This is a genomic window from Tropicimonas marinistellae (assembly GCF_001509585.1).
Classification (GTDB): domain Bacteria; phylum Pseudomonadota; class Alphaproteobacteria; order Rhodobacterales; family Rhodobacteraceae; genus Tropicimonas; species Tropicimonas marinistellae.
The window spans coordinates 1-230,686 of the sequence record NZ_LNCI01000004.1 but is presented as its reverse complement, the minus strand read 5'-3'; the positions used below and the strand labels follow the sequence as shown (position 1 = coordinate 230,686).

The following is a 230,686-nucleotide window of genomic DNA, read 5'->3' as shown; positions in this document are numbered from 1 at the left end:
GGTTCGTGCAGCAGCACATGCCCCATTGCGGAGCCTTCCTGCCCAACGTTGCCGCGGAGCATGACCGCATGCTGGTGCGGGGCGGACATCGCCGCACCCTCGCCGATGAACGCACCGAGTTCGGCCATCTCGGCGAGCACCATCGCCACGACTTCGAGCGCGTACACCACGTCATCGTCGAACGGCGTGTGCTTTTTGGATTGCACCACCAGCACGCCCATGCGTTCGCCCAGACGCTGGATCGGTACGCCCAGGAACGCCGAGTAAATCTCCTCGCCAGTCTCCGGCATGTAGCGAAATCCGGCCTCGGAAGGCGCGTTGCCGGTATTGATCGGCTGTGTGGAAGCAGCGACCTTGCCAACGAGGCCCTCGCCGAGACGCATGCGTGTTTTGTGGACGGCCTCGGCCTTCAGACCTTCCGTTGCACAGAGCTCCAGCGTTTCGTCGTCACGAAACAGGTAGATCGAACAGACGGGCGTGCGCATCTCCTCGGCGATCAGCCCGGTGATGCGGTCCAGCCGTTCCTGTCCCTCGGCGGGCTCCGCCAAAGCCTGCCTGAGCCGGCCCAGCAGCCGCCTACTGCCACTTTGCGTGTCGCTCAACGCTCGATCCCCTGTGGCCGGTGGGGCGTATCTACCCCGTTTTCTCCAGCCCGAAGGCATCATGAAGCGCCTGGACGGCCAGTTCCAGATATTTCCGGTCGACCAGTACTGAGATCTTGATCTCCGACGTCGTGATGACCTTGATATTGATCCCTTCGGAGGACAGCGCCTCAAACATTTGCGCGGCGACGCCAGTATGGGAGCGCATGCCGATCCCAACGACCGACACCTTGCAGACTTCGCTGTCCACTTCCAAACCATGGAAGTTGATAAGGGTCTTCTCGCGAGCCTCCTGAACCGCCCGGTCGGCGCGCGCCACCTGGTTGGTTGGACAGGAGAAGGTCATGTCGGTGCGACCCTCCTCGGAGATGTTCTGGATGATCATGTCCACGTTCACGCCTGCCTCGGAGAGCGCACCGAAAATCGCGGCGGCCACGCCTGGACGGTCGGCGACCGACATGAGTGTGACCTTTGCTTCGTCGCGGCTGTAGGCCACGCCCGAGACGACATTGCTTTCCATGATTTCCTCCTCGTCGCAGACCAGCGTGCCTGCTGTGGGGTCATATTCCTCGAAGCTCGACAGGACCCGCAGCGGCACCTTGTATCGCATGGCCAGTTCCACGGAGCGGGTCTGCAGCACCTTGGCGCCGAGGCTTGCGAGTTCGAGCATTTCCTCGAAGGCGATCTTGTCGAGCTTGCGGGCTTTCTTGGTGATGCGCGGGTCGGTCGTATAGACGCCGTCCACATCGGTGTAGATGTCGCAGCGCTCCGCCCCGAATGCGGCGGCGAATGCAACGGCCGTCGTATCAGAGCCGCCGCGGCCAAGGGTGGTGATCCGGCCTTCGTCGGAAATGCCCTGAAAACCGGCCACGACGGCGACCTTCATGCCCTCGGCAAACTTGGCGTTGATGTTGTCGGTCGGGATCTTCTCGATCCGCGCGGCTGCATGCACGGCCGTCGTTTTCAGCGGTACTTGCCATCCCTGCCACGAACGGGCGGGGACGTCCATTTCCTGTAAGGTAAGGGCCATGAGGCCGGCCGTCACGTTCTCGCCAGAGCTGACGACGGCATCGTACTCTCGTGCGTCGAATAGCGGCGACGTCTCCTCGACCCAACCGACAAGCTCGTTGGTCTTGCCGGACATCGCCGATACGATCACGATCACGTCGTAGCCGTTTGCGACCTCCCGGCCAACGCGTTTTGCCGCGCGTCGGATCCGGTCCAGCGTGGCGACAGATGTGCCGCCGAATTTCATAACCAGAAGCGGCATGATGCCCGCCTATCCCTTCCGTATTGTCCGGGTGCGGGATAGGGGAAGGGGGGCGGGGACGCAAGGGCAGGCGATGCGGCGAACCGGCGCCGTCAGGGCGTTACGCGTCAAGCCGAGAGCGGCAGAGAGGTTTGCGTTCCGGAATTGGGAGCGGCGTCGACCAGGCCAATCTGCTGCGCCAGGGCGCGCGCTTCGGAGAAGCGCAGCATCATCCGAGCCGCCCGCATGCCGGACACTTTCGCAACCGGGTTGGACTCGGGCCGTGGAACGAGCCGCCCGATTTCTCCCATAGCTCCGGAGTCGATCGTGTTGGCCGCGACATCGCCCAGAAAAAGGCTCTCCGCTGGCGCGCCGGCCGCAAACAGGATCTCGTGGGTTTCCAGTAGAAGGTGGACGAATGTAACTTCTGGCTGCGGCGCGAGGCGAACGGTTCGTTCGTTCACCAATGCCTTTGCCGGCGCCAGCACTTCGTTTGTGCCGAATAGCAGCTCGACCTCCGGTCCCGACAACAGGACCCTGTGCAACTGGGACACCAGAAGCGGCTGCGTGTTGCCGAGCGTGCCGGGTGCGAACCAGACGGGCGCCGAGGCGCCCACACCGAGCACTGTACGTTGACCCGTCCAGATCACCCTTTGCGCGCCGCTGTCGGCAGTGATCACTTCGTCGCCGCTGCGAAAGGCATCGACGCGACGAAGCCCTTGTGGCGTCGCGATCGGCGTATCGGCGGTAAAACAGACGTGCCCGTAGGTCTGGGTGCTCTGCTGATCGACCCGGTAGAATCCAGGTGTGCGCCCACTTGCAATCGAGTTTGCAATCCACGCGTTGACATTGAAATTCGGCGTCCACATGACGTGGATTTCACCGACAATCGGATCTGTCCCTTCGAAGACAACGGCACCTTGCTCGCCTCCGAGACTGTCCGACCGAAGCACCGTTGTTTCGATGACCGAGTTCGTTCCGGAAGGCGTCGTGTAGGAGAGGGTATAGGTTTCGCCAACCTCGAACAGGTTTGGCTGATCGTCGTCGTCTTCGGAGGTAATCGTAAGATTTGAATAGGAATCGACCGGAATATCAAAAAGACTCGTGTTGAAGGTCGCGTCGACGTTGTCGCCGGTCGCAACCTCAAATTCCGTGTTCGTAGTAGTGATCGTAACCATTTAAACCCTTCTCATCCGGGCCGATAACGTCGGACATACCGGTGAACCGTCAACTGCGGGTAAATTCACCAAGAAATACGCCGTCAATTTGAACGAACTATGGCACTTGGTGGGACGACGTGCTGATCTCTCCAGCGGGCCTCGATGCGCGGTTCCCAAGCGAGGCTGAGGTCAATAAGCCCTACGGGAAATGTGGGAATACAGCTGCGAAAGCAGCGCGCGTTTGACCCATGTCAACGACGCCGTCGTCGGCCCCGGTTTCACTTTTTCCGCATAGAAGAAGAGGAGAGACGCAATGTCCAACGTCCCCCACGAGCTTTCGGAGGAGTTCCCGTCACAGATCGACCTGATCGGCAAGCTCACGGCCGAAGACCCTGGCTTTGCCGAGCTTGCCGAAGAATACGCCCGGTTAAACCTGCGCGTACACCAGGCCGATTCCTACGAGCGCCCAATGGAAGAACTGGCGGAGCACCAGCTAAAGAAGCGGCGCGCGTTTCTGAAGGACGAAATCAACCGGAGACTCGCTGAGGCGTGACACCGGCCCCGCGGCGGGCCGATAACGGCAATCAGAGACCAATTTCGTATGGGAGAATGGCGCGCCTGTTCGGTGCGACATGAAGCTTGTGCTCAAGCGGCGGAATGGAGCGCTGGTGGCAGTCCCGTCGTTCGCAGATCCGGCAGGACGTCCCAATCGGCTCGTATGCGGCGGGATTGGCCGTGTCGAGCCCGTCCGCGTAGACCAGGTCAGGGGCAAATCCAACGTCGCATCCGAGGGCAATCGCATAGCGGCGATCCGGCTCTCCCCACGCCCCGCCAGGCTTTGAAACGTCCCGAGCAAGCAGGATGTACCGTTCCCCGTCCGGTGTTTCGGCCAATTGCCGCAAGAAATGCCCGGGGGTCTCAAAAGCCCTATGCACGTTCCAGAGCGGGCAAGCGCCTCCGAAACGGGCGAATTGCATCCGCGTCGCGGAATGGCGTTTGGTGATTGTGCCCGCCTGATCGACCCGCACAAAGAAGAAGGGGATGCCTTTGTCGCCGTTGCGCTGCAACGTGGACAGGCGATGCGTGACCTGCTCGATGGATGCGCCGAACCGATGGGCCAGGCGCTCGAGGTCGTGACGTGTTTCCCGGGCCGCGGCGCGAAACCGTGTGTAGGGGAGCAGTGCCGCACCTGCGAAGTAGTTGGCCATGCCGATCTTCGCGATGGCGCGCGCTTCTGCGGTCTGGAAGCGGGCGAAGTCCAGTGTCGCTTCCAAGAGGTCGATTTGGGTCAGCAGAGCGACCTGGTGCAATATCTGGAAGTCCCGCGTCGGCGCACTGGCGCGAGCAGACAGAGTGAGTTTGCCAGTCTCCGGATCGAACCGCCGCAGGCCGCTTTCCTCGCTGACGACGATCTCGATGCCACGGGCGGCAAGAGCCGATTGCGCGGCTGCCATCGGGTCGTTGCCGGCAAAATGTTCCGCGGCCCTGTCCACCGCGTCTATGTAGTTGTCGATATAGTGAAAGAAGTCACGAACCTCTTCCCATGCCGATTGCGCGATGCGCTCGCTGTCCTGTCCGAGTGCGGCATCCAGCGACACAAGCCGCTCTTGCGTCCGCCGGTAGGCGCTGTGCAGTTCAAGAAAGGCACGTGTCAGCGCGGGAGCGTTGGACGCCACGAGCCTCAGGTCGGCCAGCGGCGGTGTGTCCGAGAAGACAGGGTCGGCGAGGGCTTCACGCATGTCGCCCACCAGGCGTTCGGTGTCTCCGGCACTCAACTCCGTGACGTCGAGGCCAAATTCCTGCGCCAACGCCAGAACAACCGAGGTGGAAATCGGTCGATGGTTGTTCTCCATCTGGTTGAGGTACGGGAGCGATACCCCGAGCTTCGCAGCAAAAAGCTTCTGTGTAAGGCCGAGCTTTGTGCGGATCTCGTGCAGCTTAACGCCGGCGTAGAGCTTCTTCTGGGTCATGATGGTTTTGCAGGTTCGCGGTTTTGCAGATCTAAGCTTTGCAAACCTCAGGAGGCAAGACGCAATCGTCTTTCGCGACGTCGAACATATATGATCGAGAGCGTACCAAGCGCAGATGCTATCATCATGAGCAGTTGCAGCGGCATTGGAGTTTCCGCTCCCTCCAGCACGTGACCGGCGAGGACGGACAGCGCAGCGCCGCCCGCGACCATGATGAAACCGCCGAGGCCGCTGGCTGTCCCTGCGAGTTGGGGGCGTACGGAGAGCATGCCGGCCGTTGCGTTCGGTATGACCATTCCATTGCCGAGCCCGACCGTTGTCACGAAGCTGAAGAAGATTGCCGGCGAGTGATAACCTGCTGCGCCAATGACCAGCGAAAGGAGCATTCCGGTGCTGGTCAGTACCGATCCCCAGAAAATCATCGGATTGATGCCGTACCGAGCGGAAAACCTGCCGGAGACATAGTTGCCGAGCATGTAGCCGACAGCTGGGGCCCCGAGCGAAAGACCGGTCCAGATTGGGGCCAGGTCGAAAATCGTGCTCGCCACGTAGGGTGCGCCGCCGAGGAAAGCAAAAAAGGCGCCCGCGGAAAACGCACTGGAGAGCGCGTAACCCCAAAAGCGGGGTGAACCCAGGAGTTCGGGATACTCACGAGCCTGCTGGCCGAAGGTCGCTCCGGTGTGGCTCGCGGTTTCGCCAAGATCGGCCCAGGAGACCAATCCGATAAGGGCGCCAATCAGAAGAAGGAACACGAAGCTGGACTGCCATCCGAACAGCTGTTCGAGGGTGCCGCCAATCATGGGGGCAAACATTGGCACAAGCGCCATTCCCATGGTGACATAGCCGATGCGAGAGGCGGCTTCGTCCTGCGGATACATGTCACGCACGACGGCACGCGACAGAACGAGCCCCATGATTACCACACCCTGTACCATTCGGCAGACGAGGAACATGCCCGCGGACGCTGCGAACAGACAGCCGGCCGTGGCAAGCAGGAACACGAGTATTGACCACATGACGACGGGTCTCCGTCCGTACTTGTCGGAGATCGGGCCAATCGCAAGCTGCAAGACAGCCGTTGTCGCCAGGTACATAGAAACGGACAATTGCATCGTGGCGTAGTCGGTTTCGAAATGCCGGGTCATCGTCGGAAGCGATGGCAGGAAGACGCTCATGTTCATTGCCGACAGGCCCGCGAGCAATACGAGTGTGACGATATGTGGCGGTGTGGTGCGGTCCAGGAATCGGACCGTTGGTGACGATGGCATGGCGTCGGTTTGGCTCATTGCTTGTGCAAACTCCACGAATCCCGCGGAAAAACGGGATTCGGCTGTCAATTTGCAATTATTCTATTTGCACCGGAGACTCTGCCAATACTTTGCAAATTTTCCAAATGGCGCTTTGGTATTCCCGGTCGACTTTGGTACTCAAAGTGCGAGGAACACAAGGGATGGAGACATGAAAGATATTCTCGAAGAGCTCGAAACACGACGTGCCTCTGCCCGTATGGGAGGCGGTCAGCGCCGAATCGATAACCAGCACAAGAAGGGCAAGCTCACGGCTCGTGAGCGGATCGACCTGCTGCTCGACGAGGGCTCCTTCGAGGAGTTCGACATGTTCGTCGCCCATCGTTGTGCCGAGTTTGGCATGGAGGCCGACAAGCCCGCCGGCGATGGGGTCGTGACGGGGTGGGGCACGATCAATGGGCGCCAGGTGTATGTTTTCAGCCAGGATTTTACCGTTTTTGGCGGGTCTCTCTCGGCCACCCATGCTCAGAAAATCTGCAAGATTATGGATATGGCGGTGCAGAACGGCGCACCGGTGATCGGGCTGAACGACTCTGGCGGAGCCCGTATCCAAGAAGGCGTGGACAGCCTTGCCGGCTACGCCGAGGTGTTCCAGCGCAACATCGAGGCTTCCGGTGTCATCCCGCAGATTTCGGTGATCATGGGGCCTTGCGCGGGCGGCGCGGTCTATTCTCCTGCAATGACCGACTTCATCTTCATGGTGCGGGATACCTCCTACATGTTCGTCACCGGCCCTGACGTGGTGAAGACGGTCACAAACGAGGTGGTGACGGCCGAGGAACTGGGTGGCGCATCGACCCATACCAAGAAATCGAGCGTTGCCGATGGAGCGTTCGATAACGACGTGGAAGCGTTGATCGAAATCCGGCGCCTGTTCGACTTCCTGCCGACCAACAACCGGCAGAAAGCGCCGGTGCGGCCGTTCTTCGACTCACCTGCGCGCGTCGAGGAAAGCCTCGACACGCTGATCCCCGACAACGCCCACACGCCATACGACATGAAGGAGTTGATCCTGAAGGTCGCCGACGAGGGGGATTTCTACGAGATCCAGGGCGATCACGCGCAGAACATCATTACCGGATTTGTGCGGATCGAGGGGCAAACGACCGGCATCGTGGCAAACCAACCGCTGGTGCTGGCCGGGTGCCTCGACATCGACAGCTCGAAAAAGGCGGCACGTTTCGTCCGTTTTTGCGATGCCTTCGAGATCCCCATCCTGACCTTCGTGGACGTGCCGGGGTTCCTGCCGGGGACCGGACAGGAATACGGCGGCGTCATCAAGCATGGCGCGAAACTGCTCTTTGCCTTCGGTGAAGCGACGGTGCCGAAAGTCACCGTGATCACCCGCAAAGCCTATGGCGGCGCTTATGACGTTATGTCGTCGAAACACCTGCGCGGCGACATCAACTACGCGTGGCCGACAGCTGAGATCGCGGTGATGGGGGCGAAGGGCGCAACCGAGATCCTCTACCGCTCCGAACTTGGCGATCCAGAGAAAATCGCGGCGCGGACGGCGGAATATGAGAAGCGTTTCGCCAACCCGTTCGTTGCCGCAGAGCGCGGATTCATCGACGAGGTGATACAGCCGCGTTCTACCCGCAAACGGGTTGCGCGCGCTTTCGCCAGCCTGCGCAACAAGCGGCGGGAAGTGCCGTGGAAAAAACACAACAACATCCCGCTCTGAGCAGCGGCTGGTGCGGGACACATCCCGGCCGCCACGGGCCTCGGATGCCCCTGCATGCGGCCTGAGTTTCTTGACGTGGAAGAGGTCGATGGAACGCGACGTGTTCGAGAGGAAGACAATCCGATGGCTTCGTGGGCGGTCTTTTGCGCGCGAATGCGGGGGCGTGAGATGAGGCGTGACCCCTGGCACATTGTGCGGAACGGAGATGTCCTGACGCTTGCACGGCATCTGCCGCCCCGGTTCGATGTCGTGGCCGAAACCCGCATGCCGCGTGCCTCGCGCGGGCGTCTGGCCAGTCAGATCCGGCAGGACGTGTGGCGTTCATTGCAGGGGCAGAAGGGGTTTTCGCCTGTGATCGAGGTTCGTTCCGATGGAGAGGGGCTTTCTGTGCGCGCAGGAGGGCGCGTGAGCGTACATTCCTTCAATCGCGCCAGTCTGGAGGCTCGGATTGCGGCGGTGCTCGAGGACCCAAAACGCCGTTCGCGCTGGCTTCGTTGCGCCGGGAGGATGGCATGAGGCGGATCTTTCTTGCGTCCCCGTTGGCTATCGCGATGACTGCCCAGATTGTGGCCGCGCAGGAAGTGACTCTACCGTCCGGTCTGACAGTCACCTATCTCGACCGCATCGTGGAACGACAGGCGACTGGGGAGACATGGCTCACTCTGCGTTTCGTTACGCCACGGATCGACCGCCGATCCGGAGACCTCGGATATGAGGATGTCGCACTGGATCTTGATCGCCTGTGTGACAGCGAAGGATTGAATGCGGTGGCCGAGACGGGCGCGGTCGACCAGGTGATGATTGCATTGATGGACCGCGCATTGGAACGCGGAGCAACAGATCCCGACGCCACGATGTTTATCGGTGCCTACCTTCCGACGACGGAGGGGTGCGTATGGCAATAATGAACAATGGGGCAACGGCCGCGCGGACGGGTCAGACGATGGTGGAGGGGCTATGCTGAAGCATCGCGGGTTCCCAAGCCGGCTCACGGGGACCGATTTCCACTTCACATTGCGCCGTTCAAACAAGGGGGGCGCAACGCCCTTGGTCGCCCGAAAGCGCCATGCCGACCGTAAACCCGCCGACCGGCGGGCAGATGAAGCCTTTTTGCAAGCGTTGATGGAGTTCTTCGGGGATGCCCCCTTCGAACGAGGCAACCTCGATGCCGGTCGACTCAACTGGTTGTTCGAGCGTGAGGTCGTTCCGGCAGAAGACCCGTTTGATCCTGCATCCTACGAGGCCTTGCTCCGGGTCGACCTTGCGAGTGTGCAGGCGAATTACCCGCATGTTCTCGCGAAATTCGATATCGTCGATGATCCAGAACCGCCTGCGGAGCGGAGCGGCGGCGACGATGACAACGGGGAGACTTGGGCATGAACCTGCCGAGAGCTATTCGAATCCGGCGGGACTTGGCCCAAACCTCGCCCAGCGTTGACGAGAGCTTTGCACCGCGGCGTGATTGTTGCACGAAGGGTCGGAAAGCGACGCATCCCAGCACACCCGTCGCTTTTGGGATCTATCAAGGTACCCTTTCCAACTATGGGCGGTCGCGGCATTTGTATGCCCGGCCGCCTCTTTTCTTTCGAACAAAACCAATCGCATGGGCCGTCTCGTCGCATCACGAGGCTGAACCGCGTTTCCGCATTTGGCGCCGATCGGACGCGGCAGGCGATGCGTGCCGGACATTGGTTCTGCGACGCGGGCAAGCACGCGCCGGCCGATCTCGGCAATGCGGGATATCAAAACGATTTGAGGAATACAAAAGGGTTGCCCTGCAGCCCCAACAAGGAACCGGAAGGGGTGGAGAATGTTCAATAAGCTGCTGATCGCCAATCGCGGCGAGATTGCTTGCAGGGTCATCAAGAGCGCTCGCAAGATGGGTATCGAGACCGTGGCCGTCTATTCGGATGCGGACCGAAATGCGTTGCATGTGGAGATGGCAGACGAGGCCGTTCACATCGGACCACCGCCGGCGAACCAGTCCTACATCGTCATCGACAAGGTGATGGACGCGATCCGCCAGTCCGGGGCCGAAGCCGTGCATCCGGGATATGGGTTTCTTTCCGAGAACCCGAAGTTCGCCGAGGCGTTGGAAAAGGAAGGCGTGGCATTTGTGGGCCCGCCAGCGTCGGCCATCGTCTCCATGGGCGACAAGATCACCTCCAAGAAGATCGCGCAGGAAGCCGGCGTTTCCACCGTTCCTGGCTACATGGGACTGATCGAGGATGCAGATGAGGCGGTGAAGATCTCACAGCAGATCGGCTATCCTGTGATGATCAAGGCGTCGGCGGGCGGCGGCGGCAAGGGGATGCGGATCGCGTGGAATGACGAGGAGGCACGGGAGGGTTTTCAGTCTTCGAAGAACGAGGCTGCATCCTCCTTTGGTGACGACCGGATCTTCATCGAGAAGTTCGTCACCCAGCCGCGCCACATCGAGATCCAGGTGCTCGCCGACAAGCATGGCAACTGCATCTATCTGAACGAGCGTGAGTGTTCCATTCAGCGCCGAAACCAGAAAGTCATCGAAGAGGCGCCCAGCCCGTTTCTTGACCCGGACACCCGCAAGGCGATGGGTGAACAGGCCTGTGCATTGGCCCGGGCCGTTGACTACTGCTCTGCCGGCACGGTCGAATTCATCGTGGACGGGGAGAAGAATTTCTACTTCCTCGAAATGAACACGCGCCTACAGGTGGAGCACCCGGTCACAGAACTGATCACAGGCGTGGATCTCGTGGAACAGATGATCCGCGTTGCCAATGGCGAGCCGCTTTCCATCACCCAAGACGACGTGAAGATCCACGGATGGGCAATTGAAAGCAGGCTCTATGCCGAGGATCCCTATCGGAACTTCCTGCCCTCCATCGGCCGGCTGACGCGGTATCGCCCGCCGGCAGAAGTGTCCGCACCGGACAGGGGCGTGCGCAATGACACCGGGGTCTTCGAGGGTGGCGAGATCTCGATGTTCTACGACCCAATGATCGCCAAGCTTTGTACATGGGCGCCGGATCGCGATAGGGCCATTGAAACCATGCGCAATGCGCTCGACGGTTTCGAGGTGGAAGGAATCGGCCACAACCTTCCGTTCCTGTCGGCGGTAATGGACCACGAGCGTTTCATCTCCGGGAATATCACAACCGCTTTCATTGCAGAGGAATACCCCGACGGTTTCAATCACGTGCAACTGTCCGTCGAGGACCGTCAAATGGTCGCGGCGGTCGCCGCGGGCGCCTATCGCGTGGCGGAGATACGGCGCACCCGGATCTCCGGGACGATGGACAATCACAAGCGGAAGGTCGGTACCGAGTGGATCATTTCGATTGACGGGGAGGAAATCCCGGTGAATGTCGAGGCGCATCGAAAGGGCACCGACGTGATCTTCGAGGATGGCCGTCGTATCGCGATGCAGAGCGATTGGACACCCGGCGACAGCATCGCGCACGTGAAGATCGAGCATGTGATGCATTCGTTCAAGATGCAGAAGATAACCGCAGGCTATCGGATCCGCTATCGCGGGGCAGACATGAAGGTTCGTTGCTACACGCCACGCCAGGGCGAGTTGGCCCGCCTCATGCCCGAAAAACTCCCCCCCGATACCTCGAAGATGCTGCTGTGCCCGATGCCTGGCCTGGTGGTTAAGCTCGAAGTGACCGAGGGTCAGCAAGTGCAGGAGGGGCAAGCGCTCTGCACAATCGAGGCGATGAAGATGGAGAACATTCTGCGCGCCGAAAAGCAGGCTGTTGTTACCAAGGTCAACGCGGCACCGGGGGATAGCCTTGCGGTGGACGACGTCATCATGGAGTTCGAGTAGACCGGTGTTGTGCGTAGGAAGCAACGGCTCGAAAGGCGCGGCGCAACGCTATGCGCCGTTGGTTCCAAGTCGACCGCCACATGCGGTCGATGAATGGCCGTCCTTCATTGGGTGGTGCGGAACGTGACGGGGAGGGGGCTCTAGGTTGACCGGGGAATTGTCACATCCGTCGGGATGCGCGCAAACGTGGCGCAGCATACTCGCAGACCATTCAGTCCCGGCTGACCCATCGGCCCCGTTGACCAGTCAACCGGAGGTGCCGCTGCGCTCGCGGATTTCCTGTCGGCGCAGCGGCGTCTTATCGATGGAACGTGCAATTTCACGCGTCGACCACGGTGACGGCTTGCGAAGTTTAACCACGCCGTCCTTGTCGACCAGAACCAGTGCAAATCCACGTGGGCGGAGGTTGCGGCGCAGATCCGACCGAGCGTCGGGATCGGTATCGGTAACCACGACAACGTCCCGTTCGATCAGATCTCGCGGACGTTCTGTCAGCAACTGCATTTGCTGGACGTATCGCGGATCGGCGGGCGTGTCGGAAAACACCGCCAGTACCCGTTTCGTCCAGAGAAACGCGTCCAGATCGACGCTTTCGGCATCGATTATTTGTAGTCCTTCCGTGCTTGCGACCGCCAGATTCTGTTCCGGCACCGCCGCCGGATCGCTCGTTCCGTCCTGTGCCTGGACGGGTAGGGCGAATGCGAACGAAAGGATGGAAATCAAGCGGATCAGAGGTTTCCAGTGCAAGTCGGGCTCTCCTGATGTCGCTCAAGATATAGGGGTGCAGCGGGCAAAAGCTAAGGGAAAATCGCATCGCAATCGCGTATGGCCACGTCTTTCCGTGATCGTAACGTGCCTTGAGCAATGCCAGAAAGGCGATGTGTCGCTTATCTGCGACCTGCGGAATTCGACGGAGTCCGTACCGCATCCCGATGCGCATTGCGCAGATGGAGCGGCGCTGCGCCGCTTGCCGCCCGCCAGAGCGTTACCAGCCGATCGAAGCGATGGTCGAGGCGCTGTGGTCTGCGTGGATTGTTGCCGCGACGTTCGAGTTGGGTTGATTGCTTTCGGAGCGACAACTCGCCGCGATTTGGGGCGCCGGTTGCCCCTAGGTCTCACGTTGCACATGGCGGGAGTGCACGATTGGCATCGCCGGAGCCCTTCTCCGGAGCAATTCGGCGCGGTATTGTCGGACAACGTCGGGCTTTGTCCGTCTCCCTTCCGGTGGATGCCAATGGTCGATGGCAACCGTTCAGCGAGGCGTCGCGTGCGGCGCTGGTCTCGCAATACTCCGAAGATCTCGCCTGATTGCGCCTTGGCGCGAGCGGGCACGCAACCCTCATCGCGCGCGCGGAGATGAACGAACTGCGCCCGGTAGAAAGGACAGAAGGAAGCATATCCGATGACGGAAAAGTCGCTACCACAAGAGTGGGTTGAACTTGCCACGAAGGAACTCCGGGGAAAGCCACTGGAGAACCTGACGTGGGAGACCCTGGAAGGTATCAAGGTCAAGCCGCTCTACACGGCCGAAGACACGGCGGGACTGGACCAGACCATGGGGAGCCTTCCGGGATTCGAGCCTTTCACCCGCGGTGTGAAAGCCACGATGTATGCCGGCCGTCCTTGGACCATCCGTCAATATGCCGGTTTCTCGACGGCCGAGGAATCCAATGCCTTCTACCGCCGTGCGCTGGCGGCCGGTCAGCAGGGTGTTTCGGTCGCCTTCGACCTTGCCACGCACCGCGGCTACGATTCCGACCACCCGCGTGTGGAAGGGGACGTTGGAAAGGCCGGCGTGGCCATCGACAGTGTCGAAGACATGAAGATCCTCTTCGACGGCATCCCGCTCGACAAGGTCTCGGTCTCGATGACCATGAACGGCGCCGTGATCCCCGTTCTCGCCAACTTCATCGTCGTGGGCGAAGAGCAGGGCCATGACAAATCCGTGCTGGCCGGCACCATTCAGAATGACATTCTGAAGGAGTTCATGGTCCGCAACACCTATATCTACCCCCCCGATCCCTCGATCCGGATCATCGGCGACATCATCGAATACACCGCCAACGAGATGCCGAAATTCAACTCGATATCTATCTCGGGCTACCACATGCAGGAAGCCGGCGCGGATCTTGTACAGGAGCTCGCCTTCACCCTGGCCGATGGGCGCGAGTACGTCCGCACCGCGATCAAGGCCGGCATGGAAGTCGACAAGTTCGCGGGTCGTCTCAGCTTCTTCTTCTGCATGGGCATGAACTTCTTCATGGAGATCGCCAAGCTGCGCGCGGCGCGGACGATCTGGAGCCGTGTCATGACAGAACTCGGCGCAAAGAACCCGCGCTCCAAGATGCTGCGGACCCACTGCCAGACCTCCGGTGTGAGCCTCGCCGAGCAGGATCCGTACAACAACGTGATTCGCACCGCTTACGAGGCGATGTCGGCTGCGCTCGGCGGCACCCAGTCGTTGCACACGAATGCTCTCGACGAGGCCATCGCGTTGCCCACCGATTTCTCCGCCCGGATTGCCCGCAACACCCAGATCATCCTGCAGGAGGAAACGCAGGTGACCAAGGTCGTCGATCCGTTGGCGGGTTCCTACTATATCGAGAGCCTCACCGCCGAACTGGTCGACAAGGCTTGGGCGTTGATGGAAGAGGTCGAGGAGATGGGCGGAATGACCGCCGCCGTGAACTCGGGGATGCCTAAGCTCCGCATCGAGGAATCTGCCGCCAAACGGCAGTCGATGATTGACCGTGGCGAAGAGGTCATCGTCGGCGTCAACAAGTACAAGCTGCCCGAGGAAGCCGAGTTGGAGATTCTCGACGTCGACAACGTCGCCGTACGCAAGAGCCAGATCGCACGGCTCGAGAAGATGCGCGCCGACCGCGACGAAGCCGCATGCCAGGCGACGCTCGCGGAGCTCACGCGTCGTGCCGAGGAAGGCGGCAATCTGCTGGAGGCCGCGGTCGAATGCGCGCGCGCCCGCGCATCGGTTGGAGAGATCAGCATGGCGATGGAAAAGGTGTTCGGCCGCCACAAGGCCGAGATCAAGACGCTCGCTGGTGTCTACGGAGCAGCCTACGAGGGCGACGACGAGTTCTCCGCGATCCAGAAATCGGTCGAGGAATTCGCCGAGAAGGAAGGACGCCGTCCGCGGATGCTCGTGGTCAAGATGGGTCAGGACGGTCATGATCGCGGTGCAAAGGTGATCGCTACCGCCTTTGCCGACATCGGCTTCGATGTGGACGTCGGCCCGCTGTTCCAGACCCCGGAGGAAGCCGCGCAGGACGCGATCGACAACGACGTGCATATCGTCGGTATTTCGTCCCTCGCAGCAGGTCACAAAACACTCGCACCCCGATTGGTCGAAGCGCTTAAAGAGCAGGGTGCGGACGATATCGTGGTCATCTGTGGCGGCGTCATCCCGCACCAGGATTACGAGTATCTTTACAACGCCGGTGTGAAGGCGATTTTCGGACCGGGAACCAACATTCCGGCCGCGGCTCAGGAACTGATGCAACTGATTGGCACACCGCGCGACACAGCTGCATAGCGCTGGTCCAGCGACCGAGAGAAAGCGGCCGGTTTCCGGTCCAGAACCCGGCAAGGCGGCGCGAAACGCGCCGCCTTCTGCGCCTCCGGGGATGCTTCCATAAACCGCTGTCGGTGCCGCGGCTGCCGGGCTAGGGTGCGCCCATGTCGATCTGGAGTCGCATATCGGCCGCGCTTTCCGCGCTGGCCTCCGGAGAGCCTCTCTCGGAGGTGTTCGATCGCCTGCGCACACCGCCCGAACGCAGTGTTGCCTTCGCTATTGCGGTCATAGCCCTCGGTGCGAAGATCGCCAAGGCTGACGGGACAGTTACCCGAGACGAGGTGCGCGCATTCCGCGAGGTATTCATCATCCCGAAGGACGAGGAAGCCAATGCTGCACGCGTCTTCAACCTTGCAAGGCAGGACGTGGCGGGTTTCGATGTCTACGCCCGGCGAATAGCGACGCTGTTCGAAGATGGACACGACGTGTTACGCGACCTGATGGAAGGTCTCTTCCATATCGCGACTGCGGATGGGGAGTACCATACGGCCGAGAACGAAATGCTGCTGGAAGTGGCGACGATTTTCGGCCTCACGGATGCGGAGTTCCGCAGCCTTCGCGCGAGGTTCGTGCCGGATGCGGCACCTGATCCCTATGACGTTCTCGGAGTGACACGTGAAACGCCGATTGAGGATATTCGGCGCGCCTGGCATCGGGCGGTTCGCGACAGCCACCCCGACACAATGATCGCCCGTGGCGTTCCGGAGGAAGCCATTCGCCTCGCCGAGCAACGGCTGATCGCGGTCAACCGGGCGTGGGAGGAGATCTCAGCGTGAAGGCACTGGTCAGTTCCTGATGCGACGGGGCACCGTGAACGGAGGCGCATCTTCGAAGAACCGACGACGGGTGAGCGTTATTCGAGGCGGTGATTGACGTTGCCATGTGCGCGTTTGCTGGCAAGGTAGCCCGCGACCGACCGGGCATCCACGCCGGCGGAAAGGGCGGACCGTATGCGACTCGCGACGTACAATGTCGAATGGATGAACGCGCTCTTCGATGACGACGATCAACCGCTTGCCGATGCGGAATGGTCGGCGCGTTACAATGTCACCCGATCCGATCAACTTGAGGCGCTCGGGATCGTATTCACTGCCATGCAGGCAGATGCCGTCCTGATTGTCGAGGCACCGGATCACAGTCGGCGCCGCAGCACGGTGCGCGCGCTCGAGAATTTTGCGCAGACGTTCGAACTGCGCCAGCGTCGTGCCGTGGTAGGTTTTGCCAACCATACCGAACAGGAGATTGCACTCCTCTATGACCCCGACGTTCTGACCGCGGCGCACGATCCGATCGGTGATTTCGCCGGCAAGAAGGGCGCCGCGGACGCCCCGCGTTTTGATGGGTCGTTCCAGATCGATCTGGACATAGATGCGCGGCTCGATGTGGTCCGATTCTCGAAGCCGCCGCTGGAGTTGGCGATCACCTCTGCCAGCGGATTTGCAATAAGGATGATCGGTGTACACGTGAAGTCCAAGGCGCCACATGGCGCGCAGGACGAGAGTGACATCATGCGGCTTTCGATCGCCAACAGGCGCAAGCAGCTTGCACAGTGCATCTGGCTCCGTCAGCGGGTGGATGCGCACATGGCGGCCGGCGATCCGCTGGTAGTTCTGGGCGATTTCAATGACGGTCCCGGGTTGGATGACTACGAGAAACTGTTTGGCAGATCGGGTGTCGAAATCGTCCTTGGTCACGACCGGCCATCGCTTGAGCAACTTTTTGACCCGCACGCGCGCCATGGGCTCGCGGCCCGCACCGCGGCGCGCCCGGCGACTGCGCGTTTCTACAACGATGTGGAGAAGCGCTATTTCTCAGCGCTTCTGGACTTCGTGATGCTTTCCCCGAATCTGGTCGACCGAAACGCACGCTGGCGCATCTGGCATCCCTTCGACGACCCGGTTCTTTACCGCACCCCGGAGTTGCGGGACGCCCTGTTGACAGCCTCTGATCACTTCCCTGTGACGGTGGACATCGACGACTGAGCTTCCTTGGCCACCCACGGCGCGTATACTCGACGCATGATGATTCGCTGCACCGCGCTTGTCTTTTGCCTCTCGTTGGCCATTGTCCCCGTCCCAGCGACGGCGCAGGAGGGGGATGTGGAGGAAGGTGTCGATCTGATTGAAGAGGGGGCCAAATTGCTCCTGCGCGGCCTCACTGAGCAGATCGAACCATTGATGGACGATCTGGCAACAGAGATGGAGCCGAAACTCCGGGCCTTCGCGGAGGATTTCATGCCGATGTTGGAGGAATTCTCCGAGATGATCGGCGATCTGGACATGTACCACCCACCGGAGAAGCTGCCAAACGGCGATATCATCCTTCGCCGGAAAACGCCGCTTGAAGTCCCGGTGCCTGAAGAGGGCGAGGTGGAACTCTAGGTCGGCCCGGAGCGTGCCGATTTCCCATTTGTCATGGTAACGTTGGTTTCAACGCCGATGGCCCTCGCAAGGGAATCGAAGCGCGCGGCGGCGACCTCGCCATAGAGCGAGGCAGATGCCGGTGGAAGCCTGAGTTCAAGCGTCGCTTTCTTGGGGCGATAGCGAAAGCTACCCATTCCCTTGGGATTGGCAAACGAGAACATTGCGCCAAATCGCATGGCCTTGCCGAGAATTTCCGCTTCCCGAACCAGCTTCGGCTCCAGCATGTCCAGAAGCGGCGTGAACCGGTGTCCGGGGCGCGCGTTTCGGTAGCGGTGCGCCAGCGCCAGGCCGAGAAAAACACGCCCGACATGATCAATGCCGCCAAGGTTGCCCCGGGTTGCACTGTCGAAACAAATCTCCGCGCGATAATCCGGATGGGCGCGCCAGTTCACGTCGTGCAGCAGGCAGGCTGCCTTGATCCAACGCGAATTCGCGCGCGGTTGTCGAAACAGCGGGCTTACGAAATCGTAAAGAACCGGGCCGAAGCCGGGAAGTCGCGCCGAGGTCAGCTCGCTGTATCGTGCGGCCTCTATCAACGGATCGCGGGAGCGAATCCGGTGCGGCATCTGCTCATAGAGCAGACCTTCGCGAATACCGTATCCGGATGTGACAACTTCCCGGATGTGGAATGTCGCGAGCAACCGCCGCAACACCTCCCCTGCCATCGGAACGAGCGATATTCGCGCCGAGGAAAGGCGCGCGGTCTGGCGCAGTTGCTCAAGGTCCTGACCGGCGACCCAGTCCAGGGTTGCCCGGATCGATTTGGGTGTCATCCTGTAATCGTGCAGGACCGACAGGGGATAGTCCTTGCGCACCATGTCGAGCCGGGCGATCGCCCGCCAGGATCCACCGACAAGATAGAGTCTGTCGTGTTGCTCGATCCGCTCGGCAAGGTCCGCCAAGACCTGCTTGATCTCGCGATTGCGTGCCTTGGCGCCGCCCTTCATCGTCGTCAGGCGAAGGGGGCCGAGCGCAGTTGTCGCGCGCTCCCAGACCCGGCCACCTTGGATCCGTGCGAGTTCCATCGACGAGCCGCCGATGTCGCAGACAAGGCCTTCGCCCTCCGGCCACCCCAGTAAGACGCCCTGGGCGGAGAGCCGTGCCTCCTCCTCTCCGTCGATCACGTGAATCTTCTGACCGGTCTCACGCTCGACTTCCTGACAGAAATCCGGGCCATCGTCCGCAACCCGGACGGCCGCCGTCGCAACTGAGGTGAGGGGCGATATTCCCATACCTTCGGCAAGAGTCGCAAAACGCCTTATGGCGGCCAGCGCCCGTTCGCGTCCGCGCGGGTTGAGCGTATTTGTCTGATCGAGGCCAGCACCGAGCCCGGCCATCACCTTCTCGTTGTAGAAATAGGCGGGACTGCGCGCCGCGCCGTCGAAGACAACCATGCGAACGGAGTTCGACCCCACGTCGAGAACGCCGACCCGGGAAAGCGCGCGCGCCGCCGGGTCCGCGAAGATTGGCCTGTCGAAGGGGTCCCAGTCACCGTTGGGTTCGGGTATCCCATCGTCCATGTCCGTCTCCAGTCTCCTGCCACAAGACAATGAACAGGGGTGGCGACGAAGGTCAATCCTTGCTGTGGGTCAGTTCCGGCACGTCTGCAGCCCCTGCAGTTCCGCGTCCCGAAAGTGAGGGGTTCTCAAGGAAGAATCGGTGACAGCTGAACCCTCTGTCATCTTCTCCGACCGGGTGACGGGTGAACGACCCATCCGCGTTGAGTACCCAACTCTGAGATTCATCAGCCATGTTGGCGGCCATGATTTGGCTGACGATCTGTGCCTTGACGGTGGGGTTATGGGTTTCCACCAGGGTTTCGACGCGCCGGTTCAGATTGCGCCCCATCCAATCGGCCGAGGAGATGAAAACGCGCGCACGCTTGCTCGGCAGTCCGGCGCCGTTTCCGAAACAAACGATGCGGGAATGCTCCAGAAATCGCCCCACGATACTCTTGACGCGGATGTTCTCGCTGAGCCCCTTTATGCCGGGGCGCAGTCCGCAGATGCCGCGGATCACGAGGTTGATCCTCACGCCCGCACGGGAGGCATCGTAGAGTGCATCAATTACCTCAGCCTCGATAAGCGAGTTCATCTTTGCCCAGATCTCGGCCGGCTTGCCTGCACGTGCGAGCTCCGCTTCTCGGGCGATGAGTTCCAGCAGTCGCGGTTTGAGCGAATGCGGCGAGATGGCGATGTTTTCCAGAACCTTGGGTTGCGCGTATCCCGACAGGTAGTTGAATACCTTGGTTGCATCCCGCCCGAGCGCGTCATCGCAAGTGAAGAAGCTGAGGTCCGTGTAGATCTTCGCGGTGATCGGGTGGTAATTCCCGGTCCCGTAGTGGGTGTAGGTCACCAGCCGCTCGCCCTCGCGCCGGACAACCGTGCTGATCTTTGCGTGGGTCTTGTAGTTGGTGAACCCGTAAACGACATGAGCTCCAGCGCGCTCCAACTTGCGCGACTGCTGGATATTCGCGGCCTCGTCGAACCGCGCCTTGAGTTCCACGAGGGCCGTCACGGACTTGCCGTCCTCTGCCGCGTCGCAGAGCGCGGAGACGATGGGCGAGTCCTTCGACGTACGATAGAGCGTCTGCTTGATGGCGAGCACATTGGGGTCGTGCGCGGCCTGAGCGAGAAACCGAACCACCATGTCGAAGGTCTCATAGGGGTGGTGTAGTAGCATGTCCTTTTGCCGGATGGCCGCGAACATGTCGCCGTCGTGGTCCTGTACGCGTTCGGGCACGCGCGGTGTGAAACTGGGCCAGAGCAGGTCCGGCCGGTCGTCAATCACCAATTCCTTCAGGTCGGCCAGGCCAAGCAGCCCCTTGACCTCGACCGTCTCCGCCTCGCCAATGGCCAGTTCTTCCATGATCGTGTCGCGCAGCGGTGCCGGAGCACCGGCGCTGATCTTCATGCGGATAACTTCGCCACGACGGCGCCGTTTCAGGGCGACCTCGAATTCGCGGACGAGGTCTTCGGCTTCCTCCTCGACCTCGAGATCGCTGTCGCGCAAGACGCGGAAGGCGCAATGCCCGTCGAGCCGGTATCCCGGGAAGAGCGAGCCGAGATGCAGGATCAGCAGGTCTTCGAGCGGCAGGAGACGATACTCCTGAGGCTCACTCGGCAGGCGCACGAAGCGGTCGATCTGCGCCGGGATCGGCAGCAGCGCCTGACGGTTCACACCGTCGGATTCACGGGTGAGTTGGAGCGCGAGGCAAAACCCGGTGTTCGGGATGAACGGGAACGGGTGGGCCGGATCGATGGCCAATGGCGACAAAACCGGGAAAACCTGTGCAAGGAAGTGCTCTTTCAGATGCTCCTTGTCCGCGGCGGTCAGCTTGGAGTGAGTCAGCAGCCGTATTCCCTCGGCTTCAAGTTCGCGCTTCAGTCGATTCCAAGTGGTCTGCTGTTCCAGAAGCAATCCGCGCGCGTTCTCGTTGATTTCCTTGAGTTGCTCGCCCGGCGTGAGCCCGTCCGCGGCGGGTGTCATGTGACCTTCGCGCTGTAACTCGCGCAAGCCCGCCACGCGGACGGTATAGAACTCGTCGAGATTGGTGGCCGAGATCGAGACGAATCGCACGCGTTCCAGCAGCGGTACCTTGGGGTTCGTTGCCTCTTCCAGCACCCTCCAGTTGAAAGCCAGCCATGATAACTCCCGATTGAAGAAGCGCTTCGGACCCGTGATGTGGGCTGCCGGAAGTTCGATGGGCTCGGGAAACGGTGCTTTCAGGAAATCAGCTTGGGTCATGGAACCTTCTGCGGGCTTGAGGCGGTATTCACAGCACGCATTGCCCGAAATCGGCCCTTCGGACATCGGCTGCCAGCATCTATTTATTCTGGTCCCGCAATCGCTCCAAGACCTCACTCGCGAGTTTCGGTCCAATCGGCCGTCCGGTCCCGAGCGCAACGGCGTCGAGCGCATGAACAAATTCTCCAGCGGCAGCGAATGAACGGTCCATGCGACTGACAAGCCAGGGGAGCAGGCTGGGCGGCGGGACGAGTTGTCGGTCGGTGAACAACTTCAGCAAGACGGCCTGCAAGAGCTGATCGTCCGGCGGGTCGAGCCGGGCGATTGGCGTCCCGCGAATACGGCTTGCCAGATCTGGCAAGGTAAACGGCCAGAGCGCCGGCGGACCATTCCCGGTGAGGAGCAGGTGCCCCCCTTCTGCCAGCACGAGGTTGTGCCAATGAAACAGAGCTGTTTCCGCTTGTGTGTCACCCGCGATGTCCTGCACGTCCTCCACCGCGAGATTTCCCGGCGCTGGAGGAATGCCGACGAGCGCGCGCGCGGCGTATACCCGCGCTCCGGCAGCGCTCGACCAGACCCGCGCGAGATGGCTTTTGCCGGAACCTTCCGGACCGATGAGCGCCAGTTTCCGGGCGGGCCATTCCTGCCAGCGGTCGATCTCCGCTACCGCGAGCGCGTTGGCTGGCGCCACGAAAAAATCCTCGCGACCAGTGGCGGCGCGCACCGGCAATTCGAAGGCGAGTTGTTCGGCCATCAGAGATCGTCAGTCCCGCGCAGCTGCTCTGCCACCTCCCTGGCATCGCGTTTGAGGGCCTGTTGCCCCTGGTAGAGCTGGCCTTCCATGTATTGACCCGTGACGAAGCGAACGATGACACCGATCACTGCGGCAACCGGTACGGCGACAAGCATGCCCACGAATCCGAAAAGGGAGCCGAACACCGACAGCGCGAGAAGCAGCCAGACGGGGTGCAGGCCCACAGAGCTTCCGACCAGATTGGGCGTCAGCACGTTGCCCTCCAGGAACTGACCGGAGAAGAAGATTGCCGCGACAAGGCCGATCATCGTCCAGTCACCCCAGAACTGGAACATCGCGAGACCAATGGCCAGCACGCCACCGACCATGGCACCGATGTAGGGGATAAAGGTCAGGAGGCCCGCAAGCGCGCCGACGACGAGGCCGAAGTCGAGGCCGACGAGCGCAAGCCCGATGCAATAGTAGATACCCAGCAGCAGGCATACGGTGCCCTGACCACGCACGAAGCCTGAGAGCGTGGCGTCGATGTCCCGGGCGATTTGCCGGATGACCGGTGCGTGATCTCGCGGCAGCAACTCGTCGATGCGTCCCACAAGCCTGTCCCAGTCGAGCAGCAGGTAAAAGCTGACCACCGGGACGATCACAAGAAGCATGACGATATTGACGATTCCGCTGACCGACCCCATCGCGCCTTCCAACAGTTCCGCTCCGCGAGACGAGATCATCGATCCCAGCGACGCCAGCGATTTGCGGATCGTGGAATCGGCGTCCACCAGCGATGGAAACCGTGCGGTCAGGAAATTCTGCAGGTCGCGGGCGAGATCGGGGATCGCGGCAAACAGATTGGCGGTCTGCTCGACCAAAGTGGGGATCACCAGCAGGATGGCCACAACAAATACCACCAGACCGGCGACGGTAATGATCGACACCGACGCGGCGCGCGAGAGGCCGTGTTTCTCAAACCAGTCTGCAATCGGATCGAGGAGGTAGGCTATGCCGGCGCCCAGAACAAACGGCAGGATCACGTCGCCGAGCAGCCACATCAAGCCAAGGAACGCCACGGCGACGGCGCTCCAGATCTTCATCTGGGTCTTGACTGGTAGCGACATGGCGTCTCCTTTCGCCCCCGGGGTTTCGCCCAGCCGGACCGACATTACAAGCCGGTGCAACGCCGTCCGGCAGATGTTTGGACCGAAATTGTCGCTGGGAAGGGCGCGCGGGGCTGGAACACCCCCCGGCCTTTCAAGTAACGGAGGACCGAACGTCACGAAGGAATCGACATATGCGCCTGAGCCGCTACTTCCTGCCCGTCCTGAAGGAAACGCCCGCGGACGCCCAGATCGTCAGCCATCGGCTGATGCTGCGCGCCGGCATGATCCGCCAGCAGGCGGCCGGTATCTATTCCTGGCTGCCGCTGGGTTACAAGGTGCTGCGGCGCATCGAACAGATCGTGCACGAGGAGCAACAGCGCGCCGGTCATATCCCGGTGCTGATGCCGACATTGCAGTCGGCCGACCTGTGGCGGGAGTCCGGCCGCTATGACGGCTACGGCGAGGAAATGCTGCGGATGCAGGACCGGCACGGCCGTGACATGCTCTTTTCGCCGACGGCCGAGGAAATGTTCACCGACACCTTCCGGGCCTATGTGAAATCCTACAAGGATCTGCCGCTGACGATCTACCAGATCCAGTGGAAGTTCCGCGACGAGATCCGTCCGCGGTTCGGTGTTATGCGCGGCCGCGAGTTCTTGATGAAGGACGGCTACAATTTTGACCTGACGAAGGAAGCCGCGCTGCACGCTTACAACCGCCACCTCGTGAGCTACCTGCGCACCTATGAGCGGATGGGGTTGCAGGCGATCCCGATGCGCGCCGAAAGCGGGCCCATCGGCGGCGACGACACCCACGAATTCCTGGTGCTGGCGGAGACCGGCGAGAGTGGGGTCTTCTACGACAGCGAGATCACAGAGCTGCGGTTCGGTGAGCGGGCGATCGACTACGATAGTGTTGAACAATGTCAGGCCGTGTTGGAAGAATTCACCTCCCGCTACGCCCGCACTGACGACACCCACGAGCAATCCGTGTTCGAGGCGCAGGTGCCCGAAGCGCGTCGCCGCGAGGCGCGCGGGATCGAAGTTGGCCAGATTTTCTATTTCGGCACCAAGTATTCGGAGCCGTTGGGAGCGACGGTTTCCGATGGTGAGGGCAATCAGGTGCCCGTGCATATGGGATCGCACGGGATCGGCGTCAGCCGTTTGCTCGGAGCTCTGATCGAGGCAAACCACGATGAGAACGGCATCATCTGGCCCGAAGGGGTTACGCCGTTCCACTGCGGTATCGTCAACCTACGGCAGGGCGACGCGGCGACCGATGCGGCCTGCGAGGATCTCTACAAGGCAATCACCGCCAAGGGGCTGGACCCGCTCTACGACGATCGCGACGAAAGGGCGGGCGCCAAGTTCGCCACGATGGACCTTATCGGCCTGCCGTGGCGGATCACGGTCGGGCCGCGCGGTTTGAAGTCCGGCGTTGTGGAATTGACGAGCCGTCGAAGTGGCGAAAGCGAAGAACTGGCGCCTGAGACCGTGGTTGACCGGCTGGCAGAGATCTACGCCTTGGGCTGACCATCGACTGCCCCCAGAAGGGGAGGGCGCCGCTGCGCGGCGGCGATTTCTCTCAAGAGAAATCGTGCCTCCGGCGGGGATATTTTTCGACAGAAGAAGGCTGCACTGCGCGCGCTAGAGCCGGTCGCGCAGTGAGTACCAAAGCATGGCGAGCACGAGTAGCGGACTGCGTAGCCGGGGTCCTCCGGGAAAACGCGGTGTGGGAACGCGTGCCATCATGTCGAAACGTTCGGCCTGGCCAGCGATGGTTTCCGCCGCGATCTGGCCGGCAAGCGTGGCCATTGCCAGCCCGTGGCCGGAGTAACCCGAGAAGCTGAGGATATTGCCTGCCAGCCGCTCGAAATGGGGCATCCGGTTCATCGTGATCGCAAGGGTTCCACCCCAGGCGTAGTCGAGCTTCACGCCCGCAAGCTGCGGAAAGATCTCCAGCATCGGTTTCGAGACGAGTTTCCGGATGTCGGCGGGAAATCGGTATCCGTAGCTTTCGCTGCCACCGAAGAGCAAGCGTCGGTCCTCCGAAAAACGGTAGTAATTGACGACAAACTTGCTGTCTCCGACGGCGTAGTCGCCACGGATGATTTCCGCTTGCGCGTCCGGCGTCAAAGGCTCGGTGGCAACGATGTAGTTGTTGATTGGCATGACGCGGGCGGCCACCTGGCTGTCGAGCCCGCCAAGATACCCGTTGCAAGCCAGCACGACGTGGCCGGCGACGATGGTCGCCGCATCGGTGCGGACGTTCGGCGGGTCTCCCTTATCCACCGCGGTCACTTTCGACCTCTCGAAAATGCGAACACCGGCGGCCTGGGCAATGCGCGCCAAGCCGAGTGCGAAGCGCAGCGGATCCAGATGACCGGCATTCGTGTCGAGGAAGCCACCGTGGTAGGCACTCGATCCTACCAGATGACGGATTTCCTCCCGGTCAAGCGCGCGCATATGGGGGTAGCCATAATCGTCTCGTAGCATGTCCACGTAGGCACTCGATTCCGGAACGAAGCGCGCCCGATGATCCGCGTGGATCAGGCCCGGGTGATAGGTGCAATCGGCCATCTCCGGGCGTCTGGTGAAATCGCGAACGATGTCGACAGATTGCAAAGAGATGTCCCAAAGTTTTCGAGCATCATCGAGCCCGAGGAGGCGTTCCAGGTCGTACCTGTCCATCCGCAGCCCGGGCCACACCTGCCCACCATTGCGCCCGGATGCGCCGAAGCCCACTCTCTGGGCGTCGAGCAGGATCACGTCGTAGCCGCGCTCTGCCAGATGAAGCGCGGTACTCAAGCCAGTATAGCCGGCCCCGACGACGCAGACATCACAGCGCAAATTGCCCTCGGCGACCGGAAAGGGTGGCAGAGGATTGGCCATGGCGGCGTAGTACGACCCGGGGTATTCCCCGGGCCGGTCATTCGCAGTTAGCAGGTCCATGGAGCGTTACCGGTAGATACCGTCTTCCTTGATCTTGGTCAGTGTGAGGTCGAGCGCCTGAACGGCGCGGTCGATCAAAACATCCACGTCCGATTTCGTCAGCACCAATGGTGGGGCGATGATCATCCGGTCTCCGACGTGGCGCATGACGAGGTTGCTGGAGAAGCAATGGTCGCGGCAGATAAAGCCCACGGTGCCCGCCGACGCGGCAAAAGGGGCTCGCGCGGCCTTGTCTGGCGTGAGTGCGATGGAAGCCATAAACCCGCGAATGACCGCCTCACCCACCAACGGGTGGTCCGCAAGTTGCTCCCATTTTTCTTTCAGGTAGGGGCCTGTGACCGTGGCCACGTTCTCCACCAGTTTTTCTTCTTCCAGGATGCGCAGGTTCTCCAGCGCCACGGCACAGGACACGGGATGACCGGAATAGGTATATCCGTGATTGAAATCGCCCGCCGCGGCCACGGTGTTGGCCACCTCGTCGCAGACGATGGACGCGCCGATGGGCGCGTAGCCGGAGGAAAGCCCCTTTGCCACCGTCATGATGTGGGGCCGGATGCCGAAGGTCAGGGAGCCGAACATCGCACCGGTCCGGCCAAAACCGCAAATCACTTCGTCCGCGATCAACAGAATCTCGTGCGCATCGCAGATTCGCTGAATCTCCGGCCAGTAGCTTTCCGGCGGGATGATGACGCCGCCTGCGCCTTGTATTGGCTCTGCAATGAAGGCCGCGACACGATCCTCGCCCAGTTCAGCGATCTTCTCTTCGAGTTCGCGCGCCCGCGCACGGCCGAACTCCTCCGGGCTCATCTCCCCGCCCTCTGCCCACCAGTTCGGCTGGCCGATATGGACGATGTCGGGGATCGGCAGGCCGCCCTGCGCGTGCATCCCCGTCATGCCGCCGAGGCTGGCGCCCGCCATGGTGGAGCCGTGGTAGGCGTTTTTCCGGCTGATGATCACCGTCTTTTCCGGCTTGCCCTTGGCCGCCCAGTAGTGCCGCACCAGACGCACATTCGTGTCGTTGGCGTCCGAACCACCTGAGGCGTAGAACACGTGGTTCAGATCGCCGGGAGCCAGCTCGGCCAGCTTGCGACTGAGCGCGATAACCGGCACGTGCGACGTTTGAAAGAACGTGTTGTAATACGGCAGTTCCTTCATCTGCCGCGCCGCGACTTCGGCGAGGCTGTCTCGGCCATAACCCACGTTCACGCACCAGAGCCCGGCCATGGCATCGAGGATCTCCTCCCCTTCGCTGTCGGTGAGCGTTACGCCACTGGCGCGGGTGATGATGCGGGCGCCCTTTGCGGCAAGATCGTCGCCGTCGGTGAAGGGATGCATGTGGTGGGCGGCATCCATTGCCTGCAACTCCGCTGTCGGCGGATGATTGGATATCATGTTCATGCGGGGTTCCTCTTTATGCGTTCAGCAGCAGGTGCTGGCGTTCCCAGGGCGAAATTTCCCTTTTGTATTCATCGTGTTCGGCGTGTTTTATGCCGGAGTAGATGTGACAGAAGTCGCGTCCCAGCAGGTCGCGCACCTCGTGGTCGTCATCGAAGAGGTCCAGCGCGGGAGCAAGCCCACCGGGCAGGTTGGTCTCGGTTTCGTAGACCTCGTGCAGGGCGATCTCGCGTGGCTCGACGCGGTTTACAATGCCGAGATAGCCACTGGCGAGGCTTGCGGCGATGGCGAGATACGGATTGCAATCAATCCCGATCACGCGGTTTTCGACCCGCCGGGCCTCCGGGTTGGAATTGGGAATACGAAGGCCGGTGGTGCGGTTGTCTTTGCCCCATTCGAGGTTTGTTGGCGCGCTCATCCCTTCTGAATAGAAGCGGCGAAAGGAATTCACATAGGGCGCGAGAAGGGGCACGACGGACATCAGATAATGTTGCGATCCGCCGATGAAATGCCGGAAGGCTTCGGTTTCGGATCCGTCGGACGCAGCGAAGATATTGCGGCCATCACGGTCCACCACGCTCTGGTGGATATGCATGGCGGAGCCCGGCTCGTCGCGCATCGGCTTGGCCATGAAAGTGGCGAAAACGCCGTTCTTCAGCGCGGCCTCGCGAATTGTGCGTTTGAAGTAGAAGACCTGGTCGGCCTGCCTTAGCGGGTCGCCATGCAAGAGGTTAATCTCGATCTGACCGGCACCGCCCTCTTGGATCACCGTGTCGATTTCCAGCCCTTGCGCTTCGGCGAAATCATAGATCGTGTCGATCACCTCGCCGTATTCGTCCACGGCGACCATGGAGTAGGCCTGTCGACTGGCGCCTTTGCGGCCGGTTCGACCCAGCGGCGGTTCGATCGGCTCATTCGGGTCGGTGTTGGGTTTCGTGAGATAGAATTCCAGCTCCGGTGCGACGACCGGGCGCCAGCCCTTGTCCGCATAAAACCCAAGAACGCGCTTTAGTACATTGCGTGGCGCGATGCCGAGAGGTTCACCGTCGCGCGTCTCCAGATCGCAGATCACCTGCAGCGTCGGGTCGTCTGCCCAGGGAACGGCGGTCGCGGTTGCCATATCCGGCCGGAGTACGATGTCTTTCTCCAGCCACTGATCCTCAATGTCCATGTCGACGTATTCGCCGGAGATGGTCTGATAGAAGAGGGAGATTGGCAGGAAGAACGTTTCCTCAGGGTTGAACTTGTGGCTGGGCATCGCCTTGCCACGCGACATGCCGACCGTGTCGGGGATGATAGCCTCGACCTCCTCCAGGCGCCGTTCGCCAAGGTAGTCGAGGAACGCTTCCGGCAAATGGCCGATCCAACTGTTCTTGTATCTCGACATGTCACGAGTGTCCTTCGGATGTTTCGAGCCGCCGCAGTATGGTTGGGGGGTGCCAAATGTCAGTCCGGCAAACGGCTGATTTCGATACCCCAGGACTTATGATCAAATTTAGGGGAGAGTCAACGAAACCGGACCTGGTCCTGCTGGCCCTCCGATTCTGTCAGCGACAGACGAATCTGCTCCAACCCCTGACGAATGTCCTTTTCAACATATGCACAAACCTTATGCGGGTCGCCCGCGGCGAGTGCATCCATTGCCGTGTCGTGGAAATCGGGGAGATTCGAAGTGCCGTAACGTCCGCAGACGATGCGCAGGGAGGGGCCAACGCGCAACCAGAGGCCGCCAGCCAACGTGAAAAGAACGTCTGCGTCAGCCTGTTCGTACAATCGAAAATGAAAGCGGTAATTGTGCTCAAGGTACCCCTTCACATCGCCGCGTTCGATAGCCAAGTCCAACCGAGAATCGATCTCTGCAAGGTCTTCAGTGAGCGCAGAATCGGCATTCTGAGCGGCGCGAAGCGCGAGTTCCGGTTCAATCGCCAGCCGTGCGAAACTGATTTGTTCCAGTTGGTTAAGTGTCATTTCCGGAACGCAGATGCGACGGTTCTCGAGATTTTCCAGCGCGCCTTCGGCGATAAGCCGACGGATCGCTTCCCGGACGGGTGTCATGCCCGCACCGATGCGTTCCTTGAGGCCATGGATGGTGACCGACTGACCGGGGGCGACTTCGCCGAATAGGATCATGTCGCGCAGGCGTGCGTAGATTGCCTGATGCTCCGGGGTCTTTGACTCTTGCGTGGTCACGGTTGTTGCCTTTTTCTCAGTCAGGGACCATCGGGAAACATGGCGACGGCGAACTTCGGGCTTGCATTTTCGGTCCTTCAGCGGAAGCTTGCGTCGAAAAGCAGCGTTTGATCAAATAAAATATCGGGCCGAGACCTGAGAGAGACAACGAACGATAATGGGAGTTCATCCATGAAACAGGGAATGATGGCGCTGATGGCGTCGGTGTCGGTGGTGGCAAGTGCCGCCACGGCGGACGAAGTCCGCGTTTACAATTGGTCCGACTACATCGACGAGGGCCTGCTGGAGAAGTTCGAGGCCGAGACCGGCCTTGATCTCGTCTACGACGTCTTCGACAGCAACGAAGTGCTGGAAACGAAGATGCTCGCCGGTGGGTCCGGCTACGATGTGGTTGTCCCGACCGGCACGTTCCTGCAGCGTCAGATCGTGGCCGGCGCTTTCCAGAAGCTCGACGCGGGCAAGCTACCGAACGCGGAAAACCTCTGGGATGTGATACTTGATCGTACAGAGCAGTACGACCCGGGCAACGAATACGCGATCAACTACATGTGGGGCACCACCGGTATCGGCGTAAACGTCGGCAAGGTGACTGAAGCCCTGGGAGAGGATGCGCCGATCGACTCCCTGGAATTGGTGTTCAATCCGGAAAACATGGAGAAGCTCGCGGATTGCGGTGTGCACATCCTCGATGCGCCGACCGAGATGATCCCGGCCGCACTGAAGTACATTGGCGAGGATCCGGACAGTCATGACCCGGACGTGATTGCCAAGGCAGAGGCCGTTTTCATGGCCGTCCGGCCATACATCCAGAAGTTCCACAGCTCTGAGTACATCAACGCTCTCGCCAACGGTGACATCTGCGTGGCCGTTGGTTGGTCCGGGGATGTCCTTCAGGCGCGCGACCGTGCCGCCGAAGCCGAGAATGGGGTGGAAATCGCCTACCACGCTCCCAAAGAGGGCGCGCAAATGTGGTTCGACATGATGGCAATCCCGGCGGATGCGCCGAATCCGGATGGGGCGCACGCCTTCCTGAACTTCATCATGGACCCGGAGAACATGGCCGCGGCATCCAACTACGTCTACTACGCGAATGGCAACAAGGCGTCGCAGGAATTCCTTGAGGAAGATGTGATCGGCGATCCGGCCATCTATCCCGACGAGGCAACGCTGGAGAATCTCTTCACGACGACGCCGTATCCGGCCAAGGTCCAGCGCGTCGTGACGCGGCTTTGGACCAAGATCAAGTCCGGTACATAACACTCCCTCATCCGACCCCGCGCGCCTCTGGCCGCGGGGTCTTCTCCTTACTTCAGCCCGTACGGAGTTGCGATGTCCGAACCAGCGCCTTCCACCGGACCAAGTGTTTTTGCGCCATGGAACGACCCGGCCGAACGGCCGTTGATCCAGTTTCAGAACGTCACCAAGCGATTTGGCGATTTCACCGCAATCGACAATCTGACGGTGGACATATACGCGCGGGAGTTCTTCGCCCTGCTTGGACCATCGGGCTGCGGAAAGACCACGTTGATGCGTATGCTCGCCGGGTTCGAGACGCCGACCGAAGGGTACATACTGCTCGATGGGTCGGACATAGGCTCCGTACCGCCCAACAGGCGCGCGGTGAACATGATGTTCCAGTCCTACGCGCTGTTCCCCCACCTGACCGTCTCCGAAAACATCGCCTTTGGGCTGAAGCGGGACAAGTTGCCGAAGGACCAGATCGCCGCGCGAGTCGATGAAATGCTGCGTCTTGTGCAACTCCAGAAATTCGCCGGGCGAAAGCCGCACCAGATTTCAGGAGGCCAGCGGCAACGGGTGGCCCTGGCCCGCAGCCTCGCAAAGGCGCCCAAACTCCTGTTGCTCGACGAGCCGCTCGGAGCGCTCGACAAGAAGCTCCGAACGGACACGCAATTCGAACTCATGGAAATCCAGGAGACAACGGGCACCACATTCGTGATCGTCACACATGATCAGGAAGAAGCGATGACCGTGGCCAGCCGGGTCGCCGTGATGGACCACGGCAAGATGGTTCAGGTGGATACGCCCGACCGGATCTACGAGACACCGAACTCCGTCTACGTGGCCGACTTCATCGGCGACGTGAATCTGGTGGAGGGCACGGCCTCAGCGCATCACAGGGACGGCAAGATCGAGATCCACTGGGCAGAAGGAAAGCCGCCCATCGTTGGAACGCCGATGCAACCCATTGCCGACGGGACCCGCTGCACCTTCGCTATTCGCCCCGAGAAGGTGCACATCTCGAAAGAGCACCCCGAGGGAAAGTCGAACATCATGCAGGGCAAGATCATCGACATCGCCTACCTTGGCAACATCTCCACCTACCATGTGCAGATCCCGACCGGAGAAATCTTCAAGGCCCAGACAGCAAACACCCGCCGGATCGAACGCCGCAAGTTCACCTGGGACGACGAGGTCTGGCTCTGGTGGAGTGAAACGGCCGGTGTGGTTTTGACGGGATAGGCCAATGAACCCGCGCAAGGCCCTCTTGATCCTCGTCCCGTACATGTGGCTGCTGGCACTGTTTCTGGTGCCTTTCGTCATCGTTCTGAAGATTTCGCTCTCGGACGTTGAACTTGCGATCCCGCCCTATACACCGACCCTGGATATCTCGGCCGGTTGGGCCGGGTTGAAGGACTTCCTCTCACAGCTCGACTTCGAGAACTACGTCTGGCTGACCCAGGATGACCTCTACTGGAAAGCGTACCTTTCGAGCCTACAAATTGCGGTGGTGTCCACCTTTTTGACGCTGCTGGTGGGTTTCCCGATCGCTTACGGCATGGCGAATGCGCCGGACGAATGGCGCCCGACGCTCATGATGCTGGTGATCCTGCCGTTCTGGACGTCGTTTCTGATCCGCGTCTATGCGTGGATGGGCATTCTGTCCAACGAAGGGTTCCTGAACCAGTTCCTGCTCTGGACCGGACTGATTTCGGAGCCACTGACGATCCTGAATACCAACACGGCGGTCTACATCGGCATCGTCTACACGTACCTGCCGTTCATGATCCTGCCGATCTACTCCACGCTGGAGAAACTTGACGGCTCGCTTCTGGAAGCTGCCGAAGACCTTGGCTGCACGCGCACGACAGCTTTTTGGCTCGTGACCCTTCCGTTGTCGCGCCCGGGCGTGATCGCCGGTTGTTTCCTTGTGTTCATCCCGGCTCTCGGGGAGTTCGTGATCCCGTCGCTCTTGGGCGGCTCGGACACGCTGATGATCGGCAAGGTTCTGTGGGAGGAGTTCTTCTCGAATCGCGACTGGCCGGTGGCCTCGGCCGTGGCGGTCGTGCTCCTGGCGCTCCTGATTATCCCGATCGTCCTTTTTCAGCGCCAGCAGGAACGGCAGCAGGAGGCGGAGAAATGAGGCGTCTGACGTGGTTCAACACCGTCTCCCTGACCTTCGGCTTCGCCTTCCTTTATGTGCCGATGCTGATCCTCATCATCTTCTCGTTCAACGAGTCCAAGCTGGTGACGGTCTGGGCAGGGTTTTCGACCAAGTGGTACGGCGAGCTTATTCGCAACGAGGCCTTCCTCGATGCCGCCTGGGTCACACTCAAGGTCGCCGTCGCATCCTCAACTGCGGCAACAATCCTCGGTACGATGGCGGCGCATGTGATGGTGCGTGGGGGACGGTTCTTCGGCCGCACGCTGTTTTCCGGAATGATCTACGCCCCGCTCGTCATGCCGGAGGTCATCACCGGCCTTTCGCTCCTGCTGCTCTTCATCGCCATCGGGTTGGATCGCGGCGTCTTCACGATCGTTCTGGCGCATACGACCTTTTCCATGTGTTACGTCTCCGTGGTGGTCTCCTCGCGCCTCGTGTCCTTCGACCGGTCGGTGGAGGAGGCGGCCCTCGATCTTGGCTGCACGCCGTTCGAGGCCTTCCGACTCGTGACCCTGCCGATCATCCTGCCCGCGGTGATCTCTGGCTGGCTGCTGGCTTTCACGCTGTCGCTCGATGATCTGGTGATTGCTTCCTTCACAGCCGGTCCCAGTTCGACGACGCTGCCGATCAAGATCTTCTCGTCCGTGCGCCTCGGCGTCAGCCCGGAGATCAACGCGCTTTCAACGATCATGATCTGCATCGTTGCGGTCGGCGTGATTGCCACTTCCGTGATGTCCAAACGAGCGATAGCCCGGCAGGCACGCGAGGAGAAGGCGGCGATGCAGGCCGCCTGACTCCCCGAAGAATACCTGTCGTGAAACGGATATATGAAGACATGGCCTACGGGCCGCGGCCGGTCGAGGAAAACTACTGGCGTACCACCGTCACGGCGGATGCGGCGCCCAAGTACCAGTCGCTCGACGGGCCGGTCCGGTGCGACACGGTCGTGGTCGGCGGTGGTTATACCGGGCTCTGCGCGGCGCTGTATTTGGCCGAGGCCGGGGTCGACGTCGTCGTTCTGGAGGCGGAGGAGCCCGGCTGGGGAGCGTCCGGGCGGAACGGCGGCTTCTGTTGCCTCGGAGGCGCCGCACTCGACGATAGAGCGCTGCGGAGACGATACGGCGAAGCGGATGCGCACGCGTTCAGTTCCGCGAAACGGCAGGCTGTCGATCTGGTGGACGGGCTACTCGACCGTTTGGGGATTGATGCAGATGTGCATTCAGAGGGCGAGACGATCCTGGCCCATCGCGCATCCGATGTCGCCGGACTTCGGCAGACGGCGCGCGCAATGCAGGCGGACCAAAATGTGCGCTGCGAGTTCCATTCGGCGGCAGAGATGGCGGAACAGGGGCTCGCCAGCCCAGAATTCCACGGTGCTCTGACGATCCCGATCGGGTTCGCTCTGAATCCGCTGAAGTATGCGCTCGGCCTCGCCCGCGCCGCCGCATCGGCTGGTGTGCGTCTGTTCGCAAATGCGCGCGTGCTTGGCATCACGCGGCATGGCGCGGAGTGGTGTCTCTCCACCGCTGACGGCCGGGTGCAGGCAAAACGGTTGCTCATGGCAACCAACGGCTACAGCGCGGACGACCTGCCCAACTGGATGGCGGGCCGCTACCTGCCGGTGCAGAGCAATATTCTCGTGACGCGCCCGCTTACCGATGCGGAGATCGCGGCGCAGGGCTGGACGTCCGCGCAGATGTGCTATGACACGCGTCGCTTGCTGCATTACTTCCGGCTTATGCCGGACCGCCGCATGTTGTTCGGGCTTCGCGGTGCCGTGCGGGCAAGTGATGCCGCACTTGCTGAAACCCGTGCTATGGCGCGGGCGGATTTCGACAGGATCTTCCCGGCGTGGCGTCACGTCGAAACACCCTATTTCTGGTCTGGTCTTGTGGCCATGGCCCGCGACCGGACTCCCTTCGCAGGGCCGATCCCGGGGCTGGAAAACGCCTTTGCCGCCATGTGCTACCACGGAAACGGCGTTGCAATGGGCACCTACGCGGGAACCATCATGGCCGAACTTGCATTGGGCCGGGCGGTGGAGCGCCCTTTTCCGGAATTCATGCGCCGGCCACTGGCCCGCTTTCCACTTGGGCGCTATCGTCGGTTGCTTCTTCCGGCCGCCTACAGCTGGTATCGGTTTCTTGACAGCCGGTAGGCGTTGCCAGACTTCACGGTGTCGTCGGCGTGGGTCGGTCCGGGAGTGGTACAGACGCGTCGGTCAGCGCCACGGTATCGGTGGGCCGATCAAGGGCGGCCGCCCAATCCGGAAGTGCCGATCACGACCCGCTTTCCGCATAGAAAATCTCGAAGGCCTTCTCGGACCCGTGGCGACAACGGTGCATGTGGTCGATCAGGCTTCTACCGCCCCCGATGGCGTGGAAACGGCGCGCATGCGCACCTTTTTCGGTTCGCTGGAGTCTGCACGGTGGATGGTTGCCTGTTGCGGCGATACCGACGATGCTGCGCGCGATGGCCACAACACGGTCTGCGGCAGGCTTCACGCTGCCGGTATCTGAGTCGTTCAGACCGATGCGCCGGAAGACCTGGCGTGGTGACCCGCCAAGCGCATAGGAGATGCTGCATGATCCCCACTACTGACCAGGAACGCGACCTGGTCGAAGCCGTTCGCGCTGCTGCGAAGGCCGAAATCCTCCCGCGGTTTCGCAACCTCGACACTGCGGCGATCGACACGAAAGCCAACGCCGACGATCTCGTAACAATTGCTGACCGCCGTGCGGAAGAAGCGATCACGACAGCCGTCGCCCGGATAATGCCGACTGCGGAAGTCATCGGCGAAGAGGCGGTGGCCGAGGATTCTTCTCTGCTCGAGCGGATCGGGCTGGCAGAAACTGCGGTGATCATCGACCCCATCGACGGCACGTGGAATTTCGCAATGGGGCTGTCGATTTTTGGCGTCCTGCTGGCCGTAACACACGAGGGTGAGACCGTGTTCGGCCTTCTCTATGATCCGGTCAATGACGATTGGGTAGTGGCGCGGCGCGGCGGCGGGACGTGGTTCTGCACGGCGGATGGTCGGAAACGGCAGCTACACCTGGACGCGGTGGTGCGCGGCGAGACCAAGTTCGCTGGCTACGGAGCCCCGGCATTGCTGCCAGAGCACATGCGCGAGCGTTTTCAGCTCGATTTGCTCAAGCGTGGACGTGTGATGGACCTGCGTTGCGCCTGTCATACCTATCGAATGATGTGCTTCGGCGTTGGCAACTTCGGTATCGACCTGAAGCTGATGCCTTGGGATCACGCGGCTGGTGCCTTGGCCTTCACCGAAGCAGGCGGATGCGTCGGGCTCTTGGACGGGCGGGATTATCGCCCGACCATTCATGATGGGTACATGCTTTCGGCCCGGGATGCCGAGACCATGGATCGCATGCGCAAGGACCTCGCGTGGATGGCGAAGCCGGCCGCGCTGCGGGAGTAGACCGGACGCGCCGAGGCCCGCTACGCCGCAACCGCCATCTCCGTTGCGGCGTGCCGGCGCGACTCCAGCCGTTCCTGGTTGCGGAAGAAGATGTAGTACAGGACCGGTGCCGCCACGAGCGTCAGCACGGTGGCGAAGGCCAGCCCGCCCATGATCGTCACAGCCATCGAAACGAAGAATGCGTCGGTCAGAAGCGGGATCATGCCGAGGATGGTCGTTGCCGCCGCGAGGACCACGGGGCGCAGGCGCGAGGTTGAGGCCCGGATGATCGCTGGTTTCAGCTCCATCCCCTCACTCCGCAACAGGTCGATCTCCTCGACCAGAACGATACCGTTCTTGATCAGCATGCCCGAAAGGCTGAGCAATCCGAGTAGCGCCGTGAAGGAGAAGGGCAGGCCGGTTGCGCCGAGCCCGATCACAACGCCGTTCACCGACATTGGAACCAGCAGCCAGATGATGAGGGGCTGGCGCAGCGCATTGAAGAGCACGATGGAAATGAGCACCATGATGAGGAAGCTCATCGGGAGTTGTTTGCCGAGCGCCGCCTGGGCCTTGGCCGAGTTCTCGTGCTCGCCGCCCCAGGCCATCTGGTAGCCAATTGGCAATTCCATCGCCTCCACGGCCGCGCGGATCTCGTCATGCACCGTCGCGGCGGTTACGTCGTCCGTAATGTCGGCGCCGATTGTGATCGTCAGTTGCCTGTCCCGGCGGTGAACGAGCGTGTTTTCGGGGATGAACTCGAACCCGTCGATGACCTGTTCGATTGGCACGAATGTGGTCGCGGCGGACGAGTAGACCACCTGATCCATCAAGGTCAGGTTTGCACCTTCGCCTTGGCGAACGATGATTGGAATTAGGCGGTCGTTTTCGCGGTACGTACCGGCACGGAAACCGTCGGTCGCGTATTGGAGAATACCTGAAATATCATCCCGGGTAATCCCAGCCGATTGCGCACGATCGGTCGAATAGATCGGACGCAGCACGAGTTCCAACTCGCGCCAGTTGGTACGTACCGACGTGATGTGATCGGATGCATCCTCCATGACCTTGGCCGCGTCGGATGCCAACTCCCGGAGAACCTGCGGATCGTTGCCCGAGATGCGGAGCTCGATCGGATCGCCGCCGCCGGGGCCGAAGATGAGACGTTTCGTCCGGAATTCTCCAGCAGGCAGCACCTCGGCGCCGAAGGCGTCCAGATCCGCCTTGAGGGCTGGGATCTGGTCGAGCGATTCAGTGCGCACGATCATGTGCCCGTAGGTCGGGTTCGCGTTTTCGGCTTGGTAGGTCAGCATGAACCGCGTCGCGCCCTGACCCACGAAAGTGGTGTAGGAGACCACATCGTCACGATGGCTGAGCCAGTCCTCGATGCGTGCCATCTCGTCGGACGTCGCCTCGATGGATGCACCCTGCGGCAGCTTGTAGTGGACGAAGAAAAGTGGCGTGTTGCTGTCGGGGAAGAATTGTTGCGGTAGTTTTGCGAAGGCGTTGAAACAGACTGCGGTCAGGGCGATCAGACCCACAACGACGAGCCAACGCATCCTCAGGGCGAGGCCCAATGTCCATCCGAACAGGCGGAAGAGTGGGCCGCCATAGGCATCATGAGCGCCTTCGTCGAGTTCGCGGAACAGCGCGTTGCCAAGATAGGGTGTAACCGTGACCGCCAGAATCCACGAGAGCATCAACGAGATACCAATGACCGCGAAGAGCGAAAACAGGAACTCGCCCGTGGCGTCCGGGCTGGTGCCGATGCCGGCAAAGGCCATGATGCCGATTACGGTTGCGCCGAGCAACGGGATCTGGGTCTTGCGGGTGGCTTCATCGGCGGCCTCGCGACCGTTCTTTCCGTGCAACATGGCCACCTGCATCCCCTCGGCCACCACGATGGCGTTGTCCACCAGCATTCCCATCGCGATGATCAGCGCGCCAAGCGAAATCCGTTCCATCTCAATCGTAAAGAGATCCATGAAAAACACGGTCCCGACGACGGTTAGCAACAGGGTCGTCCCGACCACGACGGCTGCGCGCCAGCCCATTGCGACGGCCAGAACCGCGACAACGATTCCTACCGACATCGAGAGATTTATCAGGAAAGCGTTGGATGCTTCCTCCACCACCACATGCTGCTGGTAGATCGGGCTCATCTCGACACCGAACGGTATCTCGCCATCCAGTTCGGCCAATCGTGCATCCACGCGTTTGCCGACGTTCACGATGTTCTCGGTCGAGAGCCCCGCTATCCCGAGCGTGAAGGCATCCGTGCCGTTCTGCCGTATGATAATCGAGGGATTGTCCTGGCGTCCGCGATAGACATCGGCCAGATCGAAAAGGTTGATGACCTCTCCGCCGACCCCGACGGTGAGGCCGGCGATTGCTGAAACCGTGTCGTCGCCCCGAGGCCGTTGAATGATCGTGCGGGATGGCAAGTGGTCGACGGCGCCTGAATCCGAAACGGAATCCGCCCCGGCAATCGCGGCGGCCAGCGCGGAGGGCGAAATGTTCTGGTTCGTCGCGCGCGACATGTCGGGTTCGACGAACACGGCTTCTTCGGGCAGGCCGGAGACGTCCACGTCCGCGACCCCTTCCACGGCGAGAAGCTCGCGCCTGAGAAATGTCGCGAGTTCGTGCCTTTCGGCGTCCGAAAAACCTGGCGCGGTGATTGCGTAGAATATCCCGAAAACATCACCGAAGCTGTCGTTGACATATGGCGCATTCACGCCGTCAGGCAGCGTCGCATCGGCCACGCGGTTGCGCATGTCAGTCCAGATCTGGGGAAGCTCATCCCCATCGTAGGACGATTTCATCTCGACTTCGATCAGCGAATAACCGGGGCGGTTCATCGAGGTGATCGTGTCGACCTCGCCCATTTTTTGTATCTCGGACTCGATCGGTTCGGAGACCTCGGTTGCCACTTGCTCTGCCGTGGCGCCCGGATAGGTGGTGATGATAACGGCATTCTTGATGGTAAAGGCCGGGTCTTCCAGCCGCCCGATCGAATTGAATCCCCAGATCCCGCCCAACAGGCAGCCAAGGATGATGAGCCACGAGTAGATAGGCCGCTCGATGGAGGCGCGTGCGATCGTCATGTCTGCAAATCCTCAGTTGCCGAAACCGACGAAACGGCGGACTTTCATGTCATCGGACAGCGCGGTTACACCGGCGAGTACGATCTCTTCCCCGGGCGTGAGCCCGGAGGTCGCGCGCACTTCGCCATCGTCTGTCGGTGTGACGGTCACGATGCGCCTTGTGAGGTTTCCTTCCGCGGCGCCCTTGGGCTCGAACACGTACACATAGGTCGTACCGTCCGGTGCGATCCCAACCGCCGAGGCGGGGATGACAATGCCCATCGAGTGCTGTTGAAGCGTGGCAAATACCGTCACGGACGAACCCGGCAGAACAGAGAACCCCTTGGGCGGCTGCATTCCGAAAGTCGCCCGATAGGTCTGACCGATGGCGGATGTTTCGGCGGTCAGTTCGCGGATTTCGAGCGGATAGAGTTCATCGGAAAAGGGGAACTTCGCCCGTACATCAACGTTTTCGGCAAGATCGGCCTTCTGGACGAGGACTTCGGGCACGTCCACTTCGACGCGGATCTCTGACATGTCGTGCAGCCGTACCACGGGCGTGCCCGCCGAAATCGTGGTGAAATTCTCCACGCTACGCGAGGCGACGAGGGCGTCGAACGGTGCATGAAGCGTGGCGTCGTCCAATGCGATCTCGGCGTTCTCCAGCGCGATTTCCGCCAGGTTTGCCGAGGTGACGGCGTCGTCGATTGCGACTTGCCCGACGGTGCTGCCTTTCAGCTTGTTCAGGCGGTCAACGGTTCTGTCAGCCTGCTCCTTCTGGAGTTGTGCCTGCTGCAGCGCGAGTTCAAAAGGGCGAAGATCGAGCTGCGCAACGAGGCCGTCTTCCCCGATCGACGCACCTTCAATGACCGGGAACTCCTGGATCTGGCCGCCCACCTGGAAGGCGAGATCCACAGTTCTTCGTGCCGCAACCTTTCCAAAGAACTGGCGGTTGAGTGTAGACTGGTCTGCCTCGACCAGCATCAGCTTGACCGGCTTGAGTGCGATCGCGGCAGGAGTATCGGGGTCCATCTCCTGCTGGGCAATAGCCGCGAGGGCTGCCAAAGCGGCAATTGCGACGACTGCGAGAGGTTTCAGCTTGTTCATATTGTCAGCCCCTTCGAGAAGCCGGATTGTAGAATGTGCTCGGTTACGGCATCGAAAACATCGGCCATTTTGTCGATCTCGGCCTCGGAAAGGCCCGTCACCTTCCTGAATTGGGCAACGATCACACTGATGAGTTCCTCCCGGGCGGACGCGCCCTCGTCCGTCAAACGGATTTGCCAGGCGCGCCTGTCGTCTGGGTCGCGTTCACGCACCAGGTATCCCTTCGCTTCCAGAAGGTCCGCGCATGCCGTGATACCGGAGGGCTGCATGTTCAGATCCTCTGCCATCTGGCCCATTCTGCGCGGCACACCAAGTTTGATCAGCAAATGCCGTTCCTGTTTCGAGAGCTGCGCGCTTGTATTGAAGTCATCCATGCGCGCTTCGATCTGTCGCGTGAGCAGAAGGTTCCCGAAGATGATCCGGAGTTCTGGCGGAGTAAAAACGTCGTCGTCACAGGTGGGTAGGTTCGGGGGCATCGATTCTCTCCATTCGACCCAACTAATACTTCAAAAAATGAACTATTCAACACTTGTAACTTATTCATGTGTGAAAGTTCTGACGGCTATGCATCCGGCGCGTCATCTCTTGCGAGTTGCGTCGGTATCCATGCCGCACAGCGACGGGCGCCAAACGAGGAGATGCCAACAGGGAACCGGCAACGGCCCGTGCGAGTCGTTGGCGTAGAGCGCTTCGAAGCGTCTGTACTAGGTAGTGGACCTGCGTTGCATGGCGCGTCGGATTTCGCCAAGTTGCGTGGCGCCGATGGCTTGAGCCGTCGCGAAATAGCTGACGATGCCAACACCAACGAGAATCGCAAGCGCTCCGTAGCGAACACCACTCCGGTAGAGCGAGTCTCCCAGAACCCATTCGGCGGCGACGAGACAGGCGGACATGATCGCACAGGCGGCCAGGATACGCCACGCCCGGGATCTCAGCCGTGTGTCAGGCTTCACTGCGGTACCCATTCCACGAGAGCCGCGCCACAGGAGCGCGACCATCGCCCAACCTGCAATCGTCGTGGCCCAAGCCGCTGCCTGGAACCCGATCAACGGGGCGCCGCCGATGGCAATGAGCGCGTTCAAGACCATAGCCACAAGCGCAAAGTTGAAAGGTGAGCGCGTGTCATGCCGAGCGAAATAGAGCGGTTGAAGAACCTTTTGCAGCACGAACGCCGGCAATCCGGCACCATAGATCGCGGTAACTTGGGCCGTACGAGCGGCGGCCTCCTGACTGAAAGCGCCCCGTTGATACAGCACTGAGACGATAGGATCGGCAATAACGATCAACGCGGCGGCGGCCGGAAGGGTGAGCAGCAAAGCAAACTCGGTCGCCCTGTTCAGCGCGTTGCGGCCACCGTCCGTGTCTCCTGCGGCGAGACGCCGGGACAAATCCGGAAGCAGCACGACACCGATGGCAATTGCCACGACGCCGAGGGGAAGTTGGTACAACCGATCGGCGAGGTTCAGGTATTGGATCGCGCCCTCGAAATAGCTGGCGACCTGCCTTCCCACCAGAAGGTTCACCTGCACCACGCCACCTGCCAGCATCGCGGGAGCTGCGATCCGGGCCAACCGCTTCATCTCCGGCGTCACTCGCGGCTTTGCCGGAAGCAATTGAAAGCCGGCCTTGGCGGCAGCCCACCAGACGAGCGCGAATTGCACAATGCCTGCGACGGGAACTGCCCAGATCAGGAACGTGCCGAAGTCGCTACCTGTCGTTTCGGCAAGAAACATCGCGCTCACGAGGATCACATTGAGCAATACCGGTGCCGCGGCGGCTGCCACAAAACGTCCCGTGGCGTTCAGTACGCCCGAGAGGAGGGCGGCGAGTGAAATGAAGAGGATATAGGGAAACGCGATGCGCCCGAAATGCACCGCCATGCCGAACCGGTCGTCGGCGGCGAATCCAGACGCCATCGCCAGGACCAGCCAAGGCATGGCAAGTTGCGCCAGAAGCGTGAAGACGATCAGCACCGAGGCCAGCCCGTTGAAAGCATCCCGGGCAAATGCCTTCGCATCCTCCTCTGTTTCCAGTTTCTTGGAGAACATGGGCACGAAGGCCATGTTGAACGCGCCCTCGGCGAAGAACCGACGGAACATGTTCGGCAGGCTAAAGGCAATCAGGAAAGCTTCGGCGACAGGTCCGTCGCCGAGCCGTGCCGCGATGACGATATCTCGCACAAAGCCGAGAACCCTCGACATCAGGGTCCAGAACCCCACGGTCAGGAACCCCGCCATCAGGCGGATTGGCTTCATTCTCCCCGCGCCCTTTCAGCGCCGCGCTCAATGGCGCGGATCAGCTTTTTCTCGAGCGAGCGTTGCTTGCTCTCAGAGAAGATCTTCAGACCGAACATGTCCTTGACATAGAATGTGTCCACAACCTGGGCGCCATAGGTCGCGATCACCGCCGACGCGATGTAGATATTGGCGTTTGCTAGTGTGCGGGTGAGATCGTAGAGCAGGCCGGGCCGGTCGCGCGTATCCACCTCGATCAGGGTGTAGATCTCCGATCCCTCGTTGTCGAAATGGATCGACGTCGGGAAGCGGAAATCCCGCTCCCTGCGTTTCTGCTTGTCGCGTTTCTTCAACGCCTGCGCAGGAATGACCTCTCCCTTCAAGGTCTTGTGGATCATCTGGCTAAGTCTTGGCAGTTTGTCCGCTTCGTAGGGGGCGCCGTCGCCGTCCTGGATCCAGAAAATCGCCGTCGCGTAGCCGTCCTTGGTCGTGTACGTTCGCGCGTCGACCACGTTCGCGCCAACAAGCGCCAACGCGCCCGCAAGCCGCGAGAAGATCCCCGGGTGGTCCGCTAGCGAAAAACATGCCCGGGTCGCGTCTCGGCCGAGGTCAGGTGTCAGGTCGATGCGGATCTCGTCGGTTGGTAAACCCTTCAGCTGGCGGGCGAATACCACGTGTGCGTCGGAGTGGAGCCCTTGCCAATAGGGTCCGTAGTGACGTTCGATCTCTGCCGTCACCGCGTCCTCCGGCCAGTCCGACAGCGCGGTACGCAGTACAGTCTGTGCCTCTTCCCCGATGTTGTCGCGATTCAGTTCTTCGAGACCGCCCTCAAGCGCATCCGCGGTCTTGCGATGCAATGTCCGAAGGAGTTGCGCTTTCCAGTTGTTCCAGACGTCCGGGCCGACGCCGCGAATGTCGCAAACAGTCAGAACGGTCAGAAGATCGAGCCGCTTGCGTGTCTTTACCGCCTTGGCGAAATCGCGAACGGTGCGCGGATCCGAGATATCGCGTTTCTGCGCCATGTCGGACATCACCAGGTGGTAGCGTACCAGCCATTCGACGGTGCTCGATTCTTCTTCATTCAAGTCGAAGCGTTGGCAGACCTGGCGCGCAATGCGCGCGCCAAGTATCGAATGATCCTCGTCTCGTCCCTTGCCGATATCGTGCAGCAACACGGCGAGGTAGAGCACCTTCCGGTCGACGCCTTTCTTAAGGATTCGAGATGCGACGGGCAGCTCTTCGACGAGTTCGCCATGTTCGATCTGTGCAAGTATCCGGATGCACTGGATCGTATGCTCATCCACCGTATATGCGTGATAGAAGTTGAACTGCATCATCGCCACGATGGGCTCGAATTCCGGCATGAATGCAGAGAGAACGCCAAGTTCGTTCATTCTCCGGAGCGAGCGTTCGGGATTCCCATGGTCGAGCATAAGCCGCAGGAAGATGCGCACCGCCTCGGGATCTCGCCGCATCTTGGCGTCAATCCGGTCGAGGTTAGCAGAGACAAGCCGCATCGCGCTTGGATGAATGAGCGTGTCCGTACGCAAAGCTTCGTCGAACAACCTCAGGAAATTGAGGTTGTCTTTCAGGAAGGCTTCGTCGTCGATGATCGCCAATCGTCCGCCGCGGATCTCGAAGCCGTCGCGGAGGCTTGTGCGGCGTCGGCGCAACCAGGAGGCCAACACCGGCGGCCGCTTCGTGTGGGCCGTTTCCAGGGCAGTCAGGAAGATACGCGTCAGTTCGCCGACCTGTGTCGCGTGGCGGAAGTAATCCTGCATGAAGTGTTCCACCGCCCGACGTCCGGAATGGTCGGTGTACCCCAGCCGCTCTGCCACCGGGACCTGCATGTCGAAGGTCAGTTGGTCAACGGCACGACCGGCGACGAGATGTAGATGCGCGCGGCAGGCCCAGAGAAACGTTTCTGCTTGTTCGAAGCCCCAGAACTCCTCCGGGGTGAACACACCCAATCCGACCAACTCGTCGATCCGCTGGACCCGGTTCGTGTATTTCGCAATCCAAAACAGGGATTGCAGATCGCGCAGCCCTCCCTTGCCTTCCTTGATATTCGGCTCCAGCATGTATCGCTGGCCGCCCTGCTTGCGATGACGCTCGGCACGTTCAGTGAGCTTGGCCTCGACGTAGTCCTTTGCGGAGCCCTTGAAGAGATCTGTCCAGAGCCGCTCGGTCAATTCGTCCGTCAGGGCCGAATCGCCGTCCAGATGGCGCATCTCCAACAAGCTCGTACGGATCGTGTAGTCTTCCTTGCCGAGCTTCAGACAATCACGGATCGTGCGGGTGGCGTGGCCGACCTTCAGGCGAAGATCCCAAAGGATGTAGAGCATTTCCTCGACGACATGTTCCACGCCAGGGGTAACCTTGCCGTCGCAGAGAAACAGCAGGTCCACGTCGGAATGGGGCGCCATCTCGGCGCGGCCGTAGCCGCCGACCGCAATGATCGCCATCTTCTCCTTCGAGCGCCGTTTGGTTTCGCCCGAGAGCAGCGTTTCGGCCGTCCAGAACGTGCTGCGTACAATGCAATCCGTAAGCCAGGCATAGGAATGCACGAGTTGACGGGCCGCGCGCGGCGACTTCTCGAAAGCCGACTCGATCGCGGTGCGACCGCCGTTCAGCGCTTCGGCGAGTATCTCGGTAGCACGTGCGCGCCGCCCGGTGCCTTGCTTGCCGGCAACCGCGGCAGCAAGGCGGTCGGGTAAGCCTGCGGCGTCGAAGATTTCCGCAGGCGGGCGGATCAGGTCCTGGGGTGGCGCCGGGGCAACGAGGGCAGGCGTCGGCTCAGAAGCCGAAGCCGCCGAAGCTTCTTGGGGCAGGGTCAATGACGGTTACCTGGTTGTTCTGGATCTGCCCGACCGCGAGGCCGCGCTGGTTTGTCCCGTTCGGTCGCAAGCGGAATATCCCGCTCACACCGACGAAACCTGAGCCCTGAGTGAGTGCCGAAGCGGTCAAGGCGTCGGATTGCCCCTTCCCGACGAGCGCGCCAATGGCGGCGATCCCATCATAGGCAAGGCCGGCCAGGGGATGCGGCGCACTGCCGAAGGCTGCGCCGTACCTGTTGCTGAAATCGGCGTTGAGTTGCGGGTCCGGCAGGGCCAGCCAGGCGCCTTGCAGCCCGGGCTGCGACAGTGCGGCCGTCGGAATGTCGAGCCGTGTGAGGCCGATGAACTGCTGGTCGGGCGCGCCGATGCCGTTCTCCGGTAGGAGCTGCGCGAGGTAGCTCATCGCACCGTCGTTGTCGGACGTGAAGAAGATCGCGTTCGCGCCGGAATTCTGCACCTGCTGTCCGATCTGTGGCACGGCGGCCACGATTCCCTGTTGGGAGAAGTCGAAGGAGGCGCTGCCAGCAAGTCGGGCGCTGCTGTTGTTGACCGCGCGCACGATGGCGTCGCGTCCGACCTCTTCGTTGGCGGTGCGGGCGTTCAGAACGAATATGTCGCCGCGCCCGCGGGACGCTGCATAGCGCACCAACCGGTCGGCTGTATTGTCGAACGTATTGCCGAGCACGAAGACATTTCCACCGGCGATGGAGGCATTGTTGGAGAATGACAGAACGTTCAGACCACGGCTTGCCACGGCAAGCCCTGCGGCGTTGGCCGCTTCGGAATAGAGCGGTCCGAGGATGATCTTTGCGCCGTCATCGGCGGCCTGGCCGGCGGCAGTGGATGCGCCCGCGGCGTTGCCGCCAGTGGCGTAGACACGTAGATCAATTTGCGCGCCAGAAAGGTCCGAAATTGCCATTCGCGCTGCGTTCTCAAGGCTTTGCGAGACCACGGCGTCGCCGCCGGCCCCGCCGGGAACGAGCAGTGCCACGGGCACTGGTGCGCCAGTGTCAATCTTCGGCCCGCCTCCAACAGAGGGGCCGGTATCGCACCCGGCGAGGAAAACGGCGGCCGCCAGTGCCAGGCCGCGGCTTGCCAGTGCAATAGGCATTCTCAATGCAGAAAACATGGGCTAAATCTCGCTCTTCATGGTCGGGTCCCTGGTGCCGTGCTCGCAGGCCTCGGAACGGCGCCGACCGTAAGCTGTGGAGGGCGCCAAGTAAATGTCTGAGACGGATCGAACCCCGATCTTCCGGGTGACGGACCTGCCGGCCGGCATCCACTTCGTCGCGACCCCGATCGGTGCGGCGCGCGACATCACGCTACGTGCACTCGACATCCTTGCATCGGCTGATGTGATCGCGGCTGAGGATACCAGAACGCTGCGGCATCTGATGGATCTCCACGGCGTCCCGCTCAACGGCCGGCCCGTGGTCGCCTATCACGACCACAACGGAGCTGTGCAGCGGCCCAAACTCTTACGGATGGTCGACGAGGGAAAGTCGGTCGCCTATGCGTCGGAAGCTGGCTCGCCGCTGGTGGCGGACCCGGGGTATCAACTCGGACGAGAAGCTGTCGAAGCAGGATACTTCGTGACCTGTGCACCTGGTCCGTCTTCTGTCCTGGCAGCCCTTACCCTATCCGGATTGCCCAGCGACCGTTTTCTCTTCGTCGGGTTCCCGCCGGCTGCTGCCGGCGCCAGACGATCCTGGCTGGATAGGCTTTCAGCAGCCGATGCGACGCTGATCCTGTTCGATTCGCCGAAACGTATTAGCCGGTTGTTAGGTGAAATGGCGCAAAGCTTCGGTGAAGACAGGCGCGCGGCGCTGTGCCGTGAATTGACCAAGCGGTTCGAGGACGTGCAGCGCGGCACCTTGGGCGAGCTTTGTCAGTCCGTGACGGATCGTCCGCCCAAGGGCGAGATCGTGCTGGTGGTTGACCGGGCGCGGCAACGCTCGGCGGATCCGCTCGAGGTCGAGGCAGCGCTTCGCCACGCGTTGGAAAGTCAGCCGGTAAAGGCCGCGGCGGCCGAGATCAGCGAGCGCTACGGAATCGCGCGTCGCGAGGCTTACCAAACCGCTCTGCGTCTGAAGGAAGAGGACGACGAAGAATGAGCGGATCGGTTTCCTATCATGCGGGACTGGCCGCGGAACAGATCGTTGCACGTCACTACGAGCGATCCGGGAAGCCGATTGCCGAATGGCGGTGGCGCGGTCAAGGCGGTGAGATCGATCTGATTGTCAGGGATGGAGAGGGCCTGATTTTCGTGGAGGTCAAGAAAGCAGAGGATTTCGCCCGTGCGGTGCAACGGGTTTCGCCGCGCCAGGTTGGCCGGATTGTCGCGGCGGCGGCAGAATACCTCGGCCAGATGCCCAAGGGCGAGTTGACCGATGTGCGATTCGACGTGGCAATGGTCAATGGACGGGGAGAGTTGCAGGTCGTCGAGAACGCGTTTGGGCCCTGAGACGGACGGTTGCCTCCTCGCGGCGCATCGGCCATGAAGTCCATGTGCCCAAGGGAGCCCGCAAGATGTCACTCAAAATCGCCTTTCAGATGGACCCAATCGCCGGTGTCGATATCGACGCCGACAGCACGTTTCGCCTCGCCGAGGAGGCGCAGGTGCGGGGCCACGAGCTCTTTTTCTACACGCCGGACCGCCTGACATGGCAGGAAGGGCGCGTCATTGCTCGCGGACAGCCAATCACGGTGCGCCGGCAACGCGGGGACCATGTGTCGCTCGGCGAAGAGACATCGCTCGATCTGGGCGGGATGGATGTTGTCTGGCTGCGCCAGGATCCGCCGTTCGACATGGGGTACATCACGACCACCCACCTCCTGGAGCAGTTGCTGCCCGGCGTCTTGGTCGCCAATGACCCGTTCTGGGTGCGCAACTGTCCTGAGAAGCTGTTGGTTCTGCAGTTTCCCGACCTGATCCCGCCGACGATGATCGCACGTGACCTGGCAGACCTGCGTGCGTTCAAATCGGCGCATGACGACATCATTCTGAAGCCGCTCTATGGAAATGGCGGGGCGGGCGTTTTCCGGTTGGATCCCAACGACCGCAACCTCGCGTCTCTGCACGAGTTGTTCGCGTCTCTCAGCAGTGAACCGCTGATTGCTCAGAAGTTCATCCCCGACGTGTCCAACGGCGACAAGCGTGTGATCCTCGTTGACGGCGAGCCAGTCGGGGCAATCAACCGCGTTCCGGCAGCGGGAGAGACACGCTCCAACATGCACGTGGGCGGACGGCCGGAGAAGGTCGCCCTTTCCGATCGTGACAGGGAGATCTGTGCCGCCATCGGTCCGGTTCTGCGGGAGCGTGGACAGATCTTTGTCGGGATCGACGTGATTGGAGAGTACTTGACGGAAATAAACGTCACGTCGCCAACGGGTATTCAGGAACTGGAGCGGTTCGACGGGATCAACGTTGCCGAGAGGATCTGGCAGGTCATCGAGGCCAAGCGGGGTGCGGCGTCGGCCGCTTGACCGCGCGCGTCGGTTAATGCAGTTGCCCGACCGATAGCCGGAAGGACACGGCTTCGGCTATGTGCGGCCGGCGCACGTCCTGACTTCCCTCCAGGTCTGCAATCGTGCGCGCGACCCTGAGCACGCGATGGTAGCCGCGGGCAGAGAGACCGAGCCGTTCCGCGACCTGCAGCAGAAGAGCACGCCCTTCGGTGTCGGGCGCTGCGATTTCCTCGAGTTTGCTCCCTTCCGCGTCTGCGTTGACGCGTAGTCCTTCGGCGTTTTCGAACCGGGAACTCTGCAACTTTCGCGCGGCCGCCACGCGTTCGGCGATCTGGGCGGACGCCTCGCCGGGCTCCGGAAGGTCGAGGTCGCTGAATGCGACGGGTGGCACGTCCACGCGCAAGTCAATGCGATCCATCAGCGGGCCGGATATGCGCCCGAGGTAGTCCTCGCCGCACCCAGGGGCGCGCGCGCAGGCACGTGCGGGATCGGCAAGGTGGCCGCAACGGCATGGGTTTGCAGCGGCAACGAGCAGGAAGCGGCACGGATACCGGACATGGGCGTTTGCGCGCGCAACGACGACCTCGCCGGTCTCGATCGGCTGGCGCAGGGTCTCCAGCACCGTGCGTGGGAATTCCGGCAGTTCGTCCAGAAACAGAACACCGTTGTGCGCCAAGGAGATTTCTCCCGGTTTTGCACCACGGCCCCCGCCAACGATGGCGGCCATTGAGGCGGTGTGGTGCGGCTCCCGAAACGGGCGCTCGCGGGAGATGCCGCCCTCGTCCAGTAGTCCGGACAGCGAGTGAATCATCGAGGTCTCAAGTGCTTCGGCGGGCGACAACGGCGGCAGAATGCCGGGCATCCGCGCCGCGAGCATTGATTTTCCGGCACCCGGAGCGCCCACCATCAGCACATGGTGCCGGCCTGCCGCGGCAATTTCCAACGCGCGCTTTGCCCGCTCCTGCCCCTTCACCTCCCGAAAGTCGCGTTGCCGCGACGCTGGCAGCACCTCGCCAGGGCGCGCCGGTTCGAGCGGGGACTGGCCGGTAAAGTGGCGCACCGCGCAAGCCAGCGTTTCCGGAGCAATAACCCTTGTGGCACCGACCCAGGCCGCCTCCGGACCGCAACCGCGCGGACAGAGAAGGCAACGATCCGTTTCGGCCGCAGCCATCGCGGCGGGGAGCGCGCCGATCACGGGAACGAGCGAGCCGTCGAGCGATAGCTCGCCAAGCGATAGCGTCTGCTCAACTTCCTCGGCGGGCAGGATATCCAGTGCCGCAAGTAGCGCCATCGCAATCGGCAGATCGAAGTGCGAGCCTTCCTTTGGCAGGTCGGCGGGTGAGAGGTTTACCGTTATTCGCTTCGACGGCAGCGCAATCGCCATCGCGTTGAGGGCGGCGCGCACCCGTTCGCGGGCTTCGCTTACAGCCTTGTCAGGCAGGCCAACGATCGAGAACGCAGGAAGCCCGGCGGATACCGCACATTGGACTTCGACCGCCCGCGCCTCGACGCCGTCGAAGGCCACTGTATGGGCGCGTGCCACCATGCTCCGCCTCGCTCGTCCGATTTGGTTAACGATGCACCGGCGTCGGTTTAGATTTGGTTAATGGTCTGCAGTTGCGGCCAGGCATCGGCGTCGGCAACGACCTTGTCTCGACAGGTCGGATTGCAAAATCCGATGGTCTGCCCGTCGACCTCGGCGAAATGCGTGACGGGCTTGCCGGAGAACGGGCAAACCGCATTGACCGAGGGCCCGTTTGATACAGCACGCGCCGGTCTCGTGGCGGGGCCGGGCCATTCGGTGCGAGGGTAGTCGCGTGAATACCACGGCAACACAACGCCGCGGGCAACAGCGAGGGCGCGCCAGCGTCGAAAGGCCAGATCGTTCAGGTGTGCGTCCACATAGGTGCTGGACGCCTCGGAAATCGCCAACCCGTAGCCGGCAATCCGCGCTGCCACGGGAGCGAAAAACGCGTCCGCGATTGAATAGCTGCCGCATAGCCAGGGACCTTCTGCACCGAATTTGGCGCGTGCGTGTGCCCAGAGGTCCTCGATCCTATCAATATCGGCACGCAGTCCATCGCTGGCCGGTGTGTCGCGGTATGCGACGCAGAGGTTCATCGGACAATCGTTGCGAAGTGCGGAGAAACTGCAATGCATCTCGGCAGCCAAGCTGCGAGCGACGGCACGGGCCGCAGAGTTTGACGGCCAGAAGCCGGCCTCGGGATGACGGCTTGCGAGTTCCTCGGCAAGTGCAAGGGAATCCCACACGATGGTTCCGTCAGGAAGGCGCAGCGCAGGGACGGTTCGCGCGGGCGGGTGTGCGGCCATCTGCGCCGCCACCGAATTGTCGAGAAAATCGACCCATGTCGTGCGCACCTGCAGGTCGAAGCGATTGAAGAGCAGCCAGGCGCGCAGCGACCAACTGGAATAGGCGGGCTCGCCGCTAAAAAGCTCGTATGTCATGCGGCGAGGCTAGAGCGCCCGTGGGAGCGGTACCAATGAATGTTTGCGGTCAGCCTCTTCACTGTCGCTGATGGGTCGTTGGTTCGTCACGGTTGGAAATTAACCAGATCCGTCGACCATTGCTTTCCGTCCCAATGCAGCCGGGTCACCGACAGTGGGTCGATCGTTTGCTCCAGAACCTCACTTGCCGTGCATTTCAGTGCCCGCTGAAGTTGACTCAGGATGGTACCAAAATGCGCAACCGCAATGATGTCTCCGGCCTCGCCGGTCAGCCAGTCCACCACGCGGTTTACCCGGTCGGCCATGTCGTTCCAGCTTTCACCGCCCGGAGGTCGCACGTCGCCAGGGGATTCCCAATAGAGGCGAGACAGCTGCGGGTCTTCCTGCTGAATGTCGTCGAAGTTGCGCGCCTCCCAGGCGCCGAAGTGGATCTCGCGCAGCCCAGATTCATGCGGGAGCCGTGCGCGGCTGCGTTGAAGCGCGTCGGCCGTGGAGACGGCGCGAACAAGATCGGACGAGACCAAGGGTGCATCCATCGGCAGAAACCCGATCAGACGCTCGATCCGCGTTGTCTCTGAAAGATCAGCTGGCACGTCCGTCCAGCCATTCATGTCGCGCCTTCCGGTCGGACCGTGGCGCACCCACCACCAGGTTACCATGCGTGTCGTTCCATTTGCTGATGCAATCGCGGTGCCATCGACGGCGGTTTTGTGACTTGTGCCGGCATCGTTTGTGATCCGGAATCTCGTGCCCTGCGTAACAGAACCAAACCGCAATGAGAACGCCGCTCAGGACCGAATGGAGGGCACCCCATGGCTCGAGAGGAATCGCTGGATATGAACTTGTCCCGTCGCGTGATGGCGGCGGAACTGCTGGATGCGGAGACAGAGCTCGATCTGGCACGCGCTTGGCGCGATCATCGCGACGAGAAAGCAATGCATCGCCTCGTGACAGCATACATGCGTTTGGCGATTTCCATGGCGTCGAAATTCCGCCGATATGGCGCTCCCATGAACGATTTGATCCAGGAAGCGGCGCTTGGTTTGATGAAGGCGGCCGACAAGTTCGATCCCGACCGCGGCGTTCGGTTCTCGACATATGCCGTGTGGTGGATCAAGGCGTCGATCCAGGATCATGTCATGCGCAACTGGTCGTTGGTGCGGACCGGATCGACATCAAGCCAGAAATCGCTCTTCTTCAACCTTCGCCGGGTTCAGGCAAGGCTGGAGCGGGAGGCGGAAGTCGCGGGGATGCCGCTTGACGGTCACCAGTTGCGTGAGCGGATCGCGAGTGAGATCGGCGTGCCGATTGCGGACGTGGAGATGATGCAGGGGCGCTTGTCCGGCAGCGACTTTTCGCTGAACGCGACGCAGTCAACCGACGAAGATGGCCGGGAATGGATAGATACCCTGACCGACGATGCTCTTGACGCCGAACAGACGGTGCAGCTCGACCATGATGCTGCAGCGCTGCGCGGATGGCTGGCGGACGCTCTGGATCGGCTTCCAGCCCGCGAGCGCTTCATCGTGCGCGAACGGAAGCTGCGCGAGACACCGCGGACTTTGGAAGCCCTGGGAGATGAACTCGGACTGTCAAAGGAACGGGTCCGCCAGCTCGAAGCCGCAGCCTTCGCGAAGATGCGCAAATCTCTGGAGGGACAGTCGCCGGAGGTGTATCAGCTTCTGGCATGAGACCCTTGCTGATACCTTTTTCGCTGGTTCTGTTCGCCTCTCAAGTGCCAGCTGCCGAGATCGAGTCTGTCGATGCGTTTGACCCCGGCGCGGCCGACGTCATTCTGCTGGGCGAAGTCCACGACAATCCCGCTCATCATCGAAACCAGGCCAGGGCCGTGGTGGACCTCGCCCCGTCGGCATTGGTTTTCGAGATGCTGTCGGAGGACAAGGCTCGAATAGTGAACGGTATGGAGCGTGATGACGCTAGGGCCATGGCAGAAGCGCTTGACTGGAAGCACAGCGGCTGGCCCGATTTTTCGATGTACCACGAGATCATCGCAGCGGTTCCGGACACGCCCGTGTACGGAGCGGCCGTGCCGCGCTCGGATCTCTCAGAGGCAATCGGGCAGGGCGCCGCGGCCACATTCGGCGATGGCGCTGAGACGTTCGGTCTCGTCCCCTTGCCCGAGGCCGAACAAGCAGAGCGTGAAGCGTTGCAGATGGAAGCCCATTGCAATGCGCTTCCCGAGGAAATGCTGCCCGGAATGGTCGAGGCGCAGCGCCTTCGCGACGCCCGTTTCAGCGAGACGACCCTGGCGGCCCTTCGCGAAACCGGCGGACCTGTGGTGGTGATTACCGGCAACGGCCATGCGCGTCGCGATTGGGGAATGCCACATTATCTGGCGGCTGCGGCGCCAGATGTTCAAGTCGTCACGCTCGGGCAATTCGAAGCCCCGTTCGCCGAGGCGCCCGATCTCGTGCCTCATGATACATGGATCGTGACCGAACCGGCCGAGCGCGAGGATCCCTGCGCCGTTTTCGAGAAGGGGTGACCTCTGGCGCGCGGCTTGCATGCGCGGCGCACGCTGCCTAAACCCGAATGCAGGCAAGCTCGGAAAGCGGGGCACGACACCATGCAGCGGCGCATCCTTCTGATTATCGGCGGCGGCATTGCGGCCTATAAGTCGCTCGATCTCATTCGGCGGCTACAGGATGCGGGATGTTCCGTCACACCCGTGCTGACACGGGCCGCGGAGCAATTCGTGACACCGCTCAGTGCCTCGGCGCTGGCCGCCGCAAAGGTTTATCGTGACCTCTTCGATCTGACCGATGAGGCGGAGATGGGGCATATCGAGTTGAGCCGTTCCGCGGATCTCGTCGTGGTCGCGCCTGCCACTGCCGATCTCATGGCGAAGATGGCCCAGGGGCACGCCAACGACCTGGCCTCGACCCTGCTGCTGGCGACGGATACGCCGGTTCTGATCGCACCGGCGATGAACGTTCGCATGTGGGAGCACCCTGCAACGCGGCGGAATCTGGCGGTCCTGCAAGGCGACGGAATCCGTACCGTGGGGCCAGACGAGGGGCCGATGGCCTGCGGAGAATTCGGTTTCGGGCGCATGGCTGAGGTGCCGCAGATTGTGGCCGCTGTAGAAGCTGCGCTCGCCGATGGGCCGCTGGCGGGAAAGCATGTCGTTGTAACTTCCGGTCCGACGCATGAGCCCATCGACCCGGTTCGCTACATCGCGAACCGGTCCTCCGGAGCGCAAGGAACGGCGATTGCAGCTGCATTGGTCGAACTTGGCGCAAGGGTTACGTTCGTCAGCGGGCCTGCGACCGTCCCACCTCCAGAGGGCGTGGATGTGGTGGCGGTCGAAACGGCCCGTCAAATGCGCGAGGCTGTACTCGCGGCACTCCCGGCCGATGCCGGTGTCTTTGCGGCGGCTGTGGCCGATTGGCGAGTGCAGAATGCTGCGGGCCAAAAGATGAAGAAAGACGGCTCCGGGCGCCCGCCCGCGCTGGAGTTCACTGAAAACCCAGACATCCTATCCGAGGTTTCAACCTTGGACCGAAACCGGCCACAGCTCGTTGTTGGCTTCGCTGCCGAGACGAACGATGTGACTGCGCATGCCAAGGCCAAGCGGGCTCGAAAGGGATGCGATTGGATCGTTGCGAACGATGTGTCCGAAGGGACGGGCATCATGGGCGGGGCTGAGAACGAGGTGACCCTCATCACCGAGTCGGAAGTCGAGACCTGGCCGCGAATGGGCAAGGATGCTGTCGCCCGGCAATTGGCTCAGCGCATAGCGGAGGCACTGACGTGAGCGTCGTCGTAAAGGTGCTTCGCGAGGATTGGGCAGATCCGGAGGTTGCGCTCCCGAGTTACGAGACCAGTGGGGCGGCCGGCGCCGACATACGCGCGAATCTTCCGGAAACGCAGCGGGCGGAGGGCCTTACGCTTGCCCCTTTGGAACGGCAAATCGTGCCCAGCGGTCTACGGATCGAGATTCCGGCGGGCTACGAGGTGCAGATCCGGCCGCGTTCCGGCCTCGCCTACCGGCACGGTATTAGTCTGCCCAATACGCCCGGGACTATCGACAGCGATTATCGCGGGCCGCTCGGCATTCTGTTGGTCAACCTCGGGACGGAGGCCTACACGATCCAGCACGGCGACCGCGTTGCGCAGATGATCGTGGCGCCGGTGATCCAGGCGCGCTTTGATGCGGTGTCCGGCCTTGGACACAGCCAGAGGGGTGACGGCGGTTTCGGCTCCACAGGGCGCGGCTGATGTTGCTGGTTTTTCTAGTCGCCGGCGTCATCTGGGGGCTTGGCGCTCTTCTGCAAACGCCGCGCCGCCACCGTTGGATTATGTTGGCCGGTCTCTATCTGGTTGTGCTCCTCGAGCATTTTGTTTTGCCGGACGGTCATCCGATCCGTGATGCGACAGGAGAATCGCCGGCACTCTGGCTCCTGATCGGAGGCTTTGCGCTCCTTGCGGCGATTTATTCCAGGGGTATCCGCTGGCTGAAGACGCGAGCACAGCCGACGGCCGCGTCGCCCGTGCCAGAACCCGCCCGGGCCGGTAGCTTCGCCGAGGGTGAACTCGAGCGCTACGCTCGGCATATCGTATTGCGCGAGATCGGCGGGCCGGGGCAGAAGCGGCTGCGTCAGTCAAGTGTGCTTGTGATCGGTGCGGGCGGGCTGGGATCGCCCGCCTTGCTCTACCTGGCGGCTTCCGGCGTGGGCACAATCGGTGTGATCGACGGCGACACCGTGGACGACTCGAACCTCCAGCGGCAGATCTCTCATCGGGAAGAGGACATCGGCACGCCCAAGGTTTTCTCCGCGGCGCGTGCGATGACGGCTCGCAATCCCTTCATCGCGGTGAAACCCTATCATCGTCGCTTGACGGAAGACATCGCAGAGGAACTCTTCTCCGAGTACGATCTCGTTCTCGACGGTACGGACAATTTCGACACCCGCTACCTTTGTAACCGTGCGGCCGCTGCGGTCGGCGTTCCGCTGGTGTCCGGTGCGCTCAGCCAGTGGGAAGGGCAGATCAGCGTCTTCGATCCTGCCACCGGCGCACCGTGCTACGAGTGCGTTTTCCCGAAGGCGCCGGCGCCGGGGCTCGCGCCGTCCTGCGCAGAGGCCGGTGTGTTGAGCCCGTTGCCGGGCGTCGTCGGGGCAATGATGGCCGTGGAGGCCGTGAAACTGATCGCGCAAGCCGGAGACCCACTGCGCGGGCGGATGCTGATCTATGACGCGCTCTATGGCGAGACACGCCAGATCACGCTCAAGCCGCGCCCGTCCTGCCCGGTCTGCAAAGGGGGCGGTCGCGTCTGACTGGACAGCCTGACCGCCCGCGGCATACTTGCCCGGAAACAACAGGGAGGCTTCCATGCCGATCAACAACACCGTCGCCGCCCTTGCGGCCACCGTCCTGCTCACCGCCACGCCGCTATTCGCTGACGTGCCTGATCTTGGCGGCCGTGAGGTAACGGTCGTGACAGAGAACACCTATCCACCGCTGCAATTCGTCGAGGCCGCGACCGGCAATGCCATCGGTTGGGAATACGATGCTGTTGCCGAGATCGCCGCGCGCCTCAACATCTCCGTCACCTACGAAAACGCTTCCTGGGATGCGATGATCCCGGCAATTTCCGAAAGCCAGTACGATATGGCGATGAATGGTATAACGATCCGGGAAGACCGGGCCGAGCAGGTAGACTTCTCGGAGCCGTACCTGCGCTCGGAAATGCTGATCATGGTGCGCGGCGAGGAAGATCGTTTTGCGACGCATGAGGAATTCGCCGCCGATCCCGACCTGCTGATCGGTGCGCAACCAGGCACCACGCCCTTTTATGTTGGCATCTACGACGTGCTCGACGGTGACGAGCAGAATTCGCGGATGAAGCTCTTCGAAACCTTCGGCGCGGCGATCCAGGCGCTCCGCGTGGGCGATATCGACATGGCGCTGAGCGACAGCACGGCCGCAAACGGATTCGTCGCCGCCTCGGACGGCGCGCTGAAGATCATCGGCGAACCGCTCGGTGCGGAAGACTTCGGGTTCATCTTCCCCAAGGGTTCAGACCTTGTGGAACCCTTCAACGCAGCGATCGGGGCGATGCGCGAGGACGGCACGCTGGATGCGTTGAACAAGAAGTGGTTCCTCGACTACAAGATGGGCGGCTGAACGCGGTGACGGTATCGCGGGCCTGACCGCGAAAGGCTGCGATGCTCCCCACGCCGAAGAATGAAGAAACGGAAATCCCCTGGTGGCTGCTCGTTGCCGGGGGGCTGGCGGTGTTCTTCCTGGTTCGCATTGCCGCGGACGACCTCTATTCGCAACTCCTCGCTACGCTGTCGCGCGGCATCGGCATTACGCTTTTCGTTACCATCGTCGCGTTTGGATCGGCCTGCGGATTGGGATTGCTGCTGGCACTCGGCTCCCTCTCGCGGCACCCCGTGCTGCGACACGCGGCGCGGTTCTATATCGAGATCGTGCGCGGCCTGCCGATCCTGGTGCTGCTGCTGTACGTTGCCTTCGTCATCGCGCCGGCCGGGGTTGTTGCTGTCAACTGGGTGCTGGAGCAGATCGGTGCCGAGGCGATCCGCACCCGGGACTTCCCGCTTCTCTGGCGCGCGATCCTCGCGCTCTCAATCGGGTATTCAGCCTTCATCGCGGAGGTGTTCCGGGCAGGCCTTCAGGCGGTGGACGAGGGCCAGGTCGAAGCGGCCAAGGCCCTTGGGCTCAATGGCTGGCAGCGCTTCCGTTTCATCGTGTTTCCACAAGCCTTCCGGATGATTCTTCCTCCCCTCGGCAACGATTTCATCGCCATGATCAAGGACAGTTCGCTCGTGTCGGTGCTTGGCGTCATGGATATTACTCAGCTTGGCAAGGTCACGGCGGCGGGCAATTTCCGCTACTTCGAGACATACAACGTGGTGGCCTTTCTTTACCTCCTGATGACCGTCACCCTGTCGCTCCTGTTGCGGCGGCTTGAGCAGCGGCTGGCGCGTCGGCCGGGTTAGGCTATTCGTTGCCCGCAGCCGGCTCTCATTCGGGGTGGCTTCTCGGAATCACTGCCAGTTGGTAGGATTGGGGATGTGCGAACAGGGGAGGATTTCCATGCGTGCTTTGATACTTTCCGCATTTCTGGCCGCGACGCCGGCCAGCGCCCAGGAAACGCCGTCGCCCGAAGGGGCCCGGGTCTATTTCGCCAATATCGAAAACGGCGCGAACGTTGCCTCGCCGGTGACCGTGCAGTTCGGTCTCGAGGGGATGGAGGTTGCGCCGGCAGGGACCGATGCGCCCGATAGCGGGCACCACCACCTTCTGGTGGATCGTGCCCCGTTTGGCCAAGGCGAGATGGGGGCCGAGGAACTGACGGTTGGACTGCCGGCGGACGACAACCACATCCACTTCGGCAAGGGCCAGACCGAAGTGACCCTGGAACTGGCGTCCGGTGTCCATACGCTTCAGCTGGTGCTTGGCGACATGAACCACGTGCCCCATTCTCCGCCGGTTGTCTCGGACGTGATCATGATCACCGTCGAGTAGCACTGGCAACGGAAGGCGGGGCACCATAGATTCTGCGCGACCCTTGAAACGGAGCCCCGCCTTGACCAACCCGCTTCTGGCCGACCGCGCCCAGCCCTTCCAGCTTCCCGAATTCGCGGCAATCTCGGACGATGATTTCGCGCCGGCGTTCGACACGGCCCTCGCCGCCGCGAAAGCGGAGATCGACGCCATTGCGAATTGCCCGGAGGCTCCCACATTCGGCAACACAATCGAGGCTCTGGAACTTGCAGGAAAGGAACTGCACGATGTGCTGTCGGTTTTCTACATGCTCGCAAGCGTCGATTCGAATCCTGTACGGGAGACGCTCCAGCGCGATTTCTCGCCGCGTTTGGCGGAGTACTCGTCGGATGTGTCGCTGAACGAGGCGCTTTTCGCGCGCGTCGAGACACTGTGGCAAGCGCGCGACTCGCTGGAACTGACCGAGGAACAACAGCGCGTTTTGTTCCTGAACCATCGGAGTTTTCTGCGTGCGGGCGCGGCGCTCGACCCGGAGGGGCGCGCGCGTCTGAGGGAGATCAATACCCGCCTCGCCGAACTTGGAACCGCCTTCGGGCAAAACCTGCTGGCCGATGAACGGGATTGGTACATGGAACTCGACGAGGCCGGGTTAGACGGGCTTCCCGGTTTCGTGGTGGACGCGGCGCGCGCCGCCGGCGAGGAAAAGGGAGCGGACCGGCCTGTGGTTACACTCTCAAGGTCGCTCATCGTGCCGTTCCTGCAATTCTCGCCCCGCCGCGACTTGCGGGAAAAGGCATTCGAAGCCTGGGCCGCCCGTGGCGCCAATGGCGGGAAAACCGACAACCGGGCACTTGCCGCCGAAATGCTGCGCCTGCGCGCGGAGCAGTCGGCGTTGTTGGGCTACGAGAGCTTTGCCGATTTCAAGTTGGAAACAGAAATGGCGCGCACGCCGGAACGCGTGCGCGAACTCCTCATGGGTGTATGGGCGCCGGCGAAGGCGCGGGCGGATGCCGACGCCGCATGGCTGGAGCGGGCCTTGGTTGCCGATGGCGGGGATATGCCGCTGCAGCCCTGGGACTGGCGCTATTACTCCGAGAAGCGGCGCAAAGAGGAGCATGATCTCGACGAGGCGGAGCTGAAGCCCTACATCCAACTCGATCGCATGATTGAGGCGGTGTTCTCCTGTGCAAATCGTCTGTTCGGGCTGGACTTCGCACCACTCGACGTGGCGCTCCATCACCCGGACGCGCGCGCCTGGGAAGTGACTCGCGACGGCAAGCATTTGGCGGTTTTCATCGGTGACTACTTCGCACGATCTGGCAAACGGTCGGGTGCGTGGTGTTCGGCCTTGCGCAGTCAGCAGAAGCTCGCAGGCGATATTCGCCCGCATGTGATTAACGTCTGCAACTTCGCCAAACCCGCCGACGGTGCTCCCGCACTGCTATCTTATGACGATGCGCGTACGCTGTTTCACGAGTTCGGACACGCACTGCACCAGATGCTGAGTGACGTTACCTACGAATACATCTCTGGTACCTCCGTGCCGCGCGATTTCGTGGAGTTGCCGAGCCAGCTATACGAGCACTGGTTGGAGGTCCCCGACGTTTTGGCAGAGTTCGCCACACATGCCGAGACCGGCGCGCCTATGCCTGCCGAGATGCTGGAACGCGTTCTGGCCGCGGCGACCTTCGACATGGGTTTCCAGACCGTGGAGTACATTGCCTCCGCCATTGTCGACCTGGAGTTCCACGACGGTGCGCCGCCTGCCGATCCAATGCAGAAACAGGCCGAGGTCTTGGAAAGCATCGGGATGCCGGCGGCGATCCGAATGCGTCATGCGACGCCGCATTTCGCGCATGTTTTCTCGGGCGGTTACTACGCGTCGGCCTACTACAGCTACATGTGGTCCGAAGTGATGGATGCCGACGCCTTCGCTGCCTTCGAAGAGGCGGGCGACCCCTTCGATCCGGATACGGCACGGGCGCTGGAGACGCATGTGCTCTCTGCCGGCAGTTCCCGGGAACCCGATGTGCTCTACACCGCCTTTCGCGGGCGGCTTCCCGGCGTTGAGGCCTTGCTTAAAGGTCGCGGACTTGCCCCTGCGGCGTGAGTTCCGCCGGGTCCCTCACGGGGTCGTGGTGAATGATGACATCGGCTTGCGGAAAGGCTTCCAGGATCGCATGCCGCAACCCCGCGCCAATGTCGTGTGCCGCGGTCAGGGGGAGGCGTCCGTCGATCTCTACATGGATATTGACGAAAAGCCGCTGCCCGGAGGACCGCGTGCGAAGGTCGTGAAAACCGTTGATCCCGGGCCAGTCCCGCGCCATAGCCGCGATTTCGGCAACCGTATCTGGGTCCGCCTCGCGGTCCATCAGCGCATGCCACGCGCTGCGGCCGATACCGAAAGCGCCCGCCACCAAGATGCCGGCGGTGGCTATGGCAACGGCGCTATCCACGCTGGTCAGACCGAAGCTGGCCGAGGCCCAGAGTGAGCAGATCGCGCCGATGTTGGGGATCAGATCGCCGATATACTGAAGCGACGCGCCTTCTATCACCCGGTTCTTCGTGCGCGCCGCGACATAGCGCTGCCATGCAATCAGGGCGCCGGTAAGTATGATCGAGACGATCATGACGGCGATCCCCGCACCCTCATCGGCGAGCGCCGGTGGTTCCGGTGTGAGGAGGCGGCGCGCACCGGCTACACCGATGACGACGGCCGCGCCGAGCAGAAACAATGCCTGCCCTAGTGCTGCGAGATCTTCCGCCGAGCTGTGGCCGAAACCGTGATCTTCGTCCGGTGGCCGGGAAGCGTAGACAATCGCGGCGAGGCCCGCGAACGACATCATGAGGTCGATGGCACTGTCTGCGAGGGAGGCCGCGATCGTGAGCGCGCCAGTGTGCCCGAGCGCCCAGAGCTTGATGCCGACGAGCACCGCCGCAACGCAGGCGGACGCGATGGCAGCAGATATGTTGAGACGCGTATTCCGGTCAGTCATGGCAGGGCCGGCCTGGGAGAATTGGGCTTCCCCATAGACCGGGATACCACGCGATACAACGTCAGTGTGCGGTGCGGCGAATGCTCCGGCCGACGGCCCGTGGGCTACGCTACGTCCTCGAGATGCACTTCCGGTGTGACCCCGAGCGCGCGGCAAATGTCCTGCGTCAGATGCGGTTTGTTCATGGTGTAGAAATGCAGGTGCTCAACCCCGCCGTCGATCAAGTCGGAACAAAGCTCGGTCGCAACCGCGATGGCGAGGAGTTCCTCCCGCCCATCACGGCATGCCGTTTCAAAGGCATGATCGAGCCAGGCCGGAACCGTTGCACCGCAGCGCAATGCGAAACGCTTGGCGTTTGCCCAGTGCTCGATTGGCAGGATGCCCGGCAGGATCGGTGCGTCGATACCGGCCTTGGCACAGGCATCGCGGAAGCGGAAGAACGTGTCCGCTTCGAAGAAAAACTGGGTAATCGCCGCGTCGGCGCCGGCATCGATTTTGCGCTTGAGCCATTCCACGTCGGCCGTGTCGGTGGCCGCCTCGGGATGCCGGTCCGGATAGGCTCCCACGCGAATAGTGAAATCGCCGGTGTCCTTCAGCGCCGATATCAGCTCGCAGGTGTCCCGAAACCCATCCGGATGCGGCGCAAACCGATCGACCCCCTTGGGCGGATCGCCCCTGAGCGCCACGATGTCTTGCACGCCAGCCTCGGCGTAGTCGCGCGCAATGGCGAGCGTCTCCGCGCGGGTTGCGTCCACGCAGGTCAGATGTGCCGCGACGCGAAGATCGCTCGTGTGGTGAATTGCCGAAACTGCCTCATGCGTCAGACGGCGCGTGGTGCCTCCGGCACCGTAGGTGACGGAGACGAACTCAGGATTGAGCGGGGCCAGCGCCTGCACCGTTTCATGCAGTCGGAAAGACGCTTCCACCGAGCGCGGCGGGAAGAATTCGAACGAGACGTGCGGGGCGGTCATGGCGGGTTCGGGTCCTTTGTTGTCGGTTTTGGGGATTGCATATCCGGCCCGATGAAGCAATTTCATAATTCTCACGAAGTTTATGAATGGCCCATGCATATCGAACTCCGCCACCTGCGCACGATCAAGACAATCCACGAAGCGGGAGGGTTGGCGCGCGCCGCCGAGATTCTCAATATCACGCAATCGGCACTGAGCCACCAGGTGAAGGGCTTGGAAGAGCAGGCTGGCATGGAGCTCTTCGTCCGCCGCTCCAAACCACTGAAACTCTCTGCAGCCGGGTTGCGCATGTTGCGGGCCGCCGAGCGTATCTTGCCGGAAGTGGTGGCGCTTGAAGAAGAGTTCCGTGGACTTCGCGCCGGCAAGTCGGGCCGTTTGCACATTGCCATTGAATGCCACGCTTGTTTTGAGTGGCTGTTTCCCGTTCTGGAGGAATTCCGCAAGGCTTGGCCTGATGTGGATGTGGATATCCGTCCCGGCCTCGCCTTCGATGCTCTTCCTGCGCTCAGAAAAGAGGAGGTGGATGCCGTTATCTCGTCCGATCCGGAGGAGATCGATGGGGTGAGTTTCAATCCGCTGTTCGATTACTCGCCGGTGTTCGTCGCCTCCTCGCGTCATCCCCTGGCGGCGAAAGATTTCATCGATGCGGAGGATTTCCGGAATGAACTGCTGATCACCTATCCTGTGGAACGCAGCAAGCTGGACGTTTTCAGTCAACTCCTGATGCCGCAGAAAGTGGAGCCAAGGGCGGTTCGGCAGGTGGAACTCACCGCCGTGATCCTTCTGCTGGTGGCCTCCAATCGGGGTGTCGCGGTGCTTCCGGACTGGGTTGTACGCGAGGTGCGTTACAACTCGGATTATGTCACGCGGCCGCTGACAGAATCCGGCATGACACGCCGCCTCTTTGCCGCGACGCGCACCGACGAGATCGAAAAGCCCTTCATGGCGCACTTTCTCCGACTTGCGCGGACCATTCCGATCAAGCTCCAACGCTCCGAGTGACTGGCTCGGCAGCGGGTCGGCGTTCACGTCTCAGGGTGAGCTGACCGGCCCTTTCCGAGGAATCCGATGGTCGGAACGCTGCCAATCTGTCTCAACCTTCCTCGCCCGCGGGAAAAAACGTAGTATGCCTAGGGGTGTATGGGGATGATGCGCACCGAAAAAGGGGAAGAGACCTAGGCAGGACCGAGTTTCCTGCCAGCCTTGCCAGCGGACCGGGGGGGAATCGCGATGGACAAAAGGGCCGCTCGCGAGCGCGAGTTTTACAATGAGGGGCTCAATCGCGCCGCCTATGATCGATCACTCAACCCTGCAAAGGTCTGGTTTCTAGAGGACCGGCGGAATATGGCGCGCAATGTCTTTGTATCGCGCCCAAACGCGAGAGTGCTGGAGATCGGCTCGGCCACGTGGTTCGGTTGGATCGAGACCAACGGCGTTCATATTCACGATCTGACCTGCATCAATATATCCGAAACCGAGCTGGAAAGCGGCAAGCACCGTGCCGAGGGTGCGAGAAATCAACCAGATTTCCTGCTCATGGACGCGCAGGATCTCGCTTTTCCCGACGGGTCGTTCGACATCGTCTTCGGTGCGGCTATCCTCCACCACTTGGACTTCGAACGCAGCGTTCGGGAGATCCGACGTGTGCTCAAGCCGAATGGCATCATGTTCTTCGTCGAACCGTTGGCAATCAATCCGGTCGGGAAGGTCGTGAGGTTCCTGACGCCCCGGGCTCGAACCCCTGACGAGCGGCCGCTTGGAATTCGGGAGTTCCGTATCTTGAACCGGCACTTTGACTGCCACTACACCTACGAGGGTTTGATGTCGGTCCCGGCCGGTGTTCTCTCTGCCGTGGTAGGTGCGGATCCGAAGAACGCCCTTACAAGATCCGCCTATGTGTTAGACAAGGCGCTGAGACGTATTCCTGGTTTGGGTTATCTCTTCCGGCATGTCTTCATCGTCGGGACGCCAAAGCCGGGTTAGCGGCGCAATCGTCAATTCTGGGCGTCCATCCGTGGCGGCCGTTGGGTGCTGCGATGAGTACTTGGAATTGCGTCTCCGGCATCGTATAGCCCCGCTCTGTTGCAAAGGAGCCAGGTCGATGCAGGGCAGTGCCAATCTCAATGTCATGATCAAGGCCGCGCGCAAGGCGGGACGGTCGCTGGTCAAGGACTTTCGGGAGGTCGAGAACCTCCAGGTCGGCTCCAAGGCGCCGGGCGATTTCGTGACCAAGGCCGATATGGCTGCCGAGAAGATCGTCCACGAAGAGCTGACCGCCGCCCGTCCGCACTACGGCTGGGTCGGCGAGGAGACCGGAGAAGTCGAGGGAAGCGATCCGACGCGCCGCTGGATCGTCGATCCGCTCGACGGAACAACCAATTTCCTCCACGGGCTGCCGCACTGGGCTGTGTCGATTGCGCTGGAACACAAAGGCGAGATTGTGGCCGGAGTGGTTTTCGACGCTGCCAAGGATGAAATGTTCGTCGCCGAGAAAGGCGCGGGCGCGTGGATGAACGATACGCGGATTCGCGTGTCGGGCCGCCGGCAGCTGATTGACTCGGTTTTTTCGACCGGAATCCCCTTCGGCGCCCGGCGGACCCTGCCCGCGATGATGCAGGATCTGGCGAAACTGATGCCGCAATGTGCCGGAGTACGCCGCTGGGGCTCTGCTTCGCTGGATCTCGCATATGTTGCGGCCGGTCGGTACGACGGCTATTGGGAGCGCGAAGTAAACGCCTACGACATCGCCGCGGGTATCATTCTGGTTCGCGAAGCGGGCGGGTTCGTGGAATCGCTGCGCGAAAGCGGCGATATTTTCGCCGACCGATCGTTGATTGCGGGCAACGGGGAAGTGTTTACCAAGTTTGCCGAGACGCTTCGCCGCCGCTAAGGGGCCCGAATCGGGCCACATTTGACCCGTACGTTTGGTCACATGATGTTACGCGACCAAATCCACTGCTGCCTGGACCGATTCCGTCGGGATGAAGCGGGCGCCGTCACCACCGATTGGGTGCTGCTGACGTCGCTTGTCATCGGCATCAGCGTCGCTGCGACGAGTGTTGTATGGAGCAATATGGGTAAGCTCCCGGACGACATTGCGTCCACGGCGTCTGCATATGAGATCACGACCAGCTTCGACTGAGGCTTGTCGTCAACAGATCGCCGACCCCTTGCTTACCGTCGTTTGCGCGGCACGGTCGGAATCCGAGTCGATTTATAGCTCCGCACCGGGTGCGGTGGGTGACCATGTGTCCGATCCCAGTAAGCCGGCCCACCGAGGCGTAGCCAGACAGGAAGGGCAAAGATTGCGCCTGCAACGAAGCCGCCCGCGTGCGCCCAATAGGCAACCCCGCCCGTGTTCGGATCTGACGCGGCCCCGCCAACGAGTTGCATCCCAAACCAGATAACGAGCATCGTCCAGGCCGGGACCGTAAAAATCCGGATGAGAATGATGATGATCAGCAGGATATCGATACGGGCGCGGGGAAACAGCAGCAGGTAGCCGCCCATGACCCCGGCAATTGCACCGGACGCGCCGACAGTGGGCACCATCGACCCCGGCGAGAGCGTGACATGCACGAAGCCTGCGGCGACGCCGCTGGCAAGGTAAAAGAGCAAAAACCCCAAATGGCCCATCTCGTCTTCCAGGTTGTCACCGAAGATCCATAGAAACAGCATGTTTCCAAGTATGTGGAAGATGCCGCCATGGAGGAACATCGAGGTCAGGTAGCTGTGCAGGCTAGGAAACGCCGGGACCAGCGCATATTCCGAGTAGAACCGCAAGAGCGCCCGCTCGTCGCCAAACAGGTGCCAAGTGGACAGGAAAACGAGCACATTTATCGCGATCAAGCCAATCGTGACATAAGGAGGACGTCCCGAGGGATTGTGATCGCGGATGGGGAACATGGGCCGAAGCTAACCGCAGGGAGCGGACCGTCAAGAGATGCTGACCGAGGTGACGGAGGCGTGATTTGACCCAGAGGAGGCTTGCGCCAGACTTGGCGCATGGTTCGCTTGCTCGCAATTCTTGTGTCTCTGCCGATCGTCGCCCATGCCGGGACCTGCCCGCCCTATGCCGGGGACGAGACCCGGCGGCAGGATCTGATGCGCGCGGTGAAGGAGGCCGACGACGCAGGTACTGCACGGCATCTGACCAACCAGCTGTGGGAAATCTGGGCGGATGCGCCGGACGCCCACGCACAGGACCTCCTCGACGAGGGGATTGACCGTCGCGTGGCGTTCGACCTCGACAACGCGCTCGCGGCTTTCGATGCCTTGATTGACTATTGCCCGGAGTATGCGGAGGGCTACAATCAGCGCGCCTTCGTCCTGTTTATACGGCAAGATTTCACCACGGCGCTGGACGCGCTGGACCGTGCGCTTGACCTGAGCCCTGAGCATCTCGGCGCACTGACGGGGAGAGCGATGGCCTACATGGCCCTGGGTCGCGATGCAGAGGCGCTGCTCGATCTCGAAAAGGCACTGGCGCTGAACCCGTGGTTGAAGGAACGCGACCTGCTACCGGTGCTGCGCGGTCGATTGGGCGCAGAGGACATCTGACGCAGCCAAGCCGCTTGCCGGTTCCGCCGCTTGCGCATATGCACAGGTTTCCGTGCGGGCGTGGCGGAATGGTAGACGCATGGGACTTAAACTCCCTGGGCCGTATGGCCGTGCCGGTTCAAGTCCGGCCGCCCGCACCAACCACGCTCGGAAGAAACGGATTTCGCCAATTGCCTGCGATAGCCGGCTGTCCCATCCTGACGCGAGAGGGGGCGGGCAGGTCGCCGCCCCGAAACGGGAGGGACGTCCAGTCGCGCGTGGCTTGTTATGTCGAACCTGTCCGAACCTCAGGGAGATAGGGGCCGGTTATGGGCTCAATTCCTGACGATCTGGCGCGCCTTTCGCTTGTCCGAGGGAAGCGGACGGATCCTGTGGATGATTGCCGGTATGTTTGCGGCAATCGTCGCGAATGCCATGGGGCAGGTCCGCCTGAACCGGTGGCAGGGAGATTTCTACGACGCGTTGGAAGGCAGGGCGTTGGCGGAGTTCCTGCATCAGGCCTGGGTCTTCCTTGTGATCGTCGCCGTACTGCTGACGCTTGTCGTCGTTCAGACGTGGTTGACCGAGATGCTGAAACTCCGCTTGCGGGAGTGGCTGACGGCAGATCTGCTCGATCGGTGGCTGGTGCCGTCACGTGCCTACCTGCTCCGTTTCGCTGGCGAGGTGGGCGTCAACCCGGATCAGCGGTTGCACGAGGACGCCCGGAAGATGACCGAGTTGACTGCGCATCTCGGGATCGGTCTTCTACAATCCGGCCTGCTGCTTGCAAGTTTCATCGGTGTTCTCTGGACCCTCTCGGCCGGCGTTAAGTTTGAACTCGGCGGTACGCAGTTCGCCATCCCGGGCTACATGGTTTGGTGCGCGCTGGCCTATTCGCTCGCGGGCTCGCTCCTGGCCTGGCGGGTCGGTCGGCCGCTCGTCGGTATCAATGCCCGGCTTTACGCGTCTGAGGCGGAGTTGCGCTTTGGAATGGTGCGGGTGTCTGAAGCAGCCGAAGGGATCGCGCTCTACCGCGGCGAGGCGGACGAGCGTGCGCAGCTTGGCCGGCGTTTGCGTGATGTAATTGACGTAATGATCAACCGCGCCTGGGGTCTCGCACAACTCACCTGGATCACCTCTGGGTATGGTTGGTTGGCGTTGGTGTTTCCGGTTCTGGTCGCCGCGCCCGGTTACTTCTCCGGTGCAATCAGCTTCGGCGGATTGATGATGGTGGTCGGCGCATTCTTCCAGGTCAATCAGTCACTTCGGTGGTTCGTGGACAACGTCTCGACAATCGCCGACTGGCGCGCAACGCTGATCCGAGTGTCGGCGCTGCGCGACACGCTGGAAAACACCGATACGCTTCGGCCGAGCCCGGATGCAACGTCCCGCATCCGCATGGTTTCCAATCCGGAACCTTCACTGGACCTGATCGATTTGTCGGTGTCTCTGAGCGACGGGTTGGCGCGGTTCGATCGCGCCGAGGTCGTGCTTCGGAAAGGCGATCGCCTGCTGGTTCTGGGGGCTCCGGAAGTGGGCAAGAGCACCGTCTACCGCGCTATCGCAGGCCTGTGGCCCTGGGGCGACGGAGAGATCCGGTATCCGGAGCCGGAGGAGATGCTGTTTCTCCCGAACAAGCCCTATCTTCCACCGGGAACGCTGGAGGAGACCGTCGCATACCCGCTCGAACCGAAGCCCGGAGAGGCACAGGCGGTCGCCTCCGTGCTCGATGCCGTGGGGCTAACCCATCTGAAGTCGCGGCTTGGCCAAGAGGCACGCTGGGATCGCGAATTGAACCTGAGCGAACAGCAGCGCCTCGGGTTTGCGCGTGCCCTGGTGCGTAAACCCGGCTGGTTGCTGATGGATGACGCGGCCTCTGCGCTTGGGCACGCGGCGCGGACGGCCCTCATCCGGCGGCTACTATACGCGCAGCCGGATCTCGCGCTCATGGTCTTCGGGCGGGAGGATGACGCAGCCGATCCCGCGTTGTTTACCGACCAGTGTCGGATCCTTCGTTCGGTCCGCGCCGGTGCAGAAACCGGGGCGCAAACGGGGGTCAGGCGTTGAACAGGAAGTGCAGGACGTCGCCGTCCTTCACCTCGTATGTCTTCCCCTCGACCCGCATTTTGCCCGCCTCCTTGGCACCCTGCTCGCCGCCCAAGGCCACATAGTCGTCATAGGCAATGGTTTCTGCGCGGATGAAGCCGCGTTCGAAGTCGCCGTGGATCACACCGGCCGCCTTCGGTGCCAGGTCGCCCTTGTGAATCGTCCAGGCGCGGGCCTCCTTGGGCCCCACGGTGAAGTAGGTTTGCAGCCCCAGAAGGTCGTGGCCGACGCGTATCAGCCGGTCGAGGCCCGCTTCTTCAAGCCCGAGTTCCGAGAGGAACATCTCCGCTTCCTCCGGATCGAGCTGGCTGATCTCCTCTTCGATCTTGGCGGAGATGACCACCATCGCGGCGCCTTGCTCGGCCGCCATTTTTTCAACGGCTTCGGTATGTGCGTTGCCGGTTGCGGCCTCGTCCTCGGCAACGTTGCAAACGTAGAGGATCGATTTTGTGGTCAGGAGTTGCAGCATCGCCCAGGCCTTCGCGTCCTCCGCGTCCACCTCGACAACGCGGGCAGGCTTCCCATCTTCAAGTGCGGCCAGTGCGGCTTTCAGCAGCCGTTCCTGTTGCAGGGCCTCCTTGTCGCCGCCCTTCACCTTGCGCACGAGGCCCTGCAGGCGCTTCTCGATGCTCTCCATGTCGGCCAGCATCAACTCGGTCTCGATGGTTTTGGCATCTTCGACAGGGTCCACGCGGCCGTCCACGTGGGTCACGTCCCCGTCCTCGAAACAGCGCAGCACATGGGCGATGGCATCGCATTCACGGATGTTGGCGAGGAACTGGTTGCCGAGTCCTTCCCCCTTGGAGGCGCCCTTCACGAGGCCCGCGATATCGACGAAGGTCATACGGGTGGGGATGATCTGCTTGGAACTGGCAATCGCCGCCAATTTTTCGAGCCGCGGATCGGGAACGGCAACCTCGCCCACATTCGGCTCGATTGTGCAGAACGGGAAGTTCGCGGCCTGGGCCGCGGCGGTTCTGGTCAGCGCGTTGAACAGGGTGGATTTGCCAACATTCGGCAGGCCCACGATGCCGGTCTTGAAGCCCATGACGGTGCCTTTCGGAAAAACTCGCCGCCTTCTAGTGGTCTGCCGCCGCTCCCGCAAGACAACTCGGAGAATTCGCGATTCGGGCGTATGGTGCCGGGGCGAACACAGGAGATTTCCATGCCATCCATTAGCCCCTATCTGTTTTTCGACGGCACCTGCCGGGAGGCCATGACCGCCTATGCCGACATTTTCGGCACGAAGATCGACATGATTATGACATTCGCCGATGCGCCCGCCGGTGAGGAGATGCCGGACGTTCCGCCCGACCTGGTGATGCATTCGTCGCTTTCCATCGGTGGGCAGATGCTCATGGCCTCGGACGATGTACCCGGGCGCACGGTTTCGCCTGCTTCGACATATGTCATGGTCTCGCTGGCGGACGTGGCCACGGCACAGACAGCCTTCGAACGGCTGGCCGAGGGCGGGGAGGTCATGATGCCTTTCACGAAGACGTTCTGGAGCGAAGGATTCGGAACACTTCGCGACCGCTGGGGACAGCTCTGGATGGTGGGGGTGGATAGCGAGGAGGCGTGAAACTCCGCCTGCATGCGGCCTTCGTACATCCTGCGCGATGCATGTAGAATATGGCGCGATTTGCGGCGTCCTGCTGGATCAACTCTCGTGCCCGTGGTCTGCCACTACGGGACGGCTTTCCTCGATCCAGTTCCGCCCCGCGGCCATGATGCAGCTCAGACCATTCGGCATGGTCAGCAGCATGGTCCAGCTTCCGGTCTCGTGTGAGGTCCAGAATTCCACGAGCCGGTCGGACGTTTGCAGACCGATACCGCTTTGATGCTCGCCGTAGTGCTTTTCCAGGCGTTCGGTGACCTTGTCACGTTCGGCGCAGCGATATTGCTGGGCCTCGGTGGGTGGCGCTGTGGCAGCCATTCCGAAGACAAGCGCGCCGGTCAATAGCCGTTTGAACATGTGTGGCTCCTTTCGATTATTCCTTTTGGGGCCCTTTATGACGGAGACTGACGGTAACCAAGGGCCCGATATACCTTATGTTGTGTCGCCCGGGCTCTGAACAACCATACGTTCCGTGCATGTGATCGGACGTGTCTGCAGGGCGTTCAATTTGGCATGGCCGCTTGATTTTCCGCGCTGCATTCTGCAAGTGAGATCGGACCATAGGCGAGGAAATCATGACCCGGATCGACGATACGTTTCAGCGTTTGCAGGCCGACGGAAAAAAGGCCTTCGTTGCCTACGTGATGGCCGGCGATCCCGACTACGACACTTCGTTAGAGATCGTGAAGGGGCTTCCGGATGCGGGCGTTGATATCATCGAGCTTGGTATTCCCTTCACCGATCCGATGGCCGACGGTCCGACAATCCAACTCGCCGGGCAGCGCGCTCTGGACGGTGGGCAGACCTTGCAGAAAACGCTCGATATGGCCGCGGAGTTTCGCAAGACGGACGCTTCCACACCAATCGTGGCGATGGGCTATTACAACCCCATCTACAATCGCGGCGTGGAGCGATTTCTGGATGATGCGAAGGCGGCCGGGATCGATGGGTTGATTGTGGTGGACCTGCCGCCGGAAGAGGACGAGGAACTCTGCATTCCAGCTCAAGAGGCCGGGCTGAACTTCATCCGTCTGGCGACGCCGACCACGGATGACAAGCGTCTGCCCAAGGTGCTTCAGAACACGTCCGGCTTTCTCTACTACGTCTCGATCACCGGTATCACCGGCGCGGCCGAGGCGCAGGCGACAGATGTCGGACCGGAGGTCGCCCGGATCAAGGCGGCGACCGACATCCCGGTGATCGTGGGTTTCGGGATCAACACGCCGGACCGTGCGGAGGCAATCGCCAGTGTCGCCGATGGCGCCGTCGTTGGTTCCGCCATCGTCAAGCTGATCGGCGAGGGCCGCCCGGTGCCGGAAATACTCGAATTTGTTGCGGATCTCGCGGCGGGCGCGCACCGCGTTACGGCAACGCCGACCGAGCCCGCGTCGGGCTAGCAACGGTTGGCTCGGCAGTGGCTGCGCGGCGATGGAGCCGGGACGGCAACGCGCGAGCCGGTCGAATTCCGCGAGGTCGGGCAAGGCTGGCAGGCGCCGAACGGTTGGGCGTCGCTGACAATACTCGGGTTTGTCGGGTTTGCTGACAGGTCCACCCGCACGTGGCTCGCGGAAAGAGGCTCCAATGGATGACTACGGCAAGTTTGTGTACCTGTGCCTCCAGAAGTCCGGCAGTACGTTCGTCAGCGATTTCATCGGTCGGCATTCCAGCCTGAGCCGCGTTGCCTACACACGGCACAAGCCGGTGTCGGAGGTCAGGCCAGGAACCTTCTACTTCATCTCTGTTCGTCACCCCTTCGAGCAATACCGCTCGCTTTACCAATTCGGGTGCGATGGCAAGGGCGGGCTCTATCGAAAGCTGACAAAGCGCGGCCTCGCCAAACTCTACGATCACGGGATGGAAGGGTTCGAGCCCTGGCTGGACTTCATGCTCGAGCCGGAAAACGCCGGGCTGTTGTCGCCTGACTATGCGCGGGTGAACACCGAAGTGGTCGGGTTCCAGACCTACCGGTTTCTGCGCCTCGCGTTGTGGGCGCCGAGCCCATGGTGGCTCCCGCCTGCAATGGAGCGCACGCTTCCGGGCTTCGTGCCACGATCGTCGCCCGACACGTTGATGCGACAGGTGAAGTCCGGCGACGACGTCATTGCCATCCATGACGCGTACAAGCTGTATGGGGCTGTGCTCCGCAATGAATCGCTCAACGCGGATCTGCTCGATCTGATCGAGACGCATCTCGCCGAGTATTTCCCGGATCTGGACGCTGTGCGCCAGGCGCTTGCCGAGGGGGCGCCGAGGATCAATCAATCCACGCGCCAGGCGCTGACAGAGCAGGACCTCGCTCCTTCGGTTGCCGCGAAGCTGCGGGCCAGGGAGGCGTTTCTCTTCCAGAATTTCTATCCCGACTGATCCTGCCTCGTGTGAACGGCGGAAACGGCAAGCGGCATGGGTATCCTAGAGATTGTATCCCACTCGCCAAATTGGTAAAGGAACCTAACCAAAATCGCGGGAGGGACGCCGCACATGCCAGTCATCACCAATATCGAGGACCTCAAGCGCATCTACCGGCGGCGGGTGCCGAAGATGTTCTACGATTATGCCGAGTCCGGCAGCTGGACGGAGCAGACCTTCCGCGAGAATACGTCGGACTTCGATCAGATCCGTCTGCGGCAACGGGTGGCGGTGGACATGACCGGCCGGTCCACTGCGACGCAGATGGTTGGCCAAGACGTTGCGATGCCCGTGGCGCTGGCACCGGTGGGGCTGCTTGGGATGCAGCATGCGGACGGCGAGATCCATTCCGCCCGCGCTGCGGAGAAATTCGGCATTCCCTTCACACTGTCCACGATGTCGATTTGCTCAATCGAAGACGTCGCGGAGCGCACGAGCAAGCCGTTCTGGTTTCAGCTCTATACGATGACAGACGAGGACTACGTGCGCCGGCTGCTGCAAAGGGCCAAGGATGCCGGTTGCTCGGCACTGGTGATTACGCTGGACCTCCAGATCATCGGTCAGCGGCACAAGGATCTGAAGAACGGGCTCTCTGCGCCTCCCAAGCCGACCCTCAAGAACTGGATCGACCTTTCGACCCGCTGGATGTGGGGCATCAATATGCTCCAGACGCCGCGGCGGCAGTTCGGCAATATCGTGGGTCACGCGGAGGGTGTCGATGATCCGTCGTCGCTGTTCGAATGGACGGCCAAACAATTCGACCCGGCGCTCGACTGGAAGAAGGTCGCGAAGCTGATCGAGATGTGGGACGGAACCACGATCCTCAAGGGTATCCTTGATGAAGAGGATGCGCGGCGAGCTGCCGAGGTGGGTGCCAATGCCATCGTTGTCTCGAACCACGGCGGCAGGCAACTCGACGGTGCACTCAGTTCGATCCGGATGCTGCCGCGGATCATGGACGCGGTCGGTGACAAGATCGAGGTGCATCTCGACAGCGGTATCCGCTCTGGTCAAGACGTGCTCAAGTCGATCGCGCTTGGGGCAAAGGGCACCTACATCGGGCGCGCGTTTGTCTATGGTCTTGGAGCTATGGGAGAGGCGGGCGTGACGCATGCCCTCCGAGTGATCCAAAAGGAGCTCGACACATCGATGGCGCTTTGCGGACGAAGACGGGTCGACGAACTCGACCGCGATGTTCTGCTGGTGCCGGAGGGGTTCGAGGGCCGTTGGCAGCAGCCTTGAACAGAATCGCCTGACCGAACAGGGCTGCGGGCCCATCGACGCGGGTCAGAAATGACGAGTTCGATGCCTCCGTGGTGTACCCGAATCCAGCGACGGCGCATTTGTCGCAACCAGGCGACCCGATCAAGAACCACATCGGAGCGGATGCGACTCTTTCGCCGCCGCAATTTTCGCGGACTGACATAGGGTCAACCACCTGAAAATAAACAACCATACCGGTCCTGGCGGAAAAAATTTTACTGAATACTATGGTATGCCGTCAAAATATTTACAAAAAAACTCTTAATAAAAAAAGAGTTACCAGAAATTTGACGATTGCTGTATGGTCGGCGTCAATCGCGGCTTGGGAGGAAGGCCCGAGAAAAGGGTGCTGACCCGAATCCGGCTTTCTCCTAGCGTCGTCGTTGACACCAAGGGAGGAAACCCATGACTGCAAAAGCTAAGACCGCAGCCACGCCGGATGTTGGAGAGATCCCTGCGGATTTCAAAGCAAATGCGCATATCGACGCCGCCACGTACGAAAAGATGTATGCCGAGTCGGTGAACGATCCCGATGCCTTCTGGGGCGAGCATGGCAAGCGCATCGACTGGATCAAGCCCTACACCAAGGTGAAGAACACATCATTCGAGCCCGGCAATATCGACATCAAGTGGTTCGAGGATGGCACCCTGAACGTCGCCGCAAACTGTATCGACCGGCACCTTGCAAAACGTGGAAACCAGACCGCGATCATTTTTGAGCCGGACGACATCCATGAGCCGGCGCAATACATCACCTATCGTCAGCTTCACAATCAGGTCTGCAAGCTCGCCAACGTGCTTGAGGACCTGGGCATCCGCAAGGGCGACCGGGTTGTCATCTATCTCCCGATGATCCCCGAAGCCGCCTACGCGATGCTCGCCTGCGCCCGCATTGGCGCCATTCATTCTATCGTTTTCGCCGGTTTCTCGCCTGAGGCTCTGGCCGCTCGGGTCAACGGATGTGATGCCAAGCTGGTCATCACCGCCGACTATGCGCCGCGTGGTGGCCGCAAGACACCGCTTAAGTCGAACACGGACGCCGCATTGCTGCACTGCATCCACGATCCCTCCGTTCTGATGGTGCGCCGCACCCGCGAGCAGACGACCTGGGTCGAGGGCCGGGACCACGACTACGGCGAGTTGATGCTCGAGGCGGATGAGTACACCACGCCGGTAGAGATGGACGCCGAAGATCCGCTGTTTATCCTCTACACTTCCGGCTCAACGGGGCATCCGAAGGGCGTCGTCCACAGCACGGGCGGTTACCTCGTCTATGCTGCGATGACCCATGAATACACCTTCGACTATCACCCCGGCGATGTCTTCTGGTGCACCGCTGACGTGGGCTGGGTCACCGGTCACAGCTATATTGTCTATGGTCCGCTCGCGAACGGTGCGACGACCGTGATGTTCGAAGGGGTGCCGACCTACCCGGACGCTGGCCGTTTCTGGGAAGTTGTCGAGAAGCACAAGGTGAACCAGTTCTACACCGCGCCAACCGCCATCCGGGCGCTGATGGGCAAGGGGACCGAGTGGGTCGAAAAGCACGACCTGTCCTCGCTCAAGCTGCTGGGCTCGGTCGGGGAGCCGATCAACCCGGAAGCCTGGAACTGGTACAACGACAATGTCGGCAAGGGAAAATGTCCGATCGTCGACACTTTCTGGCAGACGGAGACGGGTGGTCACATGATCACTCCGCTCCCGGGGGCCCACAAGGCCAAGCCTGGTTCCGCCACCAAGCCGTTCTTCGGCGTTCAACCCGTCGTACTCGACCCGCACTCCGGCTCCGAGATCAGCCAGACCGAGGCCGAGGGTGTGCTGTGCATGAAGGACAGCTGGCCCGGCCAAATGCGCGGTGTCTGGGACGACCACGGCCGGTTCGAGAAAACCTACTTCTCGGACTACAAGGGCTACTACTTCTCCGGCGACGGCTGCCGTCGCGATGCCGATGGATACTATTGGATCACCGGCCGCGTGGACGATGTTATCAACGTGTCGGGGCACCGTATGGGCACGGCGGAAGTCGAGAGCGCTTTGGTCGCCCATGCCAAGGTCGCGGAAGCCGCGGTTGTCGGGTACCCGCACAACGTGAAGGGCCAGGGCATCTACTGCTATGTTACGCTGATGAACGAGGTCGAGCCCTCCGAGGAACTCTACAAGGAGCTTCGCGCCTGGGTTCGGCAGGAGATTGGCCCGATCGCGACGCCCGATCTCATCCAGTGGGCACCCGGCCTTCCCAAGACACGATCCGGCAAGATCATGCGCCGCATCTTGCGCAAGATTGCCGAGAACGACTACGGATCCCTTGGAGATACCTCCACCCTCGCCGACCCCTCGGTTGTCGAGGAACTCATTGAGAACCGTATGAACAAGGGATGACGTCATGAGCGACGCACAAACCCCACCAGTCAACGTGATCCTTCTCGGCCCTCCGGGCGTCGGGAAGGGCACTCAGGCCCAGATCCTGGTCGAGAATCGCGGCATGGTGCAGCTCAGCACTGGTGACATGCTGCGCGAAGCCAAGAAGAGCGGCACCGAGATGGGCAATCGCGTGGCCGAGGTGATGGCGCGCGGCGAGCTGGTGACCGATGAGATCGTGATCGGGCTGATCGAGGAGAAGCTGACCACGGTTAAGGCTGACGGCTTCATCTTCGACGGATTCCCGCGCACGCTGGCTCAGGCCGATGCTCTGGCGGATCTGCTGAAGAAAACCGGTCAGAGACTCGGCGTGGTGATCGAAATGCAGGTCGATGACGAGATCCTGGTTCAGCGCATCGTAGGCAGGGCCGAGCAGGCGAAGGCCGCCGGTCAGCCGGTGCGTGCAGACGACAATGAGGAAAGCCTGAAATTCCGTCTGATGGAATACTACAAGAAGACCTCGCCGCTGATCGGCTACTACCACGCCAAGGGCGATCTTAAATCCGTCGACGCGATGGGTGGTATCGAGGAAATCGCCACCAAGCTCGACGAAATTGTCGAACAGGCCAAGGCGGCCTGATCGACGCCGCAGGGGCTTAAGCCCCTACACGAAATTCGGGCTCTTAGGGGCCGGAAAATAGGGCCGTTCCGCGTTCGTCGCGCGGAACGGGAGGGATATCTTTAACCGGGAGGACCGCATGTCGGACAAACCTGAATCTAACGCGTACTGGTCGGCGAACATCCGTATCGTCACCTGGTGCCTCGTCATATGGGCCGTTGTGTCCTTTGGCTTTGGCATCCTGCTGAGACCGCTCATTTCCGGAATCAAGGTCGGTGGCTCCGATCTGGGTTTCTGGTTCGCCCAGCAGGGATCCATCCTCGTCTTTCTGGCGATCATCTTCTTCTACGCCTGGCGGATGAACAAGCTCGACGCCGAACACGGCGTGGACGAACAGTAAGAACACGAGGGACACGGGAAACATGGATCAGTTTGTACTCAACTGGATCTTTATCGGTGCGAGCTTCGCGCTCTACATCGGTATCGCGATCTGGGCCCGCGCGGGCTCCACGTCTGAATTCTATGCTGCCGGCCGCGGGGTTCACCCCGTCGTCAACGGCATGGCCACCGGCGCTGACTGGATGTCGGCTGCCTCCTTCATCTCGATGGCCGGCCTCATCGCCTTTACCGGCTACGACAACTCAACCTTCCTCATGGGCTGGACGGGCGGTTACGTGCTGCTCGCGCTGATGCTCGCGCCTTACCTGCGCAAGTTCGGCAAGTTCACCGTGTCGGAATTCATCGGCGACCGCTTCTACAGCCCGACCGCCCGCATGGTGGCCGTGATCTGCCTGATCGTCGCGTCGACCACTTACGTGATCGGCCAGATGACCGGTGTCGGTGTCGCCTTTGGCCGCTTCCTCGAAGTCGACAATACCACCGGTCTGCTGATCGGCGCGTGTGTGGTTTTCGCCTATGCCGTTTTCGGCGGCATGAAGGGCGTTACCTACACCCAGGTGGCCCAGTACTGCGTTCTGATCGTTGCCTACACCATTCCGGCTATCTTTATCTCGCTGCAGCTCACCGGTAACCCGATCCCGGCGATTGGCCTCTTCGGCGACCACGCCGCCTCCGGTGAACCGCTTCTTGCCAAGCTCGACCAGATCGTTACCGAACTGGGCTTCGCCGAGTACACCGCGCACCACGCCGACACGCTGAACATGGTTCTGTTCACCTTGTCGCTGATGATCGGTACGGCTGGCTTGCCGCACGTCATCATGCGCTTTTTCACCGTTCCCACCGTTTCGTCGGCCCGTTGGTCTGCTGGTTGGACGTTGGTGTTCATCGCGTTGCTGTACCTGACGGCCCCTGCCGTTGGAGCGATGGCTCGCCTGAATATCTCTGAACTGATGTGGCCGAATGGCGCGGACAGTGAGCCGGTTTCCGTCGAGATGATGGAAACCGACGAGAAATACGCGTGGATGGCGACTTGGCAGAAGACTGGTCTTCTTGGCTGGGAAGACAAGAACGGCGACGGAAAAATCGCCTACTTCAACGAGAACAACGCCGAAAAGGTTGCCGCAATGGAAGCCGCCGGTCTGGGCTCGGAAAATGAGCTGACCAACTTCAACCGCGACATTCTCGTGCTGGCCAACCCGGAAATCGCCAACCTGCCGGGCTGGGTGATCGCGCTCGTCGCTGCCGGTGGTCTCGCCGCTGCGCTTTCGACCGCTGCCGGCCTGCTGCTCGCGATCTCCTCGGCCGTCTCCCACGACCTTCTGAAGGGTCAACTGACCCCGAACATGTCGGAAGCGGGTGAGTTGATGTCGGCTCGTATCGCCATGGCCGTGGCCATCGCGGTCGCGACATACCTGGGCCTCAACCCGCCGGGCTTTGCCGCCCAGACGGTTGCGCTCGCCTTCGGTCTGGCTGCTGCGTCGATCTTCCCGGCGCTGATGATGGGCATCTTCTCGAAGCGCATCAACAACAAGGGCGCCGTGGCAGGTATGCTGGTCGGTCTGATCGTGACGCTGGTCTATATCTTCCTGCACAAGGGATGGTTCTTCATCCCCGGCACCAACAGCTTCGATGATAGCGATCCGCTGTTGCTCAGCATCAAGTCGACGTCCTTCGGTGCTGTCGGGGCCCTGCTGAACTTCGCCACGGCCTACTTCGTTTCCAACGCGACCGAGGAGCCGCCGCAGGAAATCCAGGACCTGGTCGAAAGCGTCCGCGTTCCGCGCGGTGCCGGGGCCGCCGCTGCAGATCACTAACGGGATCTGACGACGCGCGGGCGGACAGCTCAAACTGTCCCGCCCGCGCCGGATATCGGCGCGTCCCTTCTCCCAAGGGGGCGCGCCTTTTTGATTTTCAGGAAGCCGTCTACGCATGGTGCGACGATGACAGAACCGACGCTCGATCCGGAAACACGCATTCTGCGGTTTATCGAACATGTTCATCCCTATGACAGCCTCGACCGGGAAACACTCTTTCGGATTTCAGGGGTTTTCGTCGCGCGGACGGCGGATGCCGGTCAGCAGATCTACTCGGTAGGAGACACGCTCGACGGCCTGTTCTTGATCGAACACGGTACCGTCGAAATCACCGACGAGAACGATGCTCCGGTTTCGATCCTGCACGGGCGCAACTCCTTCGGAGAGCGCGGGCTGGTTCGGGAGGGGCGTGCGCTGACCAATGCCCGGGCAGTCGAGGAAACGCGTCTTCTGGTTCTGCCCATCGCGACGTTTCAGGAACTTGTCGGAAGCTCGCGCAGCTTCGCACGATTTTTCGATCGCGGGCGTAGTCCGGCACGCGAACGGCGCGGAGAACTCGCAACCCAAAGGGTCGGTGATCTGATGGCGCAAAATCCGATCAGCGTGGCGCCGGACACTGCGATCCAGGCCGCTGCCGGCATGATGCGTGATACGCGCGTGTCCTGCCTTGCCGTGACCGAGGAGAAAGACAAGCTCGTTGGCATTGTGACGCTGCGCGACATGGCAACCAAGGCGGTGGCGTCCGGGCTTGCCGGGGATACGCCGGTTCGAGAGATCATGACGGCCGATCCCGCCAGCCTGCCGCCGTCCGCGCTCGGATCCGACCTGCTCAACATGATGCTGGAACGCAAGGTCGGGCATGTCACGGTCACCGAGGGCAACCGTTTGGTCGGCATTCTCACTCAAACTGACCTGACCCGGTTTCAGGCGGTCACCTCTGCGTCGATGGTTCAGGAAATTGCCGATGCCGCCACCGCGAAGGAAATGGCCGCTGTCACCGCCCGCCTGCCGAGTCTTCTGGCTCAGCTTGTTGGCGCCGGCAACCGGCACGAGGTCGTAACCCGGCTTGTCACAGATATTGCCGACGCGGTGACGCGCCGTCTGCTGGTGCTTGCCGAGAAGGAATTCGGGTCGCCGCCGGTCGACTATCTGTGGCTCGCCTGTGGCTCGCAGGGCCGGCAGGAGCAGACAGGTGTGTCGGATCAGGACAATTGCCTGATCATTGACGACGATGCGAGCGGCGGCGATGCGGTCTATTTCGAGAAGCTGGCCAAGTTTGTCTCTGATGGTTTGGACACGTGTGGCTATTTCTACTGCCCGGGAGACATGATGGCGACCAATCCGCGCTGGCGGCAGCCGGTTGCCGTCTGGCGACGATACTTCCGCGGCTGGATCGACAAGCCCGACCCGGAAGCGCAGATGCTCGCTTCGGTCATGTTCGACTTGCGGCCTATCGGCGGGGCGGCGCACCTGTTCGAGAACCTGCAAGAGGAAACGCTCGCGGAGGCAGGACGGAACTCCATCTTCGTAAGCCACATGATCGCGAACTCGCTCAAACACACACCACCGTTGGGCTTGTTTCGGGGCTTTGCGACGGTGCGCTCGGGCGAGCACAAGAACGAGCTGGACATGAAGATGAACGGTGTGGTGCCGGTCGTGGATCTTGGGCGGGTCTATGCGCTGAAAGGTGGGCTGACCGACGTCAATACACGGGCAAGGTTGGAAGCGGCCGAAGCGAATGGGACGATCTCGCAATCCGGCGCCCACGATCTGCTCGATGCCTACGACCTGATAGCCGAGACACGCCTGAAACGTCAGGCGGAGGAGATCCGCGCCGGCCGCAAGCCGGATAACTTCATGCCGCCTTCGGATCTGAGCGATCTGGAACGCAGCCACTTGCGCGACGCCTTTGTCGTGGTCCGCACGATGCAATCGGCCGTGGGCCAGGGAAAAGGAATGTTGAGCTGACCGAACGGAAATCGCCGTGCGACTTAGCGCGGCGTCATGTGCCGGGGAGGGGCCATGTTCTTTGAATTGATTGCCGCCATAACCGCGGGCGCACTTGGCGCCGGCGTCGTCATGATCCTCAACTCGGTCACGGGCGGACGATTGCCGCGATGGGCGATGCCAATTGCTGCGGGGTCGGCGATTATCGCATTTGCGATCTTCATGGAATACACGTGGTTCTCTCGAACGACGGACCGGTTTCCCGAGGGTGTCGAAGTCGCCTTCACACACGAAGCGCGTGGCGTCTGGCGCCCATGGACCTACGCCTATCCGGTGATTGACCGCTTCTCTGCGATCGACCGAGCCTCCATCGTCGCAAGTGATGCTGCACCCGAACAAAGGCGTGCCGAGTTGCTGCTCTTCGACCGATGGGCGCAGCCCCAGATGGTCCCGGTGGTTTACGATTGCGAGCGCACCCGCATGGCTCCGCTCTTCGATACCGTCAAAATCGATGATTCCGGTGTCGTGGTCGATGCAGAGTGGGGGCCGGTTGATCCAGACGACGCGGCAATAAACATCGTTTGCAAGGAGGCTTGAGTATCATGGCTAGCGATCAATCCGCCCGCATTCTGATCGTCGAGGACGAGGACAATATCGCGCTGGCCCTGGAGCACGTGCTACGGCGCGACGGCCTCGAGGTGACACGCGTCGCCGATGGCGAGTCCGGCCTGCAAGCGATCCGCGACGAACGGCCCGATCTGGTGTTACTCGACGTTATGTTACCCGGAATGTCGGGATACGAAGTGTGTCAGGCCGTGCGGCTCGAGCCGGAACTTGCAGAGGTGAAGATCTTGATCATGACCGCGCGGGGCAACGCGATGGAACGGCGAAAGGGTCTGGCGCTTGGTGCCAACGGGTTCATCGCCAAGCCGTTCGACCTGTCGGCGCTGATTGAGCGAAGCCGCGCGCTGCTGTCCGGTGAAACGGAATCCAGCGATGCATGAGTGGCTCGCGCGAAAACTGAGCCTTCGCCTGAGGGTCTTTCTGTTCTTCGCGCTGGTGGCTATCGGCGGCCTGGCATCGCTGGTCGCGGGGCTTTGGCTGGGCTATCGGCGCGTACCGGAAGCCGGGCTCGAATCCGGCTTCGTCCTTGCCGGTCTCGTGGCGGGATCCGCCATTCTCGCGCTGGTCGTCTGGGTTTGGTTCCTGTTCGACGAGAACGTCGCGAAGGCGATCCAGAAACTTGCGGGCGGGATTCGTGCGCGTGCCCACGCCGACATTGCCGAAGAACTCGATCATGCGCCTGCGCGCTATCTCGGCGATCTGGCGCCCGCGGCGAAGGCGATCACCGGCAGCCTTGCCGAGACGAAGAACGCGCTGGCTGAAGCGGTCGAGCGGGAAACCACGCGTCTGGCGGTGGAGAATGCGCGCCTGCAGGCGCTGCTTGCGGATGTCCCTGCGGGCGTGCTGCTTTGCTCGGCCGATCACCAGATTGTTTTCTACAATGCCCATGCTCAGGAAATCCTGTCCGGTGAAGTGTCGGCCGGGCTCGACCGGTCGATCGGCGATTATCTGCAGATGGGACCGCTGGAAAACGCCTATCGTCGACTTGACCAGAGTTCGGACGCCGATGCGGCGAGCAGTCTGCTCTGCGCCACTACGCAGACGGGCCAGGTGCTGGCTGGGCGGATGCGCCTCGTCAACCTTCCGCAGCGCAGCGCCGAAGCGCCGGGCTACGTCCTGACACTGCGGGACGTGACGTCCGACCTGGCGCTCCATGCCGACCGCGAAGCACTGTTGGACGAGATCTTCGACAGGGTGCGGCGCCCGGCGGCAAACCTCCAGACGGTGCTCGATTCCGGCGCTGTGGAGCCAGGCTCCAACGGCCGCACCGCGCTGCTCGGCGAAGTCTCGACATTGACTCACGCGATCACCGAGTTGGGCAACCGCTATGACAGCGCCCGGGGCGGATGGTGGCCGATGGAGGAGATCAGGGCCGGTGAACTGGTGGAAAGCGTCAGGGTCGTGAGCGCCCGGGGCGGGATCAATGTGACGGGCGAGGCGGAGCCACTGTTGCTCCGCTGTGACGCCTTCCAGATGGTCGCGCTGTTGACGCATCTCAGCGAACGGCTGGTCAATGTCATCGGCGCGACGGCGCTTTCGTTACGGATCGCCGAGGAGGCGGATGGCAGCGCGCTGGTAACGCTCGGTTGGCAGGGTGAGGTTTTGCAGATCGGGCTTCTGGATGGCTGGCTGGACGTCGCGCTAGAGGTGGGGCTGGCAAATGTTACCGGCCGGACCGTACTGGCCGCCCATGCTACGGAAGCGTGGCCCGAGCCGGGCGCCGTTGGCCGCAACCTTTTGCGTCTGCCTCTCCCTGTCGCTCGCAAGGCGGAGTCCGCGCAATCGGCCGTTCGCCGGTCGGCCGTCTATGATTTCGACCTGATGGATCGCGAACCAACCGGGGAATTGGCCCAGACACCGCTGCGAGAGTTGACCTGCGTTGTTTTCGATACCGAGACGACAGGTCTCCTGCCGTCTTCCGGCGACGAGATCGTGCAGATTGCGGCGTTGCGACTTCTCGGAGGCAAGCGGATTCCGGGTGAAGAATTCGAGAGCCTGGTCAATCCGGAACGACCGATTCCCGCCTCGGCGACGGAGGTCCATCACGTGACCAACGAGATGGTCGCCGGCGCGCCGACAATTGCCACGGTGGGGCGCCGTTTCCATGCCTTCGCACATGATGCAGTGCTTGTCGCGCACAATGCGCCGTTCGACCTGGAATTCCTGCGCCGTCACGAAGAGGGGATCGGCAAACGGTTCGATCATCCCGTTCTCGATACGGTGCTGCTCTCGGCGGTCGTCTTCGGGCAATCCGAGACGCACACGCTCGATGCGCTGACCGAGCGGCTCGGCATCGTTATTCCGGCGGAGGCGCGGCACACGGCGATGGGAGATACGATCGCCACAGCCGCAGCGCTGGAGATGATGATTCCGATGCTGGAGGGGCGCGGCTATCGCACCTTCGGCGAAGTCATCGCCGCCGTTCGCCAGCACGGGCGGTTGTTGAAGGATGCCAATACGCGGGACATGAGCGGGGCCTAGCCGGTGGAATCCGGAGGTTCTGCGCTGCCGGTCACTTCCTCACTCGGTTGTTGAAGAACACATGTGCCAACGAGACGCCCACGCGCGCGCAGCGCGCGCCCGGCCCAACGGGATGAGGTGCCGGCGGGCACCGAAGACGGGCGGGAGTGCGCCCGGTTGGTCTATTCGAGCGCCCGCCACCCGATGTCGCGCCGGTAGAAACCGTCCGGCCAGTCCACGGCTTCAGCCATTGCGTAGGCCCTGTCGCGTGCCTCTTGCAAGGTTCGGCCGCGTGCGGTGGCGTTGAGCACGCGGCCACCGGTTGCCGTCACGTGGCCGTCGGATTCCGATGTGCCGGCGTGAAACATCATCTCCCAACTCGTTTCGGGCATATCCTCCAGACCGCCGATGATTGTGCCCTTTTCGTAGGTGCCGGGATAGCCTTGCGCCGCGAGGACCACGGTCATCGCGAAATCCTCTGCCCAGTTCACATGGCGCTCGTCCAGCCGTCCCTCGGCGGCGGCCAGCATCAGGTCGAGGGCCTGGGCGCCCAGCCGGAGCATCAGCGCCTGGCACTCCGGATCGCCGAACCGAACGTTATATTCCACAAGCCGCGGTTTGCCGTCCTTGATCATCAATCCGGCATAGAGAACGCCGCGATAGGGCGTGCCGCGCTTCGCCATTTCCGCCATGGTCGGTTTGACGATCTGTTCGAGCGCCGCTTCGGTTACGGAGGGTGTCATGATCGGGGCGGGTGAATAGGCGCCCATGCCGCCGGTATTCGGGCCGGTGTCGCCCTCGCCGACGCGCTTGTGGTCCTGCGCCGTACCCACCGGCAGCACGGTCTCGCCATCGCAGAGCACGAAGAAGCTCGCCTCTTCGCCGTCCATGAACTCTTCGATCACCACCTCGGCCCCGGCAGATCCGAAGGCGCCGCCGAGGATATCCTCCACCGCAGCGAGCGCCTCTGCTTCCGTCATTGCCACGATCACACCCTTGCCGGCGGCCAGCCCGTCGGCCTTGACCACGATGGGCGCACCTTGTTCACGGATATAGGCGCGTGCGGGGTCCACCGCATCGAACCGCGCCCAGGCGGCGGTTGGCGCGCCTGCCGCATCGCAGATTTCCTTGGTGAAGCGTTTCGAGGATTCCAACCGTGCGGCCCCTGCCGACGGGCCGAAAACCGGGATGCCCGCTTCGGCCAAGCGATCGGCAACACCCGCGGCCAGCGGCGCCTCGGGGCCCACCACGACGAAATCGATCGCTTCGGCTTCAGCGAATTCCACCACCGCGCCGCCGTCGCAGATATCGAACTGCGCGCATTCGGCGATCTGCGCGATCCCGGCGTTGCCGGGCGCCACGATGAGCCGGTCACATTTCGGATTCTGCAGGATCGCCCAGGCAAGGGCATGTTCGCGGCCGCCGCCGCCGAGGATCAGGATATTCATGGCGCTCTCTTGTTGCTGCGCGCTCCCGATAGCCAATGGCTCGGGTCACAGCAAGAACGCTTGATGCCCCAGCCTGACCTTGCAACCTCGTTGCTTGGCGCAATCCCGGCATTGCGGAGGCCACGCGGTCCTCGATACGATCCCCGACGAGACGGACCAGCGGGGCATCCCGTATCCGGAGCACGATGAACAGGTAGCGGTAGACGGATGAACGATCTTCTGGACGATGGTTTCGACGCCCCGGGCCCGGGCAATAACGCACCCGAGTACACGGTTTCCGAGATTTCGGGCGCTGTGAAGAAGACGTTGGAAGGGGCATTCGGCCGCATTCGTGTGCGCGGCGAGGTGGGCCGCGTGTTCAAGGCACGCTCCGGGCACCTCTACTTCGATATCAAGGACGACCGCTCGGTGCTGGCATCCGTGAGTTGGAAGGGGCAGCTTTCGGCACTGGCGGTGATTCCCGAGGAAGGCATGGAGGTCGTCGCCTCGGGCCGCCTGACCACCTTTGGCAGCCAGTCGAAGTACCAACTCAACGTTGACCAGGTAGAGCCGGCCGGTGCCGGTGCGCTGATGGCGATGCTGGAGAAACGCAAGAAGCAGCTGGAGGCCGAGGGACTCTTCGATGCCGCGCGCAAGCGGCCGCTGCCGTTCCTGCCGGAGGTTGTCGGCGTCGTGACGTCTCCATCCGGCGCGGTGATCCGCGACATCCTGCACAGGCTGCGCGACAGGTTCCCGCGCAAGGTTCTTGTCTGGCCGGTGGCGGTGCAGGGGCGCGATTGCGCGCCGCAGGTGGCGGCGGCCATCGAGGGCTTCAACCGGCTTTCACCCGGCGGGGCGGTACCGCGCCCCGATGTGCTGATCGTGGCGCGCGGCGGAGGCTCCATCGAGGATCTCTGGGGGTTCAACGAGGAGATCGTCGCGCGCGCGGCTGCCGCGTCGCAGATCCCGCTGATCTCGGCCGTGGGGCACGAGACGGACACCACGCTCATCGACTTCGTGTCGGACCGCCGCGCACCGACGCCCACGGCGGCGGCGGAAATCGCGGTTCCGGTGCGGCTCGACCTTCTGGCGCAGGTGGAAGGGCAGGGTGCGCGGATGGCCGCTGCGGTCGCACGCGGCATGGCACGACGCCGCGAACGGCTCCGCGACCTTGGCCGGGCCTTGCCGCGAAGCGACGCGTTGTTGGCGAGCGCGCGGCAGCGGTTCGATCACGCCGCTATTCGCCTGCCCGCGGCACTCCGTTCCGGTGTGCAGGCACGCAGGCCACGGTTCGCCCACAGCGCCGCTTTGCTGCGACCGCAATTGCTAACCGGCCGGCTGGTACGCATCGGGGAACAACTTGCGGCCAGACATGCGCGACTCGGGCCTGCGCTCGGCCGCCCGGTTGAGCGCGCGCGCGCGCGTTTCGAGCGCTCCGCCCGGATTGTCTCCCCGTTGCCGGTCCGGCGTGATATTGCGCGAGAGAAGCGCAGGCTTGTCTCTCTGTCGGATCGCTTCGTCGTTGCTGCGCAGGCGCAGGAAGATCGGCGCCGCCGCAAGCTCGACTCCATAGACCGCATCCTGCAGTCCCTGAACTACGAGGAAACATTGAAACGCGGGTTCGCCGTGGTGCGGGGCGATGGACAGGTTCTGACGACGCGGGCCGCGGCCGAAGCGGCAAGCGCGCTTGAGATACAGTTCCAGGACGGACGGTTGAAAATCGGCGGGGGCGGGCGTGGCGCGCGCGGCAAGCCGCGCAGCCCGGAGCAGGGGAGCCTGTTCTGAGCGTATTCCGAAGTAGAGGCGGGTTATTCTCGCACATGCTGTTCAGCAGGTGCGCCCTCACGCCATGGGGAAATCTGTCTCTATGCGAGCCAGCATTGCATCGTCGGTCACTGGGAAACGGCCGACATAGCGCGTCTTGAAACCCACGCGACCACGGCGCACGCCGAAGTTCTCGCCGTGGTTCACGATATACATGACCGCCTCCTGCCGGAGCGGGCTGAGTGGCCGGCCTGCCAATGCCGCGAGATAGGGAAACATGCGGTGCTCGTGGGCGGTTACCGCGGCAAGGTATTCTGCATCGCGATGAGGCTCTTCGGAAAGGTCGAAGCGAAAGGCGGCACAACTCCCGCACATCTTCCAGAACGCCTTGCGCCCGGGTGCGAGCAGGCTTTGCGGGGCGCAGAGGCCGATCTTGCGGGTTCTGGCGTCCAGCACGAGACCACGGGTCACCAGATACCCGTTCGGCTCGCGCCGTCTCACCATTTCCTCTACGGCCCGGCGATTCAGCAGGTCATCGGCGTCAAAAGTCATCGCATAGCCCGCGCTTACCCCCAGTTGCGGCAGGTGGTGGCAAAGCACTTCCAGCTTCGCCCACTTGTCGTTCCCGTCGACCCTCTGTGTGAAAGGCAGGAATCGGACTTGAGAGTCGAACCCGATGCCCGACGGTTCATCCTGCCCGCAAACCACTGCGATCCACTTGTCAGAGGTCTGACCGCGAAAACTGGCGATGGTATCCGCAAGCCGAGCTTCGACATCGTGCCAGTTTCCCACATGAGCACGGCTGACGAGCGGCAGGAGAAACACGACCGCGGGCTCCGCGATGGGCCCGGTACGCGCATTCACCCGCCGTTCCAGGGCCTCTTGTTCGGACGGCTGCAAGTCGCAATGATCGAACGTCCAGCGCGGTCCTGCCGTCGCGGCCAACAGCCGCCGAACCGCGCGCTGCGTCTTCGGTGTCGCCGGTACCTGAGCCATCTGCTCACCCCCTCAGTGGCAGATATCGCGACAGATCGTTGTAAAGGTCAACGCGCTCATCGTCGCTGAGAAAGGCACCGATTTCCACCTCTCTCCCGGCGCCGCGGAGAGTGACGTAGTTCGCTACCGGCCCGCCTTTTTCATGCAGCGTCACCTCGACCCAATGGGGGTTGGCTTCCCAGGATTGCGTTGCTTCGTGGCGGCTGTGTCGTTCAAGCAGGATGCGGTCCGGCCAGATGCGCAGTTCTTCCAGCACCTCGCCATCGCGGTAGCTGCGCTGGATTGCCCAGTAGAGAAGCGCGAGCGTACCCATGAGAAACGGCAGGAGCCCCCAGAGCACGGGGGAGCCGATAGCGGGGTAGAGTGGGAAAAGAAGCAACACGAAGGTGCCGGCTATGAAACCGGCAAACCCGCGCTTGGGCAGAGAACGGTGCGGCCAAAGATGGGCCTCGCGCAAGGGTTGCGCGCCGTCGCCGGTGTCGTTCGGTATCCATTCGTAGGGCAAGGCGCGTTTCCATCAGCAAGTCGCACCAGCTTAGTGTTAAACCGTGTCAGCAGAAAGCGCGCGGGACGATGTTTTTCGCTGACCTGGCCAGCGCGGCGGGGCATCTTGCGAGTCTACAGAAGCAACGAGGAAACGAGAGAGGCGCGGCGATGGAGCAACGATTGACGATGATCGGATTGGGAGTGCGCGACGTGGCTGTGGCGCGAGAGTTTTATTCCGGCGTGCTTGGTTGGACGCCGTCAAATGACATGGGCCATATCGTTTTCTACGACCTCGGCGGTTATTTCCTTTCTCTATATGGCGAGGAGGCGCTTGCGGAGGACGCGGCGCTGCCTTTCGAACGTCCTCTGCCGGCGTTCCGGGGGATGACGCTGGCCTACAACACGAACAGCCCTGCCGAGGTGGATGCCGTTTTCGAGACACTTCGGGCCGCGGGGGCCGAGATTCTGAAGCCGCCGCAGGAGGTGTTCTGGGGCGGATACTCCGGGTATTTCCGCGATCCGGATGGATACGCCTGGGAGGTTGCGCACAATCCCGGCTGGACCATCGGCAGCGACGGGCGGGCACGGCCCGCGGAAGGTACCGCGTCGGGAGATCCCTGATCGCCGCCCGCAGCGAACGTTGCATGCCTTCAGAGTGACTATGCGGAAAATGAAGAAGGGCGCGTCACCATGGATGCGCCCTTCGTTTGTGCATTGCAGTTCTGGCGGCCGTCAGGGCTGGCCCGAATGCGCCAGCCCAACACAGCAACTCAGTGTGCGTGGCCCTTGTCCCAGTCGCTCTGCTTCGGAAGCGTCTCGAACGTGTGCTCCGGCGGCGGGCAAGGCAGGGTCCATTCCAGCGTGTCCGCGTGCTCGTTCCAGTAGTTGTCTTCGGTGATTTTCTCACCTTTCCGCAACGTGACATAGACGATGTAGAAGAACAGCAGGAAGGATGCGAAGCTGAGCAATGCGCCGAGCGACGACACGTAGTTCCACGACGCAAAGGCTTCCGGATAGTCGATGTAGCGACGCGGCATACCCTGGCGACCCAGGAAGTGCTGCGGGAAGAAGGTTACGTTCACGCCGATGAAGAAGAGCCAGAAGTGGACCTGGCCGAGGAACTCGGGGTACTGACGGCCGGACATCTTGCCGATGTAGAAGTAAACTCCCGCGAAAATGCAGAAGGCCGCGCCCATGGACATCGTGTAGTGGAAGTGGGCGACGACGTAGTAGGTGTCGTGGTATGCCCGGTCCACACCAGCCTGGCTCAGAACCACGCCGGTCACGCCACCGACGGTGAAGAGCAGCAGGAAGCCGATGGCGAAGAGCATCGGGGTCTTGAACTCGATGGAACCACCCCACATCGTCGCGATCCAGCTAAAGATCTTGATGCCAGTGGGCACCGCGATCACCATCGTGGCCAGCATGAAGTAGCTCTGCTGGCTGAGCGACATGCCCACCGTGTACATGTGGTGCGCCCAGACGACGAAGCCCAGAACACCGATGGCGACCATCGCGTAGACCATCGGCAGGTAGCCGAAAATGGGCTTCCGCGAGAAGGTCGCGATGACATGAGAGGCGATACCGAAGCCGGGCACGATCACGATGTAGACTTCCGGATGGCCGAAGAACCACAGGATGTGTTGGTAGAGAATCGGGTCGCCGCCACCGGCCGGGTCAAAGAACGTGGTACCGAAGTTGCGGTCGGTCAGCAGCATGGTGATAGCGCCGGCCAGAACCGGGAGGCTGAGCAGGATCAGCCAGGCGGTGACGAAGATCGACCACGAGAATAGCGGCACCTTGTGCAGCGTCATGCCCGGCGCGCGCATGTTCAGGAACGTGGTGATCATGTTGATCGCACCAAGGATCGAGGAGGCCCCCGAGACGTGGACGGCGAAAATCGCCAGGTCCATCGAGAACCCACCCTCGTTGGTGCTTAGCGGCGGGTAGAGCACCCAACCCACACCGGAACCGAGCTGACCGTTGCCGCCGGGCGATATTACCGATGCAACAGCGAGGCAGCAGCCGGCGAAGTACATCCAGAAGCTGAGGTTGTTCAGACGTGGGAACGCCATGTCCGGTGCGCCGATTTGCAACGGCATGAAGTAGTTACCGAATCCGCCGAAGAGAGCGGGGATGACGACGAAGAACATCATCAGGATGCCGTGGGCGGTGATCAGCACGTTCCAGATGTGGCCGTTTGGCGTACAGCCTTCCGTTGAACTGGCGAAAAGCCGGAAGCCTTCCATGCACATGTGCTGCACACCGGGCGTCATCAACTCGATGCGCATGAGCACCGTGAAAAAGACGGCTATAAAGCCGACCGCGGCCGACACGACGAGATAGAGAATCCCGATGTCCTTGTGGTTGGTGGACATGAACCAACGGGTGAAAAAGCCCCGATTGTCCTCGTGGTCATGCCCCTGAATGGCTGCGTCGGCCATACGTTCCCTCCGGAAATTTAGTCCTGTTGTTGGGCCACCCTCTCCCGGAGACAGGCCCGCGCGTCCGGTGGCCACATTAGGGCCAACAGGGTGGGGCGGCAACCAGCAATGCGCCTGTCACATCTGGGATATGCAGAAAACAGAATGCTTTTTGCGCAGCCGCCGGGCAATTGTGCGACGAAGCCTCATCCTGCGATGCGGTTTTGAGCCCCGATCCACCTCCGACGATGGGGATTCGCGGCTTCGAATGAGGTATTCCGCAGCTGTTGCTTGGGGGCTAGGCGGACGCCGAAAGCGGCAGCGCGGCGTCAAACGTGTTACGAAGCGCGACATCGAGATCGTCCATCGTTACCGGAAGTCCGAGATCGACAAGGCTGGTGACGCCGTGGCCGCTGATTCCGCAGGGCACAATGCCGTCAAAATGGCTGAGGTCCGGCTCCACGTTGATGGAGATCCCGTGAAAACTCACCCATCTTCGGAGGCGAATGCCGATGGCGGCGATCTTGTCTTCCCGCGGTGTTCCGTCGGGAAGCGGCGGCTTTTCAGGCCGCGTCACCCAGACACCGACCCGACCCGGGCGAATCTCGCCCTTAACGTTGAACGTGTCGAGCGTATCGATCACCCAGGATTCCAGTTGCTCAACGAAAGCGCGGACATCCCGGCCGCGCCGGTTGAGATCGAGCATCACGTAAATCACGCGTTGGCCTGGGCCGTGGTAGGTGTATTGACCACCGCGTTTGCTGTCGAATACGGGAAAACGGTACGGGTCCTTAAGATCGGAAATCCGGGCAGATGTACCCGCGGTATAAAGCGGAGGGTGTTCCAGAAGCCAAATGGCCTCGTCCTCTGAGCCCGAAAAAATGGCGGCGGCGCGCCTTTCCATCTCTTCGACGGCGTCAGGGTAGGCAACCAGCCCGTCGGAAGTGATCCAATCAACCATATCGGTATCCATCCCTTGACCCGAATCGGTGCACTTGGGAGCATCTTCGCCATGTGCGGGGCGCGACCATGCGGCCGTCCCGGTTTCGGTGCAAGATTAATTCAAGGAATGCGTTTCATGGCTGGCAAGCATCTTCTTTCCACACTTATTCTCAGTGCAATCTCCCTAGGCCCTGCTCACAAGGCTGCCGCAGATGCGGGGGATGCGATCGCCGGTGCGATTGTGGGTGGGATCATCGGCAATGCAATGGCCCAGCAACAGGCCAAGAAGAAGGTCTACGTACAAAAGCAGACGGTGTATCGCACCGCAAAACCGTCCATGACGTCCGCGCAACGGTCCGAGAACCGGTCGGTACAGCATGCGCTCAACTATTTCGGGTTTAGCGCAGGAACTGCCGACGGTGTGCTCGGGCGCAATTCAAGGGCAGCAATCTCCAACTACCAGGCGCATATGGGATACGCCGCGACCGGGCAATTGACGCAGTACGAGAAAGACTTTCTCCTAACGTCGCACAGCCGCGCATTGGCTGGCGGGCCGGCGACCAGCCAGATGATTGCTGCCAATCCAATGGGGCCGCGTGGACTGCTGATCACCTACCGCGATCAGTTGGCAACCGGTCAGCAGCCCGTTGCCACCGTTCCGGCGATGGTTCCCGCGGTGGTTCCGTCTACGACTGTTGTCGTCAATCCGCCCGCGTCGGTTCAGCAGCCGCAGGCCGCACCGGAACCCACCGAGGTGGCGGCCGCTCCCGGCGGGGCTGCGCCCACGCTCCCGACCTTTGCCGGGCAATCCGCAGAGGCGTCTCTCGCGTCCCACTGTAACGCGGTCAGCTTGTTGACAAATACGAACGGCGGCTTCCGCACTTTGGATAACCTGTCTGATCCCGACATTGCCTTGAATGAGCAGTTTTGCCTTGCTCGGACCTATGCCATTGCCGCCTCGGAGCAGATGATCGCTGAAGTGCAGGGTTTTTCGCCCGATCAGATCACTGAGCAATGCCGGACCATCGGTCCTCTCATGAAGGATCAGGTTTTGGCGTTGTCGTTGACGCCGCTTGACGAAGTGACGCAACAGACGGCGTCCTTTGTATTGGACAGCGGCATGTCGCCCGCTCAATTGACGACCACGGCCAAGATCTGCCTCGGAACCGGATACCGGATCGACGACCTCGACGTCGCTCTCGCGTCATCGCTGCTTCTGGTGGCGTTGGGCGAGCGGGTCTATACCGAATTGCCGGGGCATCATCTGGCTCAGGGTGTCGGAACCGCGAAGAGGGAAGACCTCGCGCTGGCGTGGTTCTCGGCAACTGAGGCCGCCTTGGCGAATGGTGCCACTCCGGTTGTCGCTCCCGGCCAGGCTGGGCGTGCGGAACTCATCCGAACCGCCGCGACAATGATCACCGAGGGCACGGTGACACCCGTCGGCGGCTCAGCCGCTCAGGCGGACCAGGCAACCGCCATCCCGACCTTCCTGCCCGCGGAATAGTTGGACAGGGCCGTGACCCGTGAGCGAACGGTGCAGGCTTCGTATTGCACCGTTCGCACTCATGATGATCGACTCATCATGGCAACGGAAAATTCGGCAAACGGCAAAAAAACCGCTTTCCATCGCGTGACGCCTTCGCTATCTACGCCCGGCCTACCTGATCACGTGCGGTCGTGGCGGAATTGGTAGACGCGCAGCGTTGAGGTCGCTGTGGGGTAACTCCCGTGGAAGTTCGAGTCTTCTCGACCGCACCATACTTCCGGTTCAAATCGGCACTCTCGCTCTCCGATGTACCCCGACAACGGCGCAGTCCTGCACCGATTGGAATGGTGCGCCTCGACTATCTCTTGCAGCATCGCCGTGGGGCGCTCCAGGATCGATGTCGCCACGAGGGCTTTGGCGACGGTTTCGTCTGAATGATGCCCGCCCGGACTACACTGACCGCGTAATCCGTGCTTGAGGCTCGGTTCCAAATATCCGATCCTTTCCCGGGGTTGGGCGAATTGTCGAACACTCATAACGACACGTGGCAGGCGCGTCCGAACCTGCAATGAAACAAGCGAGCGACATCGCGAGAAGGGATTGGGCACACGCGGTTCAGAGGGGTTGCGTGCGCCTGCGGCAATTGGGATGTGAGACCGTCTCCCCGATAGCCGAAGAATGGGACCGAACAGTTATCCGAAGAGGTTGCCTTGGCCAAGATCAGTTTCACGAACAACCAAGATTACCACTACCGCTACGCTGACTTCGATGATTATCGGATCGCCAAGATCAACACGAAGACCGGGGTCATGAAACTTGTCTACGATGCGGGTGAAGCGGGCCAACCGTTTGATGCCGACCGATCCCCTTGGTCGATCAATGTGACTTTGAAAGCGGTCACGACATTCAAGCCAAGCCAGGGTGAATACAAAGGCGAGAAGACCATTCTCTCAGGCAACATCCAGAAAATCGAATGGTTCAACAAGGGCGGCAAGCTCCAGGTGAAAATGATCGATATCGACCTCGATGCCGGCGTTTTCCACCACTATCTGCGCGATGAACCCTGGAGTGCCTATGGCAACCTTGTAAGTGGCGGCAGCACGTTCTCAGGCCCCGGGTCCGGGAACCGCGGGATGGATGTAAAAACCGGTAGCGGCAACGATGTGGTCAAGGCCGGTCCAGGTGGCAGTTACATCAAGGATTTTGGCGGCAAGGATCGCTACGTCGGTTCGAACGGCGACAATTGGGACACGGTTTCCTATGACCAGTGGTACAGCGTCCGATTGGCGGCGAAGCGGGGCATCGAGGTCGATCTTGCCAAGGGGTATGCGATCGGCCCGGACGGGCTCCGGGACAAGCTCGTGGACATCGAGCGTGTCGGCGGTACCGTGCGCAAGGACGTCTTGAAGGGCAGCGTGAATGATGACGCGTTCTTTGGCGGGCGAGGGGCGGACGTCATCGATGGTCGCGGCGGTGACGACCGCATCCAGTACTACAAGGACGAACAAGATGGTGGCTACGACGGTATCCATGCCAACCTGATCACCGGACGAGTGCGGGATGGTTTCGGCACGGTGGACCGCGTATCCCGCATCGAAGAGGTGGAGGGAACCGATGTTCGTGACACGTTTATCGGCAACGAGGATGACAATTGGTTCCGTGGTCGCGATGGCGCGGATGTGTTCGTTTTCAAGGGAAAGGCTTTCGGGTCGGACACGATCGACGATTTCAGTCGCAAGGACGGCGACAAAATTTCGATCGGGGCGGCCAAGAACATGGCAGACCTGTCAATCACGAAAAACGCTGATGGCACCTATGTAGAGTTCACCGACGCCGCCTCGATCTGGCTCGACGATTGGACGGCCGAGCTGAAATCATCCGACTTCATTTTCTGACCGACGCGAGAGGGGTAGCACCGACAAGCGTGCTCGGTGCCCGTACGGCGTCCTGTCCATAGCGCATGTTGTTGCCGGTCCCGAGGGGGCGTCCTCGCGACATCCGGACCGGTTCTGCCGGATCGGAGGTGGGCGCACGGCCGTCGGGTTCTTGCGAGCCTACCGGACGGTCGGGTCAGCTTGAAACTGGGCCGGATATTCGCGAAGCTCGGGCCGAATTGGACGTGAGTCTTCACGCCCGCAACTCCCGGAGAACGAATATGACATATGTCGCAGCCGCCGACCGATACGATCGAATGAAATATCGCCGGTGCGGTCACTCCGGCCTGCTCTTGCCAGCGATCTCCCTCGGCCTTTGGCACAATTTCGGACACGACACGCCACATCAGACGAAGCGGGACATCTGCCGCGCTGCCTTCGATCACGGGATCACGCATTTCGATCTGGCCAATAACTACGGTCCGCCGCCGGGTTCTGCCGAGGAGGCCTTTGGCGAGATCTTGCGGACGGATTTCCGAGACCACCGCGACGAGATGGTGATCTCGTCGAAGGCCGGATACATGATGTGGGACGGCCCATACGGAGAATGGGGCAGCCGCAAATACCTTATCTCAAGCTGCGACCGAAGCCTGCAGCGGATGGGCCTCGACTACGTGGATATCTTCTATTCGCATCGGTTCGATCCCGACACGCCGTTGGAGGAGACCATGGGAGCACTTGCGGATATCGTTCGGGCGGGCAAGGCCCTCTATGTCGGAATCTCGTCGTACAATTCGGCGCGTACCCGTCAGGCGGTTGCGCTGTTGAAGGACATGGGCGTGCCATGCCTGATCCATCAGCCAAGCTATTCGATGCTGAACCGTTGGGTTGAGCGGGACAAGTTGCGCGAGACGCTTGCGGAGTTGGGCGTCGGGTCAATCGCCTTCTCTCCTCTGGCGCAGGGGATGCTCACCACGAAGTACCTCAATGGCGTACCCGAAGGCAGCCGCGCGACAAAGGGTGGCTCTTTCCGCGATCACTTCCTGACGGAAAGCGCCATCGAAAGCGTGCGCAATCTGAACGCCATCGCCGAGCGGCGGGGGCAGACTCTGGCGCAGATGGCGATTGCCTGGGTACTGCGCGGCGGCGGCATCACGACCGCACTGATCGGTGCGAGCAAGCCCGAACAAGTGATCGATTGCGCAAAGGCGGTGGAAAACCTCGACTTCTCCGACGAGGAACTCGCCGAGATCGACCGGTTGTCATCGGAAGAAGACATTAACCTCTGGGCAAAGTCGTCCGAGGAGGTCTGAACGGCGTTAGCCACGAGGCCGAAGTGCCATACCCGATGGCGGCTCGTGATCTTGCGACAATCTCGGTTTCGCAAGGTTTCGGGCCGCCTGCCGGGGACGACGTGGCAATGCCGGTGAACTCGATGCCGCCGGAGCGCCGGTGGCGCACTACCCGTTCCACGCCAACCTTTTTGTGAGGTCGGCACCGGGTATTGTTGAACAGAAATGAAGACGAGACATTTTCGAGCAGGTTGACACGCCCGGCAGTCACGTGGATGTCACACCGGCCACCTAGTACGACAGAAATTCGCCTTTTGGACGTGTCCTTGCGCTATCGAACGATCTTTCTTTCGGACATTCACCTGGGAACCAGGGGGTGTCAGGCCGAGCTACTGCTCAGTTTCCTGTCTCGGCACGATGCCGAGACGATCTATCTGATCGGAGATATCTTCGATGGGTGGAAACTGCGGCGCGGCTGGCACTGGCCTGCCTTCCACAACGATGTGGTGCAGGCACTGCTCGACAAGGCAAGGCTTGGCACGCGGATCATCTTCATCCCCGGAAACCACGACGAGGTAATGCGCGGGTATCTCGGAACCCACTTCGGCGGTATCGAGGTGGTTCGGGATGCGAGCTTCGAGGCTGCCGATGGCAAGCGGTACCTAGTGACCCACGGGGATCAGTACGATGTGATCGTCCTCAACGCGAAGTGGCTCGCGATCCTGGGGGATCGCGCCTACGGCTTCCTGATCTGGCTCAACCCGCGGATCAACCAGGTGCGACGCCTGTGGGGCGGGCAATACTGGTCGCTCTCAAAGTGGACGAAGCAACAAGTGAAGCAGGCCGTCAACCTGATCAGCCGCTACGAGGAGGTTCTGGCCGACGACGCGCGACGCGGCGGGTATGATGGCGTTATCTGCGGTCACATACACCACGCGAATATCAGCACGATCGGCGAGATCACCTACGTCAACACCGGTGATTGGGTGGAAAGCTGCACGGCAATCGTCGAGGAAGAAAGTGGTACCCTGAGACTCATCGACTGGGAAGCCGCGATGACGCGCCGGAAGCACGCCCGCAGAGCCGCCAGAAAACGCGCCCGAAAGCGCAAAGCAACCACCGAGACCTGAGACACAAGACAGGGGGCGCCTTATGCCGCAGGCCAATACCGTATCCAACCAGATCCATGCCGCGGTGAACCGGAACGTCGCCGCCAGTTGGGACGGGCTGATGGAGCGCGGGTTTGGGCGTCTGTTCCGCGGCCTTGTCTACGCGCAGATCTGGGAAGACCCCGTCGTTGATATGCGCGCGCTGCAACTCGGGCCGGCCGACAACCTCGTGTGTATCGCATCCGGCGGCTGCAACATGATGTCCTATCTTTGCGCCGGACCGGCCTCGATCACCGTCGTGGATCTTTCCCCCGCCCACGTCGCACTGAACAAGTTGAAGCTGGCGGCGGCGCGGCATGTGCCGGATCATGCGCGGTTCTACGACATGTTCGGTCACGCGAACCGGGCTTCCAACATCGAAACCTTCAACAGGCTTCTGGCACCACATCTGGATGCCGAAACCCTGGCCTACTGGAATGAACGAACACCCTTCGGCCGGCGCAAGGTGATGTTCCGAAGGGGTCTCTATCGTCACGGCGCCCTCGGTCGCTTCATTGGTGCGGCCCATATGATTACCGGTCTCGGCCGTGTCGATTTCCGAGAGCTTCTCGCTGCGCGCGACCTTGACGAGCAACAGGCCTTCTTCGACCGTCAGATCGCGCCGCTCTTCGAGGCGCGCGCCGTTCGCCAATTGGCGCGTAGCCGGGCATCGCTCTTCGGGCTTGGCATCCCGCCGGCGCAATACGAAAAACTCGCAGCGGATGCGGATGGCGACATAATTGCCGTCCTGCGGGAACGGACGCGGAAGCTCTTCTGCGACTTCCCGATCCAGGAAAACTACTTCGCCTGGCAGGCCGCGTTCCGTGGTTATGCTCCCGACGGGAACGGCCCGGTTCCCCCCTACCTCGAAGCGGCGAATTTCGAGGCCGTCAAGGCAAATGCGAGCCGCGCGACGGTGCTGAACCAATCGCTTACGGATGTGCTTGCCACGCAACCCGACGCGAGCAAACAGGCATACGTTCTGCTGGACGCGCAGGATTGGATGACCGACAGCCAGTTGAACGCGCTCTGGGGGGAGATTACACGGACGGCCGCGCCCGGCGCCCGTGCTGTATTCCGTACCGGCGGCACGGAGGATATTCTGCCAAGGCGGGTCGCGTCGGATACGCTAGATCAATGGCGCTACGATGCGGAAGCGTCGCAGGCCGGCACGCGTGCAGACCGCTCGGCAATTTACGGCGGGTTCCACGTCTATCGGCTGAAGGAATGCACGGATGCGTGACGGCGTGGGTGCGCATGGCGAACTTATGGACGGAGTCTATCGCCACCAGCGGTGGATCTACGACGCAACGCGGAAATACTATTTGCTCGGCCGCGACCGTCTGCTCGATGACATGCGCCCGGCCGAAGAGGCTCATATTCTCGAAATCGCGTGCGGGACCGGACGCAATCTCGACCGCCTCGACCAGCGGTATCCCGGCCGGACCCTCTACGGCCTGGATATCTCCGAGCAGATGCTGACAACCGCACGGTCGAAGCTTGGCAAACGCGCGCGGCTCGCACTGGGAAACGCCTGCAACTTCGACCCGGTGGCGCTGTTCGGGCATGCCGCCTTCGATCATGTATTCCTGTCTTACTGCCTGTCGATGATCCCGGATTGGCGCGCCGCAATATCCGAGGGGTTGATGCATCTGGCCCCGGGCGGAACGCTCCACATTGTCGATTTCGGCGACCAGGCGGGCCTTCCGGCGCCATTTAAATCCCTGCTCTACGCGTGGTTGGAGCAGTTTCACGTGAGCCCGCGCACGGAACTCAGCGCGGTGCTCCGGGGGCTGAGTGTTCAATATGAAGTCGAGGTTGAACACAGGGATCTTTATCGCGGCTACGCCCAGTTCGCGCGCCTGCGCCGGCCGTTGCGCTCCGACGGCGGCTGAGAGACGGCGCGCGCGCCGGTCGCCTTTCCGCACCGCCCCGTGACGTCATTGAGGGAACTCTCGATGCATCCCATTGCGCCGAGCGCACGCGATGACCAGACGGTTCACCAACTTGTTCGTTGCCCGACCCCCCGGCTAATCTAAAACTGCACGCACCCCCGGATTGCCCAATGCCGGCGTCACCGGGGACGGTGAATTGGTTGTCAACGCCCGCAGAATGGAACGCAGTCATGATCTCACGCAGAGGCCTATTGAGAGGAACGGCCGGTCTTGCGACCTTGCCGCTTCTGCCCCGATCCCTGCAGGCGCAAGCGGAGGGTCCACAGCTCCTCGAAGCGCGCCCGGCGCAGGCGCAGATTGCGCCGGAGGGCTATCCGAAAACGGATGTCTGGAGCTATGGCGGGGCATTGCCTGGCGCGGAGATCAGGGTCGCTCAGGGTAGTCGACTGACCCGGAAACTCGTGAATAGCCTGCCCGCACCGACCTCCGTTCACTGGCATGGCATACGCATCGACAACGCCATGGACGGGGTGCCCGGGGTCACGCAGAAGGCGGTGCAGCCGGGCGAGACCTTTCTCTATGACTTCGATGTGAAAGATGCCGGAACGTACTGGTACCACTCGCATAACCAATCCTTCGAACAGGTGGCGCGCGGATTGCACGGCCCGTTGATCGTAGAAGAATCCGACCCGCCGGACGTCGATCGGGACGAGGTTCTGGTGTTGGACGATTTCCGTCTCGACCCCGAAACCGGGCAGATCGCGAGCTTTGAGAATATGCACGACTTCAGCCATGGCGGGCGCGTTGGGAATATCGCCGTCACGAATGGGGTTTTCAACGCAACCCTGACGGCGGAGCAGAACGAGCGACTGCGACTGCGGTTGATCAATGTTGCGAACGCGAAGATATTCGAACTGGAATTGCGGGGGCTCGAAGGCTGGGTTGTCGCGCTTGACGGGATGCCTTTGGACTCCCCGATCCGCATATCCGAGCGCCTTCTGCTTGCCCCGGCACAACGTGCCGACTTGATCGTTGACGTGACCGCAGAGCCTGGCGCCGAGGCGCATCTGGTGCGGTTCGAGGGAGACGAGGGCTACTCACAGGTTCTCTTCTCGGTTCGTGAAAAGGCTTCGGACAGTCGCCGCGATCCGCCTTTGCCGCTTCCGCCCAATCCGGACATGGCGGTCACCGACCTGGATGATGCGATGCAGAGTCAGCTTCGCATGGAAGGCGGGGCAATGCGTGGCTTCGCTTCTGCACACATGAACGGTCGAGAGGTTGGTTTCCGCGAAGCTGCCCAAAGCGGGAAGTTCTGGGCGTTGAATGGCACGCTCGGGATGCCCGATGCACCGCTTTTCGTAGCGGAACGAGGTCAGACGGTACGCGTAATGATGCAAAACGACACGGTGTTTCCCCATGCAATGCACCTGCACGGCCATCACTTCCGCGAGGTGCTTCCGGGAGGCGGCCTTGGGCCGTTGCGCGACACATTGTTGATGTTCGCAGACGAACGTCGGGAGATCGCCTTCGTTGCGCACAACCCGGGTGACTGGGTGTTTCATTGTCACATGCTGACCCATGCCGCGTCGGGAATGATGACCCGGATCAAGGTCCTCGCGTGACGCATCGCCTGAACCTTCGCGCGCGGGGTTTGATCCTTGGCGGTGTGCTGGTTGCCGCGGTCTCCGCTTGGCTAATCCTCGGGAACGGCACCAAGTCTTTGGGGCAGGCGGCGTCTGCCGATGGTGTTGCGGGGGCCGCGCTCTACCAGGAACATTGTGCATCGTGCCACGGCAAGGAACTTGAAGGGCAGCCGAATTGGAGGGTGGCGGACGAGAACGGTGTCCTGCCTGCACCACCGCACGACGAGACGGGTCACACCTGGCACCATGGCGACATGCTGCTCTTCACCTATACACGGCTCGGTGGAGCGGAAACTCTCGCGCGGCAAGGTCTAGAGTTTCAAAGCAACATGCCGGGTTTCGGTGAGATCCTGAGCGATCAGGAGATCTGGAATATCCTCGCCTTTATCAAGTCGACATGGCCGGAGCATGTCCAGGACATTCAGGCAGAGCGCACGCAAGCGGAGCAGAGCCAGAAGCCGTAGGGCGGCGTCGGCATTGTGCTCGGGCGAAGCAATGGGTCTGCACATCTTCCCTTGCCACGAGGGGATAGGCGGCGCCATGGCTTGCAAGTAATCCGCGCGAGACTAGTTGTGCTTCAATCCGCCTCGTCGGTCGCCGACAACAGGTGCTTGCCAGTGCGCGCCCCGCTTCCGATAAAGACCGCATGACCAAGAACCCTGCTGATTTGCCCTATCGCCCCTGCGTGGGTGTCGTGTTGCTCAATGGCGAAGGCCACGTATTCGTCGGCCAACGCAAGGACAGCGATGTGCCCGCCTGGCAGATGCCCCAGGGTGGCATCGACAAGGGCGAAGCGCCGCGCGAGGCGGCCCTGCGTGAATTGTGGGAAGAAACGGGTGTTTCCGCCGATCTCGTCGACGTCGTCGCCGAGACGGAGGATTGGGTGCGCTACGATCTGCCCGTGGAACTGATTGGCAAGATCTGGAAAGGCAAGTATCGCGGTCAGGAGCAGAAGTGGTTCCTGCTGCGCTTTCTCGGCAGCGACGCGCAGGTCCGCATCGAAACCGACCATCCGGAGTTTTCGGAGTGGCGGTGGCTGCCGCCCGACGATCTCGTTGCCAACATCGTTCCGTTCAAGCGGGCCGTCTACGAAGCGGTCGTCGAGGCTTTTGCCGATCACTTCTGACGCTGCGTCGGTGCTTTTGGTGGGGTCCCCAACTGCGACAACCTTCACTTGAGAACAAAACGTGAATAAAATGGGGCGCGGCGACGTGGATTCGCGGGCCTCCAATGCGGAAGGTTTGCCGATGGCGGTTATATACATGCCGTCGCGTCGGCCGAGAGGGACGTTCTCAAATGAAAGGAGGGAGCATGGCCTTTGCCGAGCTTTGTGCGACATCCAATTTCTCCTTCCTGACCGGTGCGTCGCATCCGGAGGAATACATGGAGCGCGCCGCCCTCGCCGGCCTCGCGGGGGTTGCGATCGCCGACGAGAATTCCGTGGCCGGGATCGTCCGGGCCCATACGCAGGCGCGGGAGATCGGGCGCGTTGTGGCCGAGCGGCAGGCGGCGGAGGCCGCGCATGGCCGCATCGGCCCGCCGCGCCCCGCGCAGGTGCCGCCTCCGCCTTCTGCCGATATATTCAATGCGCCGCGTCTGATCCCCGGTGCGCGGATCGTGCTGGCCGACGGGGCTGCCGTGACGGCCCTGCCACGGGACAGGGCCGCCTGGGGGCGTCTCTGCCGGCTGATCTCGTTGGGGCGGCTACGGGCCGACAAGGGAAGCTGCCTGTTGCGAATGGAGGATCTGCTGGCCTGGGGAGAGGGGATGGAACTCCTTCTCCACCCGGAGGCCGTGCCACGGGAGATACCGGGGAAGGGCGGCGCGGGCGATTGGATGTCACAGGCGCAGCGGTTGACGCGCCGCTTTGGCGCTGCCGTTCACCTGGTCATGGCGCCACGCTACGATGGGCGGGATTCCCGCCGTTTTGACCGGCTGGCGCGGCTGGCCGGGGGGCTCGGGATTGCGGTCCTCGCCTCTGCGGAGCCCCGGATGCATCACGCGCGCCGGCGTCAGTTGGCCGATGTTCTGACCGCGATTCGCACCGGTCTCCGGGTCGAGGAACTGGGCCGGGCAGCGATGGCCAATGGCGAGCGGCGGCTACGGTCTGAGGCGGAGCTGCGGCAGATCTTCGGGCCGCATGCGGAGGCGGTGGACCGCGCGGCGGAGGTGGCCGCGCGCTGCACCTTCAGCCTCGACGAGTTGCGGTACGAATACCCTTCCGAAGTCACCGGCGGCGAAAGTGCGGATGCGCGGCTGGAGCGGCTGGCACGCGAAGGGCTGCGCTGGCGCTACCCCTCCGGGGCGTCTTCGAGTGTCCGCGCGCAGTTGGAACACGAGCTGCGGCTGATCGCCAAGCTCGCCTATGCGCCCTACTTCCTCACCGTCCACGACATCGTCGCCTTCGCCCGCGCCCGCAACATCCTCTGCCAGGGGCGCGGTTCGGCGGCCAATTCGGTGGTTTGCTATGCCCTTGGGGTCACCTCGGTCAGTCCCGAGATCGGAACGATGGTATTCGAGCGTTTCGTCTCCGAGGCGCGCGGCGAGCCGCCCGATATCGACGTGGACTTCGAGCACGAGCGCCGCGAGGAGGTGATCCAGCATATCTACGAACGCTACGGTCGCCACCGCGCCGGGCTCTGCGCCACGGTCATCCACTACCGCGGCAAGCGGGCGGTGCGGGAGGTGGGCGCGGCCATGGGGCTCAGCCAGGACACTGTCGCCGCGCTCTCCAGCCAGATCTGGGGCTGGGGCTCTATGACGGGGATGGAGGAGACGCGGATGCGTGAGGTGGGGCTCGACCCAACCGACCGGCGCCTGCGGCAGACCATGAAGCTCATCGGAGAGATCCAGGGTTTTCCGCGGCACCTCTCGCAGCACGTTGGCGGCTTCATCGTCACCGAGGGCCGGCTGGACGAGTTGTGCCCGGTGGAGAACGCCACGATGGAGGACCGCACGGTCATCCCCTGGGACAAGGACGATATCGATGCGCTCGCCATCCTGAAGGTGGATATCCTCGCGCTCGGCATGCTGAGCTGCATCCGCAAGTCCTTCGATCTTCTCGCCCAGCATCACCGGCTGGACTACAGCCTCGCCACGCTGCCGCCGGAGGACCCGGCCGTCTACGAAATGCTGTCGGCGGCCGATGCGATCGGGGTCTTCCAGGTGGAGAGCCGGGCGCAACTCAACTTCCTGCCGCGGATGCGGCCGCGCTGCTTCTACGACCTCGTGATCGAGGTGGCGATCATCCGCCCCGGCCCGATCCAGGGCGACATGGTGCATCCCTATATCCGGCGGCGAAATGGCGAGGAGCCCGTCACCTTCCCCTCCGATGCCCTGGGCGCCGTCCTGCGCAAGACCCTCGGCGTGCCGCTCTTCCAGGAGCAGGCGATGCAGATCGCCATCGTCGGGGCCGGGTTCACGCCGGAAGAGGCCGACCGCCTGCGCCGCTCGCTCGCCACTTTCAAGAAACACGGCAATGTCAGCGAGTTCCACGACCGGTTCATGGCCGGGATGCGCGCAAACGGCTATGATGACGAGTTTTCCGCCCGTTGCTTCAGCCAGATCGAGGGCTTCGGTTCCTACGGCTTCCCTGAAAGCCACGCTGCCAGCTTCGCCCTGCTGGTCTATGCCTCCGCCTGGATCAAGCGGCACCATCCGGGCATCTTCGCTTGCGCGCTTCTGAACTCGCAGCCCATGGGTTTCTACGCGCCCGCACAGATCGTGCGCGACGCCCGCGAGCACGGGGTGGAAGTGCGCCCGATCTCCATCAATGCGTCCTACTGGGACAACGTGATGGAGCCTGACGGGCGTGGCGGGCTGGCGCTGCGCCTCGGCTTTCGGCAGGTCAGGGCGATGCGGGAGGAGGAGGCGGGCTGGATCGCCGCCGCCCGTGGCAACGGCTATCTCGCCGTCGATGAGGTCTGGCGCCGCGCCGGCACGCCACCGAACCTGCTGGAGGTGCTGGCCGAGGCCGATGCCTTTGCCGATATCGGGCTGAGCCGCCGCGAGGCGCTGTGGGAGGCGCGGGCGCTGCGGGCCACGCGGCCGTTGCCGCTTTTCGAACCCGACCTGGAGGGAGAGGGGATCGACGAGCCAGCGGCGCATCTGCCGGAGATGACTCTGGGCGAACAGGTGGTGGAGGATTATGTCTCGATGCGGCTGACGCTCCGGGCGCATCCCCTGGCGCTCTTGCGGACGCGGCTCACGCCGGGGCGATCCAGCCCGGTCGTGGATGCGGAAGCGATTCCGGGCGGCTGACTTCGCCGCTTTGCTGACGAGGAGTCCTCCTCTCGCATGCCGGAGTGGTCGGCGCTTGATCCAGATCATTTGGAATCCCGGATGCGCGCGGCAGCTTTAAGGGGGCGCATTGCGGGAGATGCACCCCAGTTCGATAGTCACGCTATGGAGAGGAGGCCATGACGAGCAAGTCGACATCGCCCACGGGCAAGGACAGGGATCTGTCACAGAGTGCAGAAACTACTGCGGACGCCGGGACCGTGCACCACGAAAAGGTTCCGGAGGGCGCAGAGAACATCGAACACACGCTCCGTCGGCTCAACGCCGAAAAGGCGAAGCGGCGGCAGCAAAACCCGGGCCTGTACCTCTGACGGTCGATTCCACGAATCGTCGGCACAATTGACGCCGGTCCGCGGCTTGTGGATTGGTTCACGTCGAATCCGCGATGGCGAGAACGATCTTGCCGACGTGTTCTTTGGTCTCGAAGGTTGCTTGCGCCGCCGCGATTTCCTCAAGCGGAAAGACCCGCGCGACCAGCGGGGCGATGCGCCGTGCCTCGATATAACTCACGAGATTGCCAAAGATCTCGGGATCCAGGACCGTGCATCCGAAGAGACTCAGGTCCTTCAGGTAGAGCGTTCGAACATCGAGTTCGACCAATGGACCGGCGATCGCGCCCGAGACGGCATAGCGCCCTCCGGGCCGCAGAACATCCAGAAGCACCGGCCATGCAGGACCCGCGACGAGGTCGACGACGGCGTCGATACTGTGCCGTCCGAGCGCCGCTATGCTGTCCACGTCCCGGCCGATGGTCTCATCGGCGCCAAGGCTCCGCAAAGCATCCGATTTGGCTGGGCTTGTCGCGGCGACGACATGCGCGCCACGCGCCTTGGCTAGCTGAATTGCCGCAGACCCGACACCCCCAGACGCGCCGGTGATGAGAACCCGGTCCCCCTCCTCAACGCCACTGCGCGCAAGCATGTTTTCGGCTGTAGAATAGGAACAGGGAAAGGAGCCCAATTCGACGCTGCTCAGCGGGCTTCGAACCGCGTGGGCGTGGCGGGAGGCGACGACGGTGTACTCGGCAAATCCGCCGTCGCATTCGGAGCCGAAATACCAAGGCGCGGCCAGGTCACGCCCGCCGGCCTCGCGCAGGCTGGGTTCGATCAGGATGCGCTCACCAATGCGGCTGTGCGGAACGCCGGGACCGACAGCGGCGATCTCTCCGCAAACATCGGCCCCCTGTATCCGCGGGAACCTGAGCGCATTGCCGGACCAGCTCGCATCCTGTGCGTTCCGATCTCCCTTCGAATACCAGCCGGTGCGCGTGTTGATGTCCGTGTTGTTGATTCCAGCGGCATGGACCCGGATCAGAACCTCTCCCGGGCCCGGGCGCGGAACAGGAACGTTCTCGCGGTAGGACAGCATTTCAGGCCCGCCGAGCCCGGTGAGAACCACCGCTCGCATTTCCTTCGGAATGATATCCATTTCGCGCTTCCCGTTTCTCGTGTCCGACCACGTTAGCGGAGGGGCGGGCGCGCCGCGACAGTCTTTCTTTACGTCGCGTCCTGCGGGCATGGGCACCACGTGCCGAGTCGCAAAACGGGCGGCTCTTGGCCGCCCGTCTGCATTGGGTTTCAGGGGGGATCACTCGGCGGGTACGGCCACTGCCGTCGGCGTTCTGCCGAAGTGCTGCTTGTTCAGCCGCAGCACCAGGGCGATCATCGCGAACTGGAGACCGACAGCGATTGCGGATACCAAGATGTAGGCCAGCGAGTACTTGTCGACGATGCCGGAGGCGACAAGGCCCTTGTTCAGCCAGAAATGCAGCATCACCGAAAGCGCGACACCGGGGCAGACCAAGGCATAGGAGCCCGGAGAGGTCTTGGACCCGAAAACGAAGTCGTCCCAGTAGCCCTGGCGGCGCAGCACCAGCAGACCGAGGCCGAGGAACACGAGCTGCACGGTCAGCAGACGGGAGAGGAAGACCAGCGTCTCAACCGGCGCGCCATGGGCGTCGAACGTCACGTGCATGCCGTGCGATTGGCGCAGGAACATGATGCCCAGCACCGTCATGATCGGCACGACGATCATCAGAGTCGGCCCGGATTCCTTCGCGGTGCCGTGGTGCAACATGGAGTTGAATGCGGTGATCGCCGCGACGACCGTATAGAGGATCGCAGCGAAACCGAAGAAGGTCGAAACGATCAAGGCGATACCGGCGGTGACGACGTTGTGGCTCATCGCTGCAGGCGCGGCGAAGCCAACGGCGACCATCGAGAGTGCGAAGGCCGGCAACAGCTGGGCGAATGAATTGTGCGCGGTCACGTCGAAGACACCGCCCTTGGTCAGAACCCGGCCGAGGAAGTCCCCGATGTAACGCAGCGCCTGAATGCCGATCAGGAGGAAGGCAATCATGGCGAGCGGGAAGAGGTACTCCACGATGGACCAGAGCTGCGGTACGAAGGCAAGTCCCGCGACGAACATCCCGTTCACGGCCATCGCAAGCGCCAACGGCATCGCGAGGATCGTGGTTTCGGCGTTGGAGTTCCGCAGCTTCTCAAACGTCTCGGTCTTGCTGAAGGCGGAGAAAGCGCGGAGGTTCCAAATCAGGTATTTGAGGTTAAGCACAACGAAGAAGGCGATCCCGATCCAGGCAATGACGATGGCCGCCTGTTGCAGCGTGCTGCCCGTCGTGAACGCGGCCCAGATGTGCTCGAAGGTCGGTACCGGAACACCTGGATGGGGCACCCAGAAGAACAGGTACATGAAGAACGATACCGAGAGGCCGCCGGCGCCGAGCGAGGCGAGGAAGTAGAGTGGTGAGTAGGTGTCTGCTGCGCGAGTGGGGGTGGACATCGATTCCCTCCATTAAATTCATATTTGCGAATATGATTGCCTGAGGAAAAGCTATATTGCAAGCATTTTTGAACTGATCGGTTCAGTTTACTATGGCCATGTCGTCGCATCTTGTCCAAGGTGTTGATTTCGCGGCGCTTCGGTTGGGCGTTTCCATGATCGGCCAGGAACTGCATAGAGCTCAAAGAAGCTGACGCGCTGGCATATCTTGTAGAAAACTGTCAGATAGGCGCCATATGATGGGCCTGTGCTTGACTTTGGTGCGCAGATTGCAAGACTCTGGCCCACCGTGCGACTCGAACAGGAACCCGTCACGTGCGCTTCACACGCCTGCGCCTCAATGGCTTCAAGAGCTTCGTCGACCCGACCGATCTGGTGATCGCGGACGGATTGACCGGCGTGGTCGGTCCGAACGGTTGCGGTAAGTCGAACCTGTTGGAAGCGCTTCGCTGGGTCATGGGGGAGAACCGCCCGACCGCAATGCGTGGTGGCGGCATGGAAGACGTGATCTTCGCAGGCGCCTCGACACGCCCGGCGCGCAATTTCGCCGAAGTCAGCCTTGCCATAGACAACAGCGAGCGGCTTGCGCCCTCTGGGTTCAACGATCAGGACCTGCTGGAGATCGTGCGCCGCATTACCCGCGACGCGGGCTCGGCCTACAAGGTCAACACGCGCGACGTGCGCGCCCGCGATGTACAGATGCTTTTTGCCGATGCCTCCACCGGAAGCCAGTCTCCGGCGCTTGTGCGGCAGGGGCAGATCAGCGAGTTGATCAACGCCAAGCCGAAAAACCGCCGCCGGATCCTTGAGGAGGCTGCCGGGATATCCGGCCTCTATCAGCGCCGCCACGAGGCGGAGCTGAAGCTGAACGGCGCCGAGCAGAACCTGGCACGTGTCGACGATGTGATCGAGCAACTCGCGGGCCAATTGGCGCAGCTGGCGCGGCAAGCCAAGCAGGCGGCCCGCTACCGGACGATAGGTGCCGATCTGCGCCATGCCGAGGGGCTGCTGCTGTATCGCCGCTGGCGCGAAGCAATGGACGCGCTGGAAGCCGCGCGGCGTGAACTGCGCGAGCGTACCACGGCTGCGGCGCAGGCAGAACGTGGAGCGTTGGAAGCGGCAAAGGCACGCGAGGCCGCCGATGAGGCGCTGCCACCGCTGCGCGAGGAAGAGACGATTGCCGCCGCTGTCCTGCAGAGGTTGCAGGTGGAGCTTGGCGCCGTGGGAGAAGAGGAAGCCCGAGCCCGCGAGGCTATTGCCACCTTGGAGCGCCAGATCGGCCAGATGAGCAAGGACATGGAGCGGGAGGCCGGTCTCAATCGCGATGCGGGCGAGACGATCTCTCGCCTGGAGGCCGAACGCGACGAGCTGGCCACGGCCAATGACGGCCACGCCGAGAAGCTTGCCGCCGCTGTCGAAGCTGCCCGAATTGCTGCATCCAACCTGCAGGGCCGGGAGACCGAACTGGCCCAGTTGACCGAGGATGTGGCGCGTCTTTCTGCGCGTCACCAATCTTCCGAACGGTTGGAAAGCGACGCCGCGAAGGCGTTGTCCCGCCACGAAGACGAGGCGCGCAAGGCTAAGGCGACCGCCGAGCACGCTCGTGGCGTGCTGGCCGCATCGGCCGATGCGGCGGCAAAGGCGGAAGCTGAACAGGGGACAGCCACGAACGCCGCCGAGGCCGCGGAGGCAGCACTGGCCGAGGCTGATAACGCCCGTGCCGATTGCGCCGCCCGAGAGGCGGAAGCACGCGCCGAAAGGTCGTCAGCCGAGGGCGAAGCCCAGGCGCTGCGCGCCGAGGTTGCTGCGCTTGCGCGGCTGGTGGAACGCGATGCAAGCGAGGGAGACCAGGTGCTCGACCACCTTCGCGTGGACGCAGGTTATGAAAAGGCACTGGGTGCGGCGCTGGCCGATGACCTGCGGGCGCCGGAAGTGGGCGCGGAGGCCGCGTCGGGCTGGACGATGCTGCCACCCTATGAGGCGCAACAAGCCTTGCCCGAAGGCGCGGAGCCGCTGGCAGGACGCATGGACGTGCCCGGCGTACTGGGTCGTCGCATGGCGCAGGTGGGCGTGGTTGATCCGGCCGAAGGTCCGCGCCTGCAAACGGCGCTGAAACCGGGGCAACGCCTCGTGAGCCTTGTCGGTGACCTCTGGCGATGGGATGGGTTCCGCGCAGGTTCTGAAGATGCGCCCTCTGCTGCCGCGCTTCGATTGCAACAACTCAACCGTCTGGTGGAACTCAAGCGCGACCTGGAAGAGGTCGCCGCCCGCGCGGCCGGCGCGGGTCAGGCGCATGAATTGCTCCATCAGCGGTTGCGCGATCTGACGGAGGCCGATCGTCGCGCGCGAGACGCCCGCAAGGAGGCGGACGCCGCTGTTGCCACCGCCTCCCGCGCCCTGTCGCGGGCGGAGAATGACCGTGCCATGGCCGAAACGCGCCTTGAAGCGGCGGAACTGGCGGTTGCGCGTCACGAGGAAGAGGCCGCGGCCGCGCGCGCCCGGCTGGAAGAGGCACGCGCCGCACGGGCCGATCTGCCGGATCTTGCCGCAGCACGTGAGGGAGTAGAATCCGCCAAGACGCAGGTCGACGGCTCCCGGCGGGACATGATGGCGGCCCGCGCCGCCCAGGACGAATTGCGCCGGGTGGGCGAGGCTCGCGACCGCCGTGTGAAGGAAATCGGCAAGGACATCGACGGGTGGCGCAGGCGACTGGAAAATGCCGAAACCCGGACACAGGATCTGAACGCCCGCCGTGCATCCGCCGAAGCGGAGCTTGAGACCGCCCGGAGCGTGCCGGGCGAAATCTCGGCGCGGCGCGAGAAGCTTGCCGATGGCCTGGAGGCGGCAGAAGCCCGGAGACGCGCCGCCGCCGATGCGCTGGTCAGCGGCGAGACACGGTTTCGCGAGGCCGAACGCGCCGAGCGGGAGGCGGAAAAGTCGGCCGGTCAAGCCCGCGAGCACCGCGCCGCGACAGAGGCACGTGCCGAGGCCGCCGAGGAGACGTTGGATTCAGCCGCCGGCTGGATTCGCGACGAACTCGAAACCACGCCCGAGGCCCTGCTCGAACAACTCGACACCGATCCCGAAGAGATGCCGTCGACTTCCGTGATCGAGGCGGATATCGCCCGCCTGCGCCGTTCCCGCGATGCGCTCGGTGCGGTGAACCTGCGCGCGGAGGAGGACGCCAAGGAGGTCTCCGCCGAACATGTCGCTTTGGTGGAGGAAAAGCAGGATCTTGAGGAAGCCATCCGTACCCTGCGTACCGGCATCGCCAGCCTCAACCGCGAGGGGCGCGAGCGCCTGCTAACGGCCTTCGAGGAGGTCAACGGCAACTTCACCATGCTCTTCACCCATCTCTTCGGTGGCGGTCACGCCAAACTGGAATTGGTTGAGAGTGACGACCCGCTCGAGGCAGGGCTGGAGATCATGTGCATGCCGCCGGGCAAGAAGCTCTCGACGCTGTCGCTTCTGTCGGGCGGGGAGCAGACGCTGACCGCGCTGGCGCTGATCTTCGCCGTCTTCCTCGCGAACCCGGCGCCGATCTGCGTGCTCGACGAGGTGGACGCGCCGCTCGACGATGCCAACGTGACCCGCTTCTGCGACCTGCTGGACGAGATGGTGCAACGCGCCGATACGCGTTTCCTCATCATCACCCACCACGCCGTCACCATGAGCCGCATGGACCGTCTTTTTGGCGTGACGATGCAGGAGCAGGGCGTGAGCCAGCTCGTCTCCGTGGACCTCAAGAAAGCCGAGGCGCTGGTCGCCTGACGCGGCAACCGGCGCGGCTTTGCGTTGGGCGGAAATCCTAGATCGCGTCGAGGAGCGCCCGCGTCGGCCAAGCGTCGGCGGGCAGGCCAAGCCGAACCTGTTCCGACTGGATCGCCGCCCGGGTCTTCTCGCCGAGGATACCGTCGACCCCGCCCACATCATACCCGCGTGCCTCGAGTTTTCCTTGCAGGGCAAGGATCTGTTCCCCGCTCAAGGCGGGTGAGGGATTGCCTGCGTCATATATCTGCGCGCCTTCCAACCGTGTGGCGAAATAAGCCGCAGAAAGGACGTAGACGAAGCTCTGGTTCCACTCGAAATAGACATCGAAGTTCGGGTAAGCGAGAAACGCCGGCCCGCCGTGACCCTGCGGTAGCACCACGGCGGCGGGCAGGTCCGCCGGTCCGAGATCGCCGTTGCGGGCGCGTATGCCGAGCGCCTCCCATTCCGCGACGCTCCTTCGGTGAGCCAGTCCGGTTTCGGCCCAGTTCAGCTCTGCGGGTACCGTGATCTCCTGCAACCAGGGCTCGTTCGGCCGCCACCCGAGTGCCTGTAGCATCGCGCCGCCCGACATCAGCGCATCGGGTACCGAGGTCTTCAACGTCACATGTCCGTCGCCGTCGCCATCCACGCCGTTTTCGAGGATGTCCTTGGGCAGCATCTGCACCATGCCGATCTCGCCCGCCCAGGCGCCGGTGGTGGTCGCCGGGTCGAAATCACCCTGTTCGTAGAGCGTCAGCGCGGCGAAGACCTGTGGCTGGAAGAGCTCCGGCCGGCGGCAATCGTGGCTGAGCGTCACCAATGCGTTGGCGGTATTGTAGTCACCCTGGATCGCCCCGTAGTCCGTCTCAAGCGCCCAGAACGCCAGCAGCACGCCGGGGCTGACGCCGTAGGTCTCCTCAACCCGGTCGAATACCTCGCCATAGCGCGCCAGATTGGCCTTCCCGTTGTCGATGCGGTTCTGGCTGATGATCCGGCGAGAGAAGTCGATGAACGGAAGCTGGAAGATCCCCTGTCGCCGGTCCGCTTTCAGCACGGCGTCGCTTTGCCGGATGCCGGAAAAGAACCGAGCGGTCGTCGCGGGGTCATGCCCGGCCGCCACAGCCTCGGCTGCCATCGCGTCCTTGAACGCACCGAAATCGCCGCCGCAAGGGATCTCGGCAAGCGCTGGCGCGGCCACGACCAGCAGCGGCGCGAGTGGGAATAGTCGTTTCATCGGTATCTCCCGAAACATTCGCGCCAACATAGCCGCGTCGACCCGGGGGGCAAGTCGGAAGCGGCCCGTCGGTTTGTGCGCCAGATGCCGCCCGCCCGCTCCGCTTTCACGAGCGCGTTCGGCTACAGTGCTTTGCGCGCGCGGAGCGCGGCAGAGATCGTGCCATCGTCCAGATAGTCGAGCTCGCCACCGATGGGAACGCCCTGCGCAAGCGACGTGACGGCCACGCCCATCGGTTCAAGTTGTTCTGCGATGTAATGTGCAGTGGTCTGGCCGTCGACCGTGGCGTTCAGAGCCAGGATCACCTCGCCAATCCCCTCCTCGCTCACGCGGGTCAGAAGCCGCGGGATGCGCAGTTCCTCTGGACCTACGGCATCCAGTGCCGACAACGTGCCGCCCAGCACGTGGTAGCGGCCCTTGAAGACGCCCGCGCGTTCCATCGCCCAGAGATCGGCCACATCCTCCACCACGCAGATCTCGCCCGTGGCGCGTTTCTCCGCGGTGCAGATCTCGCATAGCTCTGTCGTGCCGACGTTGCCGCAGTTCACGCATTCGCGCGCAGTTGCCGCGACGCGCTGCATCGCATCCGCAAGCGGTATAAGCAGCAGCGACCGCTTCTTGATGAGTTGGAGCACCGCGCGCCGCGCCGACCGCGGCCCGAGGCCGGGCAGGCGGGCCATGAGGTCGATCAGGTCCTCGATGTCGCGCGGCGCCTGGCTCACGTTACAGGCCGGGGATGTTCATGCCGGCGGGCAGGCCCATCTCGGAGGTGAGCTTCTCCATCTCCTGCTGTGACTTCTGCTGCGCCTTGCCCTGGGCGTCCTTGATCGCGGCCAGGATCAGGTCCTCCACCACTTCCTTCTCGTCAGGGTTGAAGATCGATGGGTCGATGTCCAGCCCGGTCAACTCGCCCTTGGCGGTGCAGCGCGCCTTGACCAGCCCGGCGCCGCTCTCGCCGACCACCACGGTGTTCTCCAGCTCCGACTGGAGCGTGGCCATCTTGGTTTGCATCTCCTGCGCGGCCTTCATCATCTTGGCCATGTCGCCAAGACCGCCGAGTCCTTTCAGCATGTGCGTTCCTTTCGGTTCGGTATTCCGTTCTGTGTCTGGCGGTTCATATGTGCCATGCCGCACGCGGCCACAACGCCGGACAGCGGCTTATTGCGGAAAATCGCTTGTAGGGCGTGTGCCTAGTCATCTTCGAACGGGTCCCACTCGTCCTCGACTTCGGGCAGGGCCTCCACCGCAGCCTCCGCCGCGATCTGGTCTGGCGTACGGATCTCTGCGATCCGGGCCTGCGGGAAGGTTTCCAGCACCGCCTTGACCAGTGGATGCGCCATCGCGGCTTCCTCCAGCGCCTGTTTCTCGCTGTCGCGCGCTTCCGCAATCGTTGGCCCGCCGCCCTCGTTCACCACCGAAACGGCCCAGCGATTTCCAGTCCAGCTCTGAAGCCGCTGCCCGAGCCGCTGCGCCAGATCCGGCGCCGCATCAGAGGTCGGTTCGAACTCGATCCGGCCGGGGCTGTACCGGGCGAGTTTCAGCGTGTTCTCGATCTCGATCAGCAACGTCACGTCGCGGTTCGAGCGGATCAACTCGATCACGTGGTCGAAGCTCACGTAACGGGCCAGCGCCTCCTCCGGCGATACCTGCACTGCCGCCACCGGGCCGGCACCCGGCGGGGTGCCGCGTGGTGCGGAAGGTGGCGGCGCTGCATAGCCGGACGGGCGGGTGGCGGCCATTTGTCCAGCAGGTGCGCCAGCAGATGTACCGGGTCCGCCGGGAGGGGCGGGCGCATCTTTCAACTTGCGGACCAGCTCTCCGGGACTCGGCAGGTCGGCAACATGGGTCAGCCGGATGATCGCCATCTCGGCCGCCATCATGGCGTTCGGGGCCTGCGCAACCTCCTCAAGCGCCTTCAGCAGCATTTGCCACATGCGGGCAAGGATCGGCATGGCAAGCGCCTCGGCCATTGTCCTGCCGCGGTCGCGTTCGTTGGGCGGCACCGTGGGATCGTCGGCGGCTTCCGGGGTAATCTTCGTCACCGATACCCAGTGGCAGACTTCGGCCAGATCCCGCAGCACCGCCACAGGGTCCGCACCGTCTGCGTATTGTGCCGAAAGCTCAGTCAAGGCTCCGGCAGCATCCCCTCTCATCACCATGTCGAAAAGGTCGAGCACCCGCCCGCGATCCGCCAGTCCGAGCATGGCGCGCACGGCATCGGCGCCGGTCTCACCGACGCCCTGGCTCAGTGCCTGATCGAGCAGCGATTGAGCATCACGCGCCGAACCTTCGGAGGCCCTTACCAACAGTGCGATCGCCTCGTCGGTGATCTGCCCGCCCTCGGCATCGGCGATCCGCCGCAGCATCGCCAGCATGTCCTCTGGCTCGATCCGCCGCAGATCGAAACGCTGGCAACGGCTCAGCACTGTCACCGGAACCTTGCGGATCTCGGTGGTGGCGAAGATGAACTTCACATGCGCCGGCGGTTCCTCCAGCGTCTTCAGAAGCGCGTTGAAGGCGCTCTTCGACAGCATGTGAACCTCGTCGACGATATAGACTTTGAAGCGCGCGGAACTGGGTGCATAGGCCACTGAATCCAGAACCTGATTGCGGATATCGTCGATGCCCGTGTTGGAGGCCGCGTCCATCTCCAGCACGTCCACATGCCGACCCTCGGCGATCGCCCGGCAATGCTCGCATTGCCCACACGGCTCCGTGGTCGGCCCGCCTGCGCCATCGGCGCCGATGCAGTTCATTCCCTTGGCGATGATCCGTGCGGTGGTCGTCTTCCCCGTCCCGCGGATCCCCGTCATGATGAAAGCCTGCGCGATCCGGTCGGCCGCGAAGGCGTTCTTCAGCGTCCGGACCATTGCCGCTTGGCCCACAAGGTCGGCAAAGGTCTGTGGGCGGTACTTCCGCGCCAGAACCTGGTATCCGCTCTCGCCCGTCTCGCTCATGTCGCCTCGCTTCGCTGACCCAAGCCAACCTAGTGGTGCCGGCGCGGGAGGTCCACCATTGCCTTGCCGACCTTGTGTTGTTAACTGATGTGGCCGCGTGCGAGGCGGCACCCCGGTCCGCGGAGAGCCGTCATCGGCACCTCGTTTGCGAAGAATCCAACTGCGGTTTTTCACGTAGCCCGAATTGGCGGACCGGCGGGCGCATGCGGGAGAAACCGACATGAAATCCATTGAACAATTGCGCCGCGATGCCAAGGCGCTGAAGCGTGCGCATTCGGCAGGAGAAGCTTCCGCACAAGCACGGGTGGCCGCGCACGCGCCCCGTACCGGGCAAGAGGCTCCTTCCGCCGGTGAATTGAAACACGCCGACTACCTGCATGTGATTGCCCGCGAACAGGGCTTCGCAAGCTGGCCGTCCCTCAAGAGCGCCGCGGAGGCGACCGGTCTCGATCATGCGCAAAAGGTTCAAAGCCTGAAAATCGCGCTTCATCACGGGCAGACGTGGCGCGTGGAGAAACTGCTTTCTGAAACGCCGAGCCTCCCAGACGGGCTCTTCGCGTTGCAAGTGTCGCTTCTCAACCGAAGCGAAGTCGAACGGATGCTGCGGGAAGACCCCGGGCGCGCTACCCGCACATTTGGACCACGTCGGCCGATGCTGCACCTTGCGTTCTCACGCTGGGTCCATTCCCGGCCGGAGCTTGCCGGTGACATGCTGGCTATTGCGCAGCTGCTGGTCGATCACGGGGCAAACGTGAACGATTCCTGTCCCGCAGCGGAAGGCTCTCCGCATCGGCTCTCGGCGCTCTATGGAGCGATTGGTCATGCAGATAACATGGTTCTCGCGCGCTGGCTCTTGGAGCAGGGGGCCAATCCGGACGACGGGGAGTCGCTCTACCACGCAACGGAACTCGGCCATCATGACGGGCTTCGGATGCTCTTGGAGTTCGGGGCCGATCCGGCGGGAACAAACGCACTTCTGCGTGCGATGGACTTCAACGACCACACGGCAGTCAGGCTGTTGCTCGATGCCGGTGCGCGTGCCGACGATTTCGACGATACGCCCGTCGGCGGCGAGCGGCCCTGGGTCATGCCGGCGTTGCATCAGGCGGCGCGACGGATGTGCGACCGGGAGATGATCGAATTGCTGCTGGAGGGCGGTGCGGACCCGGCTCGCAGCTACCAAGGCGCGACGCCCTACGGTTATGGCCGCGTCTTCGGCAATCGCGCGCTGGTGGAGGCGCTGGAGGCGCGCGGTCCGGTCCCAGCGTTGACACCGGTGGAAGCGGCGCTCGCCGCTTCGGCAGAGGGCAGGGACGTTGCCGGACACCCACTTTCCGGCGTGGACCTGCCGGAAGCCTACCGGGATATTCTCCGTAATATCTTGCACTTGCCCGAAAAGCTGCCGCAGGTGAAACGCCTTGTGGCGCTCGGGCTCGACCCCGACCTTGCCGATCCGGAAGGCCTGACGCCGGTACAGGTTGCCGGTTGGGAGGGGTTGCCCGACGTGTTTGGGTACTTCCTGGGCCTCGGTCCGGATCTCCTGCACGTCAACGCTTACGGTGGCGGGTTGATCGACACGATCATTCACGGCTCCGAAAACTGCCCCGCGCGGGCGGAGCGCGACCACGTTCGATGCGCGGAACTGGCTCTTCAGGCCGGGGCGCCGCTCCGACCTGATATGGTGCGTGGCGCTGGCGTACCGGAGATGGCGGCGGTGTTGGAACGCTGGATGCAGACCCACCCCGACTGATGTCCGGGGTGGTCAAGCTCCTGATTTTTCGACGTTTTGGGCGCTCCGAAGATCGCTTCGCGCGGTCCGGAGACAGGCGCGGCGTTGTCACGCGCCCCGCTTGCTTCGGCCACGCGCCTTGCCTTGCCGCACCAGTTTGGCAAAGCTGCGGTCCCGCGCCCGCGCCTCGGCCAGCGTCTCGGAATTGCGGGCATCCTCACGCTGCAACTTGCGCCAGCGCTTGAGCCGCGCCGGGTCCAGCCGGCCAGCCTCGATCTCGGCGCGGATGGCGCATCCGGGCTCGCTCTCGTGGTGGCAATCCGCGAAACGGCATTGGGTCGCGAGGTCCGCGAGGTCTGCGAAAACGGTATCGATCCCCTCGGCGGCGTCGGTGAGTTGCAGCTCCCGCATCCCCGGCGTGTCGATCAGCCAGCCGCCCGCCGCAGTGCGCCAAAGCGCCCGCGAGGTGGTGGTGTGGCGGCCCTTTGCATCATCCTCACGAATGCCTTGCGTGCCGTCGGTGCGACCTGTCAATCCATTGGAAAGCGTAGTTTTTCCGACGCCGGAGGAGCCGAGGAGCGCCAGCGTCTGACCCCGGTTGCACCAAGGTTCCAGGCGTTCGATCTCCTGCGGGTCGCGAGCGTCGAGCGTCACGGCCGTCACCAGCGGCGAGAGGGATTCGGCGCGGTGGCGATAGTCGTCGGGGTCGTCGGCCATGTCGGACTTGGTGACGATCACCAGCGGCAGGCATCCGGCGCTCGACGCGACCGCGAGGTATCGTTCCAGACGCGGCAGGTTGAAGTCGTCGTTGCAAGAGGTGACGATCCCGAGCGTATCCACGTTTGCAGCGATGAGCTGGGTCGCGGCGCCGGTACCGGCGGCCCGGCGTTGGAGCAGAGTCTTACGCTCCAATATATTGATAACGCGATGATTTTCGTCGTCGTAGAGCAGCCAGTCGCCGACGGCGAAGTCGCCCGTGCGCTGCTTGCCGGGCAGCGTGAGTGTCACCGGCCCGTCCGGTGTGAACACCCCGAGACGGTCACGCGCGACGGCCGATACACGGGCCGGCGCTCCGGCCTCGCCGGCCGCACGTGACGCAAAGAAAGCCGACCATCCGAGGTCGGAAAGAGTGAGGTCTGTCAATGGTTTGATCCCTGAACACGTCGAAAGGAGCGGCTTGGAACAAGCCGCGAAAACGGACGGTCGGGCGTCAGGCCTCGGTCAGTGAGCCCGCACCCGGAGGATCGACACAAGCTCTGCCATGAAACCTCCGTTCAGGGTTGGTAGGTGAGAGGCTGGACAACGACCCAAGCGGGGCTCGTTACGGCTGCTTCCTTCCGGACCTGACCGGGTTGGCGAGGCGCCTGCCCGCGCCAACCTCTCGACCGATCAGGTAATCCATCGGCGCGGGAGTTTCAAGCCGCAGGCTCGGCGCCTTTCCGGTCGCTTTGGGCGTTTCCGGGCGGAAAACGACCGAAAGGGCGACCGAAACCCCTCCCATTCCGGTCGTTTTGGGGGATCTGGGCTGCGTTTGGGCGCGTGCCGGGGCAATGACGCCGGAAATGACCGAAACGACCGGGGGAAACGACCGGAACGGGCGCGCGTTGGCCCGCACGGGCTATCTGGCGCGATTGTTCAATATCGGCGAGGCTGAAACCGTCAGTCTGACAACCATCGAAAGGAGGTGTCGGATGGACCGGACGACGGAACGGAAAGCGACAGGGCTCGCGGTGGTAACGGGGGCCAGCCGGGGCATTGGGCGGGCGCTGAGTGCCGCGCTGGTGGCGGAGGGCTGGCAGGTACTGGCGGCGTCGCGCAGCGGTGCGGCGCCGGAGGGCGCGCAGGGCGTGGCCTGCGACCTGGCGACCGGGGCGGGGCGCGCGGCGCTGGTGGAGGCGGCCCGGAGCGCCGGGCGGCCTGTTCACCTGCTGGTAAACAACGCCGGGCTACAGGAAGCGCTCGATTTCGCCGCCGCCACGCCCGAGGCGGCCCCGGCGATTGGCGACCGGGCCGCGATGGAGGTGGCGTTGAACCTCACCGCCCCGGTGGCGCTGACCGCCGGGATGGTGCCGCTGATGGCGCGGCCGGGGGGCACGATTGTCAACGTGACGTCGCTGGTGGCGCGGCACCCGAAACCCTCCGCGCCGGTCTATTCGGCGACCAAGGCCGGGCTCGCCTCCTTCACCCGCTCCATGCGGCGGCAACTGGCGCCGCTGGGGCTGCGGGTTGTGGAGGTGGTGCCGCCGCTGGTGGCGACCGACATGACCGCTGGGCGCGACGCGGGAGCGCTGGGGGCTGGCGCGATGGCGGCGGAGGTGCTGGCCGGGCTGGCAGCCGGACGGCGGACCATCGCACCGGGCAAGGCGGCGCTGGTGCTGCGGCTCGACCGGGTCGCGCCGTGGCTGGTGGCGCGGAAGATGGCGGCGATGTGATGGCGGAGATGTCCTTCTCCTCGGCGGGTTTGCTGGCGCTGGCGGCGGCGGTGCTGGCCGCGCGGGACGCCGCACTCGTTCCCGCCGAGTTCGTGGCGCCCGACCCGATGGCGGGAGCGCGCGCGCCCGAGGGGCAGAAGGCCGGTTTGCTGGACCATGCGCTCGCCGTCGGCGGGCCGGTGCCGCTGCTGGCGGTGGGGCAGGGGCTCGACCGGTTGCGCGGCGCGCCGACGATGGAGGTTCTGGCGAAGTCCGAGAGCGTGGCGGTGCTGGCCGAGAAGTGGAACCGGCTTGCCCGCTATCACCATGCGCGCAACCGGGCCGAGGTTTCGGTACGCGGGCAGCGCGCGGAGGTTCGGCGGTTTGCGACCCACGGCCCCCCGCCACGGCCGGCGGAGAACGTGTTCATCGCGGGGGTGTTGGTAGGGCTGGTGGGGCTTTTGCCGGTGACCGGGGTGGCGCTGGAGGTGGGCGGCTGGCGCGGTGCGCCACCGGACTGGCCAGAGGGCCTGCCGGTTGGAGACTGCGCGCGGTTCGCGCTGACCTGGGAGGCGGAGGCGGAGCCGCGCCGTCCCGATGCCACGGAGGCGGCGGCGGTGGCCGCGCGGCTTGGACATGTACTGGCGCGGGATGCCGGGCGCGGCTGGCGGATTGGCGAGGCGGCGCGCGCGCTGGCGATGTCGCAACGCAGCCTGCAGCGGCGGCTGTCGGCGGAAGGCACGCGGTTCTCGGCCGAGTTGCGCCGGGTGCGCGTGGCGGAGGCCGGACGGATGCTGGCCGGGTCCCGCGCGCCACTGGCCGAAGTCGGCTATTGCTGCGGCTACGCCGATCAGGCGCATTTTCAGCGCGAGTTCCTGAAGGTGACGAACATGACGCCGGGACGGTTCCGGCAGGTCGCCGGGTAGCCGTCCGGCGGGCGCCCGGTTCACGCCCGTGACGGGCACCGCCACGGCATGGCCGGCGCCGGCCCCCGCGTGGCGGCAGGAACGACCCCTCAGTGCGGCAGCGCGACGCCGGTCGCGGCGGAGAAGAACCCGGCCATCGGGGGAGTGCTGGCCAGAACGACATTGCCGGTCCGGAATCCGTCGTTGTCGCCGAAGCTGGACACCAGGCCGCCCGCCTCGACGATGAGCGCGAGCCCGGCAGCGGCGTCCCAGGGCATCATGTGGGCTTCGAAGAACCCGTCCACGCGGCCCGCGGCGCAATGCGCCATGGAAAGCGCGCCGGCGCCCTGCATCCGGTAGACCGCCCCAGCAGACAGCAGATGCGAGACGATCCGGGGATTGCGATCGGCGGGGGCGCGAAAGCTGAAACCGAAGGCAAGGACGGCGGTTTCCGGCGTGTCGGTGTCCGAGACCGAGATGGGCGTTCCGTTCAGCCAGCAGCCGCCACCGCGGTGTGCGGCGAACATCTCGTCGAGATTGGGGTCGTAGACGACGCCGATTTCCGGCTGGCCGTTGACCACGAACCCGGCCGAGAGGCACCAGAAGGGGATGTTGCGGACGAAGTTCGTGGTTCCGTCGATCGGGTCCACGACCCAGGTCGCGGCGGTTGGGGCGCCGCCGTGTTCCTCGCCGAAGAAACCGTCTGACGGGAAGCTCTCGGCGAGGCGCGCGCGAATGAAGGCCTCCGTTTCGCGGTCCACCTCGGACACGAAATCCTGCATGCCCTTTTCCTGGACGGTGAAGGCATGCGACCGGAACCGTTCCAGCGCATGCTGGCCCGCTTCGCGCAGCACGGATTCCGCCGTCCGGCGGCGCAACAGCCGGTCAATGTGCGTGAGCATGGGAAACTCCGTATCCGGCATGGACGCCTTGCGCCCCCACGGCACAGGGACCGGGGGGCGCGGCGGCGGCGATCACGACATGATCAGGCCACCATCCACATTCACTGTCTGGCCGGTGATGTAGTCGGCGTCCTCGCTGGCGAGGAACGCGACGAGCCCGGCCACGTCCTTGCCCACGCCGGCGCGTTTCATCGGGATGTTCTGGACCCATTCGGCCATCAGTTCGCCAGGGCCGTACTCGCCCAGCATCTGGCCCCAGACGCGGTCGTTGTAGTCCCACATCTCGCTGTAGATGATGCCGGGGCAGATCGCGTTGACGGTGATCTTCTCCAGCGCGACTTCCTTGGCGAGACTCTGCGTCAGTCCCATCACGCCGAATTTCGAGGCGGCGTAATGCGGGGTGTAGATGAAGCCCTCGCGGGCCTGGCCCGAGGCGGTGTTGACGAGCTTTCCGCCGCGGTCGTGTTTGCGGATGCGCTTGATCGCTTCCTGGCAGCACAGGAAACAGCCCGTCGTATTGACCGCGAGCGTCTTGTTCCATTCTTCGAGCGACACGTCTTCGAGTTTGGAGATGTAGATCACGCCGGCATTCTGGATCGAGATGTCGATGCTTCCGAATGCCTCTTCGGCGGCGTCGTAGAGCCTGACCACCTGGGCGGGGTCGGTCACGTCGCAGAGCACGGGGAGGGTTGCGGCGCCGCCCTTGGCGAGGTCGGCGGCGGCTTCGTTGACCTGCTCCTCGTAGGAGGCAATGACGACATTCGCACCTTCGCTCGCGAAACGTTCGGCGATCGCGTAGCCGATGCCCTTGTTGCCACCCGTTACGACAACCGTCTTGCCTTCGAACCTTGTCATTCCCCAAACTCCTCTTTCTCAGGGTATCGTCGTCCGCGCTTCCAATAGTCGGCGTGCGGTGAATTCGTCGGTGACCAGCACGTCCACGGTGCCGGTCCGGAGGGCGCCGCGGATGGATTCGGTCTTGGCCTTGCCTCCGGCCAGCGCGATCACCCGGTCGACGTTGGTCAGGTCTTCCATCGGCATGCCGATCACGCGGTCGTCGAGCGGGGTTTTCACGATGTTGCCGTCCAGATCGAAGAACCGCAGGCACATGTCGCCGATGGCCCCGGCATCGGTGAGGTCGGATAGCTCGTTGGGCGTGAAGACGTTGCCGCTGCGGGCCAGCATCGAGGATGGCTCGATCGCGCCGATGCCGACGATGGAGAGCGTGATCTTGCTGAAAAGCTCCATGGTTTCGCGCACATAAGTGTCACCGAGGAGCACGAGCTTCGCCTCGCGCGATTGCGCGACACCGGGGGCGGAGAGCAGGCGCGGCTCGGCGCCGGTCAGCCGCGCGAGCCGCGTGGTGAGCTGCGTGGCGTGCGTCTGGACGGTCGGGTCGCCCATGCCGCCAAGCGTCTGGACGACGTATTTCGCCTTGCCCGCGGGCATCGGGTGGATGTTGTCGACCATCTTCAGGATGGTCTCGCTCCAGCTCGACACGCCGATGATCTCGCCCGATTGCAGGGTCGCTTCGAGGAAATGCGCGGCCGCCTCGCCGATCCGCGCCATGATCGAGCCGGGGCTGTCCTCGGCGCATTCCACGACGATCGCTTCCGGCAGGCCATAGGTTTCGCGCAGCCCCGTTTCCAGCTCCGGGAATGTGCCTGTGGGTGCGACGATGGTCGTGCGCACGATCTCTTCTTGCTGGGCCTTCTTGAGCATGCGCGAGACCGTGGCCTGGGAAATGCGGAGATGCCGGGCAATCTCCGCCTGCCTGCGCCCCTCCGTGTAATACATCTGGGCCACGCGCGTGATCAGTCTGAGTTCGTTGACTCGTGCCACCTGGACACTCCTTGATCGGGATAGGACGCAATCGTCCTACCCCGAATAATTATTCGGTGCCAAGAGTCGCCCGGTCCACCGCCGCGCGCCATGTGGCCCGCGCCGACTGCCGCTCTGTGGCCGCGAGCGTCGGGGCGATTTCCGCGCTGTGCTCGGGCAGCGATCCGATGGTCTCCAGATCCGGCCAGAAGCCGGTGGCCAGCCCCGCCAGGTAGGCCGCACCGAGCGCCGATGCTTCGGTGCTCTCGCCGCCGATCACCGGATGGTCGATGTAGTCGGCGACCATGCCCATCAGGAACGGGTTCCGGCTGGGGCCGCCATCGACGAAGAGGCGGCCGATTCCCATGCCGGTATTCTGCTCGACGATCTCGAAGACATCGGCGACCTGGAAGGCCATGCTCTCCGCCGCGGCGCGGGCGACATGCGCCCTGCCGGTGTTGAAGGAGAGCCCGCAGATCAGGCCGCGCGCCTCGGCGTTCCAATGCGGCGAGCCGAGGCCGACATGGGCCGGAACCAGCATGACGCCGAGTGTGCTGTCCACGGTCTGCGCCAGGTCGAGCAACGTCGTGACATCCGCCTGCCCGAGGAGGTCGGCCGTCCACGGCAGGATCGAGGCGCTGACGAGGATATTGCCTTCGAACGCGTAGGTCGGCTTGCCGTCGAGCCGCCATGCGATTGTCGTGGTGACCCCCTTGGGGGGGATGATGAACTCCGGCAGTGTCGTCATGACGGACGACCCCGTGCCGAAGGTGACCTTGCCGTCGCCGAGCCCGTAGGCGCCATGCCCGAAGAGCGCCCCGTGCGAGTCGCCGATCGCCGAGGCGACCGGCAACCCGTCAGGGAGGCCGTCCACGCCCGATGTGCGGGCGAAGACGTGGGAGGAATCGTGCACCTCGGCAAGCGCGTCCATGGGAACGTCGAAGATCGCGCAGAGCGTCTCGTCCCAGTGGCCCTCAGAGATGTTGTAGAGTTGCGTGCGCGCGGCGTTGGAGGCGTCGCAGGCATGAACCGTGCCGCCGGAGAAGTTCCAGATCAGCCAGGAATCGACCGTCCCGATGCAAATGTCGGACGGTGCCTTGCCGGCACAGTGATTCTCGAGCAGCCATCCCACCTTCGTGGCGGGGAACAGCGGATCGATCGGCAGGCCGGTGCGGGCGATGACGTCCTCTTCCTTGCCGGCCGCTCTGAGCGCTTCGCAGGCGGCGGCGGTCCGCCGGCATTGCCAGGTTACGAGCGGTCCGAGCGGTGCGCCGGTGGCCTTGTCCCAGGTCATGATCGATTCGCGCTGGTTGGAAATGCCGATCGCGACGATCTCGACCTCCGGTCCGGCGGCCAGGCATTCCCGGATCGCCGTGACGGTGCTGGTCCAGACCTGCGTGGCATCCTGTTCCACCCAGCCCGATTGCGGATGTTTCGTCTCGACCGGGCAGGACCCCCGCGCAACGATTTCCCCCGACTCGAGCACCAGAATGGCCTTGCTGTTCGTCGTGCCTTCGTCGATGGCCAGAACTGCCCGTTTCATGATGCGCTCCTACGCTTTCCGTTCGATCAGGTCGCTGGCGGCCGCGGCGATGCCGTCGGGGGACATCCCGAACTCGTCCAGCAGGAAGTTCGCGCTGCCGGTCGGAGGGAAGATGCCGGGCACGCCGAGGCGCTTCATCAGAGCCGGCCGCGTTTCCACCACGACTTCGGCCACGGCGCTGCCGAGCCCGCCGAAGATCGTGTGTTCCTCGCAGGTGACGATGGCGCCGGTTTCCTCGGCGGCCTTCACGATCGCGTCTTCGTCGATCGGGCGGACGGTCGCCATGTTGAGAACGCGCGCTTCGATACCGGCCGCGGCAAGTTTGTCGGCCGCGAGCATCGCGCGATGGGTCAGCACGCCGTTGGCAATGATCGTGACATCGGTCCCGTCGCGTAGGGTCACGGCCTTGCCGAGCTCGAACCTGTGGTCGTCGGGCAGCAGTTGCGGCACGCCGACGCGGCTCAGCCGCAGGAAGATCGGCCCCGTGTACTCGGCGGCGAAGGCGACGGCGGCGGCGGTCTCGACATTGTCGCAGGGCGCCACGACGGCGACGTTGGGAATCGCCCGGACCCAGGCGAAATCCTCGGTCGAATGGTGTGTCGGGCCAAGCTCGCCATAGGCCATTCCGGAGCTGATTCCGACGAGCTTCACATTGGTGTCGGAATAGGCGACATCGGCCTTGATCTGCTCCAGCGCCCGGCCGGTCAGGAAGCAGGCCGCGCCGCAGACAAAGGGGAGCTTGCCGCCATTTGCGAGGCCCGCGCCAACCCCGACGAGCGTCTGCTCGGCGATGCCGACGTTGATCAGGCGCTCCGGGAACCGGTCGCGGAAACCGGCGAGCTTGGAAGAGCCGACGGAATCGTTGCAGACGGCGACGATATCGCCGTTCTCCGCGGCCATCGCCTCAAGCGTTGCGGTGAAGGCGTCGCGGCAATCGTAGAGTTTCGGCTCTTTGGTCACGGCGTTCATTGGACAGCCTCCTCAAGCTCGGCCATGGCCTGTTTGTATTGCTCGGCGTTCGGCACCTTGTGGTGCCAGGCGACGTTGTCGGACATGAATGAAATCCCGTGGCCCTTGTTGGTATGCGCCACGATCGCGTTGGGCTTTCCGGGCGTCACGCTGTCGGGTGAGAGGGCGGCGACGATCTGGTCCATGTCGTGACCGTCGATCTCCCGGACGGCCCAACCGAAGGCTTCGAGCTTTGGCGCGAAGGGGGCGAGGTTGTTCGTGTCGGCCAGCCGCGCGCCCTGCTGCAGGCGATTGTGGTCGATGATCAGCGTCAGGTTGTCGAGCTTGTATTGGGCGGCGGATGACAACGCCTCCCAGTTGCTCCCCTCCTGCATTTCCCCATCGCCGGTCACGACGAAGGTGCGCCAGGCGGCGCCGCTCAATTTCGCCGATATCGCCATGCCCACCGCCACCGGGAGCCCGTGGCCGAGCGGACCCGTATTCGTCTCCACCCCGGGGACCTTGGTGCGATTCGGGTGGCCGTTCAGGCGCGAATGGGGCTTGAGAAACGTGGCGACCTCCTCCTTCGGGATGAAGCCCTTCTCGGCCAGCGTGACGTAGAGCGCACAGGCCGTATGGCCCTTGCTGAGGACGAAACGGTCGCGCTCGGGATCGAGCGGATTTGCGGGATCGACGTTGAGGATTCGGAAATACAGCGCCGTAAGGATATCGGTTACAGACATTTCGCCACCGATATGGCCTGCGCCTGCTTCGAAGACGGCCTGGAGATCGCGGCGGCGAATCCTGTTCGCCATACGCCGAAGGTCTTCGGTAGTCATGTGGCTCTCCCTGCATAAAAATTCTTGCTACAGTAAAATTTCAAAACGGCCCTTATGTCAAGCGCGATATGCAGTAAGGGCTGTGCGCGCGTCAGATATAGAGAGCATGTAAAAAAGATGAAACGAAGTAGAAAGGGTTTGACTGCCCGGTCGCCTCCGGATACGAATGTTGCATCAGCTCTGTATATATATGCAAGGTTTGGGAGGAATCATGACTTCGATCGCCAAAGACGGCTCGGTGAAACCTTCTGTCGCGAGCTTGTTTTCCTTGAGCGGAGCGACGGGGCCGTTGATCGGTCTGCTGCTCCTCTGCGCGTTTCTGACATTCGCGTCCGACTCGTTCATGTCGTTCCGGAACTTCCTGAACATCATGGATCAGATCACCGTGCTCGGGATCATGGCGGTCGGGATGACCTTCGTGATCCTGATTGCGGGCATCGACCTGTCGGTCGGCTCCGTGCTTGCGCTGGCGATGATGGTGCTCGGCTATCTGAACGTCGAAGCCGGAATGCCGATGAGCATCGCGATTACCGGCGCGCTGGCAGCGGCCGCCATCTGCGGCGGGGCCTCCGGCATGATGATCACGACATTCGGTGTGCCCCCATTCATCGCGACGCTCGCGATGATGTCGATCGCGCGTGGCCTTGCCAACATGATCACCAACGGCTCGCAGATCATCGGCTTTCCGGCCTGGTTCAACATGTCGGCCATCATTCGCTACGGCGGTGTCCTGACGATGACCGTGGCCGTCATGCTGGTCGTGTTCGTGCTCGCCTTCGTGTTCCTGCGCTACCGGGAGGGCGGCCGGTCGCTCTACGCCATCGGCGGAAACCCGGAAGTGGCGCGGCTCGCGGGGATCAACGTGAATCGCACGACAGTTCTGGTCTACGTGGCCTCGGCGTTCCTGTCCGGCCTTGCCGGCATCCTGCTCGCGGCGCGCCTCGACTCGGTCCAGCCCAGTTCCGGTGTGGCCTATGAGCTCGATGCCATCGCCGCGGTCGTCATCGGCGGCACGAGCTTGTCGGGCGGTACCGGCGGCGTTGTCGGCACGATCATCGGGGTTCTGATCATCGGCGTGTTGCGCAACGGCCTGAACCTGCTGAGCGTCTCTCCCTTCCTGCAGGCCGTCATCATCGGTCTGGTTATCGTGCTGGCCGTCGCCGCCGAGACCTTCAAGCGCAGATAGGGAGACGAATTCGGGGGAGCGGCCGAGGTCCGCTTCTCCCGCTGACCGGTCCGCACTGTCGGGCTTCAACGGGTCCAAGCTGAGAGAGCGGACCATTCCAATGTGGAGGAGTTACTCATGAAAACGACGTTCAAGGCCCTGATCGCTGCGACAGCGGTTGCCTCGATTGCCGGAGTTGCCGGCGCCGACGAGGTGAAGAAGATCGGTCTCGCCGTTCCGAACCTGCAGGCGGACTTTTTCAACCAGATCAAGCTGGGTGTCGAAAACTACGGCAAGGAGCTGGGGATCGAGGTCATCGTGGCAGATGCCAAGAACGACACCGCGACCCAAGTGAGTCAGGTTCAGGACTTCATGACCCAGGGCATCGACGCGTTCATCTACATCCCTGCCGGTGCCGCGGCGGCCGCGGTCCCGACGCGCCTGGCGCGCGCCGAAGGGATCCCGGTCATCAACGTGGACCGCTTCCCCGAAGGCGAGCCGGGCGATACGTTCATCGCCGGTGAGAGCATCGAATCCGCCTACCAGGTCTGCGACCACATCATCAAGCTGGCCGGTGGCGAGGGCAAGATGGCCATCATCCACGGCCAGAAGGGCACCACCCCCGAGGTTCTTCGCTTCCAGGGCTGCGAACGCGCCATCAACGAGAATCCCGGCGTGGAGCTGGTCACCCAGCAATGGAGCCAGATGTGGTCGCCGGACGAGGGTTTCTCGATTGCCCAGAACATGCTGCAGGCGCATCCCGACCTGAAGATCATCTTCGGCCAGGCCGACGGGCTTGCCATGGGGGCGGCCAAGGCGACCGACGTTGCCGGTCTTTCCGATCAGGTCATCATCGGCGGCTATGACGGCGACGTCGCGGCGCTCGAGTACCTGGCGGAATGCGAGGGTCCCTTCGTCGTGACAGCGACCCAGAGCACCCAGCTGATGGGCCGCCTTGCCGTGGATTCCGCGATCAAGGTTGCCGCTGGCGAAAGCGTGCCGGAGCGTCAGACCCCGAACGCGGTTCTCACCACCTGCGAAGACGCACCGCAATACGTCGAGCAGCACCCGTAAGCGGCGCAACTCCGGTACCGTAGATCGAAAGGGAATGTCATGACGACCGAAGGCAAATCTCCGATCCTGTCACTGCGGAACATCAAGAAGTCCTACGGGCCGATTGAAGTGCTGCACGACATCGACCTGGATATCTATGCCGGAGAAGTCGTGGCGCTCCTTGGCGAGAACGGTGCCGGCAAGTCGACCGTTTCGAACATCATCTCCGGCACCATCCTCCCGACCGCCGGAGAGATGACATGGCAGGGCGCGGACTACGCGCCCGCCAACCCCCGCGAGTCGATCGATTCCGGCGTCGCGATGATCCATCAGGAACTCATGCTGTTGCCGCACCTGACCGTGGCGGAGAACATTTTCGTCGGCAGGTACCCGATGACCGGCGGCAGGCTCAACCGGAAGGAAATGGACCGGCGTGCCTACCAGGGGCTGGAGCGCCTTGGTCTCGACATCTCGCCGCGCCGCCTCGTGAAAGGCCTGTCGACCGCAAATCAACAGCTGATCGAGATCGCAAAGGCGCTGACGCTGAATGCAAAGCTGCTGATCCTGGACGAGCCGACCGCCGCGCTCGGCGGCGCGGAGACCAAGCTCCTGTTCAAGCAGATCGAAAAGCTCAAGTCCGAGGGCGTCGGGATCATCTACATTTCGCACCGGCTCGAGGAGATCAAACAGATCGCCGACCGTATCGTGGTTTTCCGGGACGGCGCGAAGGTCAAGGAATTCGACACCGCCGACATCCCCGTCCGGACCATCGTGGAGGCGATGGTGGGCCGCAGCCTCGGGCGCATGTTCCCCGATGTCCCCACGCCACAGGAGGAAACCGTTCTGGAGGTGCGGGGTCTCTCGTCGCCCAACGGGACCTTCGCAGACGTCAACTTCGGTGTCCGGAAGGGCGAGATTTTCGGTATCGCGGGCCTTGTGGGCGCCGGCCGGACCGAACTCGTGCGGGCGATCGCAGGGGCGGACCCGATCGCGGAAGGGCAGGTCCTGCTGAATGACGAGGATATCACCCCGCGCAGCCCGCGAGATGCGATAGACCGGGGCATCGTGCTGGTGCCGGAGGACCGCAAGCTTCAGGGCGTGATCCTCGACCATACCATCAGCGAAAACATCGCCTACGCGAATTTCGAGTCCATCGGCAAGGCCGGCTGGATAAACCGCAGCAAGCTGGCGGAATTCTCGGACCAGAGCATCCGCAAATTCGGTGTCAAAGGCCAGGGCCACCAGCGTGCCAGCGAGATGTCGGGCGGCAACCAGCAGAAGGTCGTGATTGCCAAGTGGTTGACGCGGAACCCGAAGGTCGTGCTGCTGGACGAACCGACGCGCGGTATCGACGTCGGCGCCCGCTCCTCGATCTACGACATCATCGTCGGCCTCGCGGAAACCGGTGTCGCGGTCATCGTCGTAAGTTCCGACCTCGACGAGGTGCTTGGCGTTTCCAACCGCATCATGGTCATGTCGAGCGGCCGGCAGACCGGCATCCTCGACCGGAGCGAGGCGAATGACGTCTATGTCATGGAACTGGCGACGGCCGGACATGCCCGGTCCTTCGACCAGGAGGACCTGCTGACCCCGGTGGCGCAGAAGCTCGATCTCGTCTTCATCCCAAAGGTGGTGCATCCCTGGTACGACGTCGTGGCGGCGGGCGCGCAGAAGGCCGTCGACGAACTGAAGGACGATGGTATCGACATCCGGGTGACGTGGGACGCGCCGCCGAAGGCCGAGGTCGGCGACCACAGCCGCCGGATCGCGGCCAGCATCGAGCGCAAGCCGGACGGGCTCGCCGTGGCCTGTCTCGATCCTGCCACGGAGACGCCGCTCATCGCGCAGGCGGTGGAGGCCGGTATCAACGTCATTACCTTCGACACCTTCTGTTCGGAGGACTTCACCTTCGTGGGCAACAAGGCCGATCACCAGGACGGCGCGGATCTCGGCCATTTCCTTGCCGACAGGCTCGGCCGGTCCGGCAAGGTTGCCATCCTTGCGGGCAGTCCGACGGCCACGAACCACAGGGCGCGCATCGCCGGGTTCAAGGACGCGGTGGCAACCTACCCGGAGATGGAGATCGTGTTCGAGGAGCCCGACAACGACAATCTCGAAACCGCCGTTCGCCTGACCGAGTCTGCGCTCGCGGCACATCCCGATCTCGCGGGGATCTTCGCCTGCAACGCCTCCAACCCGATTGGCGCGGCACGCGCGGTCGTCGATGCGGGCAAGTCGGGGGCGGTTGCCATCGTTGGCATGGATGACCTGCAGGAGACGCTGAAATTCATCGAGACCGGTGTCATTGCCGGCGTCAAGGCGCAGCGTCAGTGGGAGATCGGCTACTGGGCGGTGAAGAACCTCGTCGCGATGAAGCAGAACCACACCATTCCGAAGGAGCACCTGACCGGATCGCAGCTACTCACCCGCGAGCGGCTCGCCGACTGGTGGGAGACGAAACGCGGCGATCGCCAACCGGGGCGCCCGTCGCCCGAGACGCGGGAGCGGGCGGCGTCGGCGTGACGCCGAAAGCGGGCCGAACCGACGACGCGCAAGATTGCAAGCAACGCAAGAGGACAAGAAAATGGCGGAACTCACTCTGAATGCACCGGCGCTCTTTGATCTTTCCGGGCGGGTGGCGCTTGTTACCGGGGCAGGGAGCGGCATCGGGCAGCGCATTGCCGTCGGGCTGGCGCAATGCGGCGCCGACATTGCCTGCCTCGACCGCCGCGAGGATGGCGGCCTTGCCGATACCGCCGGCTTCATCGAGGCCGCCGGGCGCAAGGCCCTGACCCTGACCGCCGATGTCACCGACAAGGCCGCGCTGGTGGATGCGGTTGCGAAGACCGAAGCCGAACTGGGCGCGCTGGGGATTGCCGTGAATTCGGCTGGCATCGCGAATGCCAACCCCGCCGAGGAGATGGAAGAGGCGCAGTACCAGACCCTTATGGACATCAACATGAAGGGTGTCTTCTTCTCGTGTCAGGCCGAGGCCGAAGCGATGCTCCGGCACGGCAAGGGGTCGATCATCAATATCGCCTCGATGTCGGGGGTGATCGTGAACCGCGGGTTGATGCAGGTCCATTACAACGCGTCCAAGGCCGGGGTCATCCACATGTCCAAGAGCATGGCGATGGAATGGGTGGAGCGGGGCATCCGGGTGAACTCGATCAGCCCGGGCTACACGGCGACGCCGATGAACACGCGGCCCGAGATGGTGCACCAGACCAAGGAATTTGAGAGCCAGACACCGATGCAGCGGATGGCGAGCGTCGACGAGATGGTCGGGCCCGCGGTCTTCCTGGCAAGCGATGCCTCCTCCTATTGCACGGGTGTCGACCTCCTGGTCGATGGCGGGTTCTGCTGCTGGTAGAGCCGGTCCGATTGTGCCGGTCCGGTTACGCCCGAGACTGCCGCGCGCGGTCTTGGGCGCGCGGCTGGGCTTGCACGGAAAGAACGGGGGCAGGGGCGGGGCGCACAGCGTCGGCTGGTCTGTTATCCGCCCTCGCGGGTGACCGGATGGTCCGCGCAGCGGCCCGGCATCCATGCCGCACTACCGATTGCCAACCGTCAGGCGGCAGGCGGGGTGTCCGCGCTCCTACCGATGACGTCTGCATCGAGGCCGGTGAAGAAGCGGAACCTCCGCGATATCGTCTCGTTCGTCAAAGCGGTGTCTTCCGGGATGTGGACGGTGCTCTGCGCGCTGTGAAACACCAGAAAGATTCGCGTTCGTTCGCGTAATTCGTCGTCCGTGAAGCCCATGTCGGCAAACAGCTCACCGATGGCGCGGTGCCGCGCGGTATCGACCTGACGGACCACATCGGCCACCGACGGATCCTGAGCGGCCCAGCTGCGAAAAGCGGCATCGAACCGGTTCAGGTTGCTTTCGTTGATCGCTTCCATGATCTGCAGGAGCTTTCCTGCTGCCGAGCGGGGACTGGCCCGGAGTATCCTTAACGGTTGATACGTGAACTCTTCGGCCCAGAAGTCGACGATGCTGCGGACGAAATCCCCGCGGTTCCGGAAATGGTGGTAGAAGCTGCCCTTCGTCACGCCGAGGTCGGCGGCGATTTTCTCGATGTTCAGTTTCGCCTGTCCGTCCCGGGTGAGCACCGCCAGGGCGGCGCGCAGCCAGGCGTCGCGATCGAACCTCGGTCCATGCGACGATTCCATGAACAAACCTCCCTGCGCCTTCGGTCGTGCATGGACACGGTAGATCAATACCAAAAAGTATGCTACATACGATAACGTATGTTGCCGGTGTGAGGTTCATGGAATCCGTTCAGGGAGGGGACAAGATGTTTCGACGGAAAACGGCCGCACGGCTCACGGCAGGTTGCCTGGCTGGGGTATCGCTCTGTACGTGGGCGGTCATTTGGGGGTCGGGTACAAGCGACGGTGACGGTGCGGTCCTGGCGGGGGCGGCCTGGGCCCAGGAGGCCGAGGTCTCGCCGACGATGGTCCGGGACCGGCCGCGCGATGCCTACTTCCCGAACACCGAAGACCTCGCCGCCGACGAGATGCGGGTGATTGCCTGCGGGACAGGTATGCCGACGACTCGGGCCGCGCAGGCCGCGGCCTGCTTCCTTGTGGAGCTCGGCAATGGCGACAAGTTCCTGTTCGACATTGGCTCTGGCTCGGCCGAGCGGATCTCCTCGCTCCAGATCCCTTACAATTATCTCGACAAGGTATTCATCGGGCACCTGCATACCGACCATTTCGGCGCACTACATGATCTTTTCATTGGCGGCGGCTTGATGGGCCGTAACGTGCCGCTGCGTGTCTGGGGCCCTAGCGGTCCGGTCGAAGAACTGGGGACCGCTTATGCACTCGAGCGCATGCAGGAAATGCTGACGTGGGATCTTTCCGGCCGTGCCGGACTTATCGATTTTCGTGGCTTCAAGATGGAAATCAACGAGTTCGATTACCGCGGCGAAAACCAAGTCGTATACGAGGACAACGGGGTCGTCATTCGCTCGTTTCCGGCAATCCACTCGCTTGACGGGCCGGTTAGCTACTCTCTGGAATGGAACGGTTTGAAGTTCGTCTTCAGCTCGGATTCCTACCCGAACAAGTGGTTCGTCGAGTACGCCAAGGACGCCGATATCGCGATCCACGAGTGCTTCGTGGCAGTTCCCGACCTGGTCGCAAAAATGAAGTTCACGCCGGAGTCGGCATTGCTCGTCGGGACACAGGTTCACACGGCTCCGGAAGCGTTCGGCAAGATCATGAGCGAAGTGAAGCCACGGCTCGCGGTTGCCTATCACTTCTTCAATGACTTCGACACGAGCTCCAACGTTTACGAGCGCATTCGGTCAACCTATGACGGACCGCTGAGTATGGCGGACGATTTCATGGTCTGGAATGTCACGAAGGATGAGATCACGGTTCGCATGGCAGTCACCGAGGAGCGTACGTGGGCCCCGCCAGCAGCCGCGCCTGCTGAGGCTCCGAAAAACGAAGATCGAACTGCGTATTCTGAGGAGTCCGGAGTGCCGATTGACGCCATGCAGTATTCAGACTTCACCAAGTCCGGATATTGGGACGTCGACGACGTGTTGCGCCCGATCTACGAGGAAGCCTCCGAAGCGCTTGGTCGGGACTTCCCCTATCCAGGCGATGAATGAGCCTGCGGCAACCACCCCGGCGCCGCATGACGCCGGGGTTTGATCTCTCCACCCAAGGCTGCTGTCATGTCGTTGATTCTACGCCTGCTTTTTGGCGCTGCGGTGATTTCCGCGTGGACGCTTGCCGCTCAGGCCGATCTCGTGTCGCCCTATGGCGGCGAAACGGCACCGAATTTCGTGGAAATCTCCGTACTGGAGGATCGGGTTCGGGTTGCACTCGAAATCGACCCGGCCGATTATCCGCACTTCGTCGCCCCCGATGACGGCACCGGGCAATCGCTCGCTGCGCGCACCGGGGGCACCATGCGGGTCGCGGCGGACGGGCAACCGCTTGCGGCGGTGATCCGCAGTGTCGACCTGCGCCCGCGCAAGGCGCGTATCACGGCCGCGACGTCGGTTGTGCAGCCGCGTCCGCGCAGCGACGAGGTGATCTATGCCGAACTGGAGTTTCCCTTCGCCGGCCAGCCGTCGCGCATGACCTTTACGCCGCCCCTCGACGAGACCGGGATGCCCACCGCCTCGCTGGGCGTGCTGGTGGAGCATCTCGGCGTGCCGGTGACCGATTATCGCTATCTCTCCCAAGCGGAGGTTCTGGTGCCAGACTGGAACGACCCGTGGTTCAGCCGGTTCGAGAACCCCAATCTGACCCGCCACCACAAGTCCCCGTTGATGTCCTTTCTTTCGATGGAACCGCGCGAGGTGCGGCACGAGATCATCGTCCGCCTGCGGGATCTGGAGACCTGGGTCGATCTTGGCCTCGGCGAGAGCGAAACCGTCGGCGGCGCGCAGATGGGTGTGGTCGCATCGGGGGCCGAGGCGTTCTTTGCCGACCGGAACCCGGTGACGGTGGACGGGCAGCGCGTGGCGCCGAGCGACATCCGGATTTCGCGCATCGCCGTCGGCGTCGAGGGGCTGCGGGTGCTGGACGACGCGCAGGACGTCGACCGCGCCACGGCGCTTCTGGGCGTGGTGATGTCTTACCCCCGTCCGGCGCTGGCGCGAGACGTGGAGATGACCTGGGAGCTATTCCCGGATGGCGTGGAGACGGTGCCCGTGACCCTGACCGACCCTGCGGGCGGCGTGCCGGCGCAGGTGCGCGCGGGCGACCCCGTTGTACGCTGGACCAACCACCTCACCACGTGGGAGGAGCCGCAGTCGCGACCGGTGACGGTTTCGACCGCGCGGGTGGTTGATCTCCCGCTGGTGGCGATGGTGCTCGGGCTCGGTGCAGCGGCTGCTGCCTGGGTCGCGGTGCGTGGCCGTGGCCCCCGGCGTGTCCTTGCCATTGCCGGGGCGGTGGCCTGCGTGGGCGCGGCCGCCTTGACCGCCCCCCTTTCGACCCGGATCCCCCTCCCGGGCCGACCGGCACCGGACGCGGACGCGGCGCATCTTCTCATGGCGGGGCTTCTGGACAACATGGGTGCCGCCATGCTGGAAACCCGGCCCGACGGCTTTGCGCAGGCACTTGCGCCGTTCGTCCTGTCAGGCCGGACAGGCGACGTTGGTGCGGAGCTGCGCCGTGGCCTGTCGGTTTCCCTGCCGTCCGGCGCGCTGGCGCGCACCGACGAGATCGTGGAGATCGAGGTCGAACGGATCTCGCCGGTGCCGGATGCCACCGGCAACCAGATCGTTGCCCAGTGGACGGCGTCCGTGAGCGGCGGCCATTGGGGGCACTTGCACCGGCGGCAGGTTACCTATCGCGGGCTCGTGGACGTGACCCGCGAGGCGGACCGGTGGTTCCTGAGTGGCCTGACGATCCTCAGCGCACAAAGCCGAACGTGAGGTGCAGGATGAGACGTTTCTTGATCCTGATGGCTGCCCTTTTGGCGACGATGCTGGGCGGCGCGGCCTGGGCGCATTTCAACCTGAACCTGAACGTCCGGATATTCCATGTCGCGCATGGACCTGACCGGCTCGATATCTACCTGCGGACACCGATGGCCTACCTCGTGGCCGACAAGCTCGGCCCGATCGGCGGCGATGGCCTGCCAACGCCGGCGCCCTTCACCACGAACCGGCTCGAAAACGGGGTGGCGATGCATCTGGTCGATCCGGATGCGTTGCGCTCGGACCCGCGCGGCCTTGGCCAGATCGCCGCAGACAGCCTCCGGGTCGCGACCGAGAGCGGAGCGCTCGGAGCCGAGGTCGTTTCCGTCCGCGTTCATACGGTGGGCGGCGAGCCGGACTTCGCCACGCGCGGCGAAGCCGAGGCGGCACTTGCCGCACGCACTCCCGGTTGGAGCAATCTGGGGGAAACCTACGTCGGCGACGCGGTGGTGGACATCCACCTGAGATACCCGACAGCGCAACCGGTGTCGGTCTACCGGCTGTCGACACTGGTCGATCCCGGCTTGCCCGGTCAGCAGGAAACCGCGAACCTCGTCCTCGACTATCGGGGCGACACGACCCGCACGTACCGGAAAACGGGCCTGATGTTGGAGCCGGTCACGGTTGCCGGCTCTCCCGCCGCGGCGGCCCTGACGTTCACCACGGAGGGCATTCGTCATATCCTGGTCGGCATCGACCATGTGCTCTTCGTGCTGTGCATGGTGATCGGCGCCCAGACGCTCGGCGCCCTGCTGGCACGGGTCACGGGCTTCACGATCGGGCACACGGTCACGTTGGGTCTGGGTTTTTTCGGCATTGCCCCGTCAGCGCCCTGGTTCATTCCGGCCGTAGAGACAGCCATCGCGCTCAGCATCATCTGGGCCGCCGCCGATGCCGTGCTCCAGCGCCCCGGCCAATCGCGCAGCAATGGCAACGCCGTTGCCGTCACGGCTGCCATCGGACTGCTTCACGGTTTCGGTTTCTCCTTCATGCTGAGAAACATCCTTCAGGTCGATGCCGACAATGTCTGGCAAAGTCTCCTGGCGTTCAACTTCGGCGTGGAACTCGGCCAGCTCGCCATCGTCGCGCTGATCTGGCCCATTGTGATCGCGATCCGCCGTATGCCGGAGCGGGTCTGGATCGGCACGCGTGGTGCCGTTGCGGTGTCGGTATCGCTCATCGCGGCGATCTGGGCGTTTGAACGTGCTTCCGCGGTGCTTGGGTAGGCGGGAGGGCCACGGTGCCCGGGGGGAATGAGGCCTTGCGCGCATCGGTCCGGTGGCATGGATTTCGCGGGATCAGTCACAGCCGGTGTGCGAGTTCCCAACGTCTCTCGTCGCGGCCCCGTGGCGGGCCGCGCCGGGAACCGGCCCCGTTCCGTACCGCTAGGCGGCGTCGGCGTACTCCGGTTGGGTCTTCGCACCGGTGATGTAGGCGACGACATCCTGCCCGTCGGTCTCTTCCTTCAGGAGATTGGCGCAGATCCGTCCCCGGCGGAACACCACGATCCGGTCGCAAAGGTCCATCACCTGGCGCATGTTGTGGCTGATGAGGATCAGCGGCTCGCCCGCCTCCTTGAGCGTGCGGATGATGCTCTCGACCTGCGCTGTCTCCTGCACGCCCAGGGCGGCGGTGGGCTCGTCCATGATCGTCAGTTTCGAGTGGAAGGTCGCGGTGCGGGCGATGGCCACGCATTGCCGCTGGCCGCCGGACATCCGTTCGATGGTGCCGCGGATATTGGGGATCTTGACCCCTGTTTTTTCCAGCGCGTCGAGCGTGCGCTGGCGCATCGCCTTGTAATCGAGGATCGAGAACGGGCCGAACCGGAACTTCACCAGCTCGCGGCCAAGGAACAGGTTGTCGGGGACGTCCAGCTGGTCCGCCAGAGCAAGCGTTTGGAACACCGTCTCGATACCGGCGTTGCGCGCATCCATCGGATTCTCGAAATGGATCGGCTTGCCGTCGAAGATAATGTCGCCCCGGGTGCGCTGTTCCACGCCGGTGATCTGGCGCACGAAGGTGGACTTCCCGGCGCCGTTGTCACCCATGATGGCGACATGCTCGCCCCTGCGCAGCGTGAAATTCGCGCCCTCCAGGGCGTGCACGCCGCCATAGTGCTTGGTGAGGTCGCGCGTCTCCAGGATCACGTCGCCGAGCGGGGCCTCGGAATGCGGGAAGGCGGTGCCGGAAAGATGTGTGTCGATGTCGCTCATGGTGCCCTCCTCAAGCCCGTGCCGCAGCGCGTTGCTGCCGCCACTTGTCCAGCACGACGGCGGCGACGATGATGATGCCCATCGCCATCAACTGGTAGTAGGCGTCGAGCTTCACATAGGTGAAGCCGGACTGGATGACGCCGAAGACCATTGCCCCAAGCACGGTCCCCGGCACCGATCCCCGGCCGCCGGACAGGCTGACGCCGCCGATCACCGCCATCGCGATGGCGTAGAGTTCGTAGAACTGGCCCATGCCGGCCTGTGCGGTCAGGTTCTTGGAACTGAGGATGACGGCTGCGAAGGCCGCGAGCATACTTGCGATCATGTAGACGAGGATCTTGTGGCGCCGCACGTTGATGCCGGACATCCGGGCCGCGTCCTCGTTCGACCCGATGGCATAGGTTCGCTTGCCATAGAGCGTGTAGCGCAGGATCAGGTGGAACAGCACCGCGAGCGACAGGAACCAGAACACCGGCATCATGCCGGACCCGAGCGCCGCGAATTGCTCGGTCGGGAAGGAGACGGGCTGGCCTTCCGTCCACCAGCGGGAGACGCCACGGGCAAAGAGGAACATGCCGAGCGTCGCGATGAAGGGCGGGATGCCGGTGTAGGCAATCAAGGACCCGTTGACGCAGCCGATCAGGGCGCCGAAGGCGAGGCCCACGAGAATGGGAACGATCACCGGCAGGTCCATCGCCCAAACCCCGAACACCGCCTTGGGGTTGGGGTTGCCATTGACCAGTTCGGTTTGTGCAAAGGACATCACGATCATTGCCGTGGCGCCCACGAGCGGCCCGGCGGACAGATCGATCCCGCCTGAAATGATGACCTGCGTCGAGCCCAGGGCGATGATGCCGATGATCGCAACCTGAAGGATGATGATGCGAAGCCGCTGCTCGTTGAAGATCGAGTCGAACCGGCCCTGCGAATCGAAGAGGAAGCTCTGGCCGTTCATGTAGGGCAGAAGCTGACCGGCGGCTTCGAAGATCCCGATGATCAGAAGCAGCGCGAAGAAGATGTTGATCTCGTTCGGCCAGGAGCGCTTCGACTTGTCGAAAGCCAGCCCCCCGGTACCGTGGGTCGTTTCGGCCATTGCCATCCTCCCGAACCGGTCCCATGCGCGACCGGTTTGTCCTGTTCGGACGGAGCGGGAAAACGACCGCTCCGCCGTTTCGCTTACCTTAGGTTAGTTCTTGGAGGTGTACGCGTCCATATTGTCTGGCGTCACCAGCTCGAACGGGATGTAGACCTTTTGGTCGACCTCTTCGCCGCGTGCGAGGCGCAACGCGGCGTCCAGCGCCCCCGAACCCTGACCGGCGGCATTCTGGAAGACGGTCACGTCCAGGTCGCCCGCGGCCATCGCGGCCAGCGCGTCCTGGGTGGCGTCGACGCCACCGACAACGACATCCTCCATCGAGATGCCCGCGGCCTTCATCGCCTGGATCGCGCCGATCGCCATCTCGTCGTTGTTGGCGATGACCGCGTGGAATTCCTCGCCGGCCGAGAGCCAGTTGGTCATGAGGTCCTGCGCCTGGTCACGCGACCAGTTGGCGGTCTGGCGGTCGACGATCTCGATGAAGTTGCACATATCCATGCCGATGACGTCATCGACATCCTTTGTGCGCTGCACCGCGGCCTGGTTGGAGAGTTCCCCCATCATGAGATAGGCGCGGGCGCCGCCGGCGAGACCTTGCGCGCGGAGCATCTTGCAGATCTCGAAGGTCTCCAGCGTGCCGGATTCGATTTCGTTCGAGGCAACGAAGGCCTGGTTGTCGGGCAGCGAGTCCACGTTGATCGGCTCGCGGTTCACGTAGACCAGCGGCACGCCGGCGCTCGATGCCGCAGCGGTCATCGCCTCGGTGGCCGAGGTGTCGACCGGGTTGACGATGATGGCATCCACGCCGGAAGCGACGAAGTTGTTGATCTGGTCGAGCTGCTTGGCCACGTCGTTCTCGGCGTCCTCGATCTGGACATCGACACCTTCCATGCCGTCGGCGAGCTCCTGGATGCCGTTGCGCAGCACGGTCAGGAAATTATCGTCGAACAATGCCATGGACACGCCGATGTTCTCGGCCATCGCCGAGGTGGACATAAACGCGGCGATACCCGCGGCAAATACGGTCTTTCTCATGTGGGGTCCTCCCTGGGTCACGGTGTCCGGCGCACCATCCTTGTCTTGCCGGAAGGCCGTAAGGCCGTTTGTGCGGGCCGGTTGTGCCCCGGCTTCCGCATGAACTCTTCAGACCGGCACCTCCTGAAGCTGGGTCCGGATGAAGTCGAGCGATGCGCCGATCGCCTCTGCCGGATTTGGCAGGGCGTGTATGTCGGGCGAGAAGCATTCGTAGGAGACCGGCCCCGCATAGCCCGCGTCGCGCAGAGCCTTGAGCTGGGCGATATTTCCCAACCGGTCCTGCGCATCGACGAGAACGCGATGCTCGTCCTCCATCTGGCCGGTCCCGAGGGTCGGGTCGACGACGCCGGAGATGTGAACGATGCCGGTCCGGTCGGGGTAGAACTCGCCGCCTCCGGCCAGCGTATGGTGGAAGGTATCATGCACCAGCCTGAACTGTTCGGCCGCTTCCAATGCGTCGATCGCTTCGACCAGTTCCGTCTTGCTGCGCAGCGACGACCGGGCAAACCCGAGCGGCTCCACGAGCGCGACCAGACCCGCCTCCGCGAGCATCGGCTTGATCTGGCGCAGCGCGAGCCTGAGATTTCCCTGGCGTTCGCCATTTCCGGTTCCACGCCCGTCATTGCGGGGAATAAGGCTGATCGTCTCGGCACCGCACGCAAGCGCCGTTTCGATCAGGGCGCCTACCTCGGCGCGGATCTCGTCGGACCAGGAATTGAAGGGATAGACCTGGCTGAGCCCCACGATCCGCAGCCCCACATCCCGCGCCTTCGCGCCGGCCTCGGCCGCGGGGCGGCCGTCGAAGAGGGGGCGGGCAAGGTCATTGCGTACTTCGACCCCGACGCAGCCAAGCCCGGATGCGAGCTCAAGCAGGTCGTCATATCCGAGCCGCGGAACCGTCATGTGGTTCAGCGCAAATGTCAGCATTGGTGTCCTCCCAGACCGGACGCTGGACGCATCCGGTCCGGACAGCCTGCGGTGACGTAGCGTCGCGGGTCAATCTGTCCGGTGATGATTCCATCATTCGTGACAGAGTCCTGTGTCTTGGTGAGAGAATTCTCTCAGTCAGAGCGACTCAGGCAAATAGAGATCCGGTCGCAGGAAATGCTGGCCCGGAAGCGTTCCGCTTCCATCCTTCAGGGCCTGTGCCGAGAGGTCGATCAGATCCGCGCAGAGCCGAGGCAACGGCGTCGCGATCACGAGGGCAATGTAGCGGTCAACGAGGGCCTGGCGGCTTTCGGGTGTCACTTCATTGACCACCAGCGCGACTTCCCCGGGGGCGCGTTTCTCACGCAGCGCGGCGATGCAACCTTCCATGCCGCCGCCTGCGCAGTAGATCCCCGTGAGTGTCGGATGCCGTTCGAGCAGGTCGAGCGTAGCTTCATAGGTCAGCTGCCGGGTTTCGAGATTCACCAGCGTGTCGAGCACCTGGAAGCCCGGCGCGTACTCGCGTGCGTAGCTGCGAAAGCCGGTCTCCCGCAGGTCGTGACCATGCCAGCGGTAGCCGCCGACAAAGACGGCAAGCTTCCCGGGGCGCCGTGCTGCCGTGGTGGTCATATGGGCCGCAATACGACCTATTTTCATGTTGTTAAGGCCAACATAGCTGCGCCGAACGCCCTGCGCGAAATCGTTGAGCAACGCGAAGCAGGGAACGCCTTGTGCCTGAATCCGCTCAACGCAATCGGTGACTTCGAGGTCTGTGACGGAGGTGGCCGCGACCGCATCGACACGGTCGGCCATCGCTTCCATGCGGTCGACGAAATCGGTGGGTGCCTGCGACGGTGCGAAATCGACCAGCGCCCTGACCCGACGCCCGCTTGCGACCTCGGCCTGATGGATCGCCTCGTCCCGGAATGCCTGGTAGAATGCCTGGCTCTCCTTGTGCAGGACGTAGCCAATCGTCAGTTCCGGCTGCCCTGCCATCAACCGATGGCCAATCAGACCGGCGGCATGAAATCCGATCTCGCGCGCCGCCTCCAGGACACGCCGCGCGGTCTCCTCCCGGACCTTGGCCCGCCCGTTGAGAACCCGGTCGACCGTCGCGACGCTGACGCCGGCCGCTTCGGCAAGGTCCGTGATGGTTGCCCGCTTGGCCAAGACGATCCCTTTCTGCGATTTTTCCATCGTGAATGATAGGTAATGATGATGTTTTTGATAGATTTTGCAAGCCGCGGTCTTTGGCGATGCCCGGCCGTGCAATAGGACATATGGATCCGGCTGAGGGTGCCGGGGCTTCTTTTTGGGGAGGACACTATGGCGCGAGACTATTCGATGTTGGGCCCCGACGCCCGGCGTGCGGTCGAGACGGGCCTCGCAGCGGCGGAGTGGTATCACACCGACGTGCCGCGCAAGGAGATGAAGGCACTGATGCAGCGTGCCGACCAGCCCGCGATCCGGGACACGATCCTCCTGTTCGGGGCAATGATCCTGTTGGCCGGCATAGGCATCGCACTCTGGCCATCGTGGTGGTCCGCACCTTTCTGGCTCGCCTACGGCGTGCTCTATGGCTCGGCGATGGACAGCCGCTGGCATGAATGCTCGCACGGCACCGCGTTCAAGACGCGCTGGATGAACGACGCCCTCTACCAGGTCGCGAGCTTCTGCATGGTGCGCAACCCGGTGACCTGGCGCTGGAGCCATGCGCGCCACCACACCGATACGATCATCGTCGGGCGCGATCCCGAGATCGTCGCGATGCGTCCGCCGGCGCTCCGGCGGATTCTCCTCAACTTCTTAGGTATCGTGGACAGCTGGAACGGCTGGGGCCGGATGCTGCTGAACGCGAGTGGCAAGGTCCATCCGGAAGAGGCCAGCTACATCCCGGAACAGGAGCGGCCGAAGGTCATCCGCGTCGCGCGGATCTGGGTTGCGATCTACGCCGCGACCATCGCTCTTGCGCTTGCCACGGGGTCGATCCTGCCGCTCATGGTCATTGGCCTGCCACGGCTCTATGGCGCCTGGCACCACGTGCTGACCGGGGTCCTTCAGCATGCCGGGTTGGCCGACAATGTACTGGACCATCGCCTCAACAGCCGGACCGTCTACATGAACCCGGTGTCCCGCTTCATCTACTGGAACATGAACTACCACGTGGAGCACCACATGTTCCCGATGGTGCCGTATCACCGGTTGCCGGACCTGCACGCCCGGATCAAACACGACCTGCCGGCGCCCAATGCCTCCATGTGGCAGGCCTACAGCGAGGTCTGGCCGGCACTGAAGCGGCAGCTGCGCTACGAGGATTACTTCCTGAAGCGGGAATTGCCGGGTTCGGCACGGCCGTATCGGGACGATTTCCACGCCGTCGCCGTCTAGGCCGGTTCAGCATTCAGAACGAGGAGACCCTGCCATGGCCGATTGGATCGACGCCTGCGCGACAGACGACATCGAGGAAGAGGATCTCATCCGCTTCGATCACGGTGATCGGACATTTGCCATATACCGTTCGCCCAGCGACGAATACTTCTGCACCGACGGGCTTTGCACGCATGAACAGGTGCATCTCGAAGATGGGCTCGTGCAGGACTACGAGATCGAATGCCCGAAGCACAACGCGACTTTCGACTACCGGACCGGCGAAGCGCTACGTGCGCCGGCCTGCGAAAACCTGCGAACCTATCCTGTGAAAGTGCAGGGCGACCGCGTTCTGGTGGAGCTGTAGCGCCCCGGCGCGGTCAATTGGTCAGCGCCAGCGGCGGAAGTGCGCTTTCCGCCGATACCGAACGCCCTTGGCGTTCACGGCAGGGGCGGGCATTCGGGTCAGGGCCTGGGCGGCGGCTCCGCGCCGGTCAGGACGCCGGGAATCGTTGCGACAGAGCTGTCTGCCGCCTCCGCCACGGGCGGGCTCAGCGGTGCGCCGGGACGGAAGACGGCACCCTCGATGGCCCAGATGTCGCAATGGGGCGGCAGCATGCCGAGCGACTGGCCGAGACGCACAGCCTCCGCGACGCCCATGCCGTGGCTCGAAACCGTGTTGAGAAAGGGCGGCAAGGCGCCGGACGTCGCGTTGAGGCGGTGGATCGTGCCCGGAGGCGCGCCGGAGCGGCAGGCATCAACGATCAGCACCCGGTCGCGCCCCTCCATCAGGGTTACAAGGTCCGCCGCCATGCCGTGCGTTTCGGCGACGTCGAAGCCCGCATGTCCGCGTAGCCGCTGTGCGATTTCGCGGCCCACGGTATCGTCTCCGGCCATGTCCATCCCGACACCGATCAGCAGCGGACGGCGCATTCCGTCAGCCACGGTCGATCTGCAGCTTCAGGAAATGCGTCGCACAGGAGATGCAGGGGTCGTAGTTGCGGATCGTCTGCTCGCAGAGGTAGCGGATCTCCTGTTCCGGCCGGTCGAGGATGTCGTCGATGAAGCTCGCGAGATCCTCTTCGATCGACGGCTGGTTCTGCGAGGTTGGCGGCACGATCTGTGCCGTCAGGATCGCTCCGTCGCTGGCAATCGAATACTGGTGGAAGAGCAGCCCGCGCGGCGCCTCCGAGGCGCCCATGCCGGTCCCGGCCTGAGGCGTGAATGGCACGGCGGGAGCGTCGGGTTCCGTGTACGCGTCGATCAGTTCGAGCGCGAGGTCGATGGCGTGAAGCGTCTCCACCCCGCGGACGATGACGGAGCGGTAGGGATTTCGGCAGGTCCGCCCGAGACCCGCGCGCAGGGCGGCCGCCTTTGCGCGAGGGGCGAGGTGGTCGTAGGCGAGGGTGTAGCGGGCGAGCGGGCCGCAGAGATAACTCGCGCCGTCGACCATGAAGCACTGCAGGGCGTTGGAATGCGCCACATGTTCCTCGCGGAAATGGTCATTGTATTCCGCCACCGGGATGTCGAGACCGCGGTTGGAGACGATCCGGCCATCGTACATCGGGTAATCCTCGGGATGGCGGAGCGAGACGAATGTGTAGTCGCGTTCCTTGTCCGGAAAGTTGAAGGTGGCGGTCCAGTCGATGAAGGCCTCGCAGAGCTCGCCCGCGCGCAGGAGTTGCTCGCGGAGGGGCGCGAAATCGCGCTTGCGGGGCACCTTGTAGAAGCCGCCCACGCGCACGTTGATCGGGTGGATCTCGCGGCCGCCGAGGAAGGCGACGAGCGCGTTGCCGGCTTTCTTCAACTCGAGCGCGAGCCTTACCTTGTCGGCGTGCCCGTCGTTCGCCATATCGACGGCGCCATCGTAGCCGAGGAAATCGGGGGCATGCAGCATGGCCGCGTGCAGGATGTGGCTCTCGATCCATTCGCCGCAGTAGAGCAAGCGCCGGAGGTCCCGGATCGGGGCAGGGATGGTGACGCCGAGGGCCATCTCCATCGCCTGCACTGAGCTCATCTGGTAGGCGACCGGACAGATGCCGCAGATCCGGGCGGTAATGTCGGGGACCTCGCTCAGGTCGCGGCCGCGCAAGAACGCCTCGAAGAAACGGGGCGGTTCGAAGATACGGAACTCGGTGCCGGTGACCCGGCCGTCGCGCACCACCACCTTGAACGCGCCCTCGCCCTCGACGCGCGCGAGCATGTCGACCTTGATCGTCCTTTCAGCCATGGCGCTGCGCCTCCTGGCGGAAGGCCGGCGCGTTGGCATTGTAGGTGGAGAAGAGCCGCCGGATATCGCGCCCCGTGGCCCCGTCTTCGGCGAGCCGCGCGGCGAGCGCGGCGGTGTTGGCATTCTCCTTCGGGCCGAAGCAGCCGTAGCAACCGCGAGCGTAGCCGGGGCAGAGCGCGCCGCAGCCGGCATGGGTGACCGGGCCGAGGCAGGGGGTGCCCTGGGCGACCATGACGCAGACATGCCCGGCACGCTTGCACTCCATGCAGGTGGCGTGCGGCGGCGTTCGGGGCCAGCGGCCGGCGAGCGTCGCGGCGATTAGTTCGATCAACTGGTGCTTGGCAATCGGGCAGCCGCGCAGTTCGTAATCGACCGGGACGTGGTCCTTTATCGGCGTCGCCGAGTCCAGCGTCGCGATGTAGTCGGGGTGCGCATAGACGGCGGAGATGAACTCGGCCACGTCGGCGCCGTTTTTCAGCGCCTGGATGCCGCCGGACGTGGCGCAGGCGCCGATGGTGATGAGCCGGGTGGACCGCTCGCGGATCGAGTGGATGATCTTCGCCTCGTGCAGCGTTGTTACCGACCCCTCGACAAGCGCGATGTCGTAGTGGCCCGTGTCATCGGCCCGCGTCGCTTCGGGAAAATACGCGATGTCGATGGCCCCGACGATTGCAAGGAGTTCGTCCTCGCAATCGAGAAGCGAGAGCTGGCAGCCGTCGCAGGACGAGAACTTGAACACACCGAGGCGGGGTTTCGCGCCCATCTCACAATTCCTCCTGCTGCATCAGTGGTCGCAGCCGCGCCCAGTCGAAGACCGGGCCGTCGCGGCAGATGAAGACCGGGCCAAGCTGGCAATGGCCGCAGAGGCCGATCGCGCAATGCATGTTGCGTTCCATCGAAAGCCAGATCTCGCCCGGCGCGACACCGGCGTCGGTCAGCGCGCGGGCTGCGAAGCGCATCATGATCTCCGGACCGCAGACGTAGGCGGTCGTGTTGGCGGGGTCGTAGCCGACGGTTCTCAGAAGCGAGGTGACGACGCCGACATGCCCGTGCCAGCCGACCGAGGCATGGTCGACCGTGACCGCGACCTCGATATCGAACCGCGCCCGCCACGTGGAAAGCTCATCGGCGAAGAGCATTTCTTCGGGCCGTCGCGCGCCGTAGAGCACGATGACCTTTTCGTAGTCGTCGCGATTTTCGAGCACGTCGTAGAGAACCGGTCGAACCGGGGCGAGGCCCAGCCCGCCGGCGACGACCATCACGTCTCGTCCCTGCGCCCGCTCCACCGGCCACGGCGCGCCGTAGGGGCCACGCAGGCCGAGGACGGCGCCTTCCTGCAATTCGACCAGCGCGCGGGAGACCGGACCCACGGCGCGGATCGTGTGGACGAGGCGCTCGCGTTTTGATGCCGGGCCAGAGAGCGAGATCGGGATCTCGCCGACGCCGAACGGACCCAGCATGTTGAACTGGCCGGGTGCGAAGCCGGACCATCCGTCTGCTTCCATTTCGAAGGTCACGACGTCGGGGATCTCGTCGATCTTGCGCGTGATCCGCGCGAGCGTTGGGACCATTGGGTCGAGCTGTGGGTCAGGAGCGAGCACCGTAGACATCCAGAAGTTGTAGCCGAGTATCGTGCAGGCGATCCACGACGGTCGGCATGAAGCGCTTCATCACCTCGTAACCGAGCGCCGGGTCGGCGTTGCACTTGCCACGCAGGCAGGTCGCGTCGAGAGAGATCGCCCGTACGTCGTCCTGCGCGCGGGCGTCGTAGCTCCAGCGGTAGGGCGGGACCAGGAAGGAGAGGCCCACCACGCCGTCCGGACCGATTGTCTGGAACGTCATCCGCCCCTGGCCGGGTGCGCCGAGTTCCTGTGCCACATGGCCATCGCGGATGAGGTATATCTCGTTCGCTTCCTCGCCTTCGCGGTAGAGGTACTCGCCGCCGTGAAACCGGACGTTCTTGGCGCAGCCGGTGACCAGTTCGAGAAACTCCGTGCCGAGACCGGCAAACATCGAATGCCCACCGACGATTTCCTTCAGGTCATCGACGATCATCCTATCCTCCCCCCCGCGCGCCGCGCATCGCCGCGGCCTCTTCGGTTATGTCGATCCCGACCGGGCACCAGGCGATGCAGCGGCCGCAACCGACGCAACCGGAAGTGCCGAACTGGTCGTGCCAGGTGGCGAGCTTGTGTGTCATCCACTGCCGGTACCGCGACCGCACGCTGTCGCGCACCGCTCCGCCGCCGTGCAGATAGGTGAAGTCTGTCGTGAAGCAGGAGGCCCATTGCTGGACCCGGGCCGCGCCGCCGCCGTCGAGATCGTTAACCTCCTCCACGTCGGTGCAGAAGCAGGTCGGGCAGACCATGGTGCAATTCGCGCAGTTGAGGCAGCGCTGCGCCACGTCGTCCCAGCGGGGATGATCGGGGTTCGACGTCAACAGATCCGGCAGGCCCTCGGTCTCCAGCGTCCTCGTCATCTGGCCGGCGGCTGTTTCGATGGCGGCTGCGGCGGCGTCGAGCTCCGACGGTTCGGCGGGGCGGGTTGGAAGCTCGGCAAGCCGCGCGGCGCCATCGTCGCTGCCGGCGGTGGCGACGAACCGGCCATTGGCGATTTCCGTCAACGCGATATCGAAACCCGCGCGGGCCTCCGGCCCGGTGTCCATCGAAACGCAGAAACAGGTTTCGACCGCCCGGCCGCAATTCACGGCGACGATGAACAATCCCGCGCGGCGGGCGGCGTAGTGCCTGTCCTGGTAGGGGCCTTCGAGGAAGACTCGGTCCTGCACGGCGATGGCCGCAAGCTCGCACGCGCGCACGCCGATCAGCGCGCGGCGCTGCGTGTCGACGGATGCGGCCTCGATCGCGACCTCGCCGTCCCGGATTTCGCTTCTCCACAGGGGTTGCCGAGGTGGGTGGAGGACCCGCTTCCACGACGACGGACCGACGGTGTAGGCGAAATAGGCATCGCCTTCCTGTTTAAGCCGGTAGTGGCCACCGCGCTGCTCGTCGATCCATCCGCGCGGCAGGTCGTCTGTCGAGGCGATGGGTTCGTGAACGATGGCACCATCTCGACGAACGGGACCAAGTACCTCGTAGCCCCGTTTGGCGAGTATCGCGATAAGCGTGTCGATCCCGTTGGCATCGATCACCACCCGTGCCGGGTCGCCGGATCCGGACATGTCGCCTCCCTCCCAGATTCAGACGTCCGCCGCACGCGTTTCGTGGCGGCTTTCGTCTGCAAAGCGACTTCGTCGTCGTCCCCATGGTGACAGCCTGTCCTTCCAAGTCAAGCACGCGCGCCGCGACCAATTCTCGGGAAACGGCCCTGACCGTCACCGCCAAAACGCGTGCCGCGGGCTGGCCCAAACACCTGCGGCAAGTCCCGCCGCGGCCGATGGCTGATTTGCGCGTTGATGACACCTGGGGCCGTTTGTGGAGACGTCATCCCAACCCCGGGGAAGAGAAAAATCCGAGCGCGTCCATGGGCCTGTTTGCTTAAACGTGAACCGTCGAAACGTAGGGATTTGGCACCGGAACTGGCAATTTCTGCGGTTGCAGTGTATGAAGGCCGCCATGCAGCCGGGTTTCCTGTGAGGAATCCGCGGGATTGGCGAGGGAGAATTGCCGGTTTCCGCAGATCGAAACCCACGGCGAGAGAGCCAGGCACGTGGTGTCAGAACCCGCCTGGGCGTTCGCCGCTCAATAATGGCCTGTGCGACTGGCGCGGCCACCGTTCGGTTTGAAACGGTGGTGTGCCGATCACACGTTCGGACGAGCCAGGATGTAGCTCGTCCTGTCAACCGCCCCGCGCCACACGGCGGGGACGTGGTTGGGCCTGGCCCCATGTCAATGCCAGCATCGCCTGGCGGGGAGGCGCCACCTTAGGGTGGCGACCATGGCCAATCCGGCGCCGGCATCGCCAGCGCGTGGGATTGGCTCGGGGCTCATTTCCCATATCTGCCTCGCACGACGCGTTGTCGGCGGGGGGAATGCCCGAACCGGGGCCACGTTTCCGCGCACGGCGGGCTTCCGCCGCCGGTGCCGGAACCGTTCGCATCGTTGCGCCGGTCGGGTTCTCGTCACCAATGGCACGCAGATGCGTGCGGAAAAGGAGCTGATGCCTTCGCGTTCAAGACTGCCCGTTGCGGGGTCAACGTCGTTTCCCGGTCCGGTCATTGCCGACCCAGTGCCACCCGACTGCCGCGCGTGCCCCGACCCGGGCACCGTCGTGCGGGCACGACGTAGTGCCCCCCAGGATCTGACCGGACACCCCTCCCAACCGAGAGACTAGTATCCCATGACCCAATTCATCCCGTTGCCCGAGCGGCTTCCGCTGCGGGCCAAACCCTATGAGAAGCTTGCCGTGCTTGGCGCCGGCAGCTGGGGCACCGCCCTCGCTGCGCTGGCCAAGCGGGCTGGCACGCATGTTTCCCTTTGGGGGCGCGACGTTGAGGCCATGTCCGCCGTGGCCACCCGCCAGCGCAATGCCACGTACCTGCCCGACGTTCCCCTTCCGGCCGGGATAGATGCGACGACCAGCATGCAACAGGCGCTCGACGGGGCGGAGGCGGTGCTGCTGGTCACGCCGTCGCGGTCGATCCGCGAGGTCTGTGCCGAGGCTGCACGTCACCTCGACGCGGAAACCCCGGTCGCGCTCTGCGCCAAGGGCGTGGAGGCAGAGACCGGTCTGATGATGACCCAGGTTGCCGAGGCGGAGTTGGGCGTCCGCCCCTGCGGCGTCCTCTCCGGACCGACATTCGCGCGGGAAGCGGCGCTCGGGCATCCGACGGCAGCGACCGTCGCCTTCCCCTTCACCCATCAGGACCGGCTGGCGCCTGCCGCGTCGCCGGCTGCGCGCCTCGCGGTCTCGGTCTCCACCGAGAGTTTCCGTGCCTATCTTTCCGACGATCCGATTGGCGTGGAGATTGGCGGCGCGGTGAAGAACGTGATCGCCATCGCCTGCGGGATGATGACGGGCGCGGGGTTCGCCGAGAACACCCGCGCGGCGCTGATCACCCGCGGGGTGGACGAAATGAAGGCGCTGGCCGAGGCGCTTGGCGGGCGGCGCGAGACCGTCACCGGGCTTGCCGGTATCGGTGATCTGTCGCTCACCTGCTCCTCGCCGACCTCGCGCAACATGGCGCTCGGCATGCAGCTTGGGGCGGGGAAACCTCGGACCGCGTGTTTCGACGGCCGCGCGGTTGTCGTCGAGGGCGAGCTGAATGCGCTCTCGGTGACCCAGCTCGCGCATCGCATGCGTGTCCGGATGCCGATTTGCGAGACCGTACGCGCGATCCTGCACGAAGGAGACGACCTCGGTCTCGCCTTTGCGCGGCTTTGGTCCTCGCCCATCGAGGGCGAGCCACGGACACTCGCCATCGCGCTCGATCACCCCGCCCACGCCGATGCCGTCACCGGACTCGCGCGCCGTATTGCGTGACGCCTGACCCGTCACGCTCAAACCACATTCCAAAGGACACCATGAACCGAATGACCGAACAAACGACCTTCTCGATAAAGACGACCACCCGCGTTTTGCCGAGGCTGCATCCGGCGCCTCTCGCCAGCCGCCGCTTCGTCCTTGCGACCGACCTCGACGGGACCTTCCTGGGCGGCACGTTCGGCGACCGCCAGTCGCTCTATCGCTGGATCGAGTCCAGCAGGGAAACCATCGGGCTCGTCTTCGTCACGGGGCGCGATCCCGCGTTCATCCGGGACCTCTGTTTCTCGGCGAAAGTGCCTTGGCCGGACTTCGTGATTGGCGACGTGGGAACCACGATCGCGGAGATCACACCGGCGGGCGAGATCGCTCCGATCCGTGCCCTGGAGGCGCAGATCACCCGCGCCTGGAACGACAGTGGCGCAATGGTGCGGGAAATGCTGGCCGATGAGCCGGGCCTAAGATTGCAGCCCACAGGGTTCCGGCACCGGGTTAGCTACGACATGGATCCCCAAGCGATCCGGCCGAGCGCGCGTGCGAAGGTCGAGGGCCTTGGCTTGGAGGTGCTTGTCTCTGATGACCGCTACTTCGACGTTCTGCCGCCCGGTGTCTCGAAGGGGCCGTCGCTGCGGCGCTTGATCGACCATCTCGGGCTGGCGGATGAACGCGTGCTTGCCGCCGGGGACACGCTCAACGACCTCTCGATGCTGACGCTTGGGCTGCCCGCGGTCGCGGTGGGCGGGTCCGAGGTCGCGCTGCTCGACAGGGTGGCGCAGCTGCCGCATGTGCATGCCGCGGCTGGCGTCGGGGCCGCCGGGATCCAGGAGGCCATCGCGGCCTTCGACCTGCATTGACAGGTCAAGTGGCCTGCACCGTTCTGAAATCACTACCAATTGCAAGGAAAACCATGTCTCCCAAGACACTCGAAATCCCCGAGGCGACGTCCAGGAAATCCGATCTGGTGATCGTGTACCACCGGCAACCCTACGAAGAGGTCGAGGCCGACGACGGCACCATCCGGCTGCGCGAGAACTCCAGCCCCAACGGGATCGTTCCGACGTTGCGGTCGTTCTTCGGCGAGGTTGAGCACGGCGCCTGGATCGCCTGGAAACAGGCGGAGGATGCGGCAAACCCCGGCTTCGACCGGCGGATCGAGATCGACGACGATTTCGGCTGCTACACGGTCTCGCGCCTGCCGTTGACGCCCGAGCAGGTGCGGGGCTTCTACCACGTTACGTCAAAGGAGGCGTTCTGGCCGATCCTGCACAGCTTCCGCGAACGCTACAACTACGACCCTGTCGACTGGCCAAACTTCCAGGAGGTGAACCGGGCTTTCGCGGAGGCAGCGGCCAGCGAGGCTGCGGAGGGTGCCGTTGTCTGGGTCCATGACTACAATCTCTGGCTTGTCCCGGGCTATCTCCGCAAGCTGCGCCCGGATGTGAAGATCTCCTTCTTCCACCATACGCCGTTCCCATCGGCGGACCTGTTCAACGTGCTTCCCTGGCGGCGCGAGATCGTCGAGAGCCTGCTCGCCTGCGATATCGTGGGTTTCCATATTCCACGCTATGCCTCGAATTTCGTTCAGGTCGCACACAGCCTGTTCGATGTGAGCAGAACGGGCCGGGTGACCGTGGATGAGGCGCTGATCAACGAGGGCACCGCACTGACGGAGCGCTCGATGGTGACCGGGCTGATCCATGACGGCCACGAGGTCACGATTGCCGCCACGCCCGTTGGCGTTGACGTCGCCTATATCGATACCTGCGCCCACAGTATTGAGACGCGCAACCAGATGGCCGCGATCCGGGATGAACTCGGCGAGGCGCAACTCGTGCTCTCCGTCGGCCGAACCGACTACACAAAGGGTGGGGTCCAGCAGCTCGAAAGCTATGAGCGACTGCTCGAATCCCGCCCCGACCTGCGCGGTAAGGTGCGCCTGATGCATGTGTCCGTGAGCGCCAATCGCAACATGGAGGCCTATGCCGAGATTCAGAGCGAGATCGAACAGGTCGCTGGCCGCATCAATGGCCGCTTTGGACGGTTCGATTGGCAACCGGTCGTGTTGATCTCGCGCGCGGTGCCTTTCGATGAACTCATCGCGTATTACCGCGCCGCCGACGTGGCTTGGATCACGCCCATCGCCGACGGTATGAACCTCGTGTGCAAGGAATTCGTTGCGTCCCGGGTGGAAGGCGATGGGGTTCTCGTGTTGTCGGAGTTCGCCGGTGCCGCGGTGGAACTCGATGCCGCGATTCCCACCAATCCGTTCTCTCACCGCAACATGGACATGGCGATTGCCCAGGCGCTGGAAATGAACATCGAGGAACGCACAACGCGGATGTCCCGCCTCCGTGCGAAGATCGACGCTTGCGATATCCGCTTCTGGGGAGACGCTCAGCGCAGGCTTTTCGAAGGCGCTGCGAACGGTGACAACGGCACGCCGAAATGCACATTGGCGCACCGGAGAAAAGGCGACATTGGCGCTGGCGCCAGGGACGGCGCCCGCCCCGAATTGGCGGTGGTTGACGGGCGCTAGGCACCAAGCGGCGGGACAGGTGCCACGCGGGCACAGCAGCCGACGTCCACGGCCTGCACCGGCTGGCCGACGAAACGCGCGCAGACCGCCGGAAGGACCAAAGCGACCGGTTCCGGGGCGTGACCGCGAGGCGCTCCGGCGATGGGTGGATGGCGGCGTGTTTTACATCCACGAACCAGCTTCTTGCGATGCCGGCCGCACATCCGCCAGCCCCTCCCGCAGCGCTGGCCCAGCGTTGGCGGGCGTGCGTTTGCTTTCGGGGTGCAATCGGGAACGTCGGCATTGAACCCTGAACGGCGCCGAGCGGTTGCTGCCCGTGCGCCTTCACCATTTGCTGCATTCGCGCGTCGGACAGATCCGCAGGGGCGGAGCGGGCATTGGTCCGGATAGGTCGATGCCCCATTGCGGTGGAAACGGAGAGCCGCAGGGGGTGGACGCTATCCGCGCGCCGTGGCCTTGAGGTGCTCGATGAAGAGCCGGAGAGGCATCATGGAGCGATATTCGCGGGGGAAGTAGATGTAGAGGCCGGGGGTGGTGGGCTGATGATCGGTCAGGACTTCAACCAATGACCCGGTGGCGATCTCGCTCGCGGCGTAGTCTCGGAAGATCTGGATCAGCCCTCCTCCCTGGACGGCGGTGTCAACGGCGATCGGCAGGGTGTTGACGATCAGGTGGCCTGAGACATCGACCTGGAACTCGCCTTCGTGACCGACGAAGTTCCAGGCCGCGAAACGGCCGGAACTGGCGAAGCGATAGCGGATGCACTCGTGGTCAAGCAGGTCTTCGGGACGCTTTGGGGTGCCTTTGCGGACAAGATAGTCGGGAGCCGCGAATGTGGCGATCGGCAGTGGGTCGGTCAGGCGGACGGCAACCATGTCCTGCGCCACGAGGTTGCCGAGGCGGAAGCCGGCGTGGAGGCCTTCGTCGAGGATGTCGGAGAGCGCATCGGTGAGGGAGAGCTCCACCTCGATCTCCGGGTAGGCATCCCGAAAGGATGGAAGCGTCCTTCCGATGAGTTGATGATAGGCAAACTCCGGCATGGCGAGTTTCAGCGAGCCGCGGGCGGCATGGCCGGTGGTGCGAGCGCTTTCCACGGCGTCGGTGAGTTGCTCGAAGGCCGGACTGGCGCCGCGCAGAAGCGCCCGCCCGGCCTCGGTCAGGCTGACAGAGCGGGTGGTCCGGATGAAGAGCGCCGTGCCGAGTTGATCTTCCAGCGATTTCAGCTGGTGGCTAACGGTCGAAGGCTTGATGCCAAGCGCATCGGCCGCCGCTCGCATGCTGCCCTGCGTTGCGATGGCGTTGAAGATTTCGAGTGTGGCGAGTGGCAGGCGCATGGGCGGTTCGGTCTGATGATTACTTTGATTATTCGATACCATGCATGAGAGAGTTTGAAACGGGGGCAATTATCGCACGGGGCAAGGGGGCATAGGTTCTTCGCAACAGTGACGAAACGTTGGACGAGAAAGGAACCGAGACATGAAGCGCATCAACCTGCAAAACACCCCTGCACCCGAACGCGTCACTTCCCGCGCTGTCAAATTCGACAGCAGTGGCAACACCCTGAAAGGTACGCTCTACACGCCAGCCGATGCCGCCGGCCCGCTACCGGCCGTCATCGTCACCGGCGCCTGGACCACTGTGAAGGAGCAGATGGCCGGCACCTATGCTCGCGAACTGGCGGCCCGAGGCCAGGCGGCGCTGGCCTTCGACTTCACCGGATGGGGCGAGAGCGAGGGCACGCCGCGCTTCGTCGAGGATCCCGCGGTCAAGACGGCCGACATTGAGGCCGCCGCGGTTTTCCTCGCGTCGTTGGACGAGGTGGACGGGACCCACATCTCCGGGCTCGGTGTCTGCGCTTCCTCCGGTTACATGGCCGCCGCCGTGGCAGACAGCGACGCCCTGCAGAAAGTCGCTCTGGTCGCGCCCTGGCTGCACGACGCCGCGATGGCCGAGAGCATCTATGGTGGGCCGAAGACGGTCGCGAGCCTGATCGCCGCGAGCGAGGCCGAGGGCGCCGCCGATAGCGTGATGCTTGGGGCAAGCGCCACGGATGAGACCTCCGTGATGTACCAGGCGCCCTACTACACCGAGGCAGACCGGGGGCTGATCCCCGCCTACGACAACACGTTTTCGGTGGCGAGCTGGAAGCCCTGGCTGACCTATGACGCGCAGGCCTCTGCCGACCGGCTCACCAAGCCGCTCTTGATGGTCGGCTCGCCCTCCATCGCGCTGCCTGCCGGGGCCGACGCCTACGAGGCCCGTACCCGGGCGCCCCTAGAGAAGCTGTGGCTGGGCGAGGACGTCACGCAGTTCGATTTCTATGACCGCAACGATGTCGTCACCGCCGCTGCTGATGCCGTGTCCGATTTCCTGAACGCCTGAGGCTCGCAATGATCCAAGCACTCACCAATGTCGTCCTGCGCTACTTCGCAGCCGTGGACAGCCGCGACTGGTCCGTCGCGGAGGCGCTGATGACCGATCCGTTTCACCTCGACTACTCGAGTATCGGCGCCGGGCCGGGCGCGGACCTGAAACCGTCCGACATTCTCGCCCGCTGGAGGGGCCTCCTGCCGGGGTTCGATGCCACCCATCACCAACTTGGACCGCTCGATATCGAGGCCGTGGGCGATAGGGCCGACGTCCGTACCTACATCACGGCCAGCCATTTCATCGATGGGGCCGAGGGTGGCCCGCTCTGGCGTGTTCAGGGCAGCTACGAGATCGGGCTGGTGCGGGATGCGTCCGGATGGAAGCTCACCGCGCTGACCCTCTTGTTCAAGTTCCAGAGCGGCAACACGGATCTGCCGGCCTTGGCCCAGAGCCGCACGGCAGCGTGAGGGGGTAGCCATGAAACGCGCACTCGTCACCGGGGCCAATCGTGGAATTGGCTTCGCCATTGCCAAGGGGCTTGCCGACCGGGGGCATGACGTCCTGCTGGGCAGCCGGAACCCCGCTGCCGGGAAGGATGCCGCGCACCGGATCGGTGCGACCGCCCTGGACCTGGATGTCGCCGACCCCGCCAGCATCGCCAGGGCCGTCGAGGTGGCTGGTGAGGTCGATATCCTCGTCAATAATGCCGGCATCCTCGGCTCCGGGTCCGTGCTGCAGGACAAGCAGGACTTCTCCGACTCGATGGCCGTCATGGTCCACGGACCCTACCTGCTGATGCACCACCTGACGCCGCATATGGTCGCGCAGGGCTTCGGCCGCATCGTCAATGTCTCCTCGGGGTGGGGCGCATTTTCCGAGGGTGTGGGCGGGCCGGGTGCCTATGGCGTGGCCAAGGCGGCGCTCAATGCGCTCACCGTTTCCGCCGCGCGCTCCCTGCCGAGCTCCGTGAAGGTCAACGCCATGTGCCCCGGCTGGGTTCGGACCGCGATGGGCGGCGCGGGCGCGACCCGTTCGCCCGAGCAAGGCGCGGACACCGCGCTCTGGCTGGCGACGCTTCCCGACGACGGGCCAACGGGAGGATTCTTCCGTGACCGCGAACCCATCGACTGGTGAGACAATGACATCGGCCACCGACATGCACGAGTTTATCGACGGCTGGTTCCGCAACCTCGACCAGCTGGTCCCGGCGGCGGTCTTCCTCGCCAACCTCGATCCCGAGGTGGAGTGGAACATGGAGGATGCCGTCCGCAGCCTTTCCGGCCACGACCGGTTCCGAGCCCGGTATGCCGGCACCGTCGCGCCGCGCTGTATTCACGACATCTCCGAAGGGGAGGTGGCCGATGGCACGGCCCGCTTCACCGCGCGCTTTCGCGGCGAGCTGAAGGTCGGTGGCAAGATCGACGCCCGCGTCCGCGAGACATGGGCCTGCGAGATGCGGCCCGACGGCAGCCCGAACATCACTCACAACAAGGCAGAACCCATTCAAGAGGACGAAACCGTATGAAAACCCTTGTCCTGACGGCTCATCCCGACCTCGACAATTCCCGCATCAACCGGCTGTGGTTCGACGCGCTGTCGGAGACCGGCGAGATCACCACCCGCGACCTGACCGCAACCGGCGGCGAGACCATGCGCTTTGACGTGGAGGCCGAACAGGCGCTGCTGCTGGCCCACGACCGCATCGTCTTCCAGTTCCCGTTCTACTGGTATTCCGCCCCGCCCGTGCTGAAGGCGTGGATGGACCAGGTGCTGAGCTTCGGCTTTGCCTATGGTCCCGGCGGCGACCGTCTCGCGGGCCGCGAATTCCTGATTCTCGTCTCGACCGGCGGACCGGCGGACAGCTACCACGCCGGCGGCTACAACAGTTTTTCGATGGACGAGTTGCTCAAGCCTTACCAGCAGATGGCAATCCTCACCGGCATGACCTATCTTCGGCCGTTCGTGCAGCATGGGCTGGCCGTCGCAGAAGACGCCGGATTGGCAGAGTCCGTCCGTTCGATGCTCGCCCATGTGACCGACCCGGAGCTCGATCCGAAGGTCAAGCATTCCCGTATTCTCAGGGAGATCGAAGAACAGGAGAAACAGGTCGCAAGCGTCGCTTGACGCGCGTCCGGGCGCGTCCGGCCCTCGTTCAGGTATGGCAGAGTTTCGCGGGCAGTACCGTTGCCTCAGATCATCGCGGCGACGGATCTGATGGCGACGGCGCCGGTGAGCGTCGCGGAGTTCACGCGACAGGCAGGGTGCGACGTTCACCCGGTGCCGCTTGAGCTGTCCGATTGGGGCAGCGAGATGGTCTGGACCCAAAAGAGCCATGCCTCCGCGCTTGAACGTTTCCTTGTAAAGGCAAATTCGCATGCGGCGAGTCTCACCAAGGTTAAGGGAAGTGAGAGGCGTTTTCATCGGGGCCTCGGAATAGGGGAGGGCAGGGGGCCGCTTCCAAGGGGTGCCACGTGGCTGGATGCGCGGCCGGTTTCGGCGGCGCGCTGCCCGTCTGTCGTGTTGTCGTAGAAGCCGCACAGGCTCACACCTTCGGGCCACTGCCTTCTTGCGTCACCGCACGTTCTCCGGCGGCGGGAATCGGACGTGACGGCGGCAAAGCCGCGCTGTCCCTGACTTCGGGCAGGTGGAGCGTGCCACGCAGGCTAGAGCCGTCACAGATGTCGCCCGCGCGGTGAACGCCCGGGCGATACGTGGTCGCTCTATTGCCAGCGGAACGTCACCCCGAGATAGGGGCCGTGCTGCGTGACGTCGTAGGCGAAGTCGCCACCATCGGTCTCATAGTCGAGACTGTAGTAGCGGTAGCCGAACTTGATCGAGGTGTTCTGCCATCGCTCGGGACGCCAGTCGAAGCCGGCTGTCGCGATGACCTGCAGATCGTCGCCGCCCACGCCGAAACCGCCGAAATCGGCGACAATGGCCGCGGCCCAGTTGTCGTTGAGTTCCCAGACGCCACGCGCGCCGATCACCGGTTCCCACCAGGTTTCCGTGCCGCCCAGTTTGGTTGAGGGGCCGGGCGTGTCGATATCGACTTCTTGCTTCAGAGAGTTGTAGCGAAGCCCGCCCTGCAGATCCAAGGCGAAGCGGCGCCCGGCATCGCCATAGGTGGTGTTCACGGCGCGATAGGCGCCGAGGAAGGTCAGCCAGTATTGTTCGATATCGACCTCGACATCGAGCGACCCGCCGCCCGGCCCCGGGAGCCCGGCGGAGTCTTCCCCCCCAAGGCTGACGTAATTGCCGTCGAAGAGCAGGCCCCAATCGCCGCGCCAAGCTTCGAACCGCCCCGACAGCGCCAGGTTGAGCGCGTCAAGCGCGTCTTCAAGGCCAAGGTCGAGATCCACGGAACTGCCGTCGACAGTCGAGGTGCCATGCGTTCCGGCCGGGATGAAGGCATAGGGCGTGAAGACGAAGCGCCACTGGCTGTCGTCATGGCCGGTCAGCGCGAAGGGCTCGGCGCTGGCTGTGCCTGCCCACGCGATCAGGGCGATCGCGCAGGCTGCAGATGCAAATCGAGTGGTCATGTGCGATCCGTTCCTGGCCTAGTGACCCTGTGCCTTCAGGCGCGCTTCTTCAGGCGTCATCGGCGCACGGTGCGGGAATTGCTGGGAGCGGCCATAGTGCTGGCCGAGGAGCTGTTGCATCGGCTGGACCACCCAAAGGCCGGGATAGAGCGCACCGTATTTCTCGCCCGGGTCGCGCATGACATTGAAGAAATCCATGCCCGGCAGGCCGCCATGCCCTTCGGTGATGTGGATCTTGAAATCGCCATAGCGGAAGGCGCCCAGCACATCGCCGCTGTAATGTGCCATGAAGTTGCGCCGGCCGTGGCCCTCGCCGTTCAGGAGCAACGCCGTCTGGTCCACGCCATCGGTGATCCGGTCGTTCGGGATCTTGTCCAACGCGCCGCCAAGGCGGGCGGCGGTGGTGAAGAGGTCGGTCACATGGAGTAGGTCCGCCGGGTCCTGCATCGGCTCGATCATGCCGGGCCACCAGGCCATGGCCGGCACCCGCACGCCGCCTTCGAGCACGTCGCCCTTGGCGCCCTGCAGAAGCGTGTATCCGGCGGTGGGCCAGAAGGCGTACATCGGGCCGTTGTCGCTGATCCAGACGACCAGCGTGTTCTCGGCGATTCCCGCCTCCTTCAGCGTGTCGAGGAGTTGGCCGACATGCTTGTTGTGCAGTGCCATGAAAGAGGCCTGCCGGTTGTTCTTGTCCACGCCCGGCGCGTCGAGGAATTCCTGGCTCGCGGCGATCTGTAACGCGTAGGAAGCCCAGTAGATGAAGAACGGGTTCTCGTCCTCGGCGTGATCCTTCACGTATTGTGTGATCTGGGCGATGGACTCGTTTTCAAAGGCTTCTTGCCGTTCTGGCGACAACTCACCGGCAACACCCTCTATCGGTGTGCGCCCTTCGCCTTTGCGACCGACATAGCCGGCGACGGAAAGGTCAATCCCGGTGTTCGCCTCGTATGTTTCGTAGCCGGGGAAATCGGCGAAGGGGAAGGTTCCGCTGGGATCTTCGAACGACGCCTGCCAGTAGTCAGGCGCGCCGTTGAAGAGACCGTAGTAGGCGTAGTCATAGCCCTGGTTTTCCGGGGCGTGCTCGGGCAGGTCACCCAAGTGCCATTTGCCCCACATCGCGGTGTTGTAGCCAACCTCTGACAGGATTTCCGCCGTCGTCACCTCTTCCGGCGACAGGCCGTCGACCTGGCCCGGCCAGAGCACGGTCAGCAAACCGGTGCGCACCGGGTGGCGGCCGGTGTTGATGGCGATGCGTGTGGGTGTGCAAGAGGGCTCGGCATAGGAGGACCAGAAGCGCATACCCTCGAAGGCCATCGCGTCGAGCACGTCCGACGGCGTGCCGCGATGCTTGCCGCCGCCCTGCCAGCCCAGCTCGCCCCAACCGATATCGTCGGTCAGGATGTAGATGATGTTCGGCTTCTTGCCGAAGCGTGCCTCCAGCTCCGCGAGCCTTGCGTCAATCTCGGCATCTTCGGCCGCCCAGGCCTCGGCATTGCGCTGCGCGTGGTCGAGCTGTGGTCCGTCCGGTTCGATGGCAAAGGCGGCGGTCGATAGCGAGGCCGCAGCCGCCGCGGCCAAAATTGGTCCAAATGGATATTTCATGTATTCCTCCCCATTTCATTTGATTGTCTTGAAGGCCGCGTTCGGCGGGGCCGGTTCGCCGCCCCGCCGGTGCGCGCCTCAGTTTCCGGCGGATTCAATGCCAAGGATCACGTCGCGCGCGTCGCCATAGGTCTGCTGCCAGAGCTCCAGCATTTCGACGGTTTCCGGGCGGATATTCTCGACATCCTCATAGGGCATGCCGGTCGCTGGCTTGCGGTCCGGATACTTGTCCTTCAGCCGCAGATGCTGGGTGAGCATCCGGGAGAAGGGGGTGCCGGTCCAGACGCCCTCGCGCTTGAGCGGGTGCTCCTCGCGCGGGTCCCAGTAGAGGTTGTAGACCTTGGCGAGCGAGGGGTTCACACCGGGACCGGGCCAGCGGATCTTCATGTTCTGCTTGACCGTGGCGGCGAGCTTGTTGACCTCGTAGAGGTGGATGTAGTCGCGACGGCCGTGGGTATCGCCATTCACCAGCAGGGCGGTCTGATCGACGCCATCCACCACGCGGTCGGTCGGGATGCCCTCCATGTTTCCGGCGATGCGGGCAAAGGTGGTGTATAGGTCGCCGACAAAGACCATGTCGCCTGCAATCGACCCGCCCTCGATCACGCCCGGCCATCGCAGGAAGGCGCCGACGCGGTGGCCGCCTTCGAGCGCGGAGCCCTTGGTGCCGCGGAAGAGCCATTCCGAGTAACCGGAATCCGGGATCTCCTGCTTCATCGGGCCATTGTCTCCCATCACCATGACGATGGTGTTGTCGGCAATGCCAAGCGCATCGATCTCGTCGAGAAGTTCGCCGATATAAGAGTCGACGATGGTCATGCCATTGGCCCAGCGGCCGCAATTGGCGTTGAGGCAGCGGTTCTCCGGCAGGGCGGCCAGGATCGCGACCGGGATCTGCGGCCAGTAGTTCAAGAAGAAGGGTTTCTCCTCGGCGGCCAGCGACCGCAGCGAGTCCAATGCCTGTTCCTGGAAGCGCTCGTTCACTTCCATGTACATGTTCATGTCGGGGCGCTCGCCGGGCTCGATGCCCCATTCGGTGAGCATGCCGCCTTTCTCCCCCTCGACCTGGGTCACCCAGTCATAGAGCCGGAAGCTCTTGTCGAGCGCGTAGTCGGGGTCGATCCCTTCGGGCGTAAACGAGGTCGTCCGGCTCTGGATCTCAGCATCGCGGGTCAGGAAGCTGTAGGAGACCTGGTTGTGCATCGGGAAGGAGGCCCAGTCGAAGCCCTGGCTGATCGGGTAGGATTCCTTGATATCGCCCATATGCCACTTGCCGACATGGTGGGTTGTGTAACCCGCATCCGACAGCAGCTCGGCAATCGTGACCTCGTCCCCGGCTAGGCCCACGCCCTCCGGCGGGGTCACTTTGGTGAGCTCCATGCCGGTGCGCACCGCGTAGCGGCCGGTCATGAAGGAGACCCGCGTCGGCGTGCAGATATTCTCGGCGTAGAAGCGGGTGAACGCCATTGCCTCTTCGGCGAAGGCGTCGAGATTGGGCGTCCGGCCACCACGGATCTTGTTGAGCTCCGGCATGCCGAACTCGCCGAAGCCCATATCGTCGATCAGCACGTAAACGATGTTGGGCGGCTTACCGCCGTTGGCGTCGCGCAGCTCGGCCAGCCTGATGTCGATCTCCGCATCCTCCGCCGACCAGGCCTCGCTATGTTGCGACAGAAGTACGTAATGCTCGGTGTCGTGCTGAATGGTCTGCGCCGCGGCCAGACTGGCCGAGCAGGCCAGGAATACCGCGGCAATGGCGACGTGATCCTTCATGATTTTCCTCCCCTCCGCTTCGATCCTCCCGGGATCGAAAGTATACGCATGCGTCCATCGTTATGTACGGTAGCGTATAGTTGCTCTCACATTGCGAGTTCTCTATCAAAGCAGCCATGACGCAGATCAAACCCGTGCCCGCGCGCTCCCGGTCGAGGGTCAGCAAGCAAGGCTGGCTGGACGCTGCGTTGAAGCTTCTCAGGATCGGCGGGATCGAGGCCGTGCGTGTCGAGCGGCTCTCGGCCGAGCTTGGGGTTGCCAAGAGCGGCTTCTACTACCATTTCCGCGACAGGGCCGATCTGCATAACGCGCTGCTGGATCACTGGCGCGCGCTCGACGAACTCCCGGCTCTGCAAGAGACTGATATCGCTGGAAAGTCTCCAGTCGAGCGTCTCGCCCTGATCGCCGAGATCGTCGACCGCGAGGATCTGAGCCGCTACGACGCCGCCATTCGCCAATGGGCCCGCCAGGACCCGCGCGTCCGGCGCATCTGGCGTGCGGAAATGAACTACCGGATCGATCTTATCCGCGGGTTGTTCGCCCAGCTTGGCCACGCAGGCGACGACCTCGAAAACCGGACGCGCCTGTTCGTGGCCTATACGGTCAGTGAGCGCGATATCTTCTCGGAACTCTCCAACGGTGACCGCGCGCGCCTGCGCGAATTGCGCTTGCAACTTCTGCTGTCCAAGTGACCCATTCGGTGCATGGCGCGAGAGTGCAATTCGGTACATGATCATCGCCTCGCTGACCTCAGCCTTCATCCGCAACAAGATCAGCCGCTCGAAGGCGCGCATCCAGGGCCTCGGCAACGGCAAGTTCCGCCTCCGCCACCGCGGCAAGCGCGTGGTCGAGGGCCAGTGCGGCATTGCGCTCCGATCGTTTGGCACGCAGGACGGCGCGCTCTGCGTCCACAGCGTCCTTCCGTTCGCCAATCAGCGTCCGAACCGTCTGGGCGCGGAGCTGCATCGACCGATTTGATTGTGCCCAGGCCGTCGTGACTTTGTCTTTGGGCGAGTGCGCCAGCACATGCAGGTCTGATTCCTGTCCCTCCGCGACAGACTTCATCTCGTCGAGTTTATCGGCGCGCTTGGCCTGGCTCTCGGAGCAGAACGCCTCGGTGCGGGCCTCGATGTCGCCAACACGGACAGACAGATCGGCAAGTTTGTCGGACAGCGCCGCCATTTGGTGCCTTTCTCAAGCAATGTTCCTCGCAGCCGTAACGGGCAAAGCCGCCCCGGCACCTCGGGACGGTCGGTCCTAAAGGCGTTGCTACGGAGGTCGGTTTCGGGTGTGGACCGCTGATCGGTCGAGAGAAACCTTGCACAATCTTCATGACTGGCCAATGCTCTCAAGAGAATAATGAAAATTCTAAAATGGAATTCATAATATGGATCAACTGCTTGCGATGCGTTCGTTCGTCCGGGTTGCCCAATCCGGGAGCTTCCAGGAGGCTGCGAAACTGGAGCGGTTGGCGCAGGGAACGATCAGCAAGCGCGTTGCGGCGCTGGAAAAGCACCTTGGCGTGCAGCTTCTGCGCCGGAATGCCCGGCAGGTCACGTTGACGACGCTTGGCGAGACGTACCTGGAGAATTGCCAGCGCGTGTTGCGGGACTTGGATGCTGGTGACGCGCAGCTTCAGGCGGATGCAGGAACGCCAGCCGGCAATATCCGCCTCTCGATGTCGCCCGTGTTGTCACGGATGGTCATCGCGCCGCTGCTTGTCGAGTTCCTAAGGGAGTACCCCCGGATCGAGGTGGTCTCCTTCCTGACCGAGCAGCATCTCGATATTGTGGGAGACGCCATCGACGTGGCCATCCGAGCGAGCCATCTGCAAGATTCGACCCTGATCGCTTCGCGACTGTCGTCCAATCCCCTCACCCTTGCCGCTGCGCCCGCATACCTTGAAAAGGCGCCGAAACTCATCAGCCCGGAGGATCTGGCGCAGCACAACTGCCTGACCTTCGGCCGGATGAAGGCGTCCCAAACGTGGCGTTTTTCCAGACGCGGGTCCGTTCTGGATATCCCGGTCTCGGGAAACCTGACGGCTGACCAGGGCGACACGCTCGTCGAGTTCGCGGCTTTGGGGGCCGGTGTCGTTCTCATGCCGGAATGGGTGATGGGCCATCACCTCGCGACAGGAGACCTTGTGCGCCTGCTGCCCGAATGGTCTCCGCCGGCCATTCCATTGCATATCGTCTATGCCGGCGGCAGCGTCGTGCCGCTTCGCATTCGCCTGCTTGTCGACTTCATCCGGCGGCATGTTCGCGCCAGAGAACTCCTGCCCCGGTAGCGCGCACCATGGGACCTTCGAAATCGAAGGCGGGAGAGCGGACGCGTGCCGTGGCCGGCTGACTGCACCTTGATCGCGCAGCGAAACCGGGCAAATGGCGCGTCAAAAATGCTCCACGTGCGACGCCTACGTTCAAGGTAGCACCTGAGGCGAACGCCCGCCTCATGCCCCATTTGCAGGTTCGTTGCGATCACAAGGGACGGGCTTTCTCACTCACGGCGAGAGGAGGGTCGGGTCGGCACCCCGCCGAATCCGGTCTTGCTATTCTGCCACATCGGTTCACCGCGATCCTTTGGGTGCAGGTCGTTTTGGCGGGATGTGGTATGCTCTTGCCGAGGATGATCGGGCAGGAGAACCACCAGTTGCAGTTGCATTCACACCGACTTTTCGTCGTCATTGCGATCTGTGCGTCGTTGGTGAGTACAGTTCCACAGAAGGCGGCGTCGCAAACCTCGGAGATCCCGACCTGGCTGCAAAAGCACGTCGGACCCGGCGATGGCCAGATCGCGCCCGTCGTCCTGCAAAGAGCACGTGAGCTCTATCGGGACAAGGTGCGCAGGGGGGGCGTTCGGAACCCGTGCTACCTTGCCATGGATGCGACGCGCCCGAGCGTTTCGCCCAGCGGCAACCCGGGACGCCGGTTCTATGTCATCTGCGAGACGTCAAAAAAGTTCGTTGCTGTTTCGTCGGGCTACGGCAACGGGCGGAACCTGAAACGCGCGAATTTCGCGAATGGTCGGCAGTGCGCGAGGAACTTCAGCAACGCAGAGGGTTCCAAACTGACAATGGGCGGCGCCTATGTGACGGCCGAAACGAGAACCTCGTTCAAGGGGTATTACAGCCATTCGGGCCGGCGCACCCCGTTCTATCGCACCTTCCTGTTGTTCGACGGGGAAGGCGATACAAGGAATGCTCGGGAGCGGGCCATTGGCGGCCATCAGGCTGTCTTCCTGAAACAGCAATGCCGGTTCAGGAATCCGCAGAGCCCGCACGCCGACAAGGATGGGTATGTCCCGTACGGTACGCTGGTGAACTACACAGGCGGCCGCAGCAACGGCTGCACAACCTGGTCCCCCGCCGAGTCCAAGGCCATTCTCGCGCAGGTCGAGGGCAACCCGACGACGCTGTACATCTATCCCGAGTCGAGGGACATCAGCGCCGTTGCAAATGCCGTTACGTCCGGGACATCCCTGTCGCAAGCCGGGCTCTACTGGAACGACACATGCCTCAAGGCAATCGGTTCTCCCAAGTTCTGGCCGAAAAGAACTCTCCAACCGGTCATCAACCAATGGAGGCGGTCCTTGCCGGAGCAGCCGCCTCGTGTACTTCCGATTTGCGGCTGAAGGCCGCCCGGTTGGCGGGCGCCAACGTATCAAGAGCGATTTGGAGGCCAGTTTCGCGATCAGAACACACCTGACGCATGCTCAATCTGCGGTGCTGCCTGCGGGGCACAAACCGGATCGACGCGATAGGCCCTTGGCCGAGGCTCATGCCGGGCTCGATGGATGCCCGCCTTCAGCCTCTTGTGTCAACACTGCCAAAGTTCGACGCCACGTGGATAGGCGAGACATTTTCCGCCTGTTCAATACGCCAACGACAGATTGAACGTGAAAACATCGCTCTCCAATCGCCGTTTTGCGCCGAACTCCGACGTGTACTTGACCTTCAGGGACAGATCGCCGCCGAAAAGCCTCCCGCCGCTGTAGGTCAGGACCGGCCCGGCGCCGCTGACGCGCGCCTCGAGGCTGCTTGCCCCGAGCGCCGTTCGCAACGCATCGGCGCCGGAGCCGCTATCGTCGCCGAGTTGCTGGTAGGTATACCCCGCGACGCCAAAGCCCCATCCCGATCCCAGTCGCTGCATGATCGCGCCCTCAAGCTGAAGGGCCGGGGCGGTCTGATAATCGGTCGCCTCGTTCTTCGTGCTGAACAGCAGGCTTGCCACGCCGGAGACCTCGACGCCCGACTCAGGGTTGAAATAGGTCGCACCGGCAGACGGCATGAAACTCCAGACGTTCTTTCCGTTCGACAGGATGTCGACCGACCGGCGTCCGACATCGACGGAAGCCGTGTCGTAGGAGCCGGTCGGCGCAAAAACCGTCAGGCCGGCGTTGTAGTGCATGTTGCCGTCGTGCCAGCCGACAAGGCCGGTAATGCCGGTATCGCCGACACCGAAGGATGTGTCGTCGATATCCGTTCCGGCGAGCGGGCCGGTAACCGCCTGGAAGGCGATCTCCGAGGCGGGCAGCGGGATTGCGACGTTGAGGGCCGGCGTGCCTCCCATCAGCTCGGCATCGAAAACCTGCGTGAAGCTCAGCCGATAGAGATCGACCGAGACGTTCGCGTCGGCCCGAATGGGTAGGCCGCCGACCGACAGCCCTTCCACGCTGCCTTCGAGCCGGTCATAGATGAAAGAGAGGTAGGTGCCCGGCGGCGGAACGATGGCCGGAAGGGTGTCGCGCGAGCCAAGAAAATAGGCTCCGATGCCTCCCTCCACGGCCTGCGCCTGTTGGCAGAGGACGACGGAAAACACTGCCGCGAGGCACGGGGCAACAGGGTTTCGGGCGATGAATTGCAATGTCCAGTCTCCTGTCGATGTCTCGTAGTCCGGCAAGGGGTTCGAAGCGGCCAGCCATGTGTGAGGAGGTTTCCGGCGGCGCGAACACGAAGTGTATGGGGGGCGCGGACCGAGGGGTACCCGCACCGTCCGGCCTCACCTCGGCGTGTACCAGATCGGAGAGGTATAGGCGCGTTCCTGTATGGAGACAGGTGCGCCCTCGGGAAGTTCGGCGCCGAACACCTTGCGGTCGAAGGTTGTCCAGCGTGGCGTCGGAATTTCGAGGACTCGAACGTAGTAGAATGCGCTCTGGGACGGATCGAAATCCGGGTCTTCCCAGTGGCCAGCGAGGATCGCCTGCCCGATAGCGTTGGTGAAGCTGGCCTCCTCGGCATCGACGGTATTGCCAACCACGCCGTCGCAGGCGTCGTCCAGCAGTTCGCGGCCTCCGCAGGCAATGTCGTAGACGCGCTCGGCCGTGGTGCCGTCGGCGTTGAGCCAACCCTTGACGATCTGAACCCGGTCGAGATTGGCACCGTCAGGATCCCGGAGCGCACGCACAAGGAAGCGCGGCGCGCGGCCCTCGCCGGCCGGGAGATCCGCCCCCATCGGCACCCCGTTCTCGTACCCATACGCCGCGAAATCGGAGCGGGGCAGGTCCGATGCCTCGAAGTTGTAGCCCGCGAATACCCGTACCCGGATGCGCGTGCCGGTGGTGGCATAGACCTCCCTGCGCATCATCGCGTCGAAGATCGCCCCCCGGGTGTTTTCGCGTGCCCAAACGGCAGCAAGGCCCGACGCGGAGGTTTGCCAGGCCGCTATCGCGTTCTCGGGAGCCCCCAGTCTTCCGGCAATGATCTCTTCGAAGCGGACCGGGTCCGCTGTCGGTTCAAGCTGCGCGACCTTTCCAAAGAAATTGTCTTCGCGTGTCGTCGCGAGCGACGTATGCGCGTCGGTCGACCCGATCATCCCGAACTTGAACGGGTTCACGCCCAGGTCCGCCTGATAGGCCAGGCCACGCCGCAAGGCCGGGCGGGCATATTCCTTTGGCAACATCTCCGGCGTCTTCACGCCGTCACCGAAATTGGCGCTGTCCCATGTCTCGAAATCCGCGAAAGGATCGTCGGGGGACAGCATCGGGTGCGCCTCGCCGTCGCCCTTCATCTGGGTGACTTCGTAGAGCGGCTCGAACCGCGCACGCCGTTCGGCATAGTCCGTGTCTATCGGCTCATCCGAAGCGTAGCGGGTGTCATCGAACATCAGCCCGTTCGACAGGTTGCCGTTGTGAGGGATGGCCAGAACCCGCCCGCCCGTTTCCGCTTCCAGCGCCGCCATCCAATCCCAGAGGTCTTCTGGATTCACGCCATTGTCCGCCGACAACGGGACGCGCGCGTTCGCGACATCCTTGCCATCACGGTAAACGACCACGCGATGCATGTTGTTTCCATTGGGCGTCGAGGACCATTCGAACCCGATGATCGCCGAAAACAGACCGGGTTCGTTCGCCGCGTCGGCCGCGTCGATCGTCTCTTCCCAGGGGCCGCGTGAGAAATCCGGGTTGTTCGAATAGGGGTTCGTCCCCTCGAACCGGGAGCCGGCCCACAGGTTCCACGCCGCGCCGGCTGCCTCGGCCGAGCCGTCCTGCACATAGCCATGCAGCGTTCGACCGAACTCTGTATCGAGCACCGCTGGATCGTCCCGTTTCAGCATTGGCGCCACGCCGAGCCCCTCGGCGTGGTCGGAGATCACGAGCCAGTCCAGCGGGCGGACGAGACGGACGGGCACCCCCATGGAGGAGGTCACCGTCTCTCCCTTGGCAAACCGAAACGCCTCCTCCGGCCCCAGGTTGTTGCCGATCATTCCGGCATCCGGGGAATAGGAGGTGTGCAGGTGCGTGTCGCCGAAGAGCACGCGATTGGGATAGTCCCGCTGGAGGTAGGGTGAATAGGCCCGCTCGCCCGGGATCGGCGGCGGCGCGTCCTGCGCATTGGCGGAGCCGGCGATGGCAAACAGGGCCATGCAAGCCAGCGAAAACGTCACGTTGGTCGACGGCCGACAGATCTTCATGGAGTGTCCCCCCTGCAAATTCTCTCGCTTTTGTCGTTGTTCGACAGTGGTTTGGATAATCTCGTCGCGCGTGTGTAGTGTCGTAGGGTAACGCAGCTTGGTCGGTCAGACTTTCCCAAAGGGGGCAATTGGAGTGAAATGGTGAATCCTCCGTTGAACGATGTCTTCGCCGCCGCCTGGTTGCAGGGCGTGTCGGACCGCGTCCTCGGAGAGTTCGCCGCCTTGGGCGACGAGGTTTCGTTCGCCGACAAGTCAGTTGTCTATGCGCAGGACGCCGAACAGACCTGCCTCTGGGGCGTCATCAGCGGGCAGGTCCGGGTCATGGTCACTTTGAATGAACTCGAGACGATACTCGGTCATATCCATCATGCCGGCGCCTGGCTGGGCGAGTCCGAACCCGTTTTGAGCCTTCCGGGCCTGGTGGAGATGCGTAGCTCCGGTGAGACCACGCTTGTTCGGATTCTCTACGCGAGATTCCGTGCCCTCGCCAATCGACACCCCGAATTGTGGGAAGCCCTCGCGCGTCTGGCATCGATGAACCAGCTTCTCGCCATGTCGGCCGCGAACGACCTTGCACTGCGCACCGGACGCCAGCGGATTGCCGCGACCCTGCTGCGTCTTGGTGGTCATCGAGGCGTTCTGCAACGTTCGGCGACAACGCGAACAATCAGCATAACGCAACAGGAGCTCTCAGACCTTGCCAACCTCGCGCCGTCGAAGGTGTCTCCTCACCTCAAGTTTCTTGAAGGCAAGAACCTCATTCGCCTTGGCTACGGGAAGGTAACAATCACCGACATTGATGGGCTCAGTTCGTCAATTGACGGGTAGTATCGCGACGGGGCCCTCGGGCCGTTGCTCCATGGAATGCAAGTTGCGTCGGCGGGCCGTTCGAGGCGCCACATCGGGGTGACCCATTCTTCAGACCGCGAGAGATTATCGTCTATCGTCTTGGCAGGGCAACTTTGCCCATGGGGAGAATTTCCTGTTGTAATGGCGAAGCCGCGTTTACCTTTGTGACGACACACAGGAGACGACGATGGCCATGGTTTCGCAGCGCTCCCGGCTCGCCTCGGAGGAGATCCGCACCGTTTTCGACTTTTTCGCCAGCTATCGCTCCGACATTCCGGACGAGGATGTGCTTGCGGATCTGACGTTTGGAAATCCGCACGAAATGCCGCTTCCTGGCCTTGTTTCTTCTCTCAAGCACCGGGTCGAACCCAAATCTGTTGATTGGTTCGCGTACAAATCGAACGAGGAAGAACCTCGCGCGGCGGTTGCCGAAGCGTTGAGCCAAGAACTCGGGCTCGCGTTCACCCCCGAGGACATCGCAATGACGGCAGGCGCCTTTGGCGCAATCGCGCTCGCGTTTTCGATGCTCCTCGACCCCGGCGACGAGTGCATCATTCCGCTACCGGGGTGGTTCTGCTACAGCACGATGCTGGCTGCGCGCGGTGCCCGCGCCGTTCCTGCTCCCCTGGCGGAGGGGACATTCGACCTCGACATCGGTGCGATCGCGGAGGCAATCACGCCTCGTACGAAGATTGTCATCGTCAACACGCCGCATAATCCGACCGGCGTGATTTACAGCCGTGAGCGGCTGGCCGAACTCGCCGATCTGCTCGAGACCAAATCCCGTGAGATCGGCCATCCGATCTTCATCCTGTCGGACGAACCTTATCGTCGGATCAGGTTCGACGGCGTGGATTTCACAAGCCCCGCGGCCGTCTATCCACGCACGCTGATTGACTACAGCTACGGGAAGATACTGCTCGCCCCGGGTCTGAGGATCGGCTACCTGGCGATTTCGCCGCAGATGCCCGCAGATGAGCGCGAAGCGATCCAGTCCTACGCAACAACGACACAGGTGTCAGAGGGCTGGGCTTTCCCCGACGCGCCGCTGCAATACGCGATCCGCGACCTTGAGAAACTGTCAATCGACGTGGCTGCGCTGGAGGCTAAACGCGACCGGATACACGGTGCGCTGACGCAATGGGGCTATGAACTCACCAAGCCGGCTGGCACGTTCTACCTTTGGGGGCGGGCGCCGAGCGGGGATTCGGTTGCCTTTGCCGAAGAACTTGCGCGCAAGGGTGTTTTCGTGATGCCGGGGACCTTGTTCGACCGGCCAAGCGACTTCCGGATATGCCTCACGGGCACCGCCGAGATGATCGAGGCAAGCTTGCCCGCATTCGAGAGCGCAGCAGAGGCCTAGGAACGAGCAACCTCGACAGGAGCGAACGCTGTTGGCCAGGCCGCAAGGTACGCACCAGAGATACCCCGCACCCGTCGAAACGAATGTGGGCTTTCCTGACGGCCTGTCTCCGGCTCGCAGTTGGTTCAACTGCCGCGCTTCACCATTCACCGATATACGACACACCCGAACGGGACGAATGCGCGATCACGGCGAATGGCAACGTGGTTGGCGCGCTCGAACGACAGGTGCCTGCGGCGTGGCAACGAGTTCGAAAGCAGCGCGCTCACACTCTTCAGCACAGTCCGTTTCTTGCGCCAAACTGCCAGTCGTGGTGCTAGGGTGCTGCAATTGTTGCACGAACTGGATGGACGTGAACGACCTACTCGGGGCATCGAGGCGGGAATCCAAGGCCGCGTTGCCGCGTCCCGGATCCCGGCTCTCGTGATGAGATGGACGAGCTCTGGGGTTGCTATTCCCTCGCGGGAAGGGGACCCAGGCGTCAGCGCTTGGACTGTATCGCGAATGCCGGTTGACGGGCTCCTTTCTTGGTTGCAGGTCGACTCTCGTGAGCTGCAACGTCTCTGGGATAAACACACATGCCGTTCCTGCAATCGATCCTCGGTCCCGGCACGCGCCCCGCCGGCGCGTGGTTTGTGCCCGGTCTTGCCCTGCTCGGCGCCGTCTTCGGCTTCCTGGTGCTTCATCCACTGGTGTTGTCGCTGGTCTGGATCGAGTTCTCCCGATCTGTCGATGGCGTGGACGGTTATGGCCAGTTCATGTTGAACCACGCCAACAAACTGACCGAGCCGTCGAACATCGGCATGGGTCTTGCCTTTGCGGCCATCGGCGCCGCGATGGGCTGGGGCTTCGGCCTCATCGCCCGGGCCCAGATCAGACGGGAGGCCGATCTCCGGGTGCTGTCGGAAGTCGTCGGCGACTCCATCCCCGACCTGATCGCGGGAGGCGAAAGCGCGCGGGTGGAGTTCAAGTCTTCCATGCGGTGGGACGTCAGGAAGGGTCAGCCGAACAAGGCGCTTGAGATGGTCATCGCAAAGACGATCGCCGGGTTTCTTAACTCGAAGGGCGGCACCCTGCTGATCGGGGTGACCGATGAGGGTGCGATTCACGGACTCGAAAGCGATTATGCGACCTTGCGGTCCAAGGACCGAGACGGATTCGAACTGCTGCTGCGGGACATCCTGAAACGATTCCTGGGAGGTCATGTTTCTCCACATGTGCACAGCGTGTTCTCCGAAGTGGAGGGACTTGATGTCTGCCTCGTCATCGTCGAACCGGCGCCGAAGCCTGTCTACCTGACGCAAGGCGGCAAGGCTGAATTCCTCATTCGAAGTGGCAACTCCACCCGTGCGCTCGACGTGCGCGAGACAATGGACTACGCCGCAGAGCGCTGGCCGGAATAGGGTCGCCCGGCGGGGACGGCGTCCTGCATAGAAGGACACCGGCGACGACCCATATCGTTGCTGAATTTGCGTTGGGCACTGAATGGCATGCTATGTCAGGATGGCGTTCAAGCCGTTCTCAGCAACTGACCACCCACCTTTCCAATCCCGGGCGACCGCGGTCCGGCGCGATCGAACCGGCGTCCGCGGTCGGCTCAGGAGCGCATCAACGCGGCGGTGCCGGGCTACGGTGGGCGCTTGCGGCTTCTTCCAAGGCTGACGTGATTTCCAAGGCATGGCCTTTATCTCGGAAGAGCGACAGAAACAGTGTTTCGATCGGGAAACCGGGCCAAGCCTTCTCCATCAGTTCAAGCATTCCGACTGCCGCTTCGGTTTCTCCCAGTCGCTGTTGCGCAGCAGCGAGATAGGCCACGCTGATGGCGCTGATCGGGTCGCCTTCCCGAGCCGCTTCGTTGTACCATTTGATTGCCTCGCCATAGTGCCCGAGGTGGAACTTTGCCGATGCGATGACGTTGCGGTGGGGAAACCTGTCCCCGATACTGGCTTGCTGCCCATCGATCTCGGCCGACTGGATTGCGCGCTCGAACTCGCCGCTGAACAGGGCAATAAGGGCGTCCACATTCCGAACCCAGACATCCTCAGGAGACAGGACCAACGCTCTGGACGATTGCGCCAGCGCCGCGTCGTAGTTCTTCCCGGCCATCGCGACGAGCGCGGACGCCGAATGACTCCACCCCTCGGCAGGTCCGAGTTCCAAGGCGCGCTCGGCGCGCTGCGCGGCTCGGGCTTCCAATTCTTCGCGATGCGGACCCGGTGGAGATGTGATTGCGAGTGTTGCCAGCGTCTGTGCACTTCCGGCATATCCGCCGAAATAGTCCGGATCGAGTTCGATAGCGCGTTTGAACAATGCCAGCACCAGCGTCAAACGCTCCGGGTCCAATGCGGGAAACAGCAGTGCCCGCGACTGCTCGGCAAGGTTCGCCGCCTGGAGTTTGGCCGGTGAAGTATTGAACAATGCCTCTCGCACATCGTCGGCTCGACGTTCATCCTTCGTGAGGCGCGCAGAATTGAAGGTCTGGCCGACAACAAACCACCCAAGTGCGAACAAGGCTGCAATCCCGCCGGCAACCACCAGAACACGACGCAATTGAGTGTCGGCGGAAGGCGGCGCGGCGTGCGGAAGCTCATGCTCAAACGGATCGAGGTGTTCGAAACGTGGCGCATACCCACCCGCATCGATGTGGATCTGCAGCGTCGATCCAGCCCCCGACCCGTTATAGTAGTCCTTCAGGCGCCGTCGCAAACGTCCGGCATCCACGCGGACAACCGCCATGGGATCACGCCCTTTGCCGGGTGAGCGTTCGTAGACATCTTCGACAATCGTCTTGGCACGAATACGCTCGCCGCGTCCGGCGAGGCTTTCTTCGACGACGTAGGTCAGAAAAGCCTGCAACCGTTCAGCGCCATGGAATTCCGGACTGGCGACAACGATGCCCAACGCGTCTCGAACGGACTGTGAATCGACTCCCGGACCAGCCTCGCCGCCATTTGATGGCTTTTTCCTTTTGCCGCCAAACAAGGGTTTCTCCGCATAGCCTCGACCGTAAGCCCATGAAATCAGTGCATGTTACGGCGTAACATACTCCAAGATACCTACACGTGCAGGAATTCTCCACCGATAGTTGTCCCGAAGGCGAACAGGACGAGGCGTGCGTCGCGCCGAATGGAGAGGGAGCCATGGAGGCCTGGACACGCAAGTTTCTTGATCATGCCGACGAGATCGAGCGTCTGCGCGGAGAGAACCTCGTCTTTGCCGAGATCTGCCGCGATTACGAGACCCTTTTGGGATTGCTGCCCTGCGCCGCCGATGACCCCATCTTGCCGGACATCCACGAAAGCCTCACGGGGCTGGAACAGGAAATCCGGGGGTACCTCAGCGTGCATTCCAAAGGGCCGAGGACCTATCCCTCGCGCGAAACTGGCCAACCGAAAGGGTCTGAGACATGATTGGAAGTCTTCTGTTCTATGCCGGCCTGCTGATCTCCCTGACCATCGGCCTGCTGTATTTCCGAGACCTCGGGGACATTCCGCAACTGGTCATGAAGACCAAGCGGGTCAACGTCGACCGGTTCATCCGCAACGAGTACCAGTTCCTCGCGATTGGGGGCGGTGCGTGGCTCGTGTCGGCGATTGCACATCTCGGTTTCGGTGCGGGCCCCGGTTGGCTGTTCTGGGCGGCGACAGTGCTCACCGGCGCGCTGGTCGCTTTCGTCTGGGTCTATGTGCACAAGGGGCTTCGCAACCAGAAAGACACGGCCAGGTACTACAGCATTGAAGAGGCAAGGGAATTTGTCAGCCCGACCACGCAGGTCATCGTGCTGGAGAAGAACGGCGTGGCGCGCGCGCATCCGCAATCCCAGATCATGCGCCCGCACCTTGCCGGGACGGAAGAGGGGCTCGAAGGTTCCAATGTCGTTATGACCTTCTGTGCCATCGCCAATCTCGGGCTTGGCATGACGCCGGAGGTAGAGGGCGAGAAGATCGAACTGGAGGTGCTGGCGCAGCACGGCAACAACCTCGTCCTGCGGGACAACAACACCGGCGAGCCGATCCAGCAGATCTACGGGTTCCGGGCCAGGGATGCCGACACATCAGCCGACGGGCCGGTCTGCCCGCTACGCCAGAGCCTCGCGATGCAGCCCTGGCCGACTTTCCGCATGACCTTCCGGGGGTTCCAGAAGGCCTATCCCGAGGGCACGGTGTTCCTCAACAAGCCGCCCGCAAACCCGTTCCTCAGGCTGCTCGACTTCGCGATGGAACTGGCCTTCACCGCGACGATCCAGAAGCACCATACCGAGGCGAAGCCGATAATGCAGAACCTCGAACACCCTGTGGACCCGCGCCTGCCGACCAAGACCTATGTCTGGGGCGTCAATATCGGCTCGGACGCGACCTGCTGGACCGATGATTTCGTGGTCGCTCAGGGCAACACCGTCAACGCGGTGGTTGGCGGGCAGGCGCTCGTCGTCTCCTGGAGCCCGCTCTACGAGAGCCTCAACGTCTGGATCAACGATACGGGCGCGGATGTGGCGGAGGTCGATTTCTTCGGAAAGACCTCCGACGGCCACCAGCTTGCCCGCTCGCCCGATGTCAAGGCGGGCTTGTTCTGGCACGTCTGGGCCGAGTTCTTTCGGCACACGGATATCAACCGCGTGGGCGATCCTGCGTCAAACGGAGCGGAAGATGCAGCCTAACCCGACGCGCCCCGAGGCCACAACGCACGCCCAGCATCGGCGCTCGCCAACCACGAGGAGAGACTCCAAGATGATGAAACCCCCCTTCGTGGCCATGATTCTCGCGATGACGGCCAGCGTGTCGCAATCGCAGGACGCGCCGATCATTCACGATGCCGAGTATTACATCCTCGAAGCGCAGCACGCAGAGCAATGGGCCGCGGACGATGCGGCCGTCGACGAGATGCTCGCGACATTCCGGGAGGGCAATGGCGGCAAGCCGCCCAATATCCTCAGCATCCTGATCGACGACCTGGGTTTCGGCGATATGGGCATTCCCGAGTTGAACGCGGTGCGGGGCTACGAGACGCCCAATATCAACGCCTTCTCTGACGAGGCGATGCGGATGGTGCGGATGTACACCGAGCCCTCCTGCACGCCCACGCGGGTGGCCCAGATGACCGGACGGCTGCCCGTGCGGATCGGCATGGGCGACACCACGGTCGACATTGCGGGGTTCGGGCTTCCGGGTGAAGAGGTGACGCTGGCCGAAGTGCTCAAGTCCGCGGGCTATGCCACCAGCCATGTCGGCAAATGGCATATGGGCGACATCCCGGAGAGCTGGGCGATGAACCAGGGCTTCGACTATGCCCAGCACGCCATCCACCAGCAGGGGCAGCTGACGATCTTCCACGATGACGCGATCCGCGAGCAGGTCTCCGTCGGGATTTCCGATTTCGAGGCGACCTATACGCTCGATACCCTGTTCCGCCCCGATGCTTCCGCCATGGCGACGGTGATCGAAGGGGAGGCAGGCGGCCCGATCCGCGAGATTCGAATGCAGCCGGGCGAGCGCTGGAACACCGCGAAATACGACGAGATGAACGAGGCGTTCCAGGACAAGACCCTGGAGGAGTTGCAGCGGCTATCCGAAGGCGAGACGCCGTTCTTCCTGCAGTACTGGCCAATGATCCCCCTGCACAATACCCGCACCGGCCGGACCGGCCCCGAGAGCCCCAATGGCGGGCTCTACGTCGACAAGATGCAGCTGCTCGACCGCTGGCTCGGGGATCTGTTCGACGAGATGGACAGGCTGGGCGTGACCGACAACACGATTGTTGTCCTGATGGGCGATAACGGGCATTTCACCAAATACTCCCCGCAATCGGGCTTCACGCCGATGATCTTCCGTGGAGGTAAGGGCGACACGACCGAGGGGGGCATCCGCGTCGATGCCTTTATCCGCTGGCCGGGGATGATCCCTGCGGATTCCCTGGTGAACAACATCATCCACGTCTCCGACCTGTATACGACGCTGGCGCGCCTCGGAGGTGCGAGCGATGCGATCCCGCGCGACCGGCTTGTCGATGGGGTCGATCAATCGGCGGCGATCCTGATGGACGATGAGTCGAAAGGGCGTCGGGATCATGTAATCGTCTATTCGGTGGCGACGCCCAAGGCGATCGTGAAGGATCAGCTGAAGCTGAACCTCCCGGGTGCCGGGGAAAGCGCGATCCTCGCCGATTTCTACGACATCTTCCGAGACACGCATGAGAAATACCCTGTGTCCACCGAGGTCGGCGCCTGGGGCGGGCAGGAATTCGTCCGCATTCTCGGCCGCCACAAGGCGCGCAAGGAGAAATATCCCGACACCGGCCCGGCACGCGGCGTGCCTTACGAGGGGATCGAGAACCTGCGCCCCGAGACGCAGGCAGCCGTCGATGCCTTCCTGTTGAAGCAACAGTCCATCGCCAGGTGACGTAGTGGCGCCCCGGAGGTGGGGGCGCCTTGCCAGTTCGGTCGAAGGGACCTGGACGAGAGGCTCGTCTCCGCTCACGGTCGCGACGTGTGCATGCCCGATCCTGACCGCGCTCATCGCGAACGCCGTACCTACCAGTTCGGGACAAGAGGCCTTTGATACGTGACCGGATGCGGGAAACTTCGCGCGTAGCGTTCAGGAACGCTCGCAGCCGGCGCCTAACCGCCGCATCACCATAATCAAGAACACGCATCGGAACGCGCACCAGATTTCGGCGAGCCTCTCAAGAGGGGCATCGCACGCGGGCCATCGATCGTACCACGGCGTCGGAGCTAGCGTAGCGCTAAAGCCGGGAACGTTCGTCCGACGTCTATCATGTGGCTCAAACTCTGTGAGCGCGTACAACAGGCCGCGCAGGTGTTGCGCCTGCAGGTGCAACTCCGAAACATCGCGCATTGCGAAATCACTCGCGCAAACGCGTTCTTCCAACATGTCCATCTCCTGATCCTTGTCCGCCGATATGAATTGAGTCGGCGATGACAAGGTGAATCATTTTTGGGTAGTCACAAAATATCTATAAATAACAATTACTTTCCAGGTTTTCTGGTCGCGGCGTAGTTCTTGCGTTGCAGCTAGCGCTTCCTAGGGGGCGGAGCGCGGTCAGGGCGAATGTGCAATTGCCAGAAACTCGCAGCGTTATCTCGATGACATTGCGAGTCCGCTCTCTCACTTTGGGGGGGTGAACTGGCACGGTTGCTCCCGACGTTCGCGACATACGCAGCGGCAAATCGCAGAACCCGAATACTGTGACATTGCTGAAGCTGAGCTATGCCATGGGCGTGTCGCTCGTCCATTTCATAATCGGCGAGGACGCGGAAATGCTCGCCAATCGGATAGGCAAGCGGGCGCAGGGGATGCCGCCGGACCATCTTGACCGACTTGAGGCGACAGTCGTTTCATGGTTCGCAACGGCCTCCCAACGAGAGCTGTAGAAACCGGATCGCAGCAATACACTACGTGTCGTGTCCGGATATTCCGGCGAATCCGATTGAACGCAGGCCGCGGATACGGATGCCGGCAATTTGGATGCGGCATGTTGTCGGCCGCAAGCTACCCTGCTCGTTCCCCAGGATGTGGATCCCCAAAGAGAAAGAAAAAGGGTTAGGCGCTGCGGCCTAACCCTTTGAAATCGCTGGCGCGCTGGGAGCGCCATATGTTGTTACACGAGGTTCCGGCGATGTTCATCTACTTCTTTAGATTCAATGTGTTTTTTTCCCATCTAGCTCCAAATCGTTCATGAGTGTTCCCGTCCGTTCCGGCATCCCTAGGGGGAACGAGATGGCGAAAGAGGGATACCTGAACAAATCTGGAACGGGCCTGACCGCCGCATTCGTCAAGCATGTCGCCCAACCCGGCAAGTATCACGACGGCAAGGGCACGGGTCTGTTTCTTCTGGTGAAGCCGACAGGCGGGCGTTTCTGGGTTCAGCGCATCACCATTCGCGGCAAGCGTCGCGAGCTTGGCCTGGGGAGCCCTCCAATTGTCAGCCTGGCCGCCGCACGGGAGGAGGCCATCGAGAACAAGCGTCTCGCGCGCGGCGGCGGAGATCCGTTGAGCGAGAAACGACGAGCGCGGGCCATCCTCACATTCGAAGAGGCTGCCAGAAAAACCCACGCAGAGCTTTCTCCGACCTGGAAGAACCCCAAAGACCGGGCGGCGTTTCTGTCCTCGATGGAGACCTACATCTTCCCGCGGTTCGGCGCAGTTCCTTTGCCCGAGGTCACGAGTGCCGACGTGCGGCAGGCCATTCTGGCGGCCAGAGAGAAGGCACCGGGCGTTGCCAAGAAGCTGACCTATCGGTGCTCATTCGTCTTCAAGTGGGGCATCGCCGAGGGCATGTGCACCGACAATCCGTCGATCGCGCAAGCTCTCGCTTTACCGCGCACCGATCGGAAGCCAAAGCGCCGCAAGGCACTACGCTATTCGGATGTGGCCGATTGCATTGAGACGGTCCAATCCTCGAAGGCCTGGGTGTCGACGAAACTGGCGCTGGAGTTCCTGGTGCAGACCGCGAGCCGTTCGGGAGAGGTGCGACTGGCACGCTGGGAGGAAATCGACACGGTCTCGGCCACATGGGAGATCCCGGCAGAGCGGATGAAGATGCAGCGCCCGCACCGGGTGCCCCTATCGGCACGCGCCATGGCGATCCTGGACGCGGCGGCGACGCTGCGCGACGACACGGGGCTCTTGTTCCCGAGCATTCGAGGAAAGGCGTTGTCGGACATGACGCTGTCTAAGCTGGTGAAGGAGCTCGGATTTGACGCCGACGTTCACGGCTTCCGCACGTCATTCCGCACCTGGGTGCAGGAGCGCACCAACTTTCCGCGCGAGGTGGCGGAAGCCGCGCTCGCCCACAAGACAGGCAACGCCGTCGAACAGGCCTATGCCCGCTCCGACCTGTTCGAGAAGCGGCGCAAGATGATGCACGCCTGGTCGACATACCTCGAATCGAATGGCGGCGAAGTGGTTCAGTTCACGGGACAGAATTGATGCCTGATGTACGCGACGACGTCGGCGCGCTCTACGCGACCATCGAGCCGGCAGAATTCTGTTACCTGTCCGAAGCGGCGTTATGGATCGCGCTGGGACGGGTTCCGCCGCGCAAAACCGAGTGGATTGACGACGACGCTGGAGAGGATCTCCCGAATGACGGGAACGGCGGCGCAAGCCCCATCGCAACGATCGATATTAGGTTAGGCGAGGATGCGTACTGGCTCGGTCTGACCCGGGACGTCGGTCAGTACAGGTTTTCCGAGCCAGAGTTTCGAGCGGTTGGAACAGACATCGATCATCAACGCTACCTGCGGGCGCTGCAGGGATTGCACGGGATGGATGTGGAGGAGTTCCTCGACGACGTGCGGCGGTTGGCACGTGCAGATCGCATGGAAACCCTCGGATGGGCACCGCCAGGCGATCAAGCCGAGTGGGACGCTTCTGACGCCGCCCACCAATGCGCTATCGAGGAAACGGTCGAGAAGGCCGTACCGTTCGTTTTGGAGTACGAATGGGCGCGCGCGCAAGAGGAGGTCTTTACCAAGCCCCTGGCGAGCGCCCGTCACGCTCTTCTTGTTGCGCTGGAGGCAGGGCGACTGAGTGCCCGAGGTTGGCAGGAATTCGACAGGGCGGAGCGCATCGGGCGTTTGGTACACGATCCGGTTGAAGGACAGCCAGCCGGGCGCTTCGTGGACATCCGACCTGAAGACTGGCGCGCAGGCAACCATGATTGGGACTCGGACCGGCTCAGATCCCCGCGCGGCGAATTCGATGCTACCATGGTTCGGTTCTCCGATCTCCGTGGGCTGTTCCCGACCCCAAATTGCCCAGCCGAACCCTTCGCCGGGCAAGCTACGATCGGTGGTGTTGTTACGTCGGGCGCTGAGACCACAGGAAAACGACGGAAGGGACGTCCGCCGATGATACCAAGAGTCCAGGCGGCCTACAAACGCGTGTTTCCGCTTGGGCACGGCAACATTCCAGAGAAGGTTGTTCTGCGCGCCGTCGAGCGCGAGCTCGGCGAAAGCGTCAGCCAACGGACATTAAATAGAGCAATAAATACAATCGATTAGCTTCTTTCTCGATTTTTTGGCATTTTTGCCGATTTGCGCCTTCCATCGTTTTTTGCGTTCCTGAGTGTGCCCGAAAGAGCAAGCACGAAAGGGATGAAAAACATTGGAAGGAAACACTACCTGGGACGGCCTCGGTAGGATTTTTCGCCGGACAGCGATCGAGGAAATTACCGGCCTGTCCCGCTCGACAATCTACGCGATGATGGCGCGCGACGAGTTTCCCCGCCCAGTGCGGATTGGTCGCCGCGCGGTTGGTTGGCGTGAAATTGACATGAGAACTTGGCTCGAGAGCCGCAAAGTCGAGCACTCGTAGAAATGCACGACGACGGTGAATTCAATGCAAAGCTTGCGCGAACCAGGCGCCCCCGTCCGATATGGATCGACTCGTTCTTGCGCGATACTCAACTCCTCGCCGCAGACGAGGTTGGCGCCCTTGTTTTGCTAAATTTCGCAATGTGGTCGCGCGAGGGATGCGACTTGCCCAACGATCCGCGCCGCCTCGCAAAGGTCGCTCGCGTTTCTTTGCGCTTGTGGAATTCCCGTATTGGACCGGCCGTCCTGCCGCTCTTCTCGGAAGTTGATGGTCGGCTTACCTCCGAAAACTTGCGAAAAGAGGCGCGTTTCGTCGAACAGCACGTAAAACGGCAATCTGATCGAAAACGAAGTGAGAAACCCGCTAAGGCATTGAAAAATATAAGTACGCCTGCAACCACGGTTAGTTCCGTAGATCCATCCGGGGACTGTCCGCGGAGAGCTCCTTTCCAACTACCAAACCTTTCCTCTCTTCGAGAGGACACCCCCCCCGTCAACCTGCGAAAGCTTCTCTTCGAAAGCGGCGTGGAGATTCTCCTCGCGCAGGGCCTCACGGATCGGCAGGCAAGATCAGTAATCGGAAAATGGCGAAGCGACTACGGTGATCAATCCGTGTTCGCAGCGTTAGACAAGGCGGAAAAGGCAGGCGCAACAGACGCGGTGGCATACGTAAATTCGATCTTAAAAAGCGAGAAATCTAGCCACGAAATGAGCAACGAAACCAACCGAACCGCCTCTAATGCAATGACAGTTGAGGCAATAAAGCAGCGCAAACACTACCTCTTGTCAGGAGTTACTGCCGCCGCCGCGAGACGTTTGATCGCGGATGATCTCGTCACGGCGGCTGAATGCCGCGCTGTCGGACTACTGTGATGCCCGCAATCCGCGCCGTCGCGCATGCCCGCTCCCTTATCCGCACAGCCCTTTACGGCATCGAGGTCTTGGCCTGCGCGCGCTGTCGCCCGACCTCGGATCGACGAAGAACAACCGGAACTCACCAAACAACGAGGGCACCATGAAACTCACCCCCAAGCAACGAAGGTTCGTCGAGGAATACCTCACGGATCTCAACGCCACGCAAGCAGCAATCCGTGCCGGATATAGCCAGCAGACCGCGAGAGAAATAGGTTATGAAAACATGACAAAACCTCACATTTCGGCGGCCATTTCGGCGGCGCAGGCGGAGCGGTCGCGGCGTTTGCGTCTTTCGCAGGACGCGGTTTTACAGGGCCTGGCCAAGATCGGCTTCGCCGACATCCGCAAGATCTTCACAGCGGACGGAAAGCTGAAAGCGGTCGCCGACCTCGATGACGACATTGCGGGGGCAATCGCCGCAGTCGATGTGGTGACACGGACTGTACCCACCAAAAAGGGTGAGGAAGCAGACGTCGTTTGCGTCAATCGAATCCGCTTTTCGGACAAACGCGCGGCGCTCGTCGAGATTGCAAAACTCCAAGGTTACTACGACGAAACTGACCCGGAGGAAGAACATACAAAAGGGCTTCGCGCACTCGCGAATGCGATCTGCTCGCACGCCGGGTCGATGCCAATCATGACGCAGCAGACCGCTTGCGACGCTGACGACATGGACTCATTGCCGCCGCCCAGGCGTGGCAATTGATGATAGGTGATTTGAGGGCCGAAGAAAGCACGATCTGGGTCAAACGATCTCTGAACCGGACCAACACGGTTTCGAAGCTTTGGTTGACCCATAAACTGAAGGTCGCAGGTTCAAATCCTACCCCCGTAACCAAAAGTCCTACACAGTATCCGAGACTTGAAGTCGGCTTCGGCCGATCAAGTTGTAATTGTCGCGTTTTACATCAACGCCACGTCAACATTTGACGAGTCCTCCAGCTGGAGAAACGGGAACCTTCGTTCAGGTGACACGTCATACAACGCCAGCACTTCGTGGCACCCATGCCTCAATCAAGGTGCCGGACGCAATTCTGTAGCTTTGGCAAGTCCGGTGCTTGAGAGCCGGTCGGAACGATACAGCCGTATCCACATGACCTTGCAATCCCCATATATGCCGCGGCGATGGGACTGACCCGGGCCGTTCGTTCCCCGAGTCTGGCGAAGCATCGCGAAACGGGGAGGCATCGGCGTTAGTCACACGGTTGCGCTCCGATGTCTTGCCCGGGTCCAATTGATCGTTGCATGGTTGGTGCTCGACGTTTCGATTTGAGGGGGAAGTGATTTGGCAGGTCTGACCAGAACCGGAGCGCTGGTTCTCATTGCAATGAGCCTGGTTCCCGTTGCTGGTTTTGCTCAGGAGAAACCCCGTTTGATCCTCCAGATCACCGTGGACCAGTTGCGCGGTGACATGCCCGCCCGGCACCGGAGCCAGTTTGGAGAAGGCGGTTTCCGTTACCTGATGGAAGCGGGGATCCACTACACGAACGCGCACCATACGCACGCGAACACAGAGACCATCGTTGGGCACACGACGCTCGCAACCGGCGCCAATCCGGCGGCGCACGGAATGGTCGGCAATCTCTGGTACGACCGGTCGAGTGGTCGGACTGTCTACAACATCGAGGACCCTGACTTCTCTATCCTCACCAGTGGCGCAGATGTGGACGACGAAACAGAGATCGACCCGACCCAGAGAGCGGCAAAGACGGACGGACGCTCCCCGCGCGCGATCCTGACTTCGACATTCGGTGACGAGTTGGCGGTCAATACCGCGGGAGCCGCCAAGGTCTTCGGGGTGTCGATCAAGGACCGGGGGGCTGTCGCCATGGCAGGACATGCCGGGAAGGCCTTCTGGTTCTCCAAGTCCGCCGGCGAGTTCGTAACCAGCAACTACTACTACGATGCCTATCCTTCATGGGTCGACGAATGGAACGCTAGGCGGCTTCCCTTCAGCTATGCCGGCCAGTCCTGGGAGCTGTTGAACCCGGTCGAGACCTATCTCTTCGGCAATGACAACGACCAGGGCTACAAGCCGGATTTTGCTGGCTTCGGGAGTACCTTTCCGCACCCGATGGGCGCGGCGGACGGTCGGTATTTCACGACCTTCCTGACACTCAGCCCGTTCGGCGACCAGATGACGGCGGATTTCGCCAAGACCCTCATTGACGCCGAGGGGCTTGGGGATGACGACGTGACCGACTTCCTCGCCGTCAGTTTCTCCGTAACCGACTACATTGGGCATTTCTTCGGACCGTCGAGCCTGGAGGCGGAGGACAACCTTCTTCACCTCGACCGAACCCTGGCCGACCTGCTCAGCTTCGTTGATGCGGAAGTCGGCCTGGAGCACACGCTTGTCGTGCTATCTTCCGATCACGGGGCGCCCGATGCGCCCGGCCACCTACGCGCGCTCGGTATGCCGGGTGGGTATGTGACGCCGGACCAGTGGAACACGGCTGCGGCCGTGCAGCGGATCAAGGAACGTTTCGGGCTGAGTGGTGATCTGTTCGTGGGTTACGACCACCCTTACCTGAACCTGAGCGACGCGGTTCGAAACAATCCCGAACTCGACCGGGTTGCGCTGGAAACCGCAATTGCCGACGAACTCGTTTCCTTCGAGGGTGTGGCCTATGCAGTGCCAAGCGCGCGTCTGCGAGAAGGTTCCTTGCCCGACAACGCACTGACGCGAGCGGTGCTGAACAACTACCACCCTGACCGTTCGGGAGACATCTACCTCGTCTTCCAGCCGGAGTGGTTCATCAACGACATGGACGGGTTGTCCGTGACCGTGACCCATGGGTCGCCCTGGCGGTATGACACCTTCGTTCCGATCATGTTTGCGGGGCACGGGGTGAAGCCCCGACAAGTCGCGCGGCGGGTTCACACCGTCGACGTGGCTATGACCCTATCTGCCGTGGCCGAGACCCGGCCTCCTTCTGGAGCCGCGGGAGACGTTCTGCTCGAGGTTCTGGGGCAATGAGACCGCGCCGCTCAGGTTGCGTCGAGGTGACGGGGAGGCAGGTGGGCTTGACCGACAGTCGGATCGCTTCTTCCAAGACGGCGTGAGACACGCGCAGATACCACCCAGCCATCATCGCGCGAAACGCATAGGCGGAACATTCCAGTACGCACGAAAGGACGATTGTGGAAGGAGGATGAACTTGCCGCCAAAGCTCGAAACTGAATCCGGCAAGTCTCGCAGCGCTTCGGCAGACCACTCCGGTAGCAATAGAGCGGGTATCACGTCCGAAGTCGCGTTGAGGTGAGGATGGGAAGTCTCAAGACATTCGGCGAGAAAATCATGGCCGGAGACCCGACAGGCAACCCGGCGAAATCCACACTCGCAACGTTCTCATGCACCGGTTCTCAGCCGCGGAACGGCTGCAATCGACTGTAACGAATGACCCCGCAGGGAAAAGGGCAGTGCACTCGCGGGACGAGTGGTACCACAAAGCCGCCGCAAGCTCCCCTCTACAACAAATGGGTCGTACCCTCGTCTTGAGGATACGACAAAGTCGCCGTTTCGAGATCAGCCGCCAACTTCCAAATTGCATTTACGAGCAGCTTCGATCGCCTTCATCGTTCCGTCGAGGCTCACGATCCACGCATACGTATCCTCGGGAAAGACGACCATTTCGTACTGCTTCATTATATCTTCGACGAAGTTCGGATTGTTGGTCAGCACATACCCACCCATGTACCCGTCAGCGAGGTTTTTCGTTTTCTGACGGGATTCACCAGAGTAGAGGTTGTCACCCAAGGAAATGACGATGGGTTCTTTCCTGCCCTCGAGGTCGACGTTCTTGGTGAAAACGCCCAGATAGCCGAACTCGTGGTCCTTGGTTAGTCCCATCTGAATGACATTGGCGTTCTCGTCCATCTTCTCAATGAGGCAAGAGTTGCGCCCCTCATCGACGAGGATGTTCCATCCGGATTCCTCGCCCCAAGCCCGAAACGTCGAGTCAGATGACGGGAGCACTTCGTCGGACGCAAATACTGCGTGACTTGCCACAATACCGATGATTGCCGTTGCAGCGAGGCGTGTGAACTTTTTCATTTGTTTCTCCCTTAACTGAATGCTGACCATGATTGGTCGGATTTGTGGTTGCGGCACGGGTCGTGTCGCGCCGCAACCGACCACTTCTTAGTCTTCGGGCGTGTACCAGACCGGAGAGGTATAGGCCCGATCTTGCAGTTGCATGGCAGTGCCTTCCGGCATCTCGACGCCGAAGAACTTGGCGTCATAGGCCGTCCACCGTGGGGTCGGGATCTCGATGACGCGGACGTAATAAAATGCCTTTTGCTTCGGATCGAATTCTGGATCGATCCAATGCGCTGTCAGAAGCGGTTCACCAATCGTGTTGGTGTATGAGGCATCCGCAACGTCAACCGTGTTGCCGACATCGCCATCGCAGGCATCGTCGACGATGGCCCGCTCACCGCAGGCCACGTCGAAGATCTTTTCATGCGTGTTGCCATCGTCATCGAGCCAGCCCTTTACGATCTGGACACGATCGAGGTTTGCCCCGTCCGGATCGCGCAGAGCGCGGATCATCAGCGTCGGTGCGCCGCCGTCCGGAGCGTTTTTGAGGTCTCCGCCCATCGGTACACCGCGGGCATATCCGTTTCGTGCAAAATCAGGGCGCACCACTTCATCCGCCTTGAAATCCCACCCGGCGAACAGGCGGACCAACAGCCGCGTTCCGGTGGTCGCGTATGTCTCCTTGCCCGCCATAGCATCCCAGATCGATTCCCGGGTGTTTTCGCGCGCCCAGACCGCGGCAAGGCCGGAAGCACCCACGTCGGCCTCCATCACCGACAGCGCCGGATCGGGCGCATCGATGAGCGCGTGCTGGGCCCGGTCCGGTGACGGTTCGACGAACGAAGCCTTGGAAAAGTTGCTTTCCTCGCGCGTAGTCGGAAGCGCTGTGTGGTTGTCGGATGAGCCGATCATCCCGAACTTAAACGGATTCACGCCCAGTTCCGATTCCACGCTCAAGCCTACCTTGAGCGCTTCGCGGGCATACTCGCGCGGCAGCATCTCCGGTGTCTTCGCCTGCTGGCCATTCAGATTGCCCGCATCGAGCGTTTCGAAATCGGCGAAAGCGTCGTCGGGCGACAGAAGCGGGTGCGCTTCGCCGTCCCCCTTCTGCTGGGTGACTTCGGCCAGGGGCTCCCAGCGGATCCGCTTGGCCGCGTAATCCGCGTCAATGGCCTCGCCCGACAATTGTGGCCCGTCCAGCGTTTCCAGTGCGAACATCAACCCGTTGGAGAGGTTCCCGTTATGCGGAATTGCCAGAACCTGTCCGCCGGTCCTTTCCTCGTAGTCGGCCATGTAATCCCAAAGGTCTTCGGGGTTCGTGGAATCGTACTGCGAAAACGGCAGAACCTGCGATGTACGGTCCTTGCCATCACGGAAGATGACCACCCGGTGCATGTTGTTGCCACCGGGGTGAGACGTCCATTCGAAGCCGTGGAAAGTGGTAAAGGTGCCGGGCTGGTAATACTTGTCGGCATTGCTCGTCGCGCCATCCCAAGCCGAGGAGAGGATTTTCGGCTCATCGATTAGGTCGGTGTCATTCGCGCGCAGCCATTCGAGGAAAGCTTCATGCCCGTTCCCCGCCTTGACCATGTCGTGCCATCTCTTGCCGGTCTCATTGGCAAGGATCAGCGGATCGGACCGGCGGATGAAATCCGCAACGCCGAGGTTCTCGGCATGGTCGGCCATGACGATGAAATCCAGGGGGCGGATGAGCTTGACCCTCCAGCCGAGGTGACTGGTCACTTCTTCGCCGCGTGACACCCTGTAGCCGGCATCCTGATCGAGCGTGCCGCCTGCCAATCCGGAGTCCGTGGACCAGGACGAATGCAGGTGAGTGTCTCCGAACAGAACGCGATTTGGGAAGTGATCGTCCGCGTAAGGTGAATACTCGGCCTTGGGCACGGCCACGTCTTCCACAGATGGCAGGACATCCTGCGCAGCAGTAACTGTGCCGAAGCCGGTTGCAGCAACAAGCGCCAATACTCTCGAGTTTAGCCCTTTCATTTTTTCCTCCGTGTAAAGGACTTGCGAGTGGCACTTTGTCGGATCAGCGCCCGCAGGGCGTGACGCAATATGCTATCGGAAGTCGGTCATGTTCGGCGCAGGGGGATTGGGGTACTCCTCCAGCGTCGTGAGATAGGTTGCGATCGATTGCATGTAGGCAGGCAGCGTCCAGCCGGCGCCGGCGTGGGCGAGGTTTACCCGCTCCTTTGGATCGGACTCGATATTGTAGATCTGCGGGAAGCCAGCCGTCTCCAGCATCATCCCCATGTATCCGCCCTCGGCCGGGTTCGTGTTCGACGTCGTGATCTCGACCGGGTACATCCGGAATTGCTTCCAGCGGACCGCAACGATCCGGTCTCCAATAAAGGTGATCAGGCTGTCGCGTGCAGAGGTTTCGGATTGCCCCAGCAGGAACGCGCTCTGATCTACGCCGTCGATTGGCCGGTCATCGGGCAAATCGGCGCCGATCAGTTTCGCAAGCGTTGGAAAGAAATCGTGGATGGCGAACATCTCGTTCGAATCGCGCGGTGTGATAGCCTCTGGCCAGCGGATCATGCCGGCGGTCCGGATAGAGCCTTCATAGGCGTCACCCAACTCGCCGCGAAACGGCCCGTTGTCGCCCTGATGCACCTCGTCGACAGTGGTCGCGGTCACTGTCGCGCCATTGTCGGAGATCCAGATGACGATGGTATTGTCCCGGATGCCCGCCCTCTCGATTGCACCGAGCACCTCGCCCGTTCGGTGATCCAACTCGACGACGGAATCTCCGTACTTCCCGGCGCCAGAGCTACCAACGAATTCCGCCGAAGTGTCATTCGGAAAATGCGGTCGGGTCCAGCCGATCATGAGGAAGAAGGGGTCATCCCTCTGCGCCAGTTCGGCGATATAGGCTGAGGCGACTGCGGCAATGTCGGCCTCAATCTGCTTGCGGTAGTCGAAATCATAGGGCCGCACATAGGAAGGCTCGCCGGGGCCGCGCGCTTCGATAATCCTTGCTCCAAAAGCCTCGGCCGCCTCATCCGACATGCCAAGCGCTTTGACGTTCGTGCTGTAGACCGAGGAGTCGCTGGTGCCCTTGAAGCCGACAAGCCACTGGTCGAAACCCTGGTTCTGCGGCTGGCTGACTGGTTCAGGGCCAAGGTGCCACTTGCCGACATAGGTCGTGTTGTAGCCGACCGATTTGAACAGCTCGCCCAGCGTGACATCATCGTCCTGTAGTCCGCCGCCCGCACCCGGCGTGATGACAAGCGACATGCTGTTGCGGATGGAATACTGCCCGGTCTGCAAAGCCGCACGCGACGGCGTGCAGCCCGGTTCCACGAGAAATTGCGTGAGCTTCAGCCCTTCGGTTGCAAGTTGGTCGATATTGGGCGTGACCATCCCACCCCGCGTGCCGCTGTTATAGGTGCTGAGATCGCCGAAGCCGAGATTGTCGGCCAGCATGAGCACGACATTGGGCCGGTCCTGAGCCTGAACGGCAGGCGCCAACAGTGCAAACGCGACAGTTGCAAGCGTTCGAAACCTGGCTCTCATCTGATCTCCTTTCGCGTTTGGGGGGCACAAAGCGGCTGGGCGATCTGGGTGGCCCACATCGTCGGCCACCCAACGCCGGTCGGACCTACTTGGTCCACTCGTCGAAGGTTTCCACCCGATGGATATTCGGAAGCTGGAACGTGCCATCATAGAACTCGGCATGCGCCCCATAGGCGCGGATATAAGGAAACCAGCCCCGGCCCGGCAGGGTGCGGACATAGTTGCTTTCCCAGCCTTCCGGGGCGGCATCAGGCCCGAGCATCACCACGAAGGAACCGTCATCGTTCATCTTCGGCTTGTGTTCGAGACTGTCGATGGTCACGTCATCGCCTGATTCCAGACCGCGATTGTCCAGAAGAACGCGCGTGTCCGGATCGTAGATCGTCAGTGACCAGAATAGGTCGGTCTTCGGTTCACGATCGAACTTCATCACGTACCGCTCTTCACCCTTGAGCCGCTCTCCGTCCGAATCCTCGAATTTTGCGACATAGCCTTGCGCCTTGCCCGGGCGGGGAACCGTCATGGATGGAGATGTGAGTTGCGCCTCATAGGTGTAGCGCGCACGGGGATCGAAGATATCAAAGTTCTGGGTACTCTGATCATATTTCATACCATCGCCCCATGCGCCGCCGAGCACATAGCGCCAATCATACTCCCGTAGCACGCCGGGCAACCGTTCGCTGAAGACGAACGATTTCGCCATCATCTCTCCGACCTTCGAACCGTCCAGCAGGGCATTGGTCTGCTGTTCATTGGGCTCAAATGGCTTGCCACGCTCGATGCCGAGAGTGCGCAGCCAATACATGAAAAGGCGGTCGCGTTCGGCGAGGTTCTCGTTGTTGATCGCGGCGTGTAGCACCTTCCAGAACGCCAGGCCACGCGGCTGGATCGTCGGCAGGAACATGTCCTGGCCCGGATGAACTGTGGTGCTCGGCTCGTCCCCGTAGCGATACATCTGGATCTGGTTCCACGTCGACTGAACGGTTTCGACATCCGCCCCGGCCACACGCGCCAGAACGACGGCCCGATCCGTTCCGATCTCGTGGACCTGGAAATCATCGCCAAGTTTCTTCTGGTCGGGCCGCATGTTCTGCGGCGTGTTGGGCCCGACGATGACGTGCTTGCCGCCCTTGCCCTCGAACGGCCCAAAGATGCCAATGTCGGTTGGGGATTCCTGCCACATGTCGATGACCATGCCGATGACGATGCCCGGCGGGACGTCGAGTACGGTGGCGGCACCGCTGGTGTTGAGCAGACCCAGGGCATAATTCGTGGTTTCGTTCGCGGTAAGGTACCCGCGACGCTCGTTGAATGACTCGATCCTCACGAAATCGCCGTACTCGAAGTCGAAATTGTTGAAGTAGTTCTGGGCAAGCCGTTCCTGTGCCACGATCGGCAACGCCCAGAGGTAGAGCTGTGCGGCGCGCTGATGGTCGATCAGTTCATAAATGCGCGCGGCTGTCTCCTCGGTGGGAAAGCTGTGCTCCAGCTCGAAATCCCCGAAAAAGGTCTCGACCGTTCCTGTCAGCGGCATCGCCGCCGCGAAGTCGTCGTCACTCTGAATGTCCTGCAGGCGGATTTCTTCGGCGATTGCCGTCGTTCCAAGGCAGAACAAGCCTGCAATTGCGGTTGAAAAAGCGAAACGTGGTGTTTTCATGGAATGCTGTCCTGTTGGATTTGTGTTGCCGCAGGGCTCCTTGAAAGAGCACCCGGGATGGTCGAGACCGACGGCAGGCGTGCGCGCCCACCGGCCAGCGGCCCCGCCGCTGTCAGGTGCCGAGATCAAGCTTGACCTCGATCCTTTCCAGCTTGCCCGGGAAGTCGAACGGGACGTGGTAGTCTTCGCTCACCGGTTCGCCCGCGTCGGATCCGACATCGAAGGTCTCATCCAGCGAGATGCGGTAGCCCATTGTCCGCTCGACCCGGCCCTCGCCGACCAGAACGTCATCGACAAACAATTTGCCGTTGCCGCCAAGCCCCGCACCGCCGCCGTCGTACTCGAACTCGTATCGAATGACGTGCTTGCCCGGGGCAAGGGCCTCGCCTTCGATGTTGTACCGCTCAAGATTGGCGACGTTGTATGTGTAGACCGGCTTGCCACCCAGAACGTAGAGCGCCCAGCCACCGAAGCGGCCACCTTGCGTGACGAGCATCCCGTCCGTGTCCCCTTTGCCGATCTCCACATGGGCGGTGATCGTGTGCGACTTGTTTTTGAAGTCGGGCGCGGTGCCTTCTGGGATCCGGGTCATGTTGTCGTAATAGGTGAACTCGGACCGCCCCTCCGTCAGGCTGGGACGCAGAGACACGTCAAGACGCGTGACCTTGTCATTGTCGATCGGCAGGACGTTGTACTTCGCCGCCTCGCCGTAGAAGAGAAGCTGAAGTTCCTTCAGTTTCTCCGGGTTCTCCGCAGCGAGGTCGATCGACTGGGAGAAGTCCTCGGCAACGTTGTAAAGCTCCCATTCCCAGTCATTGATCACGTCGCTCTTCTTGGTGACACTGATCCATGGCGCTTCCGGCGGCGTGGTGGTGGCAACCCAGCCGTCGCTGTAAATCGCCCGGTTGCCCATCATCTCGAAATACTGGGTGCGGCGCGTCGAGGGGGCGTCCGGATCATCGAACGCGTACATCATGCTTGTGCCCTCGATCGGCGACTGCGCGACGCCATTGATCGAGGTCGGCGCCGGCAGGCCAACAGCTTCGAGGATCGTCGGCATGATATCGATGACATGGTGGAACTGGTCCCGCACCTCGCCCTTCGCCTCGATCCCGGCCGGCCAGCGGATGATCATCCCGTTGCGCGTGCCGCCGAAATGGCTGGCGATCTGCTTGGTCCACTGGAACGGAGTGTTCATCGCGTGGGCCCAGGCGGATGGGAAATGGCCGAAAGTGTTCGGGCCGCCCAGCTCGTCCATCCGGGCGTAGGTGTCCTCGAAAGGCACCATGATGTTGTTGAAGAAGGTCATCTCGTTCAGCAACCCGTCCGGGCTGCCCTCGGCACTCGCGCCGTTGTCACCCATCAGGTAGATGATCAACGTGTTGTCCATCTCGCCGGTTTCCTCGATGGCATCGAGAATGCGGTTGATCTGGTGGTCCATATGCGACAGCGCGCCGGCATAGACCTCCATCATCCGGGCGTAGAGTTCCTTCTGTTGATCGTTGAGCGTGTCCCACGCTCGGAGCTGTTCCGGGCGCGGCGTCAACTTCGTGCCTTCCGGAATGATGCCTTTTTCGAGCATATTCGCGTGGATCTGTTCGCGCATGGCGTCCCAGCCCATGTCGAACTGACCTTCGAACTTTTCGATCCATTCCTTGGGGGCGTGGTGTGGCGCGTGCGAGGTTCCGGGCGCGTAGTAGACGAAGAAGGGCTTCTCCGGTGCCAGCGCGTGTTGTTCCCGAATATAATTGATCGCGCGATCCGCCATGTCCTCGTCGAGATGATAATCCTCGGTATTGGGCGGCTCGATCGGCTTGGTGCCATCGAAAATCGCCGGTGTGAACTGACTGGTGTCGCCACCGATGAACCCGAAGAACTGCTCAAACCCGAGACCGGTTGGCCAGAGATCGAATGGTCCGGCCTGGCTGGACTGCCAGTCTGGAACGTTATGGTTCTTGCCGTACCAGGCAGTGTTGTAGCCGTTGCCCTTCAGGATTTCTGCAATCGTGCCGTTTTCTTTCGGCATTAGCGAGTTGTAGCCTGGGAACCCGGTGCCGATCTCCATGATTACGCCGGTGGCGTTGGAATGGTGGTTGCGGCCCGAAATCAGTGCCGCGCGGGTCGGAGAACAGAGCGCGGTCGTGTGCATCCGGGTGAACATGAGCCCGTCCTCTGCCAGCCGGTCATAGGCCACCGTGGGAACCGGCCCGCCAAATGCGGTCGGAGCGGCGAAGCCGACATCGTCGGGCATGATCAGAAGGATGTTCGGCGCGCCTTCCGGAGCTGTTACCTGGCGTGGAAAATCGAGCGCGGATTCCGCGGTACGCAGCCCGATATGCCCTTCAAACTGCGTCATCGGGATCGGCAGGACCGAACGGTCCCAGCTATCTTCATTGCTCTGCTGTGAAAAAACGGGCTCTGCCCCGGCGAGTGTCAGGCAGGCGAGCGCCGCAAGAACCGCGTTATTCATCGAAATCTCCCCGGGGCGATTCACATCTCGAAATGCGTTTCAAGGGGGAGCGTTCGTTGCGCGGACCGGCCCATATCTTGTTGAATCGTTCTCCCCTTCGAAAATGTTCCTTCGGGGCGCCGATCAATGCACCTCTTTTCATTATCCCAAATATGCAATCTGCGATGCTCGACATGGCGGGTCGAGACCAGTGCATCCTTTGTGTTCCAAAGGAAAAGGGGGCGCTGAGCGCCCCCTGCATTCGAGCAAACACGGCTCAGGACGAATTCAACCGGGTGTGTACCAGATCGGCGAAGTGTAGGCGCGGTCTTGCAGGATCATCGGGACCTCCGGGTCCATTTCGACGCCATAATAGGCGGCATCATGTGCCTGCCAGGTTGGCTTGGGGATCTCAAGCACGCGGATGTAGTAGAAAGCATGCTGCGCCGGGTTGAAGTCCGGATCGGCCCAGACTGCATTCAGCATCGGATCGCCAATGGTGTTGGTATAGGTGGCATTCGCCACATCCACCGTGTTCCCGACATCGCCATCACAGGCGTGATCGACGATTGCTCGACCGTCGGAGCAGGCCACGTCAAAGACCTTCTCGCTGGTTGTGCCATCCGCGTTCATCCACCCCTTCACGATCTGTACGCGGTCGAGGTTGGCATTGTCCGGGTCGCGCAGGGTCCGGATCATCAGGGTTGGCACCTTGCCATCCGGCGCGTCGGAGAGGTCACCTCCCATCGGCACGCCAGCTGCATATCCGCGCTCGGCGAAGTCCGGGCGTTCGACCTCGTCCGCCTCGAAATCCCATCCACCGAAGACCCGCACAGTGATGCGTGAACCGGTGGTTGCATAGACCTCCTTGCGGTTTATCGCGTCGAAGATGGCCTCGCGTGTGTTTTCGCGGGACCAGACGCCGGTCAGACCGGAGGCAAGCGTTTCCCAGTTGTAGTAGTCGGTCCCTTCCAATTCGCCCTTCATGAAAATGTGGCTCCATCGCGCTGCATCGGGCTCAGCGGGAGGGTTCTTTCCGAAGAAATTGTCCTCGCGAGTCGTCGCAAGCGACGTGTGGGTATCTGTCGAGCCGATCATACCGAATTTGAACGGGTTTGCGCCGATGCTGGCCTGATGCTGAAGACCGAGGCGCAAGGCCGGGCGCGCATATTGATGCGGTATCATTTCCGGGGTGATACGGTTTCGTCCGCCAAGGTCGCCCTTGTCCCAAGTGCCAAAATCGGCCCAGGCATCGTCTGGCGAGACGACAGGGTGCGTCTCGCCGTCGCCCTTGATTTGGGTCACCTCGTAGATGGGCTCGAAGCGCATCCGCTTCTCCGAGTAGGCGACGTCGATTGGCTCGCCGTTGTTGCGGGTTTCCGGGAACATCAGACCCGTGCCCCAGTTCCCGTTATGCGCCGCTGCGAGAATTCGGCCGCCCGAGCTCGTTTCGTATCCGTCCATCCAGTCCCACAAAGCTTCGGGGTCGTCCGAGTCGAACGCGCTGAAGGGCACGGAACTGCGGGCGCGGTCGGCGCCATCGCGGTACATGACGACCCGGTGCAGGTTGTTGCCGCCTGCGGTCGAAGACCATTCGAACCCGATGAAAGCCGAGAAAACACCCGGTTCATTGTATTGGTCGGCAAAGGCGGTGGTCTTGTCCCATGCCGTACGTTGGATGTTCGGGTTCTCGACAAGGTTGTTCGACTTGGTGATCGAGTCCACCACCTCGTAGAAGGCCTGCATGCCTTCATCCGGGTTTCCGCTCTGGCGCATGTCGTACCAGCGCTTCGTTACCCGGTCTTCCAGAATGGCCGGGTCACCGACAGCCAGCATATCTGCGAGACCAAAATACTCGGCGTGGTCGGCCATGACCAGCCAGTCCAGCGGACGGTGCAGCTTCACCCGGCTGCCCGTGCTCGAGGTGAGTTCCTCGCCGCGCGCAAAACGATAGGCATGGCCGGGGTTGAGCACATTTCCGAAGAACCCGGCATCCACCGAATAAGAGGTGTGCATATGCGTGTCGCCCCAGAACACGTCTGTCGGCATATGCTGATCGACGAAGGGTGAGTAATCCGGTTGGTTCACGGCGACGTCTGCCGAAGCAAGAGTCCCGCCGCCAAGGCCTTCGCCATGATCCTGTGCAACGGCCACTGACGCCAGCAGGATAGCCGTTGCGGAGACACCGCCACGCACTCCGAAAGCCATGCTGATTTCCTCTCTGCCATTTCCCAAGGGATGTCTCGCGCTTGGCCGAAACCGCGGAAATTATCCCCGTCCAAGACGATTTGGCTCTGTTCCGGCCGTGTTGGCACGAGAATTCGATATCCGAAAACTGCAATCCTGTGGTTTGAACGGCGTGCTCCTGTATCATTTTTGTCGCGCGGAACGGGAGAGGCGTGGATGTCGGACGCGAGCCAAGTGCACAGCGAGTCCTTTTGGACGAACGAGTTCGAGGAGCTTCAGGAGGCATCGGCGGACTGGGACCAAGAGTACTCCCGAATGGCTCCGGGGCCGTTCGAGGGTCGCATAGACCTGACCCGGGTCGGATCGCGGCAAATCTTTCGCGAACGCTGGAACCGGAAGTTCGCCTATCGCGGTACCACCCCGTCGGACAGTTTCGCAGTTGCCTTGCCTGTGCATCAATCGGCTCCGATGAACTGGGTGGGGGCAAGGACCTGTGAGGACACGGTCATCGTTCAGGCACCGGGCCAAGAAGCAGACCTTGTGTCGCCCGAGGAGCTTGACTTGATCATTTTAGCCGTCCCTGAGGAGGAATATCACAGGCTCGTTTCAGCGATGTCGAGCCGGGAAGAGCGGGACGACCCCAGCCACAGTTTCGTTTCCCTTGCGCCTAATGTGGCAGCATCGCTCCGAAGGGAGAGCCTGGAGTTTCTTTGCTATTCACGAGAAGCGCAGCCAAAAGATTTGGACCAGATCGCGATTTTCTCAGAACAACTCGTGAAGCGGTTCATTTGGGAGGTCGAAACGGCCAAAGGCGAGCAAGACGTTGCGAGTTGCACGAACGGATATTCCGAGATTGTAAAAAAAGCGACCGGTCTGGTTATGTCGCAGCCCAATGATTCAATCGGTCTAACCGAGATCTGTAACCAACTCGACCTGAGCCTTCGTACCCTGCATTACGCCTTCGAGGACGTCACGGGAATGTCTCCGGCAACATGGCTGCGCCGGCACCGGCTTAACAACGTCCACAAAACCCTGATAAAAGCATCGCCCGACGAAACGCTGGTGAAGTCGGTCGCCATCGACAATGGCTTCGTCCACCTTGGTCATTTCGCAAAGCAGTATCAGAGGCTTTTTGGCTGCACGCCGTCGCAGACTTTGCAAGCCTCTTGAGGTCAAACCAGCAGCGGACACGCTGGGCACCAAACCTTCCTGCAGTGACGCTCAGAGGCGTTTGAGCGCTTCGTTGATCTTCTCAACCACCTCATCCGGCAGGTCGGATTTGATAACTTCGCCCTCGAAGGACGAGAGCTTTTCTAGAACCAGATCGAGATTGTCGCTGCCCCCGGTCTGAAACAGGATGGCTTGGCCCACTAGGAGTGATTGCGCCATTTTCTCCATCAACTCGTCGGAAATGCCCTCGTCCATGAACGGGCCGACCGCTGCACCGCCAGTTGTGCCAGCGAGCGCCCTGGCTCACGACCCGAACACCGTTTGCCGGGGCGGTTACCTCGCAGTTGGAAGCTCCCGGTCAGCGGAACTGCAGGTTGATCGCGGCATAGATCTGGAATTCGGGTTGCCCGTCGCCCCGGTGCGCGATGGACCATTGCGGCTCGACAAAGAAATTCGCCGTTGTCTTGCCGTTTTGCACCACCTTTCCCAAGCGAAGCCCCAAGGGGACATTGTAATCATCGGTTGAGAAATCATACGTCCAGACCGGTGCTCCGCCAGTGTACCAGCCATTGCCCAATTGGTAGAAACCGAAGGGTTGGAAGGCGCCAAGGTTCGGCCGGGTCCGGCCCTCTGGCGTATCGCCGACACCGGCGCGATAGATCAGAAGGTAGCCATACTGGAACTTCGGCGAACGCCCGTCGAAATAAACATTGGCCACGCCAAGTTGCCACTGATCGGCGCCCAGACGATCATCGCTTGCTGTTGGCGCGACGACCTGCGGACCAAAGCCGAAACTGATGCCGGGAGGCGTGTCGAACTGGTAAGCCAGGAAAGCGTCGAAATCCCCGACACCGCTGACCCGGTCAAAGCCGGCGTCTACCGGGAAGCTGTTATGGGGCAGAGACGCCCGCAGCAGCCAACTGGTGTTCCCGAAGCTGAGAGGCTGTGCGTATCGCAACACCACCTGGTTGCCATCCACATCGTCGGGTAGCCCCGTAAAACGGCCTATGTAGTAGTTCTGGATGTTGAACGCCGTGACGTTCGCCAACGGGTTGTTCGCGTCCGCGGCGGAACTAGAAGCCTGTTGCTCCTGCGCGAGTGCCGGCGAGGCAATTATCCCAAGGAGCAACATGCCGACACGGCTCCAGGTCTTGTAGAAGGGCGTTCGTGATCGTTGCATGGTGCCGTCTCCTGAAAGGGGCACCTCCAGTCCGTCACAGACTGGAAGCGGAAAGAACAATCCGGCGCGCGGGCCCGGGCAGGCCCCGCGCCGCCGGTCTATGACCGGTCAGTGGTTTCCGGCGGTGGCGCGGATGGTTTCCATCACGTCACCGAGCGTCCAGCTCTCGGGCTCCTGCCGCGGCGGAAACTCTTGGAAGGTCGCCAGTTTCTCCTGGATGAAGGCCATTGCTGGCTGCATCACGAACATTCGTTCGACATTCCACCGGTGCAGGCCGATGGCGATATCCGCGTCAAGCTCGAACGGGTTCGAGCGCAGGTTGAAGATCTTGGGGAAACGCAGCTCCACCAGCGGGTAGCGCCATACACTGACGCCCTCGGTCAACTGCTCGGCAAAGACGATCTTGAACTGGTTGTAGCGCAGGTTCATCAGGTCGCCCCCGTCGGAGAAATAGAAGAACTCGTTGCGCGGCGGCTCGTCCATCTCGCCCTTGAAGCGCTTGTAGAAGCTGTAGCCGTCCAGGTAGACCGCTGTGTTATCCCCGCCGAAGACGGGCCCTTCCCGCATCCGTTCCTTGAGATCGGCATCGCCCAGACCCTCGGCAATTGTCGGGAACCAGTCCTTGTGGCTGATAATGTCGTTCGAGATCGAGCCCGGCTCGATCACGCCCGGCCATTTGACCAGCAGCGGCACGCGGAAACCGCCCTCCCAGTTCGAGTTCTTCTCGCTGCGGAAGGGGGCCGTGCCACCATCGGGCCAGCCGAATTTCTCCACGCCGTTGTCGGTGGTGTAGATGACGATCGTGTTGTCCGCCACGCCAAGCTCGTCGAGCTTGCCGAGGATCTGACCGACATGGCCGTCATGTTCCACCATTCCATCTGGATAGAGTCCAAGACCGGTCACGCCGTCGCTCTCGGGTTTCAGATGTGTCCAGACATGCATCCGCGAGGTGTTGAACCAGGTGAAAAACGGAGTCTCCTGTTCGACCGCGCGATCCATGAAGTCGAGCGCTGCCGCGAGGAATTCTTCGTCAACGGTCTCCATCCGTTTGCGGCTGAGCGGGCCGGTGTCCTGGATGTCACCATCGGCCGAGGCCTTGATCACGCCGCGCGGGCCGAACTGCTGCCGGAAGGCAGGATCCTTTGGGTAGTCCGGGTTCTCTGGTTCTTCCTCGGCGTTCAGGTGATAGAGATTTCCGAAGAACTCGTCGAAGCCGTGGTTCGTGGGCAGGTGCTCGTCGCGGTCGCCGAAATGGTTCTTCCCGAATTGGCCGGTCACGTATCCCTTCGATTTGAGGTACTCAGCCAATGTCGGATCCTCGGGGCGCATGCCAAGCTCGGCGCCGGGCAGGCCGACCTTCGTCAAGCCAGTGCGTACGGGCAATTGTCCGGTGATGAAGGCGGCCCGGCCAGCTGTACACGACTGCTCGCCATAGGCATCGGTAAATGCCATCCCTTCATCGGCGATCCGGTCGATATTGGGGGTCCGATACCCCATCATCCCCATGTTGTATTTCGAGATATTCCAGTAGCCGATGTCGTCGCCCATGATGACAAGCACATTCGGCATCTCCTGCGCCTGAACCGTCGCCGCCAGACCGCTGGCGGCAATGCATCCTGCCAGCACGGCGCGCAGATTTCGAAGATGGCCATGCAATTTCACGATCTCTGTCCCCCGTTTTCGTGTGAATTCCGCAGTTCCGAAAAGCCGCTTCTCTCACTGTGAACGGGGCGCCGCCGAAGCGTCCAACCAAACCGATATCCGATTCCTGCAAAGGCACGACGATGCGCCGCTCGCGGTCGCATTGCTCTCCACAGGTTTTGATCGATCGCGATTCTCGCTTAGGTTGAGACGGCAAAGGGGAGGGGAGCGGGGTGGTAAACGCCGTCGGCAAGGTCATTTCCAACGATTTCGACCAACTGCGAGAGTCCCTCGCGGGCTGGGATCACCACTACGATCAGATCGCCCCCGGCGCGTTTCACGGCGAAACAACGGTGGGACAGTTCGACCGCTTGCAGGCCAGCCGTGTGCAATGGGGCAACCGGATCCGATATCGAGGCCGAACCCCGCCGGACAGTTACGCGGTTGCGCTGACCCTCGACAAGCGTGGGAACGGACAGTGGCTCGGAGAGAAAGTCGGCCTCGATGACCTGTTGCTCCAGCAGCCGGATAGGGAGGCAGAGTTCATTGCACCGCGTGCCTGGGATGCCTTTGTGCTCAGCATCCCGGAAGAGCGCTTTCTGAGGATCCATTCCGCGCTTTCTGGCAAGGATGGTCCCGGACCCGGCGGTCTTCACGGGCTTGCCCGGCTGGGCCCCAAACGCGTTGCCACGCTTCAGGAACAGGCAGGGGTTTATTGCGACATGCTCGAAGCGGCCTGCTCAAAACACCCGACCGAAGACGATCTAGAAACTCTGCGCAACGTGGTCGAACAGATCGAGCGCTTCGTCGTCTATTCCATCCTTGTGCATCGTGGAGGAGAAGTCGCACCGCCGAACTTCCGCCGCGAGCGGTCCATCGTCCGGGATGCAGAAGCCATTATCCGGTCGCGTCCGAACGAAGCCGTCGGCATCGTCGAGCTTTGCGAGGTGCTGGAAATCGGCGAGCGCACGCTTCACTATGCCTTTCAGCGCGCGGTGGGCTGTTCGCCGGCCGCCTGGTTGCGCACCATACGCCTAAATCGTGTCCGGCGAGCGTTACGGACCTCCGACCCGTATGGCGGTTTGATAAAGTCGGTCGCCATCAAGAACGGCTTCTTCCATCTCGGGCGCTTCTCCGCGACCTATAAAAGGCAATTCGGCGAACTTCCTTCCGAGACACTCGGCACCAAAGCGGCGTGACCCACTATATTCTCGCCTTGCGCAATGCCTGGTTGCGGTTTGACACGGAGTTCGGCTGGTCTCGGTCGAGTCATGTCGCACTTTCCATGATGCTGGCGCTCTTTCCTTTCTGCATCTTCTCCCTGTCGTTGGCCGGTATGTTGAGCGCGGATTTGGAGATAGAAGCGCTTACGGAGTTCGTCTTCGGCTCGTGGCCAGATACAATTGCCGGCCCGGTTGTCCGCGAAATGGAAGCGGTCCTCGGGGACAGCAACCTGCGAACACTGACATTTGGAGGTCTCCTGGCGACATATTTCGCCTCCAACGGTGTCGATGCCGTGCGCCTTGCCATCACCTCAGCCTATCGCGAGGAAGACCCGCGGCCGGTCTGGCGCACGCGATCGCTCTGCCTGATTTTCGTTCTCGGTGGCAGCGTGATTATCTGCGTCGCCGGGGCGCTCTCAGTTGCGGTGCCGATCTATCTTCAACTGGTTTCAGGTCCGAACTCGTCCTTCCTGCCCGGCTTCGTCACCAACGAATCCCTGCGGACTGCCCTGAGCACAGGAGTGCTACTTTTCGCCGTCTACGCTGCACATGCCTGGCTGCCCGGTATCCACCGTCCGGCCCGTAGGTTGCTCCCTGGCATCCTACTGACCGTGCTCTTGTGGAGTATCGCGGGAGCCGCATTCGGCGTCTACTTCCGCCACTTCGCCACCTATAGCGTCACCTATGCCGGCCTCTCAGGCATCATGGGGGCGTTGGTATTCCTCTACCTGATGTCGGCAATCTTCATTTTCGGGGCAGAGTTCAACGGACAGTTGATGCGACAGAACTCGGGAGATCGATCCGTAGATGTGCCGAAGTGAGGCGCGGTGTGCAGGTTTCTCCGTATGTCCGCTCCGCCCGACGTGCCTCTCTTTCCATCTTCAGGCGGCGGAGTTCTTCCAACTCGGCCGTCAACTCGTCATCCAGAAGTTGCGCCTCGCCAGAAAGCTCAGGTTCAGGTTCGGGATCGTCTAAACTCGCATCCTGGGTGTCCGCCTCGAAACCATCTTCCGAAGAACCGTCGCGACTGGTCTTGCGTGCTGTCTCCCACAGCGACAGGAACAGCCCGGCAAAAAAAGGGGCCGAGCACGAGCCCAGACGCGCCGAAGGCGGCAAGCCCACCGAGTTTGGAGATCAGAGTCAGGATTTCGGACAAACCGGAAACGCGCCCCACCCGGATTGGTCTGAGCACATTGTCGATCGTGCCGACCACAACGAAGCCGCAAACCGCCAGTCCGATGGCATGGGCGATCTCACCGTGCGCGAATAGCCACGCGATTCCGCAGAATATGATGAAGAGCGACCCCAGACCGGGGTTGTTCGACAGCACCGCCATGACCTCGTCCCTGAAGGCTGCGCCCTCGCCGCAGAACAATCCACGAAACACTATCCGAATTCTGCAATTCGGGCGCTTCAAGTGTACCGGTACTTGCCCGATGTGCAGACTAGGCTCCATCAAGGTCCGCTGCGCACAGGAATTCTCTTTAGCTCAGCGAAGGCGTTTCGGCACATTTGAACTCAGGTCTACCCAAAAGGAAAAGGAGTTATGGCGACCAAAGCAGAACTCGAAGCGGAGCTCGAAAAACTGCGCGCGGAAATGGCGGCACGTCCCGAGCCAGCGCTGGGTGCAAAGGCTTCGTCAGAACAAACCCGAACCGAGGCCGCGGAAACTGCACTGGACCGTTTCCTGTCTGATCACGATCTGAAAATCGATGACTTCGAGAACTTGCTGAAACGTCTTTCCGAGGAAGTAGGAGGTTTACCGCAGCACAAACCCATTCTCACGGCACTCGGTGCATTTGCTTTAGGTTTTTTCGCCGGGCGGATGTCGAAATAGGGGGAGGAGTTCATGACCAGCGAGATCACTCGGGGCTTGCATCGAAGCGGAAACCGCATTGGCCGGAACGTCACGATAGCCATGCGGGCAGAACGCATCATTGCCCGTCGCCGGCTTGCGGTCCTGCGGAGCCAATCCGGTCTCATGGCGTTTGCGGCACTGATTGCCGGAATTGGCGTGGTCATGCTAAACCTCGGGGCTTTTTTCTGGATCGCGGACTCGCTCGGGAATGCCGCCGCCGGATGTGTGATTGCCCTGGCCAATTTCGTGATCGCTGCACTGCTTGCGATGCAGGCGGCACGCATGTCGGTCGAGAAAGAACTCGAGCCCGTCATCGAGGTCCGCGATCTCGCCGTGGAAGACATCGAGGCCGAAGTGGCGGGAGTGCTTTCGGAAGCGGGCGAGTTGGCCGAGAATGTGCGCCGTATTGCGCGCGACCCGTTTGGAGCGACTCTGCCGAGCCTACTTGCACCGCTATTGTCGGTCCTCCTCAAGTCGCTCCGGAAATAGATCGACATCGTCTACTGCGACGCTGGCCACCCCTGCTTTGCAGGTTTCGGATACAGAATCCGACCGTTGCAGGGAAGTCGGCAGGGGACAGGCCTCGGATTATGGGCAAGCATGATTGCGGAGGCGTTCGACGCTTCCGGAGCAACCATGGTCAAACAGCCTGCGGGGGGAGATTATCATGGACAAATTCATTGCCATCGTCTGCGACGATGAAGCCACGGCCTACAAGGCGACTGAGGCGCTCAAGGATCTGCACCGGAAAGGAGATCTCGTGATCTATGCCCACGGCATCATCACCAAGGATCTCGACGGCGTTGCCGTTTTGAAGAAATCCGAGGATGAAGGGCCGATTGGGACGGCTTTCGGTATGCTCATGGGCGCAATGGTGGGCGTTCTGGCCGGTCCTGCCGCTGTCGCTTCCGGCGCCGCCATTGCCGGCTCAGCGGCTGCTGCATCGGCTGCGACCACCGGCATGGCGCTCGGATCGATGTCGGGTGGCCTTATGGGTATGTATCGCGACCTCTGGGTCTCCGGTATCGATGTTGGTGTTGTCGACATGGTCGCAACCGAACTGACCCCAGGCAAAAGCTGCCTCGTTGCATCGATTGAGGAGGTCTGGACCACCCCTCTTGACGTCAAGGTCAAGGAGTTGGCGGGAACGCTGTATCGCAAACCGCGGATCCATGTCGAGGACGATCAGATCGCAGCAGAGATGACCGAACTCGATCGAGAACTGTCGGAACTCGATGCCGAGATGGAAGCTGCGATGGACGAGATGGCGGACGACATCAACGACAAGATCGATGCCACCCGAGAGAAGATCCAGCAGACCAATGATCGGATCGACAAGCGCATGGACCAGCTCGATGCCGAGCACGAAGCCCGGATCGAGGCGCTAGAGGCGCAGATCACGACTGCAGCGGGCGACGCCAAGGCGAAGTTTGTCAAGCGCAAGTCGGAGTTGATTGCGGATTATCACGAACGCAAGGCAAAGCTTCAGAAAGCATCGCGCCTTGCCGCAGACGCTCTGCTCTGAGGCATGCCGGAGCGGTCCTTTCGGGCCGCTCGGGATTCCTGACAACGATGGACGACAACACCCTGACAGATCTTGCTGTTGGCTTCGCCGCCCCATTCCTCGACTGGCTAGAAAAACTGGACCGGGAACCCGCGCTGATGGCCATTGCGGTCGTCGCGCTCGTCGTCCTGTTTAGAAAGTCACTCGCGACCAGATTGGCGCAGGTGGTGCGCTGGGTGCTCGGCACCCTGTCGATTACGCTGGGGGAGGAGGTCGACTCGGAGATCGAGACCTTCCTTCGCGTCCTGCTCGTAACCGGCAGCCTGCTTTTGGCGCAAGAAGTCGTCGCGCTTCCCGAGTTCGCCGGTGGTGTCGCCCGTCGGTTGCTGATCTCCATTCTTGTCCTGGCAATCTTCGCGGCATGGTACCGGCTGGTCGAACCGATGGTTGCTCTTATCAATCCGCGTAAGATCGGGGTAGCTGCCATAGACACGTCTTGGATAGTTCGGCTCGGACAATTCGTAGTTGTTCTGATGTCAATCACCGCCCTACTCGCCGTTTGGGAGATCGACATTTCCAGCGCATTGACCGGGGTTGGCGTCCTTGGCGCGGGTCTCGCAATTGCGTCGCAGGACTTCATTCGAAACCTCGTCGCCGGCATGAACAACATGAGTGAAAAGCGCTTCGAGACGGGGGACTGGATTGCTGTTGCGGGGATCGTGGAGGGCACGGTCACCCGCGTTGACGTACGCTCGACCACGGTCATGGGGTTCGATCACGTGCCGCACTACGTGCCCAACAGTGAACTGTCGAATGCAATTGTGCTCAACAAGAGTCGCATGGATCACCGGCGGATCTACTGGACAATTGGACTGGTGCTGGACGCCACCGATGCTCAGGTGGAGCAGGTTTGTAACGCGATCCGAGCGCATATGCAGGAAAGCGACGATTTCGTTCATGACGGGAGCTGTCCGCTGATCGTGTGTCCAAAGGGTCTGTCCGAGAATGCGATCGAGATCCTCGCACTGGGATTCACGCAAACCAAAGAATATCAGCCTTTCATTGAGGCTGGCGGGCGCCTCGTCGCAGCAATCCGTCACGCCGTCAACGGGGCCGGAACCGAGCTCGCCTACCCGACGCATACAATCAAGACCGCGGACAGTCTGGATCCGCAGGTTATGAACCGCGAACCTCACCGGTCTGTATGAGATGCGCGACTGCACGGTGGGCGAACTGTCCGAACGATCCTTCCCGGTACGCAAGATGGCGGGACGCGCCGCGAGACAAGGTCAACAAAAAGAAGACCAGGCGCCGAGACAGATGTCTCGGCAAAACACAAATCAACCCTATGATTTATGGAGGTAATCCATGCTTTCCCCATTTTACTTGGCTGTTCCCCCGCTCCTGGCGGTGGTTCTGATTGCTACGTCCGCTGGTCCCGCTCTGCCTGACATCATGTCAAGCTGCAAAGCCGAGATTGGCAGGTATTGCGAAGATGTCCGGAAGGGAAAAGGGCGAGTTGCCGCTTGCCTGATTGCAAACTCGGAAAAGCTGGATGGGGCTTGCGCAAGCGATGTTCAAGCCGCCGGAAACTCACGATCGGTTGCACGATTTGTTCCTTCCGGCATCACCGAGCTCAAAGGAACACCCTACGAAGCCGAACTCCGCGCAGCCTGTACCTCTGACGCAGCGCGGCTATGCCCAAGTGTAAGTACAGCAGACGAGCGCATCTTGGCATGTCTGTACGCGCGAGAATCCAAGTTGAGTGGATCCTGTACTGAGGCGGGAAAACGCGTCTTGTCACAGATCAAGTAGTACCGTCCGAAATACAGTGACGATCGCGGACCATTTCCCCGAAGGCGCGGTCTCGTTTAGACATGAAACGCACAGTCGCATGTTGCTTGTGCTGCAGACACCTTGGGTAACTTCAGCGCCGGGTAACGCGCGCCGAAGTCTTGCGTGGGACCCAGTTTCGGCGCCCATTCTGTCGACAACCTGCTTGTGCACGAACCAAAAAGAGTGACCTTGGAACTCAGACGGTCGTCAATGAGAGCGCCAAGCCGTGCATTTTGGCTTCGTCGCCGTGGCTGGCGCGGACGCGGCCAGCCGGCGCACGCTGAGCACTGAACCGGAACTGGCGTTTTCACCGGCTGGCTACCGAACCGGTAGTCTATCAATCAAACACCGGCGCAAAACGGAGATGAATACAGTGGGATATATCCTCGCCGCAATTCTGATCTTGCTGGAGATCGTCGCGATCACGTTCGCGTGGCGCGCCATTAAGGGTTCTCGCACCCCGCAAGGCGCAATCGGCTGGGTGGTCTTTCTAATTGCTGCACCTTACCTCGGAGTGCCTCTCTACCTTTTCCTCGGGCATCACAGATACCAGGGCTTCATCCTCTCCCGGCGTACCAGCGAGCGAGTCGTGGAAGGCATTCGTGCGCATGGGGAGGCAAACGTCCCGGCAACAGAAACCGTGATGCCAACAGTGGTGTTCGAGCGGATCTCCGAGTTTCCAGCTGTTGGAGGCAACTCCATGCGCTTGCTGATCGACGGCGAGGAGACCTTCGGGGAGATCTTTCGCGCGATGGACGCAGCTAGCGACTACATCCTGGTGCAATCGTACATCGTGAATGATGACGGCGTTGGGCGTAGCCTGAAGGAGCACATGGTCTCTGCGGCGAAGCGCGGGGTGAAAGTGCGCTTTCTGGTCGATGCCGTTGGCTGCATCAAATTGCCCGCGAGTTACTTCACTGAACTGAAGGAAGCCGGTGTCGAATTCGTGAACCCAAAAGAAACCCCCGGTGCAAAGACCCGGTTTCATCTGAACTTCCGGAACCACCGAAAGACAATCATCATTGATGGGAAAACCGGTTTCACAGGCGGCCTGAACTTCGGTGATGAGTACATGGGCCTCGATCCCACGTTCGGCCACTGGAGGGATACCCACGTGCGCCTCGAAGGCCCGCTTGTCGCGCAACTTCAGTTGGTGTTCGCAGAGGACTGGCATTGGGCGAGCGGGGAGGTCCTGATCGATGAGTTGTTCTGGGAGCCAGAGAAAGCCGAAGACGACATGACGGCGCTCCTGATGGCAACAGGACCGGCCGATGACATGGAGACCGGTGCGCTCTTCTTCTTCTCCTGCATTGCCCAAGCGAAGGAACGGGTCTGGATCGCCTCGCCGTATTTCGTGCCCGACACGGATATTCTGACGGCCCTGAAATTTGCCGCTCTGCGTGGCGTCGATGTGCGGATCCTGGTTCCCGAGGTGATCGACCATACCGTGCCATGGCTCGCGGCCTTCGCGTATTTCGATGAGATCCGGGGTGCCGGAGCTTCCGTCTGGCGCTACAATGATGGCTTCATGCATCAGAAGGTCGTTCTGGTCGACGACACGCTCGCTGCGGTCGGTACCACCAACATGGACAACCGCTCATTCCGTTTGAATTTCGAAGCGATGGCCATGTTCTTCGATCCGCGAGCCGCGTCTGCGACTGAACGGATGCTCGAAGCCGATTTCGAACGCTCCTTCCGCCTGGAGAAACGCCTTTCCGAACAACCGAGAAAGATCCGGTTGGGCGCGCCGGTTTCGAGATTGCTGTCGCCTTTGCTTTAGCGGTCGGCAGCTTGGCTTTGATCTTTCGCGGACCTAGTGCCAACTGCAGAGGTTGTCTTGCGGATAATCTGCCAGCGTGAGAGCGATATCTTACAGGTGTTCGGCGACGCCGCACATTCTGACCGACTCTTTAGGAAATCGAGATGCTCTGGCGGAAAGCGAGCGAATTTATTGAACCAGCGCTTACTAGTGTTGACTGCCGAGCGCACCGGCCACCGCGAAGAGGAGGACGGGTACAGTTGCGAGGTGTGCCGGCATGGCGGCATCCGGGTCGCAAAATGCCGCGATGGTACCCAGTGGCTCTTTCATCGTCGCAGCCCTTCCATTTAGGCGGGTGGAGCGGCATGGCGCAGTGTGGCCTACTATGACCCGGAATGCCTTGACCCGGCTCTACACGCACTTGTGGCTACCGTACCGAACTTGAGGACCTTCCCAAAACCATTAACTGGGGGAAGGAATGGTAAGCGGCCGTCCATGCCGATTGCAGCATTCGGCGCGAAGGGCGGACAGTGGCGCTCTCCGTTGATCTTCACGAACATCTCATCCAGGTGCCATCGCCACTGTGGCCCGGAGTGCGACCGCTCGGCGCGTTTCTGACGGATCTCGGCCGCGAACATTGGGCCAAAACGGTGCCAACAAGACCGCACCGTCTCGTGGCTGACATCGATGCCGCGTTCGTGAAGCAGATCCTCGACGTTTCGCAGCGAGAGGGGGAACCGGACGTATATCATCACCGCGAGGCGGATGATTTCCCGGCTGGTCCAAAATACTTGAACAGGTCGCGCTTCGTCATGCCGGGACGCTAGCCAGCCACCTGCCCCGTCACAAGCCAAGTTCCCCTCACACCGCCCTAAGGCCGCAATCAGAAGAACTAATGGCATTTGGTAAGGCCAACAGTAGTCGGCAGCACCGCTGGCGGGTTTTGATGCTTTCGGCCAGTTTCAAACTTCACTAACGCTCACGGATTTAGCGAGACAGGTTGCACGAACTTCGCCAACTCCAACTGCAAGATTTCCTTGACGGCTCGAAAACGCGCATTGCTCGAGAGTTCCCTTAGCGTCGCAACCCAAATAGGTGTGCGGAACGTCGGAACGACCTCCGGCCACCGATGGAGGCGCGTATCAGATTCGCCCACAAAATCTGGTAGAAAACAGCGACCGGATCCGCCAGCGGCGAACTCCCGGAGGGCGAGAAAACTGTCGGCACGGATCCCAATTTGATCGGGCGCGAGCGTGTCCTGCATCCATTTTCCAACTGGAATATCTTGTAGGGGTCCATCGAGGCCAAGCCAGATGTCATTTCCGTTATCCGCTTCGTAAACCGCGAAATCGAAGTAGCCGACCTTTACCCCGAGAAACTCGTGGTCTAGCGCGATCGCAGGACGGACGGCGATGTCCGCCGAAAGGCTGAGAAAGTCATGATGCGTGTTTGCGCTCAGAACGACGATTTTCAGATCGGGGTGTTTCCTCGAAATTTTCTCTACGATCGGTGCGAGGATTGTCGAGCAAACACTGTCGGTCGATGCGATGCGCACGGGACCTGACAGCAATGGATCTGCACCAACAAAAACCTTGTCCATATACAAGACCGCTTCGCGGACGTTGCGCGCTGCGACAAGGATTGGCTCTGCATCCGGTAGCAACCGATAACCGGTCGGCAACTTCTGGAAAACTTCCTGACCGTGATGTCGCTCAAAGATCGACACGCGCCTGAGCACGGTTGCATGTGTTACGCCGAGTTTAGCGGCCGCTGCATTGAGTGAGCCCGTTTCCGCCACCGCGAGAACGTAGCGGATGTCGTCCCATTGTGACTTGTTCATTTTTTAACAAATAACAAAAATGTATGGCTAATCATAGAGAAATATTAACACGCTACGATTGACGTATCGTAACCAGAACTACGGACAGGAATGAAACGATGCGCAATGCGTTCAAACTCGCCTGCTGCGGCTTCGCAGCGACCCTCCTTGCTGGCACCGTCCTGGCCCAAGACAAACCGAACCCCGCCGTTTCCACCCGGCAGAACATCATGCAACTGTACGCATTCAACCTCGGCCAACTGGGCGCGATGGCAAAGGAACAAGTGGCCTACGACGCGGACGCGGCCTCCAAGGCCGCCGGCAATCTCGCCTTGCTGGTCCAGCTTGATCAATCGGCACTCTGGCCGCAAGGGACCGACAACTCCGCGGAACCCAACACCCGCGCCCTGCCGGATATCTGGACCAACTTTGACGATGTAGTGGTCAAGGGTAATGCCCTGTCGGACGCTGTGACCGCGATGCAAGCGGCCGCGGGTACAGATCTTGCCTCCCTTCAAGGCGCGATGGGTGGCGTAGGAGGCGCCTGTGGTGCCTGCCATAAAGCCTACCGCGCACCGGAAAACTGACTCAGCTCAGCATGACCTCGGCGCTTCGAACAGTTCTTGCCGCCGGGATTCTCGCGGTCGGGGGCGGGTGGTATCTCACCGCTCCCGACCGCTTCGATCCATCGGCCGTACAGGGCGTTCCCCCGGATCTCGCCCTGGGCGAAACTCTGTTCTACGCCGGCGGCTGTGTATCCTGCCATTCTGCGCCGGGTGCCGAGGGAGACGCCAAGCTTGTCCTGTCCGGCGGGCAACGTTTTCCGTCCGATTTCGGCACCTTCATTGCTCCGAACATCTCCGCCGATCCAGAAGAAGGCATCGGGGAGTGGACATCGACCGAGTTCGCCAACGCGCTGCTGAAGGGAACGTCGCCCGACGGGACGCATTATTATCCCGTCTTCCCATATACGTCCTATGCTCGGATGAGTGTCGCGGACGCGGTTTCGCTCCATGCTTACCTTCAGACGTTGCCAACCGACGCCACGGCCAGCGCGCCGCATGAAGTCGGCTTCCCGTTCAGTATTCGCCGCTTTCTGGGCGGCTGGAAGTGGTTCTTCGCGACAGAAGGCTGGATTGTGTCGAGCGAGCTGTCCGACGTCCAACAACGCGGTCGTTATCTCGTCGAAGGACCGGGACACTGCGGCGAATGCCACACAGCCCGGAATGCGCTCGGGGGCCTAGACCGAGGCGAATGGCTTGCCGGAGCGCCGAGTCCCGATGGAAAAGGGCGCATTCCCGATATCACTCCTGGCGGCCTTGACTGGTCCGAAGCGGATATCGCCGAGTACCTGAAATCCGGTTTCACTCCAGAGTATGACTCAGCCGGGGGCGAGATGGCGGCCGTGATTGAAAACACCAGTCAACTTACGGATGACGACCGTGCGGCGATCGCGGCCTATTTGAAGGCCGTCCCCGCATCTAGGTAGAGACGTCATTTGCGGAAGTCCGGAGTGACTCGGATTGCCTGCGGCTGCGGCTCGCTTTGCCGCGGTCACAAATCAACATGACCGGCGCTAGGGGCGCGACATGAACACGCCATTGTATTCTCGACCGCTTCACCTACGTGCCGGGTCTCTCCTCTTCAGCCCTGGCCAGGAGTGCCCGGGCTTCGTTCGGCTGAACGCAGGCACAATTCGTGTTTCGCTGTCAGGCGAAAACGGTCGGGAGGTGGTGCTTTACCGCGTCGCACCGGGTGAGTTATGCTTGCAGACTTTCTCCTGCCTGTTGGATGGTCGAACCTATTCGGCCGAAGGACGCGCGGAGACAGATATTGATGGCGAAATCCTATCGCACGGCGCGTTCCAGCGTCTGCTCGCGGATGACGCGGGTTTTCGTGCCGATGTGTTCCGGGCTGTCGCGGAGAGGTTCTCCGATTACGAGCAGTTGGTCGAAGAGGTCGCTTTGACCGGCTTCGATGCCCGGCTGGCGCGCGTCCTGATCCGGCTTGCCACCCACAATGTACTTCAGACTACACATGAGAGCCTTGCCGCGGAAACGGCCTCCGGGCGCGCCTTTGTCAGCCGGCGCCTCGCGGAGTTCGAGCGAAGGGGGATCATAACGCGTCGCCGCGGCGAGATCGAGATCCTTGATTTCGACGGACTCGGGCGGATCGCGCAGGAGACCGGGTGACAAAGTCACCGACATGGCCGTTCCCCTTTGCAAGACTGAGCTCGAAACTTGCAATGGAGAGCGAAAATGTCTCGAAACGAAGGCACCTTCGACCGCGCGCTGCGTATCATTCTTGGCCTGATCCTGCTGTCACTGGTCTTTGTCGGGCCGGCAACCCCTTGGGGATTGGTCGGTCTCATCCCGCTCGTCACCGGCCTGATCGGCTTCTGCCCGCTCTACGCGATCTTCGGCTTTAAGACCTGCCCGATTTCGAAGGCGTCGTAACCGAGCCTGTTCACGGGCTTCGGACTAAAGCCCGTATTCGGCGCATCTAAAACATCCCATAAGGAGGGGGATGGAGCACCTCTCGAACGAGTCATCCCTCTGGAAAGGCGCGCCGTTGGCCACGCAATATGCGGTCGCCAGCGGCGCCGTTCTTGTTGTCGCTGCGATCCTCGTTGGAATGATCGTTTCAGCGCGGATAGAGGAAAACGTGGTTCGCAACAGTGCGAACTCGACGGCGCTTTTCATGGAGAGCGTGTTGGCGCCAATCGGACAGCAACTGGCGGATCAGGAGAGCCTTTCTCCCGGCGCAAGGCGAGGGCTGGAGGAGATATTTCAGAACACCCCGATTGGCGAACGGGTGATTTCCTACAAGATCTGGAAACCAGGTGGGAGAGTCGTCGAAGCTTCAGATCAGGCGATTGTCGGCGAGGTCTTTCCGGTGACCGATGGGCTGCGATCTGCATGGGAGGGAGAGGTCGCGGCGGAGTTCGAAGCATTGGGCGACGCCGAGGATGCCGGAGAGCAGCAGCTCGGTCTGCCGCTGCTCGAAATCTACTCACCGATCCGGGAGTACTATTCTGGCGATATCATCGCCGTGGCCGAGTTTTACGAGGTTCACGAACAACTTGCGGCGGATCTCTCACGGGCTCGCCGGGACTCCTGGCTGACCGTTTTCGGGGCTTTCGGCGGGTTGGGGCTCGCTCTCTACCTGATCGTGCTCCGGGGGAGCCGGGTTATCGAGCGCCAGCAGGACCGGCTTCAGAAGCAGTTCCAAGACCTTGAAGCTCTTTCCAAGCGCAACCAGGATTTGCGCCGGCGCGTCCGCGACGCTGCCGGGCGGTCGGCCGAACGTGCTGATCGCTCGTTGCGCCAGATCGGGGCAGACCTGCATGACGGTCCGGCGCAACAACTCGCCTTCGCCGCACTTAGCCTTGACAGCTTGCGGGATCGGCATTCGTCCTCGGAACCGCAGAAAGAGATTGATGGGATCGAATGCGCCATCGAGGCGGCGCTGACCGAGATCCGAACAATTTCGCGCGGCCTTTCACTTCCGGATGTTGCGGAGCGTCAACCCGCCGAGATTGTCGCGATGGCTGTGGAGGAGCATCGCTCCCGGACCGGAAACTCCGTCGACGAAATCATCTCCTGCGAGCTGTCCGTGGACATGCCGCTTGCCGCGCGCCTTTGCCTGTTCCGCTTCGTGCAGGAGGGCCTGAATAACGCCAGCCGTCATGCCGATGGCGCTGGCATGGAGGTTCAACTCGCCTGTGAACAGGCGAGGCTCATCCTGTCGGTACGCGATGCCGGTTCCGGTTTTGATCCGGAGCAGACGCCCTTTGGACTCGGCCTGTCGGGTTTGCGTGACCGCGTGGAGAGCCTCGGCGGCGTGTTCCATGCCGGGAGGCGGGCGGAAGGCAGTGGCGGCAAGCTTCGGTTGGAGTTCGATCTGGGAGAATGGATATGACTCTCTTGCGCGTCTTGATCGCGGATGACCACCCGCTGTTTCGCGAAGGCGTCGCGGCCTTGCTCGGATCTCACGAGGGAACCCAAGTCGTTGGACAGGCAGACACGGGGCGAAATGCTGTGGACTTGACCGCGGCGCATCAGCCTGACCTTGTGCTGCTTGACCTTTCCATGCCGGATGGCGGGTTGTGGGCACTTGGCGAGATCAAGAAGTTCGACACGCCGCCGGTTGTGGCAATCCTTACCGTTTCCGAGGAGGATGACGATGTCTTCACAGCTCTCAAATCGGGCGCGGACGGTTACATCCTAAAAGGGATCGGCGGCAAGGACCTGCTCGCAGCCGTCGAGGATCTGGCAGCCGGGCGCAGTTACGTCTCGCCGGGTCTTGCTATGAAGGTCCTGCAGGCGATGCGGTCTCCCGCGAAGGAACAAACCGAGGAAGACCCCTTAGACAGCCTGACCGCACGTGAAGAGGAGATCCTTCGGCTCGTTGCGACCGGAAAAAGCAATAAGGAGGTCGGGCGGACGCTCGACCTCCAGGAAAAGACGGTCAAGCATTACATGACCATCATTCTTCAGAAACTTCAGGTCCGGAACCGGACAGAGGCCGCGCTGATGGCGCACGACCGCTGGCCAGAGACCTGATCCTTACCGGAACGCCTTAGAAAGTCGTGACACGTCGGATTGCCGCGCGCGGCGTTCGACTACTGTCCTGTTTTGCGGGTCCTTGAGTTCATAGCGACCGTTCTGGATCTCTTCTTTCCAGCCGTCGGTATAGGTGACCTCGATGTTTCCACCGCTGAATTCCGCTTTCGCAACCGTACCGCCACCGCGAAACTTGCCGTTTCCGGCGACCCGACCGGTTTCCGTTCTGGAAACGGCGCTGCCGCCCGCAGTGCCGGCCTGCTGTAGCTTCGCATAGTCGCTCTTCCGTGCCGGGCGTTCTTCGATCGTTCGACCACTGGCGTCCTTGCGCTCGAAGCGGCCGTTCTCGATCTCGATTTTCGTGCCGTCGCTGAACGTTACCTCGATGCCATTGCCATCGTCGTCGTCATCGCTTCCGCTGCGTCCACGACCACGCCCCCGACCTTTGTCGTCATCATCATCGTCATCCCGGTCGCTACGGTCGTCCCGGCTATTGCCGCGACCGCTGTTGTCGTCATCGTCGTCGTCATCATCGTCCCGATCATCGTCACGACCGCCGCCCTTGCCAGAGCGGTCATCATCCCGATCATCGTCATCGTCATCGTCATCGTCATCGTCATCGTCATCGTCATCGTCATCGTCATCGTCATCGTCATCGTCATCGCGGTCCCGGTCTTTGTCCTTGGCCCAGGCGACGGAACGCTCGATCGAAACCAACGCTGTCTCACTATCGAGGCGAACATCAAACGGCGCAGAGACGAATAGTGTCGCGGTGATGGCAAGGCTTGCAGTTGAGGACAGCAGGTCCCTGACTTCTTTCAACATAAGGTATCTCCCCATTGGCCACCCGGAACTCGCGAGGCGGTGTTTTCGCTGGGCGCTTGCCCGATATCGCCACAAAACCCGACCCGACGCGCGAACTCTTCAGACCATGGTCGGGCGATGTCATCGATTTGGTCCGGGCCGTTTTCGCGAGACGTCAAACCGTCTCGACTTGCCGATGCTACTGGCGCCGCCCGGGTTCACCGGTCGAATCGTTGCTTGAGGTGGAGTCGTGCAGAGAAAATCACCGCTTTGTCGGCTACCCGCAGCGGATCTCTACACGCTTGATTGCCAACGCAGCAGACAGGTTTTAGCTTCTCAGGTGCGTCGAGGGGTTGAGTGGTCCTCTGAGCGCCAGGCCATATTCAGGCCGGCGAGCGTCCCGCATCCCCAATTTCGGGGCGCTTGCGACTGGCCTGACTCTTCTCTCGAGCGATTACATTTTTGCTACAGACATGCGACGGTAATCGGCGCAGAGTCCGTATCAGGAATGCGCGACGTTGTTGTTTTGGAGGATATCATGACACGCTTCGCCCTTCCGCTTGCAATGGCGCTGACCATTCTTGGAACCTCTGCCATGGCTCAACAACTCACGGGCGGCGGTGGTTTCATGGCGCGTTGGGACGCAAACAATGACGGCAGGGTCACACTGGGCGAGGTCGAGACCCGGCGGGCCGCGCTCTTTACCACCTATGACACGAATGGCGACGGCGCCCTCTCCACTGAAGAGTTTGACCGGATCACACCGCAATCTGTCGGTGGACGCCAGACCAACTCCCTGCGCGGGGCACGGCAGATCGTCCGTTCCCAGATCGACACCGACGGAAATGGGTTGGTCACCCGGAATGAATATGTCGCCGGAGCGCAGATCTGGCGCGATCGCATGGATCTCAATGGCGATGGCGTTCTGACTTCCGTGGATTTCGGCGGGACCGGCATGGGGACCGGGCAGGGAAATGGGCGCGGCAATGGGCCAGGGCGCGGTATGCGCTGGAACAACGGCTGAGCCGGGTCACCCCTGTCAGACTGGCGTGCGGGCGTCTGCAAGTCATGGTATGTGAGACAAAGGCATCGGCTGTCAGGCCGCTGTCAGGTCGAACCCGCGATACTGGCGCCTGTGAAATACGTATGCTGTCTTCTGATCCTGACGTTTGCCGGACCCGCCCAAGCCGAGTCTGACCATGACCTTGCCCGCCAGGCGACCGCCCGCAGCGAGATCCTGCCTCTCGCTATGGTGATGCAGGATGTGTCGGAGCGATATTCCGCGACACTGCTCGAGGTCGAACTGGAGCGCGAACACGGGCAATATGTCTACGAGTTCCAACTGATCACGCCTGACGGGCGCATCCTCGAAGTTCTGGTGGACGCAAAGACCGGCGAGGTTCTTGAGGAAGAGGAGGACTGACCCCATGCGTGCTCTCGTCGTCGAGGATGACACGAGGATTGCCTCCGACCTCGGAACGGCGCTGCGGAGCGCGGGGTTCCGGGTCGAGACCTGCGCGGATGGGGAAGGGGCCTGGTTCCTCGGCGATACCGAGGAGTACGATCTGGTCGTCCTCGATCTCGGCCTGCCGCGGCTCGATGGCCTGACGGTTCTGAAGCGCTGGCGCGGCAATGATCGGGACATGCCGGTCCTTGTGCTGACGGCGCGCGGAGCCTGGACGGAACGGGTGGAAGGGATCGACGCCGGCGCGGATGACTACCTGCCCAAACCCTTTCGCATGGAGGAACTGGTTGCACGCGCAAGGGCGCTTGTGCGGCGTTCGGCGGGGCGCGGCTCCGCCTTGCAGGAGGCTGGCGACCTCATCGTCGATACGAACCGGATGTCGGTCTCCCTGCGCGGGGTTCCCATGGCGGTCACGGCGCTCGAATACCGGCTCCTCGCCTACCTGATGCTGCACCGGGAAAGAATCATCACCCCCAGCGAGTTGCTTGAGCATCTCTACGGCGACGAGGATGCCCGCGAAGCCAACGCACTCGAAGCTGTCGTCACGCGCCTGCGCCGGAAGCTTGGTCCGGGAATCCTCGGAACCCGTCGAGGCTTCGGGTATTTCCTCGAGCCGTCGGACCCGGACGGGTGAGGCCCTATTCGCTGCGCCGGCGGCTTCTCGCGACGGGAGCGGTGGCGGTCGTGGTCGCGCTGGCGATCGCCGCTGTCGGGATATCACTGTTGTTCTCGGCCCACGCCGACCGCCGCGCGCTGGCGGAACTCTCGGTGCATCTCGATCAGGTTCTCTCCGGGGTCGAACGGGATGCGGACGGGCAGATCTATCTCTCCCACCAGCCAGCCGATCCGCGATTCGACCGTCCGCTCAGTGGCCTATATTGGCAGATTGTGGTGGAGGGGCGGTTGCTCCGGTCACGGTCGCTCTGGGATCACGAGATACCGCTGCCAGTCGATGAGCTTCCGGATGGGGGCGAGCATGTCCACATGCTTGAAGGTCCCGCCGAGCAATCGATCCTGACGGTCGAACGCAGCGTAATCCTGCCTGCAAGACTCGGCGAGATACCGATGCGCGCCGCGGTTGCTGTGGACCGGGCGGACCTTCAGGCCGCCAGCCAAGAATTCACAACCGACCTGTTGCCCTATCTCGTCGTCCTGGTGGCTGTGCTGATTTTCGCGATGGCGGCCCAAGTGGCCATCGGGCTGCGTCCACTCGGCCGTGTTGAGACCCGGATCGCAGAGATTCGGTCCGGTTCCTCGCGGCGGCTTGGCGAGGACTTTCCAACCGAAGTGATCCCCTTGGCCAGGGAGGTTGACGCGCTCCTCGCAGAACGGGAAGCAGAGGTTTCCCGTGCCAGTATGCGTGCCGCCGATTTGGCACATGGGTTCAAAACACCACTTCAGGCGATGCTCGGCGAGGCCGGGCGGTTGCGCGACGACCGACAGGACGAACATGCAGAGGCCATCGAGGACACCGTCGAGACTATGCGGGGACATGTGGATCGGGAATTGATGCGCGCGCGTGCGTCGCTGCATCACGAAACCGCTCGCTGCAATGTTGCCGAAGTCGCAAGATCGGTAGTTAGGGTGCTGATCAGAACCTCGCCCGGCGAGGCGCTTTCCTGGGAAGTGGACGTCGTGCCGTCGCTGGAAGTCAGTGCGGAAACCGGGGACCTGACCGAGATACTGGGGGCACTCGCGGAGAATGCCGCCCGCCACGCGAGGTCCCGCGTCGGTGTAAAGGCCCGCGAGACCGGCCATACAGTTGAGATCACGATTAGTGACGACGGTCCCGGCATTCCGCCCAAGCGATTGGCGGAGATGACGCGCCGAGGCGTGCGGGCTGACGAGACTTCGACCGGCAGCGGGTTCGGGCTGGCGATCGCTTCCGAGCTTGCAGAGGCACTCGGCGGAAAGCTGGAGCTACACCCCGGCACCCCGGGACTATCCGTCCATGTAACACTTCCCGCCGTAGCTTCCGCAACCTGACAGCTCCCTGACATTGCCGATCAGTCCGCCGTCAGCGGGCACCTGCCATCCTGTCACCATCAGCCCGACTCGGGTGTTGGAGACAGGTATGACTGACGCCGCAACATCCCATATGCCCACCCGCAGAGATCCGGTCCTCGTCTGGGATATCTGGGTCCGCCTGTTTCACTGGGCGCTCGTTGTCTGCATCGCCACCGCCGCGGTGACCGGATTCGTTCTGGGAGCGCCCTGGATCACGCTTCACATCGCCTCGGGACTGCTCGCGATGGCTTTGGTTGCGGCTCGAATAGTTTGGGGATTCCTCGGGCCGACCCATGCCCGGTTCCGGGACTTCCTGCGCCCGCCCGCCGAGATCCTGTCCCATCTGACGGGAGGGGACGCTGGCCGACACCTTGGTCACAACCCGGCCGGTGGCCTGATGATGCTTGGGCTGATGGCGGTCGTGGAGTTGCTCGGGATCGCCGGACTGACCGGGCTCGGGGGAGTTTTAAGAACCGGACCGCTCCTCTCACTGCCCTACGGAATCGGCGAGGCGGGTCTGGAACTCCACGAAATCCTCGCGATTCTGCTCATCGTCATGATCCTCGCCCATGTCGCGGCCGCGATCTTCGAAAGCCGGCGCAGCCGGGAGAACCTTGTTCGGTCCATGGTGACAGGCACCAAGGAGCGCCGACCCGGCGATCATCCCGGCAGAAACGTGGTTTCCCGTCCCCGCATCGCTCTGACCGTGATTGCCCTTCTGGCCGGTCTGACGGTCCAGGTCTGGCAGCGGGACACCGGGGTGCCAGACGGAGCGCCGGTGGCCGTGCTCGACGAGGTCTTTGCGGAGGAATGCACTGCCTGCCACGTCGCCTATCACCCCAGCCTTCTGTCGGGCTCGGAATGGCAGGTGATCATGGCCAATCTCGATGATCACTTTGTCGAGGACGCGCGCCTCGATGACGAGACCAACGCCCGGATCACTGAATGGCTGGTCGCTCATGACGCTTCGAGCGCGCAGACCCGGCCCGCGCACGTGTTTGCGAACGCGCGGAAGGATCCAACCGGTCGCATCACCGAGACCCGCGCCTGGGACGATCTGCACGAAAACGTGGCGGAGGAGACCTTCCTGCGTGCGCCGATCTACTCGAAATTGAACTGTTTGGCCTGCCATGCCGATGCCGAAACCGGATGGTTCAGCCCCTTTTTGATCGAAATCCCCAAGGAAACCTCAAAATGAAATACCTGTTGGTCTTGCCATTTGCGTTACTGGCCTATCCGGCCGCCGCGCAGTCGACATCGCCCGCCGATCTTCTGGCCCAATATTCGGCCGAGGCCGGCGCGGAGGCATCCGCCGAGCGCGGGCAGGCCTTGTTCATGGCCAACCACACCGGCGGCAAGCCAGATACGCCCTCCTGCACGACCTGTCACACGACCGACCCGAAAGCCACTGGGCAAGCACGGACCGGCAAGCCGGTTGAGCCACTGGCTCCCTCTTCCAACCCGGAACGGTTCACCGACGTCAAGTTCGTCGAGAAATGGTTCGGCCGGAATTGCAACTCTGTACTCGGTCGCGACTGCACTGCCGCCGAAAAGGCCGATGTGCTCGCCTGGCTCGACAGCTTCTGACCCATAGGGAAACCGAACATGAAAATCACGCCGTTCCTCGCCGTTGCCACCATTGCGCTCTCCGGGGCCGCACATTCGGACGAGATGGAATACATGCCCCCCGTCACCCATGCGGCGACGTTGGAGGAATGCAGCGCCTGTCACATGGTCTATCCGGCTGGCTTCCTTCCACCGCAGTCCTGGAAAGTCATGATGGGCACTCTGGACGATCATTTTGGCGAGGATGCCGGACTGTATGGGGAGACCCGCGCCGAAATCGAGGCCTATCTCGTAGCGAATGCCGGACGGGATCGTTCGAAGGGAAGCGCCGTGCCTCTGCGCATCTCCGATTTGCCGTGGTTCCGGCATGAGCACGAGGAGGAGGTTTCGAAGCGCCAGTTCGAGAAAGCGAAGTCCTGGGCCAATTGCAACGCCTGCCACAAGCAGGCCGAACAGGGGATCTTCGAGGACGATTGAAAAACCAAGAGCCGTGCATTCGTGGTCGTTCTTGCACGCCCTTCCGCCTTCCGAGTTTACGTCAGCCTGTTGTCAGGAGGGTGCAGGTATCATTTGGAAAACGATACGCGAACAAAGGCGGCACAAGTGGACATCGACGGGGGACTTCATCGCCGGAAAGAACACGGCCTCGGCCAGATTCAGGAATCGCTGAAGCAGATCGTTTATGGCGGCAATGACGGGATTGTCACGACATTCGCCATCGTTGCGGGATTCGCGGGTGCCTCGGCTGACGGCGCGGCGCAGATCTGTGCGCTGGCAGTCCTCGTGTTCGGTCTGGCCAATCTCTTTGCGGACGCGGTTTCGATGGGGTTGGGCGAGTTCCCTTCAACACGGTCGCAGCGCGATCTCTACATTTCCCACCGTAGGATCGAACTGGAAGAGTTGAATGCCAACCCCAAACGCGAGCGACGCGAGATCGTACAGATGTTGGTCGAACGTGGTCTCGAACCCATTCCGGCTGACCGGATGTCGCGCGAATTGAAAAAGTGCCCGGAACTCATCGCCGACATGATGATGAGCTACGAGCTGGAGATGCCCGACATGCGCAACGGATCCCCGGCGCTCGACGGTTTGATGACCTTTTTCTCGTTCGTCGCCTTCGGGTCTATCCCGCTGACGCAATACTTTTTGTTCGCACCGACGACGGCGACCTTCATCGCATCTCTGTTTGCGACCTTTGCGGCGCTGGTGCTGCTTGGACTTCTGCGATGGTGGTCAACGCGAGAGAGTGTGCTGCGCTGTGTCGGTGAAATGGTTCTTGTCGGAAATGTCTGCGCGGTGGTCGCCCTTTGGGGTCGGAGCGACAGTAGGGGGATAGAAAGGAAACACTGCCGATGCGTATTCTGTTCACAGGCGGGTCTGGCAAGGCCGGGCGCTATGTTTGCCGGTATCTGCGGGACAAGGGGCATCGGGTTGTCAATGTAGATCTCAGCCCGCTTGACGAGCCGGGCATCGACAACCTGATTGCTGACATCACCGACAGCGGGTCGATGTTCAACGTGATGACCAGCTATGCCAATTTCGACGAGCTGGATCCGGGCAGCGGGGTGCCTGCCTTAGGCGCGGTGGTGCATTTCGCGGCCGTGCCACGGATCCTGATCAACCCCGACCACGAGACCTTCCGGGTGAACACCATCGGCACCTACAACGTGATCGAGGCGGCGGTGAAGCTCGGCATCCCCAAGATCGTCTTTGCCTCGTCAGAGACAACCTATGGTGTCTGCTTTGCGGACGGGGTCGCGCATCCGGACTACCTGCCGGTGGACGAGGAGCACGATACCAACCCGATGGACAGCTACGGGCTTTCGAAGGTGGTCAACGAGAAGACCGCCCGCGCGTTTCAGCGCCGTTCGGGGGCCGACATCTATGGCCTGCGCATCGGCAACGTGATGGAGCCGCATGAATACGAACGCTTCCCGGGCTTCTTTGCCGATCCGGGCTGCCGGCGGCGCAACATCTTTTGCTACATCGACGCCCGCGACCTCGGGCAGATCGTCGATCTGTGCCTCAAGGCCGACGGGCTCGGCTTCCAGATCTTCAATGCCGGTAACGACACCAATTCGGTGGATATTCCCAACAGCGAGATCATCCGGCGGTTCTATGCGGATGTCCCGGTGACGCGCGAGCTGCACGAGAACGAAGCACTATTCTCCAACCTGAAGATCCGCACCATGCTTGGTTTCGAGCAGAAGCACGACTGGCGCGACTACGTCGAAGATCCAAGAAAAACCCACGTTGAACCGATACCGATTTCAGCAGGTGAATGAGCGATCTGGCACCAGGCAATCATTGGTGACAACGTCAATGATCGCAGCCTGGAGGCAGATGGGAACAGAAGAGGGGTCCTTTCGGGCAGTGGGAGCCTGCTCGAGCGCGCGATCCGAAACATGGAAATCCGATGTCGTCAGTTCTTTTGTTTCACGAGCCGATATCAAGAACACTACCTTGGGTACGAATTGGAGCGGTGCCTTCGCTGGGCCATGCCAGAGCATCGATTCCAGCCGTTCGATCCTGTGGACTCGTCAAACGTTGATCTTGCGTTGATGCAATACGCGACATCAAAAACTTGATCGGCCGATGTCGACTTTAAGCAATTGATATCGTGTATAAATTATGGTTGCGAGGGCTCGCAGCCAGCGCTATCGAACACAGCTAACATGCCGCCTTCAATCTAATAATCTGGCTTGAGACCCGAAAACTGTCATTTGACGTCGGTGCTGTGAAACCCCAACCGATGGCGATCGTCGCGCTGCCGTGCAGCAATAGTCAAAAAAGGGCGGGGAACGGAAGTTTGCTGCACAATCAACGTATGGCCGCTTATCGGCGCTTAGAACTAGCGTAGACGAAATGCCATTCGGCTGGCGCTTGGCGCACCGGCTACGCCGATGGATGCAGCTGGATCACCTCAAATGTGGCTATGGACTGCGGACAGTGCGTGGCGGAGAGCGTGACTTGCGAAGTCATGCACGTTGGACTCCCAGCCTTGACGCAAGGTGGCGTCGTCCTGACCGGCAGGCTGGATCTTCAGGACATCACCCTCCATTACGGTCCCCCACACAATGATATCCTTGATCGTCATCGGGTCGACTGTTGTGGGGTTCCTGTCGAGAACGGTGAAATTCGCGCGCTTGCCGGGTTCAATACTGCCAAGGTCCTTCTCCAGCCGGAGCGAGTAGGCAGCGTTGATCGTGACGCCGCGTAGTGCAGCCTCGGCCGATACCTTCTGGTTTTCGCCGGCGACACGCCCGGAACTGGTCATCCGGTTCACCGCGCACCACATCAGGAACAGCGGGTCACCAGGTGCCATGGGCATGTCAGAATGCAGCGACCAGGAAACCCCGGCGCGATCGACGTCCGCGAGCCGAACCATCTGGTCTGCCCGTTCCGGCCCGAGGCCGGTTTCACTGTATCGATCCGACAGGGCCGTCACGTAGTAAGGATTTGCACTGACAATGGCCCCGAGCCGTTTAATTCGCTCGACCTGGTCCGGGGCGCTGACCGCGAAATGAACGATCACGGTCCTATGATCGTAGCGCGGATTGCGCCGCAGGTTTTCCTCAAGCGCGTCCAGAACCCGATCAAGCCCGGCATCGCCATTTACATGCACATGCATCTGGTAGCCGGCGTCCCAGTAAATGCGGAAGGCACGCTCGAATGCATCGCGATCCATCATCCATTCGCCATGGTAATCCCCAATCGGAGGATCGCGCAGTTGGATGGCGAGTGAATAGATCGCCCCGTCAGAGAACAGCTTGATGCTTTTCTCCGCCATGCTGGTCATGCCCCCGTACCAGTCGATCAGCGCCTCGGTTTCGCGGAGCACCCGGAGGTCATCGTCATAAGCGGCGACCAGACTCTTCCCGTCAGGGGTAAAACTCCAGCGGAAGGGCATGGAGGGCGATGACATCACCTCGTTCACGGCTTCCTGCACGGGTCGGGCCAGAATGCCGCCCGGCTCGTTGCCGAAGGTGACACCCTTGGCGTGCATGTAGTCCCGCATGATTTCCAGCCCGTGGCGAAACCGACCAGGCTCAGCAACCATGGGGGCGATTTTCGGAAGCACGGCGAAGAGACCCTGCTCCCAGAAGTGGCCATTCTCGAAGCTCGATTGGGCTTGCTCGGTGGCTGACCAGCCTGCAATGAGTTCCTTGGTCACGCCGGCTTTCTCCATAGCCGCTGTGTTCAGGACAAACTCGTGGCAGGAACGCACCCAAGCGAAGATCGGCCTATCGCGGCTGATGGTGTCGAGGTCGGCGCGAGTCAGAGGTCCGAAGAAGGACGCGTGGTAGCCCCAGGTGAGCAAGGGCGCGTCGGGGTCGGTCATGTCTGCCTCGGCGGCTGCAAGCCGCGTCATGAAATCGTCCCTGTCAGAGACTGCTTTCGCGGTTCCGTTTGGTAGTTCCCAATCCTCGATGGATAGGATGAGCGAAGACATGGTCAGGCCAGCGAGGATCGGATGATCGTGCTGGGCAATGAAACCGGGCACAATGACCAGGTCCGCAAAACGGGCGTCGATCTCGTAGGGTTGATCGCCAAGGACGGCCTCGACCTCCTCCAGCGATCCGGTCGCAAGGATCCGGTCGTTTACGACGGCGACGGCCCGCGCGAGGGGTCTGGATGCGTCGAGGGTCACGATCTCGCGGGCCGTGAAGACGGTTGCCGGCGGCCCACCGAGGATCGATCCACCGATATCCGACAAGGAAATCGATTGCGCCCATCCGATTCCGGGAAGCGCCATGGCGGTCGAACCGGACAGGGCCGCCTTCAGGAAATGTCGTCTGATCATTGCGGGCATAACAGCTCTACTCCAAATGACATTTGTTCAAGACCTTTCACCCAGTAGAGCATCAAATCGGTCTGGGTTGCCACTAGATCTCGTCATGATCTCCCTGGGCAAGCCTCGTCCGCTCGAGCCGTTCGGTCAGAAGGGCCGATGCGTAGGAGAGCATTATCGCGAGCAGCGATGCGGCCAAGGCCGCCCCGCCGCGATACAGGGCGGCGTCGAGGGTCGGCGCGGTGGCCAGGACCACGCCGGCAGACATGAACAGGGACGATTTCGCATCCGGCAGGGGCATAAGTCGGAGACCGATCAGGAGGAACAGAGCCCCCAGAACCGTGAACAGTGATGGCGGCAAGGGGACAAAAGTGACGAGGGCCGCCGTCACCGCGCCGAGCATCGTTGCAAGCCCGGTCCAGAGAGCCTTTTTCCTGTGCGTGCCGGGATCGCCCAGAGCGCGCACGACAAACAGTGTCATGATCCAATGTGCTCCGGGGTGGTCGAACTGCCAGGACAGGATGATCGATGTTGAGAGGCCGATGGCTAGGGCAATCGCGTGGGCTCGTCCGTAGCGGGCGCCAGCAGGCGGTCTCGATGCGAGCGCCTCTGCCCCGAGACCGGCAGCGAGCAGGCTCCCAACCAGGAGTGGGACAAGGTAGGCGGCGAAAAGTTCCAGTGCGGAGCCGTTGCCGGCCGGTCCGATGAGCATGATCCAGGCAAGAAGCCCTATGCATGTGCGCGGGTGCCTGTCTTGCCGATTTCCCAACCGGAAAAGGCGCATAACAGCGGCGCGATGATGGCCGGGATCATCCAGGCAGGAACCTCGCTGCCGGCCAGGCTTGCAAGCAGGACTATCGCACCAGCGAACAGCGCTCGCGCCAGGTTGGCCAGAACCGTTCCGAAGAAACCCATGATCGTGCCGGCCAATGCCGCCGGGACCATGGGGCGTTCGAGGAGCCAGGCGGTGGCCACGGCTGCAATCGCAAGCGCGGCAAAGACAATGGCGACGAAATTCCAGGGCAATACGCGCGACGAGTGTCCATCAGTCCGGGTCGATCGTTGTAAGTCCATTCTGGCCTTCCCGGGGCATTGCGGCGCTGGCTGGTGCGCATTGTCAAATCTTGAGCCGGACTTTTTTGAAGCGAGTTTTTCACCTTTGAATGGAACATGGATCTGCAACACGAAAACCGCAATCGTTCTTGAGGTTGATGATCCGCAAGCAGGGCAGTTAACTGACGTTCGCGACAGCTGTGGTGAAAGTCGGGTTTGGGCCGGGTCGCGACGGTTGAACGCTTCATAGCAAGGGTCCGCAATGGTCCCACACCGGACCTTGCCCTTGGAGGCTCGAGGTCGGCAATGCACAGTCAGCCGACCAACACT

The 230,686-nt window shown here is 62.2% G+C and carries 202 protein-coding genes, 2 tRNA genes, 1 other RNA gene and 3 pseudogenes (1 of these 208 cut by a window edge); 124 read left to right on the top strand and 84 right to left on the bottom strand.

Annotation, left to right across the window (positions count from 1 at the left end; translation table 11 throughout):
• The 3 genes from ptsP to ARC39_RS09910 form a co-directional block, all read right to left on the bottom strand.
• Positions 1–662 carry the start of a phosphoenolpyruvate--protein phosphotransferase gene (gene ptsP / locus ARC39_RS09920; protein WP_438273261.1) on the bottom strand. The gene continues 1,639 nt to the left of window position 1, outside the view, so only the first 662 of its 2,301 coding nucleotides appear in the window; it begins with the start codon at positions 660–662; its stop codon lies beyond the left edge, outside the window.
• Complete coding sequence (locus ARC39_RS09915) at positions 634–1,872, bottom strand: aspartate kinase (protein ID WP_068113808.1); 1,239 nt, start codon at positions 1,870–1,872, stop codon at positions 634–636. Before ARC39_RS09915 ends, ptsP begins: the two co-directional genes overlap by 29 nt.
• A gap of 107 nt (positions 1,873–1,979) precedes the next feature.
• Entirely contained in the window at positions 1,980–3,029 is a 1,050-nt protein-coding gene (locus tag ARC39_RS09910) for a Hint domain-containing protein (RefSeq protein WP_068113805.1), read from the bottom strand.
• A gap of 295 nt (positions 3,030–3,324) precedes the next feature.
• Here ARC39_RS09910 and ARC39_RS09905 point away from each other — a divergent pair, with 295 nt between their 5' ends.
• Entirely contained in the window at positions 3,325–3,564 is a 240-nt protein-coding gene (locus ARC39_RS09905; protein WP_068113803.1) for an HP1242/YdcH family protein, read from the top strand.
• A gap of 31 nt (positions 3,565–3,595) precedes the next feature.
• Here the strand turns inward: ARC39_RS09905 and ARC39_RS09900 are convergent, their stop codons facing one another.
• Positions 3,596–4,981 carry a helix-turn-helix domain-containing protein gene (locus tag ARC39_RS09900; RefSeq protein WP_068113801.1) on the bottom strand — a complete coding sequence of 462 codons (1,386 nt, stop codon included), beginning with the start codon at positions 4,979–4,981 and terminating at the stop codon, positions 3,596–3,598.
• 47 nt (positions 4,982–5,028) lie between these two features.
• On the bottom strand, positions 5,029–6,267 hold the full coding sequence (locus ARC39_RS09895; RefSeq protein WP_236545218.1) for a multidrug effflux MFS transporter: 1,239 nt from the start codon (positions 6,265–6,267) through the stop codon (positions 5,029–5,031).
• Positions 6,268–6,439: 172 nt separating this feature from the next.
• Between ARC39_RS09895 and ARC39_RS09890 the strand changes: the two genes are divergently transcribed.
• The 5 genes from ARC39_RS09890 (at position 6,440) to ARC39_RS09865 (ending at position 11,783) form a co-directional block, all read left to right on the top strand.
• Positions 6,440–7,972, top strand: a complete 1,533-nt coding sequence (locus ARC39_RS09890; RefSeq protein ID WP_068113799.1) for an acyl-CoA carboxylase subunit beta — start codon at positions 6,440–6,442, stop codon at positions 7,970–7,972.
• Between the two features lie 168 nt (positions 7,973–8,140).
• Positions 8,141–8,488 carry a glycoside hydrolase 64/thaumatin family protein gene (locus tag ARC39_RS09885; protein ID WP_068114444.1) on the top strand — a complete coding sequence of 116 codons (348 nt, stop codon included), beginning with the start codon at positions 8,141–8,143 and terminating at the stop codon, positions 8,486–8,488.
• On the top strand, positions 8,485–8,877 hold the full coding sequence (locus ARC39_RS09880; protein WP_068113797.1) for a DUF6497 family protein: 393 nt from the start codon (positions 8,485–8,487) through the stop codon (positions 8,875–8,877). The genes ARC39_RS09885 and ARC39_RS09880 overlap by 4 nt, the downstream gene beginning before the upstream one ends.
• Positions 8,878–8,929: 52 nt before the next feature.
• The gene (locus ARC39_RS09875) at positions 8,930–9,352 is read left to right on the top strand and encodes a hypothetical protein (protein WP_068113795.1); all 423 of its coding nucleotides are present in this window, start codon (positions 8,930–8,932) and stop codon (positions 9,350–9,352) included.
• A 430-nt stretch (positions 9,353–9,782) separates the two neighbouring features.
• The gene (locus tag ARC39_RS09865; protein ID WP_068113789.1) at positions 9,783–11,783 is read left to right on the top strand and encodes an acetyl-CoA carboxylase biotin carboxylase subunit; all 2,001 of its coding nucleotides are present in this window, start codon (positions 9,783–9,785) and stop codon (positions 11,781–11,783) included.
• A 246-nt stretch (positions 11,784–12,029) separates the two neighbouring features.
• Here ARC39_RS09865 and ARC39_RS09860 read toward each other — a convergent pair whose 3' ends face one another.
• Positions 12,030–12,530: a DUF4174 domain-containing protein gene (locus ARC39_RS09860; protein WP_438273260.1), complete on the bottom strand. Its 501-nt coding sequence runs from the start codon at positions 12,528–12,530 to the stop codon at positions 12,030–12,032.
• Positions 12,531–13,185: 655 nt separating this feature from the next.
• Between ARC39_RS09860 and scpA the strand changes: the two genes are divergently transcribed.
• From scpA to ARC39_RS09840, 4 genes are all read left to right on the top strand, one after another.
• Entirely contained in the window at positions 13,186–15,333 is a 2,148-nt protein-coding gene (gene scpA / locus ARC39_RS09855; protein ID WP_068113786.1) for a methylmalonyl-CoA mutase, read from the top strand.
• Between the two features lie 143 nt (positions 15,334–15,476).
• Positions 15,477–16,148 (top strand): TerB family tellurite resistance protein, encoded by a 672-nt coding sequence (locus tag ARC39_RS09850; protein ID WP_068113783.1) that lies wholly within the window; start codon positions 15,477–15,479, stop codon positions 16,146–16,148.
• Between the two features lie 174 nt (positions 16,149–16,322).
• Complete coding sequence (locus tag ARC39_RS09845) at positions 16,323–17,354, top strand: endonuclease/exonuclease/phosphatase family protein (protein ID WP_068113780.1); 1,032 nt, start codon at positions 16,323–16,325, stop codon at positions 17,352–17,354.
• A gap of 36 nt (positions 17,355–17,390) precedes the next feature.
• Complete coding sequence (locus ARC39_RS09840; RefSeq protein WP_236545216.1) at positions 17,391–17,753, top strand: hypothetical protein; 363 nt, start codon at positions 17,391–17,393, stop codon at positions 17,751–17,753.
• On the opposite strand, the gene ARC39_RS09835 is transcribed toward ARC39_RS09840, so the two are convergent.
• The 4 genes from ARC39_RS09835 to ARC39_RS09820 form a co-directional block, all read right to left on the bottom strand.
• The gene (locus ARC39_RS09835; protein WP_068113777.1) at positions 17,750–19,315 is read right to left on the bottom strand and encodes a Ppx/GppA family phosphatase; all 1,566 of its coding nucleotides are present in this window, start codon (positions 19,313–19,315) and stop codon (positions 17,750–17,752) included. The genes ARC39_RS09840 and ARC39_RS09835 overlap by 4 nt on opposite strands.
• Positions 19,316–19,367: 52 nt before the next feature.
• Positions 19,368–21,542 (bottom strand): RNA degradosome polyphosphate kinase, encoded by a 2,175-nt coding sequence (locus tag ARC39_RS09830; protein ID WP_068114438.1) that lies wholly within the window; start codon positions 21,540–21,542, stop codon positions 19,368–19,370.
• 79 nt (positions 21,543–21,621) lie between these two features.
• Complete coding sequence (locus ARC39_RS09825; protein WP_068113774.1) at positions 21,622–22,296, bottom strand: P-loop NTPase family protein; 675 nt, start codon at positions 22,294–22,296, stop codon at positions 21,622–21,624.
• Positions 22,296–23,405, bottom strand: a complete 1,110-nt coding sequence (locus ARC39_RS09820; RefSeq protein ID WP_068113772.1) for an AI-2E family transporter — start codon at positions 23,403–23,405, stop codon at positions 22,296–22,298. Before ARC39_RS09820 ends, ARC39_RS09825 begins: the two co-directional genes overlap by 1 nt.
• A gap of 173 nt (positions 23,406–23,578) precedes the next feature.
• Between ARC39_RS09820 and proS the strand changes: the two genes are divergently transcribed.
• On the top strand, positions 23,579–24,919 hold the full coding sequence (gene proS, locus ARC39_RS09815; protein ID WP_068113769.1) for a proline--tRNA ligase: 1,341 nt from the start codon (positions 23,579–23,581) through the stop codon (positions 24,917–24,919).
• Positions 24,920–25,033: 114 nt separating this feature from the next.
• On the opposite strand, the gene ARC39_RS09810 is transcribed toward proS, so the two are convergent.
• From ARC39_RS09810 to ARC39_RS09795, 4 genes are all read right to left on the bottom strand, one after another.
• A complete protein-coding gene (locus tag ARC39_RS09810) occupies positions 25,034–26,338 on the bottom strand; it encodes an NAD(P)/FAD-dependent oxidoreductase (RefSeq protein WP_068113766.1) in 1,305 nt (434 codons plus the stop codon).
• 6 nt (positions 26,339–26,344) lie between these two features.
• Positions 26,345–27,736, bottom strand: coding sequence for an aspartate aminotransferase family protein (locus tag ARC39_RS09805; protein ID WP_068113763.1), 1,392 nt, complete (start codon positions 27,734–27,736; stop codon positions 26,345–26,347).
• Positions 27,737–27,749: 13 nt separating this feature from the next.
• Positions 27,750–29,120 carry a glutamine synthetase family protein gene (locus ARC39_RS09800; RefSeq protein ID WP_068113759.1) on the bottom strand — a complete coding sequence of 457 codons (1,371 nt, stop codon included), beginning with the start codon at positions 29,118–29,120 and terminating at the stop codon, positions 27,750–27,752.
• 119 nt (positions 29,121–29,239) lie between these two features.
• On the bottom strand, positions 29,240–29,923 hold the full coding sequence (locus ARC39_RS09795) for a GntR family transcriptional regulator (protein WP_236545214.1): 684 nt from the start codon (positions 29,921–29,923) through the stop codon (positions 29,240–29,242).
• Between the two features lie 171 nt (positions 29,924–30,094).
• On the opposite strand from ARC39_RS09795, the gene ARC39_RS09790 reads away from it, so the two are divergent.
• The 6 genes from ARC39_RS09790 (at position 30,095) to ARC39_RS09765 (ending at position 36,765) form a co-directional block, all read left to right on the top strand.
• On the top strand, positions 30,095–31,180 hold the full coding sequence (locus ARC39_RS09790) for a polyamine ABC transporter substrate-binding protein (protein ID WP_068113753.1): 1,086 nt from the start codon (positions 30,095–30,097) through the stop codon (positions 31,178–31,180).
• A 72-nt stretch (positions 31,181–31,252) separates the two neighbouring features.
• The gene (locus ARC39_RS09785) at positions 31,253–32,404 is read left to right on the top strand and encodes an ABC transporter ATP-binding protein (RefSeq protein ID WP_068113751.1); all 1,152 of its coding nucleotides are present in this window, start codon (positions 31,253–31,255) and stop codon (positions 32,402–32,404) included.
• Between the two features lie 4 nt (positions 32,405–32,408).
• The gene (locus ARC39_RS09780) at positions 32,409–33,305 is read left to right on the top strand and encodes an ABC transporter permease subunit (protein ID WP_068113742.1); all 897 of its coding nucleotides are present in this window, start codon (positions 32,409–32,411) and stop codon (positions 33,303–33,305) included.
• Positions 33,302–34,120, top strand: a complete 819-nt coding sequence (locus tag ARC39_RS09775; RefSeq protein ID WP_068113741.1) for an ABC transporter permease subunit — start codon at positions 33,302–33,304, stop codon at positions 34,118–34,120. Before ARC39_RS09780 ends, ARC39_RS09775 begins: the two co-directional genes overlap by 4 nt.
• A gap of 20 nt (positions 34,121–34,140) precedes the next feature.
• Positions 34,141–35,484: an NAD(P)/FAD-dependent oxidoreductase gene (locus ARC39_RS09770; protein ID WP_068113740.1), complete on the top strand. Its 1,344-nt coding sequence runs from the start codon at positions 34,141–34,143 to the stop codon at positions 35,482–35,484.
• A 426-nt stretch (positions 35,485–35,910) separates the two neighbouring features.
• The gene (locus tag ARC39_RS09765; RefSeq protein WP_068113726.1) at positions 35,911–36,765 is read left to right on the top strand and encodes an inositol monophosphatase family protein; all 855 of its coding nucleotides are present in this window, start codon (positions 35,911–35,913) and stop codon (positions 36,763–36,765) included.
• A gap of 20 nt (positions 36,766–36,785) precedes the next feature.
• Here the strand turns inward: ARC39_RS09765 and ARC39_RS09760 are convergent, their stop codons facing one another.
• The 6 genes from ARC39_RS09760 to ARC39_RS09735 form a co-directional block, all read right to left on the bottom strand.
• Positions 36,786–39,848: an efflux RND transporter permease subunit gene (locus ARC39_RS09760; RefSeq protein ID WP_068113722.1), complete on the bottom strand. Its 3,063-nt coding sequence runs from the start codon at positions 39,846–39,848 to the stop codon at positions 36,786–36,788.
• Between the two features lie 12 nt (positions 39,849–39,860).
• Positions 39,861–40,934, bottom strand: a complete 1,074-nt coding sequence (locus tag ARC39_RS09755) for an efflux RND transporter periplasmic adaptor subunit (protein WP_078059185.1) — start codon at positions 40,932–40,934, stop codon at positions 39,861–39,863.
• Positions 40,931–41,410, bottom strand: coding sequence for a MarR family winged helix-turn-helix transcriptional regulator (locus tag ARC39_RS09750; RefSeq protein WP_068113719.1), 480 nt, complete (start codon positions 41,408–41,410; stop codon positions 40,931–40,933). The genes ARC39_RS09755 and ARC39_RS09750 overlap by 4 nt, the downstream gene beginning before the upstream one ends.
• Before the next feature lie 228 nt (positions 41,411–41,638).
• Complete coding sequence (murJ, locus tag ARC39_RS09745; RefSeq protein ID WP_068113716.1) at positions 41,639–43,189, bottom strand: murein biosynthesis integral membrane protein MurJ; 1,551 nt, start codon at positions 43,187–43,189, stop codon at positions 41,639–41,641.
• Positions 43,186–46,005, bottom strand: coding sequence for a [protein-PII] uridylyltransferase (locus tag ARC39_RS09740; protein ID WP_068113713.1), 2,820 nt, complete (start codon positions 46,003–46,005; stop codon positions 43,186–43,188). The genes murJ and ARC39_RS09740 overlap by 4 nt, the downstream gene beginning before the upstream one ends.
• Positions 45,965–47,134, bottom strand: coding sequence for a penicillin-binding protein activator (locus tag ARC39_RS09735; RefSeq protein WP_068113709.1), 1,170 nt, complete (start codon positions 47,132–47,134; stop codon positions 45,965–45,967). The genes ARC39_RS09740 and ARC39_RS09735 overlap by 41 nt, the downstream gene beginning before the upstream one ends.
• 94 nt (positions 47,135–47,228) lie before the next feature.
• Between ARC39_RS09735 and rsmI the strand changes: the two genes are divergently transcribed.
• The 3 genes from rsmI (at position 47,229) to gshB (ending at position 49,491) form a co-directional block, all read left to right on the top strand.
• The gene (rsmI, locus tag ARC39_RS09730; protein ID WP_068113706.1) at positions 47,229–48,119 is read left to right on the top strand and encodes a 16S rRNA (cytidine(1402)-2'-O)-methyltransferase; all 891 of its coding nucleotides are present in this window, start codon (positions 47,229–47,231) and stop codon (positions 48,117–48,119) included.
• A complete protein-coding gene (locus ARC39_RS09725; protein ID WP_068113703.1) occupies positions 48,116–48,469 on the top strand; it encodes a YraN family protein in 354 nt (117 codons plus the stop codon). The genes rsmI and ARC39_RS09725 overlap by 4 nt, the downstream gene beginning before the upstream one ends.
• A 65-nt stretch (positions 48,470–48,534) precedes the next feature.
• Positions 48,535–49,491: a glutathione synthase gene (gene gshB, locus ARC39_RS09720; RefSeq protein WP_068113699.1), complete on the top strand. Its 957-nt coding sequence runs from the start codon at positions 48,535–48,537 to the stop codon at positions 49,489–49,491.
• A gap of 13 nt (positions 49,492–49,504) precedes the next feature.
• Here the strand turns inward: gshB and ARC39_RS09715 are convergent, their stop codons facing one another.
• The 3 genes from ARC39_RS09715 to ARC39_RS09705 form a co-directional block, all read right to left on the bottom strand.
• A complete protein-coding gene (locus ARC39_RS09715) occupies positions 49,505–51,019 on the bottom strand; it encodes a YifB family Mg chelatase-like AAA ATPase (RefSeq protein WP_068113697.1) in 1,515 nt (504 codons plus the stop codon).
• 47 nt (positions 51,020–51,066) lie between these two features.
• Complete coding sequence (locus tag ARC39_RS09710) at positions 51,067–51,939, bottom strand: glutathione S-transferase (protein WP_068113689.1); 873 nt, start codon at positions 51,937–51,939, stop codon at positions 51,067–51,069.
• Positions 51,940–52,025: 86 nt separating this feature from the next.
• Entirely contained in the window at positions 52,026–52,598 is a 573-nt protein-coding gene (locus ARC39_RS09705) for a histidine phosphatase family protein (RefSeq protein WP_068113686.1), read from the bottom strand.
• A 153-nt stretch (positions 52,599–52,751) separates the two neighbouring features.
• On the opposite strand from ARC39_RS09705, the gene ARC39_RS09700 reads away from it, so the two are divergent.
• The 9 genes from ARC39_RS09700 (at position 52,752) to ARC39_RS09660 (ending at position 61,546) form a co-directional block, all read left to right on the top strand.
• Positions 52,752–53,630 (top strand): RNA polymerase factor sigma-32, encoded by an 879-nt coding sequence (locus ARC39_RS09700; protein ID WP_068113684.1) that lies wholly within the window; start codon positions 52,752–52,754, stop codon positions 53,628–53,630.
• Positions 53,627–54,445: a ChaN family lipoprotein gene (locus ARC39_RS09695; protein WP_068113680.1), complete on the top strand. Its 819-nt coding sequence runs from the start codon at positions 53,627–53,629 to the stop codon at positions 54,443–54,445. The genes ARC39_RS09700 and ARC39_RS09695 overlap by 4 nt, the downstream gene beginning before the upstream one ends.
• A gap of 81 nt (positions 54,446–54,526) precedes the next feature.
• On the top strand, positions 54,527–55,717 hold the full coding sequence (gene coaBC / locus ARC39_RS09690) for a bifunctional phosphopantothenoylcysteine decarboxylase/phosphopantothenate--cysteine ligase CoaBC (RefSeq protein ID WP_068113677.1): 1,191 nt from the start codon (positions 54,527–54,529) through the stop codon (positions 55,715–55,717).
• Positions 55,714–56,181: a dUTP diphosphatase gene (gene dut / locus ARC39_RS09685; protein WP_068113674.1), complete on the top strand. Its 468-nt coding sequence runs from the start codon at positions 55,714–55,716 to the stop codon at positions 56,179–56,181. The genes coaBC and dut overlap by 4 nt, the downstream gene beginning before the upstream one ends.
• Positions 56,181–57,239: a HesA/MoeB/ThiF family protein gene (locus ARC39_RS09680; RefSeq protein WP_068113671.1), complete on the top strand. Its 1,059-nt coding sequence runs from the start codon at positions 56,181–56,183 to the stop codon at positions 57,237–57,239. The genes dut and ARC39_RS09680 overlap by 1 nt, the downstream gene beginning before the upstream one ends.
• Positions 57,240–57,294: 55 nt before the next feature.
• Positions 57,295–58,089 carry a transporter substrate-binding domain-containing protein gene (locus ARC39_RS09675; RefSeq protein ID WP_068113668.1) on the top strand — a complete coding sequence of 265 codons (795 nt, stop codon included), beginning with the start codon at positions 57,295–57,297 and terminating at the stop codon, positions 58,087–58,089.
• A gap of 41 nt (positions 58,090–58,130) precedes the next feature.
• A complete protein-coding gene (locus ARC39_RS09670) occupies positions 58,131–58,928 on the top strand; it encodes an amino acid ABC transporter permease (protein WP_068113665.1) in 798 nt (265 codons plus the stop codon).
• Between the two features lie 97 nt (positions 58,929–59,025).
• Complete coding sequence (locus ARC39_RS09665) at positions 59,026–59,457, top strand: DUF4399 domain-containing protein (RefSeq protein WP_068113662.1); 432 nt, start codon at positions 59,026–59,028, stop codon at positions 59,455–59,457.
• A 61-nt stretch (positions 59,458–59,518) separates the two neighbouring features.
• The gene (locus ARC39_RS09660) at positions 59,519–61,546 is read left to right on the top strand and encodes a M3 family metallopeptidase (RefSeq protein WP_068113659.1); all 2,028 of its coding nucleotides are present in this window, start codon (positions 59,519–59,521) and stop codon (positions 61,544–61,546) included.
• Here ARC39_RS09660 and ARC39_RS09655 read toward each other — a convergent pair.
• A complete protein-coding gene (locus tag ARC39_RS09655; protein ID WP_068113656.1) occupies positions 61,515–62,432 on the bottom strand; it encodes a cation diffusion facilitator family transporter in 918 nt (305 codons plus the stop codon). The two genes, ARC39_RS09660 and ARC39_RS09655, sit on opposite strands and share 32 nt — an antisense overlap.
• A gap of 104 nt (positions 62,433–62,536) precedes the next feature.
• Positions 62,537–63,403, bottom strand: a complete 867-nt coding sequence (metF, locus tag ARC39_RS09650; RefSeq protein WP_068114434.1) for a methylenetetrahydrofolate reductase [NAD(P)H] — start codon at positions 63,401–63,403, stop codon at positions 62,537–62,539.
• 93 nt (positions 63,404–63,496) lie between these two features.
• Between metF and ARC39_RS09645 the strand changes: the two genes are divergently transcribed.
• The 3 genes from ARC39_RS09645 to ARC39_RS09635 all read left to right on the top strand — a co-directional run bounded on the left by ARC39_RS09645 (position 63,497) and on the right by ARC39_RS09635 (position 66,293).
• Entirely contained in the window at positions 63,497–64,405 is a 909-nt protein-coding gene (locus tag ARC39_RS09645; RefSeq protein ID WP_068113653.1) for a LysR family transcriptional regulator, read from the top strand.
• Positions 64,406–64,633: 228 nt separating this feature from the next.
• On the top strand, positions 64,634–65,386 hold the full coding sequence (locus ARC39_RS09640) for a class I SAM-dependent methyltransferase (RefSeq protein WP_068113651.1): 753 nt from the start codon (positions 64,634–64,636) through the stop codon (positions 65,384–65,386).
• Positions 65,387–65,504: 118 nt separating this feature from the next.
• Positions 65,505–66,293, top strand: coding sequence for an inositol monophosphatase family protein (locus ARC39_RS09635; protein ID WP_068113650.1), 789 nt, complete (start codon positions 65,505–65,507; stop codon positions 66,291–66,293).
• Positions 66,294–66,577: 284 nt separating this feature from the next.
• Here ARC39_RS09635 and ARC39_RS09625 read toward each other — a convergent pair whose 3' ends face one another.
• Entirely contained in the window at positions 66,578–67,309 is a 732-nt protein-coding gene (locus ARC39_RS09625) for a rhomboid family intramembrane serine protease (RefSeq protein WP_068113648.1), read from the bottom strand.
• 99 nt (positions 67,310–67,408) lie between these two features.
• Here ARC39_RS09625 and ARC39_RS09620 point away from each other — a divergent pair, with 99 nt between their 5' ends.
• From ARC39_RS09620 to ARC39_RS09610, 3 genes are all read left to right on the top strand, one after another.
• Positions 67,409–67,963: a tetratricopeptide repeat protein gene (locus tag ARC39_RS09620; protein WP_078059184.1), complete on the top strand. Its 555-nt coding sequence runs from the start codon at positions 67,409–67,411 to the stop codon at positions 67,961–67,963.
• A gap of 54 nt (positions 67,964–68,017) precedes the next feature.
• Positions 68,018–68,103 (top strand) — tRNA-Leu (locus tag ARC39_RS09615).
• A 235-nt stretch (positions 68,104–68,338) separates the two neighbouring features.
• Complete coding sequence (locus ARC39_RS09610) at positions 68,339–70,009, top strand: ABC transporter ATP-binding protein/permease (protein ID WP_068113647.1); 1,671 nt, start codon at positions 68,339–68,341, stop codon at positions 70,007–70,009.
• Here the strand turns inward: ARC39_RS09610 and ychF are convergent.
• Positions 69,999–71,096 (bottom strand): redox-regulated ATPase YchF, encoded by a 1,098-nt coding sequence (gene ychF / locus ARC39_RS09605; RefSeq protein WP_068113639.1) that lies wholly within the window; start codon positions 71,094–71,096, stop codon positions 69,999–70,001. The two genes, ARC39_RS09610 and ychF, sit on opposite strands and share 11 nt — an antisense overlap.
• A 117-nt stretch (positions 71,097–71,213) precedes the next feature.
• On the opposite strand from ychF, the gene ARC39_RS09600 reads away from it, so the two are divergent.
• Positions 71,214–71,630, top strand: a complete 417-nt coding sequence (locus ARC39_RS09600) for a VOC family protein (RefSeq protein ID WP_068113637.1) — start codon at positions 71,214–71,216, stop codon at positions 71,628–71,630.
• 78 nt (positions 71,631–71,708) lie between these two features.
• Here ARC39_RS09600 and ARC39_RS09595 read toward each other — a convergent pair whose 3' ends face one another.
• On the bottom strand, positions 71,709–72,023 hold the full coding sequence (locus ARC39_RS09595) for a hypothetical protein (RefSeq protein WP_068113635.1): 315 nt from the start codon (positions 72,021–72,023) through the stop codon (positions 71,709–71,711).
• Positions 72,024–72,241: 218 nt separating this feature from the next.
• Here ARC39_RS09595 and trpA point away from each other — a divergent pair, with 218 nt between their 5' ends.
• From trpA to ARC39_RS09540, 11 genes are all read left to right on the top strand, one after another.
• A complete protein-coding gene (gene trpA, locus ARC39_RS09590; RefSeq protein WP_068113634.1) occupies positions 72,242–73,063 on the top strand; it encodes a tryptophan synthase subunit alpha in 822 nt (273 codons plus the stop codon).
• 184 nt (positions 73,064–73,247) lie between these two features.
• Positions 73,248–74,030, top strand: coding sequence for a hypothetical protein (locus tag ARC39_RS09585; RefSeq protein ID WP_068113633.1), 783 nt, complete (start codon positions 73,248–73,250; stop codon positions 74,028–74,030).
• A 114-nt stretch (positions 74,031–74,144) separates the two neighbouring features.
• Positions 74,145–75,314, top strand: coding sequence for an alpha-hydroxy acid oxidase (locus ARC39_RS09580; protein ID WP_068113632.1), 1,170 nt, complete (start codon positions 74,145–74,147; stop codon positions 75,312–75,314).
• A gap of 426 nt (positions 75,315–75,740) precedes the next feature.
• Complete coding sequence (gene acs, locus ARC39_RS09575; RefSeq protein ID WP_068113631.1) at positions 75,741–77,714, top strand: acetate--CoA ligase; 1,974 nt, start codon at positions 75,741–75,743, stop codon at positions 77,712–77,714.
• A gap of 4 nt (positions 77,715–77,718) precedes the next feature.
• Positions 77,719–78,333: an adenylate kinase gene (locus ARC39_RS09570; protein WP_068113627.1), complete on the top strand. Its 615-nt coding sequence runs from the start codon at positions 77,719–77,721 to the stop codon at positions 78,331–78,333.
• Between the two features lie 118 nt (positions 78,334–78,451).
• The gene (locus ARC39_RS09565) at positions 78,452–78,712 is read left to right on the top strand and encodes a DUF4212 domain-containing protein (protein WP_068113625.1); all 261 of its coding nucleotides are present in this window, start codon (positions 78,452–78,454) and stop codon (positions 78,710–78,712) included.
• A 22-nt stretch (positions 78,713–78,734) separates the two neighbouring features.
• Complete coding sequence (locus ARC39_RS09560; RefSeq protein WP_068113623.1) at positions 78,735–80,525, top strand: sodium:solute symporter family protein; 1,791 nt, start codon at positions 78,735–78,737, stop codon at positions 80,523–80,525.
• Positions 80,526–80,651: 126 nt separating this feature from the next.
• Positions 80,652–82,493 carry a DUF294 nucleotidyltransferase-like domain-containing protein gene (locus ARC39_RS09555; protein WP_068113621.1) on the top strand — a complete coding sequence of 614 codons (1,842 nt, stop codon included), beginning with the start codon at positions 80,652–80,654 and terminating at the stop codon, positions 82,491–82,493.
• A 54-nt stretch (positions 82,494–82,547) separates the two neighbouring features.
• Positions 82,548–83,069 carry a hypothetical protein gene (locus ARC39_RS09550; RefSeq protein ID WP_068113618.1) on the top strand — a complete coding sequence of 174 codons (522 nt, stop codon included), beginning with the start codon at positions 82,548–82,550 and terminating at the stop codon, positions 83,067–83,069.
• Positions 83,070–83,074: 5 nt separating this feature from the next.
• A complete protein-coding gene (locus ARC39_RS09545; RefSeq protein ID WP_068113616.1) occupies positions 83,075–83,476 on the top strand; it encodes a response regulator transcription factor in 402 nt (133 codons plus the stop codon).
• A complete protein-coding gene (locus tag ARC39_RS09540; protein ID WP_068113614.1) occupies positions 83,469–85,577 on the top strand; it encodes a 3'-5' exonuclease in 2,109 nt (702 codons plus the stop codon). The genes ARC39_RS09545 and ARC39_RS09540 overlap by 8 nt, the downstream gene beginning before the upstream one ends.
• A gap of 161 nt (positions 85,578–85,738) precedes the next feature.
• On the opposite strand, the gene purD is transcribed toward ARC39_RS09540, so the two are convergent.
• Positions 85,739–87,004 (bottom strand): phosphoribosylamine--glycine ligase, encoded by a 1,266-nt coding sequence (purD, locus tag ARC39_RS09535; protein WP_068113606.1) that lies wholly within the window; start codon positions 87,002–87,004, stop codon positions 85,739–85,741.
• Positions 87,005–87,211: 207 nt separating this feature from the next.
• On the opposite strand from purD, the gene xseA reads away from it, so the two are divergent.
• Entirely contained in the window at positions 87,212–88,768 is a 1,557-nt protein-coding gene (gene xseA, locus ARC39_RS09530; protein WP_068113603.1) for an exodeoxyribonuclease VII large subunit, read from the top strand.
• A 57-nt stretch (positions 88,769–88,825) separates the two neighbouring features.
• On the opposite strand, the gene ARC39_RS09525 is transcribed toward xseA, so the two are convergent.
• On the bottom strand, positions 88,826–89,743 hold the full coding sequence (locus ARC39_RS09525; RefSeq protein ID WP_068113600.1) for a hypothetical protein: 918 nt from the start codon (positions 89,741–89,743) through the stop codon (positions 88,826–88,828).
• A gap of 4 nt (positions 89,744–89,747) precedes the next feature.
• Positions 89,748–90,248: a DUF2244 domain-containing protein gene (locus tag ARC39_RS09520; RefSeq protein WP_068113596.1), complete on the bottom strand. Its 501-nt coding sequence runs from the start codon at positions 90,246–90,248 to the stop codon at positions 89,748–89,750.
• A gap of 149 nt (positions 90,249–90,397) precedes the next feature.
• Between ARC39_RS09520 and ARC39_RS09515 the strand changes: the two genes are divergently transcribed.
• Positions 90,398–90,850, top strand: coding sequence for a VOC family protein (locus ARC39_RS09515; RefSeq protein WP_068113593.1), 453 nt, complete (start codon positions 90,398–90,400; stop codon positions 90,848–90,850).
• A 149-nt stretch (positions 90,851–90,999) separates the two neighbouring features.
• Here ARC39_RS09515 and ctaD read toward each other — a convergent pair whose 3' ends face one another.
• Both ctaD and lipB read right to left on the bottom strand, forming a co-directional pair.
• Complete coding sequence (gene ctaD, locus ARC39_RS09510; protein WP_068113591.1) at positions 91,000–92,673, bottom strand: cytochrome c oxidase subunit I; 1,674 nt, start codon at positions 92,671–92,673, stop codon at positions 91,000–91,002.
• A 277-nt stretch (positions 92,674–92,950) separates the two neighbouring features.
• On the bottom strand, positions 92,951–93,625 hold the full coding sequence (gene lipB / locus ARC39_RS09505) for a lipoyl(octanoyl) transferase LipB (protein ID WP_078059181.1): 675 nt from the start codon (positions 93,623–93,625) through the stop codon (positions 92,951–92,953).
• Positions 93,626–93,730: 105 nt separating this feature from the next.
• On the opposite strand from lipB, the gene ARC39_RS09500 reads away from it, so the two are divergent.
• The 12 genes from ARC39_RS09500 to ARC39_RS09445 all read left to right on the top strand — a co-directional run bounded on the left by ARC39_RS09500 (position 93,731) and on the right by ARC39_RS09445 (position 107,542).
• The gene (locus tag ARC39_RS09500; protein ID WP_068113588.1) at positions 93,731–95,098 is read left to right on the top strand and encodes a peptidoglycan-binding domain-containing protein; all 1,368 of its coding nucleotides are present in this window, start codon (positions 93,731–93,733) and stop codon (positions 95,096–95,098) included.
• A gap of 167 nt (positions 95,099–95,265) precedes the next feature.
• Positions 95,266–95,352 (top strand) — tRNA-Leu (locus ARC39_RS09495).
• Between the two features lie 438 nt (positions 95,353–95,790).
• The gene (locus tag ARC39_RS09490) at positions 95,791–96,975 is read left to right on the top strand and encodes a hypothetical protein (protein ID WP_068113585.1); all 1,185 of its coding nucleotides are present in this window, start codon (positions 95,791–95,793) and stop codon (positions 96,973–96,975) included.
• 260 nt (positions 96,976–97,235) lie between these two features.
• Positions 97,236–98,267 carry an L-glyceraldehyde 3-phosphate reductase gene (mgrA, locus tag ARC39_RS09485; protein WP_068113583.1) on the top strand — a complete coding sequence of 344 codons (1,032 nt, stop codon included), beginning with the start codon at positions 97,236–97,238 and terminating at the stop codon, positions 98,265–98,267.
• A gap of 299 nt (positions 98,268–98,566) precedes the next feature.
• On the top strand, positions 98,567–99,376 hold the full coding sequence (locus ARC39_RS09480) for a UDP-2,3-diacylglucosamine diphosphatase (protein WP_438273259.1): 810 nt from the start codon (positions 98,567–98,569) through the stop codon (positions 99,374–99,376).
• Positions 99,377–99,398: 22 nt separating this feature from the next.
• The gene (locus tag ARC39_RS09475; RefSeq protein WP_068113575.1) at positions 99,399–100,637 is read left to right on the top strand and encodes a BtaA family protein; all 1,239 of its coding nucleotides are present in this window, start codon (positions 99,399–99,401) and stop codon (positions 100,635–100,637) included.
• Complete coding sequence (locus tag ARC39_RS09470; protein WP_068113570.1) at positions 100,630–101,289, top strand: class I SAM-dependent methyltransferase; 660 nt, start codon at positions 100,630–100,632, stop codon at positions 101,287–101,289. The genes ARC39_RS09475 and ARC39_RS09470 overlap by 8 nt, the downstream gene beginning before the upstream one ends.
• A 230-nt stretch (positions 101,290–101,519) precedes the next feature.
• A complete protein-coding gene (locus ARC39_RS09465) occupies positions 101,520–102,911 on the top strand; it encodes a multicopper oxidase family protein (protein ID WP_068113567.1) in 1,392 nt (463 codons plus the stop codon).
• Positions 102,908–103,396, top strand: coding sequence for a c-type cytochrome (locus ARC39_RS09460; RefSeq protein ID WP_438273258.1), 489 nt, complete (start codon positions 102,908–102,910; stop codon positions 103,394–103,396). Before ARC39_RS09465 ends, ARC39_RS09460 begins: the two co-directional genes overlap by 4 nt.
• A gap of 182 nt (positions 103,397–103,578) precedes the next feature.
• The gene (locus ARC39_RS09455; protein ID WP_068113564.1) at positions 103,579–104,058 is read left to right on the top strand and encodes an RNA pyrophosphohydrolase; all 480 of its coding nucleotides are present in this window, start codon (positions 103,579–103,581) and stop codon (positions 104,056–104,058) included.
• A 170-nt stretch (positions 104,059–104,228) separates the two neighbouring features.
• Entirely contained in the window at positions 104,229–107,192 is a 2,964-nt protein-coding gene (locus tag ARC39_RS09450) for an error-prone DNA polymerase (RefSeq protein ID WP_236545202.1), read from the top strand.
• Between the two features lie 158 nt (positions 107,193–107,350).
• Entirely contained in the window at positions 107,351–107,542 is a 192-nt protein-coding gene (locus ARC39_RS09445; RefSeq protein WP_068113560.1) for a hypothetical protein, read from the top strand.
• Positions 107,543–107,600: 58 nt separating this feature from the next.
• Here ARC39_RS09445 and ARC39_RS09440 read toward each other — a convergent pair whose 3' ends face one another.
• Both ARC39_RS09440 and ARC39_RS09435 read right to left on the bottom strand, forming a co-directional pair.
• The gene (locus tag ARC39_RS09440) at positions 107,601–108,659 is read right to left on the bottom strand and encodes an alcohol dehydrogenase family protein (protein WP_068113557.1); all 1,059 of its coding nucleotides are present in this window, start codon (positions 108,657–108,659) and stop codon (positions 107,601–107,603) included.
• A 159-nt stretch (positions 108,660–108,818) separates the two neighbouring features.
• Positions 108,819–110,030 (bottom strand): TsoY family (seleno)protein, encoded by a 1,212-nt coding sequence (locus ARC39_RS09435; RefSeq protein ID WP_068113553.1) that lies wholly within the window; start codon positions 110,028–110,030, stop codon positions 108,819–108,821.
• 315 nt (positions 110,031–110,345) lie between these two features.
• Here ARC39_RS09435 and smc point away from each other — a divergent pair, with 315 nt between their 5' ends.
• Complete coding sequence (gene smc, locus ARC39_RS09430; protein WP_068113550.1) at positions 110,346–113,801, top strand: chromosome segregation protein SMC; 3,456 nt, start codon at positions 110,346–110,348, stop codon at positions 113,799–113,801.
• A gap of 37 nt (positions 113,802–113,838) precedes the next feature.
• Here the strand turns inward: smc and ARC39_RS09425 are convergent, their stop codons facing one another.
• The 4 genes from ARC39_RS09425 to ARC39_RS09410 form a co-directional block, all read right to left on the bottom strand.
• Positions 113,839–115,014, bottom strand: a complete 1,176-nt coding sequence (locus ARC39_RS09425; RefSeq protein WP_068113546.1) for a lytic murein transglycosylase — start codon at positions 115,012–115,014, stop codon at positions 113,839–113,841.
• A 122-nt stretch (positions 115,015–115,136) separates the two neighbouring features.
• Positions 115,137–115,736, bottom strand: coding sequence for a recombination mediator RecR (gene recR, locus ARC39_RS09420; RefSeq protein ID WP_078059179.1), 600 nt, complete (start codon positions 115,734–115,736; stop codon positions 115,137–115,139).
• A 1-nt stretch (position 115,737) separates the two neighbouring features.
• The gene (locus ARC39_RS09415) at positions 115,738–116,085 is read right to left on the bottom strand and encodes a YbaB/EbfC family nucleoid-associated protein (protein ID WP_068113544.1); all 348 of its coding nucleotides are present in this window, start codon (positions 116,083–116,085) and stop codon (positions 115,738–115,740) included.
• A gap of 119 nt (positions 116,086–116,204) precedes the next feature.
• Complete coding sequence (locus tag ARC39_RS09410) at positions 116,205–117,971, bottom strand: DNA polymerase III subunit gamma/tau (RefSeq protein ID WP_068113540.1); 1,767 nt, start codon at positions 117,969–117,971, stop codon at positions 116,205–116,207.
• Between the two features lie 220 nt (positions 117,972–118,191).
• On the opposite strand from ARC39_RS09410, the gene ARC39_RS09405 reads away from it, so the two are divergent.
• A complete protein-coding gene (locus ARC39_RS09405; RefSeq protein ID WP_068113537.1) occupies positions 118,192–119,721 on the top strand; it encodes an ankyrin repeat domain-containing protein in 1,530 nt (509 codons plus the stop codon).
• 87 nt (positions 119,722–119,808) lie between these two features.
• Here ARC39_RS09405 and rsgA read toward each other — a convergent pair whose 3' ends face one another.
• Positions 119,809–120,843 carry a ribosome small subunit-dependent GTPase A gene (gene rsgA / locus ARC39_RS09400; RefSeq protein ID WP_068113534.1) on the bottom strand — a complete coding sequence of 345 codons (1,035 nt, stop codon included), beginning with the start codon at positions 120,841–120,843 and terminating at the stop codon, positions 119,809–119,811.
• A gap of 143 nt (positions 120,844–120,986) precedes the next feature.
• Positions 120,987–121,083, bottom strand: an RNA gene (ffs, locus tag ARC39_RS09395) — signal recognition particle sRNA small type.
• A 179-nt stretch (positions 121,084–121,262) separates the two neighbouring features.
• Between ffs and ARC39_RS09390 the strand changes: the two genes are divergently transcribed.
• Together ARC39_RS09390 and ARC39_RS09385 are read left to right on the top strand one after the other, a co-directional pair.
• Positions 121,263–122,132 carry an SDR family NAD(P)-dependent oxidoreductase gene (locus tag ARC39_RS09390; protein ID WP_161470951.1) on the top strand — a complete coding sequence of 290 codons (870 nt, stop codon included), beginning with the start codon at positions 121,263–121,265 and terminating at the stop codon, positions 122,130–122,132.
• Positions 122,132–123,037 carry a helix-turn-helix transcriptional regulator gene (locus tag ARC39_RS09385; protein ID WP_068113529.1) on the top strand — a complete coding sequence of 302 codons (906 nt, stop codon included), beginning with the start codon at positions 122,132–122,134 and terminating at the stop codon, positions 123,035–123,037. The genes ARC39_RS09390 and ARC39_RS09385 overlap by 1 nt, the downstream gene beginning before the upstream one ends.
• Positions 123,038–123,126: 89 nt before the next feature.
• Here ARC39_RS09385 and ARC39_RS09380 read toward each other — a convergent pair whose 3' ends face one another.
• The 6 genes from ARC39_RS09380 to ARC39_RS09355 form a co-directional block, all read right to left on the bottom strand.
• Positions 123,127–123,918, bottom strand: a complete 792-nt coding sequence (locus ARC39_RS09380) for an inositol monophosphatase family protein (protein ID WP_068113527.1) — start codon at positions 123,916–123,918, stop codon at positions 123,127–123,129.
• Between the two features lie 72 nt (positions 123,919–123,990).
• Positions 123,991–124,773 (bottom strand): SDR family oxidoreductase, encoded by a 783-nt coding sequence (locus ARC39_RS09375; RefSeq protein ID WP_068113524.1) that lies wholly within the window; start codon positions 124,771–124,773, stop codon positions 123,991–123,993.
• 18 nt (positions 124,774–124,791) lie between these two features.
• Entirely contained in the window at positions 124,792–125,760 is a 969-nt protein-coding gene (locus tag ARC39_RS09370) for a sugar-binding transcriptional regulator (RefSeq protein WP_068113522.1), read from the bottom strand.
• A 49-nt stretch (positions 125,761–125,809) separates the two neighbouring features.
• Positions 125,810–127,282 carry an FGGY family carbohydrate kinase gene (locus ARC39_RS09365; protein ID WP_068113519.1) on the bottom strand — a complete coding sequence of 491 codons (1,473 nt, stop codon included), beginning with the start codon at positions 127,280–127,282 and terminating at the stop codon, positions 125,810–125,812.
• A gap of 9 nt (positions 127,283–127,291) precedes the next feature.
• Positions 127,292–128,251: a transketolase family protein gene (locus tag ARC39_RS09360; RefSeq protein WP_068113516.1), complete on the bottom strand. Its 960-nt coding sequence runs from the start codon at positions 128,249–128,251 to the stop codon at positions 127,292–127,294.
• Positions 128,248–129,069 carry a transketolase gene (locus ARC39_RS09355; RefSeq protein ID WP_068113513.1) on the bottom strand — a complete coding sequence of 274 codons (822 nt, stop codon included), beginning with the start codon at positions 129,067–129,069 and terminating at the stop codon, positions 128,248–128,250. Before ARC39_RS09355 ends, ARC39_RS09360 begins: the two co-directional genes overlap by 4 nt.
• A gap of 211 nt (positions 129,070–129,280) precedes the next feature.
• Between ARC39_RS09355 and ARC39_RS09350 the strand changes: the two genes are divergently transcribed.
• The 4 genes from ARC39_RS09350 to ARC39_RS09335 all read left to right on the top strand — a co-directional run bounded on the left by ARC39_RS09350 (position 129,281) and on the right by ARC39_RS09335 (position 134,660).
• Entirely contained in the window at positions 129,281–130,255 is a 975-nt protein-coding gene (locus ARC39_RS09350) for an ABC transporter permease (protein ID WP_068113510.1), read from the top strand.
• Positions 130,256–130,372: 117 nt separating this feature from the next.
• Complete coding sequence (locus ARC39_RS09345; RefSeq protein WP_068113507.1) at positions 130,373–131,308, top strand: substrate-binding domain-containing protein; 936 nt, start codon at positions 130,373–130,375, stop codon at positions 131,306–131,308.
• A 39-nt stretch (positions 131,309–131,347) separates the two neighbouring features.
• Complete coding sequence (locus tag ARC39_RS26180; RefSeq protein ID WP_078059177.1) at positions 131,348–133,810, top strand: ATP-binding cassette domain-containing protein; 2,463 nt, start codon at positions 131,348–131,350, stop codon at positions 133,808–133,810.
• A gap of 61 nt (positions 133,811–133,871) precedes the next feature.
• Positions 133,872–134,660 (top strand): SDR family oxidoreductase, encoded by a 789-nt coding sequence (locus ARC39_RS09335; protein WP_068113504.1) that lies wholly within the window; start codon positions 133,872–133,874, stop codon positions 134,658–134,660.
• A 197-nt stretch (positions 134,661–134,857) separates the two neighbouring features.
• Here ARC39_RS09335 and ARC39_RS09330 read toward each other — a convergent pair whose 3' ends face one another.
• Complete coding sequence (locus ARC39_RS09330; RefSeq protein WP_068113501.1) at positions 134,858–135,460, bottom strand: TetR/AcrR family transcriptional regulator; 603 nt, start codon at positions 135,458–135,460, stop codon at positions 134,858–134,860.
• Positions 135,461–135,585: 125 nt separating this feature from the next.
• On the opposite strand from ARC39_RS09330, the gene gntH reads away from it, so the two are divergent.
• From gntH to ARC39_RS09315, 3 genes are all read left to right on the top strand, one after another.
• Positions 135,586–136,914, top strand: a complete 1,329-nt coding sequence (gene gntH, locus ARC39_RS09325) for a guanitoxin biosynthesis MBL fold metallo-hydrolase GntH (protein ID WP_068113498.1) — start codon at positions 135,586–135,588, stop codon at positions 136,912–136,914.
• A gap of 66 nt (positions 136,915–136,980) precedes the next feature.
• Complete coding sequence (locus ARC39_RS09320) at positions 136,981–138,696, top strand: hypothetical protein (RefSeq protein WP_068113493.1); 1,716 nt, start codon at positions 136,981–136,983, stop codon at positions 138,694–138,696.
• Between the two features lie 8 nt (positions 138,697–138,704).
• Positions 138,705–139,967 (top strand): HupE/UreJ family protein, encoded by a 1,263-nt coding sequence (locus tag ARC39_RS09315; protein WP_068113492.1) that lies wholly within the window; start codon positions 138,705–138,707, stop codon positions 139,965–139,967.
• A 159-nt stretch (positions 139,968–140,126) separates the two neighbouring features.
• Here ARC39_RS09315 and ARC39_RS09310 read toward each other — a convergent pair whose 3' ends face one another.
• The 5 genes from ARC39_RS09310 to ARC39_RS09290 form a co-directional block, all read right to left on the bottom strand.
• Positions 140,127–140,954, bottom strand: coding sequence for an ATP-binding cassette domain-containing protein (locus tag ARC39_RS09310; RefSeq protein ID WP_078059175.1), 828 nt, complete (start codon positions 140,952–140,954; stop codon positions 140,127–140,129).
• Positions 140,955–140,964: 10 nt separating this feature from the next.
• On the bottom strand, positions 140,965–142,047 hold the full coding sequence (locus ARC39_RS09305; protein WP_068113490.1) for an ABC transporter permease: 1,083 nt from the start codon (positions 142,045–142,047) through the stop codon (positions 140,965–140,967).
• 93 nt (positions 142,048–142,140) lie between these two features.
• Positions 142,141–143,085 (bottom strand): sugar ABC transporter substrate-binding protein, encoded by a 945-nt coding sequence (locus tag ARC39_RS09300; RefSeq protein ID WP_068113488.1) that lies wholly within the window; start codon positions 143,083–143,085, stop codon positions 142,141–142,143.
• A gap of 108 nt (positions 143,086–143,193) precedes the next feature.
• Positions 143,194–144,012, bottom strand: a complete 819-nt coding sequence (locus tag ARC39_RS09295; protein WP_068113486.1) for a TIM barrel protein — start codon at positions 144,010–144,012, stop codon at positions 143,194–143,196.
• Between the two features lie 138 nt (positions 144,013–144,150).
• Positions 144,151–145,182 carry a LacI family DNA-binding transcriptional regulator gene (locus ARC39_RS09290; RefSeq protein ID WP_201455737.1) on the bottom strand — a complete coding sequence of 344 codons (1,032 nt, stop codon included), beginning with the start codon at positions 145,180–145,182 and terminating at the stop codon, positions 144,151–144,153.
• Between the two features lie 156 nt (positions 145,183–145,338).
• On the opposite strand from ARC39_RS09290, the gene ARC39_RS09285 reads away from it, so the two are divergent.
• Both ARC39_RS09285 and ARC39_RS09280 read left to right on the top strand, forming a co-directional pair.
• The gene (locus ARC39_RS09285) at positions 145,339–146,400 is read left to right on the top strand and encodes a fatty acid desaturase family protein (protein ID WP_068113482.1); all 1,062 of its coding nucleotides are present in this window, start codon (positions 145,339–145,341) and stop codon (positions 146,398–146,400) included.
• A gap of 34 nt (positions 146,401–146,434) precedes the next feature.
• Entirely contained in the window at positions 146,435–146,746 is a 312-nt protein-coding gene (locus ARC39_RS09280; RefSeq protein ID WP_068113480.1) for a MocE family 2Fe-2S type ferredoxin, read from the top strand.
• Between the two features lie 98 nt (positions 146,747–146,844).
• Here the strand turns inward: ARC39_RS09280 and ARC39_RS09275 are convergent, their stop codons facing one another.
• Genes ARC39_RS09275 through ARC39_RS09250 form a run of 6 tightly spaced genes read right to left on the bottom strand, consistent with a single transcriptional unit; the run spans position 146,845 to position 151,790 of the window.
• Complete coding sequence (locus ARC39_RS09275; RefSeq protein ID WP_149866376.1) at positions 146,845–147,324, bottom strand: hydrogenase maturation protease; 480 nt, start codon at positions 147,322–147,324, stop codon at positions 146,845–146,847.
• Positions 147,317–148,609, bottom strand: a complete 1,293-nt coding sequence (locus tag ARC39_RS09270) for a Ni/Fe hydrogenase subunit alpha (RefSeq protein ID WP_068113476.1) — start codon at positions 148,607–148,609, stop codon at positions 147,317–147,319. The genes ARC39_RS09275 and ARC39_RS09270 overlap by 8 nt, the downstream gene beginning before the upstream one ends.
• The gene (locus ARC39_RS09265) at positions 148,602–149,372 is read right to left on the bottom strand and encodes an NADH-quinone oxidoreductase subunit B family protein (RefSeq protein ID WP_068113474.1); all 771 of its coding nucleotides are present in this window, start codon (positions 149,370–149,372) and stop codon (positions 148,602–148,604) included. The genes ARC39_RS09270 and ARC39_RS09265 overlap by 8 nt, the downstream gene beginning before the upstream one ends.
• A 1-nt stretch (position 149,373) precedes the next feature.
• Entirely contained in the window at positions 149,374–150,210 is an 837-nt protein-coding gene (locus ARC39_RS09260) for an FAD/NAD(P)-binding protein (RefSeq protein WP_236545199.1), read from the bottom strand.
• Complete coding sequence (locus ARC39_RS09255) at positions 150,197–150,664, bottom strand: cyclic nucleotide-binding domain-containing protein (protein WP_068113470.1); 468 nt, start codon at positions 150,662–150,664, stop codon at positions 150,197–150,199. The genes ARC39_RS09260 and ARC39_RS09255 overlap by 14 nt, the downstream gene beginning before the upstream one ends.
• Before the next feature lies 1 nt (position 150,665).
• A complete protein-coding gene (locus tag ARC39_RS09250) occupies positions 150,666–151,790 on the bottom strand; it encodes a 4Fe-4S dicluster domain-containing protein (protein WP_068113466.1) in 1,125 nt (374 codons plus the stop codon).
• Between the two features lie 1,118 nt (positions 151,791–152,908).
• Between ARC39_RS09250 and ARC39_RS09245 the strand changes: the two genes are divergently transcribed.
• From ARC39_RS09245 to ggpS, 3 genes are read left to right on the top strand one after another with little or no spacing between them, the layout of a single operon-like run.
• On the top strand, positions 152,909–154,051 hold the full coding sequence (locus tag ARC39_RS09245) for an NAD(P)H-dependent glycerol-3-phosphate dehydrogenase (RefSeq protein ID WP_078059174.1): 1,143 nt from the start codon (positions 152,909–152,911) through the stop codon (positions 154,049–154,051).
• A 50-nt stretch (positions 154,052–154,101) separates the two neighbouring features.
• On the top strand, positions 154,102–154,905 hold the full coding sequence (locus ARC39_RS09240; RefSeq protein WP_078059205.1) for an HAD family hydrolase: 804 nt from the start codon (positions 154,102–154,104) through the stop codon (positions 154,903–154,905).
• Positions 154,906–154,958: 53 nt separating this feature from the next.
• Positions 154,959–156,587 (top strand): glucosylglycerol-phosphate synthase, encoded by a 1,629-nt coding sequence (gene ggpS / locus ARC39_RS09235; protein WP_078059173.1) that lies wholly within the window; start codon positions 154,959–154,961, stop codon positions 156,585–156,587.
• A gap of 437 nt (positions 156,588–157,024) precedes the next feature.
• Here ggpS and ARC39_RS09230 read toward each other — a convergent pair whose 3' ends face one another.
• Complete coding sequence (locus ARC39_RS09230; protein WP_068113465.1) at positions 157,025–157,921, bottom strand: LysR family transcriptional regulator; 897 nt, start codon at positions 157,919–157,921, stop codon at positions 157,025–157,027.
• A 142-nt stretch (positions 157,922–158,063) separates the two neighbouring features.
• Between ARC39_RS09230 and ARC39_RS09225 the strand changes: the two genes are divergently transcribed.
• From ARC39_RS09225 to ARC39_RS09200, 6 genes are read left to right on the top strand one after another with little or no spacing between them, the layout of a single operon-like run.
• Positions 158,064–158,969 carry an alpha/beta hydrolase gene (locus tag ARC39_RS09225; RefSeq protein ID WP_068113459.1) on the top strand — a complete coding sequence of 302 codons (906 nt, stop codon included), beginning with the start codon at positions 158,064–158,066 and terminating at the stop codon, positions 158,967–158,969.
• Positions 158,970–158,977: 8 nt separating this feature from the next.
• Positions 158,978–159,424, top strand: coding sequence for a nuclear transport factor 2 family protein (locus ARC39_RS09220; protein WP_078059172.1), 447 nt, complete (start codon positions 158,978–158,980; stop codon positions 159,422–159,424).
• 10 nt (positions 159,425–159,434) lie between these two features.
• The gene (locus ARC39_RS09215) at positions 159,435–160,091 is read left to right on the top strand and encodes an SDR family NAD(P)-dependent oxidoreductase (protein ID WP_068113457.1); all 657 of its coding nucleotides are present in this window, start codon (positions 159,435–159,437) and stop codon (positions 160,089–160,091) included.
• A 4-nt stretch (positions 160,092–160,095) separates the two neighbouring features.
• On the top strand, positions 160,096–160,482 hold the full coding sequence (locus ARC39_RS09210) for a hypothetical protein (protein WP_068113454.1): 387 nt from the start codon (positions 160,096–160,098) through the stop codon (positions 160,480–160,482).
• Positions 160,479–161,081, top strand: a complete 603-nt coding sequence (locus ARC39_RS09205) for an NAD(P)H-dependent oxidoreductase (protein WP_068113451.1) — start codon at positions 160,479–160,481, stop codon at positions 161,079–161,081. The genes ARC39_RS09210 and ARC39_RS09205 overlap by 4 nt, the downstream gene beginning before the upstream one ends.
• A 60-nt stretch (positions 161,082–161,141) precedes the next feature.
• Positions 161,142–161,486 (top strand): type 2 periplasmic-binding domain-containing protein, encoded by a 345-nt coding sequence (locus tag ARC39_RS09200; protein ID WP_068113446.1) that lies wholly within the window; start codon positions 161,142–161,144, stop codon positions 161,484–161,486.
• Positions 161,487–161,677: 191 nt separating this feature from the next.
• On the opposite strand, the gene ARC39_RS09195 is transcribed toward ARC39_RS09200, so the two are convergent.
• The 3 genes from ARC39_RS09195 to ARC39_RS09185 form a co-directional block, all read right to left on the bottom strand.
• Positions 161,678–162,496, bottom strand: a complete 819-nt coding sequence (locus tag ARC39_RS09195) for a hypothetical protein (protein ID WP_068113443.1) — start codon at positions 162,494–162,496, stop codon at positions 161,678–161,680.
• 18 nt (positions 162,497–162,514) lie between these two features.
• Positions 162,515–164,098, bottom strand: a complete 1,584-nt coding sequence (locus ARC39_RS09190) for a sulfatase-like hydrolase/transferase (protein WP_068113440.1) — start codon at positions 164,096–164,098, stop codon at positions 162,515–162,517.
• A gap of 78 nt (positions 164,099–164,176) precedes the next feature.
• On the bottom strand, positions 164,177–165,871 hold the full coding sequence (locus ARC39_RS09185; RefSeq protein WP_068113437.1) for a sulfatase-like hydrolase/transferase: 1,695 nt from the start codon (positions 165,869–165,871) through the stop codon (positions 164,177–164,179).
• A 116-nt stretch (positions 165,872–165,987) separates the two neighbouring features.
• Between ARC39_RS09185 and ARC39_RS09180 the strand changes: the two genes are divergently transcribed.
• On the top strand, positions 165,988–166,563 hold the full coding sequence (locus tag ARC39_RS09180) for a TetR/AcrR family transcriptional regulator (RefSeq protein WP_068113433.1): 576 nt from the start codon (positions 165,988–165,990) through the stop codon (positions 166,561–166,563).
• Positions 166,564–166,621: 58 nt separating this feature from the next.
• Here the strand turns inward: ARC39_RS09180 and ARC39_RS09175 are convergent, their stop codons facing one another.
• Positions 166,622–167,053 (bottom strand): hypothetical protein, encoded by a 432-nt coding sequence (locus tag ARC39_RS09175; RefSeq protein WP_068113430.1) that lies wholly within the window; start codon positions 167,051–167,053, stop codon positions 166,622–166,624.
• Positions 167,054–167,258: 205 nt separating this feature from the next.
• Here ARC39_RS09175 and ARC39_RS09170 point away from each other — a divergent pair, with 205 nt between their 5' ends.
• Both ARC39_RS09170 and ARC39_RS09165 read left to right on the top strand, forming a co-directional pair.
• Entirely contained in the window at positions 167,259–168,161 is a 903-nt protein-coding gene (locus tag ARC39_RS09170) for a LysR family transcriptional regulator (protein WP_068113427.1), read from the top strand.
• Positions 168,162–168,484: 323 nt separating this feature from the next.
• Positions 168,485–169,504, top strand: a complete 1,020-nt coding sequence (locus tag ARC39_RS09165) for a murein L,D-transpeptidase catalytic domain family protein (protein ID WP_236545198.1) — start codon at positions 168,485–168,487, stop codon at positions 169,502–169,504.
• Between the two features lie 239 nt (positions 169,505–169,743).
• Here ARC39_RS09165 and ARC39_RS09160 read toward each other — a convergent pair whose 3' ends face one another.
• The gene (locus ARC39_RS09160; protein ID WP_068113424.1) at positions 169,744–170,736 is read right to left on the bottom strand and encodes a SphA family protein; all 993 of its coding nucleotides are present in this window, start codon (positions 170,734–170,736) and stop codon (positions 169,744–169,746) included.
• 135 nt (positions 170,737–170,871) lie between these two features.
• Positions 170,872–172,782 carry a DUF3604 domain-containing protein gene (locus tag ARC39_RS09155; RefSeq protein ID WP_236545195.1) on the bottom strand — a complete coding sequence of 637 codons (1,911 nt, stop codon included), beginning with the start codon at positions 172,780–172,782 and terminating at the stop codon, positions 170,872–170,874.
• A 138-nt stretch (positions 172,783–172,920) separates the two neighbouring features.
• Between ARC39_RS09155 and ARC39_RS09150 the strand changes: the two genes are divergently transcribed.
• From ARC39_RS09150 to ARC39_RS09140, 3 genes are all read left to right on the top strand, one after another.
• Positions 172,921–173,610, top strand: coding sequence for a Crp/Fnr family transcriptional regulator (locus tag ARC39_RS09150; protein ID WP_068113421.1), 690 nt, complete (start codon positions 172,921–172,923; stop codon positions 173,608–173,610).
• A gap of 208 nt (positions 173,611–173,818) precedes the next feature.
• The gene (locus ARC39_RS09145; protein ID WP_068113418.1) at positions 173,819–174,994 is read left to right on the top strand and encodes an aminotransferase class I/II-fold pyridoxal phosphate-dependent enzyme; all 1,176 of its coding nucleotides are present in this window, start codon (positions 173,819–173,821) and stop codon (positions 174,992–174,994) included.
• Between the two features lie 578 nt (positions 174,995–175,572).
• Complete coding sequence (locus tag ARC39_RS09140) at positions 175,573–176,397, top strand: AlbA family DNA-binding domain-containing protein (RefSeq protein ID WP_068113415.1); 825 nt, start codon at positions 175,573–175,575, stop codon at positions 176,395–176,397.
• A gap of 205 nt (positions 176,398–176,602) precedes the next feature.
• On the opposite strand, the gene ARC39_RS09135 is transcribed toward ARC39_RS09140, so the two are convergent.
• On the bottom strand, positions 176,603–177,895 hold the full coding sequence (locus tag ARC39_RS09135; protein WP_068113412.1) for a tetratricopeptide repeat protein: 1,293 nt from the start codon (positions 177,893–177,895) through the stop codon (positions 176,603–176,605).
• A 239-nt stretch (positions 177,896–178,134) separates the two neighbouring features.
• Here ARC39_RS09135 and ARC39_RS09130 point away from each other — a divergent pair, with 239 nt between their 5' ends.
• The 11 genes and pseudogenes from ARC39_RS09130 to ARC39_RS26175 all read left to right on the top strand — a co-directional run.
• Positions 178,135–178,404 (top strand): hypothetical protein, encoded by a 270-nt coding sequence (locus tag ARC39_RS09130; protein WP_068113409.1) that lies wholly within the window; start codon positions 178,135–178,137, stop codon positions 178,402–178,404.
• Positions 178,401–179,651 (top strand): DUF3179 domain-containing (seleno)protein, encoded by a 1,251-nt coding sequence (locus ARC39_RS09125; RefSeq protein ID WP_068113406.1) that lies wholly within the window; start codon positions 178,401–178,403, stop codon positions 179,649–179,651. The genes ARC39_RS09130 and ARC39_RS09125 overlap by 4 nt, the downstream gene beginning before the upstream one ends.
• Before the next feature lie 70 nt (positions 179,652–179,721).
• On the top strand, positions 179,722–181,389 hold the full coding sequence (locus tag ARC39_RS09120) for a sulfatase-like hydrolase/transferase (protein WP_068113403.1): 1,668 nt from the start codon (positions 179,722–179,724) through the stop codon (positions 181,387–181,389).
• 806 nt (positions 181,390–182,195) lie between these two features.
• Positions 182,196–182,381, top strand: coding sequence for a hypothetical protein (locus ARC39_RS09110; RefSeq protein WP_068113388.1), 186 nt, complete (start codon positions 182,196–182,198; stop codon positions 182,379–182,381).
• Between the two features lie 346 nt (positions 182,382–182,727).
• Complete coding sequence (locus tag ARC39_RS09105; protein ID WP_068113385.1) at positions 182,728–183,939, top strand: tyrosine-type recombinase/integrase; 1,212 nt, start codon at positions 182,728–182,730, stop codon at positions 183,937–183,939.
• A complete protein-coding gene (locus ARC39_RS09100; RefSeq protein ID WP_068113382.1) occupies positions 183,939–185,015 on the top strand; it encodes a hypothetical protein in 1,077 nt (358 codons plus the stop codon). Before ARC39_RS09105 ends, ARC39_RS09100 begins: the two co-directional genes overlap by 1 nt.
• Positions 185,016–185,118: 103 nt before the next feature.
• Positions 185,119–185,328 (top strand): helix-turn-helix transcriptional regulator, encoded by a 210-nt coding sequence (locus ARC39_RS25265; protein WP_078059170.1) that lies wholly within the window; start codon positions 185,119–185,121, stop codon positions 185,326–185,328.
• A gap of 2 nt (positions 185,329–185,330) precedes the next feature.
• Entirely contained in the window at positions 185,331–186,200 is an 870-nt protein-coding gene (locus ARC39_RS25260) for a DUF1376 domain-containing protein (RefSeq protein WP_078059169.1), read from the top strand.
• 142 nt (positions 186,201–186,342) lie between these two features.
• Positions 186,343–186,948, top strand: coding sequence for a terminase small subunit (locus ARC39_RS09090; protein ID WP_068113375.1), 606 nt, complete (start codon positions 186,343–186,345; stop codon positions 186,946–186,948).
• A gap of 666 nt (positions 186,949–187,614) precedes the next feature.
• Positions 187,615–189,222: an alkaline phosphatase family protein gene (locus ARC39_RS09085; RefSeq protein ID WP_201455736.1), complete on the top strand. Its 1,608-nt coding sequence runs from the start codon at positions 187,615–187,617 to the stop codon at positions 189,220–189,222.
• Positions 189,223–189,308: 86 nt separating this feature from the next.
• A pseudogene (locus ARC39_RS26175) lies at positions 189,309–189,614 on the top strand (IS5/IS1182 family transposase); the annotation flags it as partial.
• 157 nt (positions 189,615–189,771) lie between these two features.
• Here the strand turns inward: ARC39_RS26175 and ARC39_RS09080 are convergent.
• The 6 genes from ARC39_RS09080 to ARC39_RS09055 all read right to left on the bottom strand — a co-directional run bounded on the left by ARC39_RS09080 (position 189,772) and on the right by ARC39_RS09055 (position 200,135).
• Entirely contained in the window at positions 189,772–190,299 is a 528-nt protein-coding gene (locus ARC39_RS09080) for a hypothetical protein (protein WP_068113372.1), read from the bottom strand.
• 87 nt (positions 190,300–190,386) lie between these two features.
• Entirely contained in the window at positions 190,387–192,288 is a 1,902-nt protein-coding gene (locus ARC39_RS09075; RefSeq protein ID WP_068113369.1) for a DUF3604 domain-containing protein, read from the bottom strand.
• 72 nt (positions 192,289–192,360) lie between these two features.
• The gene (locus ARC39_RS09070) at positions 192,361–193,821 is read right to left on the bottom strand and encodes a sulfatase-like hydrolase/transferase (protein WP_068113366.1); all 1,461 of its coding nucleotides are present in this window, start codon (positions 193,819–193,821) and stop codon (positions 192,361–192,363) included.
• Between the two features lie 85 nt (positions 193,822–193,906).
• Positions 193,907–195,478, bottom strand: coding sequence for a DUF1214 domain-containing protein (locus tag ARC39_RS09065; protein WP_068113363.1), 1,572 nt, complete (start codon positions 195,476–195,478; stop codon positions 193,907–193,909).
• A gap of 112 nt (positions 195,479–195,590) precedes the next feature.
• A complete protein-coding gene (locus ARC39_RS09060) occupies positions 195,591–197,948 on the bottom strand; it encodes an arylsulfatase (RefSeq protein WP_068113360.1) in 2,358 nt (785 codons plus the stop codon).
• A gap of 267 nt (positions 197,949–198,215) precedes the next feature.
• Positions 198,216–200,135, bottom strand: a complete 1,920-nt coding sequence (locus ARC39_RS09055; protein ID WP_068113357.1) for a DUF3604 domain-containing protein — start codon at positions 200,133–200,135, stop codon at positions 198,216–198,218.
• 195 nt (positions 200,136–200,330) lie between these two features.
• Between ARC39_RS09055 and ARC39_RS09050 the strand changes: the two genes are divergently transcribed.
• The gene (locus ARC39_RS09050; protein ID WP_068113355.1) at positions 200,331–201,284 is read left to right on the top strand and encodes a helix-turn-helix domain-containing protein; all 954 of its coding nucleotides are present in this window, start codon (positions 200,331–200,333) and stop codon (positions 201,282–201,284) included.
• 51 nt (positions 201,285–201,335) lie between these two features.
• Here ARC39_RS09050 and ARC39_RS09045 read toward each other — a convergent pair.
• The 3 genes and pseudogenes from ARC39_RS09045 to ARC39_RS09035 form a co-directional block, all read right to left on the bottom strand.
• A pseudogene (locus tag ARC39_RS09045) lies at positions 201,336–201,569 on the bottom strand (DUF1269 domain-containing protein); the annotation flags it as partial.
• Between the two features lie 73 nt (positions 201,570–201,642).
• Positions 201,643–202,464 carry a hypothetical protein gene (locus ARC39_RS09040; RefSeq protein WP_236545183.1) on the bottom strand — a complete coding sequence of 274 codons (822 nt, stop codon included), beginning with the start codon at positions 202,462–202,464 and terminating at the stop codon, positions 201,643–201,645.
• Between the two features lie 108 nt (positions 202,465–202,572).
• The gene (locus tag ARC39_RS09035) at positions 202,573–204,126 is read right to left on the bottom strand and encodes an arylsulfatase (protein WP_236545181.1); all 1,554 of its coding nucleotides are present in this window, start codon (positions 204,124–204,126) and stop codon (positions 202,573–202,575) included.
• A gap of 212 nt (positions 204,127–204,338) precedes the next feature.
• On the opposite strand from ARC39_RS09035, the gene ARC39_RS09030 reads away from it, so the two are divergent.
• Both ARC39_RS09030 and ARC39_RS09025 read left to right on the top strand, forming a co-directional pair.
• Complete coding sequence (locus ARC39_RS09030; protein ID WP_068113348.1) at positions 204,339–205,304, top strand: helix-turn-helix domain-containing protein; 966 nt, start codon at positions 204,339–204,341, stop codon at positions 205,302–205,304.
• On the top strand, positions 205,301–206,149 hold the full coding sequence (locus ARC39_RS09025; RefSeq protein WP_068113345.1) for a YihY/virulence factor BrkB family protein: 849 nt from the start codon (positions 205,301–205,303) through the stop codon (positions 206,147–206,149). Before ARC39_RS09030 ends, ARC39_RS09025 begins: the two co-directional genes overlap by 4 nt.
• A 134-nt stretch (positions 206,150–206,283) precedes the next feature.
• Here the strand turns inward: ARC39_RS09025 and ARC39_RS09020 are convergent, their stop codons facing one another.
• The gene (locus ARC39_RS09020; protein ID WP_201455734.1) at positions 206,284–206,715 is read right to left on the bottom strand and encodes an AI-2E family transporter; all 432 of its coding nucleotides are present in this window, start codon (positions 206,713–206,715) and stop codon (positions 206,284–206,286) included.
• Between the two features lie 159 nt (positions 206,716–206,874).
• Here ARC39_RS09020 and ARC39_RS09015 point away from each other — a divergent pair, with 159 nt between their 5' ends.
• The 6 genes from ARC39_RS09015 to cls all read left to right on the top strand — a co-directional run bounded on the left by ARC39_RS09015 (position 206,875) and on the right by cls (position 212,306).
• Positions 206,875–207,165: a hypothetical protein gene (locus tag ARC39_RS09015; protein ID WP_068113340.1), complete on the top strand. Its 291-nt coding sequence runs from the start codon at positions 206,875–206,877 to the stop codon at positions 207,163–207,165.
• Positions 207,166–207,177: 12 nt separating this feature from the next.
• Complete coding sequence (locus ARC39_RS09010) at positions 207,178–207,675, top strand: hypothetical protein (RefSeq protein WP_068113338.1); 498 nt, start codon at positions 207,178–207,180, stop codon at positions 207,673–207,675.
• Between the two features lie 178 nt (positions 207,676–207,853).
• Positions 207,854–208,711, top strand: a complete 858-nt coding sequence (locus tag ARC39_RS09005) for a hypothetical protein (protein WP_068113335.1) — start codon at positions 207,854–207,856, stop codon at positions 208,709–208,711.
• Positions 208,712–208,758: 47 nt separating this feature from the next.
• The gene (locus ARC39_RS09000; protein ID WP_068113332.1) at positions 208,759–209,898 is read left to right on the top strand and encodes a mechanosensitive ion channel family protein; all 1,140 of its coding nucleotides are present in this window, start codon (positions 208,759–208,761) and stop codon (positions 209,896–209,898) included.
• 160 nt (positions 209,899–210,058) lie between these two features.
• Positions 210,059–210,505 carry a cysteine rich repeat-containing protein gene (locus ARC39_RS26480; protein ID WP_078059166.1) on the top strand — a complete coding sequence of 149 codons (447 nt, stop codon included), beginning with the start codon at positions 210,059–210,061 and terminating at the stop codon, positions 210,503–210,505.
• A gap of 385 nt (positions 210,506–210,890) precedes the next feature.
• On the top strand, positions 210,891–212,306 hold the full coding sequence (gene cls, locus ARC39_RS08995; RefSeq protein ID WP_068114410.1) for a cardiolipin synthase: 1,416 nt from the start codon (positions 210,891–210,893) through the stop codon (positions 212,304–212,306).
• A 186-nt stretch (positions 212,307–212,492) separates the two neighbouring features.
• Here the strand turns inward: cls and ARC39_RS26390 are convergent, their stop codons facing one another.
• The 3 genes and pseudogenes from ARC39_RS26390 to ARC39_RS08985 all read right to left on the bottom strand — a co-directional run bounded on the left by ARC39_RS26390 (position 212,493) and on the right by ARC39_RS08985 (position 214,125).
• Positions 212,493–212,615: a hypothetical protein gene (locus tag ARC39_RS26390; RefSeq protein WP_268874335.1), complete on the bottom strand. Its 123-nt coding sequence runs from the start codon at positions 212,613–212,615 to the stop codon at positions 212,493–212,495.
• Positions 212,616–212,946: 331 nt separating this feature from the next.
• Positions 212,947–213,099, bottom strand: a pseudogene (locus ARC39_RS26555) (IS6 family transposase); the annotation flags it as partial.
• 165 nt (positions 213,100–213,264) lie between these two features.
• Positions 213,265–214,125, bottom strand: a complete 861-nt coding sequence (locus tag ARC39_RS08985; protein ID WP_068113326.1) for a LysR family transcriptional regulator — start codon at positions 214,123–214,125, stop codon at positions 213,265–213,267.
• A 98-nt stretch (positions 214,126–214,223) separates the two neighbouring features.
• Here ARC39_RS08985 and ARC39_RS08980 point away from each other — a divergent pair, with 98 nt between their 5' ends.
• The 6 genes from ARC39_RS08980 (at position 214,224) to ARC39_RS08955 (ending at position 218,669) form a co-directional block, all read left to right on the top strand.
• Positions 214,224–214,691 carry a c-type cytochrome gene (locus ARC39_RS08980; protein ID WP_068113323.1) on the top strand — a complete coding sequence of 156 codons (468 nt, stop codon included), beginning with the start codon at positions 214,224–214,226 and terminating at the stop codon, positions 214,689–214,691.
• 11 nt (positions 214,692–214,702) lie between these two features.
• Positions 214,703–215,593, top strand: a complete 891-nt coding sequence (locus ARC39_RS08975; RefSeq protein ID WP_068113320.1) for a c-type cytochrome — start codon at positions 214,703–214,705, stop codon at positions 215,591–215,593.
• Between the two features lie 100 nt (positions 215,594–215,693).
• Positions 215,694–216,296, top strand: a complete 603-nt coding sequence (locus ARC39_RS08970; protein ID WP_068113317.1) for a Crp/Fnr family transcriptional regulator — start codon at positions 215,694–215,696, stop codon at positions 216,294–216,296.
• A gap of 66 nt (positions 216,297–216,362) precedes the next feature.
• Positions 216,363–216,560 (top strand): YgaP family membrane protein, encoded by a 198-nt coding sequence (locus tag ARC39_RS08965; protein ID WP_068113313.1) that lies wholly within the window; start codon positions 216,363–216,365, stop codon positions 216,558–216,560.
• A 70-nt stretch (positions 216,561–216,630) separates the two neighbouring features.
• On the top strand, positions 216,631–218,025 hold the full coding sequence (locus ARC39_RS08960) for a sensor histidine kinase (RefSeq protein ID WP_068113310.1): 1,395 nt from the start codon (positions 216,631–216,633) through the stop codon (positions 218,023–218,025).
• The gene (locus ARC39_RS08955; protein WP_068113307.1) at positions 218,022–218,669 is read left to right on the top strand and encodes a response regulator; all 648 of its coding nucleotides are present in this window, start codon (positions 218,022–218,024) and stop codon (positions 218,667–218,669) included. The genes ARC39_RS08960 and ARC39_RS08955 overlap by 4 nt, the downstream gene beginning before the upstream one ends.
• A gap of 3 nt (positions 218,670–218,672) precedes the next feature.
• Here ARC39_RS08955 and ARC39_RS26165 read toward each other — a convergent pair whose 3' ends face one another.
• The gene (locus tag ARC39_RS26165) at positions 218,673–219,494 is read right to left on the bottom strand and encodes a hypothetical protein (protein WP_236545179.1); all 822 of its coding nucleotides are present in this window, start codon (positions 219,492–219,494) and stop codon (positions 218,673–218,675) included.
• 517 nt (positions 219,495–220,011) lie between these two features.
• Between ARC39_RS26165 and ARC39_RS08945 the strand changes: the two genes are divergently transcribed.
• The 9 genes from ARC39_RS08945 (at position 220,012) to ARC39_RS08905 (ending at position 226,796) form a co-directional block, all read left to right on the top strand.
• Complete coding sequence (locus tag ARC39_RS08945; RefSeq protein WP_161470950.1) at positions 220,012–220,497, top strand: EF-hand domain-containing protein; 486 nt, start codon at positions 220,012–220,014, stop codon at positions 220,495–220,497.
• 111 nt (positions 220,498–220,608) lie between these two features.
• The gene (locus ARC39_RS08940) at positions 220,609–220,896 is read left to right on the top strand and encodes a PepSY domain-containing protein (protein WP_068113302.1); all 288 of its coding nucleotides are present in this window, start codon (positions 220,609–220,611) and stop codon (positions 220,894–220,896) included.
• A 4-nt stretch (positions 220,897–220,900) separates the two neighbouring features.
• The gene (locus tag ARC39_RS08935; protein WP_068113300.1) at positions 220,901–221,572 is read left to right on the top strand and encodes a response regulator transcription factor; all 672 of its coding nucleotides are present in this window, start codon (positions 220,901–220,903) and stop codon (positions 221,570–221,572) included.
• Complete coding sequence (locus ARC39_RS08930) at positions 221,569–222,924, top strand: sensor histidine kinase (protein ID WP_078059165.1); 1,356 nt, start codon at positions 221,569–221,571, stop codon at positions 222,922–222,924. The genes ARC39_RS08935 and ARC39_RS08930 overlap by 4 nt, the downstream gene beginning before the upstream one ends.
• 88 nt (positions 222,925–223,012) lie before the next feature.
• A complete protein-coding gene (locus ARC39_RS08925) occupies positions 223,013–224,143 on the top strand; it encodes a cytochrome b/b6 domain-containing protein (protein WP_068113298.1) in 1,131 nt (376 codons plus the stop codon).
• Positions 224,140–224,532 (top strand): DUF1924 domain-containing protein, encoded by a 393-nt coding sequence (locus ARC39_RS08920; protein ID WP_068113295.1) that lies wholly within the window; start codon positions 224,140–224,142, stop codon positions 224,530–224,532. Before ARC39_RS08925 ends, ARC39_RS08920 begins: the two co-directional genes overlap by 4 nt.
• A gap of 18 nt (positions 224,533–224,550) precedes the next feature.
• Positions 224,551–224,988 (top strand): diheme cytochrome c, encoded by a 438-nt coding sequence (locus ARC39_RS08915; RefSeq protein ID WP_068113294.1) that lies wholly within the window; start codon positions 224,551–224,553, stop codon positions 224,986–224,988.
• Between the two features lie 126 nt (positions 224,989–225,114).
• On the top strand, positions 225,115–225,954 hold the full coding sequence (locus ARC39_RS08910; protein WP_078059202.1) for a VIT1/CCC1 transporter family protein: 840 nt from the start codon (positions 225,115–225,117) through the stop codon (positions 225,952–225,954).
• The gene (locus ARC39_RS08905; RefSeq protein WP_068113291.1) at positions 225,864–226,796 is read left to right on the top strand and encodes an NAD-dependent epimerase/dehydratase family protein; all 933 of its coding nucleotides are present in this window, start codon (positions 225,864–225,866) and stop codon (positions 226,794–226,796) included. Before ARC39_RS08910 ends, ARC39_RS08905 begins: the two co-directional genes overlap by 91 nt.
• A 638-nt stretch (positions 226,797–227,434) precedes the next feature.
• Here the strand turns inward: ARC39_RS08905 and ARC39_RS08900 are convergent.
• The 3 genes from ARC39_RS08900 to ARC39_RS08890 form a co-directional block, all read right to left on the bottom strand.
• Entirely contained in the window at positions 227,435–229,315 is a 1,881-nt protein-coding gene (locus tag ARC39_RS08900; RefSeq protein WP_236545177.1) for an amidohydrolase, read from the bottom strand.
• Between the two features lie 82 nt (positions 229,316–229,397).
• Entirely contained in the window at positions 229,398–230,015 is a 618-nt protein-coding gene (locus tag ARC39_RS08895) for an FUSC family protein (RefSeq protein ID WP_068113287.1), read from the bottom strand.
• A 17-nt stretch (positions 230,016–230,032) separates the two neighbouring features.
• Entirely contained in the window at positions 230,033–230,377 is a 345-nt protein-coding gene (locus ARC39_RS08890; protein WP_149866374.1) for a hypothetical protein, read from the bottom strand.
• Between the last annotated feature and the right edge of the window lie 309 nt (positions 230,378–230,686).

Coding starts and splice junctions, on each gene's coding strand:
- ARC39_RS09915 (WP_068113808.1), bottom strand. CDS start 1,872: ATGCCGCTTCTGGTTATGAAATTCGGCGGCACATCTGTCGCCACGCTG.
- ARC39_RS09910 (WP_068113805.1), bottom strand. CDS start 3,029: ATGGTTACGATCACTACTACGAACACGGAATTTGAGGTTGCGACCGGC.
- ARC39_RS09905 (WP_068113803.1), top strand. CDS start 3,325: ATGTCCAACGTCCCCCACGAGCTTTCGGAGGAGTTCCCGTCACAGATC.
- ARC39_RS09900 (WP_068113801.1), bottom strand. CDS start 4,981: ATGACCCAGAAGAAGCTCTACGCCGGCGTTAAGCTGCACGAGATCCGC.
- ARC39_RS09895 (WP_236545218.1), bottom strand. CDS start 6,267: ATGAGCCAAACCGACGCCATGCCATCGTCACCAACGGTCCGATTCCTG.
- ARC39_RS09890 (WP_068113799.1), top strand. CDS start 6,440: ATGAAAGATATTCTCGAAGAGCTCGAAACACGACGTGCCTCTGCCCGT.
- ARC39_RS09885 (WP_068114444.1), top strand. CDS start 8,141: ATGAGGCGTGACCCCTGGCACATTGTGCGGAACGGAGATGTCCTGACG.
- ARC39_RS09880 (WP_068113797.1), top strand. CDS start 8,485: ATGAGGCGGATCTTTCTTGCGTCCCCGTTGGCTATCGCGATGACTGCC.
- ARC39_RS09875 (WP_068113795.1), top strand. CDS start 8,930: ATGCTGAAGCATCGCGGGTTCCCAAGCCGGCTCACGGGGACCGATTTC.
- ARC39_RS09865 (WP_068113789.1), top strand. CDS start 9,783: ATGTTCAATAAGCTGCTGATCGCCAATCGCGGCGAGATTGCTTGCAGG.
- scpA (WP_068113786.1), top strand. CDS start 13,186: ATGACGGAAAAGTCGCTACCACAAGAGTGGGTTGAACTTGCCACGAAG.
- ARC39_RS09850 (WP_068113783.1), top strand. CDS start 15,477: ATGTCGATCTGGAGTCGCATATCGGCCGCGCTTTCCGCGCTGGCCTCC.
- ARC39_RS09845 (WP_068113780.1), top strand. CDS start 16,323: ATGCGACTCGCGACGTACAATGTCGAATGGATGAACGCGCTCTTCGAT.
- ARC39_RS09840 (WP_236545216.1), top strand. CDS start 17,391: ATGATGATTCGCTGCACCGCGCTTGTCTTTTGCCTCTCGTTGGCCATT.
- ARC39_RS09835 (WP_068113777.1), bottom strand. CDS start 19,315: ATGGACGATGGGATACCCGAACCCAACGGTGACTGGGACCCCTTCGAC.
- ARC39_RS09830 (WP_068114438.1), bottom strand. CDS start 21,542: ATGACCCAAGCTGATTTCCTGAAAGCACCGTTTCCCGAGCCCATCGAA.
- ARC39_RS09825 (WP_068113774.1), bottom strand. CDS start 22,296: ATGGCCGAACAACTCGCCTTCGAATTGCCGGTGCGCGCCGCCACTGGT.
- ARC39_RS09820 (WP_068113772.1), bottom strand. CDS start 23,405: ATGTCGCTACCAGTCAAGACCCAGATGAAGATCTGGAGCGCCGTCGCC.
- proS (WP_068113769.1), top strand. CDS start 23,579: ATGCGCCTGAGCCGCTACTTCCTGCCCGTCCTGAAGGAAACGCCCGCG.
- ARC39_RS09810 (WP_068113766.1), bottom strand. CDS start 26,338: ATGGACCTGCTAACTGCGAATGACCGGCCCGGGGAATACCCCGGGTCG.
- ARC39_RS09805 (WP_068113763.1), bottom strand. CDS start 27,736: ATGAACATGATATCCAATCATCCGCCGACAGCGGAGTTGCAGGCAATG.
- ARC39_RS09800 (WP_068113759.1), bottom strand. CDS start 29,120: ATGTCGAGATACAAGAACAGTTGGATCGGCCATTTGCCGGAAGCGTTC.
- ARC39_RS09790 (WP_068113753.1), top strand. CDS start 30,095: ATGAAACAGGGAATGATGGCGCTGATGGCGTCGGTGTCGGTGGTGGCA.
- ARC39_RS09785 (WP_068113751.1), top strand. CDS start 31,253: ATGTCCGAACCAGCGCCTTCCACCGGACCAAGTGTTTTTGCGCCATGG.
- ARC39_RS09780 (WP_068113742.1), top strand. CDS start 32,409: ATGAACCCGCGCAAGGCCCTCTTGATCCTCGTCCCGTACATGTGGCTG.
- ARC39_RS09775 (WP_068113741.1), top strand. CDS start 33,302: ATGAGGCGTCTGACGTGGTTCAACACCGTCTCCCTGACCTTCGGCTTC.
- ARC39_RS09765 (WP_068113726.1), top strand. CDS start 35,911: ATGATCCCCACTACTGACCAGGAACGCGACCTGGTCGAAGCCGTTCGC.
- ARC39_RS09760 (WP_068113722.1), bottom strand. CDS start 39,848: ATGACGATCGCACGCGCCTCCATCGAGCGGCCTATCTACTCGTGGCTC.
- ARC39_RS09755 (WP_078059185.1), bottom strand. CDS start 40,934: ATGAACAAGCTGAAACCTCTCGCAGTCGTCGCAATTGCCGCTTTGGCA.
- ARC39_RS09750 (WP_068113719.1), bottom strand. CDS start 41,410: ATGCCCCCGAACCTACCCACCTGTGACGACGACGTTTTTACTCCGCCA.
- murJ (WP_068113716.1), bottom strand. CDS start 43,189: ATGAAGCCAATCCGCCTGATGGCGGGGTTCCTGACCGTGGGGTTCTGG.
- ARC39_RS09735 (WP_068113709.1), bottom strand. CDS start 47,134: ATGTTTTCTGCATTGAGAATGCCTATTGCACTGGCAAGCCGCGGCCTG.
- rsmI (WP_068113706.1), top strand. CDS start 47,229: ATGTCTGAGACGGATCGAACCCCGATCTTCCGGGTGACGGACCTGCCG.
- ARC39_RS09725 (WP_068113703.1), top strand. CDS start 48,116: ATGAGCGGATCGGTTTCCTATCATGCGGGACTGGCCGCGGAACAGATC.
- gshB (WP_068113699.1), top strand. CDS start 48,535: ATGTCACTCAAAATCGCCTTTCAGATGGACCCAATCGCCGGTGTCGAT.
- ARC39_RS09715 (WP_068113697.1), bottom strand. CDS start 51,019: ATGGTGGCACGCGCCCATACAGTGGCCTTCGACGGCGTCGAGGCGCGG.
- ARC39_RS09710 (WP_068113689.1), bottom strand. CDS start 51,939: ATGACATACGAGCTTTTTAGCGGCGAGCCCGCCTATTCCAGTTGGTCG.
- ARC39_RS09705 (WP_068113686.1), bottom strand. CDS start 52,598: ATGGTAACCTGGTGGTGGGTGCGCCACGGTCCGACCGGAAGGCGCGAC.
- ARC39_RS09700 (WP_068113684.1), top strand. CDS start 52,752: ATGGCTCGAGAGGAATCGCTGGATATGAACTTGTCCCGTCGCGTGATG.
- ARC39_RS09695 (WP_068113680.1), top strand. CDS start 53,627: ATGAGACCCTTGCTGATACCTTTTTCGCTGGTTCTGTTCGCCTCTCAA.
- coaBC (WP_068113677.1), top strand. CDS start 54,527: ATGCAGCGGCGCATCCTTCTGATTATCGGCGGCGGCATTGCGGCCTAT.
- ARC39_RS09680 (WP_068113671.1), top strand. CDS start 56,181: ATGTTGCTGGTTTTTCTAGTCGCCGGCGTCATCTGGGGGCTTGGCGCT.
- ARC39_RS09675 (WP_068113668.1), top strand. CDS start 57,295: ATGCCGATCAACAACACCGTCGCCGCCCTTGCGGCCACCGTCCTGCTC.
- ARC39_RS09670 (WP_068113665.1), top strand. CDS start 58,131: ATGCTCCCCACGCCGAAGAATGAAGAAACGGAAATCCCCTGGTGGCTG.
- ARC39_RS09665 (WP_068113662.1), top strand. CDS start 59,026: ATGCGTGCTTTGATACTTTCCGCATTTCTGGCCGCGACGCCGGCCAGC.
- ARC39_RS09655 (WP_068113656.1), bottom strand. CDS start 62,432: ATGACTGACCGGAATACGCGTCTCAACATATCTGCTGCCATCGCGTCC.
- metF (WP_068114434.1), bottom strand. CDS start 63,403: ATGACCGCCCCGCACGTCTCGTTCGAATTCTTCCCGCCGCGCTCGGTG.
- ARC39_RS09645 (WP_068113653.1), top strand. CDS start 63,497: ATGCATATCGAACTCCGCCACCTGCGCACGATCAAGACAATCCACGAA.
- ARC39_RS09640 (WP_068113651.1), top strand. CDS start 64,634: ATGGACAAAAGGGCCGCTCGCGAGCGCGAGTTTTACAATGAGGGGCTC.
- ARC39_RS09635 (WP_068113650.1), top strand. CDS start 65,505: ATGCAGGGCAGTGCCAATCTCAATGTCATGATCAAGGCCGCGCGCAAG.
- ARC39_RS09625 (WP_068113648.1), bottom strand. CDS start 67,309: ATGTTCCCCATCCGCGATCACAATCCCTCGGGACGTCCTCCTTATGTC.
- ARC39_RS09620 (WP_078059184.1), top strand. CDS start 67,409: ATGGTTCGCTTGCTCGCAATTCTTGTGTCTCTGCCGATCGTCGCCCAT.
- ARC39_RS09610 (WP_068113647.1), top strand. CDS start 68,339: ATGATTGCCGGTATGTTTGCGGCAATCGTCGCGAATGCCATGGGGCAG.
- ychF (WP_068113639.1), bottom strand. CDS start 71,096: ATGGGCTTCAAGACCGGCATCGTGGGCCTGCCGAATGTTGGCAAATCC.
- ARC39_RS09600 (WP_068113637.1), top strand. CDS start 71,214: ATGCCATCCATTAGCCCCTATCTGTTTTTCGACGGCACCTGCCGGGAG.
- ARC39_RS09595 (WP_068113635.1), bottom strand. CDS start 72,023: ATGTTCAAACGGCTATTGACCGGCGCGCTTGTCTTCGGAATGGCTGCC.
- trpA (WP_068113634.1), top strand. CDS start 72,242: ATGACCCGGATCGACGATACGTTTCAGCGTTTGCAGGCCGACGGAAAA.
- ARC39_RS09585 (WP_068113633.1), top strand. CDS start 73,248: ATGGATGACTACGGCAAGTTTGTGTACCTGTGCCTCCAGAAGTCCGGC.
- ARC39_RS09580 (WP_068113632.1), top strand. CDS start 74,145: ATGCCAGTCATCACCAATATCGAGGACCTCAAGCGCATCTACCGGCGG.
- acs (WP_068113631.1), top strand. CDS start 75,741: ATGACTGCAAAAGCTAAGACCGCAGCCACGCCGGATGTTGGAGAGATC.
- ARC39_RS09570 (WP_068113627.1), top strand. CDS start 77,719: ATGAGCGACGCACAAACCCCACCAGTCAACGTGATCCTTCTCGGCCCT.
- ARC39_RS09565 (WP_068113625.1), top strand. CDS start 78,452: ATGTCGGACAAACCTGAATCTAACGCGTACTGGTCGGCGAACATCCGT.
- ARC39_RS09560 (WP_068113623.1), top strand. CDS start 78,735: ATGGATCAGTTTGTACTCAACTGGATCTTTATCGGTGCGAGCTTCGCG.
- ARC39_RS09555 (WP_068113621.1), top strand. CDS start 80,652: ATGACAGAACCGACGCTCGATCCGGAAACACGCATTCTGCGGTTTATC.
- ARC39_RS09550 (WP_068113618.1), top strand. CDS start 82,548: ATGTTCTTTGAATTGATTGCCGCCATAACCGCGGGCGCACTTGGCGCC.
- ARC39_RS09545 (WP_068113616.1), top strand. CDS start 83,075: ATGGCTAGCGATCAATCCGCCCGCATTCTGATCGTCGAGGACGAGGAC.
- ARC39_RS09540 (WP_068113614.1), top strand. CDS start 83,469: ATGCATGAGTGGCTCGCGCGAAAACTGAGCCTTCGCCTGAGGGTCTTT.
- purD (WP_068113606.1), bottom strand. CDS start 87,004: ATGAATATCCTGATCCTCGGCGGCGGCGGCCGCGAACATGCCCTTGCC.
- xseA (WP_068113603.1), top strand. CDS start 87,212: ATGAACGATCTTCTGGACGATGGTTTCGACGCCCCGGGCCCGGGCAAT.
- ARC39_RS09525 (WP_068113600.1), bottom strand. CDS start 89,743: ATGGCTCAGGTACCGGCGACACCGAAGACGCAGCGCGCGGTTCGGCGG.
- ARC39_RS09515 (WP_068113593.1), top strand. CDS start 90,398: ATGGAGCAACGATTGACGATGATCGGATTGGGAGTGCGCGACGTGGCT.
- ctaD (WP_068113591.1), bottom strand. CDS start 92,673: ATGGCCGACGCAGCCATTCAGGGGCATGACCACGAGGACAATCGGGGC.
- lipB (WP_078059181.1), bottom strand. CDS start 93,625: ATGGATACCGATATGGTTGATTGGATCACTTCCGACGGGCTGGTTGCC.
- ARC39_RS09500 (WP_068113588.1), top strand. CDS start 93,731: ATGGCTGGCAAGCATCTTCTTTCCACACTTATTCTCAGTGCAATCTCC.
- mgrA (WP_068113583.1), top strand. CDS start 97,236: ATGACATATGTCGCAGCCGCCGACCGATACGATCGAATGAAATATCGC.
- ARC39_RS09475 (WP_068113575.1), top strand. CDS start 99,399: ATGCCGCAGGCCAATACCGTATCCAACCAGATCCATGCCGCGGTGAAC.
- ARC39_RS09470 (WP_068113570.1), top strand. CDS start 100,630: ATGCGTGACGGCGTGGGTGCGCATGGCGAACTTATGGACGGAGTCTAT.
- ARC39_RS09465 (WP_068113567.1), top strand. CDS start 101,520: ATGATCTCACGCAGAGGCCTATTGAGAGGAACGGCCGGTCTTGCGACC.
- ARC39_RS09455 (WP_068113564.1), top strand. CDS start 103,579: ATGACCAAGAACCCTGCTGATTTGCCCTATCGCCCCTGCGTGGGTGTC.
- ARC39_RS09450 (WP_236545202.1), top strand. CDS start 104,229: ATGAAAGGAGGGAGCATGGCCTTTGCCGAGCTTTGTGCGACATCCAAT.
- ARC39_RS09445 (WP_068113560.1), top strand. CDS start 107,351: ATGACGAGCAAGTCGACATCGCCCACGGGCAAGGACAGGGATCTGTCA.
- ARC39_RS09440 (WP_068113557.1), bottom strand. CDS start 108,659: ATGGATATCATTCCGAAGGAAATGCGAGCGGTGGTTCTCACCGGGCTC.
- ARC39_RS09435 (WP_068113553.1), bottom strand. CDS start 110,030: ATGTCCACCCCCACTCGCGCAGCAGACACCTACTCACCACTCTACTTC.
- ARC39_RS09425 (WP_068113546.1), bottom strand. CDS start 115,014: ATGAAACGACTATTCCCACTCGCGCCGCTGCTGGTCGTGGCCGCGCCA.
- ARC39_RS09415 (WP_068113544.1), bottom strand. CDS start 116,085: ATGCTGAAAGGACTCGGCGGTCTTGGCGACATGGCCAAGATGATGAAG.
- ARC39_RS09410 (WP_068113540.1), bottom strand. CDS start 117,971: ATGAGCGAGACGGGCGAGAGCGGATACCAGGTTCTGGCGCGGAAGTAC.
- ARC39_RS09405 (WP_068113537.1), top strand. CDS start 118,192: ATGAAATCCATTGAACAATTGCGCCGCGATGCCAAGGCGCTGAAGCGT.
- ARC39_RS09390 (WP_161470951.1), top strand. CDS start 121,263: ATGACCGAAACGACCGGGGGAAACGACCGGAACGGGCGCGCGTTGGCC.
- ARC39_RS09385 (WP_068113529.1), top strand. CDS start 122,132: ATGGCGGAGATGTCCTTCTCCTCGGCGGGTTTGCTGGCGCTGGCGGCG.
- ARC39_RS09380 (WP_068113527.1), bottom strand. CDS start 123,918: ATGCTCACGCACATTGACCGGCTGTTGCGCCGCCGGACGGCGGAATCC.
- ARC39_RS09375 (WP_068113524.1), bottom strand. CDS start 124,773: ATGACAAGGTTCGAAGGCAAGACGGTTGTCGTAACGGGTGGCAACAAG.
- ARC39_RS09365 (WP_068113519.1), bottom strand. CDS start 127,282: ATGAAACGGGCAGTTCTGGCCATCGACGAAGGCACGACGAACAGCAAG.
- ARC39_RS09360 (WP_068113516.1), bottom strand. CDS start 128,251: ATGAACGCCGTGACCAAAGAGCCGAAACTCTACGATTGCCGCGACGCC.
- ARC39_RS09355 (WP_068113513.1), bottom strand. CDS start 129,069: ATGACTACCGAAGACCTTCGGCGTATGGCGAACAGGATTCGCCGCCGC.
- ARC39_RS09350 (WP_068113510.1), top strand. CDS start 129,281: ATGACTTCGATCGCCAAAGACGGCTCGGTGAAACCTTCTGTCGCGAGC.
- ARC39_RS09345 (WP_068113507.1), top strand. CDS start 130,373: ATGAAAACGACGTTCAAGGCCCTGATCGCTGCGACAGCGGTTGCCTCG.
- ARC39_RS26180 (WP_078059177.1), top strand. CDS start 131,348: ATGACGACCGAAGGCAAATCTCCGATCCTGTCACTGCGGAACATCAAG.
- ARC39_RS09335 (WP_068113504.1), top strand. CDS start 133,872: ATGGCGGAACTCACTCTGAATGCACCGGCGCTCTTTGATCTTTCCGGG.
- ARC39_RS09330 (WP_068113501.1), bottom strand. CDS start 135,460: ATGGAATCGTCGCATGGACCGAGGTTCGATCGCGACGCCTGGCTGCGC.
- gntH (WP_068113498.1), top strand. CDS start 135,586: ATGTTTCGACGGAAAACGGCCGCACGGCTCACGGCAGGTTGCCTGGCT.
- ARC39_RS09320 (WP_068113493.1), top strand. CDS start 136,981: ATGTCGTTGATTCTACGCCTGCTTTTTGGCGCTGCGGTGATTTCCGCG.
- ARC39_RS09315 (WP_068113492.1), top strand. CDS start 138,705: ATGAGACGTTTCTTGATCCTGATGGCTGCCCTTTTGGCGACGATGCTG.
- ARC39_RS09310 (WP_078059175.1), bottom strand. CDS start 140,954: ATGAGCGACATCGACACACATCTTTCCGGCACCGCCTTCCCGCATTCC.
- ARC39_RS09305 (WP_068113490.1), bottom strand. CDS start 142,047: ATGGCCGAAACGACCCACGGTACCGGGGGGCTGGCTTTCGACAAGTCG.
- ARC39_RS09300 (WP_068113488.1), bottom strand. CDS start 143,085: ATGAGAAAGACCGTATTTGCCGCGGGTATCGCCGCGTTTATGTCCACC.
- ARC39_RS09295 (WP_068113486.1), bottom strand. CDS start 144,012: ATGCTGACATTTGCGCTGAACCACATGACGGTTCCGCGGCTCGGATAT.
- ARC39_RS09285 (WP_068113482.1), top strand. CDS start 145,339: ATGGCGCGAGACTATTCGATGTTGGGCCCCGACGCCCGGCGTGCGGTC.
- ARC39_RS09280 (WP_068113480.1), top strand. CDS start 146,435: ATGGCCGATTGGATCGACGCCTGCGCGACAGACGACATCGAGGAAGAG.
- ARC39_RS09270 (WP_068113476.1), bottom strand. CDS start 148,609: ATGGCTGAAAGGACGATCAAGGTCGACATGCTCGCGCGCGTCGAGGGC.
- ARC39_RS09265 (WP_068113474.1), bottom strand. CDS start 149,372: ATGGGCGCGAAACCCCGCCTCGGTGTGTTCAAGTTCTCGTCCTGCGAC.
- ARC39_RS09255 (WP_068113470.1), bottom strand. CDS start 150,664: ATGATCGTCGATGACCTGAAGGAAATCGTCGGTGGGCATTCGATGTTT.
- ARC39_RS09250 (WP_068113466.1), bottom strand. CDS start 151,790: ATGTCCGGATCCGGCGACCCGGCACGGGTGGTGATCGATGCCAACGGG.
- ARC39_RS09245 (WP_078059174.1), top strand. CDS start 152,909: ATGACCCAATTCATCCCGTTGCCCGAGCGGCTTCCGCTGCGGGCCAAA.
- ARC39_RS09240 (WP_078059205.1), top strand. CDS start 154,102: ATGACCGAACAAACGACCTTCTCGATAAAGACGACCACCCGCGTTTTG.
- ggpS (WP_078059173.1), top strand. CDS start 154,959: ATGTCTCCCAAGACACTCGAAATCCCCGAGGCGACGTCCAGGAAATCC.
- ARC39_RS09230 (WP_068113465.1), bottom strand. CDS start 157,921: ATGCGCCTGCCACTCGCCACACTCGAAATCTTCAACGCCATCGCAACG.
- ARC39_RS09225 (WP_068113459.1), top strand. CDS start 158,064: ATGAAGCGCATCAACCTGCAAAACACCCCTGCACCCGAACGCGTCACT.
- ARC39_RS09220 (WP_078059172.1), top strand. CDS start 158,978: ATGATCCAAGCACTCACCAATGTCGTCCTGCGCTACTTCGCAGCCGTG.
- ARC39_RS09215 (WP_068113457.1), top strand. CDS start 159,435: ATGAAACGCGCACTCGTCACCGGGGCCAATCGTGGAATTGGCTTCGCC.
- ARC39_RS09210 (WP_068113454.1), top strand. CDS start 160,096: ATGACATCGGCCACCGACATGCACGAGTTTATCGACGGCTGGTTCCGC.
- ARC39_RS09205 (WP_068113451.1), top strand. CDS start 160,479: ATGAAAACCCTTGTCCTGACGGCTCATCCCGACCTCGACAATTCCCGC.
- ARC39_RS09195 (WP_068113443.1), bottom strand. CDS start 162,496: ATGACCACTCGATTTGCATCTGCAGCCTGCGCGATCGCCCTGATCGCG.
- ARC39_RS09190 (WP_068113440.1), bottom strand. CDS start 164,098: ATGAAATATCCATTTGGACCAATTTTGGCCGCGGCGGCTGCGGCCTCG.
- ARC39_RS09185 (WP_068113437.1), bottom strand. CDS start 165,871: ATGAAGGATCACGTCGCCATTGCCGCGGTATTCCTGGCCTGCTCGGCC.
- ARC39_RS09180 (WP_068113433.1), top strand. CDS start 165,988: ATGACGCAGATCAAACCCGTGCCCGCGCGCTCCCGGTCGAGGGTCAGC.
- ARC39_RS09175 (WP_068113430.1), bottom strand. CDS start 167,053: ATGGCGGCGCTGTCCGACAAACTTGCCGATCTGTCTGTCCGTGTTGGC.
- ARC39_RS09170 (WP_068113427.1), top strand. CDS start 167,259: ATGGATCAACTGCTTGCGATGCGTTCGTTCGTCCGGGTTGCCCAATCC.
- ARC39_RS09165 (WP_236545198.1), top strand. CDS start 168,485: ATGCTCTTGCCGAGGATGATCGGGCAGGAGAACCACCAGTTGCAGTTG.
- ARC39_RS09155 (WP_236545195.1), bottom strand. CDS start 172,782: ATGAAGATCTGTCGGCCGTCGACCAACGTGACGTTTTCGCTGGCTTGC.
- ARC39_RS09150 (WP_068113421.1), top strand. CDS start 172,921: ATGGTGAATCCTCCGTTGAACGATGTCTTCGCCGCCGCCTGGTTGCAG.
- ARC39_RS09145 (WP_068113418.1), top strand. CDS start 173,819: ATGGCCATGGTTTCGCAGCGCTCCCGGCTCGCCTCGGAGGAGATCCGC.
- ARC39_RS09140 (WP_068113415.1), top strand. CDS start 175,573: ATGCCGTTCCTGCAATCGATCCTCGGTCCCGGCACGCGCCCCGCCGGC.
- ARC39_RS09130 (WP_068113409.1), top strand. CDS start 178,135: ATGGAGGCCTGGACACGCAAGTTTCTTGATCATGCCGACGAGATCGAG.
- ARC39_RS09125 (WP_068113406.1), top strand. CDS start 178,401: ATGATTGGAAGTCTTCTGTTCTATGCCGGCCTGCTGATCTCCCTGACC.
- ARC39_RS09120 (WP_068113403.1), top strand. CDS start 179,722: ATGATGAAACCCCCCTTCGTGGCCATGATTCTCGCGATGACGGCCAGC.
- ARC39_RS09105 (WP_068113385.1), top strand. CDS start 182,728: ATGGCGAAAGAGGGATACCTGAACAAATCTGGAACGGGCCTGACCGCC.
- ARC39_RS09100 (WP_068113382.1), top strand. CDS start 183,939: ATGCCTGATGTACGCGACGACGTCGGCGCGCTCTACGCGACCATCGAG.
- ARC39_RS25260 (WP_078059169.1), top strand. CDS start 185,331: ATGCACGACGACGGTGAATTCAATGCAAAGCTTGCGCGAACCAGGCGC.
- ARC39_RS09090 (WP_068113375.1), top strand. CDS start 186,343: ATGAAACTCACCCCCAAGCAACGAAGGTTCGTCGAGGAATACCTCACG.
- ARC39_RS09080 (WP_068113372.1), bottom strand. CDS start 190,299: ATGAAAAAGTTCACACGCCTCGCTGCAACGGCAATCATCGGTATTGTG.
- ARC39_RS09075 (WP_068113369.1), bottom strand. CDS start 192,288: ATGAAAGGGCTAAACTCGAGAGTATTGGCGCTTGTTGCTGCAACCGGC.
- ARC39_RS09070 (WP_068113366.1), bottom strand. CDS start 193,821: ATGAGAGCCAGGTTTCGAACGCTTGCAACTGTCGCGTTTGCACTGTTG.
- ARC39_RS09065 (WP_068113363.1), bottom strand. CDS start 195,478: ATGAAAACACCACGTTTCGCTTTTTCAACCGCAATTGCAGGCTTGTTC.
- ARC39_RS09060 (WP_068113360.1), bottom strand. CDS start 197,948: ATGAATAACGCGGTTCTTGCGGCGCTCGCCTGCCTGACACTCGCCGGG.
- ARC39_RS09055 (WP_068113357.1), bottom strand. CDS start 200,135: ATGGCTTTCGGAGTGCGTGGCGGTGTCTCCGCAACGGCTATCCTGCTG.
- ARC39_RS09050 (WP_068113355.1), top strand. CDS start 200,331: ATGTCGGACGCGAGCCAAGTGCACAGCGAGTCCTTTTGGACGAACGAG.
- ARC39_RS09040 (WP_236545183.1), bottom strand. CDS start 202,464: ATGCAACGATCACGAACGCCCTTCTACAAGACCTGGAGCCGTGTCGGC.
- ARC39_RS09015 (WP_068113340.1), top strand. CDS start 206,875: ATGGCGACCAAAGCAGAACTCGAAGCGGAGCTCGAAAAACTGCGCGCG.
- ARC39_RS09010 (WP_068113338.1), top strand. CDS start 207,178: ATGACCAGCGAGATCACTCGGGGCTTGCATCGAAGCGGAAACCGCATT.
- ARC39_RS09005 (WP_068113335.1), top strand. CDS start 207,854: ATGGACAAATTCATTGCCATCGTCTGCGACGATGAAGCCACGGCCTAC.
- ARC39_RS09000 (WP_068113332.1), top strand. CDS start 208,759: ATGGACGACAACACCCTGACAGATCTTGCTGTTGGCTTCGCCGCCCCA.
- ARC39_RS26480 (WP_078059166.1), top strand. CDS start 210,059: ATGCTTTCCCCATTTTACTTGGCTGTTCCCCCGCTCCTGGCGGTGGTT.
- cls (WP_068114410.1), top strand. CDS start 210,891: ATGAATACAGTGGGATATATCCTCGCCGCAATTCTGATCTTGCTGGAG.
- ARC39_RS26390 (WP_268874335.1), bottom strand. CDS start 212,615: ATGAAAGAGCCACTGGGTACCATCGCGGCATTTTGCGACCCGGATGCC.
- ARC39_RS08985 (WP_068113326.1), bottom strand. CDS start 214,125: ATGAACAAGTCACAATGGGACGACATCCGCTACGTTCTCGCGGTGGCG.
- ARC39_RS08980 (WP_068113323.1), top strand. CDS start 214,224: ATGCGCAATGCGTTCAAACTCGCCTGCTGCGGCTTCGCAGCGACCCTC.
- ARC39_RS08975 (WP_068113320.1), top strand. CDS start 214,703: ATGACCTCGGCGCTTCGAACAGTTCTTGCCGCCGGGATTCTCGCGGTC.
- ARC39_RS08970 (WP_068113317.1), top strand. CDS start 215,694: ATGAACACGCCATTGTATTCTCGACCGCTTCACCTACGTGCCGGGTCT.
- ARC39_RS08965 (WP_068113313.1), top strand. CDS start 216,363: ATGTCTCGAAACGAAGGCACCTTCGACCGCGCGCTGCGTATCATTCTT.
- ARC39_RS08960 (WP_068113310.1), top strand. CDS start 216,631: ATGGAGCACCTCTCGAACGAGTCATCCCTCTGGAAAGGCGCGCCGTTG.
- ARC39_RS08955 (WP_068113307.1), top strand. CDS start 218,022: ATGACTCTCTTGCGCGTCTTGATCGCGGATGACCACCCGCTGTTTCGC.
- ARC39_RS26165 (WP_236545179.1), bottom strand. CDS start 219,494: ATGTTGAAAGAAGTCAGGGACCTGCTGTCCTCAACTGCAAGCCTTGCC.
- ARC39_RS08945 (WP_161470950.1), top strand. CDS start 220,012: ATGACACGCTTCGCCCTTCCGCTTGCAATGGCGCTGACCATTCTTGGA.
- ARC39_RS08935 (WP_068113300.1), top strand. CDS start 220,901: ATGCGTGCTCTCGTCGTCGAGGATGACACGAGGATTGCCTCCGACCTC.
- ARC39_RS08925 (WP_068113298.1), top strand. CDS start 223,013: ATGACTGACGCCGCAACATCCCATATGCCCACCCGCAGAGATCCGGTC.
- ARC39_RS08920 (WP_068113295.1), top strand. CDS start 224,140: ATGAAATACCTGTTGGTCTTGCCATTTGCGTTACTGGCCTATCCGGCC.
- ARC39_RS08915 (WP_068113294.1), top strand. CDS start 224,551: ATGAAAATCACGCCGTTCCTCGCCGTTGCCACCATTGCGCTCTCCGGG.
- ARC39_RS08905 (WP_068113291.1), top strand. CDS start 225,864: ATGCGTATTCTGTTCACAGGCGGGTCTGGCAAGGCCGGGCGCTATGTT.
- ARC39_RS08900 (WP_236545177.1), bottom strand. CDS start 229,315: ATGATCAGACGACATTTCCTGAAGGCGGCCCTGTCCGGTTCGACCGCC.
- ARC39_RS08895 (WP_068113287.1), bottom strand. CDS start 230,015: ATGCTCATCGGACCGGCCGGCAACGGCTCCGCACTGGAACTTTTCGCC.
- ARC39_RS08890 (WP_149866374.1), bottom strand. CDS start 230,377: ATGGACTTACAACGATCGACCCGGACTGATGGACACTCGTCGCGCGTA.